The sequence below is a fragment of the Streptomyces sp. NPDC091280 genome, from assembly GCF_044768565.1.
Lineage (GTDB): Bacteria > Actinomycetota > Actinomycetes > Streptomycetales > Streptomycetaceae > Streptomyces.
The window spans coordinates 338294-521772 of record NZ_JBIVUZ010000009.1; the positions used below are offsets into that span (position 1 = coordinate 338294).

167 protein-coding genes, 1 tRNA gene, 1 rRNA gene and 1 pseudogene (1 of these 170 cut by a window edge) are annotated in these 183479 nt (G+C 71.8%); 76 read left to right on the plus strand and 94 right to left on the minus strand.

Annotated elements, in window-relative coordinates; all coding sequences use genetic code 11:
- Together ACIQPR_RS27720 and ACIQPR_RS27725 are read right to left on the minus strand one after the other, a co-directional pair.
- On the minus strand, positions 1-732 hold the start of the coding sequence (locus ACIQPR_RS27720; protein WP_403653487.1) for a sugar ABC transporter ATP-binding protein. The gene continues 789 nt to the left of window position 1, outside the view; 732 of the gene's 1521 nt are visible here — the first part of the coding sequence; its start codon is at positions 730-732; the stop codon falls past the left edge of the window.
- Positions 719-1816 (minus strand): substrate-binding domain-containing protein, encoded by a 1098-nt coding sequence (locus tag ACIQPR_RS27725; RefSeq protein ID WP_403653490.1) that lies wholly within the window; start codon positions 1814-1816, stop codon positions 719-721. The genes ACIQPR_RS27720 and ACIQPR_RS27725 overlap by 14 nt, the downstream gene beginning before the upstream one ends.
- Before the next feature lie 439 nt (positions 1817-2255).
- Here ACIQPR_RS27725 and ACIQPR_RS27730 point away from each other — a divergent pair, with 439 nt between their 5' ends.
- From ACIQPR_RS27730 to mtnB, 3 genes are read left to right on the plus strand one after another with little or no spacing between them, the layout of a single operon-like run.
- Positions 2256-2855, plus strand: a complete 600-nt coding sequence (locus ACIQPR_RS27730) for a 1,2-dihydroxy-3-keto-5-methylthiopentene dioxygenase (RefSeq protein ID WP_403653493.1) — start codon at positions 2256-2258, stop codon at positions 2853-2855.
- Entirely contained in the window at positions 2852-3577 is a 726-nt protein-coding gene (gene mtnC, locus ACIQPR_RS27735; protein ID WP_403653496.1) for an acireductone synthase, read from the plus strand. The genes ACIQPR_RS27730 and mtnC overlap by 4 nt, the downstream gene beginning before the upstream one ends.
- Positions 3574-4182 (plus strand): methylthioribulose 1-phosphate dehydratase, encoded by a 609-nt coding sequence (mtnB, locus tag ACIQPR_RS27740; RefSeq protein ID WP_403653499.1) that lies wholly within the window; start codon positions 3574-3576, stop codon positions 4180-4182. Before mtnC ends, mtnB begins: the two co-directional genes overlap by 4 nt.
- Before the next feature lie 54 nt (positions 4183-4236).
- On the opposite strand, the gene mtnA is transcribed toward mtnB, so the two are convergent.
- Complete coding sequence (gene mtnA / locus ACIQPR_RS27745) at positions 4237-5268, minus strand: S-methyl-5-thioribose-1-phosphate isomerase (protein WP_403653502.1); 1032 nt, start codon at positions 5266-5268, stop codon at positions 4237-4239.
- A 309-nt stretch (positions 5269-5577) separates the two neighbouring features.
- On the opposite strand from mtnA, the gene ACIQPR_RS27750 reads away from it, so the two are divergent.
- The 8 genes from ACIQPR_RS27750 to ACIQPR_RS27785 all read left to right on the plus strand — a co-directional run bounded on the left by ACIQPR_RS27750 (position 5578) and on the right by ACIQPR_RS27785 (position 14066).
- Positions 5578-6630 carry a BMP family ABC transporter substrate-binding protein gene (locus ACIQPR_RS27750; RefSeq protein WP_403653505.1) on the plus strand — a complete coding sequence of 351 codons (1053 nt, stop codon included), beginning with the start codon at positions 5578-5580 and terminating at the stop codon, positions 6628-6630.
- Entirely contained in the window at positions 6611-8140 is a 1530-nt protein-coding gene (locus ACIQPR_RS27755; RefSeq protein ID WP_403653508.1) for an ABC transporter ATP-binding protein, read from the plus strand. The genes ACIQPR_RS27750 and ACIQPR_RS27755 overlap by 20 nt, the downstream gene beginning before the upstream one ends.
- A 1-nt stretch (position 8141) precedes the next feature.
- Entirely contained in the window at positions 8142-9194 is a 1053-nt protein-coding gene (locus tag ACIQPR_RS27760; RefSeq protein ID WP_403653511.1) for an ABC transporter permease, read from the plus strand.
- Positions 9194-10066, plus strand: a complete 873-nt coding sequence (locus ACIQPR_RS27765) for an ABC transporter permease (RefSeq protein WP_403653514.1) — start codon at positions 9194-9196, stop codon at positions 10064-10066. Before ACIQPR_RS27760 ends, ACIQPR_RS27765 begins: the two co-directional genes overlap by 1 nt.
- The gene (locus tag ACIQPR_RS27770; protein WP_403653517.1) at positions 10063-10815 is read left to right on the plus strand and encodes a nucleoside phosphorylase; all 753 of its coding nucleotides are present in this window, start codon (positions 10063-10065) and stop codon (positions 10813-10815) included. The genes ACIQPR_RS27765 and ACIQPR_RS27770 overlap by 4 nt, the downstream gene beginning before the upstream one ends.
- Entirely contained in the window at positions 10812-12107 is a 1296-nt protein-coding gene (locus ACIQPR_RS27775) for an amidohydrolase (protein WP_403653520.1), read from the plus strand. Before ACIQPR_RS27770 ends, ACIQPR_RS27775 begins: the two co-directional genes overlap by 4 nt.
- An 84-nt stretch (positions 12108-12191) precedes the next feature.
- Positions 12192-12863, plus strand: coding sequence for a FadR/GntR family transcriptional regulator (locus ACIQPR_RS27780; RefSeq protein WP_403653524.1), 672 nt, complete (start codon positions 12192-12194; stop codon positions 12861-12863).
- Between the two features lie 198 nt (positions 12864-13061).
- Positions 13062-14066 (plus strand): PAC2 family protein, encoded by a 1005-nt coding sequence (locus ACIQPR_RS27785; RefSeq protein ID WP_403653528.1) that lies wholly within the window; start codon positions 13062-13064, stop codon positions 14064-14066.
- Between the two features lie 77 nt (positions 14067-14143).
- Here ACIQPR_RS27785 and mshC read toward each other — a convergent pair whose 3' ends face one another.
- The 4 genes from mshC to ACIQPR_RS27805 all read right to left on the minus strand — a co-directional run bounded on the left by mshC (position 14144) and on the right by ACIQPR_RS27805 (position 17609).
- Positions 14144-15373, minus strand: coding sequence for a cysteine--1-D-myo-inosityl 2-amino-2-deoxy-alpha-D-glucopyranoside ligase (mshC, locus tag ACIQPR_RS27790; protein ID WP_403653531.1), 1230 nt, complete (start codon positions 15371-15373; stop codon positions 14144-14146).
- 101 nt (positions 15374-15474) lie between these two features.
- Positions 15475-16293 carry an SCO1664 family protein gene (locus ACIQPR_RS27795; protein WP_403653534.1) on the minus strand — a complete coding sequence of 273 codons (819 nt, stop codon included), beginning with the start codon at positions 16291-16293 and terminating at the stop codon, positions 15475-15477.
- Positions 16257-16847 carry a DUF3090 domain-containing protein gene (locus ACIQPR_RS27800; RefSeq protein ID WP_403653537.1) on the minus strand — a complete coding sequence of 197 codons (591 nt, stop codon included), beginning with the start codon at positions 16845-16847 and terminating at the stop codon, positions 16257-16259. The genes ACIQPR_RS27795 and ACIQPR_RS27800 overlap by 37 nt, the downstream gene beginning before the upstream one ends.
- A gap of 75 nt (positions 16848-16922) precedes the next feature.
- Positions 16923-17609: a histidine phosphatase family protein gene (locus ACIQPR_RS27805; protein WP_403653541.1), complete on the minus strand. Its 687-nt coding sequence runs from the start codon at positions 17607-17609 to the stop codon at positions 16923-16925.
- Positions 17610-17671: 62 nt separating this feature from the next.
- Here ACIQPR_RS27805 and corA point away from each other — a divergent pair, with 62 nt between their 5' ends.
- On the plus strand, positions 17672-18670 hold the full coding sequence (gene corA, locus ACIQPR_RS27810) for a magnesium/cobalt transporter CorA (RefSeq protein ID WP_403653544.1): 999 nt from the start codon (positions 17672-17674) through the stop codon (positions 18668-18670).
- Positions 18671-18685: 15 nt separating this feature from the next.
- Here the strand turns inward: corA and ACIQPR_RS27815 are convergent, their stop codons facing one another.
- Both ACIQPR_RS27815 and ACIQPR_RS27820 read right to left on the minus strand, forming a co-directional pair.
- Positions 18686-19474, minus strand: a complete 789-nt coding sequence (locus ACIQPR_RS27815) for a ferritin-like domain-containing protein (protein WP_403653547.1) — start codon at positions 19472-19474, stop codon at positions 18686-18688.
- Between the two features lie 236 nt (positions 19475-19710).
- Entirely contained in the window at positions 19711-20766 is a 1056-nt protein-coding gene (locus ACIQPR_RS27820) for an LLM class F420-dependent oxidoreductase (protein ID WP_403653550.1), read from the minus strand.
- A 186-nt stretch (positions 20767-20952) separates the two neighbouring features.
- Here ACIQPR_RS27820 and ACIQPR_RS27825 point away from each other — a divergent pair, with 186 nt between their 5' ends.
- Together ACIQPR_RS27825 and ACIQPR_RS27830 are read left to right on the plus strand one after the other, a co-directional pair.
- Positions 20953-21936, plus strand: a complete 984-nt coding sequence (locus tag ACIQPR_RS27825) for an aldo/keto reductase (RefSeq protein ID WP_403653553.1) — start codon at positions 20953-20955, stop codon at positions 21934-21936.
- Positions 21933-24188 (plus strand): helix-hairpin-helix domain-containing protein, encoded by a 2256-nt coding sequence (locus ACIQPR_RS27830; protein WP_403653556.1) that lies wholly within the window; start codon positions 21933-21935, stop codon positions 24186-24188. Before ACIQPR_RS27825 ends, ACIQPR_RS27830 begins: the two co-directional genes overlap by 4 nt.
- 128 nt (positions 24189-24316) lie before the next feature.
- Here ACIQPR_RS27830 and ACIQPR_RS27835 read toward each other — a convergent pair whose 3' ends face one another.
- Positions 24317-25024 (minus strand): hypothetical protein, encoded by a 708-nt coding sequence (locus ACIQPR_RS27835; RefSeq protein WP_403653559.1) that lies wholly within the window; start codon positions 25022-25024, stop codon positions 24317-24319.
- A gap of 47 nt (positions 25025-25071) precedes the next feature.
- On the opposite strand from ACIQPR_RS27835, the gene ACIQPR_RS27840 reads away from it, so the two are divergent.
- Positions 25072-25260, plus strand: coding sequence for a DUF5703 family protein (locus tag ACIQPR_RS27840; RefSeq protein ID WP_005485166.1), 189 nt, complete (start codon positions 25072-25074; stop codon positions 25258-25260).
- A 130-nt stretch (positions 25261-25390) separates the two neighbouring features.
- On the opposite strand, the gene ACIQPR_RS27845 is transcribed toward ACIQPR_RS27840, so the two are convergent.
- From ACIQPR_RS27845 to ACIQPR_RS27855, 3 genes are all read right to left on the minus strand, one after another.
- Positions 25391-26548, minus strand: coding sequence for a chaplin (locus ACIQPR_RS27845; RefSeq protein WP_403653562.1), 1158 nt, complete (start codon positions 26546-26548; stop codon positions 25391-25393).
- A gap of 167 nt (positions 26549-26715) precedes the next feature.
- Positions 26716-26949 carry a chaplin ChpH gene (gene chpH, locus ACIQPR_RS27850; protein ID WP_019059153.1) on the minus strand — a complete coding sequence of 78 codons (234 nt, stop codon included), beginning with the start codon at positions 26947-26949 and terminating at the stop codon, positions 26716-26718.
- Between the two features lie 159 nt (positions 26950-27108).
- Positions 27109-28434 (minus strand): M20/M25/M40 family metallo-hydrolase, encoded by a 1326-nt coding sequence (locus ACIQPR_RS27855; RefSeq protein WP_403653565.1) that lies wholly within the window; start codon positions 28432-28434, stop codon positions 27109-27111.
- Positions 28435-28633: 199 nt separating this feature from the next.
- Here ACIQPR_RS27855 and ACIQPR_RS27860 point away from each other — a divergent pair.
- The 4 genes from ACIQPR_RS27860 to ACIQPR_RS27875 all read left to right on the plus strand — a co-directional run bounded on the left by ACIQPR_RS27860 (position 28634) and on the right by ACIQPR_RS27875 (position 35471).
- A tRNA-Leu gene (locus ACIQPR_RS27860) sits at positions 28634-28718 on the plus strand.
- A 277-nt stretch (positions 28719-28995) separates the two neighbouring features.
- A complete protein-coding gene (locus ACIQPR_RS27865; protein WP_403653568.1) occupies positions 28996-32862 on the plus strand; it encodes a Pls/PosA family non-ribosomal peptide synthetase in 3867 nt (1288 codons plus the stop codon).
- 80 nt (positions 32863-32942) lie between these two features.
- Positions 32943-34286 carry a M1 family metallopeptidase gene (locus ACIQPR_RS27870; protein WP_403653571.1) on the plus strand — a complete coding sequence of 448 codons (1344 nt, stop codon included), beginning with the start codon at positions 32943-32945 and terminating at the stop codon, positions 34284-34286.
- A gap of 783 nt (positions 34287-35069) precedes the next feature.
- The gene (locus tag ACIQPR_RS27875; protein ID WP_403653574.1) at positions 35070-35471 is read left to right on the plus strand and encodes a YchJ family protein; all 402 of its coding nucleotides are present in this window, start codon (positions 35070-35072) and stop codon (positions 35469-35471) included.
- A gap of 3 nt (positions 35472-35474) precedes the next feature.
- Here ACIQPR_RS27875 and ACIQPR_RS27880 read toward each other — a convergent pair whose 3' ends face one another.
- Complete coding sequence (locus ACIQPR_RS27880; RefSeq protein WP_403653577.1) at positions 35475-36176, minus strand: FadR/GntR family transcriptional regulator; 702 nt, start codon at positions 36174-36176, stop codon at positions 35475-35477.
- Positions 36177-36306: 130 nt separating this feature from the next.
- Here ACIQPR_RS27880 and ACIQPR_RS27885 point away from each other — a divergent pair, with 130 nt between their 5' ends.
- The 3 genes from ACIQPR_RS27885 to ACIQPR_RS27895 are packed head-to-tail and all read left to right on the plus strand — an operon-like array spanning position 36307 to position 39047.
- Positions 36307-36825 (plus strand): gluconokinase, encoded by a 519-nt coding sequence (locus ACIQPR_RS27885; protein ID WP_403653580.1) that lies wholly within the window; start codon positions 36307-36309, stop codon positions 36823-36825.
- Between the two features lie 55 nt (positions 36826-36880).
- Positions 36881-38278, plus strand: a complete 1398-nt coding sequence (locus ACIQPR_RS27890) for a gluconate:H+ symporter (RefSeq protein ID WP_403653583.1) — start codon at positions 36881-36883, stop codon at positions 38276-38278.
- 10 nt (positions 38279-38288) lie between these two features.
- Complete coding sequence (locus tag ACIQPR_RS27895) at positions 38289-39047, plus strand: SDR family oxidoreductase (protein ID WP_403653586.1); 759 nt, start codon at positions 38289-38291, stop codon at positions 39045-39047.
- 436 nt (positions 39048-39483) lie between these two features.
- Here the strand turns inward: ACIQPR_RS27895 and ACIQPR_RS27900 are convergent, their stop codons facing one another.
- From ACIQPR_RS27900 to ACIQPR_RS27915, 4 genes are all read right to left on the minus strand, one after another.
- The gene (locus ACIQPR_RS27900) at positions 39484-40119 is read right to left on the minus strand and encodes a cytochrome b/b6 domain-containing protein (RefSeq protein WP_403653589.1); all 636 of its coding nucleotides are present in this window, start codon (positions 40117-40119) and stop codon (positions 39484-39486) included.
- A complete protein-coding gene (locus ACIQPR_RS27905; RefSeq protein WP_403653592.1) occupies positions 40103-40858 on the minus strand; it encodes a molybdopterin-dependent oxidoreductase in 756 nt (251 codons plus the stop codon). The genes ACIQPR_RS27900 and ACIQPR_RS27905 overlap by 17 nt, the downstream gene beginning before the upstream one ends.
- A 124-nt stretch (positions 40859-40982) precedes the next feature.
- A complete protein-coding gene (locus ACIQPR_RS27910; protein ID WP_403653595.1) occupies positions 40983-42536 on the minus strand; it encodes an APC family permease in 1554 nt (517 codons plus the stop codon).
- A gap of 165 nt (positions 42537-42701) precedes the next feature.
- Positions 42702-43652: a hypothetical protein gene (locus ACIQPR_RS27915; protein ID WP_403653598.1), complete on the minus strand. Its 951-nt coding sequence runs from the start codon at positions 43650-43652 to the stop codon at positions 42702-42704.
- 353 nt (positions 43653-44005) lie between these two features.
- Here ACIQPR_RS27915 and ACIQPR_RS27920 point away from each other — a divergent pair, with 353 nt between their 5' ends.
- The 7 genes from ACIQPR_RS27920 (at position 44006) to ACIQPR_RS27950 (ending at position 49041) form a co-directional block, all read left to right on the plus strand.
- Positions 44006-44899: a DMT family transporter gene (locus tag ACIQPR_RS27920; protein WP_403653601.1), complete on the plus strand. Its 894-nt coding sequence runs from the start codon at positions 44006-44008 to the stop codon at positions 44897-44899.
- A 26-nt stretch (positions 44900-44925) separates the two neighbouring features.
- On the plus strand, positions 44926-45447 hold the full coding sequence (locus tag ACIQPR_RS27925) for an NUDIX domain-containing protein (protein WP_403653604.1): 522 nt from the start codon (positions 44926-44928) through the stop codon (positions 45445-45447).
- A 10-nt stretch (positions 45448-45457) separates the two neighbouring features.
- Positions 45458-45850 carry a YidH family protein gene (locus tag ACIQPR_RS27930; protein WP_403653607.1) on the plus strand — a complete coding sequence of 131 codons (393 nt, stop codon included), beginning with the start codon at positions 45458-45460 and terminating at the stop codon, positions 45848-45850.
- Positions 45847-46164, plus strand: a complete 318-nt coding sequence (locus ACIQPR_RS27935) for a DUF202 domain-containing protein (RefSeq protein WP_403653610.1) — start codon at positions 45847-45849, stop codon at positions 46162-46164. The genes ACIQPR_RS27930 and ACIQPR_RS27935 overlap by 4 nt, the downstream gene beginning before the upstream one ends.
- Before the next feature lie 182 nt (positions 46165-46346).
- Positions 46347-46643, plus strand: coding sequence for a hypothetical protein (locus ACIQPR_RS27940; protein ID WP_403653613.1), 297 nt, complete (start codon positions 46347-46349; stop codon positions 46641-46643).
- A gap of 154 nt (positions 46644-46797) precedes the next feature.
- Positions 46798-47820: a phosphotransferase family protein gene (locus tag ACIQPR_RS27945; RefSeq protein WP_403653617.1), complete on the plus strand. Its 1023-nt coding sequence runs from the start codon at positions 46798-46800 to the stop codon at positions 47818-47820.
- Between the two features lie 6 nt (positions 47821-47826).
- Positions 47827-49041, plus strand: coding sequence for an acyl-CoA dehydrogenase family protein (locus ACIQPR_RS27950; RefSeq protein WP_403653620.1), 1215 nt, complete (start codon positions 47827-47829; stop codon positions 49039-49041).
- Between the two features lie 93 nt (positions 49042-49134).
- On the opposite strand, the gene ACIQPR_RS27955 is transcribed toward ACIQPR_RS27950, so the two are convergent.
- Complete coding sequence (locus ACIQPR_RS27955) at positions 49135-49701, minus strand: hypothetical protein (protein WP_403653623.1); 567 nt, start codon at positions 49699-49701, stop codon at positions 49135-49137.
- Positions 49702-50242: 541 nt separating this feature from the next.
- Between ACIQPR_RS27955 and ACIQPR_RS27960 the strand changes: the two genes are divergently transcribed.
- Together ACIQPR_RS27960 and ACIQPR_RS27965 are read left to right on the plus strand one after the other, a co-directional pair.
- On the plus strand, positions 50243-51856 hold the full coding sequence (locus tag ACIQPR_RS27960) for a sensor histidine kinase (RefSeq protein WP_403653626.1): 1614 nt from the start codon (positions 50243-50245) through the stop codon (positions 51854-51856).
- Positions 51853-52560, plus strand: coding sequence for a response regulator (locus tag ACIQPR_RS27965; protein ID WP_403653629.1), 708 nt, complete (start codon positions 51853-51855; stop codon positions 52558-52560). Before ACIQPR_RS27960 ends, ACIQPR_RS27965 begins: the two co-directional genes overlap by 4 nt.
- Positions 52561-52572: 12 nt before the next feature.
- Here the strand turns inward: ACIQPR_RS27965 and ACIQPR_RS27970 are convergent, their stop codons facing one another.
- The 3 genes from ACIQPR_RS27970 to ACIQPR_RS27980 are packed head-to-tail and all read right to left on the minus strand — an operon-like array spanning position 52573 to position 55621.
- A complete protein-coding gene (locus ACIQPR_RS27970) occupies positions 52573-53166 on the minus strand; it encodes a TetR/AcrR family transcriptional regulator (RefSeq protein WP_403653632.1) in 594 nt (197 codons plus the stop codon).
- A 26-nt stretch (positions 53167-53192) separates the two neighbouring features.
- Positions 53193-54860: a class I adenylate-forming enzyme family protein gene (locus tag ACIQPR_RS27975; protein ID WP_403653634.1), complete on the minus strand. Its 1668-nt coding sequence runs from the start codon at positions 54858-54860 to the stop codon at positions 53193-53195.
- Entirely contained in the window at positions 54857-55621 is a 765-nt protein-coding gene (locus ACIQPR_RS27980; RefSeq protein ID WP_403653637.1) for an SDR family oxidoreductase, read from the minus strand. Before ACIQPR_RS27980 ends, ACIQPR_RS27975 begins: the two co-directional genes overlap by 4 nt.
- 125 nt (positions 55622-55746) lie before the next feature.
- On the opposite strand from ACIQPR_RS27980, the gene ACIQPR_RS27985 reads away from it, so the two are divergent.
- Complete coding sequence (locus tag ACIQPR_RS27985; protein ID WP_403653640.1) at positions 55747-56970, plus strand: exo-beta-N-acetylmuramidase NamZ domain-containing protein; 1224 nt, start codon at positions 55747-55749, stop codon at positions 56968-56970.
- Between the two features lie 81 nt (positions 56971-57051).
- A complete protein-coding gene (locus ACIQPR_RS27990; RefSeq protein WP_403653643.1) occupies positions 57052-58416 on the plus strand; it encodes a serine-threonine protein kinase in 1365 nt (454 codons plus the stop codon).
- Here the strand turns inward: ACIQPR_RS27990 and ACIQPR_RS27995 are convergent.
- On the minus strand, positions 58405-61185 hold the full coding sequence (locus tag ACIQPR_RS27995; RefSeq protein WP_403653645.1) for a penicillin acylase family protein: 2781 nt from the start codon (positions 61183-61185) through the stop codon (positions 58405-58407). The two genes, ACIQPR_RS27990 and ACIQPR_RS27995, sit on opposite strands and share 12 nt — an antisense overlap.
- A gap of 221 nt (positions 61186-61406) precedes the next feature.
- Here ACIQPR_RS27995 and ACIQPR_RS28000 point away from each other — a divergent pair, with 221 nt between their 5' ends.
- Positions 61407-62009: a hypothetical protein gene (locus ACIQPR_RS28000; protein WP_403653647.1), complete on the plus strand. Its 603-nt coding sequence runs from the start codon at positions 61407-61409 to the stop codon at positions 62007-62009.
- Positions 62010-62154: 145 nt separating this feature from the next.
- On the opposite strand, the gene ACIQPR_RS28005 is transcribed toward ACIQPR_RS28000, so the two are convergent.
- Positions 62155-62946 (minus strand): G1 family glutamic endopeptidase, encoded by a 792-nt coding sequence (locus ACIQPR_RS28005; protein ID WP_403653650.1) that lies wholly within the window; start codon positions 62944-62946, stop codon positions 62155-62157.
- A gap of 238 nt (positions 62947-63184) precedes the next feature.
- Here ACIQPR_RS28005 and ACIQPR_RS28010 point away from each other — a divergent pair, with 238 nt between their 5' ends.
- The 3 genes from ACIQPR_RS28010 to ACIQPR_RS28020 all read left to right on the plus strand — a co-directional run bounded on the left by ACIQPR_RS28010 (position 63185) and on the right by ACIQPR_RS28020 (position 66052).
- Positions 63185-64123: a hypothetical protein gene (locus ACIQPR_RS28010; RefSeq protein WP_403653652.1), complete on the plus strand. Its 939-nt coding sequence runs from the start codon at positions 63185-63187 to the stop codon at positions 64121-64123.
- Between the two features lie 36 nt (positions 64124-64159).
- Complete coding sequence (locus tag ACIQPR_RS28015; RefSeq protein ID WP_403653655.1) at positions 64160-64897, plus strand: 3-keto-5-aminohexanoate cleavage protein; 738 nt, start codon at positions 64160-64162, stop codon at positions 64895-64897.
- Between the two features lie 87 nt (positions 64898-64984).
- Complete coding sequence (locus tag ACIQPR_RS28020) at positions 64985-66052, plus strand: RNA ligase (ATP) (protein WP_403653658.1); 1068 nt, start codon at positions 64985-64987, stop codon at positions 66050-66052.
- 23 nt (positions 66053-66075) lie between these two features.
- Here ACIQPR_RS28020 and soxR read toward each other — a convergent pair whose 3' ends face one another.
- A complete protein-coding gene (soxR, locus tag ACIQPR_RS28025; RefSeq protein WP_403653661.1) occupies positions 66076-66585 on the minus strand; it encodes a redox-sensitive transcriptional activator SoxR in 510 nt (169 codons plus the stop codon).
- Between the two features lie 122 nt (positions 66586-66707).
- Here soxR and ACIQPR_RS28030 point away from each other — a divergent pair, with 122 nt between their 5' ends.
- Positions 66708-67169 carry a MaoC family dehydratase gene (locus tag ACIQPR_RS28030; protein WP_403653664.1) on the plus strand — a complete coding sequence of 154 codons (462 nt, stop codon included), beginning with the start codon at positions 66708-66710 and terminating at the stop codon, positions 67167-67169.
- Between the two features lie 42 nt (positions 67170-67211).
- On the opposite strand, the gene ACIQPR_RS28035 is transcribed toward ACIQPR_RS28030, so the two are convergent.
- The 3 genes from ACIQPR_RS28035 to ACIQPR_RS28045 all read right to left on the minus strand — a co-directional run bounded on the left by ACIQPR_RS28035 (position 67212) and on the right by ACIQPR_RS28045 (position 69376).
- Entirely contained in the window at positions 67212-67835 is a 624-nt protein-coding gene (locus ACIQPR_RS28035; protein WP_403653667.1) for a TetR/AcrR family transcriptional regulator, read from the minus strand.
- Positions 67836-67917: 82 nt separating this feature from the next.
- Positions 67918-68163, minus strand: a complete 246-nt coding sequence (locus ACIQPR_RS28040; protein WP_403653669.1) for a YiaA/YiaB family inner membrane protein — start codon at positions 68161-68163, stop codon at positions 67918-67920.
- 61 nt (positions 68164-68224) lie between these two features.
- On the minus strand, positions 68225-69376 hold the full coding sequence (locus tag ACIQPR_RS28045) for an acyl-CoA dehydrogenase family protein (protein WP_403653672.1): 1152 nt from the start codon (positions 69374-69376) through the stop codon (positions 68225-68227).
- A 62-nt stretch (positions 69377-69438) separates the two neighbouring features.
- Between ACIQPR_RS28045 and ACIQPR_RS28050 the strand changes: the two genes are divergently transcribed.
- The gene (locus tag ACIQPR_RS28050) at positions 69439-70110 is read left to right on the plus strand and encodes a TetR/AcrR family transcriptional regulator (RefSeq protein ID WP_403653675.1); all 672 of its coding nucleotides are present in this window, start codon (positions 69439-69441) and stop codon (positions 70108-70110) included.
- A 50-nt stretch (positions 70111-70160) separates the two neighbouring features.
- Positions 70161-71081: a DMT family transporter gene (locus ACIQPR_RS28055; protein WP_403653678.1), complete on the plus strand. Its 921-nt coding sequence runs from the start codon at positions 70161-70163 to the stop codon at positions 71079-71081.
- Positions 71082-71145: 64 nt separating this feature from the next.
- On the opposite strand, the gene ACIQPR_RS28060 is transcribed toward ACIQPR_RS28055, so the two are convergent.
- The 8 genes from ACIQPR_RS28060 to ACIQPR_RS28095 form a co-directional block, all read right to left on the minus strand.
- Positions 71146-72228 carry a Zn-dependent alcohol dehydrogenase gene (locus ACIQPR_RS28060; protein WP_403653681.1) on the minus strand — a complete coding sequence of 361 codons (1083 nt, stop codon included), beginning with the start codon at positions 72226-72228 and terminating at the stop codon, positions 71146-71148.
- 11 nt (positions 72229-72239) lie between these two features.
- On the minus strand, positions 72240-73628 hold the full coding sequence (locus ACIQPR_RS28065) for an aldehyde dehydrogenase family protein (RefSeq protein ID WP_403653684.1): 1389 nt from the start codon (positions 73626-73628) through the stop codon (positions 72240-72242).
- A gap of 82 nt (positions 73629-73710) precedes the next feature.
- The gene (locus ACIQPR_RS28070; protein ID WP_403653686.1) at positions 73711-75045 is read right to left on the minus strand and encodes an ABC transporter ATP-binding protein; all 1335 of its coding nucleotides are present in this window, start codon (positions 75043-75045) and stop codon (positions 73711-73713) included.
- 156 nt (positions 75046-75201) lie between these two features.
- Complete coding sequence (locus ACIQPR_RS28075; protein WP_403653689.1) at positions 75202-76428, minus strand: MFS transporter; 1227 nt, start codon at positions 76426-76428, stop codon at positions 75202-75204.
- A gap of 23 nt (positions 76429-76451) precedes the next feature.
- Entirely contained in the window at positions 76452-77897 is a 1446-nt protein-coding gene (locus ACIQPR_RS28080) for a CitMHS family transporter (protein WP_403653692.1), read from the minus strand.
- Positions 77898-78019: 122 nt separating this feature from the next.
- Entirely contained in the window at positions 78020-80260 is a 2241-nt protein-coding gene (locus ACIQPR_RS28085) for a molybdopterin oxidoreductase family protein (protein WP_403653694.1), read from the minus strand.
- A 116-nt stretch (positions 80261-80376) separates the two neighbouring features.
- Positions 80377-80997 (minus strand): TetR family transcriptional regulator, encoded by a 621-nt coding sequence (locus ACIQPR_RS28090; RefSeq protein WP_403653697.1) that lies wholly within the window; start codon positions 80995-80997, stop codon positions 80377-80379.
- A gap of 64 nt (positions 80998-81061) precedes the next feature.
- A complete protein-coding gene (locus tag ACIQPR_RS28095) occupies positions 81062-81625 on the minus strand; it encodes a hypothetical protein (RefSeq protein ID WP_403653700.1) in 564 nt (187 codons plus the stop codon).
- Positions 81626-81793: 168 nt separating this feature from the next.
- Here ACIQPR_RS28095 and hmgA point away from each other — a divergent pair, with 168 nt between their 5' ends.
- Genes hmgA through ACIQPR_RS28110 form a run of 3 tightly spaced genes read left to right on the plus strand, consistent with a single transcriptional unit; the run spans position 81794 to position 85102 of the window.
- Positions 81794-83113, plus strand: a complete 1320-nt coding sequence (gene hmgA / locus ACIQPR_RS28100) for a homogentisate 1,2-dioxygenase (protein WP_403653702.1) — start codon at positions 81794-81796, stop codon at positions 83111-83113.
- Between the two features lie 60 nt (positions 83114-83173).
- Positions 83174-83926 (plus strand): GntR family transcriptional regulator, encoded by a 753-nt coding sequence (locus ACIQPR_RS28105; RefSeq protein WP_403653706.1) that lies wholly within the window; start codon positions 83174-83176, stop codon positions 83924-83926.
- Positions 83927-83938: 12 nt separating this feature from the next.
- Positions 83939-85102, plus strand: a complete 1164-nt coding sequence (locus ACIQPR_RS28110) for a type ISP restriction/modification enzyme (protein ID WP_403653709.1) — start codon at positions 83939-83941, stop codon at positions 85100-85102.
- On the opposite strand, the gene ACIQPR_RS28115 is transcribed toward ACIQPR_RS28110, so the two are convergent.
- Entirely contained in the window at positions 85099-85815 is a 717-nt protein-coding gene (locus ACIQPR_RS28115; protein WP_403653712.1) for a TetR/AcrR family transcriptional regulator, read from the minus strand. The two genes, ACIQPR_RS28110 and ACIQPR_RS28115, sit on opposite strands and share 4 nt — an antisense overlap.
- A gap of 63 nt (positions 85816-85878) precedes the next feature.
- Here ACIQPR_RS28115 and ACIQPR_RS28120 point away from each other — a divergent pair, with 63 nt between their 5' ends.
- From ACIQPR_RS28120 to ACIQPR_RS28130, 3 genes are read left to right on the plus strand one after another with little or no spacing between them, the layout of a single operon-like run.
- On the plus strand, positions 85879-86823 hold the full coding sequence (locus ACIQPR_RS28120; protein ID WP_403653715.1) for an ATP-binding cassette domain-containing protein: 945 nt from the start codon (positions 85879-85881) through the stop codon (positions 86821-86823).
- The gene (locus tag ACIQPR_RS28125; protein ID WP_403653718.1) at positions 86820-87602 is read left to right on the plus strand and encodes an ABC transporter permease; all 783 of its coding nucleotides are present in this window, start codon (positions 86820-86822) and stop codon (positions 87600-87602) included. Before ACIQPR_RS28120 ends, ACIQPR_RS28125 begins: the two co-directional genes overlap by 4 nt.
- A gap of 35 nt (positions 87603-87637) precedes the next feature.
- Positions 87638-88846 carry a CaiB/BaiF CoA transferase family protein gene (locus ACIQPR_RS28130; RefSeq protein WP_403653721.1) on the plus strand — a complete coding sequence of 403 codons (1209 nt, stop codon included), beginning with the start codon at positions 87638-87640 and terminating at the stop codon, positions 88844-88846.
- A 42-nt stretch (positions 88847-88888) separates the two neighbouring features.
- Here ACIQPR_RS28130 and ACIQPR_RS28135 read toward each other — a convergent pair whose 3' ends face one another.
- From ACIQPR_RS28135 to ACIQPR_RS28145, 3 genes are all read right to left on the minus strand, one after another.
- Positions 88889-89155 carry a hypothetical protein gene (locus ACIQPR_RS28135; RefSeq protein ID WP_019066227.1) on the minus strand — a complete coding sequence of 89 codons (267 nt, stop codon included), beginning with the start codon at positions 89153-89155 and terminating at the stop codon, positions 88889-88891.
- A 126-nt stretch (positions 89156-89281) separates the two neighbouring features.
- Positions 89282-90118 (minus strand): anti-sigma factor domain-containing protein, encoded by an 837-nt coding sequence (locus ACIQPR_RS28140; protein ID WP_403653724.1) that lies wholly within the window; start codon positions 90116-90118, stop codon positions 89282-89284.
- The gene (locus tag ACIQPR_RS28145) at positions 90115-90657 is read right to left on the minus strand and encodes a sigma-70 family RNA polymerase sigma factor (RefSeq protein ID WP_403653959.1); all 543 of its coding nucleotides are present in this window, start codon (positions 90655-90657) and stop codon (positions 90115-90117) included. Before ACIQPR_RS28145 ends, ACIQPR_RS28140 begins: the two co-directional genes overlap by 4 nt.
- Before the next feature lie 250 nt (positions 90658-90907).
- Here ACIQPR_RS28145 and ACIQPR_RS28150 point away from each other — a divergent pair, with 250 nt between their 5' ends.
- From ACIQPR_RS28150 to ACIQPR_RS28165, 4 genes are all read left to right on the plus strand, one after another.
- On the plus strand, positions 90908-92446 hold the full coding sequence (locus tag ACIQPR_RS28150; protein ID WP_403653727.1) for a DUF4331 domain-containing protein: 1539 nt from the start codon (positions 90908-90910) through the stop codon (positions 92444-92446).
- Positions 92447-92568: 122 nt separating this feature from the next.
- A complete protein-coding gene (locus tag ACIQPR_RS28155; protein ID WP_403653730.1) occupies positions 92569-94395 on the plus strand; it encodes a tetratricopeptide repeat protein in 1827 nt (608 codons plus the stop codon).
- Positions 94392-96059, plus strand: coding sequence for a sulfite exporter TauE/SafE family protein (locus ACIQPR_RS28160; protein ID WP_403653733.1), 1668 nt, complete (start codon positions 94392-94394; stop codon positions 96057-96059). Before ACIQPR_RS28155 ends, ACIQPR_RS28160 begins: the two co-directional genes overlap by 4 nt.
- 45 nt (positions 96060-96104) lie before the next feature.
- Positions 96105-97730, plus strand: a complete 1626-nt coding sequence (locus ACIQPR_RS28165) for a protein kinase (RefSeq protein ID WP_403653736.1) — start codon at positions 96105-96107, stop codon at positions 97728-97730.
- Between the two features lie 4 nt (positions 97731-97734).
- Here the strand turns inward: ACIQPR_RS28165 and ACIQPR_RS28170 are convergent, their stop codons facing one another.
- Positions 97735-98541, minus strand: a complete 807-nt coding sequence (locus ACIQPR_RS28170) for an SGNH/GDSL hydrolase family protein (protein ID WP_403653740.1) — start codon at positions 98539-98541, stop codon at positions 97735-97737.
- A gap of 272 nt (positions 98542-98813) precedes the next feature.
- On the opposite strand from ACIQPR_RS28170, the gene ACIQPR_RS28175 reads away from it, so the two are divergent.
- The 5 genes from ACIQPR_RS28175 to ACIQPR_RS28195 all read left to right on the plus strand — a co-directional run bounded on the left by ACIQPR_RS28175 (position 98814) and on the right by ACIQPR_RS28195 (position 105888).
- A complete protein-coding gene (locus ACIQPR_RS28175; protein WP_403653743.1) occupies positions 98814-99140 on the plus strand; it encodes a hypothetical protein in 327 nt (108 codons plus the stop codon).
- Positions 99141-99509: 369 nt separating this feature from the next.
- Positions 99510-100328 carry a glycosyltransferase family 2 protein gene (locus tag ACIQPR_RS28180; protein WP_403653746.1) on the plus strand — a complete coding sequence of 273 codons (819 nt, stop codon included), beginning with the start codon at positions 99510-99512 and terminating at the stop codon, positions 100326-100328.
- Positions 100325-101326 carry a glycosyltransferase family 2 protein gene (locus ACIQPR_RS28185; RefSeq protein ID WP_403653749.1) on the plus strand — a complete coding sequence of 334 codons (1002 nt, stop codon included), beginning with the start codon at positions 100325-100327 and terminating at the stop codon, positions 101324-101326. The genes ACIQPR_RS28180 and ACIQPR_RS28185 overlap by 4 nt, the downstream gene beginning before the upstream one ends.
- Positions 101319-102119: a polysaccharide deacetylase family protein gene (locus ACIQPR_RS28190; RefSeq protein ID WP_403653752.1), complete on the plus strand. Its 801-nt coding sequence runs from the start codon at positions 101319-101321 to the stop codon at positions 102117-102119. Before ACIQPR_RS28185 ends, ACIQPR_RS28190 begins: the two co-directional genes overlap by 8 nt.
- Complete coding sequence (locus ACIQPR_RS28195) at positions 102112-105888, plus strand: lipopolysaccharide biosynthesis protein (RefSeq protein ID WP_403653755.1); 3777 nt, start codon at positions 102112-102114, stop codon at positions 105886-105888. Before ACIQPR_RS28190 ends, ACIQPR_RS28195 begins: the two co-directional genes overlap by 8 nt.
- Before the next feature lie 34 nt (positions 105889-105922).
- Here ACIQPR_RS28195 and ACIQPR_RS28200 read toward each other — a convergent pair whose 3' ends face one another.
- Positions 105923-107338, minus strand: coding sequence for a xylan 1,4-beta-xylosidase (locus tag ACIQPR_RS28200; RefSeq protein ID WP_403653758.1), 1416 nt, complete (start codon positions 107336-107338; stop codon positions 105923-105925).
- A 119-nt stretch (positions 107339-107457) separates the two neighbouring features.
- Here ACIQPR_RS28200 and ACIQPR_RS28205 point away from each other — a divergent pair, with 119 nt between their 5' ends.
- The gene (locus tag ACIQPR_RS28205) at positions 107458-108552 is read left to right on the plus strand and encodes a DUF5925 domain-containing protein (RefSeq protein ID WP_403653761.1); all 1095 of its coding nucleotides are present in this window, start codon (positions 107458-107460) and stop codon (positions 108550-108552) included.
- Positions 108553-108584: 32 nt separating this feature from the next.
- Here the strand turns inward: ACIQPR_RS28205 and ACIQPR_RS28210 are convergent, their stop codons facing one another.
- Positions 108585-108953: a GntR family transcriptional regulator gene (locus ACIQPR_RS28210; RefSeq protein WP_403653764.1), complete on the minus strand. Its 369-nt coding sequence runs from the start codon at positions 108951-108953 to the stop codon at positions 108585-108587.
- A gap of 71 nt (positions 108954-109024) precedes the next feature.
- On the opposite strand from ACIQPR_RS28210, the gene ACIQPR_RS28215 reads away from it, so the two are divergent.
- Positions 109025-109954: a GNAT family N-acetyltransferase gene (locus tag ACIQPR_RS28215; protein WP_403653767.1), complete on the plus strand. Its 930-nt coding sequence runs from the start codon at positions 109025-109027 to the stop codon at positions 109952-109954.
- On the plus strand, positions 109935-110435 hold the full coding sequence (locus ACIQPR_RS28220; protein WP_403653770.1) for a DUF402 domain-containing protein: 501 nt from the start codon (positions 109935-109937) through the stop codon (positions 110433-110435). Before ACIQPR_RS28215 ends, ACIQPR_RS28220 begins: the two co-directional genes overlap by 20 nt.
- 7 nt (positions 110436-110442) lie before the next feature.
- On the opposite strand, the gene ACIQPR_RS28225 is transcribed toward ACIQPR_RS28220, so the two are convergent.
- A complete protein-coding gene (locus ACIQPR_RS28225; RefSeq protein WP_403653773.1) occupies positions 110443-111042 on the minus strand; it encodes a class I SAM-dependent methyltransferase in 600 nt (199 codons plus the stop codon).
- A 135-nt stretch (positions 111043-111177) separates the two neighbouring features.
- Here ACIQPR_RS28225 and ACIQPR_RS28230 point away from each other — a divergent pair, with 135 nt between their 5' ends.
- The gene (locus ACIQPR_RS28230; RefSeq protein WP_019066207.1) at positions 111178-111312 is read left to right on the plus strand and encodes a hypothetical protein; all 135 of its coding nucleotides are present in this window, start codon (positions 111178-111180) and stop codon (positions 111310-111312) included.
- Positions 111313-111339: 27 nt separating this feature from the next.
- Here the strand turns inward: ACIQPR_RS28230 and ACIQPR_RS28235 are convergent, their stop codons facing one another.
- A complete protein-coding gene (locus ACIQPR_RS28235) occupies positions 111340-111786 on the minus strand; it encodes a GNAT family N-acetyltransferase (RefSeq protein WP_403653776.1) in 447 nt (148 codons plus the stop codon).
- Entirely contained in the window at positions 111783-112139 is a 357-nt protein-coding gene (locus ACIQPR_RS28240; RefSeq protein WP_403653779.1) for a cupin domain-containing protein, read from the minus strand. The genes ACIQPR_RS28235 and ACIQPR_RS28240 overlap by 4 nt, the downstream gene beginning before the upstream one ends.
- Positions 112140-112332: 193 nt before the next feature.
- Here ACIQPR_RS28240 and ACIQPR_RS28245 point away from each other — a divergent pair, with 193 nt between their 5' ends.
- Positions 112333-113379, plus strand: coding sequence for a lytic polysaccharide monooxygenase (locus ACIQPR_RS28245; RefSeq protein WP_403653782.1), 1047 nt, complete (start codon positions 112333-112335; stop codon positions 113377-113379).
- A gap of 70 nt (positions 113380-113449) precedes the next feature.
- Here the strand turns inward: ACIQPR_RS28245 and ACIQPR_RS28250 are convergent, their stop codons facing one another.
- The 4 genes and pseudogenes from ACIQPR_RS28250 to ACIQPR_RS28265 all read right to left on the minus strand — a co-directional run bounded on the left by ACIQPR_RS28250 (position 113450) and on the right by ACIQPR_RS28265 (position 119064).
- Positions 113450-114307 carry an esterase/lipase family protein gene (locus ACIQPR_RS28250; RefSeq protein ID WP_403653785.1) on the minus strand — a complete coding sequence of 286 codons (858 nt, stop codon included), beginning with the start codon at positions 114305-114307 and terminating at the stop codon, positions 113450-113452.
- Between the two features lie 146 nt (positions 114308-114453).
- Positions 114454-114546 (minus strand): annotated as a pseudogene (locus ACIQPR_RS28255) (MarR family transcriptional regulator); the annotation flags it as partial.
- A 13-nt stretch (positions 114547-114559) separates the two neighbouring features.
- Positions 114560-115528: a DNA polymerase thumb domain-containing protein gene (locus ACIQPR_RS28260; RefSeq protein WP_403653788.1), complete on the minus strand. Its 969-nt coding sequence runs from the start codon at positions 115526-115528 to the stop codon at positions 114560-114562.
- Positions 115525-119064: a DNA polymerase III subunit alpha gene (locus ACIQPR_RS28265; protein WP_403653791.1), complete on the minus strand. Its 3540-nt coding sequence runs from the start codon at positions 119062-119064 to the stop codon at positions 115525-115527. The genes ACIQPR_RS28260 and ACIQPR_RS28265 overlap by 4 nt, the downstream gene beginning before the upstream one ends.
- A gap of 154 nt (positions 119065-119218) precedes the next feature.
- On the opposite strand from ACIQPR_RS28265, the gene ACIQPR_RS28270 reads away from it, so the two are divergent.
- Positions 119219-120301 (plus strand): DUF3533 domain-containing protein, encoded by a 1083-nt coding sequence (locus ACIQPR_RS28270; RefSeq protein ID WP_403653794.1) that lies wholly within the window; start codon positions 119219-119221, stop codon positions 120299-120301.
- 54 nt (positions 120302-120355) lie between these two features.
- On the opposite strand, the gene ACIQPR_RS28275 is transcribed toward ACIQPR_RS28270, so the two are convergent.
- The 12 genes from ACIQPR_RS28275 to ACIQPR_RS28330 all read right to left on the minus strand — a co-directional run bounded on the left by ACIQPR_RS28275 (position 120356) and on the right by ACIQPR_RS28330 (position 133811).
- Complete coding sequence (locus ACIQPR_RS28275; RefSeq protein WP_403653797.1) at positions 120356-121438, minus strand: S1 family peptidase; 1083 nt, start codon at positions 121436-121438, stop codon at positions 120356-120358.
- Between the two features lie 227 nt (positions 121439-121665).
- Entirely contained in the window at positions 121666-122550 is an 885-nt protein-coding gene (locus ACIQPR_RS28280; protein WP_403653962.1) for a slipin family protein, read from the minus strand.
- 158 nt (positions 122551-122708) lie between these two features.
- Entirely contained in the window at positions 122709-123608 is a 900-nt protein-coding gene (locus ACIQPR_RS28285) for a S1 family peptidase (protein WP_403653800.1), read from the minus strand.
- Positions 123609-123810: 202 nt separating this feature from the next.
- On the minus strand, positions 123811-124017 hold the full coding sequence (locus ACIQPR_RS28290; RefSeq protein WP_403653803.1) for a DUF1684 domain-containing protein: 207 nt from the start codon (positions 124015-124017) through the stop codon (positions 123811-123813).
- Positions 124014-125315: an NtaA/DmoA family FMN-dependent monooxygenase gene (locus tag ACIQPR_RS28295; protein ID WP_403653806.1), complete on the minus strand. Its 1302-nt coding sequence runs from the start codon at positions 125313-125315 to the stop codon at positions 124014-124016. The genes ACIQPR_RS28290 and ACIQPR_RS28295 overlap by 4 nt, the downstream gene beginning before the upstream one ends.
- Positions 125312-126388, minus strand: coding sequence for an LLM class flavin-dependent oxidoreductase (locus tag ACIQPR_RS28300; protein ID WP_403653809.1), 1077 nt, complete (start codon positions 126386-126388; stop codon positions 125312-125314). The genes ACIQPR_RS28295 and ACIQPR_RS28300 overlap by 4 nt, the downstream gene beginning before the upstream one ends.
- An 87-nt stretch (positions 126389-126475) precedes the next feature.
- Positions 126476-128281 carry an FAD/NAD(P)-binding protein gene (locus tag ACIQPR_RS28305; protein ID WP_403653812.1) on the minus strand — a complete coding sequence of 602 codons (1806 nt, stop codon included), beginning with the start codon at positions 128279-128281 and terminating at the stop codon, positions 126476-126478.
- A 508-nt stretch (positions 128282-128789) separates the two neighbouring features.
- Positions 128790-129389 carry a GTP-binding protein gene (locus tag ACIQPR_RS28310; protein ID WP_403653815.1) on the minus strand — a complete coding sequence of 200 codons (600 nt, stop codon included), beginning with the start codon at positions 129387-129389 and terminating at the stop codon, positions 128790-128792.
- Positions 129373-129729, minus strand: a complete 357-nt coding sequence (locus ACIQPR_RS28315) for a DUF742 domain-containing protein (RefSeq protein ID WP_403653818.1) — start codon at positions 129727-129729, stop codon at positions 129373-129375. The genes ACIQPR_RS28310 and ACIQPR_RS28315 overlap by 17 nt, the downstream gene beginning before the upstream one ends.
- Positions 129726-130154 carry a roadblock/LC7 domain-containing protein gene (locus ACIQPR_RS28320; RefSeq protein WP_019074895.1) on the minus strand — a complete coding sequence of 143 codons (429 nt, stop codon included), beginning with the start codon at positions 130152-130154 and terminating at the stop codon, positions 129726-129728. The genes ACIQPR_RS28315 and ACIQPR_RS28320 overlap by 4 nt, the downstream gene beginning before the upstream one ends.
- Positions 130151-132382, minus strand: a complete 2232-nt coding sequence (locus ACIQPR_RS28325) for a nitrate- and nitrite sensing domain-containing protein (RefSeq protein WP_403653821.1) — start codon at positions 132380-132382, stop codon at positions 130151-130153. The genes ACIQPR_RS28320 and ACIQPR_RS28325 overlap by 4 nt, the downstream gene beginning before the upstream one ends.
- A gap of 217 nt (positions 132383-132599) precedes the next feature.
- Positions 132600-133811 (minus strand): DUF5685 family protein, encoded by a 1212-nt coding sequence (locus tag ACIQPR_RS28330; RefSeq protein ID WP_403653824.1) that lies wholly within the window; start codon positions 133809-133811, stop codon positions 132600-132602.
- Between the two features lie 333 nt (positions 133812-134144).
- Between ACIQPR_RS28330 and ACIQPR_RS28335 the strand changes: the two genes are divergently transcribed.
- Positions 134145-134585: a cell division protein SepF gene (locus tag ACIQPR_RS28335; protein ID WP_403653827.1), complete on the plus strand. Its 441-nt coding sequence runs from the start codon at positions 134145-134147 to the stop codon at positions 134583-134585.
- Positions 134586-134642: 57 nt separating this feature from the next.
- Here the strand turns inward: ACIQPR_RS28335 and ACIQPR_RS28340 are convergent, their stop codons facing one another.
- On the minus strand, positions 134643-135842 hold the full coding sequence (locus ACIQPR_RS28340; protein ID WP_403653830.1) for an acyl-CoA dehydrogenase family protein: 1200 nt from the start codon (positions 135840-135842) through the stop codon (positions 134643-134645).
- An 87-nt stretch (positions 135843-135929) separates the two neighbouring features.
- Positions 135930-137531: an MFS transporter gene (locus tag ACIQPR_RS28345; protein WP_403653833.1), complete on the minus strand. Its 1602-nt coding sequence runs from the start codon at positions 137529-137531 to the stop codon at positions 135930-135932.
- A gap of 259 nt (positions 137532-137790) precedes the next feature.
- Between ACIQPR_RS28345 and ACIQPR_RS28350 the strand changes: the two genes are divergently transcribed.
- Positions 137791-139005, plus strand: coding sequence for a hypothetical protein (locus tag ACIQPR_RS28350; RefSeq protein WP_403653835.1), 1215 nt, complete (start codon positions 137791-137793; stop codon positions 139003-139005).
- Between the two features lie 237 nt (positions 139006-139242).
- Positions 139243-140280, plus strand: a complete 1038-nt coding sequence (locus tag ACIQPR_RS28355; protein WP_403653837.1) for a phosphatase PAP2 family protein — start codon at positions 139243-139245, stop codon at positions 140278-140280.
- Positions 140281-140375: 95 nt separating this feature from the next.
- Here ACIQPR_RS28355 and ACIQPR_RS28360 read toward each other — a convergent pair whose 3' ends face one another.
- The 3 genes from ACIQPR_RS28360 to ACIQPR_RS28370 all read right to left on the minus strand — a co-directional run bounded on the left by ACIQPR_RS28360 (position 140376) and on the right by ACIQPR_RS28370 (position 142681).
- Positions 140376-140591 carry an I78 family peptidase inhibitor gene (locus ACIQPR_RS28360; RefSeq protein ID WP_403653840.1) on the minus strand — a complete coding sequence of 72 codons (216 nt, stop codon included), beginning with the start codon at positions 140589-140591 and terminating at the stop codon, positions 140376-140378.
- Positions 140592-140854: 263 nt separating this feature from the next.
- Positions 140855-141856 (minus strand): helix-turn-helix transcriptional regulator, encoded by a 1002-nt coding sequence (locus ACIQPR_RS28365; RefSeq protein WP_403653843.1) that lies wholly within the window; start codon positions 141854-141856, stop codon positions 140855-140857.
- Positions 141857-141958: 102 nt separating this feature from the next.
- Complete coding sequence (locus tag ACIQPR_RS28370) at positions 141959-142681, minus strand: transglycosylase family protein (protein ID WP_403653846.1); 723 nt, start codon at positions 142679-142681, stop codon at positions 141959-141961.
- Positions 142682-143185: 504 nt separating this feature from the next.
- On the opposite strand from ACIQPR_RS28370, the gene ACIQPR_RS28375 reads away from it, so the two are divergent.
- Entirely contained in the window at positions 143186-143974 is a 789-nt protein-coding gene (locus ACIQPR_RS28375; RefSeq protein WP_403653849.1) for a hypothetical protein, read from the plus strand.
- A gap of 37 nt (positions 143975-144011) precedes the next feature.
- Positions 144012-144431 (plus strand): hypothetical protein, encoded by a 420-nt coding sequence (locus ACIQPR_RS28380; protein ID WP_403653852.1) that lies wholly within the window; start codon positions 144012-144014, stop codon positions 144429-144431.
- An 88-nt stretch (positions 144432-144519) separates the two neighbouring features.
- On the opposite strand, the gene der is transcribed toward ACIQPR_RS28380, so the two are convergent.
- The 5 genes from der to aroH all read right to left on the minus strand — a co-directional run bounded on the left by der (position 144520) and on the right by aroH (position 148976).
- The gene (gene der, locus ACIQPR_RS28385) at positions 144520-146001 is read right to left on the minus strand and encodes a ribosome biogenesis GTPase Der (protein WP_403653965.1); all 1482 of its coding nucleotides are present in this window, start codon (positions 145999-146001) and stop codon (positions 144520-144522) included.
- Between the two features lie 75 nt (positions 146002-146076).
- Positions 146077-146664, minus strand: coding sequence for a lysophospholipid acyltransferase family protein (locus tag ACIQPR_RS28390; RefSeq protein WP_403653968.1), 588 nt, complete (start codon positions 146662-146664; stop codon positions 146077-146079).
- A 53-nt stretch (positions 146665-146717) separates the two neighbouring features.
- Positions 146718-147413 carry a (d)CMP kinase gene (gene cmk / locus ACIQPR_RS28395; RefSeq protein WP_403653855.1) on the minus strand — a complete coding sequence of 232 codons (696 nt, stop codon included), beginning with the start codon at positions 147411-147413 and terminating at the stop codon, positions 146718-146720.
- A 112-nt stretch (positions 147414-147525) separates the two neighbouring features.
- On the minus strand, positions 147526-148611 hold the full coding sequence (locus tag ACIQPR_RS28400) for a prephenate dehydrogenase (protein WP_403653858.1): 1086 nt from the start codon (positions 148609-148611) through the stop codon (positions 147526-147528).
- Entirely contained in the window at positions 148608-148976 is a 369-nt protein-coding gene (aroH, locus tag ACIQPR_RS28405) for a chorismate mutase (protein WP_403653861.1), read from the minus strand. The genes ACIQPR_RS28400 and aroH overlap by 4 nt, the downstream gene beginning before the upstream one ends.
- A gap of 242 nt (positions 148977-149218) precedes the next feature.
- Between aroH and ACIQPR_RS28410 the strand changes: the two genes are divergently transcribed.
- The 4 genes from ACIQPR_RS28410 to ACIQPR_RS28425 are packed head-to-tail and all read left to right on the plus strand — an operon-like array spanning position 149219 to position 151638.
- Complete coding sequence (locus ACIQPR_RS28410; RefSeq protein WP_403653863.1) at positions 149219-149899, plus strand: hypothetical protein; 681 nt, start codon at positions 149219-149221, stop codon at positions 149897-149899.
- A 27-nt stretch (positions 149900-149926) separates the two neighbouring features.
- A complete protein-coding gene (locus ACIQPR_RS28415; protein WP_403653866.1) occupies positions 149927-150508 on the plus strand; it encodes a DUF6529 family protein in 582 nt (193 codons plus the stop codon).
- Positions 150505-150912: a Rieske (2Fe-2S) protein gene (locus tag ACIQPR_RS28420; protein ID WP_403653868.1), complete on the plus strand. Its 408-nt coding sequence runs from the start codon at positions 150505-150507 to the stop codon at positions 150910-150912. The genes ACIQPR_RS28415 and ACIQPR_RS28420 overlap by 4 nt, the downstream gene beginning before the upstream one ends.
- 21 nt (positions 150913-150933) lie before the next feature.
- Positions 150934-151638, plus strand: a complete 705-nt coding sequence (locus ACIQPR_RS28425; RefSeq protein WP_403653871.1) for a DNA polymerase beta superfamily protein — start codon at positions 150934-150936, stop codon at positions 151636-151638.
- A gap of 60 nt (positions 151639-151698) precedes the next feature.
- On the opposite strand, the gene ACIQPR_RS28430 is transcribed toward ACIQPR_RS28425, so the two are convergent.
- The 11 genes from ACIQPR_RS28430 to ACIQPR_RS28480 form a co-directional block, all read right to left on the minus strand.
- Positions 151699-152721: an ADP-ribosylglycohydrolase family protein gene (locus ACIQPR_RS28430; RefSeq protein WP_403653874.1), complete on the minus strand. Its 1023-nt coding sequence runs from the start codon at positions 152719-152721 to the stop codon at positions 151699-151701.
- On the minus strand, positions 152718-153446 hold the full coding sequence (locus ACIQPR_RS28435; protein ID WP_403653876.1) for an NUDIX hydrolase: 729 nt from the start codon (positions 153444-153446) through the stop codon (positions 152718-152720). The genes ACIQPR_RS28430 and ACIQPR_RS28435 overlap by 4 nt, the downstream gene beginning before the upstream one ends.
- Before the next feature lie 154 nt (positions 153447-153600).
- A complete protein-coding gene (locus ACIQPR_RS28440) occupies positions 153601-154782 on the minus strand; it encodes a pseudouridine synthase (protein WP_403653879.1) in 1182 nt (393 codons plus the stop codon).
- Entirely contained in the window at positions 154782-155438 is a 657-nt protein-coding gene (gene scpB, locus ACIQPR_RS28445; protein WP_403653882.1) for an SMC-Scp complex subunit ScpB, read from the minus strand. The genes ACIQPR_RS28440 and scpB overlap by 1 nt, the downstream gene beginning before the upstream one ends.
- Positions 155435-156415 carry a segregation and condensation protein A gene (locus ACIQPR_RS28450; protein ID WP_403653885.1) on the minus strand — a complete coding sequence of 327 codons (981 nt, stop codon included), beginning with the start codon at positions 156413-156415 and terminating at the stop codon, positions 155435-155437. The genes scpB and ACIQPR_RS28450 overlap by 4 nt, the downstream gene beginning before the upstream one ends.
- A gap of 18 nt (positions 156416-156433) precedes the next feature.
- Positions 156434-156988, minus strand: a complete 555-nt coding sequence (locus ACIQPR_RS28455) for a hypothetical protein (protein ID WP_403653887.1) — start codon at positions 156986-156988, stop codon at positions 156434-156436.
- Positions 156973-158109 (minus strand): ParA family protein, encoded by a 1137-nt coding sequence (locus ACIQPR_RS28460; protein ID WP_403653890.1) that lies wholly within the window; start codon positions 158107-158109, stop codon positions 156973-156975. Before ACIQPR_RS28460 ends, ACIQPR_RS28455 begins: the two co-directional genes overlap by 16 nt.
- Positions 158110-158523: 414 nt before the next feature.
- Positions 158524-159648: an alanine dehydrogenase gene (gene ald / locus ACIQPR_RS28465; protein ID WP_403653893.1), complete on the minus strand. Its 1125-nt coding sequence runs from the start codon at positions 159646-159648 to the stop codon at positions 158524-158526.
- A gap of 133 nt (positions 159649-159781) precedes the next feature.
- Positions 159782-161848 carry a tetratricopeptide repeat protein gene (locus ACIQPR_RS28470; RefSeq protein ID WP_403653896.1) on the minus strand — a complete coding sequence of 689 codons (2067 nt, stop codon included), beginning with the start codon at positions 161846-161848 and terminating at the stop codon, positions 159782-159784.
- A 202-nt stretch (positions 161849-162050) separates the two neighbouring features.
- Complete coding sequence (locus ACIQPR_RS28475) at positions 162051-162677, minus strand: NUDIX domain-containing protein (protein ID WP_403653899.1); 627 nt, start codon at positions 162675-162677, stop codon at positions 162051-162053.
- 98 nt (positions 162678-162775) lie between these two features.
- Positions 162776-164425: a CTP synthase gene (locus tag ACIQPR_RS28480; protein WP_403653902.1), complete on the minus strand. Its 1650-nt coding sequence runs from the start codon at positions 164423-164425 to the stop codon at positions 162776-162778.
- 458 nt (positions 164426-164883) lie between these two features.
- Between ACIQPR_RS28480 and ACIQPR_RS28485 the strand changes: the two genes are divergently transcribed.
- The 3 genes from ACIQPR_RS28485 to ACIQPR_RS28495 all read left to right on the plus strand — a co-directional run bounded on the left by ACIQPR_RS28485 (position 164884) and on the right by ACIQPR_RS28495 (position 169896).
- Positions 164884-166686: a glycoside hydrolase family 15 protein gene (locus ACIQPR_RS28485; RefSeq protein ID WP_403653905.1), complete on the plus strand. Its 1803-nt coding sequence runs from the start codon at positions 164884-164886 to the stop codon at positions 166684-166686.
- Between the two features lie 137 nt (positions 166687-166823).
- The gene (locus tag ACIQPR_RS28490; protein WP_403653908.1) at positions 166824-168206 is read left to right on the plus strand and encodes an FAD-binding protein; all 1383 of its coding nucleotides are present in this window, start codon (positions 166824-166826) and stop codon (positions 168204-168206) included.
- 43 nt (positions 168207-168249) lie between these two features.
- A complete protein-coding gene (locus tag ACIQPR_RS28495) occupies positions 168250-169896 on the plus strand; it encodes a PucR family transcriptional regulator (RefSeq protein WP_403653911.1) in 1647 nt (548 codons plus the stop codon).
- Between the two features lie 10 nt (positions 169897-169906).
- On the opposite strand, the gene ACIQPR_RS28500 is transcribed toward ACIQPR_RS28495, so the two are convergent.
- The 5 genes from ACIQPR_RS28500 to ACIQPR_RS28520 all read right to left on the minus strand — a co-directional run bounded on the left by ACIQPR_RS28500 (position 169907) and on the right by ACIQPR_RS28520 (position 175074).
- Positions 169907-171043 carry a glycosyltransferase family 4 protein gene (locus ACIQPR_RS28500; RefSeq protein WP_403653913.1) on the minus strand — a complete coding sequence of 379 codons (1137 nt, stop codon included), beginning with the start codon at positions 171041-171043 and terminating at the stop codon, positions 169907-169909.
- 228 nt (positions 171044-171271) lie between these two features.
- On the minus strand, positions 171272-172990 hold the full coding sequence (gene recN, locus ACIQPR_RS28505) for a DNA repair protein RecN (RefSeq protein WP_403653971.1): 1719 nt from the start codon (positions 172988-172990) through the stop codon (positions 171272-171274).
- A gap of 89 nt (positions 172991-173079) precedes the next feature.
- Positions 173080-173985 (minus strand): NAD kinase, encoded by a 906-nt coding sequence (locus ACIQPR_RS28510; RefSeq protein ID WP_026179466.1) that lies wholly within the window; start codon positions 173983-173985, stop codon positions 173080-173082.
- Complete coding sequence (locus ACIQPR_RS28515) at positions 173982-174797, minus strand: TlyA family RNA methyltransferase (protein WP_403653916.1); 816 nt, start codon at positions 174795-174797, stop codon at positions 173982-173984. Before ACIQPR_RS28515 ends, ACIQPR_RS28510 begins: the two co-directional genes overlap by 4 nt.
- 7 nt (positions 174798-174804) lie before the next feature.
- A complete protein-coding gene (locus tag ACIQPR_RS28520) occupies positions 174805-175074 on the minus strand; it encodes a hypothetical protein (RefSeq protein ID WP_403653919.1) in 270 nt (89 codons plus the stop codon).
- A 42-nt stretch (positions 175075-175116) separates the two neighbouring features.
- Between ACIQPR_RS28520 and ACIQPR_RS28525 the strand changes: the two genes are divergently transcribed.
- Positions 175117-175464: an SCP2 sterol-binding domain-containing protein gene (locus tag ACIQPR_RS28525; protein ID WP_403653922.1), complete on the plus strand. Its 348-nt coding sequence runs from the start codon at positions 175117-175119 to the stop codon at positions 175462-175464.
- Here ACIQPR_RS28525 and ACIQPR_RS28530 read toward each other — a convergent pair.
- The 4 genes from ACIQPR_RS28530 to ACIQPR_RS28545 all read right to left on the minus strand — a co-directional run bounded on the left by ACIQPR_RS28530 (position 175448) and on the right by ACIQPR_RS28545 (position 179586).
- Complete coding sequence (locus ACIQPR_RS28530; protein ID WP_403653925.1) at positions 175448-176365, minus strand: ABC transporter ATP-binding protein; 918 nt, start codon at positions 176363-176365, stop codon at positions 175448-175450. The genes ACIQPR_RS28525 and ACIQPR_RS28530 overlap by 17 nt on opposite strands.
- Entirely contained in the window at positions 176362-177357 is a 996-nt protein-coding gene (locus ACIQPR_RS28535; protein WP_403653974.1) for a FecCD family ABC transporter permease, read from the minus strand. The genes ACIQPR_RS28530 and ACIQPR_RS28535 overlap by 4 nt, the downstream gene beginning before the upstream one ends.
- 95 nt (positions 177358-177452) lie before the next feature.
- Complete coding sequence (locus ACIQPR_RS28540) at positions 177453-178496, minus strand: FecCD family ABC transporter permease (RefSeq protein WP_403653928.1); 1044 nt, start codon at positions 178494-178496, stop codon at positions 177453-177455.
- 61 nt (positions 178497-178557) lie between these two features.
- Positions 178558-179586 (minus strand): HAD hydrolase-like protein, encoded by a 1029-nt coding sequence (locus ACIQPR_RS28545; protein WP_403653931.1) that lies wholly within the window; start codon positions 179584-179586, stop codon positions 178558-178560.
- Positions 179587-179658: 72 nt separating this feature from the next.
- Here ACIQPR_RS28545 and ACIQPR_RS28550 point away from each other — a divergent pair, with 72 nt between their 5' ends.
- On the plus strand, positions 179659-180951 hold the full coding sequence (locus ACIQPR_RS28550) for a DUF1015 domain-containing protein (protein ID WP_403653933.1): 1293 nt from the start codon (positions 179659-179661) through the stop codon (positions 180949-180951).
- A 106-nt stretch (positions 180952-181057) separates the two neighbouring features.
- Here the strand turns inward: ACIQPR_RS28550 and ACIQPR_RS28555 are convergent, their stop codons facing one another.
- Positions 181058-181888, minus strand: coding sequence for a hypothetical protein (locus ACIQPR_RS28555; protein WP_403653936.1), 831 nt, complete (start codon positions 181886-181888; stop codon positions 181058-181060).
- 594 nt (positions 181889-182482) lie between these two features.
- Here ACIQPR_RS28555 and ACIQPR_RS28560 point away from each other — a divergent pair.
- The gene (locus ACIQPR_RS28560; RefSeq protein WP_403653938.1) at positions 182483-183262 is read left to right on the plus strand and encodes a hypothetical protein; all 780 of its coding nucleotides are present in this window, start codon (positions 182483-182485) and stop codon (positions 183260-183262) included.
- Positions 183263-183386: 124 nt separating this feature from the next.
- On the opposite strand, the gene rrf is transcribed toward ACIQPR_RS28560, so the two are convergent.
- Positions 183387-183479: ribosomal RNA gene (gene rrf / locus ACIQPR_RS28565) — 5S ribosomal RNA — on the minus strand; the annotation flags it as partial.

Here is a 183479-nt window from a genome sequence, read left to right on the forward strand (position 1 = left end):
GCGCAGGGCGCTGTCCCAGTCGAAGGGCTTGACCTGGTCCTCGGTGAGACGGCCGTCCCGCAGGACGACCAGACGGTCGGCGAGCGCGTCGATCTCGCCGAGGCGGTGGGAGACGTAGAGGACCGCGATGCCGTCGTCGCGCATCTTCTCGACGAGCGCGAAGAGCCGTTCGGCCTCGGCGGCGGAGAGCGCGGAGGTCGGTTCGTCGAGGACGAGCAGCCGGGGGCGGGTGGCGAGGGCACGGGCCAGGATGAGCAACTGGCGGTCGGAGATGCCCAGTTCGGTGACGTCCCGGCGCAGTACGGCATCGCTCCAGTCGAGTCCGAGCCCGGCCTGGATCTCACGGGCGCGGGCCAGCACGCGGCGGCCGTTGAGGAACGGGTTGCCGCGGCGCCGGGCGAGTTCCTCGAAGACCAGGTTCTCGGCGACGGAGAGGCCGGGCACGATGCCCTCGCCGATCCGCTGGTGGACCGTCTGGATGCCCAACTGCCGGGCGGCGGACGGGGACTGGAGAGCCGCGGGTTCCCCCGCGACCCGCACCTCCCCGCCGTGGTCGGTGTGCACGCCCGACAGGATCTTGATCAGCGTGGACTTGCCGGCGCCGTTCGCACCGAGCAGCGCGACCACGCTGCCCGGTGCGATGTCGAGCGAGACGGAGGCGAGCACCGTCTTGCCGCCGAAGGCCATGCTGACGTCGCGGAGACCTACGGCCGCTGTCTCAGTGGGCGACATTCGGGATCCAGTCGGCGGTCGCGACCTGGGACAGGTTGAGCGCGGGCAGCGCGGCCCGGAGCTGGTCCATGTTGGCGATCTTCTTCTCGCGCAGGAAGTCCTGTGTGATGGCCACGGCCGGGAACTCGACCGAGGACTTGTTCAGCTGACCGGCCAGCTCCAGCGCGGTGGTGCGCACGACGGCCGCGCCGACGGCCGAGGGGTCGGTGCCCGCCGTGGCGACCCAGGGGCTGTCGGTGGCGGTCATCTGCTGGATGTCGGCGTTGGAGACGTCCGCGCCGAACACCTTCACCTTGTCCTGGAGCTTCTTGTTCTGCACGGCGAGCACGGTGCCCTTGGCCAGCTCGTCGTAGGGGGCGAACACGCCCACCACGTCGGAGTGCTGGGTGAGCGCGGCGGAGACCAGGGGAACGTTGTCGGTGGCCGTCGAGTCGGTGACCTTGCCGACCTTGAACTGCTGCTTCCAGCCCTGGGCGGCGACCTCCTTCGCCCACACCGTGTTGCGCTTGTCGAGGGCCGCGTAGCCGGCCACGTTGACGTAGCCGACCTTGGCGTCCTTGCCGACCGTCTTGGCCATCACGTCGAGGACGGCCTGCGCCATGCTGGCGTCGTCCTGCTCGGTGCTGATCACGGACTTGTTGGTCTGGTCGACGTCGTAGACGACGACCTTGATGCCCTTCTTCACGGCCTGGTCGATCTCGGGCTGGATCGTGGACGGGAAGCCGTGGTCGACGATGATCGCCTGCGCGCCGGAGTTGATGGCGGAGGACAGGTCGGTGGCCTGCTTGGCGTTGTCGGCCTGGGCGTCGTACACGGTCAGGTCGATGCCGAGGGCCTTGGCCTGGGCCTTGGCGCCGTTGCCCCACTGCTCGAAGTAGTCGCCGGCGCCGCTCTGCCGTACGAGGGCGACCTTGACCGTGCCCTTGCTGAAGGGGGCCGGCTTCTTGCCCGTGGCGGCCGAGGCCGAGGCGGCGGTGTCGGCGCTGGTCTTCGACGCGTCGGTGGACTGCGAGCAGCCGGCCAGCAGGAGGGCGGACGCGGAGGCCAGCGAGAGCGCGGCGAGGGGGACACGGGTGCGGGACATGAGGGGCTCCAGGTGCAAGGTGGTGCAGAAGGGGTGAAGGCGGGGCGTGCGGGACCCGGAGCGGGGGAACGGGATTCAGCCACCGCGACAGGGGCGGCGGACCGCGGCACGAAAGGCTCGCGGGGCTCCGGATGTGGTCAGCGACAGCTGGCTGTGGTCGACCGGAGCAAGTCCACGTACAGCCGCCGCACGAGCAGCAGCGTCTTCATAAGGAGATCATGAGAAAGGTTTCGGCCATTGGTCAAAGGGGTGGAACCGCTTTCTCATCAGGTGAGACAACGACTACGTCACATCCGACCTGTTCACGGACCCCGGTTACCATCGAATGACCGGCCCCGCGCTGGTAGGACGGACGGTGACGCACCCCTTCGCTTGCCCGGCCGGTCCGCTGCCCGTCTCGGCATCCGGACATCCCTCCCACTTTTTCGGAGTTGCTCCCATGACCCTGCTCACCACCTGGTCCGAGTCCGGCCCCGAGACCCTCGTGCGCCGCACCGCCGATCCCGTGGAGATCGCCGCCGCGCTCGCGCCCATCGGTGTCCGCTACGAGCAGTGGCCGATCCGCGAGGACGTCCCGGCCGACGCCGACAGCGACACCGTCTTCGCCGCCTACGGCCCGGAGATCGACAAGCTGAACGCCGAGGAGGGCTTCACCACCGTCGACGTCCTCGGTCTGCACCCGAGCGACGACCCGGAGTACCCGGCGAAGGCGGCGGGCGCCCGCGCGAAGTTCCTCCAGGAGCACACGCACGACGACGATGACGAGGTCCGCTTCTTCGTCTCCGGCTCCGGCATCTTCTATCTGCACGTCGACGGCGAGGTGCACGCCGTCTACTGCGAGAAGGGCGACCTGCTGGGCGTGCCGCGCGGCACCACCCACTGGTTCGACATGGGCACGAAGCCCGCCTTCACCGCGATCCGCTTCTTCCACGAGGAGGACGGCTGGATCGGCAACTTCACCGGCTCCACCATCGCCTCGCGCTTCCCCGACTACGACACGATCGACGCGGGCTACCAGCGGGACAAGGCCGCCGCGTGAGCTCGGAGTTCGCCGTGGACGCCGTGGTGCTCGACATCGAGGGCACCACGAGCGCCACGGGTTTCGTCGTGGATGTGCTGTACCCGTACTCCCGCTCGCGCTTCGCCGCGCTGCTCGCCGAGCGCGGCGACGACCCCGAGGTGGCGCGTGCGGTCGCCCAGGTGCGCGAGCTGTCCGGCGACCCGGACGCCGACGCCGTACAGGTCGAGAAGACCCTCAACTCCTGGCTGGACGAGGACCGCAAGGCCACCCCGCTGAAGACCCTCCAGGGCATCATCTGGTCCGAGGGCTTCGCCCGCGGCGACCTCGTCTCGCACTTCTACGACGACGTCGTACCGGCCCTGCGCGCCTGGCACACGGCGGGACTTCGGCTGTACGTCTACTCGTCCGGCTCGGTGGCCGCGCAGCGCGCCTGGTTCACCGCCACCCCGGAGGGCGACCTCCTGCCGCTGCTCTCCGGTCTCTACGACACGGAGAACGCCGGTCCCAAGCAGGAGCCGGAGTCGTACCGCCGTATCGCGGCGGCGACCGGAGTCGAGCCGTCCCGGCTGCTCTTCCTCTCCGACCGGCCCGGCGAGTTGGACGCGGCCGTGGCCGCGGGCTGGCACGCGGTGGGGGTACGGCGGCCCGGAGAGCCCTACTTCGAGCAAGGAGTCGGCGACCACGCGCAGGCGGGGACGTTCGACGAGATCAGTGTCACCGGTTCAAGGAGCACCACGTGAGCAGCGAGATCAGCGACCTCGACCTGAAGGAGGCCGGGGCGGTCCTCGCCGCCGAGTCCGCCCGCTTCGCCTCGTTCGGCTGGATGCGGGGGACCTCCGGGAACCTGTCCGTGGTGCTGTCCCGGGACCCGCTGCGGCTGGCCGTGACGGCGAGCGGGCACGACAAGGGCGAACTGACGCCCGCCGACGTGGTGTTGGTGGACGGGCAGGGTGCCGCCGTCCAGGGCGGCAGGCCGTCCGCCGAGGCCGAACTGCACGCGCGGGTCGCCGCGTTGACCGGTGCGGGTGCGGTCGTCCATGTGCACACCGTGGCGTCCGTCGCGATGGGTCGGCGTGAGCCGGGCGGGATCGTGTTCAAGGACGTCGAGATGCTCAAGGGCGTCGGTCAGCCCGCGCACGACGTCGAGGTGACCCTGCCGGTCATCGCCAACAGCCAGGACATGAAGGTGCTCGGGGACCGGCTGGAGGCGGCCCGGGATCCCCGGATGCCGGCCGTCGTCGTCGCCGGGCACGGGCTGTACGTGTGGGGCGCCGATCCTCGTCAGGCGCGGCATCACACCGAAGTGGTGGAGTGGCTGCTGGAGTTGGAGCTCACCCAGCGCTAGTGCGGGAACGCGGAAGGGGCCCCTGGAATTCGCCGAATCCAGGGGCCCCTTCCGCTACTTCAGCCGGTCGCCCGGCAGTTCACCGGCCGACACCTCCAACACGCCCCGCTCCGTGACCAGTCCGGTCACCAGCCGGCCCGGGGTGACGTCGAACGCGGGGTTGTGGCCGCGTGACTCGGCGGGAGCCGTCCGCACCCCCGACCACTCCAACACCTCGGCCTCGCCCCTGAGTTCGATGTGGATCTCCGCGCCGGTCGCCGTCGAGAGGTCGACCGTCGTGGTCGGCGCCGCCACCAGGAACGGGATGCCGGCGTCCGCGCAGGCCAGGGCCACCCCCACCGTGCCCACCTTGTTCGCGGTGTCGCCGTTCGCCGCGATGCGGTCGGCACCGACGATCGCCGCGTCGACCTCGCCGCGCAGGATCGTGCCGGCGGCGGCGCCGTCGGCCTGGACGTAGTGCGGGATGCCTTCCTGGACCAACTCCCAGGCGGTCAGGCGTGATCCCTGGAGGAGGGGGCGGGTCTCGTCGGCGTAGACGACCTCCACCAGTCCACGCGCGTGCAGTTCGCGGATGACGCCGAGCGCGGTGCCCCACCCGGCGGTCGCCAGCGCGCCGGTGTTGCAGTGCGTCAGAAGCCTCAACGGCCGCTCCACGCCCACCCGTCGGACCAGCCAGTCCGCGCCGAACGAGCCCATCGCGCGGTTGGCGGCGACGTCCTCGCGCTGCACGGCGGCGGCCTCTTCGAGGACGGCGTCGAGGCCCTCGTCGAAGCGGGTCATGACCCGGTCCACGCACACCATGAGGTTGACGGCGGTGGGCCGCGCCTCGCGGACGCGGGCGACGGCCGCGCGGACCTCCGTCTCGGTCCAGCCCTCGCGCTCGCCCTGGATGACGGCGAGCGCGACGCCGTACGCGCCGGCCGCCCCGATCGCGGGGGCACCGCGCACCACGAGCCGCTGGATCGCGTCGACCAGCGTGTCCACATCGTGGACATCAACCGTCTCGTTGCGGTGCGGGAGCAGGGTCTGGTCGATGAGCGCGAGGCTGCTGCCGGTCCACTCGACCGCGCGCAATTCCTGGGACATAACGGGACACTCCTGCTGTTCCGATGGTGCCGGACACGGTACATGACCAGGGAGAACCACAGTTCGAGACAGTCGAGCAGGTGTCTTAAAAGCAATGTTAAAGTCCAGCAGCCGCAGCCCGAAGGCCGAGACGAAGGAGGACGTGTGCTGCTGACGATGCGCCGTTTCCTCGACTACGGCCGCTGCGCGAGCGACTGCTGTCGACGCTGACCTGTCCCTCTCGCGTCCACCCCTCGTCTCCCCTGTCTCACCATCTGGTCGCACGCGCTCCCGCCGGAGCGCGCCTTGCCGTACCCCCGGAAGGTCCCCATGCTCCGCAGATCACGTCGCACCCTCCAGCTCGTCGCCGCCACCACGCTCATGGTCACCGCCGCCACCGCCTGCAACGCCGCCGCCAAGACAGATGCCTCGGACAGCGCCAGCGGCAGCAGCGGGAAGTCGTTCACACTGGTCACGCCCGACGCGGTCGGCCAGAACGAGTTCCTGAAGCTCGCCGTCACCGGGGTGAAGGCCGCCGCGAAGACCCACGACGGGACCGAGAAGGTCTACGAGTCCACGGACACCGCGTCCCAGCAGCAGAACGTGCAGGCCGCCGTGGACGCGGGCCCGAACGTGATCGTGCTGGTCGGCTTCGAGTTCGCCGACATCGTCGCGCAGCAGGCCAAGGCGCACCCCAAGCAGCAGTTCCTGATGATCGACGCGTGCACGACGAAGGCCTTCACGAACGTCACCTGCGCGGTCTTCCGCGAGCACGAGGGCGTCTATCTCGCGGGCGCCGAGGCCGGGTTGCTCAGCAAGAGCGGCAAGGTAGGCGCGGTGGACGTGCTCGACACGCCCCAGTTCCGGCGCTACAGCGACCCGTTCGCTGCCGGTGCCAAGAAGGTCGCGGCGAAGACCTCCGCGTCGACGCGCTTCGTCGGCGGCCAGTCCCCGTTCGACGACTCGGCGCGCGCCAAGGAGCAGGCCAACTCCCTGCTCTCCAAGGGCACCGACCAGATCATGGCGGCAGCGGCGGCCGGCAACTACGGCGTGTTCGAGGCCGCGAAGGCCAAGGGCGCGTTCGCGTACGGCGTCGACGTCAACCAGTGCGTCTCCTCCCCCGGCACGGTCGTCGACAACGTGATCAAGAAGACGGACGTAGCCGTGGAGAAGGGCGTCGAGCAGGTCCTCGCGGGCAAGTCCGGCACCACGGTGTCGTACGGCCTGAAGGAGGGCGGCATCAGCCTCACCGGTCTGGAGGCGGGCGTCGACTCGTCGAAGTGCGTGATCGCCCAGCACAAGGACGTCCTCGCGAAGGTGAAGGCGCTGCGCGACCAGATCGTCTCCGGAGAGCTGAAGGTCGATGACCCCGCAGCCAGTTGACGTCGACGTCGCGGTCGAGCTCCGGGGAATCACCAAGCGGTTCCCCGGCACGCTCGCCAACGACGCCGTCGACCTGACCGTCGGACGCGGCGAGATCCACGCCCTCATGGGCGAGAACGGCGCCGGCAAGTCCACCCTCATGTCGATCCTCTACGGCATGGAGCGCGCCGACGCGGGCTCCGTGCGGATCGACGGCCGCGAGGTGGCCTTCGGCGACCCGAGCGCCGCGATGGCCGCCGGGCTCGGCATGGTCCACCAGAGCTTCAAGCTGTTCGACTCGCTGACGGTCGCCGAGAACGTCGTCTACGCCGCCGAGCCGCGCCGCTTCGGCCTGGTGGACCGGGCCGCCGCCCGCCGCCGGGTGCGTGAGCTGGCCGCGGAGCACGGGCTCGCCGTCGACCCGGACGCCCGGGTCGGCGAGCTGCCGGTCGGGCTGCGCCAGCGGGTGGAGATCCTGAAGCTGCTGCACCGGGGTGCCCGCACGCTGATCCTCGACGAACCGACCGCCGTGCTCACCCCCGCCGAGGCGGACGCCCTGTTCGCGGTCCTCAAGTCGCTGGCCGCGCAGGGTCGTACGGTGATCCTTGTCACCCACAAGCTGCGTGAGGTGCTCGAAGGCAGCGACAACGTGACCGTGCTGCGGGACGGCCGGGTGGTCGCCCGCCTGGTCACCGCCGACACCTCCGCCGACGAGATCGCCGCCGCGATGACCGGCCGCGCGGTCGAACTGGACCGGGTCCACCCGCCCGGCACCCCCGGTGACGTGGTCCTGGACGTGAGAGACCTCACCACGGACGGCGTCCACGATGTGGGCCTGTCCGTCCGCGCCGGGGAGATCGTCGGGATCGCGGGCGTCGCGGGCAACGGCCAGAGCGAGCTGATCGAGGCCCTCGCCGGGTTGCGGCCGGTCGCTTCCGGACAGGTGCGTCTCAAGGGGCGGGACATCACCCACGCCTCGGCCACCGAGCGCCGGGCGCAGGGGCTCGCCTACGTCCCCGAGGACCGGCACGCGGTGGGTACGGCACCGGCGGCCAGCGTCGCCGACAACCTCGCGATGGGCCACCACCGGACCTCCCTGTCCACCAGGGGACTGCTGCCGCCCGCGGCCGTCCGCGCCCACGCCGGGCGGCTCATCGAGCGCTTCGGCATCAAGGCGGCCACCCCCGAGGTGCCCGCCTCCGCGCTGTCCGGCGGCAATCTGCAAAAGCTGCTGATCGGCCGCGAACTCGCCCATGAGGCACCGCTGTTGCTCGTCGAGCAGCCCACGCGCGGGGTCGACATCGGCGCCATCCAGAACATCCACGACCAGATCGTCGCCCACCGCGACGCCGGTCACGCCGTGCTCCTGGTCTCCGCCGAACTGAGCGAGATCCGCGGCCTCGCGGACCGGGTCCTCGTGATGTACGAGGGCCGGGTCACGGCGACGTACCCGAAGGACGAGGCGGACGAACGCACGCTGGGGCTCGCCATGGCGGGCGGGGCCGCGGCACCGGCGGAGGCCGTCGACTGACATGACACGCACCCGAATATCCGGAGCGCTGCGCTCCCCCATCACCTTCTCCGTGCTCGCGGGCCTGGTCATCGGCGCGCTCTTCCTCCTCGGCACCGGCGCGGACCCGCTCACCGCCTACCGCGCCGTCCTCACCGGTTCGCTCGGCGCGGACGGCATCGGCTCCACGCTGAGCACCGGCACCAGCGTGCTCGGCATGGCGCTGGCCCTGGCGATCCCGCTGCGCGCCGGACTGATCAACCTCGGCGGCGACGGACAGCTGGTCCTCGGCGGCATCACGGCGGCCGTGACCGGCCTCCACTCCCCGCTGCCGGCGCCCCTGACCGTCGTGGTGGCGCTGCTCGCGGGGATGGCGGCGGGCGCCGCGTACGCCGCCCTCGCCGCCCTGTGCGAGAACCGCCTCGGTGTCCCGCTGCTGGTCAGCAGCCTGCTGCTGAGCTATCCGGCGGTGTCGCTGGCCTCCTATCTCGCGCGCTATCCGCTCAAGGAGCCCGGCTCCAGTCTCCCGCAGACCCGCGCGCTGCCGGACGGGGTGGCACTGCCCGCGTTCGGCGACTCGACGGTCACCGTCGGGCTCGTCCTGGTGGTGCTCGCGGCGGCCGGGTACTGGTTCACCGACAGGCGCACGGCCTTCGGCTACGAGATCCGCATGACCGGCCTCAACTCCCGTTTCGCCGCCTACGCGGGCGTCGAACGCCGGGGCCTGACCCTGAAGTTGATGTCCGTCTCGGGTGCGCTGGCCGGACTCGTGGGCGCCATCGGGGTGTTGAGCTTCCCGTACCGCTTCGTCGACGGCTCGCTCACCGCGCCCGGCTACACCTGGACGGGACTTACGGCGGCCCTGCTGGCAGCCGCGGCGCCGCTCGGCACGGTCGTCGCCTCCTTCTTCTTCGCCGTCCTCGCGGTCGGCGGCCTGGCGATGGAGCGGACGACCGAGGTGCCGCGCGAACTGACGCAGGTCCTCCAGGCCATCGTGATCGTGTTCCTGGCGGCCCGACTCCGCTTCCCGGGCAAGTGGTTCACCAGGCGTGCGCAGGAAGGCGGGGCCGCGTGATGTTCCTCGACTCCGATCTGCTGATGTCGGCGCTGCGCGCGCTGACCCCGATCCTGCTGGCCGCGCTGGGCGGTGCCCTGTGCGAGCGGGCGGGGGTCTTCAACATCGGCCTCGAAGGCATGATGCTGATGGGCTGCTTCACCGCCGTGGCCACGAGTTGGTTCACCGGCAGTGCCTGGCTCGGTGTGCTCGCCGCCGCCCTCGCGGCAGCCGCGTACTCGCTGATCCTGGCCGTGGGCGCGGTGACGCTGCGCGGCGACGCGGTGGTGCTGGGAATCGCCATGAATCTCCTGGCGGTTGGCCTGACCAGCTTCCTCCTGCGTACGGTCTTCGGTGTGCAGGGCACTTTCGACGATCCGTCGCTCGCCGGGCTGCCGTTGATCGGCGGCTTCACCCCGCTCGCGTATCTGGCGTTCGTCGCGGTCGCGGTGGCCGCGGTCATGCTGTCCCGGCACGTGTGGGGACTGCGCCTGCGCGGGGTAGGCGAGGCACCGGAGGCGGCGGCCACGCTCGGGGTGAGCCCGGCGAGGTACAAGTACGCGGCGGTGCTGGTCTCCGGTGTGCTGTGCGGGCTCGCGGGGGCCCAACTCGCGCTCGGCAACGTCACGTTGTTCTCCGAGAACATGACGGCCGGCCGGGGCTGGATCGCCGTCGTCGCGGTGCTGCTCGGCCGCGCGGCACCCGTCGGCGTGCTGCTCGCGGCGCTGCTCTTCGGTCTCGCCGAGGCCGCCGGCTTCCGCCTCCAGGGCGTCGGCCTGCCCCAACAGGCCACCGATGCCGCGCCGTACGTGGTGACGCTCGTCGCCCTGTTTCTCTCGACGGCCCGCCGCCGTCGCCGTACCGCCAACTCCCCCACCGGAGCCACCACATGACGCAGGACCTGCTGCCCATCACCCGAGTACCGCGCACCGGACTGCCCGCGCACGCGGTCGTCGTCGGCGACCCGGCGCGCGCGGCTGCCGTCGCCGCGCTGCTCGACGGCGCCGAGGAGGTGTCGTACCACCGCGAATACCGGGTGTTCAGAGGGAGTTGGAAGGGCCTGCCGGTCACCGTCGCCTCGCACGGGGTGGGCGGTCCGGGCGCGATCCTGCTGTTCCAGGAGCTGGCGGACGCGGGGGTCCGCACCTTCCTGCGCTTCGGCACGGCCGGCGCGATGAAGCCCGGCATCGGCGACGGCGACCTCGTGATCGCGGAGGCGGCCGTACGCGACGACGGCGTCACGGGGCAGTTGCTCCCGCCGGAGTACCCGGCGGTCGCCGCGCCCGAGGCGGTCCTCGCCCTCCAGCGCGCGGCCCGCGCGTCCGGCGCCCCGCACCACCGGGGCATCGTGTGGACCCGGGCGGCCTTCCAGCCGGGCCTGATCCCCCTCTTCTCCTACGACGGCGCCGGGCTCGCGGCGATCGAGATGGAGCTGTCGGCGCTGCTGGTGACGGCCTCGCTGCGCGGGCTGGTCGCGGGCGGGGTGCTCGTGATCGACGGCGCCAACGCCGACGAACTCGTCGACGAGGAGAGCACCGGCGGGTACGACCCGCACCGGGAGGTCGTCGCGGCCGGTGTCGAGCGGGGCGCGGTGGTCTCGCTGGAGGCGCTGCGACTGCTGGCGGAGGGGAACGAGGCATGAGCGTCGACCTGTTGGTGCACGGCGGGGACGTCCTGACCGTCGACGAGGCCGGAACCGTCGTACGGGACGGGGCGGTCGCCGTCCACGAGGGCGAGATCGTCGCCGTGGGACCGGCCGAAGAGCTGACGACCCGGTTCACGGCGACGGAGTCCGTCGACGCCTCGGGCTGTCTCGTCCTGCCCGGCCTGATCAACACGCACACGCATCTCGCGATGACGCTGCTGCGCGGTCGCGCCGACGACGTCACTCTCCAGGGCTTCCTGGAACGGGTGTTGAAGTGGGAGGCCGAGCTGCTGGCGCCGAAGAACGTGGCGGCGGCGGTGCGGCTCGCGGTGGCGGAGAGCGTACGGGCCGGGGTGACCTCGGCGCTCGACATGTACTGGTTCCACGAGGCGGCCGAGCAGGCGGCCCGGGAGGCGGGCTGGCGGCTGCACACCGGGCCGACCTTCATGGACGTGCCGGAGCCGCCGGACGGGATCGCCTACGAGGACCGACTCGACTGGGCGCGGCGGGACTTGACGGCGCGCGGACCGGCACGCCCCGGTCTGCGGCCGGTCCTGTTCGCGCACTCGGCCTACACCCTCGCCCCCGACCAGCTCGTCGAGATCGCCGCCCTGGCACGGGAGTTCGGGGCGCTGCTGCACATCCACGCGGCGGAGAACCCGACCGAGGTCGCGACCGTCGAGGTCAAGTACGGCAAGCGGCCGGTGGAGTTGCTCGACTCGCTGGGGGTGCTCGGTCCCGATCTGCTGCTCGCGCACGCCGTGGACCTGACCGGCCCGGAGATCGCGGCGCTGGCCCGCACGGGCACGTCGGTGGCCCACTGTCCGGTGTCGAACCTGAAGTTGGGCTGCGGGATCGCGCCGGTGCCCCGGCTGCTCGGCGCGGGCGTGACCGTGGGGCTCGGCACGGACGGGGCCGTCAGCTCCAACTCGCTGGACGTGCTCGGTGCCGTACGGCAGGCCGCGCTGGTGCACAAGGCGGGCGGTGACCCGACGGCGGTCGGGGCCGAGCAGGCCGTACGGATGGCGACGATCGAGGGCGCGCGGGCGCTGGGTCTGGGCGACCAGCTGGGGTCCCTGGAGGTCGGGAAGCGCGCCGACCTGGTCGTCCTCGACCTGGGCGCTCCGCATCTGCGACCCCTGCACGACCCGTGGTCGACGCTCGCGTACGCGGCGCACTCGGCGGATGTGCGGGACACGGTGGTGGACGGCCGGGTGCTGATGCGGAACCGGACGCTGAGCACGCTGGACGAGGAAGCCGTGATCGCCGAGCTCGAATCACTTGCCTGAGCTGTGGATTTCCCTCCCGTTCAGCCCACTGAACCCGCATAATGTCCTGATACATCGGATGTCTGAGCAACAGGGAGGCCGGCCATGGCGGTCACCGATGAGGCGATCGAGAAAATCAAGGGAATGATCGTCTCCGGCGCGCTGCGTCCCGGGGACCGGCTGCCCAAGGAGAGCGAACTCGCCGCCGAACTGGGCCTGTCCCGCAACTCGCTGCGGGAGGCCGTGCGCGCGCTGTCCCTGATCCGCATCCTGGACGTGCGGCAGGGCGACGGCACGTACGTCACCAGCCTGGATCCCCAACTCCTGCTGGAGGCGCTGAGCTTCGTCGTCGACTTCCACCGCGACGACACGGTGCTGGAATTCCTGGCGGTGCGGCGGATTCTGGAGCCCGCGGCCACCGGGATGGCGGCGCTGCGCATCAGCGAGCAGCAACTCGACGCGCTCACCCTCCAGTTGGACGAGCTGGGCGGCGCCCCCTCGGTGGAGGAACTGGTCGCCTGCGACCTGGAGTTCCACCGGGGCATCGTGCAGAGTTCCGGCAACTCGGTGCTCTGCTCGCTCCTCGACGGTCTGTCGGGCCCCACCACGCGGGCCCGGATCTGGCGCGGGCTGACCCAGGAGGACGCGGTCAGCCGGACCCTGCACGAGCACCGGGCGATCCTGGCCGCGCTGCGCGACCGGGACGCGGAGGCGGCGCGGTCCTGGGCGACGGTGCACATCGCGAGTGTGGAGCAGTGGCTGCGTTCGACCCTGTGAACGAGTGGGCGGGCCCGCTGATCCATCGGAGGAGTCAGCGGCCCGTCAGCGTCCGCACCGGTTGGCGATCTTGTGTGTTCGACCGGCTCGGACGGGGCAGGCATGGGGTCACTCCCCCGTGCAAGGGGGCTGCGGGCGCCCCCGTCGGACGCCGTAAGGTTGGGGCGTACGCGAGGGCAGATCGGAAGGAGGCGCTGGGTGATCGAGCTGGAGGGGGTTCCCGAGCTGATCGACCCAGTGATGGTGGCCGCGTTCGAGGGCTGGAACGACGCCGGCGACGCCGCCTCCACCGCGGTCGCGCATCTGGACAGGGAGTGGAAGGGCGAGGTGTTCGCGGCCCTCGACGCCGAGGACTACTACGACTTCCAGGTGAACCGGCCCACGGTGTGGATGGACGCCGGGGTGCGGAAGATCACCTGGCCCACGACCCGGCTCTCGGTGGTCCGGGTCGGCGGTGAGAAGCCGCGCGATCTCGTACTCGTCCGAGGTATCGAACCGTCGATGCGCTGGCGCTCGTTCTGCAACGAGCTGCTGGGCTTCGCGCACGAGCTGGGCGTCGAGCTGGTGGTGATCCTGGGCGCGCTGCTCGGCGACACCCCGCACACCCGTCCGGTGCCGATCAGCGGGACCACGTCCGACGCGGACCTGGCACGGCGCATGGACCTGGAGGAGACCAAGTACGAGGGTCCCACCGGGATCGTCGGCATCCTCCAGGAAGCGTGCACGCACGCGGGCGTACCGGCCGTGTCGCTGTGGGCGGCGGTGCCGCACTACGTGTCGCAGCCGCCCAACCCGAAGGCCACCCTGGCGCTGCTGAACCGCCTGGAGGACCTGATCGACGTGCGCATCCCGCTGGGCGAGCTGCCCGAGGACGCGCGCGCCTGGCAGGTCGGGGTGGACCAACTGGCCGCCGAGGACAGCGAGGTGGCCGAGTACGTGCAGACGCTGGAGGAGGCCCGCGACACCGCGGAGCTGCCGGAGGCGTCGGGCGAGGCCATCGCCCGCGAGTTTGAGCGCTATCTGCGGCGCAGGGACGGCGGTGGCAGTCCGCCGCCCGGTGGGCATGCCACGGCCGATGGCAGCGACAGCGCGTCGTATCTGCGCGACAACCCCGGCCGTACGAAGCCTACGCGGCCCACGAAGCCGGACACGGAGCCGGGGGCCGGGCCCGAGGGCGACGACGAGGACTCCGCCGAGGAGTGAGGCGTCGGCGGGGGTCGTGAGCTGTACGGGAAGGCGGTGCGCGTGACGCGCACCGCCTTCTCTGTGTGCGGCGAGCGCTACAGGGCCACGCCCAACAGGGCGTCCACCGCGCGGGAGACGACGCCGGGGGCGCCCTCGTCGCTGCCGCCCCGGTCGCGCTGGACGGCCGCCCAGCGGTCGACCGCGGCGAGCGCGGCGGGGGCGTCGAGGTCGTTCGCGAGGGCTTCGCGCATCTCCTCGACGAGGGTCGTGGCGGACGGTCCGTCGGGCCGGGAGACGGCGGCACGCCAGCGGCCGAGCCGGGCGACCGCGTCCGCGAGCACCTGGTCGGTCCACTCCCAGTCGGAGCGGTAGTGGTGGGCGAGCAGCGCCAGCCGGATCGCGGCCGGGTCGACGCCCTCGCGCCGGAGCGCGGAGACGAAGACCAGGTTGCCCTTGGACTTCGACATCTTCTCGCCGTCCAGGGCGACCATGCCGGCGTGGACGTACGCCTTGGCCATGGGGAACTCGCCGGTCAGCACCTGGGCGTGCGAGGCGCCCATCTCGTGGTGCGGGAAGGCGAGGTCGGAGCCGCCGCCCTGGACGTCGAACCCCATGCCGAGGTGGTCCAGGGCGATGGCCACGCACTCGATGTGCCAGCCGGGGCGGCCGGGGCCCAACGAGCCGCCGTCCCAGCTGGGTTCGCCCTCGCGGGCGGCGAGCCAGAGGATCGGGTCGAGCGGGTTCTTCTTGCCCGGACGGTCCGGGTCGCCGCCGCGCTCGGCGGACAGCAGGCGCATCGCGGCGGCGTCGAGGTTCGACACCTTGCCGAAGTTCGGGTCGGAGCCGACGGAGAAGTAGACGTCGCCTTCGAGCTCGTAGGCGGCGCCCGCGTCCCGGAGGCGCTCGACGAGCGGCACGATGCCGGGTATCGCCTCGACGGCGCCTATGTAGTGCCGCGGGGGGAGCATGCGCAGGGCGGTCATGTCCTCGCGGAAGAGGGCCGTCTCCTGCTCGGCGAGGGCGACCCAGTCGACGCCGTCGCGCTCGGCGCGCTCCAGGAGCGGGTCGTCGACGTCGGTCACGTTCTGGACGTAGTGAACCTGCCGCTTGGTGTCGAGCCACACGCGCTGCACGAGGTCGAACGCGTTGTAGGTCGCCGCGTGCCCCATGTGGGTGGCGTCGTACGGCGTGATGCCGCACACGTAGAGACGGGCGACGGGACCGGTGTCCGGGGTGACCAGACCGCCGGTCGCGGTGTCGTGGATCCGGAGGTCGCGGCCCTTGCCGGGCAGGGCGGGGACCTCAGAAGCGGGCCAGGCATACATGTCATGAGCGTAACCGGACAGTTGTTTCGCATACGAACCGGACCAGGGCGGACGGCCGATCAGGCCCCCTTGCGCGCCGGTGGCCGCCGTGCCGGCAGGGTCTAGACCGGCGGCCACGGAATGGCCGGCCACTCCCCGCTCGGTTCGGGATGCTTCCCGGTGGCGAGCAGCGCGTCGACCCGCGCGCGCGTGGCGTCGAGTTCCGCGGCGGTGATCAGCTCGGCGAGCGTCCCGGCCAGCCCGCCGCCGTCCTCCAGGGCCGCGCTGAGGCCCTGGAGGACGTCCAGGGCCTCCTGGGTCAGCGGCTCCCCCGCCCAGCCCCACAGGAGGGTGCGGAGCTTGTTCTCGGCGTTGAAGGTGACCCCGTGGTCGATGCCGTAGAGGCGGCCCTCGGCGGTGGGCAGCAGATGGCCGCCCTTGCGGTCGGCGTTGTTGATCACGGCGTCGAGGACGGCGAGCCTGCGCAGCCGCTCGTCGTCGGCGTGCACCAGGAGGGCGGTCCTGCCTTCACCGACCTCGGCGAACCCGATGGCCTTCCAGCCCGCCTCGGGCTCCTCCGCGTCGACCAGGGCGAGCAGTTCGGACCCGGGCGCCGTCTCGATCCACAGCTGGCACATGCCCTCGCCGTAGGGCCCGTCGCGCAGCACGGTCGTGGGGACCAGGCCCCAGCCGGTCGCCTCGGAGACCTCGTAGGCGGCCACCTCGCGGCGGGCGAGGTCGCCGTCGGGGAAGTCCCACAGGGGGCGCTCCCCGGCGATCGGCTTGTAGACGCAGGACGCCTCGCGGCCCTCGTACGCCACGGAGCAGAACAGCACCGCGTTCGACGCCTCGCGGACGCGTCCGCGCACCTTCAGCTCACCCTTGGCGAGCAGCTCGGCCGTGGTCACGCTCCGCGGCGGTATCCGTTCTGGCGCGGACATACGTGTCCTTCCGGGTCGAGCGGGAGGCTGCACAGCGGGCAGGGCGGCCGGCCGGCGTTGACGACGTCCAGGGCCCGCTTCGCGAAGGCGCGGGCCTGGGCGCCGGTGAGCCGGACCCGCAGCATCGGGGGCCCGTTCTCCTCGTCCTGGAGCAGCCGCTCCTCGGCCTCGGCGAGGTCCTCCTCGGACTCCGCGTCCAGCTCCACGAGGGCCTGCGCCTCGACGATCATGCGCTGTTCGTCGCCGTCCCAGGCCAGCGCCATGGTCCCGACGCGGAACTCCTCCTCGACGGGGGTCTCCAGCGGGCGGGTGTCGGAGATCTCGCTGGGGGTGACGGCGGGGACGGCCGCGCTGCCGCCGCTGCGCCGTACGACCTCGTCCAGAAGCTCGTCCATGCGCTCGGCGAGCGCGGCTACCTGCGTCTTCTCCAGGGCCACGCTGGTCACCCGAGGACCGGCCGCGGCCTGGAGGAAGAACGTACGGCGCCCGGGCAGACCGACCGTACCGGCTACGAAGCGGTCCGGCGGGTCGTAGAGGAACACCTGACGGGACACGTCCTGTCTCCATGGGAATCGACTGCTGACAAGTGCGGCGCTACTGCGATCGCTTCACCCTACTGCGGCCGACGATCACGGTGCGCCCGCGCCGCCGCCGACCGTCGCCTCGTCGCCCGCGGGCTCCTCGCGGGGCGCCAGGGAGGCGAGATCGCCGGTGTCCCCGAGCCGGACGAGAAACGGCCTGAGACGGGTGTAACGGATCGCGGTGATGGAACACGGTTCTACGGAGATCCGCTGGAAGAGGTCGAGATGAAGTCCGAGCGCGTCCGCGACAAGGGACTTGATGATGTCGCCGTGCGAGCACATGAGGTAGACGGCGTCGGCGCCGTGATCGCGCTCCACGCGCGCGTTCCACTCGCGTACGGCCTCGGCCGCGCGGGTCTGCATCGCGCGCATCGACTCGCCGCCGGGGAACGCGGCGGCCGAGGGGTGCGCCTGGACGACCTCCATGAGGGGCTCGTCCTTGAGTTCGGCGAGCTTGCGGCCGGACCAGTCGCCGTAGTGGCACTCCCCGATCCGCTCGTCGGTGTGCAGCCTCAGGTCGGGGCGGGCGTCCAGGAGGGGCTGGAGGGTCTCCTGGCAGCGTTGCAGCGGGCTGGCGACCACTTCGGCGATCGGCAGCGCGGCGAGCCGTCCGGGGAGCGCCGCGGCCTGCGCGTTGCCCCGCTCGTCGAGGGCGACGCCGGGTGTCCAGCCGGCGAGCAGTCCACCGGTGTTGGCGGTCGAACGTCCGTGCCGGACAAGGATCAACGTGGGCATGCCGTCAAGGGTAGGCGTACCCCCGGGTGCGCTCCGGGCCGGACGGCGGGAGAATACGCACCGTGATCGTCGACTACGCCATCTACCGCGACGGACGCCGGACCGAGGGCCCCGGCGACTTCTCGGACGGCCTGGACCACTGCCGCCGGGTGGGCGACGCGTTCGTCTGGATCGGTCTCTACGAGCCCACCGAGGACGAGTTCGACAAGGTCACCGAGGAGTTCGCGCTGCACCCACTGGCCGTCGAGGACGCCCTGACCGCGCATCAGCGCCCCAAGCTTGAGGTCTACGACGACTCGCTGTTCATGGTCCTCAAGCCGGTGGGCTACGAGGCGGACAGCGACGTGGTCACCTCCGGCGAGGTGATGGTCTTCGTGGGCGACTCCTTCGTGGTGACCGTCCGGCACGGCGAGGAGGCCCCTCTGGCGGCCGTACGGCACCGCCTTGAGGCGGAGCCGGCGATGCTGCGGCACGGCCCTACGGCGGTGCTGTACTCGATCGCCGACGCCGTCGTCGACCACTACGTGGAGGTGGCGGGCGAGTTGCAGACCGACCTGGAGGAGCTGGAGGCGGCGGTGTTCTCGCCGGCCGGCGGCGGCTCGCGGACGACGGCGTCGCGGATCTACGCCTTCAAGCGGCAGATCCTGGAGTTCCGCCGGGCCACCGGACCGCTCGCGCAGCCGCTGTCCCGGCTCGCGGGCGCCGGGCTCGCCGGTGACCGGGTGCGGTTCGTGCACGACAAGGCGCGGCCGTTCTTCCGGGACGTGAACGACCACCTGATCAAGGTCAACGAGTCCGTGGAGGGCCTGGACCGGCTGGTCTCGGACGTCCTGGCCGCGCATCTCGCGCAGACCGGGGTCCGGCAGAACGACGACATGCGGAAGATCTCCGGGTGGGCGGCCATGGCCGCGGTGCCCACGATGATCGCGGGCGTCTACGGCATGAACTTCGACCACATGCCGGAGCTGCACTGGCTGTGGGGGTACCCGGCGGTGATCCTGCTGATGGTCGCCCTGGAGGTGCTGCTGTACCGGACGTTCAAGCGGCGCGGCTGGCTGTAGCGGCGCCGCTCGGGCTCACGCGAACTCGGGGGCCGCGGTGGCCGGTCCGCCGAGGGCGTCACGCCGTTCCGGCATCCTCAGGGACACCATCCGCCGCCAGCCGCCGAGCCGTTCATAGGCGTACACGGCGTGGATGCCCGCGGCCAGGGCCGCCGACCTGACCCGGGGCCAGCCCAGGACGCGGCCCATGTGGGCCATCACGGCGAGGCTGACGTCCCGGTAGACGCGGATCTCGGCGAGCGCGCACTCGCGCAGCGCGCGCTGGATGGCGCGGCCGTGTCCGGCGGCGGCGAGGCGCAACAACTCCTCGTGGCAGTAGGCGAGATGGTTGTCCTCGTCGTGCGAGATCATCCGCACCGCGCGACCGAGGTCGGGGTGGTCGGCGAAGTGCCTGCGCAGCAGGTCCATCTGCTCGGAGGCGCGCTGTTCGGTGACCCGGCTGTGCGCGAGATAGGTGACGATGTCCTGAACGGTGAGCGGTGTCTCGCCCCTGAGCTTCTCGTGCGCGAGACCGATGCCGTGCCGCTCCAGGAGCATCGTGTAGTCGGTGTCCGGGGGCACCGGAACGGGTTCGAGGCCCCGCTTCTTCATGAGGGCGTTGAAGATGCGCCCGTGCTTGTCCTCGTCGGCGCCGTGCCGGCTGATCCGGGGGGCGAGCTCGCGCTCGGCCGGCGGGACGAGGGCGGCGATGCGCCCGTTCTCCCAGCCGCCCTGCGCCTCACCGCTGGCCGCGATGGAACAGAACAGCCGGAAGGACTCGTCGTCGTCGAGGATCTCCTGGAACAGACTCTTGGCCGAAAGCATCTGAACGCACCTCCATGCAGGATTCCGCCGCATTCCGCAAAGAACGAGTCAAATGCGGCGCCAGAGGTGCTGCAACAGCAGTGTCGGACAACTCCGCCAAAAGGAGGACTGCGGATATCCCTACAGGGGCGTAACCGCATGGACCGCCGCGCGTTGTTCCCCGTGACGGCCGTGGCGGGGAAGACCCCCCGAGCCCCCACCACGGCCGCAGAAAACTTCCGTACGGCAGAGCCGTGTTATGCGAGACCCGCGCGCTCCAGTGCCTCGGTTCCGGCCCGCAGGGCGGCGATCCGCTCCTCCAGGGTCCAGCCCGCCGGGGCGAGCGTCAGGGTGGTGACACCGGCCGCCGCGTACTCCTTCATCCGGTCCGCGATGCGGTCCACGGAGCCCAGCAGTGTCGTCTTGTCGATCAGGTCGTGCGGGATGGCCGCGGCGGCGCCGTCCTTGTCGCCGGCCAGGTACTTGTCCTGGATCTCGGTGGCCGCCTCCTCGAAGCCCATGCGCCGGGCCTGCTTGTTGTAGAAGTTCTGCTGCCGGCTGCCCATGCCGCCGACGTACAGCGCGGTGTACGGGCGGAAGGTGTCGGCGAGCTTCTCGACGTCCTTGTCCTCGCCGAGGGCGAGCGGGACCGTCGGGACGATGTCGAAGCCTTCGAGGGTCTTGCCGGCCTTCTCGCGCCCGGCCCGCAGATGCCGTACGGCGGTGTCCTCCAGGTGCTCGGCGGACGGGAAGATGAGCAGCGCGCCGTCGGCGATCTCGCCGGTCTGCTCCAGGTTCTTCGGGCCGATCGCCGCGATGTAGAGCGGGATGTGCTCGCGCTGCGGGTGCACGGTCAGCTTGAGCGGCTTGCCGGGGCCGCCGGGCAGCGGCAGCGTCCAGTGCTCGCCGTCGTACGACAGCCGCTCGCGGGTCATCGCCTTGCGGACGATCTCGACGTACTCACGCGTGCGGGCCAGCGGCTTGTCGAACTTGACGCCGTACCAGCCCTCGGAGACCTGCGGGCCCGAGACGCCGATGCCGAGGCGGAAGCGGCCCCCGGAGAGGGAGTCGAGGGTCGCGGCGGTCATCGCGGCCATCGCGGGCTGGCGGGCCGGGATCTGGAAGATGGCCGAGCCGACGTCGATGCGCTCGGTCTGCGCGGCGACCCAGGTCAGGACGGTGGCCGCGTCGGAGCCGTAGGCCTCGGCGGCCCAGCACACGGCGTAGCCGAGGCGGTCGGCCTCCTGGGCCACGGCCAGATTGTCGCCGTCCATTCCGGCACCCCAGTAGCCGAGGTTGATCCCGAGCTGCATGGCAGACCCCTTACCCATCAGTAACGTCGCTGTCGTGCCGACCCTAGCGCGAGGCGGTCCCGGCGGACAGGACGGGTACCGGTGAGTGATCACGCAGCGTGCCGTGCGGAGGACTGTGGATCATCGTGCAAATCGGTTATCCACAGGCCACCACACCGCAGGTTCAGGCCAGTAATCTCGGCGTTCATGGAGCAGAGGCATCTCGGCCGTACCGGCCTTCGTGTGTCCCGGATCGGACTCGGCACCCTCACCTGGGGGCGCGACACCGACGAGCACGACGCCGCGGACCTCTTGAAGGCGTTCTGGGAGGCCGGCGGCACCCTCGTCGACACGGCGGACGTGTACGGCGACGGGGAGGCCGAGTACCTGCTCGGACAGCTCATAGAAGGGCTCGTGCCGCGCCGGGACCTGGTCATCTCGACGAAGGCGGGGAGCGTGCCCGACCCCGACCGCCGCTTCGACGGCTCGCGCGGCCATCTGCTCGCCGCGCTGGACGCCTCCCTGGCCCGGCTCGGCACGGACTACGTCGACCTGTGGCACATCCACGCCTACGACCCGTTCACACCGCTGGAGGAGACCCTCCAGGCCCTCGACCTGGCGGTGAGCAGCGGGCGGGCACGCTACGCGGGCGTCTCCAACTACTGCGGCTGGCAGCTCGCCAAGGCGGCCACCTGGCAGCTGGCGGCGCCCGGCGCACGGACACGGCTGGCGAGCACACAGCTGGAGTACTCGCTGCTCCAGCGGGGCGTGGAGCGCGAGGTGCTGCCGGCCGCGCTCGACCTCGGCATCGGGCTGCTGCCCTCCTCGCCGCTCGGCCGCGGTGTGCTCACCGGCAAGTACCGCAACGGCACACCGGCCGACTCGCGCGGCGCCTCCGAGCACATGGGGCTCTTCGTCGCGCCCTACCTCGACGACACCGCGAGCCGCATCGTGGACGCCGTGACGACGGCCGCGGACGGACTCGCCGTGACCCCCCTCCAGGTCGCCCTGGCCTGGGTCCGCGACCGGCCCGGGGTGGCCGCCCCGATCGTCGGCGCGCGCAACGCGCAGCAGCTCACGGCCGCATTGTCAGTGGAGGCGCTTAGTCTTCCTGACGAGATCTGCCGAGCGCTCGACGACGTGTCGGCGCCGCTGCACCGCTATCCCGATCACGACTGGAGCACGCTGTGAGCACGGACCCGGAGACCACGGCCCCGGACACCACGGAGCCCGTCGAGCCCGGCCTGCCGGACGACGCGGCCGAGCAGCCGGGCACGGGCGCGGACGCGGTGGCGGGCGCGGACGAGACCGAGAGCGCGGACAACTCCCCGGGCGCCGAAGACGCCGAGGGTACCGAGACCGCCGGCGAGGCCACCACCGAGGCCGCCGCCGCTCCCGAACTGTCCGAAGCCGCCGCCGAGTTGCTCGCGCAGCGGCTGGAGCGGGAGCGGATCGAGCGGCGGAAGGCGGAGAAGGCCGGACCCATCGCGGCCGGGACCAAGCTGAGCGGCACCGCCGCCGATCTGCTCGCGGCCGTACGGGCCGTGGAGAGCGGCGAGAAGCCCGTCGCCACCGCGTTCACCGGGCCGGAGCCCACCCCGCGCCGTACCGCCGCCCCCGAAGCCGCGCGGCGGCCACAGCCCGTCCCGGCCGCGTCCGGCGCCCCGGCCACCGAGACCGTCGAAGCCGTACGGCAGGTGCTGGCCGAGGGCGGCGCGCCCGAGACGCTCGCGGCACAGGTCGCGGCGGCACTCGGCGAAGGGGCGGACGACCGGCTCCGGGAGGATCCCTGGCAGTTGCTGCGCGTCGCGGGAGTACGGCCCGAGCAGGCCGACGGGTTCGCGCGGGCACTGCTCGGCGCCGGGTGCGCGCCGGACGACGAGCGGCGCGGCCGGTCGGTCACCGGCTGGCTCCTGGAGCAGGCGGCCCTGGCCGGGCATACGGCCCTGGAGGCCTCGGCGTTGACGGCCGCGCTGGCCAAGCAGGGCGTGCCCGATCCCGACGCGGCGACGCAGAGCGCCATCGCGGAGGGCGAAGTGCTGGTGTTCCAGGACGCGTTGGACGAACCAGCGGTCCCGGTGCAGCGCACGGACGACGAGGCGGAGGAGGAGCCGGAGCGCCCGGTCCGGGTGCTGATCGGCCTGGAGCGGTACGCGCTGGCCGAGGAGAGCCTCGCCGACGGACTGGCCAAGCTGGTCAACTCGGTGCCCAAGGAGGACGGTTCGGCGGCGGACTGGGAGCGGGCCGGGGAGGTCAAGGGATCCACCGGCGAGCTGATCCGCGCGGTCGCGGGACACGGCCTGGTGCTGCACACCGGCGGGGAGGCGTCCCTCGAAGAACCGGCCGCGCTGCTGCACGCGGCAGCGGGCCTGGGACTGCGCGCCTGGGCCGCCTCGCACACCCCGGTGGGCCGGGACCGGTTCACCGCCCTGCTGACGCGGTCCGCCGAGCCGGCCGGTGCCGTTCCCGACGACGGACCCCAAGTGGCCACCGTCGCCGGGCTGTTGGCCGGTTCGACCGGTGGCGAAGGCCCCGGGCGGGACGCGGACGGCGCCCTGGACCTGGACCTCCTCGTCGTGCTCGACGCGCCTCAACTGGACGTCGAGACGGCGGCGTTGCTCACCGAGTCGCTGCCCGACGGCGCCCGGCTGGTGCTGGCCGGGGACCCGGCGGTGCTGTGGTCGGCGGGTCCCGGGCGGATCTTCGCCGACCTCCTCGCGGCCCGCGCCTGCCCGCACGTCGTCTCGCGCCGCCCCGACCTCGGTCCCGTGGGCGAGCTGGTCTCCGGCATCGGCATCGGCGAGCTGAACCAGGTGGAGGCCCCCGGCAAGGAGGTCGTGATCGTCCCGGTGCGGGACGCCGGCGAGGCCGTGCACCGGACCGTGCAGCTCGTCGCCGACTCGGTGCCGCGCGTGATCGGCGTCCCCGCCGAGCAGACCGCGGTGATCACTCCCGGCCACGGCGGCGCGGCCGGCACCCGTGCCCTCAACGTGGCGCTGAAGGAGCGGCTCAACCCCGGCCCCGGCCGTTTCGGCGGCTTCGACCCCGGTGACCGGGTCGCCTACTCCCCCACCCCGGGCCGTACCGTCGTCGGCCAGGTCGTGAAGGCGGACGCCGAGGGGCTGCACCTGTCGTGCGCGGGCGAACCCGTCGTCGTGGCGAAGGAGCGGGTCGAGCAGTCCGTACGGCACGGGTGGGCGCTGACCGCGCATCAGGCGGTCGGGGCGCGGTGGCCCGCGGTGGTCGTGGTGCTGCCCGGGGACGCGGCACAGGCGCTCAGCCGGCCCTGGGTCTACACGGCGTTCAGCCGGGCGGACCGGCACCTCTCCGTGGTGCACGGTGTGGACCAGGCGCTGCCCCGGGCCGTCGCCGAGATCCCGGCCAAGCCTCGCACGACGCGGTTGCCGGTGCTGCTGCGTCCGCAGGTCCCGGTCGGGGGCTGAACCGGGCAGCGCGACGACGACACGAAAACGACGGTCACGACGACCTCGACGACGGCGGCGGTCACGGAGGTTGCCCCTCCGTGACCGCCGCCGTCGTCGTCATGTCCTCGCGACCGGCGCGACGCGGCTCAGCGGTCCGCTTCCAGGACCTCCAGGTCCTCGTCCTCGTCGAGATCCGCGTCGAGGTCGGAATCGAGGTCTGAATCGAGTTCGTCCTCGATCCCGTCCTCGATCTCGTCGTCGAAGACCGCGCTGACGTCGAAGCGGCACACCACCCGCTGGGGGTCGACCTGTTCGAAGGGGGCCTCCAGCCAGGCGCCGGGTTCGGCCGCCTCGTCGGCCGCGGTCACCCACAGCGTGGAGTCGCCCTCCTCCAGGCCGAACTCCTTGGGCCGGGAGGCGATCTCGTCCGCCTCGAACTCGTCGAAGAGGATGCCGAGCGCGCCGTGGATCGTGCCGGAGGCCTCCGTGCCCACGCCGTCGCCGACCGCCGCCTCGACCCGCTGCGCCTGGGCGAGCAGCCGCTGCGGTTCCGCCACGGCGTAGTCGCGGCGGATCAGCACGCTCACCGCGTTCGGCTCCTCGGGGCCGGTGTACGGCGGCAAGGAGTCTTCGGTACCGGGGATCTCGAAAGGCGTGACCTCGTCATAACGGTCGTAGAGCAGTTCGTCGTAGACCTCGGCGGCAGCGGCGAGCTGGTTGAACGCCTCGTAGACGGCCGGATCGTCCTCCCCCGACCGGCCTTCGACCGCGGCCAGGTGGCGGTCGAGCGCGGTCTTGACCGCCTCGGCGGCGGCGCGTACCTCGGCAGCGGTGGGCTGCGCAGCATCAGACATAGTGCAGACGCTATCCGTACCGGGGCTCTGCCCGCACAATAGATGCGATGCCGGAATACGAATTTGTCGACGTGTACGTACCGCGCGGGGTCTCCCGCAAGGACGCCACACGTCTGCTGACGGACCACGCCGAGTACGGACACTGGGAATTGGACCGACTGAGCCTGCTGCGTGACGGCAGCCGCAGGGTGCGGTTGCGCCGGCGGATCATCCGCCAGGTGCGTGCCACGTGGTGAGCTGAGTCGGGCGCGACGGAGCGGGCCCCGGGTGTGCGGGGCCCCTCCGTCGCGTAGATCACATGCCTCCGGTGCTCCCCTTGTTCCCGGGGTTCCGGGTTCCGGGTTCGCCCGGGATCGATGCTGGGCGCTACGCCATCGCCTTCGCCTTGCGGTAGAGCACCGCGCCCGCGAACAGCGCGCCCGCTCCGACCGGCAGCGCGAGGCCCAACGGCAGCTCGTTGCCGGTGTGCGCGAGCTGCGGGCCGCCCGGGGACCGGACGGCGGCGGACTGCGCACCGGGCTGCGTGACGTGCGCGGTGCCGGTCGGCGTGTGACCGCTGTTGATCGGCGCGGTGCCGCCGGGCGCGGTGGGGTGGGTGGGGGTGCCCGGGTGACCGGGGGTTCCAGGGTGACCGGGGTGTCCCGGCGTTCCCGGGTGGCCCGGCGTCACCGGCGGGGTCGTCCCGTGGCCGCCGCCCGGAGGCGTGCCGTGGTGACCGCCACCGCCGTGGTGGCCACCGCCACCCTCGTGACCGCCCCCACCGCCGTGACCTCCACCACCGTGGCCCCCGCCGCCATGGTGACCGCCGCCCTCGTGGCCTCCGCCGTGCTGGCCTCCGCCACCGTGGTGGCCACCGCCACCCTCGTGACCGCCCCCACCGTGGTGGCCTCCACCGCCGTGACCTCCACCACCGTGGCCCCCGCCGCCGTGGTGGCCGCCTCCGCCCGGAGGAGTCCCGTGGTCGTGGCCGCCGCCCTGCCCACCGCCGCCGTTCGCGCAGTCGTTGCCGGTGGCGGCGTTGCCGATGCCGATGACGTCGACGCTGTTGCCGCACACGTTCACCGGCACGTCGATCGGCACCTGGACGTGGTTGCCCGAGCCGACGCCGGGCGAGCCGGAGGTGTGTCCGCCGGCGTGCGCGCCCCCGGAGCCACCGTGCGCGCCGTGTCCGCCGGAACCACCCGAGCCGCCCGAGCCACCAGAACCGCCGTAACCTCCCGAGTCGCCGTACCCACCGGACGGGCCGTGGCCCCCCGAACCCCCTTGGCCGTGAGCGCCGCCACCCTGGTTGGCGCACTTGTTGCCGACCGCCGGGTTGAGGACGCCCACCACGTTCACGGTGTTGCCGCAGACGTTGACCGGCACGTGCAGCGGTGCTTGCACGGTGTTGCCGGACAGCACGCCCGGCGAGTCCGTGCTGGAGCCGTTCGCGCCCGAGTCCGCGTGGGCCACGCCGCCCGCGGCGGCGATCACTCCGGTCGCCGCCGCCACGGTCATCAAACTCTTGCGGGTGACTTGTCGCATTGCTGAATTCCCCCCTGCCTTCATTCCTGCCTTCATTCCTGACTGAATCGCTCGCGCGGCTTCCCGCCGGTTTCCCGACCGATTTCTCGCGCAAAGACCCGTCGGCCCCGGAGCGCATGGCGCGCGCTCCGGGGCCGAGGACGTGGTCACCCCTCAGTGGGGCGACGTCACTTGTTGACGCAGGTGTTGCCGAAGGCGGGGTTCAGCAGACCGATCACCGAGATCGTGTTGCCGCACACGTTCACCGGGACGTGCACGGGAACCTGGATGACGTTGCCGGAAACGACACCCGGGGAGTGCACGGCGGCACCCTGAGCGCCCGAGTCGGCGACGGCCAGGCCCGCTCCCGCGAGAACCAGGCCACCGGTGGCAGCCGCAGCGGCGACGACCTTCTTGATCATTATTCCTCCTTGTTGGCAAAAGCGATCTCGTGTTGCCGATCGCATCACCTGTAACGAGGAGGGAGTAATGGAGCTACGAGCTTATGAGCACATTCACTCGTCCCGGTCGCCCGCCGCACACGCTGTCGAATTCAGGTGTCAACGGGTGTCACCGCCGCCTCAGGAGGCGTCGATGAACCGGTCGAGGACCCGCACCCCGAACTTCAGGCCCTCCACCGGAACCCGCTCGTCGACACCGTGGAACATGCCCGCGAAGTCCAGCTCCGGCGGCAGCTTGAGCGGTGCGAAGCCGAAGCCGCGGATGCCCAGGTCGTCGAAGGACTTGGCGTCCGTACCGCCGGAGAGCATGTACGGGACGGCCTTCGCGGTCGGGTCCTCGGCGAGCAGCGAGGACTGCATGGCCTCGACCAGCGCGCCGTCGAAGGAGGTCTCCAGCGCCTTGTCCGAGTGCACGTCCTCGCGCTTGACCTTCGGGCCGAGGATCCGGTCGAGGTCGGCGAGGAACTCCTCCTCGTGGCCCGGCAGGAACCGGCCGTCGATGTGCGCGGTGGCCTCGCCGGGGATGACGTTGACCTTGTAACCGGCGTTCAGCTGCGTGGGGTTGGCGGTGTTGCTTAGGGTCGCGCCGATGAGCTTGGCGATGCCGCCGAGCCGCTTGAGGGTCGCCTCCATGTCCTCGGGGTCCAGCGGGGTGCCGAGCGCGTCGCCGAGTTCGTCGAGGAAGGCCCGGGTCGTCTTGGTGACCCGCACCGGGAACTTGTGCCGGCCCACCCGGGCGACGGCCTCGGACAGCTCGGTGATCGCGTTGTCCCGGTGGATCATCGACCCGTGCCCGGCCGTACCGGCGACGGTCAGCTTCAGCCAGTGCATGCCCTTCTCGGCCGTCTGGACGAGATAGAGCCGCCGCTCCTCGCTCACCGTGAACGAGAACCCGCCGACCTCGCTGATGCCCTCGGTGACGCCGTCGAACAGCTCGGGGTGCTTGTCGACGAGGTGCCGCGCCCCGTACGTGCCGCCCGCCTCCTCGTCCGCGAGGAAGGCGACGACGATGTCGCGCGGGGGCTTGCGCCCGCTGCGCAGCCGGTCGCGGACGACCGCCAGGGTCATCGCGTCCATGTCCTTCATGTCGACCGCGCCGCGCCCCCACACGCACCCGTCGGCGACCTCGCCGGAGAAGGGGTGGTGGGTCCAGTCCGCCGCGTTCGCCGGTACGACGTCCAGGTGGCCGTGGATGAGGAGCGCGGGCCGGGAGGGGTCCGCGCCCTCGATCCGGGCGACCGTGGAGGCGCGTCCCGGGTGCGACTCGAAGATCCGGGGTTCGAGGCCCACCTCGGCGAGCTGCTCGGCGACGTACTCGGCCGCCTTGCGCTCCCCCGGGCCCGAGTGGTCGCCGTAGTTGCTGGTGTCGAACCGGATCAGCTCACGGCAGAGGTCCACGACCTCGTCCTCACCGGTGACGCCCTTGGCCGTGCCCGTGTCGCTCACGCTGCTTCCTCCCACTGTCACTGCTGGCGGTTCTCCCCTCATCCTCTCTCTCCGCGGCCCGCACCCCAAGGCCGGTCCGCGCCCGTCACACGCCGTTCACGCGGGAACCGGGCGGGAACAGGGGGTGATCGGCCACCCCTGGAAGCCTGGTAATGTTTCCTTCGTCGCCGCGGGGGAAACCACGCGCGACAGACACCTTGTCCGGGTGGCGGAATGGCAGACGCGCTAGCTTGAGGTGCTAGTGCCCTTTATCGGGCGTGGGGGTTCAAGTCCCCCCTCGGACACATCGTCGGCGAGGGCCGCGACCATCGAGGTCGCGGCCCTCGCCGCTTTTGTGGGGGATGTCTCTTTCCCTTTGAAGATCACCAGGTCAGAGCGTTGCCGGACGCTCACGGAGTGCCCCCTTTCGGCTCTCCCGAGTGGCCGTCGGCGGGGCCGGAGCCTAGCGTCGTACTAAAATTTCCGGCTTGTTACGGAACGGAGCTGGAGCTGGACAACCCCAGGCAGACCTGCGGGCCCGCCAGCGCCCCGGAAGTTACCGGGCTTGAGACGCGAGGACCGATGGCAGCCATACACGAGAGCAGTGCTCTCGGCCTGCTCGACGAAGAGATCCGCACCCAGTTCGGCGATACGGCACGATTCTCCGCGGCGCCCGCCGCCTCGCCCCGCACGCTTGTCGACATCTTCGACGCGTCGGTGCGGTCGTATCCCGACGAACTCGCCCTGGACGACGGCACCGTCCGCCTGACCTACCGCGCCCTCGCCGCCGAGGTGGAGACCCTGCGCCGCACCCTGGCCGCCGCCGGTGTCGGCCTCGGCGACCGGGTCGGCGTGCGCGTCCCGTCCGGGACCAACGACCTCTACATCGCGATCCTCGCCGTGCTCGCCGCCGGCGCCGCCTATGTCCCCGTGGACGCCGAGGACCCGGACGAGCGGGCCGAGCTGGTGTTCGGCGAGGCCGAGGTGCGGGCCGTGATCGGCGCCGAGCACGCGTTGACCGTGCTCGGGCACAGCGAGGCCCCGGCCGCCCGGCCCGGCACCGAGCAGGACGCCTGGATCATCTTCACCTCCGGCTCCACCGGCAAGCCCAAGGGCGTCGCCGTCACCCACCGCAGCGCGGCGGCCTTCGTGGACGCCGAGGCGGCGTTGTTCCTCACCGAGGACCCCATCGGTCCGGGTGACAGGGTCATGGCGGGGCTGTCCGTCGCCTTCGACGCGTCCTGCGAGGAGATGTGGCTCGCCTGGCGCTACGGCGCCTGCCTGGTGCCCGTCCCCCGCTCCCAGGTCCGCAGCGGCGCCGACCTCGGGCCCTGGCTGGTGGACCAGGACATCACCGTCGTCTCGACCGTGCCGACGCTGGCCTCCCTGTGGGAGCCCGAGGCGCTGAACGACGTACGTCTGCTGATCTTCGGCGGTGAGGCCTGCCCGCCCGAGCTGGTGCAACGGCTGGTCACCGAGGGCCGCGAGGTCTGGAACACCTACGGGCCGACCGAGGCGACCGTCGTCGCCTGCGCCTCCCTGATGACCGGCGACGAGCCGATCCGTATCGGACTCCCGCTGAACGGCTGGGAGTTGGCCGTCGTCGACGAGGCCGGTGTGCCCGTACCGATGGGCGGCAGCGGGCAGTTGGTGATCGGCGGGGTCGGTCTCGCCCGCTATCTCGACCCCGAGAAGGACGCCGAGAAGTACGCGCCCCTGGAGTCCCTGGGCTGGGAACGGGCGTACCGCAGCGGTGACTTGGTCAAGGCCGAGCCCGAGGGGCTGATCTTCCTCGGCCGCGCCGACGAGCAGATCAAACTCGGCGGGCGCCGGATCGAGTTGGGCGAGGTGGACGCGGCCCTCCAGGCGCTGCCCGGAGTCGCGGGCGCGGCTGCCGCCGTACGCACCGCGCGCAGCGGGAACCAGCTCCTCGTCGGCTATGTCGTCACCCAGGAGGGCTGGGACCAGGCCGCGGCCGTCGAGAAGCTGCGGGCCGAACTGCCCGCCGCGCTCGTGCCGTTGATCGCCCCGGTCGAGGACCTCCCGACCCGCACCTCCGGCAAGGTGGACCGCAACGCGCTGCCCTGGCCGCTCGAAGGCCTGGAGACCGGCGGCGCCAAGGAGCAGCTCTACGGTACGGAGGCCTGGCTCGCCGAGCAGTGGGCCGAGGTGCTGGGCATCCCCGTGAGCAGCGCGACCGACGACTTCTTCGCGATCGGCGGCGGCAGCCTGGCCGCCGCCCAGCTCACCACCCGGCTGCGCACCCGCTACCCGAGCGCGGCCGTCCTCGACATCTACCAGCAGCCGACCCTGCGCAAGCTGGCCCGGCACCTGGAGGACTCGGCGCAGGGCGACGGCACGGCCCGGGTGATCGCGCCGGTCCCGGTCCGCGCCAAGGTGATCCAACTCCTCGCGCTGGTCCCCCTGTTCACCCTGGCCGGTCTGCGCTGGACGGTGGCACTGACCGCGCTCGGCAACGTCCTCGGCGGCTACGCCTGGCTGCCCACCGCCTCCTGGTGGCTGGTCGCGGCCGGCGCGCTCCTGCTCTTCAGCCCGCCCGGCCGGCTCGCCATCGCCGCGGGCGGCGCGCGTCTGCTGCTGCGCGGGGTGAAGCCGGGACGCTACGACCGCGGCGGCGGCGTGCACCTTCGGCTGTGGGCGGCGGAGCGGCTGGCCGAGTTCAGCGGCGCCACCGCGCTGACGGGTTCGTGGCTGGAGCGGTACGCGCGTGCCCTCGGTGCCAAGGTCGGCCCGGACGTGGACCTGCACTCGCTCCCGCCGGTCACCGGCATGCTCAAGCTGGGCCGGGGCGCGGCCGTCGAGTCCGAGGTGGACCTGTCCGGCTACTGGCTGGACGGCGACCGCCTGGAGATCGGCCCGGTCAAGGTCGGCGCGCACGCCGTCGTCGGCACGCGCAGCATGCTCTTCCCCGGCGCCCGGGTGGGCAAGCGGGCCGAGGTGGCGCCGGGTTCGGCGGTCACCGGCACGATCCCGACCGGCCAGCGCTGGGCGGGCGCACCCGCCGTCAAGCTCGGCAAGGCCAAGCGGAACTGGCCCAAGGACCGCCCGCAGCGCGGCACGTACTGGCGGGTGATGTACGGCCTGACGGGCTTCGCGCTCACCATGCTCCCGGTGGTCGCGGGCGCGGTCGCGCTCCTGGTGACCAGCCTGTTCGTGGCTCCGGGCGACGGTCTCGGCACGGCCCTGCGGGGCGCGTCCCTGGCCCTGGTCCCGGCGACGCTCGCCTTCGGGCTGGCGTACGCCGTGCTGATCCTGGTCGGGGTACGGCTGCTCAGCCTCGGGCTGCGCGAGGGCACGCACCCCACGCACAGCAGGATCGGCTGGCAGGCGTGGACGGTCACGCAGTTGATGGACCTCTCCCGCGAGACCCTGTTCCCGCTCTACGCCGGGCTCGTCACGCCGGTGTGGCTGCGGCTGCTCGGGATGCGGATCGGGCGGGGCGCCGAGGTGTCGACCGTGCTCGCGCTGCCGAGCCTGACGACGGTCGGTGAGGGCGCGTTCCTGGCCGACGACACGCTGACCGCGCCGTACGAACTCGGTGGGGGCTGGGTGCGGATCGGGCGGGCCGAGATCGGGCGGCGGGCGTTCCTCGGGAACTCGGGGATGACCGCGCCGGGGCGGAGCGTGCCGGACGGCGGGCTCGTCGGGGTGCTGTCGGCGACGCCGAAGAAGGCGAAGAAGGGCACGTCGTACCTGGGGCTGCCGCCGGTGAAGCTGCCGCGCAGCACGAGCGGCGGCGACCAGAGCCGGACGTACGACCCGTCGGCGCGGCTGCTGTGGGCGCGCGGTCTGGTGGAGCTGTGCCGGATCGTGCCGGTGTTCTGCTCGGCGGCGCTGGCCGTGCTGACGGTGGCGGCGCTGTGCGCGCTCGGTGTGTGGGCGCCGCTGCTGTCGGGCCTGGTGCTGCTGTCGGTGGGCGCGCTCGGCGGACTCGTCTCGATCGTGGCCAAGTGGCTGCTCGTGGGGCGGCACCACGGTGCCGAGCACCCGCTGTGGAGCGGTTACGTGTGGCGCAACGAGCTGGCGGACACCTTCGTCGAGGTCGTCGCGGTGCCGTGGCTGGCCGGTTCGGTGCCGGGTACTCCGGTGCTGACGGCGTGGCTGCGCGGGCTCGGCGCACACATCGGCAAGGGCGTCTGGGTGGAGAGCTACTGGCTGCCCGAGACCGACCTGGTGACCCTGGAGGACGCCTCCACGGTGAACCGCGGCTGTGTGCTCCAGACCCACCTCTTCCACGACCGGATCTTGCGGACGGATACTGTGGTCCTCCGTGAGGGCGCGACGCTGGGTCCTGGCGGAATCGTCCTGCCCGGCAGCGAGGTCGGGGCGCGCACCACTCTGGGCCCCGCATCGCTGGTGATGGCGGCGGAGTCCGTCCCGGACGACACCCGCTGGCTGGGCAATCCGATCGAGTCATGGCGATCCTGAACACGGATCGCGCGGCGTCGGCTTCGGAGGGCGGTGCACGGGTACGAGATACGAGCACACCGCAGGGAGCAGACGCAGCAGTGACCGTTCAGCAGGCGGCGGGTCCGGACCCGTATTTCCCGGCAAACGGCGATGCCCGCTACCGGGTGCACCGCTATGAGCTGGCGCTGGACTACCGCCCCGGCCCGAACCGGCTCGCCGGCACGGCCCGCATCAACGCCATAGCGGGCCGTGCTCCGCTGCCCGAATTCCAGCTGAACCTGGGCGACTTCAAGATCGGCCGGATCCGGGTGGACGGCCGCCAGCCGCACTACACGCATCGCGGCGGCCGGCTCCGGGTCCGCCCCGCGAAGCCGTTGCGGGCCGGTGCCGCGTTCACCGTGGAGGTGCACTGGTCGGGCAACCCCAAGCCGGTGGCCAGCCCTTGGGGCGGGCTCGGCTGGGAGGAGTTGACGGACGGCGCGCTGGTGGCGAGCCAGCCGATCGGGGCGCCGTCCTGGTACCCGTGCAACGACCGCCCCGCCGACAAGGCGTCGTACCAGATCTCGATCACCACGCCGTCCGCGTACGCGGTGGTGGCGGGCGGCAGGCTGCTGACGCGCACGACGAAGGCGTCCACGACGACGTGGGTCTACGAGCAGTCGGCACCGACGTCGAGCTATCTGGTCGGTCTGTCGATCGGCAAGTACCAGACGGTGCTGCTGGGCGACCCCGGCCTCGGCGGTGTCCCGCAGCACGGGCACATCCCTTCGGACCTGCTCCCGGCATTCTCAAGGGACTTCGCCCGTCAGCCCGCGATGATGGAGCTGTTCCAGGAGCTGTTCGGCCCGTACCCCTTCGACGAGTACGCGGTCGTGGTGACGGAGGAGGAACTCGATGTCCCCGTCGAGGCACAGGGGTTGTCGCTCTTCGGCGCCAACCACGTGGACGGGGCCCGGGGTTCGGAACGACTGGTCGCGCACGAACTGGCCCACCAGTGGTTCGGCAACAGCGTCTCCATCGCCGACTGGCGGCACATCTGGCTGAACGAGGGCCTCGCCAAGTACGCGGAGTGGCTGTGGTCCGAGCGCTCGGGCGGCCGTACGGCCCACCAACACGCCGCCGCCGCGCACCGGTTGCTCTCCACCCTCCCCCAGGACCTGCGGCTCGCCGACCCCGGCCGCAAGTCCATGTTCGACGACCGCCTCTACGAACGCGGCGGCGTCACCGTCCACGCGGTGCGCTGCGCGCTGGGCGACATCGCGTTCTTCCGCATGCTGCGCAGCTGGGCCAGCGTCCACCGCAACGGCACGGTGACCACAACGACGTTCACGTCCCACGCCTCCCGCTTCACCTCCGAGCCCCTGGACCAGCTCTTCGAGGCCTGGGTACACGGCACCCGACTCCCACCGATGCCTTCGGCGGAGACGGGGATCGCGGTCTGAGGGGTCGGTTCCGTTGCGGGGGCGGGGCCGACGGAGTATCAAGTGACGGCACGGGGGTGAGGTCATGGCGTCTGCGTGGAATCGGCTGTACGCGGGGACGGGTGAGTGGCTGGAGGTCTACGGGGAGACCGAGCCGCAGTCCATTCCGCTGGAGCGGATCTTCGCCAGGCAGGCCCACCCGTCCCACCATTTCACGGCGAATCTGTACGTCTGGACCCTCGGATACACCGGGGACACGCCACCGCACCTGAGGGTCGAACTGCTCTTCCCGGCCATGGGCAGTTGGCGGGTCAAGGATCTCCAGGCTGTCGTCTACCACCTTCCACCGGTCAAGGCGGAACGAGCGTGGCGATCCACCCTGGCAGCGGACCTGCACACGGCCGCCCCCATCGTGCAGGCCGTGGGTGACCTCACTGCAGCCACGGGCACATTTCCCGTGCTCGCCCCGGTGATGGCCGGGGCCGCTCACCTGACCGCGCGCAGCGCGCCTCAGATGCCCAGGCACGAGTGGTACGTCAGGCGAGTCCACCGCACTGTCGAACAGACCCCGTACACGGGGGTCGAGTGGGTCCTACCGCCCAGGTTCATGAAACAGATCGGCACCCGGGTCACCGGTGCCCTGTTGGTGCAGTTCGTCAATGCAACGCCTACCGACGATGTGCCACAGAGCGCGGAGCAGCAGCTCCTCGCCCGCGCTGCGATCGAGCACAGGTGGCTCCGCTTCACGCGGTCGAGCGTCGATCTGGCATACGCGGCGCTGCCACTCAGCGTCACCCCGGCACAATGTCCTCCATGCCCCGACGCACCGTCACCCCCTCCTGTCCCTGTGGCCTCCCCGCCCCCTACGACAACTGCTGTGGGCGGTACCACTCAGGTGTCGCCGCCGCTCCCACCGCCGAGGCGTTGATGCGGTCGCGGTACACCGCCTTCGTGCGGCTGGACGCGCCCTATCTGCTGCGTAGTTGGCATCCGAGGACGCGGCCCGTCGAACCCCTGGAGCTCGATCCGGGGATGCGGTGGACCGGGCTTGAGGTGCTGGAGACGAGTGGCGGGTCGGCGTTCCATTCCGCGGGGACCGTGACGTTCCGGGCGTCCTACCGGGGTGGGGCGATCCACGAGCGGAGCCGGTTCGAGCGGGTCGACGGGGCGTGGGTCTACGTCGACGGGGAGTTCATCGGGGACTGAGGCCTACGGCGCCAGGATGTCCAGTTCCTGGAGCGCGCCGATCGTGATCTCCCGGGTCAGCGTCTCCGCGCGGACCGCGTCGCCCTCGCGGACCGCCTCCGCGACCTGGACGTGGAGGGTGACGGCGGCCGGGTCGGGGTCCTCGAACATGACCTCGTGGTGGGTGCGGCCGGCCAGCACCTCGGTGACGACGTCGCCGAGGCGGGCGAACATCTCGTTGCCGGACGCGGCGAGGATCACCCGGTGGAAGGCCACGTCGTGGACGAGGTAGGCCTCCAGTTTGTGGCCGCGTGAGTTGGCCACCATGCCGATCGCGCACTCGGTGAGTTCCGCGCACTGCTCCGCCGTGGCGAACTTGGCCGCGAGGCCCGCCGCGATCGGCTCGACCGCGGAGCGCAGCACCGTGAGGGAGCGCAGCTGGCGCGGTCGGTCGGCGCCCGCGAGGCGCCAGCGGATGACCTGTGGGTCGTAGACGTTCCACTCGGCCTCGGGGCGGACGGTGACGCCCACGCGGCGGCGGGACTCGACCAGGTGCATGGATTCGAGGACGCGGACCGCCTCGCGCATCACGGAGCGGGACACCTCGAAGTCCTTGGCGAGTTCGTCCGTGCGCAGGACGCTGCCCGGCGGGTAGTCGCCCGCGGTGATGGCGGGGCCGAGGGCGTCGAGTACACGGCCGTGCAGGCCGCGGCCCGGATTGGTCATGCACTCAGCGTACGGGGCGCGTCACCCCACCAAAAAGTCAGACTTATATGTCACAGACTCTTGAATTCGTCGTACCTAATCGGTTTCAGTGGGATCGACATCAGGTGTCGACGGAGACAGTGAGGCAGCGATGCGTACCCCCCATGTCGTCGTGGTGATGGGCGTAGCGGGCACCGGGAAGACCACCATCGGTCCCCTGCTCGCGGCCCGGCTCGGCGTGCCGTACGCCGAGGGCGACGACTTCCACCCGCAGGCCAACATCGCCAAGATGTCGGCCGGGCAGCCGCTGACCGACGAGGACCGGTGGCCCTGGCTGGACGCCATCGGCTCCTGGGCGCACGGGCGCGCCGGGCTCGGCGGGGTCGTCAGCAGCTCCGCGCTGAAGCGCTCGTACCGCGATCGTCTCCGCGCCGCCGCCCCCGGGGTCGTCTTCGTGCATCTCACCGGCGACCGCGCGCTCATCGAGGACCGGATGGCGCACCGGCACGGTCACTTCATGCCGACCGCGCTGCTCGACTCCCAGTTCGCCACGCTCCAGCCGCTGGAGCCGGACGAGGCCGGTGTCGCCGTGGACGTCAGCGGTGGCCCGGAGCAGATCGCCGAACGGGCGACGACCGCGCTGGAGCAGGTCCCCGAGCCCACCTCCTGACCCGCACCACCTGTCGCCCCCCCACCCCTCCCCCCGTATCCGCAAGGAATCCACCGTGACCAGACTCAGCGTCGAGATGCTGGCAGCGGACCCCGTCGAGCCCATCACCTCGGCCGGCCACGCGCAGCTGGGCATCGCCGTACTGGCGGGCATCGCCGTCATCGTCCTGCTCATCACCAAGTTCAAGATGCACGCCTTCCTGGCGCTGACCATCGGCTCGCTCGCGCTCGGCGCGTTCGCCGGGGCGCCGCTGGACAAGGCCATCACCAGCTTCACCACCGGACTCGGCTCGACGGTCGCCGGTGTGGGTGTGCTGATCGCGCTGGGCGCGATCCTCGGCAAGCTGCTCGCCGACTCCGGCGGCGCGGACCAGATCGTCGACACGATCCTCGCGAAGGCGGGCCCCCGGTCGATGCCGTGGGCGATGGTCCTGATCGCCTCGGTGATCGGGCTGCCGCTGTTCTTCGAGGTCGGCATCGTGCTGCTGATCCCGGTCGTGCTGATGGTCGCCAAGCGCGGCAACTACTCGCTGATGCGGATCGGCATCCCGGCGCTGGCGGGGCTGTCGGTCATGCACGGCCTCATTCCGCCGCACCCCGGGCCGCTGGTCGCCGTCGACGCCGTCAAGGCCAACCTCGGTCTGACCCTGGCGCTGGGCGTGCTGGTCGCCATCCCGACGGTGATCGTCGCCGGTCCGCTGTTCTCCAAGGTCGCCGCCCGCTGGGTGGACGTCCAGGCCCCGGAGCGGATGATCCCGGCCCGCCCCTCGGAGGACCTGGAGAACCGGCCCGGCTTCGGCGCGACCCTCGCCACGATCCTGCTGCCGGTCGTGCTGATGCTCTCCAAGGCGCTGGTCGACATCGTCGTCGACGATCCCACGCACACCGTGCAGCGCGTCTTCGACGTCATCGGCTCCCCGCTGATCGCCCTGCTCGCGGCCGTCGTGGTCGGGATGTTCACGCTCGGCCGCCCGGCCGGTTTCACCAGGGAACGGCTGTCCTCGACCGTCGAGAAGGGCCTGCTGCCGATCGCGGGCATCCTGCTCATCGTCGGCGCGGGCGGCGGCTTCAAGCAGACGCTGATCGACTCGGGCGTCGGCCAGATGATCCTGGACATCTCCAAGGACTGGTCGATCCCGGCGCTGCTGCTGGCCTGGCTGATCGCGGTGGCGATCCGGCTGGCGACCGGTTCGGCGACGGTCGCGACCATCTCGGCGGCCGGTCTGGTCGCCCCGCTGGCCGCCGACATGTCCTCGACCCACACCGCCCTGCTCGTGCTGGCGATCGGCGCGGGCTCGGTCTTCTTCAGCCATGTCAACGACGCCGGATTCTGGCTGGTGAAGGAGTACTTCGGCCTGAGCGTCGGCCAGACCCTCAAGACCTGGTCCGTCATGGAGACGATCATCTCGGTGGTCGCCGGCGGACTGGTCCTCCTGCTCTCGCTGATCATCTAGGGGTACGGGAATGAGTCATCCGCTCTTCGACATCAGTGGCCGTACGGCTCTGGTCACCGGTTCCAGCCGGGGCATCGGACTCGCCCTTGCGCGGGGCCTGTTGGAGGCCGGCTGCACGGTCGTCCTGAACGGACGGGACGGCGGACGCCTCGCCGAGGCCGCCGCCGCGCTGCCCGGCGACGTCCGCACGGCGGCCTTCGACGTGACCGACGGTCCGTCAGTGGCCGCCGGGATCAAGGACATCGAGGACCGGGTCGGCCCGCTGGACATCCTGGTCAACAACGCGGGCATGCAACTGCGCGCCCCGCTCCTGGAGTTCACCGACTCCGACTGGCACCGGATCATCGACACCAACCTCACCAGCGCTTTCCTGGTCGGCCGCGAGGCGGCCCGGCGGATGACGGAACGCGGGCACGGGAAGATCATCAACATCTGCTCGTTGCAGAGCGAGGTGGCCCGCCCGGGCATCGCGCCCTACGCGGCCACCAAGGGCGCCCTGAAGATGCTCACCAAGGGCATGTGCGCCGACTGGGGCCCGTCCGGCGTCCAGGTCAACGGCCTCGGTCCCGGCTACATCGCCACAGAACTGACCCAACCCCTGGTCCAGGACGAGGAGTTCAGCGCCTGGGTGCGCAGGCGGACCCCGGCCGGACGCTGGGGCAGCACGGACGACCTGGTCGGCGGAGTGCTGTTCCTGGCGTCCCCCGCCGCGGACTTCGTGAGCGGACAGGTGCTGTACGTCGACGGCGGCATGACGAGCGTGCTGTAGGGAAGGGGAGCGCGGACGACATGCCGGGTTGCGTGATCCGCTGTCAGGACGAGCGGCGCAACGTCTGCCGGACACACCGCGCGTCTGGGCAGCGCGGCCCGCTTCCCGTACGTACAGGGGGGATTGACGGCCGGGCGGGAGAGATGACCGGACGCCGGGTGCTGGTCACCGGCGCGGGCCGATCGGCCGCCTGGCCGTCGCGGCGGCGAAGGCGGCCGGTGCCGACACCGCCGCGAGCTCCGACGACCCGGACGACTGCGAGCGGCCTTCGGAGGCCGCTGTCGGCGTCGAGGCGTCCGGGGTGGCGGCAGGCCTCGACGCGTGTCGGCGCCGGGTAGGCACGGCGGGTGGCCGTCCGGCACGGGATGCTCCCGCCGGGCCCGAGTCCGGACCGGGCCGGGTCGTCGGCCCAGGCGGGTTCATCGGCCCAGGCCTCCTAGGGCTTCCACAGCGGGTGTTCGCGCTTGGCCCACTCTCTGCTCACCGATCCCGTGCGCAGGCCCTCGCGTGCCTCCGGGTCCCCGAGTGCCATCCCGATGTGGCCGCCCAGGACGATGCCGATCGTGAGGGCGAGCCAGTCGTGGACGAAGGTCGCGCTGGTGCGCCACATGATCGGGGTGAGGTGGGTGAACCACATCATCAGGCCCGTGCCGAGCATGACCAGGCTCGCGCCGGCGATCCAGTTGGCGTAGATCTTCTGGCCGGCGTTGAACTTGTCGGCCGGGCGGGCCGAGCGGCGCTTGTCGCGCAGCAGGGCGCCGCGCAGCCAGACGCGGTCGTGCGGGCCGAAGCGGTTGAGGAAGCCGAGGTTGATGCGGAAGCCCCGGGAGAACAGGCCGAAGAGGACCGGCACGGGCAGCGCGACGCCTGCCAACTCGTGGATGCGGACGACGAGTTGGCGGCGGCCGACGAGTTCGGCGAACTCGGGGATGTAGAGGCAGGCCGCCGTGGCGACGCAGACGCCCATCAGCGCGGCCGTCGCCCGGTGCACCCAGCGGTCGGCGCGGCCGAACCGCCGGACCCGGGCCGAGGGTTCGGTGCGCGGGGCGTGGGCTTCAGCTCGTAGGGTCATCGTCGCGTCCGTTCGACCTGCCGACCCAGGCGTCGACGTCGTAGCCCCGATCCTCCCAGTAGCCGGGCTTGACGTGCTCGGTGACCGTGATGCCGGAGAGCCACTTCGCGGATTTGTAGAAGTACATCGGGGCGACGTAGAGCCGGACCGGGCCGCCGTGGTCGTGGCCCAGCGGCTTGTCCTGCATGCGCAGGGCGACCAGGATGTCGGAGCGGCGGGCCTGGTCGAGGGTGAGGCTCTCGGTGTAGGCGCCGTCGAAGCAGGTGAAGCGAACCGCCCCGGCCTTGGCACGCACTCCCGCGGCGTCCAGGAGCCGGGACAGTCGCACCCCCTCGAAGGGGGTCCCGGGGACCCGCCAGCCGGTGACGCACTGGACGTCCTTGACCAGCCGGGTCTGCGGCAGCGCGCGCAGGTCGGCGAGGGTGTAGGTCGCCGGTTTGTCGACCAGGCCGTCGACGGTCAGCCGGTAGTTCTCGGCGTTCTTGTTCGGTACGGACCCGGTGACGGAGTAGTAGCGGAAGCCGCCGCCGTTCGGGAGCAGTCCGGTCAGTCCGGTGGGGTCCTCGCCCGAGAGGGCGCCGAGGATCCCGTCCATGCCGCGCTGGAGGACCGGCGCGGACACGACGCCGAGGGCGCCCAGGCCGAGAGTGCCGAGGAAGACACGGCGGCCGACGGGCCGGCCCTGCGCTTCCCGCTCCTCCTCGGACGGCTCGGGCGACTCGGTTGGTTCAGAGTTCACGTATTCATTCGAACACCCGCGGCCCCGGCGCGGCCAGGGAACGCGGGTGCTCGTCAGACTTCCGTAACCACTTCTTACGTGCTTCTCAGCAACGACAGCCGGACGACAGCCCGGCGACAGCTTCCTACGGCGTCTCGGTGGCCGCCTTGTCCAGTTGGAACGCCTCGTTGCCGAGCCCGATGCGGGCGTGCGCCTCGGGGTTGCGGGAGCGCAGCAGCAGGCCCTGGGCCAGGCCGACGAGCAGTGCGAGGCCGACGGTGCCGGGCAGGATCCAGCTCAGCGAGGAGCCGGGGCCCGCGCCGACCAGGACGTCGAAGTCCTTGACGGTGTAGACGGCGATGACGACGAGCGCGCCGCCGGAGAGCACGGAGGTGACCAGCCGCCAGGCCTGGGCGCGGGCCGAGCCGCGGCGGGCGAAGAAGACGATCACCGAGAGGCAGGCGGCGGCCATCAGCACGATCACGCCGAGGGCGCCGATGTTGCCGAACCAGGTGAACAGGTGCAGGACCGGTTCGGTGGGGTCGCCGGTCGGCTTGTCGTCGGCGAGCGCGAAGACGATCACGATCACGGCGGACACGGCGGTCTGCAACAGCGAGCCGGTGCCGGGGGCGCCGCTGGAGCCGGTCGTCCGGCCGAAGGCGGCCGGCAGCAGGCCCTCGCGGCCCATGGCGAAGGCGTACCGGGCGACGACGTTGTGGAAGCTGAGCATGGCCGCGAACATGCCGGTGACGAACAGGACGTGCAGCACGTCGGTGAAGGTGCCGCCGAGCCGGGACTCGGTCAGGTAGAAGAGCAGGCCGGCGCTCTGCTTCTGGGAGACGCCGACGACCTGGGAGGGGCCCGTCGCCACGGTGATCGCCCAGCAGCTCAGTGCGAAGAAGACCGCGACGCCGCCGACCGCGAGGAACATCACGCGCGGCACCAGGATGTGCGGGCGGCTGGTCTCCTCGGCGTACACGGGGGCCTGTTCGAAGCCGAGGAAGGCGGCGATGCAGAAGCACAGGGCGGTGCCCACCCCGGCGCCGCTGAGGGTGTCGGGGTTGAAGGCGTGCAACGACAGGCCCTCCTTGGCGGGGTCGGCGACGGCCGCGATGTCGAAGATGACGACGAGCGCGACCTCGATGACCAGCAGGACGCCGAGCACGCGCGCGTTGACGTCGATCTTCAGCCAGCCGAGCCCGCCGACGACGAGGACACCGGCCAACGCCGGTATCCACCAGGCGACTTGGAGGTCGGCGTAGGTGGAGAACAGTCCGGAGACCTCGAAGCCGAAGATGCCGTAGATGCCGACCTGGAGGGCGTTGTACGCGACGAGTGCCACCAGGGCCGCGCTCGCGCCGGCGGTGCCGCCGAGGCCGCGGGAGATGTAGGCGTAGAAGGCGCCCGCGTTGTGGACGTGCCGGCTCATCTCGGCGTAGCCGACGCTGAAGAGCACCAGGACGACGCCGAGGAGGACGAAGAGGAGCGGCTGCCCTTCGATGCCCATCACCGCGAATGTGGTGGGCATGACACCTGCGACCACCATGAGGGGCGCGGTCGCCGCGAGTACGGAGAGCAACAGGCCTCCGGTACCGAGGCGGTCGGCACGCAGGGCGCGCTCCTGCCCTCTGAACGTACTGATGCCGCTGCCGCCGCCGTCCGCGGTGGCGCTGCTCGTGCTGGAACTGCCCGTCGTCATGGCGGGACGTCCTTTCGGGGTCGCTACGGGTTCGTTGCTACGGGGGCGTTGCTATGGGTTCGTTACTACGGGGGCGTTGCTACGGGCTCGTTGAGACGTATTCGTTGAGACGTGTGCGTTGAGACGTGTTCGTCGCTACGGTCGCGCTACCTCGCTACGGCGGCGTTACGACGTACCGAGCGCGTGCTCGCGTGCGGCACGGAAAGCGGTGAGCGGGTCGCGGTCCGGGTAGGACCAGGGGGCCGGGGTCGGGTGTTCCCCGATGCGGTGGAACAGGGCGGCGGCCTCGGCGCTGCGGCCCTCGCAGCACTTGGCGTGGGCGAGGAAGTTGAGGTCGACCAGGCGGCGCGGATGGCCCTCGTGCTCCCACTCCAGCCACCAGTCGAAGGCGGCCTTCATCACCTGCCGGGCCCGGCGCCCCGACCAGTGCCCGGAGGCGGCCGGATCGACGGGCTCCAGACCGGCGGCGGCCAGCACCCGGTAGCGCTCGGTGTGCGCGATGACCGGCAGGATGGCGAGCGGGGAGTCGGCGGGGGCCTGTTCGGCGGCCCAGTAGGCGAAGTCGTAGACCTCGTGCAGCGGGTCGACTCCGGCGGCGGCCCGCCGTTCGGCCAGCCTGGCGACCATCAGATGGTGGGCGTGGTGGTGGTCGGCGTGCCGGTGGCGGACCTCGTCGAAGAGCCGCACGACGTCCTCGTCGGTGCCGAGGCTGTGCTCCAGGAGCAGCAGTCCGAGCCAGGGCGTCGGGTCCGCGGGCACCCGGGCCGCCGCCGCACGACAGGCGTCGCGGGCCCTGACGGGCTTCTCCTTGCCGGCCAGTACCCGCTGGACCAGGGCGACGGCGAGCAGCACGGAGGCGTCGGCGGACTCGGGTTCGGCGAGCAGCCAGTCACGGGCCCAGGCGGCGGTATAGGACTCCAGGGCGAGGACGGTGACGCGGTGGGCGCGCAGATCCCATTCGTCGCCCGTCTGGGCGAGCAGCCCCCGCGCCGCCTGCCAGCGGCCCTGGGCCAACGCGGCGCGCGCGGCGACCAGTTCCGCGTCGTCGAGGGCGGCGTCGAACGCCTGGGCCGCTCGTCTGTGGCGGCGCCCGAGGGGTGGCGGGGGTGGGGACACCCGGGTATTCCTCACGTTCCTCACGCGACGCTGCGGGACATCGGCGCGCCATCGGCCGATCACGCACAGCAAACCCCCAGCCAACACTTCGCGTCAAGTGCCGTACGGCTGTTACTCCTGTCAACTACCTTTTCACAAAAGGCACTTGTGGCCACAACCTCTACCCGGGACGGTACGCTCCCAAGCGTTCACGGGTAACCGGTGTGGCGTACGCCATGGCGCTCGGACCCACGGCGGCGGACCATGGCAGCACGGTCCCGCTTCCGGGAACTTCCAGGGGCACGCCGGACCCCGGGGCGCTACAGTCGCCCAAACGCATCCCGTAGCCCGGCCCAACGATCGAGGTACGCAGCGTGTCGGTTCTGGTTCTGATGCTCTCGGTGAGTGCGGCCTGTTGCCTCGGCTTCGGGTTCGTGCTCCAGCAGAACGCGGCCCAGCAGGCACCTCTGAGCGACTTCCTCTCCCCGAGAATCCTCCTCGACCTGATGCGGGTGCCGCGCTGGCTCGGCGGTATCGCCCTGATGGTCGCGGGCATGGTGCTGGGCGCGATAGCGCTGTCCCAGGGCGAGGTCTCCCTCGTCGAGCCGCTCCTCGCCACGAACCTCCTCTTCGCCCTGGCGCTCTCCCGCAAGCAGACCAGACAGCCCTTGGGCCGCCAGGGCTGGACGGGCCTGGCCCTGCTGGCCGGCGGTGTGACGACGTTCATCGTCGCGGGCGAACCGCGCAGCGGCACTCCGGTCACGGACCCCTTCCGGCACTGGCTGATCATCGGCGCGATGGTGGGCCTGGCCCTCCTCCTCACGACCTACGCCAAACGCTCCCGCCTCAGCTCGGGCCCGGTCCTGCTGGCCCTGGCCGCCGGTCTCCTCTACGGCGTCCAGGACGCGCTGACCCGGGTCAGCGGCCAGCGCTTCACCGAGGGCGGCCTCACCGAACTCCTCACCGGCTGGCAGCCGTACGGCGTGCTGGCCCTCGGGGTGACGGGCCTGGTCCTCGTCCAGAGCGCGTTCGAGACGGCCCCCCTGCGCATGTCGCTGCCGGCTCTCACCGCCGCCCAGCCGCTGGCCGGGATCATCTGCGGAGTGGGCTTCCTGGGCGACCGGCTGCGCACCGACACCGGGGCGCTGGCCTGGGAGGCGGTGGGCCTGGCGGGCATCGTCGTGGGCATCCTGCTGCTCGGCATGCACCCCGCGATGCCGCGCGGCACGACGAAGCCGCAGCCCGCCCTGAACCTCCAGCCCCGCTGACCGCCCTCCCCTGTTTGGATGGGTCCATGAGCGCAGCTGACGAAATCCTGGACATCGTCGACGAACACGACCAGGTCATCGGCCGGTCCCCACGAGGCGAGGCCTACGCCCGGGGCCTGCGCCACCGCGCGGTCTTCGTCCAGACCCGGGACGCCCAGGGCCGCGTCTTCGTCCACCGCCGCACTCCCACCAAACTCGTCTTCCCCTCCCTCTACGACATGTTCGTCGGCGGGGTGGTCGGCGCCGGCGAGTCCTACGACGAGGCGGCCCTGCGCGAGGCGGAGGAGGAACTCGGCGTCACCGGCCTCCCCCAGCCCGGCTTCCTCTTCAAGTTCCTGTACGACGACGGCGCGGGCCGGACCTGGTGGTCGGCGGTGTACGAGGTGCGCTGCGAACTCCCGGTCAGCCCCCAGGTCGAGGAGGTCGACTGGCACGCCTTCCTCGAAGAGGGCGAGATCGTGCGGCGCCTGCACGACTGGGAGTGGGTACCGGACGGCCTGGCGGCCTACGAACGCCTCAAGGAGTACCACTCCAGGACGGCCGGATAGGGTCGCTCCTGTGATCGATTTCGCACGGAACGTCCGACTGTGGTTCGCACCTCAGCAGATCAGCGAGGAGGGCAGCACTCCCGACTACCGCTTCTCCCTGGCCAACGAGCGCACCTTCCTCGCCTGGCTGCGCACCGCGCTGGCGCTGATCGGCGGCGGCTTCGCGGTCGACCAGTTCCTGCCGGACCTGCGCTGGGCCTGGCGGGTGGGGCTGGCCCTCGCGCTCCTGGCGGCGGGCGTCCTGTGCTCCCTGCGCGCGGTCAACCACTGGGTGCGCTGCGAACGGGCGATGCGCCACGGCGAGGACCTGCCCGTGTCCCGCTTCCCCGCGCTGCTCGGCATCGCCGTGGCGATCGTGGCTGTGGCCATGGTCATCGTCGTACTGGCCGGATGGGAAGGATGACGAGCCCCCCGGACCGCGACCCCGGTCTGCAACCCGAACGCACCCGGCTGGCCTGGCGCCGCACGACCCTGTCGAGCACGGTGGCCGCGGTCCTCGCCGTGAAGGCGGCGCTGCACGGCGGAGTCCGGCCGGAGGGCGTCATCGTCTGCGCGCTGTGCTGCGCGCTCTGGCTCGGCTTCCTGGCCGTGGCCCACCAGCGCATCACCGCCCTCGCGACCGACAGCACGCCCCCGCCCCTGGCCCCCCGGCGCGCCACGGCGGCGGCACTCTGCACGGTGGCCGTGGCGGTGTGCGCGGCGGTGCTCGTGTACTGACCGAGGGACGAGAACGGAGACGGGGACAGAGACGGATCACTCACCCGCACTCCCGGCCCCCACCACACCCCCGCCCCCACCACACACCCGCAGCGGCGCCACACACCTCGGATGCCCCGTTATGGGCGATTCGCATGGCAACCTGTCCGTCGTCATCGCCCGCACTTCCGAAGGTGAGCACCATGACCACCCTGCACCTGGAGCACTCCGCGCACGCCCACGCCCACGGCCCGGACTGCGGTCACGCCCCGGTCCCGCACGGCGACCACGTCGACTACGCGCACGACGGGCACCTGCACCGCGAGCACGGCGGCCACTGGGACGAGTGCGAGCCCGGCGGCCACGTGGCGCACCAGGAACACGAGCACCAGCACGGCCAGGACTGCGGCCACGAGAGCGTGCTGCACGGCGACCACGTCGACTACGTCCACGACGGCCACCGGCACGCCCAGCACGACGGCCACTGGGACGACCACTGAGCCCCACCCGGGCATCCGGCAGCTCCCCGCCGCCCCACGCGGGGAGCTGTCGGCCTATCGTGGCCCCAGTCACGTTTCGTTCCCGCACTGGACGACATACCGACCGGTCGGCATGATGGGTCGGTACCTGTTCCTCCATACGCAGGAGTGATGTATGAGCCCCGACCATCCGCCCGGACTGGACCTCGACCGGCTGCGCGGTCTGCTCGACCGCGAGCGGCCCGGTCTGGTCACCGGCCCCCTGTCCGGCCGGCTGATCGAGGGCGGACGGTCGAACCTCACCTACGCGATCACCGACAACACCGCCAAGTGGGTCGTACGACGCCCCCCGCTGGGCCATGTCCTGGCCACCGCGCACGACATGAAGCGCGAGCACCGGGTGATCAGCGCCCTGCACCCCACCGACGTACCGGTACCGAATCCGGTGCTGCTGTGCGAGGACGACGAGGTGCTGGGCGCGCCGTTCTACGTCATGGAGTTCGTCGAGGGCACTCCCTACCGCACGGCCGACCAGCTGGCCCCGCTCGGCCCGGACCGCACCCGGGGCGCGGTACTCGAACTCGTCGACACACTGGTCGAGTTGCACGCGGTGGTGCCCGCCGAGGTCGGCCTCGCGGACTTCGGCCGCCCCGAGGGCTTCCTGGACCGCCAACTGCGCCGCTGGGGCAAGCAGTTGGCGGCATCGCGCAACCGCGAACTGCCCGGTGTGGAAGAACTGCACGCGGCTCTGGGCCGCCGCCTGCCCACCTCCCCCACCGCCACCGTCGTCCACGGCGACTACCGCCTCGACAACGTCCTCATCGGCACGGACGACAAGATCAAGGCGATCCTGGACTGGGAGATGTCGACCCTCGGCGACCCCCTCACCGACCTGGGCCTGCTGGTGATGTACAGCCTCCCGCTGGAACTGCCCGACTCCCCCATCTCCACGACGGCCTCGGCCCCCGGCCACCCGGCGCCGGCCGAGCTGATCGAGCGGTACGCCGCGCGCTCCGGACGCGACGTCTCGGCGGTCGCCTGGTACACGGCGTTCGCGTGGTTCAAGCTCGCCGTGATCCTGGAGGGCATCCACTACCGCTACACCCTGGGCCAGACGGTCGGTCGCGGCTTCGACCGCATCGGCGAACTGGTACCGGTCTTCATCGAGCACGGCCTGACCACCCTTCAGGAAGGCTGATCCACCATGGACTTCGCGTTCGACGCACACACCGAGGAACTGCGCGCCAAGCTCCTGGCCTTCATGGACGAGTACGTCTACCCGGCCGAGCCGGTCGCCGAGGAACAGCGCGCGCGGCTCGTCTCACCGTGGGAAACCCCGGCCGTGGTAGGCGAGTTGAAGGCGGAGGCCCGCAGGCAGGGCCTGTGGAACCTCTTCCTCCCCGACGCCGAGTACGGCGCGGGTCTGACCAACCTCCAGTACGCCCCGCTGGCCGAGATCACCGGCCGCTCCCCGCACTTGGCGCCCACCGCGCTGAACTGCGCGGCACCGGACACCGGCAACATGGAGGTGCTCTTCCAGTTCGGCGACGAGCAGCAGAAGAAGCAGTGGCTGGAGCCGCTGCTCGCGGGCGAGATCCGCTCGGCGTTCGCGATGACCGAGCCGGAGGTCGCCTCCTCGGACGCCACGAACATCACGACGCTCATCGAGCGGGACGGCGACGACTACGTCATCACCGGCCGCAAGTGGTACATCTCCGGGGCGATGAACCCGGACTGCAAGATCTTCATCGTGATGGGCAAGACCGACCCGGACGGCGCCGACATCCGCCGCCAGCAGTCGATGGTCCTGGTCCCGCGCGACACCCCGGGCGTCACGGTCAAGCGCGCGATGCAGGTCTTCGGCTACGAGGACCACTCGCACGGCGGCCACGCCGAGGTCGTCTTCGACCACGCGTGCGTGCCGGTGACGAATCTGATCGGCGAGGAGGGCGGCGGCTTCGCCATCGCGCAGGCGCGGCTCGGCCCGGGCCGTATCCACCACTGCATGCGGCTGATCGGCATGGCCGAGCGCGCGATCGAGCTGATGTGCCGACGAGCCGTGTCCCGCGTCGCGTTCGGCAAGGCGCTGGCTCAACAAGGCGTCGTCCACAACTGGATCGCGGACGCCCGGGTCGCCGTGGAGCAGCTGCGGCTGCTGGTCCTGAAGACGGCGTGGATGATGGACACGGTCGGCAACAAGGGCGCCCACGCGGAGATCCAGGCCATCAAGATCGCCACCCCGCGCACGGTGGTCGGCATCCTCGACAAGGCGATCCAGCTGCACGGCGCGGGCGGGGTCAGCCAGGACTTCCCGCTGGCGGAGCTGTACGCGTCCGCCCGCACCCTGATGCTGGCGGACGGCCCGGACGAGGTGCACCAACGCTCCCTGGCCCGCCGGGAGTTGAAGCAGTACCTGTAGTAAGCGGTACCTGTGGTGAGCGTTACCTGTGGTGACCTGTGGGGCTGGAAGAGCGGTCGCGTCCCTTCCAGCCCCGTTCCCCCGAGGTGATGGTCAGTTGGGCGTGCTCGCCTTCAGCGTCCAGCCCTGCGGGCAGCTGTGGCCGAAGACGCCGACGTGGCAGCCCTCCACGATGAAGACGTAGGCGCCGGTGTTCCGCTCCAGCACCCGGATGCGGCCGGACGTGCCGCCGCCGAACTCCCGCTGGGTGCCGCCGGGGTCGGAGGCGCTCGTCCAGCGGACCAGGAACGAGTCGTAGCGGTTCTGCGGGCCCGTCGTGCCCCAGTTGAAGTAGGCGTAGCCCTGGTCCTCCCACGCGGCGACGACCATGTTCGGGCCCTGTCGCGGTGACCAGGTGGCGGTGCCGTAGGCGAAGTACTGGCGCTTGCCCGCGTACACGTTGTTCAGGTAGACGTCCCGGGTGCCGCTGGTCGGGCAGCCCAGCCGGCCGCCGGCCCCGCCGAGCGCGTTCCAACGCTGGTAGATGTGCGGCTCGTTGACCGCGATGCCGCACGCGGCCCGCGTCGACGGCTGCGCGGCGGCCGGCACCGCCGCCGTGCCGCCGAGGGCGAGCAGGGAGCCCAGGACGACGCCGGTCAGGCGCCGCTTCGTTGACAGCATGGTGTTTCCCCCGTTGGTTCCTGTCGGTCGGTCCGGCGGTGTGCCCGCCGTGGTGCTGGTACGAGCATCACGGCGCCGGGGGCCGGGAGTTGAGGGGAAGGCCCCGGGCAACGCCGGGGACCTCTCCCGGGTGGTCCGGGAAGCGTTCCCATGACACCCGGGCGCCGCGCCCCCACGATGGGACGCATGGACGACCGCGACGGGCGCACCCGGCCCCACACGGCCGCCGCATACCTGCTGTTGGGGCTGGCAGCGCTCCAAGTGGCCGCCGGGGCGGTCGCGTTGGCGGTGGCCGGGGTCCCCGTCGCGGACCTGGTCCGCTACGACATGGTCGTCGACCTGGCGGTCGGCCTCGCCTATCCGGTCTGCGGCACGGTGATCGCGCTGCACCGGCCGCGCAACCCGATCGGATGGCTGCTGATCGCCTACGGGCTGGGCCACGCGTTCACCGGCCTGTCGATCGGGCTGGCCGCCGGAGCTGCTGCACGCGGTCACGACCGCCGGGCGCCACACCTGGATCCTCGCCAGCTCCACGGCGTTCGTGCTGGTGTTCTTCCTGTTCCCCGACGGCCGGCTGCCCGACCGCCGCTGGCGCTGGGCCCTGGCCGCCCAACTCCTGTCCGCCCCCTTGGACTTCGCGATCTGGGCGCGGGACGACTGGGGGCTGTTCCGGGGCACTCCGGCCCAACCCTCCTACCTTCCGGTGCCGGACGGGTGGATGCCGGCCCTGCGGGACCTGGAGACCGCGAAGGCCTGCCTGGTGCTGGCCGCCGTGTTCGCCGTGATGACCGTGCGCCACCGGCGTGGCGGGGAGCAGGACCGTCGCAGGCTGCTGTGGCTGATCGCGGGCATGCTGCCCCTGGCGTTGAGCGTGGCCCTCCAGATCCTGGGCTTCCCCGCCGTCTACACCTCGTGCTGCACCCTGTTCCTGCCGGCCGCCATCATGATCGCCGTGGTCCGCGAGGAACTCCTCGACATCCGCCTCGTCGTCTCCCGCAGCCTCCTCTACGGCGCGCTCACCGTCGGCGTGATAGTCGCCTACGTCGGCCTGGTCACCTCCGCCCAGGCACTCCTGAACCCGGACCCCGCGCTGCTCGGCCCGGCCCTGATCACCGTCACCCTCGCCGTCGTCTTCGAACCGGCCCGCCGCCTCCTGCAACGCCTGGTCGGCCACGCCCTCTACGGCGACCGGCACGACCCGGTGCGCGCGGTCTCCCGCATCGGCGAACGGCTGGCCGGCACCGGCGTCGACGCGGTCCCGGAGGCGGTCGGCGAGGCGCTGCGGCTGCCGTACGTCTGTGTGGAATCGAAGCCCGGTCTGACGGACGGGAGTTGGGGCGAGCCGGGGGAACGCATCCACGCCCTGCCGCTGGACTACGACGGCCGGACCGTCGGCGCGCTGGTGATCGGGCTGCGGCCCGGCGAACAGCAGCCCGACACCGCCGACCTCGCGGTCCTGGAGCTGCTCGCCGTACCGCTGGCCGCCGCGCTGCACGCCACCGACCTCACCCGGCAGTTGCAGCACTCCCGCGAACGCATCGTGGCCGCGCGCGAGGAGGAACGGCGGCGGATCCGCCGCGATCTGCACGACGGGCTCGGACCGACCCTCGCCGGAGCCGCCTTCCAGGCGGACGCCGTGCGCAATCTGCTGGCCTTCGACCCGGAGCGGGCGGCGACACTGCTCGCCGAGCTGCGGTCCGAGGTGGGCGGCGCGGTCGCGGAGGTGCGCCGCCTGGTGGACGGCCTGCGGCCCCCGGACCTGGACCAGTTGGGGCTGCTGGGCGCGCTGCGGGAGCGCGCGGTACGGCTGTCCTGGCGGGCGGACGGCAGCCCGCTCCAGGTGCGGGTCCAGGCACCCGAGCGGCTGCCGGCGCTGCCCGCCGCCGTGGAGGTGGCCGCGTACCGCATCGCGGTCGAGGCGCTGACCAACGCGGCCCGGCACGCCCGTGCCTCACGGGTGGACCTGAGCATCGAGATCGGCGACGGGCTGCGCCTGGAGGTGCGCGACGACGGCCGGCCCGCGGCCGAGGAGACCGCGTGGACACCGGGGGTGGGCATCACGTCGATGCAGGAACGGGCGGCCGAACTGGGCGGCCGGTGCGTGGCGGGGCACGGGCGGGTGGTGGCGACGCTGCCGTTGGGGGAGGCGATGTGACGGGACGGGAACCCGGGGGCGGGGACGACGAGGACGCGCTGCGGGTCGTCCTCGCCGACGATCATCCGGTGGTCAGGACCGGGCTGGCCGCGCTGCTGGAGTCCGTGCGGGACGGATCGCCCCGGGTGCGGGTCGTCGGGGTCGCGGCGAGCGGGCGGGAGGCGGTGCGGGCGGCGGTGACGCTGCGTCCGCAGGTGGTGGTGATGGACATCCGGATGCCCGAGCTGAACGGCATCGAGGCGACCCGGGAGATCGGCCGGGTGGCGCCCCGGGTGGCCGTGCTGATGCTCACCATGGTCGAGGAGGACGACTCGGTGTTCGCGGCGATGCGGGCGGGCGCCCTGGGCTATGTCCTCAAGGGCGCGGGCCAGGACGAGATCGTCCGGGCGATCCGGGCGGTGGCCGCCGGTGAGGCCATCTTCGGCCCCGGGGTCGCCCGGCGGGTGCTCGGCCGGCTCAGCACCCCGCCGGACCGGCCCGACCCGTGCCCGACGCTCACCCCGCGCGAACGCGACGTGCTCGCCCTGATCGCCGAGGGCCGCCCCAACTCGACGGTGGCCACCCGGCTCGGCCTGTCCCCCAAGACGGTCAGCAACCACATGTCGGCGGTGCTGGCCAAACTGGGCGTCGCGGACCGCGCGGAGGCGGCGGCCTGGGCCCGGGAGGCGGGCCTTGGACCGACGGGGCCCGCCGTCGAGCCGTAGCGGATCCGGCGGCTAGGGCCTCAAGGCCCGCAGCAGCAGGTCGGCGAGGTGGTCGGCGACCTCCTGGGGGCTGAGCGGGCCGCCGGGGCGGTACCAGGTCGACAGGTGGTGGACCGAGCCGAAGTGGTAGTCCACGACCAGGTCGGCCGGGGTCGCGGTGGAGAAGACGCCCTCGCGCTGGCCCTCCTCGACCAGCGCGCGGAAGCGTTCGTGGTAGCGGCGGCGCTCGGCGCGCACCTGTTTGTTCTTCTCCGGGCTCAGGTGGTGCATGGACCGGAAGAAGATCGACGCGTCGTCGAGGTTGTCGATCGTCGTCACCACGACGTCGGCCGCCGCCGCGCGCAGCCGCTTGTCGACCGGTTCGTCGGCGCCCGCGAACACCTCCAGGCGCTCCTGCTGGATGCGCAGCACGCGCGCGTACACCTCGTGCAGGAGGTCGTCCTTGGAGCCGAAGTAGTGGTAGAGCGCGCCCTTGGTGACCCCCGCGGCCTCGACGATCTCCTGCACCGAGGTGCGGTCGTAGCCCTGCTCGGCGAAGAGCCGGGTGGCGGCGGCCAGCAGCCGCTGCGGGACGGGAGCCCCGTCCCCGTCGGTCGTCCTCGGCACTGCCGCCACCTGCCTTTCCTAGGTGTTCACTCGCTGTCGTGCGACCGGGAACGCAGTTCCCGCCGGAGGATCTTCCCACTCGCCGTCTTCGGCAGCTCGGGCAGGATCTCCACCTGACGCGGGTATTTGTAGGCGGCCAGTCTCTCCTTGCAGTACACGGCGAATTCATCCGGGTCGGTTTCGGCACCCGGGCGGAGACTGATGTACGCCTTCACCGTCTCGCCCCGGTACCCGTCCGGTACCCCGACGACGGCCGCCTCGCGTACCGCCGGATGGGTGTACAGCACGTCCTCGACCTCGCGCGGCCACACCTTGAAGCCGGACGCGTTGATCATGTCCTTCTTGCGGTCGACGACGTACAGCCAGCCCTCGGGATCCATGAACCCGATGTCCCCGGTGCGCAGTTCACCGTCCGGGAAGGTCTCGGCGGTGGCCTCGGGGCGCCGCCAGTACCCGGGCACGACCTGCGGCCCGCGTACGACGATCTCGCCCTGCTCCCCGAAGGGGACCTCGTCGCCCTGGTCGTCGACGATCCGTACGACGGTGTCGGGTCCCGGCACGCCCACGGCCAGCGTCCCGGACGCCGGGTCGACGGGTGCCTCCAGCTGGGGCGGCACGGAGGCGCAGGGCGCGGTGCACTCGGTGAGGCCGTAGCCGTTGCGGATGTACGGCCCGAAGCCGGCCCGGAACTTCTCCACCAGGGCGGGCGGTACCGGCGCGCCGCCGGAGGAGATGTTCCGGAAGGACGCGAAGTGCTCGCGGGTGACGGCCGGGTGCGCGGCGAGCGCCATGAAGGCGGTGGACGGGCCGACCGTGTAGTGCGGCCGGTGCTCGGCGAACGCGTCGAGCACCACCCCGCCCTCGAAGCGGTACGCCAGCACCAGCGAGCCCCCGCTGACCAGCGAGGCGCCGAGCTGGCACACCATCCCGGTGATGTGGAAGAGCGGCGCCAGCGCGAAGTACACGGGCGGGTCGGGCAGTCCGAGCCCGGTGCGCTGGCGCTCGGCGTTGTAGAGGATGTTGCCGTGGGTGTTGGTGGCGCCCTTGGGGGCACCGCTGGTCCCCGAGGTGTAGCTGATCAGGGCGATGCCGGAGGGCACCGGGGCGGGCACGTCGGGCGCCTCGCGGCCCTCCTCGGCGACGGCCACCAGATCGGCCGCGTCCTCGGCCTGCGGAAGCCGCTCGAAGGCGAGCACGCGCGTGTCGTCGCGGGTCTGGAAGTCGAGTTCGCAGGCGGTGAGCACGATCCGCACCGGCGACTCGGCCGCCGTGTCCCGCAGGTACGACTCCCAGGCGCGGTCGGAGCAGATCAGGGCGGTCACCTCGCCGTCCCGCAGGACGTGGGTCACCTCGCCCGACTTGTACATCGGGTTGACGGGCACGACGATCGCGCCCGCCTTCCAGGCGCCGAGCAGCGCGAGGACGAAGTGCGGCGAGTTCTGCAACAGGACGGCGACCCGGTCGCCGTGCTCCAGTCCCCGCGCGGCGAGGTACCCGGCGACGGAGTCGCTCAGCTCGTCGACCTCGCGGTAGCTGAGCCGGCCGTCGAAGTAGGTGAGGAAGGTGCGGTCGGGCGTCTGGGCGACGACCCGCCGCAGGGCGTGCACCAGCGAGTCGTCGGGGCTGACGGGCCCGCGCTGGGCCTCGTCGAGCAGGCTGGTCCAGGGCTTGGCGGCGTAGCGGGAGTCGGTCATTCCCCGGCCTCCCACTTCTGCTGGATGTGGTTCATGGTGGTCAGCCAGCGGTCCGGCTCGGTGGCCCTGAGACCGTAGTACCCGGCGACCTCGGGATGCGGCAGGATCAGGAAGCGCTCCTGCTCGATGCCTGCCATCAGCGCGTCCGCGACGGTCTCGGGCTCGATGGCGGTGGGCCGGAGCACCAGGTCGCCCGCGCTGCCGGTGGCGGCCAGCATGTCGGTGCGGACGCCCTGCGGACAGATCGCGTGGACCTTGATCCCGCGGTGGCGGTACGTCAGCGAGAGCCACTCGGCGAAGGCGTACGCGCCGTGCTTGGTGACGCTGTAGGGCGCGGCCCCGATCATGGTGAGCAGCCCCGCGGCGGACACGGTGGACACGAAGCGTCCCTCCCCCCGCTCCAGCCACCCCGGGATCAGCGCCTCCGCGGCCCGCACATGGGCCATCACGTTGACGTCCCAGGCCTGCGCCCACACCTGCTCGCCCGCGGCCTCGGACCCGCCGGAGCCGAGCCCGGCGTTGGCGCAGTAGATGTCGACGGTGCCGCCGAGCGCGTCCCTGGCGTCCCCGACGACGGCGGACGCGTCCCCGGGCACGGCGACGGCGCCAATCTCGTCGGCGACGGCCTTGGCCCGCTCGCCGTCCAGATCGTTGACGACGACCCGGGCCCCTTCGGCGGCGAACCGCCGCGCGAGCGCGGCTCCGATACCACCCCCGGCCCCCGTGACGACCACCCCGGCACCTTGAACGGCTTCCACCATCGGTCTCCTTCGACTGCGGCTCCACTGCCCAGCCAGACTAACCGGTCGGTATGTAACACCGGAAGGGCCGATGTCCTCGTCCTCGCCTACGGGCCGTGACCTGCGGCTGCCCCTACGGTGCCGCTATGCCCCTCACCAGAAGAACCCTCCTGGCGGCGCCCCCGGCGGCGGCCCTCGCTCCGGCACCGCGGCCCCGGAAGGCCGCGCTGCGCACCGGCTTCGAACAACTCGCCGCGCACGACTACGCCCAGCTGCACGGCCAGCGCGTCGGCATCGTCACCAACCCCACCGGCGTCACCAGGGACGCCCGCCACATCGTCGACGTCATGCACGCGAGCCCCCAGGTGAACCTCACCGCGGTCTTCGGCCCCGAACACGGCTTCCGGGGGACCGCGCAGGCCGGCGGCTCCGAGAGCCGTTCCACCGACCCGGCCACCGGACTCCCGGTCCACGACACGTACTTGAAGCGGGGCCGGCAACTCGCCGACGTCTTCAGGGCCTCCGCCGTGGACACCGTCGTCTACGACATCCAGGACGTCGGCGCCCGCTTCTACACCTACATCTGGACCCTGTACGACTGCATGGAGGCGGCCGGACTCGCCGGCAGGCGCTTCGTCGTGCTCGACCGCCCCAATCCGGTGACCGGCCGCTCCGCCCAAGGCCCGGTCCTGCACCGGGAGTTCGCGACCTTCGTCGGCCGGCAGCCGATCGCGCAGGCGCACGGGATGACGGTCGCCGAGCTGGCACGGCTGTTCAACGGGGAGTTCCTCGGCACACCGGTGCCGCTGGAGACCGTACCGATGACGGGCTGGCAGCGGTCGGAGTTCTACGACACCCGGTCGCTGCCGTGGGTGCCGCCGAGCCCCAACATGCCGACGCCGGACACCGCGCTCGTGTACGCGGGGACGTGCCTCTTCGAGGGGACGAACCTGTCCGAGGGGCGCGGCACCACCCGGCCCTTCGAGCTGCTGGGCGCCGAGGGGATCGACGGCCGTTGGGCGGCGGCGGTGAATCAACTCGGGCTGCCCGGGGCGTACTTCAGGGAGGCGTACTTCGCGCCGACGTTCTCCAAGTTCCAGGGGCGGACGGTCGGCGGGGTACAGATCCATGTGCACGACCGGGCCGCGTTCGACCCCGTCCGTACCGGGATCGCGCTGCTGGTGACCGCCAAGAAGGTCTGGAGCGGCTTCGGTTGGCGCTCGGACCACTGGATCGACAGCCTCACCGGGTCGGCGCGGGTGCGCACGGCGATCGACGCGGGCGCGGGCACCGACGAGGTGGTGGCCCAGTGGCAGGAGGAGTTGCGGGTGTTCCAGAGGATTCGAACTGAATACCTCCTCTACAAGTGAGTCGTGACGTATGGCCAATCTTCACCGGTAGCGGGACGATGCGCCCACAGCTAGCCGCTCCGGGGGACGAGGAGGCCGGTCATGGCGGATCCGGCGATGAGTGTGAGCCCGTACTGGGAGTTGACCTTCGACGCCGACGGAGACGTCGACCAGGGGGAATGCGATCGGCTGCTGCGCGAGGTGCGGCAGCGCGGGATCGGTGACCTGATCGTCTTCTCGCACGGCTGGAACACCCAGCGGGCGGGTGCGACGCATCTCTACAGCCGCTTCTTCGCGCCGATTCCGAAGCTCGCGCCGCAGGCCCGCATCGGGTACGTGGGCGTGATCTGGCCATCGATGGAGTTCCCGGATCAGCCGATCCCGGACTTCCCGCACAATCCGGCCGCGGTGGCCGGGCCGGCGGCGGCTCCGGTGCTCGACGACGACACCCGGCAGGTCCTCCTGGACGCCTTCCCCGGCCATGCGGAACTGGTCGGCCAGATCGCCCGCATGCTGGACCAAGAGCACTCCCAGGACGCCGAGTTGGAGGAGTTCGGGCGGCTGGTGCGGACGCTCGTGGAGGTGCTGCCGGCCGGACCGCAGGCGCGGTTCGACGCCGACACGCTGACGGGCGGGCTGCCGCAGAACGAGCCGCGGATGCTGGCCGCCGGCTGCACGGCCGAGGTCTGCGACCAGTTCGCGCAGGCCCTGGAGCATCTCGCGTCGCCCCAACCGCCGGGCACCGGGGAGCAGTTCACACTGCCGAACCCCTGGAAGGGGGCGCGGGAGCTGCTGCGGCAGGCCTCGTACTTCGCGATGAAGCGGCGCGCGGGCACGGTCGGCGAGCGGGGGCTCGGTCCGGCGATCGGGCGGCTCGCGGAGGCGGCGCCACAGGTGCGGGTGCATCTCGTGGGGCACAGTTTCGGCGGGCGCCTGGTGTCGTTCGCGCTCCGGGGGCTGCCCGAGGGGGTGCACTCGGTCAAGTCGGTGACCCTGCTCCAAGGGGCCTTCTCGCACTACGCGTTCGCGTCCCGGCTGCCGGACGACGCGCGTACCGGAGGGGTGCTGCAAGGTCAGCAGAACCGGGTCGACGGTCCGCTGGTGTGCTGCTACTCGCACTTCGACTCGGCGCTCGGCACGATCTATCCGCTGGCCTCGCGGATGGCGGACGACGACCGCTCGTTCGCCGCGTTCGAGATCGACCGGGTGCTGGGCGACAAGTGGGGCGCGATGGGCCACGACGGGGTGCGGGCGGTGCCCGGCACCCCGGCGCTCAGCCTGGCCGAGGCCCTGGGCTCACCGCTGCCCACGTCGGGCTGTGTGAACGTCGACGCCTGCGCGGTGGTGTGCCACGGCGGCGCCCCGATGGGGGCGCACAGCGACATCGTGCACCCGGAGCTGGCCCGGGTGGTGCTGGCGGCGGGCCGGATCGGCCGGCCCACCGCCGCTACGGCGTCACCGGTGTGAGGTGAACTCCACCACTTGCTGGAAGGTGGGCCGGTTCTGCCAACTGATGTTGTAGTGCTTGATGCCGCCCAGCGTGCGCTGGACGATCGAGTCGGCGCACCACTGGTCGCCCGCCGAGCACAGGGAGTCCCCGGGGTAGACGGTGGACGCGCTGGTGCCGGACGCCGTCTTCAGCGTGCTGATGAGGATGTCCCGGCAGGCGCTGAGGCTGCCGCCGCCGCAGTACTGCTGTGCCAGCGGTCCCGCCACGGTCTGCCCGAGCACCGAGCGGATGTCCTTGTCGACGTAGCTCCACCAGCCGTACTGGAAGGAGCTTCCCGCGTGCGATCCGGTGGGACCGTGCGCGGCCGACGGGGACTCGTCGATGTACAGGTTGTTGGTGAACGCGGTGTACAGGGTGTCACCGAGGCCGGGCTGGAACTCGGCCTTCACCAGCAGCGGCCACCAGGCGTCCAGGATCCGGATGGCGTCGGCGTTGGCGTAGGTCTTGGACCCGGCCGAGGTCTCGGTGCGCTTGCCGCCCGCGGTCAGCCAGGTCTGGAGCTTGGTGACGGCGGCTGCCGCGGTGGTGTCGGTGACCGTGCTGCTGTTGATCACCTTCAGCAGGTCGGGCAGGACGTCCTCGGCGCGCAGGTCGGTGAGCGAGGCGTCGGACATCGCCTTCACCAGCGCGGACCGGGTGACACCGCCGGCCGCGACGAGCTTCTTGACCCGGTCGTCGAGGAGGTTGCCCCGGTGGACGGACCCGTCGCCCCAACTGGACGTCGTGTAGTCGAGGGCCTGTTTGTTGTTCCAGGAGATGTAGTAGTCCTGGTCGATGGAGTTGGGGTGCGCGGAGGCCGGGGTGTAGTCCGACGTGTTGGTGGTGGGGTCCCAGTTCTGCCACTCGTAGGCGGCCCGGCCCCAGACCGGGAACTCGGGGTCGACACCGCTGGCCCGCACCGGGTTGTTGCCGCTGTTGTAGTACGCGGTGTGCTGGGAGTCGGCGTAGAACCAGTTGAACGTGAAGTTGATGTGCTGGGCCGCGGCCTGGAAGGTCTGCGGACTCGTCACGTAGCCGGGGTCGTTGAGCATCTGGAAGCCGATGATCGAGTCGACCTCGTGCATGTAGGAGGAGCGCAGGGTGGTGTAGGCGACCTTCGTGCCGCCGACGGTGGCCCGGTACTCGACGGGTCCGTACTCGGTCTTCCAGACCCTCATGGTGTACGAGCCGGCGGCGGTGGAGTCGGCCGTGGTGGGCTTCCAGGAGTTGGTCTGCTCGACCTCCTCCATGGGCGTGCAGGTGCCGTGGAAGAGGTAGTGGTAGTCGTCCTGGCAGAGTTCGACGGCGTAGGTGTCGATGATGTCCTGGCCGGAGGTCGTGGCGGACCACGAGTAGTCCTGGCCGCGGCCGAGTTCGACGTACATGCTCAGGCCGGCGAAGGAGGCGCCGCGGGCGCTGATGCCCGGGCCCTGGATCTCCTGGAGCATGAGCAACTGCGGTGCGAAGTAACCGGTCTGGGGTCCGAAGACGGCGATCGGGTGGCCGCTCGCGGTGTACTTGCCGCTCACCACGAGGGCGTTGGACATCCCGCGCTTGGCGGAGCTGAGGGCGGTGGCGGTCGCCGCGGCGGAGGCGGCGCTCGCGCTCTGGTCGGCGCCGGTGCCGGTGGCGTCGTAGACGAGCGGCTCGGTGCTCACCGAACCGGCGTCCGGCAGGGCCTCGCCCTGGGCGGTGGTGGGCTTGGTGCCGTAGGGGAAGCTCTCACCGTTGTGGACGGTGAGCACGGCCTCGGGGTCGTTGCGTTCGCGGAAGGACTCCCAGACCTTGGTGCCCTGTTCCACGCCGTACTTGTCCTGGGCGGCGAGCAGGGAGATCGCGTTGTTGACCTCGCCGCCGCCGCCGGAGCCGAACAGGGTGCCGATGACGGAGGCCAGCGCGACCAGGTCGGTGATCTTGAAGTGGTCGATCGTGCCGGCGTTGGTGATCGAGTCCTTGTGGCCGGTGAGGACGTACTCGCCGGGGAAGTAACGGCCGCTGTCCGAGGCGTCGATGTAGGCGTTGATGCCGGCCAGATAGGCGTTGGCGTCGGCGAGGGCCTGCTGGCCGCGGGCGCCGTTGTTGGCGACGGCGTTGTCGATCTGGGACTGGAGCTCGGCCTCGGTGTAGGGGGCGTTGCGGTAGAACTCCTGCTCAAGGCCCTGGTTGGAGGCGGCACCGCCGGCGAAGGTGGTGAGCTGGCCGCGTCCGACGTGCCGGAAGACGTCCATGAGCCAGAGCCGGTCCTCGGCCGCCGCGTAGCCGGCGCCGTACTCGGTGCCGTAGCGCGTGGTGCCTGTGATGTGCGGCACACCGGTCGCCTTGTCGCGGACGATGGTCACATCGGTGCGTCCGCCGGGGCTCTCGGTCGAGGCGACGTTGGCGGAGGCGACCCCGAACGAGGCGTCGTTGAAGAAGGTGTTGATCTTCGCGTCGGTCAGCGTGGAGGCGCCCGTGGCCAGGTTGGCGTAGGGGCCGAGCTGGTCCTCGGCGTGGCTGGGCTGAGTGCCGAAGGCCTGGTTCAGCAGGATCTGGGCGAGGGTCGCGTTGCCGTTCTCGCCGGCCGGGAGGATGTCCGAGCACTGGCCGCCGCAGTAGTCGTTCGAGGCGGCGGCGGTCGCCGTTCCCTGGGCAAGGGGAGACAAAAGAGCGGCAATGAGGGCGCATACGGATGCGGCCTTCAGGAACCCGGGGAATCTGCCGGGAGTTCTCAGTCTGTCGAGCAAGTTACGTGGGGTGCGCCGAGGCATGGCGGCTCCTACCGACGGGGGTGTGGCCGGACGTTACCGCCGGTATCCCCGAGATTGAAGATGAACATGCGTCAAGTTTTGGATGAGCAGCCGCGGCTTATGGGGGCCATCGGAAATCGGATGGAGCCAAATCGCTTGTCGATACGTCTATTCGGCGACGTCCGTACGACGACGCCGAGGTGACCGAAGTACAGGTGCAGGTGTGACGGAGGTGCAGGGCGATGGCCGGTTTCCGGAGTCTGGCGAGACAGGTGCGAGACCCTCGGTGCGATCTGGCGCTGCGGCGCTACTCGCTGCGCAAGTGCCTGGAGCGTTTCGCCCCTTATGGGCACAGGGCGACCTGGGACCACTTGAGCTCCCGGGCCGGGTTCGGACCCGAGGACCGCTCCCCCGACCCGGCGCGGCTCGTGGCCGCACTGGACGAGTTGGAGGAAGCGCGCAAGGTCTGGCTCGCCTACGAGGTGCAGTTCGCCGAGCGCCGTAAGAAGGAGAAGCACGACGGGCTGCGCCGCCCGGGCAGCGTGGACGACTGGCACCGGCTGACCTGGGGCGGCTTCGGTGTCGCCTGGTGCGACGACCCCCGGCTCCACCCCGATGAACCACTGGCCGAGGTGCTGCGACGGCTGATCGCCGCCCTGGAGCGCGAACCGGGTTCCGTGTGCCCGGTCTGCGCCGGGGAGCGCCTCCTGTGGAGGTACGACCTGGCCCATGAACCGTCCTCGGGCCCGGTCTGCACCGACTGCGGCATCGTCGTCCCGCGTCCGGTGCTCACCCCCGAGGCCCTGGCCTGCGCCAGGCGCGGACGGCTGCTGATGTCCGCCTGAACCGGGGCGGCCGAAGAAGGGCGCCAGGGGTGCGCCGGGGATGCCGCACCCCCTTTTCGACCGGGCCCGTTTGCCCTTGCTGTCGCAACGGCCGAGGCTGCCGACGGAGATCCGTCGACAGCCCCGAAGCGGTGCGCGGCAGGCGTCAGCTGGCCTTCCAGACGTCGGCGAAGCTGCCGCCGGAGATCGAGCCCGGCTGCGCCCGGACGGTGGAGCCGCTGCTCTTCGTCATGACGATCTCGTTCGGCGAGTAGGTGTCCAGGTTGCTGCCGTTGGCCTTGGCGCCGGTGAAGGTCACGGTGCCGAAGTTCGCGAGGCTCGCGACCGAGCCGCCGACCTCGGGGGCCTCGGCGATGACCTCGGCGGAGGCGTTCTTGAAGCCGGACGAGCCCGCGTGCGTGGTGGTCCTGGTCCAGCCCTGAGTGGAGTCCGCGAGGGTCATGGTGAAGGTGGAGCCGGTGTACGTCACGGTCGCGGTGAACTTGTCGCCGCCCTTGACGGTGACACCGGAGTACGCGCTCTCGGAGGCGGGCAGCACTTCCCACCAGGCGCCGTAGGTGGCCTTGCCGCCGATGCAGTCGGCCTCCGTACCGGTCTGCTCCAGCGCGGAGTTGCTGTAGCCGTCGAGGCCGACCCAGAAGGAGGAGTACGTGGTGGCCGAGCCGCAGCTCACGCTCGGCTGGGTCCACGCCGAGGTCACGGACGTGTAGGCGCCGGTCGAGCCGGTGGCCGCGTAGCCGGACCAGTTGGTGGACGAGACGGTGGCGTTGACCTCGCCCGGCCGGGCGAGCCCGCGCAGGGCGTGGCTCTCGTGGCTCGCTATGGCCTGGGTGAGCTGGGCGGGGGTGTTCGAGGCGGCCAGCGAGGGCGTGGCCAGTGCGGCGGTGAGGGCCGCGGCGGTGACGAGAACGAACCCGGCGGAAGATCTCGGGGACATGACTCTCCGTCATTCGAGGGGTGGGGGGCCTGCCGTGACGGCAGTGGACAGCAGCTTCCGCGAGGCCTCATGAGCATGGCAAGACGGTCAAGGCCCTTCAGTCTTGAGGGAATTGACGGCGCAACAACTGAGAAATCTGACAGGTTCATTCAAATTTGATCAATCGCCGGGCAAGACTGGCCCAACTTCAGGGCAACGGCCTTCCGCCCCACGGCCGCCCTGACCTGAGCTGGAGTACGTGACATCCAGACCGGAGTACGCGACGTCCGCAACCGGGTCGATGCCGTTCCACGAGGCCCTGCGCGCGGCCATCGCGGCCAGCGGACTGAGCCTGGACCGGATCCAGGACCGGCTGCTGCGACGCGGTACGCCGGTGGCGTCGGCGACGCTCAGCTCCTGGCAGTCCGGGCGCTACCAGCCCGAGCGGCAACGGTCGTTGGCCGCCCTGACCGTACTGGAGGACGTCCTGCGGCTGCCGCCCGGCGGGCTCACCGGACTGCTCGGCCCGCCCCGGCCGCGGGGCCGCTGGCTGCCACCGGTCGCCGACCATCCGGATCTGGCCCGGGTCTGGTCGGACCACCACGACCTCACCGGCACGCTCGCCGCGCTGGACACCCGCTGGGACGACAGCCTGACCCGGCTCAGCTGCCACAACCGGGTCGACGTGGCCGCCGACCGCAGCGTCCGCTCGCTGACCAGCCGCCGGCTGCTGCGCGCCGAGGCGGACGGCGCGGACCGCTGGATCGCCCTGTACCGCCTCGACGCCCCCGGCCCGTTGCCCCGGTTCCGCCCGGCGGCCCCGGCCCGGCTGGGCACCGTCGTCGAACTGCCCGCCGAGGGGCTGGTGGCCGCGGAACTGCTCTTCGACCGCCCGCTCGCGCGCGCCGAGACCGTGATCGTCGACTACACGGTGGAGCACCGGGACCCGCTCCCGTACTCACTGCGCGCCGAGACGGCCATCCATGTGCCGATGCGCGAGCACCTGTTGGAGGTCCGGTTCGCGAAGGGCGCGCTGCCGCGCGCCTGCTACTCGTTCCGCACGAACGGCCTGGGCCCCCGCGCGGGTGCCGCGCGGCCCAGGGAGCAACGGCTGCGGATGGACGCGTCGGGGTCGGTGCACGCGGTGGCACTGGGGGTGGGGCCCTGCCGGGTCGGGATCCGGTGGGTGTGGGCGTGAGCGGGCGTTGTCAGTGCCCGGTGGCACCATCGAGTCATGGTGCAGGTCTGTCTCAACGGGGCCCGCGGGGCCGCCGACGGAGTGATGGTGCCGCTCTCGCCGGGGGCGATGGCCGAGGCGGCGGCGGAGGCTGTCGCGGCGGGGGCGACGGAGGTGCACCTGCACCCCAAGTCCCCTTGCGGGCAGGACACGTTGTCGCCGCACGTCCTCGCGGTGACGCTCGATGCCGTACGGGCGCGGGTGACCGTGCCGGTCGGGGTGACCACCGGCGCCTGGGCCGAGCCGGACCCCGCCGCCCGGCTGGAGCGGGTGCGCGGCTGGACCGTGCTGCCCGACCACGCCTCGGTCAACTGGCACGAGCCCGGCGCCGAGGAGGTGGCGGCGGCGCTGCTGGACCGGGGCGTCGGCGTGGAGGCCGGCATCTGGTCCGGCACGGACGGGGCCGCCCGCTTCGCGCTCTCACCGCTGCGTTCCCGGGTCCTGCGGGTCCTCGCGGAGGTGACCGACCGGGACCCGGACACGGCGGAGGCGTCGGCGCGTGACCTCCTCACCGCGCTGGACACCGGCCACGGCCGCCCCGTCCTGCTGCACGGCGAGGAGGACGGCGCCTGGCCGGTGCTCCGACTGGCGGGACGGCTGGGCCTGGCGACCCGGATCGGCCTGGAGGACACCCTGCTCCTGCCGACCGGTGAACGGGCGCTGTCGAACGCCCAGTTGGTCGGCGAGGCGTTGGTCCGGTACGGATGCCGGGACCATTTCCGGCGCCACGCCTAGCAGTCGGAATTCCACTCGCTCAACCCGGTTTCGGATCAGGAGAGTTGGGGGCGATGAAACACACCTGAGGAACCCGAGGAGTCACCGATGTCGACGCTGCGCGTCACCGCCGAAGTGCTGACCGTCCACGAACACCCGAACGCCGACGCCCTCGAACTGGCCCAGGTCGGCCTGTACCGGGCCGTCGTCGCCAAGGGCGTGTACCGCACCGGTGACACGGCCGTCTACATCCCGGAGCAGGCCGTGCTCCCGGCGGCGCTGATCGAGGAGCTGGGGCTGACCGGGCGCCTCGCGGGGAGCGACGCCGACCGGGTCAGGGCGGTACGGCTGCGCGGTGAGCTGTCGCAGGGCATCGTGTGCCGGCCCAGGGCGCTCGCGGACGTGGATCTGGCCCGGGCCGCCCTGGACGGCACCGACTTCGCGGAACTGCTCGGCATCGTCAAGTGGGTGCCGCCGGTCCCGCCCACCATGGACGGGGACGTCGAGTCCGCGCCGGATCTGCTGCCCTGGGTGGACATCGAGAACATCCAGCGGTTTCCGGGGATCTTCGAACCGGGCGAGGCTGTGGTCCTGACCGAGAAACTGCACGGCTCGGCCTGTCTGCTCACGTACCTCGCCGAGGACGGCCGCGTCCAGGTCTCCTCGAAGGGCTTCGGCGCCAAGTCCCTGGCCCTGAAAGAGGATCCGCGCAACCTGTACTGGCGGGCGGTACGCGGCCACGGCGTCCCCGAGGCCGCCGCCCGCCTCGCCGAACGGCTCGGCGCGCGCCGGATCGGCGTCTTCGGCGAGGTCTACGGCGCGGGCGTCCAGGACCTGACCTACGGCGCCGACGGCCGCCGCGACACGCTCGGCTACGCCGTGTTCGACGTCTGCGCCGACATCGACGGCACGGTGCGCTGGCTGGACGCGGCGGAACTCCTCGCCGGGGAGCTGCCGTTGGTGCCACGCCTGCACGAGGGCCCGTACGACATCGAGCGGGTGCTGGAGTTCGCGAGCGGCCGGGAAACCGTGTCCGGGCGGAGCGCGCATCTCCGGGAGGGCGTCGTGATCCGCCCGGCGGTGGAGCGGTACAGCCCCGTCACCGGTGGCCGAGCCATCGCCAAGGCGGTGAGCCCGGCCTATCTGACCCGGAAGGGCGGCACCGAGTACGAGTGACGACACGGGGGCGGGCGCGGCCCTCAGTCACGTCCCCCGGGGCCGGGCTCCGCCGCCCCGCCCCGGGGCTTGCGGGTGCCCGGTTCTGTCATCAGGCGGGAGCCCGCGCCCCGTTCGCCCACCACGTCGTCCGGGTTGGAGAGGACGCAGGTGTCCAGGGACAGGCAGCCGCAGGCGATGCAGTCGGTGAGGTGGTCGCGGAGGCGGTTGAGCTGTCGGATGCGCTCGTCGAGTTCGGAGCGCCAGGTCTCGGAGAGATGGGCCCAGTCCTCGCGGGTCGGGGTGCGCTCCTCGGGGAGTTCGGCGAGCGCCTCGCGGATCGTGGCCAGCGGGATGCCGACGCGCTGGGCGGCCCGTACGAAGGCGACCCGGCGCAGGGTGTCGCGGGTGTAGCGGCGTTGGTTGCCCGTGGTGCGGCGGCTGCTGATCAGACCCTTGGCCTCGTAGAAGTGCAGGGCGGAGACGGCGGCGCCGCTGCGGGCGGCGAGTTGGCCGACGGTCAGCTCATGGATCTTCTCGGGGATCTGGGGCACCTGCCAGAGCCTACCCAGCGCGTCACACCTCCGGTCCGTTGACAGGGGCCCGCACCCCGACCATGCTAAGCAGTTGCTTAGACATAGAGGGCGATACACAGCGCTACGAGAGGGCCCGTGACATGGCAGAGCCGAGGATCTTCAAGTCCGTGGACGAGCTGAAGGCGGCGGTGGGCGAGCAACTCGGCCACACCGACTGGCTGGAGGTCGACCAGAAGCGGATCGACCTGTTCGCCGAGGCGACGGGCGACCACCAGTGGATCCACGTGGACCCCGAGAAGGCGGCGGCGGGACCGTTCGGCACGACCATCGCGCACGGCTATCTGACCCTGTCGCTGCTGCCCCTCTTCGGACCGCAGCTCATCAAGGTCGAGGACGTGAAGATGGGCGTCAACTACGGGACGAACAAGGTCCGTTTCCCCGCCCCGGTCCCGGTCGGCTCACGGCTGCGCGCCACCGCGACGATCACCGGCGCCGACGACGTACCGGGCGGCGTCCAGGTGACCGTCGCCTTCACCGTGGAACGCGAGGGCGGCGACAAGCCGGTGTGCGTGGCCGAGTCGGTGTCCCGCTACTACCTCTGAACCACCACCGAGCGGAAGCGGACAACTCCCGGGCGGCTACGGCTACTTGGAGCCCACCATCCGCAGCACGAGGTCGGCGTACAGCGCGCCGACCTCGTCGGGCGTCCGCGGGCCGTCGAGGCTGAACCAGCGCGCCACGTCGATGCACAGCGACAGGATCGCCAACGTCGTGCCCTTCACGTCCGGCACCTCGAAGGAGCCGTCCGCGACCCCGTCCTCGACGATCCCGCGGACCTCCGCGTCGACCTGCCGGCGCAGCCCGAGGATCTCGGCGCGGGCGTCCGGGCCGAGCGAGTCGAGTTCGTACTGCACGACCCGCGCGGTGGTACGGCCGCCCGCGTGCCAGCGGACGAAGGAGCTGACCGCGTCGGCGAGCCGCTCGGCGGCGCTGCCCTCGCGGGCCGCCGCCGTCCGCAGGATGTCGAGGGCCTTCTCGTGGCCGATCCTGCTGATCCGGTGGAGCAGCTCTTCCTTGGTCTTGTAGTGGATGTACAGCGCGGCCGGGCTCATCCCGGCGCGGCCGGCGATGTCCCGGGTGGTCGTCGCGTGGTAGCCGCGCTCGGCGAAGGCCTCCACGGCGGCGATCAGCAGCCGCCGGGCCGCGTCGGGCGTGACCTCTGCCCAGGCCTGCGGGTCGCCCGCGGTCGTCTCCTCCGCCGTACTCATCCTTCGTGAACCCCTCTCGATGCCTTCGCCGGCCAGGGTTCCACCATACCGCCCAACCTGAGCGAGCGCTTAGTCCCGCCGCTCAGAGCTTTTCGAACGGGTTGTAGGTGCCGCGTGCCGCGTCCTGCCGGTCCCGGATCACCTTGGCGAGGGTGAAGGAGGAGGTGACGAGATACAGGACGGCGATCGCGAGGAAGGCCCGCACCCAGGCGTCGGCCTGGAGCTTGAAGATGCCGATCGCGGTCGCCGCGATGGCGACGGCGAAGGACGCGACGGCCTGGCCGTAGAAGGCGGCCGTGTTCTGCGGTTTGCCCGATGCTTCACTCATGGGGACGAGCATCGGCTGCTACGGCCCCCACGGCATCCGCTCGGATACTCAACTCCCGTACTCAGAACGCCGAAACGCCCGTCAGCGCACGCCCGATGAGGAGTTTCTGGATCTGGCTGGTGCCCTCGTAGAGGGTCATCACGCGGGCGTCGCGCAGCAGCTTCCCGGCCGGGTACTCGTCGATGTAGCCATAGCCGCCGAACACCTGGAGCGCGTTGTTGGCGGCGCGCACGGCCGCCTCCGAGGCGAAGAGCTTGGCCTTGGAGGACTCGGTGGCGAAGGGCAGCCCGCGGTCGACGAGGTCGGCGACCCGCCAGGTCAGCAGCCGGGCCGCGTCCACGTCGACGGCGATGTCGCTGATGAGTTCCTGGACGAGCTGGTGGTGGGCGATGGGCTTCCCGAACTGCTCGCGCTCACCGGCGTACCGGACCGCCGCGTCCAGCGCCGCCTGGGCGATGCCGACACAGCCCGCCGCGACCGACATCCGCCCCTTGGCCAGCGCCGACATGGCGACCGAGAAGCCCTTGCCCTCGGGCGCGAGCAGGGCGGAGGCGGGGACGCGCACGTCCTCCAGGACCAGTTCGGCGGTCGCCTGGCCGCGCAGGCCGAGCTTGCCGTGGATGGTGCGGCGGGTCAGGCCGGGTGTGTCGGTGGGGACGAGGAAGGCGGAGACGCCCTTGTGGCCGGGCGCGTCCGTCGAGCGGGCGAAGAGCAGCACGACATCGGCCCAACTGCCGTTCGTGATGAACATCTTGGTGCCGTTGACGACATAGTCGTCGCCGTCGCGGACCGCCCGGGTGGTGAGGTTGCCCGCGTCGGAACCGGTGCCCGGCTCGGTGAGGCCGAAGCAGCCGACGTACTCGCCGGAGGTGAGCCCCGGCAGCCAGCGCCGCTTCTGCTCCTCGCTCCCCCAGGCCGCGATCGACTTGGCGACCAGGCCGAGCGACACGGAGACGATGCCGCGCACGGAGGAGTCGCCGCGGCCGAGTTCCTCGGTGACCAGGCAGTACGCGAGATGGTCGCCGCCCGAGCCGCCGTACTCCTCGTCGATGGTCAGTCCGAGGAAGCCGACCTCGCCGAGCTTCTTCACGATCGACCAGTCGACGTCCTCGGCGCGGTCCCAGGCGACGACGTGCGGGGCGATCTCGCGGTCCACGAAGTCCTTGGCGAGCCGCCGTACGGCCTCCTGCTCCTCGCTCAGTCCCAGGTCCATCCTGCGCCACCCCATTAAATTAGCACTGCTAGTTTCGGTCCCGCAGCCCTACTATGTGCGCCATGGCCCGACCGCGCAAGCCCCTGCTCAGCACCGACCGGATCGTCGAGACGGCCCGCGCGCTGGTGGACGCGGAGGGGCTGACGGCCGTCTCCACGCGTCGGCTCGCCGCCGAGCTGGGGGTGAGCGGGCCGTCGCTGTACAACCACTTCCGCACCAAGGACCAGATCCTGGAGGCGGTCGCGGACTCGGTCAGCGCGCAGGTCGACCTGTCGATGTTCGAGGACGGCCGCGACTGGCGCACCGCGCTGCACGACTGGGCGGTCTCCTACCGGTCGGCGCTGCGCGACCACCCGAACATCGTGCCCGTGCTGGCCACCGGCCCCGGACGGCGGCCCGCGGGCTTGCGGCTCGCCGACGCGGTGTACGGCGGGATGGTGGACGCGGGGTGGCCGCCGGCCCAGGCGACGTCGATCGGGGCGTTGATGCGGTACTTCGTGATGGGGTCGGCGCTGGGGTCGTTCGCCGGGGGGTTCGTGGACGACGAGAGCGCCTACGACCCGGCCGACTATCCGCACCTCGGGCAGGCGCACCTGCTCGCCGAGCAGCAGGAGAAGATCGACGAGCGGGCTTTCGAGGTGGGACTGGCCGCGTTGCTCGACGGGCTGGCCGGACAGTTCTCGGAGCTGCGGCGCGGCGGGGAGGTTACGTCGCCTGCCGCACCCGCGCCCTGACGTCCGATTTCCGCCAGCGGCAGCGCCCCGCGCGCGCCTAGCCTCGGGGCATGAAGAACTCCCTGCGCCCCGCCGCGGCCGCCGCCGTCACCGTCGTGCTGTGGGCCTCCGCGTTCGTGTCCATCCGGAGCGCGGGGGCCGCCTACTCGCCGGGCGCGCTGGCCTTGGGGCGGCTGACCAGCGGCGCGCTGACGCTGGGGGTGTTCTGCCTGGTACGGCGGGAAGGGCTGCCGCCCCGGTCCGCGTGGCGGGGGATCGCGGTCTCGGGCGCGCTCTGGTTCGGCTTCTACATGGTCGTCCTGAACTGGGGCGAGCAGCAGGTCGACGCCGGTACCGCCGCCCTGGTCGTGAACGTCGGACCGATCCTCATCGCCCTGCTCGGCTCGCGGCTGCTCGGGGACGCGATGCCGCCGCGGCTGCTCGCGGGGATGGCGGTGTCGTTCGCGGGCGCGGTGACCGTGGGCCTGTCGATGTCGGGCGACGGCGGCTCGTCGGTGCTCGGTGTGGTGCTGTGCCTGCTCGCGGCGGTCGCGTACGCCGGTGGGGTCGTCGCGCAGAAGCCGGCCCTGGGCCGTGCGAGCGCGCTCCAGGTGACGACGTTCGGGTGTCTCGTCGGGGCGGTGCTGTGCCTGCCGTTCATGGGGCAGCTCGTCGGGCAGGCCGCCGACGCGCCCGTCTCCGCCACGCTCAACATGGTCTACCTGGGCGTCTTCCCGACCGCCCTCGCCTTCACCACCTGGGCCTACGCCCTCGCCCGTACGACCGCCAGCCGGATGGGCGCGACGACGTACGCCGTGCCTGCGCTGGTCGTCCTGATGTCGTGGCTGGCGCTCGGCGAGGTGCCGGGGCCGCTCACCCTGGCGGGCGGGGCGCTGTGTCTCGCGGGTGTGGCGGTGTCGCGGTCCCGGCCGCGCGCGAAGGCCGAGCGGGCCGCGGCGCCGGACGCGCCGCAGCCCGAACAGGTGCCGTAGGCAGGGCGGTTCGGAACGCCAGGGTGGTTCGGAAGGCCAGGCCGGTTCGGAAGACCAGGCCGGTTCAGAACACCACCAGCGCCCGTCCGCCCTTCCCCGCCGTCATGTTCTCGAACGCGGCCGGAATCCCGGCCAGTTCGATCCGTTCCGTCACCAGCGCGCCCAGGTCGAGGCGTCCGGCCCGCACGTGTTCGGCGAGCACCGGCAGGTCCTTCGCCGGGTCGGAGTCGCCGTAGACGCAGCCGCTCAGCGTCCGTCCCCAGTGGAAGAGTTCGAGGGCGTTGAAGGTGACCTGCTGGTCCTTGCCGCCGATGCCGACGACCGTGGTGCGTCCGCCGCGGCGGGTGGACTCCCAGGCGGTGCGGATGGTGACCGCGCGTCCGACGCACTCCACGGCGACGTCGACGCCCTGTTTCCCGGTCAGGGCGCGGATCTCGCGGGCCGTGTCCTCCGTGGCGACCAGGTAGTCCGTCGCTCCGGCCGCGCGCGCCAACTCCTCCTTCGCCGGGGAGACATCGACGGCGACGATCTTCGAGGCGCCCGCGATCCGGGCCGCCTGGAGGGTCGCGAGTCCCACTCCGCCGACGCCGAACACCGCGACCGTCTCGCCCGCCCTCACCCGCGCCGAGTGGTGGACGGCGCCGTAGCCGGTGAGGACGGCGCAGCCCAGAAGTGCCGCGTCCGTCAACGGGATTCCGTCGGGGAGGGGGAGCGCGCAGGCGGCCGGTACGACCGTCTCCTCGGCGAACGCGGCGACGTTCAGGCCGGGGTGCAGGTCGCTGCCGTCCGAGGCGCGGTGGGCGTAGACGTCGGCGGCGCCGTTGAGCGCGTTGGCGCACAGCCAGACCTCGCCGAGCGCGCAGGCGTGGCAAGTGCCGCAGGACGGCGCCCAGTTGAGGACGACGGAGTCGCCGGGTGCGAGGTGGGTGACGCCCTCCCCCACGGCCAGGACCGTGCCCGCGCCCTCGTGGCCGAGGACCGCCGGGACCGGTACGCGCATGGTGCCGTCGGTCAGGGAGAGGTCGGAGTGGCAGACCCCGGCGGCTGCGAGGCGGATGCGGACCTGGCCGGGGCCGGGGTCCGGGAGGACGATCTCGGTGATCTCCAGCGGGGCGCCCACGGCGGGCAGTACGGCTGCGCGAACCATGTGAACGCTCCTCAGAACTGGAGGGACTTGGTCTGGAGGTACTCGGAGAGGCCGTGCGCGCCGAGTTCCCGGCCCACGCCCGACTGCTTGTAACCCCCGAACGGGGCACGGGGGTTGAAGCGCCCGCCGTTGATGTCGACCTGCCCGGTCTCCAGCCTCCGCGCGAAGGCCACCGCTTCGGCCTCCTCACCGGCCCAGACCGCGCCCGCGAGGCCGTAGACCGTGCCGTTGGCGATGCGCACGGCGTCGTCCTCGTCGTCGTAGCGGAGGATCGACAGGACCGGGCCGAAGATCTCCTCCTGGGCGATCGTCATGTCGGGGGTCACGTCGGCGAAGACGGTGGGGCTGACGAAGTAGCCCTGTCCGGAGGGGGATTCGGGGCCGCCGGCCACCAGCCTGGCGCCCTCCGCCACCCCCTGCTCGATGTAACTCCGCACCCTGGCGCGCTGCTTGGCGTTCACGACCGGTCCGATGCGGTCGCCGTACTTGACGGCCGCGGTGGCCGCGAGCCGTACCGCCTCGTCGTACTGGTCGCGGTGGACCAGCATGCGGGTCCAGGCGCTGCACGTCTGGCCGGAGTTGGACATCACGTTGGCGACGCCGACGTTGACGGCCTTGGCGAGGTCGGCGCTCGGGAGGATGACGTTGGCGGACTTGCCGCCGAGTTCCAGGGCGACCTTCTTGATCGCGGCGCCCGCGGTGGCCCCGATCTGTCGGCCGACCGCCGTGGAGCCGGTGAAGGAGACCAGGTCGACGCCCGGGTGTTCGGCGAGGGCCTGGCCCGCGATCGGGCCGAGGCCGGTGACGAGGTTGAAGACCCCGGCCGGGACGCCCGCCTCGTCGACCGCCTCCGCGAACAACTGGGCGGTGAGCGGGGTGTCTTCGGCGGGCTTGAGCACGACGGTGCAGCCGGCCGCGAGCGCCGGGGCGACCTTGGCGACGATCTGGTGGAGGGGGTAGTTCCAGGGGGTGATCGCGCCGACCACGCCGATCGGCTCGTGGTGGACGGTCGAGTTGCCGACCTTCTCCTCGAAGACGTGGGTCGCGGCGAGTTCGGCGTAGGAGCCCGCGACCGCGATCGGCACGCCCGCGTGGACGGCCTGGGAGAAGGCGAGCGGGGAGCCGAGTTCGGCGGTGACGGTCTCGGCGATCTCGTCCTTGCGGGTCACGAGCACGTCCCGCAACTCCGCCAGGCGGGCGGCCCGTTCGGCGGGCGGGGTGGCGGCCCAGCCCGGGAGGGCGGCACGGGCGGCGCGGACGGCGGCGTCGATGTCGGCGGCGGTGCCGGCCGGGACGCGGTCGATCACCTGCTCGTCGGCCGGGTTGACCACGTCAATGGTCTCCCCGCTCGCGGCGGGGCGCCAGGCGCCGTCGATGTACATGCCGTCGTGTGCCTTCATCGTGCTGCCTCCCGGGCGTGACTGCGTCGTCCACCTCACAAACTAGCGGTGTTAGTTTTCGGGCGCCAGAGATCTCCGGTCCTCACTCGTCCAGGTCGGGCAGCCGCGCCGGGGACGGGGAGATCCGTTCGCCGTGCTGGTCGAAGACGAACAGGTGGGCGATGTCGACGAGGAGCGGGACCTGCATGCCGTGGCGGAGCCGGATGTCGGGGGTGGTGCGCACCACGAGATCGCCGGGGAGCCGGCCCTCGGGCGGGACCAGCTCGGGCTCGGTGTCCGCCGGGTGGTCCAGTACGACCACCGGTCCGGCGCGCAGCACGCCCGCGCGCTCCCGCAGCCGGCCCAGGACCCCGCCCTCGCGCCGTCGGCGCCGGACCGGCCGGGTGGGGCGCGGGGCCTCCAGGTCCGGTACGACGGCGGGCCGGGAGCCGGTGTCGAAGTGGACGAGGACCTCGTGCCCCTGGAACTCGACGTGCTCGACCAGGCCGCTGATCGCCACCTCGCCGGGGCGGGCGGCGGACGGCTTGGCGATCCGGACGGCCTCGGAGCGCAGCCCCACGATGACCTCGCGGCCCTGCTGGACGCGGAGCAACTGGTGGTCCAGGCACAGGGGTTCGGGCAGCCGCAGATACTGCTTGCCGAGGCTGATGGTCATCGCGCCGTCCAACGGGGCCCGGACCAGGCCGCGCAGGAGGTTGATGCGCGGGGTGCCGATGAAGGCGGCGACGAAGACGTTGCGGGGCAGCGCGTACACCGAGCGGGGGCTGCCCACCTGCTGGAGGACCCCGCCGCGCAGCACGGCGACCCGGTCGCCGAGCGACATGGCCTCGGCCTGGTCGTGGGTGACGTAGACCGTGGTGACGCCCAACTTCCGGGTGAGGGAGGAGATTTCGGCGCGCAGGTGGTTGCGGAGTTTGGCGTCGAGGTTGGAGAGCGGCTCGTCCATCAGGAACGCGGAGGGGTGGCGGGCGATGGCCCGGCCCATGGCGACGCGCTGGCGTTCGCCGCCGGAGAGCTGGCCGGGGAAGCGGTCGAGGAGTTCCTCGATGCCCAGCATGCGGGCGGTGGCGTCCACGCGGGGGCGCGGGTCGGCGCCGGGGGACTCGATGCGCAGCGGGAAGCCGATGTTGTCGCGGCTGGTCATGCTCGGGTAGAGGGCGAAGTTCTGGAAGACCATCGCGATGTCCCGGTCGGAGGGGGCGAGTTCGTTGGCGTACTCGCCGTCGAGTCTGAGCTCTCCCTCGGTGATCTCCTCCAGGCCCGCGATCATGCGCAGCACGGTCGACTTGCCGCACCCGGACGGCCCGAGCAGGACGAGGAACTCCCCCGGCGCGATGTCCAGCGACAACCGCTCCACCACGCGGGGGCCGCGCGGGTAGGCCTTGCTCACGTCGTGCAGGGAGATGGCGCGTGTCATGACGAGTGCCCCCGGGGGCTCCGCGATCGGATCACCTCGTACGGGTCGTACGAGGCTTGTGAGTCACGGAAGTTAACGGAATGTGCGCGCCCGGGGGAAGAGACCGGACGGGATCGGGCGGGTCGGTCCGGGTGGTGAGAAAACGGACGATCACGTTCAGGGAGTGCGGCGCGCCGCCGGGGTGTCGGCCGGCCTGATCCGCCGCCGCTCGCGGGCCGGTCTCGCCGGTGAGCGCAGCGCGACCCCGGCCGAGAGCACCAGCAGCGTGCCGAGCAGCACGAACGGCGCGGCCACGCCCGCGACTCCGGCGACGAGGCCCGCGGCGGCGGGCGCGGCGACCTGGCCGAGCCGGTTGCCGGTGAGGCGCAGGGCGAGGGCGGTGGAGCGGGCGTCGTCGGGGGCGGCCTGCACGACGGTGGTCATGGACAGGGGCTGGCCGACGCCGAGGCAGAAGCCGAGGACGGCGAGCATCAGGCCGATCGCCCAGACCGGGACCGGCAGCGCGATGCCCGCGCACAGCACGCCCGCGAGGAGACACGTCGCGGTCAACAGGGCGGCCCTGCCGAGGAGTCGCAGGAGCGGGGTGAGGACCAGCCGGCAGGCGATGGTGGCCGCCGCGCGGACGCTGAGCAGCACGCCGATCACCGAGGGGGCGATGCCCCGGTGTTCGCCGACCACCGGGAGGTAGGCGGTGAGGATGTCGGTCGCGGACAGCACGGAGAGGCTGACGAAGATGCCCGCGGGCACGCCCCGGGCGCCGAGGATGCTCCGCATGGGCACCCGATCGCCTTGCCGGGTACGGGACTTGACGGCCGTACGGTCCTCGATGCGCCACAGGGACGTGAACGCGACGGCGGCGCCCGCACCCGCGACGAGCAGCGCGAGCGCGCTGGTGCCGGCCATGTCGGGGCCGCCGATCAGCGCGCCCGCCGCGATCGGCCCGACGAGCTGGCCGAGGGAGGCGCCGATGGTGAAGTGGCCGAAGTTGCGGTCCTGTTCGTGGGGTGCGGACTGGCGGGCGACCAGCGACTGGGCGCCGATCACGAAGCAGAGGTGGCCCAGGCCCATCACCCCGCTCCACAGCGCCATCGCCCAGAGGGAGCCGGCGAGTCCGCTCAGCGCGCAGCCGCCGGCGATCAGGAGGACACCCACGGGGAGCAGCGGCGCGCAGCGGCCGTGGTCGGTGCGGCGGCCGAGCGGTACGGCGGCGAACAGCGGGAGCAGCGCGTACACGCCCGCGATGACTCCGATCGCCCGCTCGTCGGCGCCGAGGGCGAGCGCCCGGTAGGAGACCGCCGGGCGGGCCATCGACACCGCCCCCTGCGCGAAGCCGAAGGCGATGACGAGGCGGAGCAGCCAGCCGCGGTTCCTGCCGGGCGCCATGGTGAAGTCCCTTGTCGTGTGGGTCAGATGATGCCGAACAGGATTCCTGCCCCGAGGACGACGAGCGATGTCAGGGCCGCCCACTTGACCACGAACCTGGTGTGGTCGCCGAACTCCACCTTGGCCATGCCGACCAGGACGTACACGGCGGGCACCAGCGGGCTCGACATGTGCAGGGGCTGGCCGACGAGGGAGGCGCGGGCGATCTCCAGGGAGGAGACGCCGTGTGCCTGACCGGCCTCGGCGAGCACGGGGAGGATGCCGAAGTAGAAGCCGTCGTTCGACATGAAGTAGGTGAGCGGGATGCTGAGCACGCCGGTGACGAAGGCCATGTGCGGGCCCATGCCGTCGGGGATGTTGTCGACCAGCCAGGTCGCCATGTGGTCGACCATGCCGGTGCCCGTCAGGACGCCGGTGAAGACGGCTGCGGCGAAGACCATGCCGGAGACGTTGAGGACGTTCTCGGCGTGGGCGCCGAGGCGGGCCTTCTGGTCCGGCATGTGGGGGAAGTTGACGGTCAGGGCGAGGGCGGCACCGAGCAGGAAGAGGACCGGGATCGGCAGCCACTCCATGATCATGGCGGTGAGCAGGGTGACCGTGAGCAGCGCGTTGAACCAGTAGAGCTTGGGCCGCAGGGTCGCCCGGTGCGGGTCCAGGCCCTGGAATCCCCCGTCCGCGCCGGGCAGTTCGGCATCGGTTCCGGTGCCGGTGTTCGTGCCGGAGCCGATGCCGGAGCCGTTGCCGGAGCCCGAACCGCCGGTCCGCGCCCGCTTGGTGGCGTCCCCGCCGCCGGCGCCCACGAGGACCGTCTCCGGCTCCGCGGGCTCCTCGACCAGCACCTCGTCCAGTGTCAGCACCCCGAGCCGCTTGCGCTCGCGACGGCCCAGAACGTAGGCGAGGGCGAGGACGCCGAGCAGGCCCACGGCGAGGGCCGGGATCATCGGGACGAAGATGTCGCTGGCGTTGAGCTTGAGAGCGGTGGCGGCACGGGCCGTCGGGCCGCCCCAAGGGAGCGTGTTCATCACGCCGTTGGCCATCGCGGCGACACCGGTCATCACGACCAGGCTCATCTTCAGGCGCTTGTACAGCGGGTACATCGCCGAGACGGTGATCATGAAGGTGGTCGAGCCGTCGCCGTCCAGGGAGACGATCGCGGCGAGGACGGCGGTGCCGACCACGATGCGCAAGGGGTCCGCCTTGCAGAACTTCAGGATGCCCCGCACGATCGGGTCGAACAGGCCCACGTCGATCATCACACCGAAGTAGACGATCGCGAACATGAGCATCGCCGCGGTGGGCGCGAGGCTGGTGACGCCGTCGAGGACGTAGTCGCCGAGCTTGCCGCCCTTTCCGACGAAGACGCAGAACAGCGCCGGTATCAGGACGAGCGCCGCGATCGGCGACATCTTCTTCAACATGATCAGGACCAGGAAGGTCGCGATCATGGCGAAGCCGAGGATGGTCAGCATGAGTGGAACACCTAACGTTCGCCTTTGAACTCCCACCAGGGGCGGCGGTCCGACGACGTTAGGTCGCGCAAAGCGGCGTTAACAAGATGTTGACGTGCGAGCAATAAGCGCAGAATTCCAGGTCACAGTGGTGTATTGAGTGCGGCCACTTCCACGGGCACTCCGTTGAGCACCGCGTTGCCCGACAGCGGGTCGAGGAGACTGCCGTCGAGCAGCTGGTTCACGTTGACGCCCGGGTCGGTGGCCGCGTGGGTGAGCCGGGTGCCGGGGCGGTCGTGTCCCCAGCCGTGCGGGAGGCTCACCACACCGCGTCGCAGGCCGTCCGTGATCTCGGCGGGGGCGGTCACCTCTCCCCCGGCGCCCTTCACCCGGACCGGCGCTCCGTCGACCACGCCGAGGCGCTCGGCGTCCTCGGGGTGGATGTGCAGGGTGCAGCGGTTGGTGCCGCCGGTGAGGGCGGGCACGTTGTGCATCCAGCTGTTGTTGGAACGGAGGTGGCGGCGGCCGACGAGGACGAGTCCGGCGGCGCGCTCGCCCATGGCCTGCCGGAGCCGGGGCAGGTCGTCGGCGATCGGCCGCGGCAGCAGTTCGACCTTCCCGCTCCGGGTCTTCAAGGGCTGCGGCAGGCGGGACGCCAGGGGGCCGAGATCGATGCCGTGCGGCTGCGCGAGGAGTCGCCGGAGGGTGAGTCCGTCCGGTCGTGCGCCGAAGCCGTCGCCGTAGGGGCCCAGGCGCAGCATCAGGTCGAGCCGGCGCTCGGGGCCGGTGTCGCCGGTGAGCTGTGCGGCCAGCTCGCGCGGGTCGCGGCCGTGGACGGGCGAGTCGGGGTCCTTGACGGCCTTGCCGAGGGTCTGGTCGACGACCATCGTGTCGACGGCGGCCGGGTCGGCGCCGTGCATGCCGGTGGCGGCGAGGATCAGCCGGGCCAGGATCTCGGTCTCGGCCATCCGGCCGGGCTCCAGCGGGACCGCCGGGCGGGAGTAGCGGACCTGGTTGCGGACAGCGAGGGTGTTGAACGCGAAGTCGTGGTGCGGACTCTGGGCGGGCGGGGGCGGCGGGAGGACCACGTCGGCGTGGCGGGCGGTCTCGTTGAGGTACGGGTCGACGCTCACCATGAAGTCGAGCGAGTCCAGGGCCTTGTCGAGGCGGGTGCCGTCCGGTGCGGAGAGTACGGGGTTGGCGGCGACGGCGATGAGCGCGCGGATCGGTTCGCCCTCGGCGGTCGCGGTGTCGATCTCCTCGGCGAGCGCGGAGAGCGGCAACTCCCCTTTGGCTTCCGGGTAGTGGCTCACCCGGGAGTGCCAGCGCCCGAGCGCGAAGCCGCGGCCGGGTCCGGCGGGCCGGGGTGTCCGGTCGGTGGCGGCCTGCGGGAAGAGGGCGCCGCCGGGCCGGTCGAGGTTGCCGGTGAGGATGTTGAGGACGTCGACGAGCCAGCTGGCGAGGGTGCCGTGCGGGACGGTGCAGCTGCCGATCCGGCCGTAGACGGCCGCGGTTGGAGCGGCGGCCAGTTCGCGGGCGAGGGCGCGGATCTCGGCGGGGGTCACGTCGCAGGCCTCCGCCACCGCCTCCGGGGTGAACTCCCGTACTTCCTCGCGCACTTCGTCCACACCTTGGACGTGCGGGGCCAACTCACCGAGTTCCACGAGGTGTTCGTCGAAGAGGACGTGGGTCATCGCGGCGAGCAGCAGGGCGTCGGTCCCGGGGCGGACCGCGATGTGCCGGTCGGCGAGCCTGGCGGTGCGGGTGCGGCGCGGGTCGATGACGGTGAGGGTGCCGCCGCGCGCCTTGAGCGCCTTGAGCTTGCCGGGGAAGTCGGGGGCGGTGCACAGACTCCCGTTGGACTCAAGGGGGTTGGCGCCGATGAGGAGCAGGTGGTCGGTGCGGTCGAGGTCCGGCACCGGGATCGCGTTGGCGTCGCCGTAGAGCAGGCCGCAGGAGACGTGTTTGGGCATCTGGTCGACCGTGGAGGCGGTGAAGACGCTGCGGGTGCCGAGGGCGCCGAGGAGGACCTGCGGGTAGAGGGCGCCGGCCATGGTGTGGACGTTGGGGTTGCCGAGGACGACTCCGACGGCGTGCGGGCCGTACCGCTCGACGACCGGGCGCAGGCCCGCGGCGACCGCGTCGAAGGCCTCTTCCCAGGTGGCCTCGCGCAGTTCGCCGGCGCGGCGGACGAGGGGGGTGCGCAGCCGGTCGGGGTCGCCGTCGACGGCACCGAAGGAGGCGCCCTTGGGGCAGATGAACCCCTTGCTGAACACGTCGTCGCGGTCGCCCCGGGCGCCGGTCACCCGGGTGCCCTCGATGGTGAGGGTCAGCCCGCAGGTGGCTTCGCACAGGGGGCAGATACGCAGAGCGGTGCGGGACACGGGGCCTCCCAGGGGCGGTGTTGCCACGTCCCGGCGAGCATACCGACCGGTACGGACGGTGGCGAGGGGACGCCGGGGCGAGGTCGGACACCCGCGCGCCGGCCGGGCGGCCCGGGTCAGTCCAGGACCCGCGCCAGATAGGCCCGCAGCAGGGCCCGGGTCTCCTCGATGACCTTCTCGTCGCCCTCCGGAGCGACCCGGAAGGCGAGATGGACGAGGGAGTCGGCGGTCTCGACCGCGATCAGGAAGGTGCGGCGGAGGTCCTCGTCGGGTTCGCGCGCGAGGTAGCCGGAGAGCAGGTCGGTGAGGCGGTCGGCGACACGGTGGTTGGGTTCCTCGCGGGCCGAGCCGACCGGGATCTGGTTGCCGAAGTCGACGAGGGAGAAGCCGGGCGCCGTGCGCTTCATGGCGATGTACTCGTCCAGGACGGCGTCCACCGCCGCCCGCCACCCCTCCCCGCCGCCGGCGGCCCTGAGGCGCTCGGTGACGCGCTCCGTGTAGCGCTCCAGGTTGCGCTGGGCGAGGGCGTCGGCCATCGCCCGCTTGTTGCCGAAGAAGCGGTAGACCGAGCCGATGGGGACACCCGCGCGCACGGCCACGGCCCGGGTGCTCAGCGCGTCGTAGCCGACCTCGTCGAGGAGGTCGGCGCAGGCGTCGAGGATCCTGGTCAGCCGTTCGGCGCTGCGCCGCTGCACGGGCGCGCGACGGAGCGATGTCGTGTGGGGCACGGGCTTCATGATGCCTTTCCGCCGCGGTCAGGAGAAGCGCGCACCTCAGTACGGAACTGGGTGCCCCTAGCACTCATTCCGGCCCCCCTGCCGACGCGGAACCGGACGTCCCGCTGCCGTCCGGGGTGGCCTGGGCCGCCGACGCGGTGATGTCCGCCGTGCTCTCCACCGGCTTGCCGTGCACGGCCCACACCGTGCCGTCGTCGGCGTAGAGGCGGGCGGTGACGTGGTGGGTGCCGTGCGGGACGAGGCCCGAGGCGAGGCGGTACTCGGGGACGCGCAGCCGGGCGACGGTGCGGCCGTCCACCAGGAGGCGGACGGTGCCGCGGCCGGCCACCGCGACCGGTTTCGCGCCGGAGGGCGAGAAGCGGAAGTCGTGGACGGTCAGCCGGACGTCCCAGCTGTCGTCGGTGGCGTCGGGCTCCACCTCGACGCGGACCTCGGGCGCGCCCTTCTTGTTCACCTCGCGGTAGTGCCGGCCCTGCTCGTCCGTGTGGTCGAGCACCTTGCCCACCGGCGACGGGGAGACCCGCTCGCCGGCCCTCCCCCGGGCACCGCCGGAGTCGCAGCCCGCCGACCCGCCCAGCAGCAGGGCACAGACCGCGAACGCGGTGAGAAGTGCGCGTGACCACGACATGCCGGGGAGACTAGAACACCGGTCCGACAGCCGGATCCCCCTTGAGGCTGGTTCCGCACCTCCGGAAGTCGGATTTTCCCCGGACCCGCGTCGTCCCCTTGCGCCCGGGAAACCGCAATCCTACGGTGATACATAGGAATCAGACGGCGTGGAGGACGAGGAGCAGAGATGAGCGCTGGGGACGTCCGCAAGGCCGCCGAGGGGCTGACCCACCTCACCGGTTTCGGGAACGAACACAGCTCGGAGGCGGTGCCGGGCGCGCTGCCCGAGGGCCGCAACGCCCCGCAGCGCGCACCGCTCGGGCTCTACGCCGAGCAGCTCAGCGGTACGGCGTTCACCGAACCGAGGGCGCACAACCGGCGCTCGTGGCTGTACCGCATCCGCCCCTCGGCCGCGCATCCGCCCTTCACGCGCGTCGACAACGGCGCGATCCGTACGGCGCCCTTCACGGAGTCGGTGCCCGACCCCAACCGGCTGCGCTGGGACCCGCTGCCCGCGCCCGCGCCCGGCACCGACTTCCTGGCCGGCCTGTGGACCCTGGGCGGCAACGGCGACGCGACCACCCGCACCGGCATGGCCGTGCACCTCTACCACGCCGACGCCTCCATGGACCGGGTCTTCAGCGACGCGGACGGCGAGCTGCTGATCGTCCCGGAGCGCGGCGGGCTGCTGCTGCGCACGGAGTTCGGGCTCCTGTGCGCGGAGCCGGGCCATGTCGCGCTGATCCCCCGTGGGGTGCGCTTCCGGGTGGAGCTGCTGGACGCTTCAGCCCGCGGATATGTGTGCGAGAACTACGGGGCGCCCTTCCAGCTCCCCGACCTCGGTCCGATCGGCGCCAACGGCCTCGCCAACGCCCGGGACTTCCGCGCGCCGGTCGCCGCCTACGAGGACGTCGAGGGCCCGGTGGAGGTGGTCAACAAGTTCTGCGGCAACCTGTGGACCGCGACCTACGACCACTCCCCGCTCGACGTCGTCGCCTGGCACGGCAACCATGTGCCGTACGCCTACGACCTGCGTCGCTTCAACGTGATCGGCAGCATCTCCTACGACCACCCGGACCCGTCGATCTTCACCGTGCTGACGTCCCCCTCGGACACCCCGGGCCTGGCCGGCGTGGACTTCGTGGTGTTCGCCCCGCGCTGGCTGGTGGGCGAGGACACCTTCCGGCCGCCCTACTTCCACCGGAACGTGATGAGCGAGTACATGGGCCTCGTCGAGGGCGCCTACGACGCGAAGGCGGAGGGCTTCGTGCCCGGCGGCGGCTCGCTGCACAACATGATGTCGGCGCACGGGCCGGACCGGGAGACCTTCGACCGCGCGAGCGCCGCCGAGCTGCGCCCGCAGCGGATCGACGACGGCCTGGCGTTCATGTTCGAGACCCGCTGGCCGGTCACGGCCACCGCCCAGGCGGCCCGGGCCGACCACCTCCAGCCGGCCTACGACGACGTATGGCGGGGCCTGGAGCGCCACTTCCGCCCCACCCGCTGACAGATCGCCACCGTCCTACGGCCCTTGCACTGATCCCTCCCGACCGGTACGGATGGCCCCGTGACCTCCTTCGCCCCGGATTCGATCGTCCTGAACCGCAAGCTGCCGCTCTGGTACCAGGTGTCGCAGTCCCTGCGCGCCTCGATACTCGGCCGCTCGCCCCAGGACCCGCTGCGGCTGCCCACGGAGGAACAGCTCGCGGGGCACTACGGCGTCAGCGTGCTCACCATGCGGCAGGCGCTGAAAGAGCTGGAGGACGAGGGGCTGATCACCCGTCACCGCCGCCGCGGCACGTTCATCGAGCCGGACGCCCGACGGGCCACTCCGGTACGGCTGTTGGGCTCGGTCGACGCGATCGTGGCCCAGCAGTCCGGGATGACGACCGAACTCCTGGACCACGGCACGGTCCCCGTACCGCCCGAACTCGCCGCGCACTTCCCCGACCTGACCGAGGTGGCGGCCTACCACCGGCTGCGCGGCGACGAGCGGACCGGCGAGCCAACCAACCACGCCCGCAACCACATCCGCCCCGAACTGGCCGCCCGTCTCGACCCGGACGAGCTGATCCGCCGGCCGATGACCAAGGTCCTGCGGGACGTCGTCGGCGCGGACATCAGCCGCATCACGGACACCGTGGAGGCCCGCCTCGCCGACCCGGAGACCGCCCGGCTCCTCCAGGTCCCGCTCCTCAGCCCGATCCTGCACTACACGGGCATCACCTACGACACCCGGGGCAGGGTCCTGGACGTGGCCGTCATCCACTACCGGGGGGACCGTTTCTCCTTCTCGGTCACCCTCGACGTGGCGAACTGAGGTCGTCGTACGATGCCGAGCGTGACGCACGACGACGCTCCGTCGCTCGCGGACCTCATGCCGTGGTCCGTCGCACCGGTCCGGCTCGGCCGGGGGTGGCCGACGGCACCCGACGCGGCGAGCCTGCGGGCCCGCTGGGACGCCCTGCTCAAGGCCGAACTCCCGGACCGGGAAACCCTGTTCGAGCCCAGCCGCGCCCGCACCCTGCACTCGGCGGTGACCCAGCTCCCGGGCCAGTCCAGCGGCACGGAGAGACTGGTCCGCGCCACCGGCCCCTGCCCCGAACCGGTCCGCGTCCTGCACGCGCCCTTCGACGAGCAGTGGCTGATCCCCGACCACCGTCTGATCGACTCGGCCCGCCCGGAGTTGTGGCGGGTGGCGGACGAGCAGCAGGTCTTCGTGGTGGAGACGTCACCGAACACCGCGGGGCCCGCCGTCCTCACGTCCTCGCGCCTGCCGGTCCTCCGCCCCGGCCGCGTCCGCCCGCTGTACCGCCGCCCCGGCGGCACCGAACCGAATCTGGCACCGGGCCTGCTGGAACACCTCGCCACCCGCCTGGGCCACTCCCCCACACCCGTGGACCTCCTCGCCTGGACAGTGGCGACGGCCCGCCCCGGCCCCACCGTCCCCCTGACACCGGACGCCGAACTCTGGTCCCACGGCGTCGAACTGGGCCACCGCGTGCTGCGGCTGACCCGCCACGACGGCGACCGTCCCAAACTCCCCGGCGGCCGACGCCCCTACGTCCGCGCCCCGCTGCCGTCGCTCCCCCTCACCCTCCACTACGACCGCGACGAGGAGACCCTCCATCTGGACGAGGGCCGCATCTCCCCGGTACCGCCCGAGTCCTGGGACTTCGAGGTGAGCGGGGTGCGCGTCCTGGAGGAGTGGTTCGCCTCCCGCACCACGGAGTCCGCCGGACCGGGCACCCTGGCCGCGATCCGCCCCACGGCCTGGCCACAGACGTGGACGTCGGAACTGCTGGAGCTGATCACGGTGCTGGCACTGCTGGCGGAACTCAGGCCGCGGCAGGAGGAGTTGGAGGTACGGGACCACATCACGGCGGCGGAACTGCGCGCGGCGGGAATCCTCCCGGCACCGGAGTCGGCCCTCCACCCCGCGTCGGTCCTCGACCACCACGAGGAGGGCCCGGAGGGCCAGTTCGCCCTGATCTAGCCGCGCTCGGGGTCGAAGGCGTCCAGCACCTTCGCCAACGCCATGCCGAACACCGCGTCCAGGTCGATGGGCCCCGGGTCCTCCGTGAACGCCGCCGCCATCCGCGGATAGGCCCCGCCCGCGATCTGACTCCCCAAGTACGCGATCCGCACGGCGTGTTCCCGCTCCTCGGACCAGGGCAGGGACCGGGACCGCTCGGCGGTGGCCAGCTCGTTCGTGACGTACATCGTCACCACTCCGTTGAGGAGCCCGACGAGTTGCATCTTCGTGCCGTAGGTCGCCTCGACCGGATCGAGACAGGCGAGACAGTGCTCCAGGTACCGCAGCGCGTTCGGGCTGAAGCCGTACACGGGTGACATCAGCCGGGGCAGCCAGGGGTGCCGGTGCATCAGCGTGCGCGTCTGATGCGCGACCCGGAGCATGTCGGCCCGCCAGTCCCCCGACGGCTCCCACTCCTCGTGCTCGCCGCTGACCGCGTCGACCATCAGCTCGTACAGGTCCTCCTTACGGGGGACGTAGTTGTAGAGCGACATCGTGCCGCACCCCAGCTCGGCCGCGACATGGCGCATGGACACCGCGTCCAGCCCGCCGTCGTCGGCGATCCGCACGGCCGCCGCCGCGATGTCCGCGCGACGGTAGGCGGGCTTGGGCCCGCGCCCCGCCCGCTCGGGACGCGCCCAGATCACTTCGGGTACGGCCGCCCGGTCCGCCATCGATCATCACCTCGACCACCATCCTAGTTACGTACACCGTACGTAGTGCGCTATGGTCGGCCCATGACTACTACGTACGCTGTACTTAGTGAAGGTCTGGAGAAGCGCTTCGGCGCCGTGCACGCCCTGCGCGGGCTGGACCTGGCGGTGGCGCGGGGCACGGTCTGCGGAGTGCTCGGGCCCAACGGCGCGGGCAAGACCACGGCCGTCCGGCTGCTCACCACGCTGCTGCGCCCCGACGCGGGCTCCGCGCGGATCGCCGGGCACGATCTGGTCCGGGAGGCTTCGGCCGTCCGGCGCCGGATCGGCGTGGCCGGGCAGTACGCGTCGGTCGACGGCGACCTCACCGGCCGGCAGAACCTGCGGCTGTTCGCCCGCCTGCACCGGGTGCGCGGACCGGCGGAGCGGGCCGCCGAACTGCTGGACCGGTTCGGTCTGACGGAGGCCGCCGACCGGCCCGCGTCCACCTACTCCGGCGGGATGCGCCGCCGCCTCGACCTGGCGGCGAGTCTCGTACGACGCCCCGACGTGCTGTTCCTGGACGAACCCACGACCGGCCTCGACCCGGCCAGCCGCAACCGGATCTGGGACTCCGTAAGGGACTTGAAGAGAGAGGGGACGACCGTGCTGCTGACCACGCAGTATCTGGAGGAGGCCGACCAACTCGCCGACGACATCGCCCTGGTGGACCGGGGGCGGGTCGCGCACAGCGGATCACCGGCCCAACTCAAGGCGCTCATCGGCACCTACGCCGAGGTCGTCGTCGCGCACGCGGACGCGCTGCCGGACGCGGCCGGCGTCCTCGACCGGCTCACGGGCGCCGAGCCGTCCTTCGACCGCGAGCGCAACACCGTCGGCGCGGTCACCGGCGACCCGACCCTCACCCTGCCCCGGCTGGTCCGCGAACTCGACGCGGCGGGCGTGCCGTTGCTCGACGCGCGCATGCGCCCACCGACCCTCGACGACGTGTTCCTGCGCCTGACCGACCGCAAGGAGGCCGTGGCATGAGCGCGTTGGCGTACGACGGCGGTGCGATGCTCGGCCGGCAGCTGCGGCGGGTGCGGAACAACCCGGCGCTGGCGATCCTCACCCAGACCATGCCGATCACCATGCTGCTGTTCTTCGGGTACGTCTTCGGCAGCGCGCTGGCGATGCCCGGCGACGCCTACCGCTCCTACCTGGTACCGGGGTTGCTGGTCGCGACCGCCGCCAACGGCATCATGACCGGCATGTTCCAGGCCGCCCAGGACGCGCACCGGGGCGTGAGCGACCGCCTGCGCACCCTGCCGATGAGCAGGGCCGCCGTACCGCTCGGGCAGGCGGGCGCCGATCTGGTCGTCACGGCGGTCGGCACCGTGCCGTTCCTGCTGGTCGGCCTCGCGGTGGGCTGGCGGGTCGAGGGGCCGGTGGCCCGAGCCGCCGCCGCTGTGGGCCTGTTGCTGCTGTTCCGGTTCGCCTGCACCTGGGTCGGCATCCTGCTCGGGCTCGCCTCCCGCAGCGAGGAGGCGGCCGGCCAGCTGGGCAGCGCGACCTTCATGCTGCCGCTGCTGTCCAACGCGTACATCCCCACCGACCGGCTCCCGGGCTGGCTGCGCGCGCTGGCCGAGTGGAACCCGCTCAGCGCGGTGACCACGGCCCTGCGGTACCTGTTCGGCAACTCGCCCGTGCCCGAGGGCGCCGCCTGGCCGGTCGCCCATCCGATCGCCGGCTCGCTGGCCTGGTGCGCGGCGCTGATCGCCGGGTGCGCGCCGCTCGCCGTACGCCGGTACGCACGCGGCGGGCGCTGAGCGTCCCCGCATGACAAAGCGGCCGGGCGCGGGACATGATCCCTGGCATGGAGCCCCTGCCGCCGCCCCTTGAGGGCGTCACCGTCGTCGCCGTCGAACAGGCCGTCGCGGCCCCCTTCGCCACCCGTCAACTCGCCGATCTGGGCGCCCGGGTGATCAAGGTCGAGCAGATCGACGGCGGTGACTTCGCGCGCGGCTACGACACCGCGGCGGGCGGTCTGGCCTCGCACTTCGTGTGGTGCAACCGGGGCAAGGAGTCGATCGCGCTGAACCTGAAGGACCCGCGCGGGCTGGCCGTCGTACGGCGGCTGGTCGCGGACGCGGACGTGTTCGTGCAGAACCTCGCGCACGGGGCCGCCGCCCGGCTCGGGCTCGACGCGGCGACGCTGTGCGAGGAGCACCCCCGGTTGATCGCCGTGGACATCTCGGGCTACGGCGCGTCGGGGCCGTACGCGGACAAGCGGGCCTACGACATGCTCGTGCAGTGCGAGGCGGGGCTGGTGTCGGTGACCGGGACGCCGGAGCGGCCGGTGAAGGCGGGCATCCCGGTGGCCGACATCGCGGCCGGGATGTACGCGTTCTCCGGTGTGCTGGCGGCACTCGTGCGGCGCGGTACCACCGGGCGGGGCGGTCCCGTCGAGGTCTCGATGCTGGACGCGGTCGTGGAGTGGCTGGGGCATCCGCTGCATCACACGATGCACGGCGGAACTCCCCCGGCGCGCACGGGACTCGCGCACGCCGTCATCGCGCCCTACGACGTCTATCCCACGGCGGACGGCGGGCAGGTGCTGCTCGCGGTGCAGAACGACCGGGAGTGGCGGCGGCTGGCGGAACAGCTGCTGGGGCGGCCGGAGTTGGGCACCGACCCGGACTTCGCGACCAACGCGGAGCGGGTGGTGAACCGGGAGCGCACGGACGCCCTCGTCGGTGCGGTGCTGGGTGGGCTGGCCACCGACGAGGCCGTACTGCGGCTGGAGCGCGCGGATGTGGCCTGTGCGCGGCTCAGGAACGTGCAAGAGGTGGCGGAGCACCCGCAGTTGGCGGCCCGGGAGCGGTGGCGGGAGGTGGGTTCGCCGGTCGGGCCGTTGCGGGCGCTGCTGCCACCGATCACCTTGCCGGGCGGAGGCGAGGCACGGATGGGTGACGTGCCCGCGCTCGGGGAGCACACCGTGGCGCTGCTGCGTGCCGTGGGGATGGCGGACGTCGAGATCGCAGCACTGCGCCGGGACGGTGTGGCGTCCTGAGCGCGGGCCCCCGGGAACTCCCCGGGGACGCCGAGGACTTGCTCAGCGTCCGCCGAAGAGCGAACGGCGCAGCCTGCGCAGCGGTGCGAAGAGCGAGACCCGGCTCACCCGCGCGCCCCTGGCGCTGCGTTCCTGCGTGGTGTCGCGCGAGGTGAGCTCGCGCATCAGCGAAGTCGCCTCTGCCGTCTCGCGCTGCGGGACGACGGGGCCGCCCAGCACCGAGAGATGGCGGTCGAGGCGCGAACTGGTCGCGCTGCTCCCGCACGTGATCGCAGGGACCCTTGCCCTACTGCGCACTATCTGTTCCATGTCACTCCCCACCCGTACGAGTCCACCCGGCCCGGGCAGGGTAACCCTATCGCCCCAACCGGGCACTCGTGTATCGAGGTCTCAGGATTCACCTTCCCCGTAAGGGCGTTGACGACCCCTCCTTGATTACTCTCCGAATCCAACAGATTTCAGGGCGAGTTGGACAACTGGCTGCGTTGTGGGCTGTGGTGAGCCCCCGTCGGGCTCGACGGTCACTGCGAGTGATGTTGCTGATTTGTCGAGTCCGGTGGTCACCAAGGGCGTGTCGTCCTTGAAGAGCCCGAGGGAGCGCGGTTGCGCGTTGGGGCGCATCAGCCACAGTTGACGCACGCGCCCGCTCGGCGGCGCACCGTATCCGCTCAGGGTGACGACCGCGCGCCCCTCCGACGCGGAGGCGATGACGCCGATGCTCCGGCCCGAGGTGTCCGCGCCGGTGGTCGCACGGGCGTCGGGGGCCGCGAGAACGTGTGCGATCTCACGCGACTGCGACTGCGCCGCGTCCAGCTTGTCCTGTGCCTTGTTCGCCTGCACGGCGAACAGCGAGGCCACCACGAGGGCGGCGGCGGCCGTGGCGGTGGCGAACGGCACGAAGAACGGCCGCCGTTGGGGCACCCGCGCGCGGGACGAGGCCAGCGGTTCCGCGCCCCACACATGGGCCGGCAGCCGGGGCGTGTACCCCCTCCGCTCCCGGCCGTGCTCGCGCAACGGCCCGGACTCCTGGGGGGTGTTGCGTATCGCGGACAGCACCCGGTCGCGCATCGCGGGCGGCGGCTGGGCGGCCGTCGACCAGGCCAGCCGGACCGCGTCCTCGGTCAGGGCGCGCACGTCCTCGGCGCAGCGCTCGCAGTTCCTGAGGTGCTTCTCGAACTCGCGGCGCTCACCGGGTTCGAGGGCGTCGAGGGCGTAGGGGGCGGCCAGCGAGTGCAGATCGCCCCGGCCGAACAGTCGGGCGAAGACGCTCATGCGGCACCTCCCAGGCAGTCGCGCAGCCGGGTGAGTCCGTCACGCATACGGGTCTTGACCGTGCCCAGCGGCAGCGAGAGCCGCTCGGCCACTTCACGGTACGTATAGCCGTCGTAATAGGCGAGGGTCACGGACTGCCGTTGCAGGGTGGTCAGCCGGTCCAGGCAGCGGCGCACCAACTGCCGTTCCAGGCCCGCCTCGACCTCCTCGGTCACCTGGTCGAAGGCCGGGTTGTGGGAGCGGCGGGCCTCGCGCTGCTCCCGGTCGACGGCCGCGCGGGCGCTGCGCACCCGGTCGACGGCCCGGCGGTGGGCGAGTGTGAGGACCCAGGACAGGGCGCTGCCGCGGCGGGGGTCGAACCGGGCGGCGGAACGCCAGAGTTCGAGCAGCACCTCCTGGGAGACCTCCTCGGACTGGGCGGGGTCGCGCACCACGCGGCGCACCAGTCCGAACACAGGCCCGGACACCAGTCCGTACAGCTCCTCGAAGGCCTGTTGGTCCCCTCCGGCCACCTGGACCAGGAGTTCGTCCGCCCCCACCCGTCCGCCTCTCGTCGACCGCACGCGGCCCCTCCTCTTCGACCGCACGCGGTCTGTCACTTCGCATCCCGTCACACGAGGCATTCGCAGCGGATGCCTCTACGGATGGGTACGGATCAGCGGACCTAAAACGCGGGTCACGACCTGGATTGCGGCACACCAAAAAAAACTTTTCGCGTTCGACCAATCCGGCCCGGCACCAGCTCCGAATCCCCGAGCGTCAGGCAAGTTGGCACTGAGGACGGACGGCATGACACCTATCTCCAGGAGCGGTGCGGGACGCAGGAAGCTCGCGGCCCTCATATGTGGCGCGCTCGCCGCCGGAGGGCTCGCAGCCGCCGGCACGGCCGCGCTGGAACCGGGAGTGGCCTCGGCCTCCTCCCACCGGGAGGCGCCCCTCATCTCGGGGACCCCCCAGTACGACAACACGGACCTCTACGCGTTCGTGAGCCCGGACAAGCCGAACACCACCACCATCGTGGCGAACTGGATCCCGTTCGAGGAGCCCGCCGGCGGCCCGAACTTCTACCAGTTCGCGGACGACGCCCAGTACGACCTGCACATCGACAACGACGGTGACGCGCTGGACGACTTCATCTTCCGCTACACCTTCGACACCCAGATCAAGAACAAGAAGACGTTCCTCTACAACACGGGCCCGGTCACCAGCCTCACCGACCCCGACCTGAACGTCACGCAGTCGTACGACGTCGAGCTGATCAAGCTCAAGAAGGGCAAGCAGGTCTACAAGACCAAGATCGCCGACGACATCCCCGTCGCGCCCTCCGACGTCGGCAAGGCGTCGATGCCCGACTACGCCAAGCTGCGTTCGCAGGCGATCTACAAGACGGCGAACGGCGGCGCGACCTTCGCGGGCCAGGCCGACGACCCGTTCTTCGCCGACCTGCGCGTCTTCGACCTGCTGTACGGCGGCAACCTCAGCGAGGTCGGCAACGACACGCTCAAGGGCTACAACGTCAACACGATCGCCCTCCAGGTGCCCAACGACCTGATCCGGCAGTCGAAGAACCACCCGACGGTCGGCATCTACTCGACGACCCAGCGCAAGAACGCCCAGGGCTACTACACGCAGGTCTCGCGCCTCGGCAACCCGCTGGTCAACGAGGTCGTCAACCCGCAGAAGGACAAGGACAAGTTCAACGCGTCCCAGCCCAAGGACGACGCGCAGTTCCTGAAGAACGTGACCAACCCGGAACTGCCGAAGCTCATCGAGTCGATCTACAAGATCAAGGCTCCGAAGGAGCCGCGCAACGACCTCGTCAGCGTGTTCCTCACGGGCGTCAAGGACCTCAACACGCTCCAGCCGTACAGCAAGCCGTCGGAGATGCTGCGCCTGAACACGTCGATCCCGCCGACCGCGCACCCCAAGCGGCTCGGTGTCCTCGACGGCGACAACGCGGGCTTCCCGAACGGGCGTCGGCTGACCGACGACGTGATCGACGAGGCGCTCCAGGTCATGGAGGGTGAACTCGTCGGCTCCAAGAACGACTTGGGCGACGCGGTCGACAAGAACGACAAGGGCTTCGAGAAGTACTTCCCCTACGTCGCCGAGCCGACCTCGGGTTCGCGCGGCCCGCTCGCCAAGGGCACGAGCAGCGGCAGTGACGTCAAGAACCAGCTGGGCGACGCGTTGCAGCCGGCGGGCTCGTCCTCCAGCAACAACATGATGCTGATCACCGCGTCGGCGGCCTCGGGTGTGGCCGGCGTCCTGCTGATCGGCGCGGGCGTGGCGTGGTGGCGCCGCAGGATGAGCCACCGCCCGTACTGACCCCCACCGACTGGCGCGGCCCGCACAGCTACTTCCCCCACGGTGCGGGCCGCGCCACCCCTGCGTGACAACCCCCCACGGCAGTACGGCACTTGAACCACCCCAGGCGATGGAGGAACGGCATGGCCCCGCGCGAGAACGACAACGAGCCGACGGAGGGCGAGCCCGGCGCGACGCCGGTGGCGGCGGAGCGGGAACGGGAGTGGGAGCGGGTGTGGGCGGAGAACGAGCACGAGGGCGAGGGCGGGGGCGAGGACAAGCCCGGCAACGGCCCTGACCTCGAAGCCGACTCCCAGGACACCGAGGCCAGTTCCGAGGACAACAGGGCCAGTTCCGAGGACACCAAGGCCGACTCCCAGGACACAAAGGCCAGTTCCGAAGGCATGACCGACTCCGAGGCCGACTCCGAGTCAGACTCCGAAGCCGCCCCCGAGGCCGCACCAGAAGCCGCAGCCCCATCGCCTGGGCACGACCACCCCCACCCACACCCCCACTCTCACGACCATGACCACCCGCACCCCCACGACCACGACCACGGTGATCACGCCCATCACTCCGGCGCGCCCGAAGGGGCCGGCGCGGACGATCGCGTCGCCGCCGTGCGCCGACTGGGCGCCGCCGGCCGTCGCTGGCGGGTCGTCCGACTCGCCGGATGCGCCGCCCTGTTGGCCGTGGCGATGACCGGTGCGGCCATCGCGATCGGCGCGGCGAAGGACAACGGCGCCACCGGCGCGGCGGCCGTGTCGAGTGCCGTGTCGCCGGACCTGCTGGCCGGCGGCAGCCTGGACGCGAGCATCGCCGCGCTTCAGGCCCATCTCCGGGGCCAGCCGAAGGACTTCGACGGCTGGGCGACGCTCGGGCTGGCCTACGTCGAGCAGGCCAGGACCAAGGGCGACCCCTCCCGGTACCCGCAGGCACAGGCCGCCTTCACGCGGTCGCTGAAGATCTCGCCGGACAACGAGAACGCCCTTGAGGGCCGGGCCGCGCTCGCCGCCGCCCGGCACGAGTTCGCGGAGGCACTCGGCTACGCGGACCGGGTCCTGAAGGAGAACCCGTACAGCGAGGACGCCCTGTGCTCCCGTATCGACGCGCTCGTCGAACTCGGCCGCTACGCCGACGCGTCGAAGGCCGCCGACCTCGCCGACGCCCGCAAGCCCGGCATCCCGGTCTTCACCCGGTTCGCGTACGTGCGTGAGCTGCGCGGTGACGTCACCGGGGCCCGCAGCGTGCTGGAGCGCGCGCTCTCCGTCGCCAGTTCGCCCGGCGACATCTCGTACGTGGCCTGGACGCTCGGCCAACTCGACTGGAACCAGGGCGACTACAAGGCCGCGCTGGACGACTACAGCCGCGCCCTCGCCGCCGACGAGAACTACCTCCCCGCGCTGGAGGGCCGCGCCCGCGCCCAGGCCGCCCTGGGCGACCGCGCCGAGGCCATCAAGGGCATGGAACTGGTCGTCTCCCGCTATCCGCTCCCCCAACCCCTGGTGGAACTGGGCGAGTTGTACGAGAGCCGGGGCGCGGCGGGCGACAGGACGAAGGCCGACAACCAGTACGCCCTCGTCGACGCCTGGATCGCCCTGGCCCGCGCCAACGGCGTCAACGCCGACCTGGACACCGCGCTCGCCGCCGCCGACCACGGAAACATCAAGTCGGCGCTGAAGGCCGCCCGCGCCGAGTGGGCCCGTCGGCACACCGTGCACACGGCGGACGCCCTGGCCTGGGCCCTGCACGTCAACGGCCTCGACAAGGAGGCCCTCCCCTACGCCCGTCAGGCCACGGCCACCGGCTACCGCAACGCGTCGTTCATCTACCACCTCGGCATGATCGAGATCGCCACCGGTCACACGGCGGACGGCCGCGCCCACCTGACCAAGGCCCTGAAGCTGAACCCGGGCTTCTCCCCGCTCGGCGCGAGCAAGGCCCGCAAGGCGCTGGAGGCCGCCAAGTGAGGCCGCTCCGGCGTCTGTTGGCGTCCACCGCGGCCGTCCTCACGGCCGCCGGCGCGCTCCTGCTGGTCCCGGCCGCGACCGCGAGCGCGCACCCGCTGGGCAACTTCACCGTCAACCGCTACGACGGTCTCGTCGTCGCCCCCGGCGTGCTGCGCGTCACGCACATCGAGGACCTCGCGGAGATCCCGGCGACCCAGGCCAAGCCGGACATCAAGCGGCTGGGCATGACCGAGTGGGCCCGGGAGCGCTGCGACAAGGCCGCCGAGGGCAGCAAGGTCACCGTCGACGGACGTACGGTCGCGCTCACGCCCGGCACGAGTACGGCGCGGCTGCGGCCCGGGCAGGCCGGGCTCAACACCCTGCGGGTGGAGTGCTCTTCGACGGCACCGCTGCCCAAGGGCGGCACGGTCGCCCTCGGCTTCCACAGCGCGGGCCTGACCACCGGACCCGGCTGGCGGGAGATCACCGCGCAGGCCGACCGGATGACGCTCACCGGGACGGACGTACCGAAGAAGTCGGTCTCGCACGAACTGACCAGCTATCCCAAGGACTTGCTCTCCTCGCCCGCCGACATCACCAAGGCGTCGCTGCGCGCGCGTCCCGGTGGTCCGGCTCTCACCGACGACGCCCGGTCGGGGTCGGACACCGCCGCCTCGATCCTCCCGCGCGGTGTGGACCGCTGGACGGAGGCGCTGAGCAACCTGGTGGCCCGGCAGCATCTCACCGTCGGCTTCGCCGCCCTCGCCCTGCTCCTCTCGGTCGTGCTGGGCGCGATGCACGCGCTCGCCCCCGGTCACGGCAAGACGCTGATGGCGGCCACGGCGGCGGCCCGGGGCGGCCGCGCCCGGTTCAAGGACGTGCTCCCGCTCGCCGCCTCGGTCACGGTCACCCACACCCTCGGCGTGATCGCCCTGGGCCTCCTGGTCACGGCCGGTTCCGCCGCGACGCCCTCGGTGATCGCCTGGCTGGGCCTCGCGAGCGGTGTCCTGGTGCTCTTCGCGGGCGGCAACCTCGTCCGCCGCGCCTGGCGCAACCGCCCGCGCCCACAGGCCAGTTCACCCGGACATGTGCACGAGCCCGCGAAGTCCCCCGCGCGCGAGCTGGTCCTGGCCGCCGCCCACGCGGAGCCCCACGCACACCCGCACCCGCACAGCCACGACGACGACCATGCCCACGGTCACAGCCACAGCCACGACCACGGGCACGACCACTCCCATCCGCACCCTCACGACCACGACCACCCTCACGAGCACGACCACGGCCACGACTCCACCGTGGAGCACACGCACGGCGGCTTCACGCACACCCACTCCACCGCCCCCACCCTGCGCGGCACGATCCTGCTCGGCTTCGCCGGCGGGCTGGTGCCGAGCCCGTCCGCCGTGGTCGTCCTCGTGGGGGCCGCCGCGCTCGGCCAGGCCTGGTTCGGGCTGCTGCTGGTCGTCGCCTACGGCGTCGGGCTCGCCCTCACCCTCACGGCCGCCGGATTCGCCGTCGTGAAGCTGGGTACAGGGATGAACCGGGTGCTGGACCGGCGCCCCCGCTGGACCACCAGCCCCACGGCCGTGCTGGTCCGCCGGACCCTGCCCTTGATGTCGGCGTTCGTCGTCGTCGCCCTGGGGGTCGGTCTGGTGCTCAAGGGGGCGGCATCCGCACTCGGCTGAGCTACGTTTGTGGAGGATCGGCCCGGATGTGAATGGGGAGTGCCCATGCCCGAAGAACCGGGCACTGAACGTGTGATCGCGGACCGCTACCGGCTGCTGTCCCCCCTCGGCGAGGGGGGCATGGGAACGGTCTGGCGGGCCCGCGACGAAGTGCTGCAACGCGAGGTCGCCGTCAAGGAGGTGCGCGCGCCGGCCGGACTCGCCTCCGGTGACGTGGAGCGCATGTACGCCCGGTTGGAGCGCGAGGCGTGGGCCGCCGCGCGGGTCGCCAACCGCAATGTGGTGACGGTGTACGACGTGGCGATGCAGGACGGCCGCCCCTGGATCGTCATGGAGCTGGTGCGGGGTGTGTCCCTGGCCGATCTCCTGGACGCCGAGGGGCCGTTGACCCCGCAGCGGGCCGCGCACATCGGTGCCGAGGTGCTGGCCGCGCTGCGCGCCGCGCACGACGCCGGGGTGCTGCACCGCGATGTGAAACCGGCCAATGTGCTGATGTCGAACGACGGCCGGGTGGTGCTGACGGACTTCGGTATCGCGATGGTCGAGGGCAGTTCGGCGCTCACCATGACCGGCGAGGTCATCGGCTCGCCCGAATTCCTTGCTCCGGAGCGGGCGTTGGGCCGTACGCCCGGTCCCGAGTCCGATCTGTGGGCGCTGGGCGTGCTGTTGTACGCGGCGGTCGAGGGCAGTTCGCCGTTCCGGCAGAACACCCCGCTGAGCACGCTGCGCGCGATCGTCGACGAGGACCTGCCCACCCCGCACCGGGCGGGACCGCTCGCCCCGGTGATCGAGGGGCTGCTGCGCAAGGACCCGGCCGAGCGGCTGACGGCCGAGCAGGCGGAGCGGGACCTGCGGCTGGTCGCGGCGGGCGGCACGCCTCACGGAAGCACCGCGCCCACGGCTCCGTACACCCCGACGATGGCGGGGTATCCGCAGGACTTCTCCGCGTCCGACGAACGGACGCCGCCACAGCCGGTGCGGGGCTTCGGGCCGCCGCCCCCCTCCTATACGACGCCCACGCCCACGGCCGCGGACGAACCGCACCGCAACCGGCGGGCGGCCTTGGTGATCGTCGCGGGTGTGCTCGCGCTGGCCCTGGCGATCGGCGGGCTGACGTACGCCCTGCTGAACCGGGACACCGGGGACGCCGACGCGGGCAAGGGCGCGAGCACCCCCAAGAGCCAGCCCTCGGACGGGACTTCGCCCAGTCCGAGCAGCGAGACGACGACCGCCGCCGAGACGCCGAGCCCGAGCGCCGGCAAGTCCTCGGCGGCGCCGCAGTCGGTTCAGGTGTCCGTGGCGGGCGCCAACACGGACTACTCCGGGAGCTGTCCGCCGTCGAACACGGACGCGCCGACCTTCACGGCGAGTTTCACGGTGGGGCGGCTGCCCGCCGAGGTGTCCTACCGGTGGGTGCTGAAGAGCGGTTCGGTCTCCGACCCCGGGTGGAAGACGCTCTCGTTCCCCTCGGGCGGCGGGAAGACCAAGCAGGACCGGGTGTTCCTGACGACGTACTCGAACAGCGGGACGTTCCGCAACGAGATCAGTGTCGAGGTCCGCAGTCCGGTGCGGGTGACGTCCAACTCCGTGCCGTTCTCGGTGACCTGCCTGACGGAGACCCCGTCGGACGGGGCCTCCGCGTCGGACTCGGCGTCGCCTTCCGGCGGCTGAGCCGTCAGACCGCGCCGGTGAGGACCGGCAGATAGCCGCCGGACTGGCCGGCCGCGGTCGGGTGGTAGGACTCGCCAATGTTCAGCAGGTTGAGGCTGTGCAGCCAGGAGCTGCCGGAGCAGATCTCGTGGCTGCTGAACGCGGTGCGCACGTCGCCGAAGGTGAAGCCGTGGTCGGCGGCGCGCTTGGCGATGGCGCTGTCGAGGTAGTCGGCCGCGCCGTTGATGGCGGTGCGCTTGGTCGTGGACAGGCCGAGGCAGGTGGTGCCGAGTTGGTAGAAGCGCGGGTAGCCGAACATGACGACGTGCGCGGCGGGGGCCTTGGCGCTGATCGCCGAGTAGACCTTGTCGAGTTGGGCGGGCAGCGTCGAGTCGACGTACGCCTTCGCGGTGGCGATCCGGGTCAGGCAGGAGCTGTCGGACTGGAGGACGCAGGTCGTCATGACGTCGGCGAAGCCCGCGTCGTTGCCGCCGACCGAGATCGAGACGAGGGTCGTGGCCGAGCCGAGCGGGGTGAGTTGGTTCGCCAGAACATCACTCGTTCGGGCGCCGGAGCAAGCGGTGAAACTGAAGGTAGAGGGTGAGTGGGCGGCTGCCCACAGATAGGGGTAGGCCTTGGTGCTGCGGTCGCAGGAGCCGCTGGAGCCGATGTAGCTGCCCGCGCCGACGCCCGCGGAGTAGGAGTCTCCGAGGGCCACATAGCCGCCGTTCGCGGCGAGTTGGGAAGCCTGCGCCGTCATCGCCCCGGTCAGGGCGAGTCCGGCGGCGAGGAGGAGCGAGGTCACGTATGCCGTGAATCGGGAACGTCTCATGGAACCTCCCTTAGCAGGATCTCTGCCACAACCGTCGTACCAACTGGGCCGATTGACGGGAAGTGTGCATGCCAAAGGAGTAAGGGGGCCTCCGGGTGGGCATCTTGACGGGCCGACCGGGGCTGCGCCACATTGAAGTCCGGCATCCGGCGCGCTGGGGGGCAAAGTCGCCAATGCAGACCTTAGGTATCAAGAGAACATCCACCGCCGACACCGAGCGGGCTCGACCAGGACCGGGGAGGGACCTGTCGGCGCTCTTCGCGGGTGCGGCCGTGACCGTCGGGACGGTCGGCGCGGTGCTCGCGCTCACCGATTCCGGTTCGCCGCTGCGCGGACCGTTCGCCCTGTTCTTCCTCTTCTCCGCGCCGGCCTCGGCGATCGCGGCGGCGCTGCGCGGACTCGATCCCTACGGCCGTGTCCTCACCTCGGTGGCGGGCGCGGTGGCGGTGGACATGCTGGTCGCGCAGGGAATGCTGGCCGTTCACCGATGGTCGGTCGAGGGGGGAATAGTCGCCGTGGCGGTGATCAGCGGCCTGATGGCGCTATCGGTTCTGATGCGGCATATGCGCGGCCGTACAACGGCTGACAAAGTAGTGTAACGGTCAAACCAACAAAAACGTGAGGCCTCGTTCCAGGCCTTGCCATACGGGTTCAATCATCAATACCGTCGTAATCTCACCCGCACCGGTCCATCATCGAGCGGCTCTAGGGGAGGGCTCAAGGACCGCGATGAACCGGCGCGGGGCGCGGTAGGGGGGTGCCGTGCTCGGTGACCGTACATGTGACCGAGTCGTGCCGCGCGGCCGGCTTTCAAGCCTTTCGGGGGTCGACCAGCTTTGCCAGCTCACCACGCGCGCACGGAGTTTCCTTAGTCCGTGCCGCCCGTGAGAACCCCCCTTTCGAACCGGAGCACAGAGCCGGGCCGCCCACAGGGGCGGGCGGTCCGCCGGACGAGAGGGACCAGACTCGTGAGTTCTGTTCTGCGCCCAGCGACATCGGGCCAAGATCCATTAAAGTCGGCCATTTACCGGCCGATCTCCTCGCACCTGGCCATCGCACCGCCGGTGAGCGTGGTGATTCCCGCGATGAATGAGGCGGAGAATCTTCCCTACGTCTTCAAGACACTGCCCGCGTGGATACACGAAGTGGTTCTTGTGGACGGAAATTCCACCGACAACACCGTGGAAGTGGCCCGCGAACTGTGGCCCGGGGTAAAGGTCGTGGGACAACGGGGCAAGGGCAAAGGGGATGCCCTGATCACCGGATTCGAGGCGTGCAGCGGCGACATCATCGTGATGGTCGACGCGGACGGTTCTGCCGACGGGCACGAGATCGTCAGTTATGTCTCCGCCCTCGTCTCGGGCGCGGACTTCGCCAAGGGCTCCCGCTTCGCCAACGGCGGCGGCACGGACGACATGACGTTCATCCGCAAGCTCGGCAACTGGGCGCTGTGCACGATCGTCAACCGCAAGTTCGGCGCCCGCTACACCGATCTCTGCTACGGATACAACGCGTTCTGGCGGCACTGCCTCGACAAGATCGACCTCGACTGCACCGGCTTCGAGATCGAGACCCTGATCAACATCCGGGTGGTCAAGGCCGGCCTCAAGGTGCAGGAGATCCCCAGCCACGAGTACCTCCGCATCCACGGCACGAGCAATCTGCGCGCCGTGCGGGACGGGCTCCGGGTCCTCCGGGTGATCCTCAAGGAGCGCTCCAACCGCCGTGCGCTGCGCCGCCGTTCACACGCCACGATGATCGACTCGGCCCGGGGAGAGGTGTCTTGAGCGGTCCCGGCATCTCTGTCGTGGTCTGCGTCTACACCGAGGACCGCTGGGAGGACATCCTCGCGGCGGTCTCCTCGGTGCGGGCGCAGTCGCGGCCCGCCCTGGAGACGTTGCTGGTCGTCGACCACAACCCCGCTCTCCTGGACCGACTCACCAGGGAGTACAAGGACTTGGGGGAGAGCGGCGAGGTCCGCGTGCTGGCGAACGCGGGCCCGCGCGGTCTGTCCGCGGGCCGCAACACCGGTATCGCCGTCGCGCGCGGCGAGGTCGTCGCCTTCCTCGACGACGACGCCGTGGCCGAGCGGGAGTGGCTGCGCTACTTCGCCGAGGCGTACACCGATCCGGCGGTGATGGCCGTCGGCGGCCGGACCGTGCCGGTCTGGGCGTCGGGCCGCCGGCCGGTCTGGTTCCCCGAGGAGTTCGACTGGGTGGTGGGCGCCACCTACAAGGGCCTGCCGCCCGGCCGGGTCCGGGTGCGCAACGTCCTCGGCGGCAACGCCTCGTTCCGGCGTACGGCGTTCGACGCGGCGGGGGGTTTCGCCACCGGCATCGGACGCGACGGCGACAAGCGTCCGCTGGGCTGCGAGGAGACGGAACTGTGCATCCGGCTCACCCGGGCCAGACCGGACGCGGTGCTGCTGATCGACGACCGGGCGGTGATCCACCACCGGGTGCCCGAGGCCCGCGAGCACTTCGGGTACTTCCGCACCCGCACCTACGCCGAGGGCCTGTCCAAGGCGCTGGTCGCCCGAAGTGTCGGCGCGGGCAAGGGACTTGAGTCGGAGCGCCGCTACACCACCCGGGTGCTGCCGGCCGGGGTGGCGCGCGGGCTGCGGGACTTCGCGCAGGCGCGGCCGGGTGGCGCGGGCCGGGCGGGCGCGATCGTCGCCGGGGTGTTCACGGCGGCGGGCGGATACCTCGTCGGGAGCCTGCGGGCCCGGCGGGGCGGCACCACCTTCGCGGTGACGGAGATCGATCGGGGGGACACGCATGAGTGAGACACCGGTGCCGATCCTCATGTACCACTCGATCGCCGCCGCCCCGAACGACGCCACCCGCGCCCTGTCCGTGGCGCCGGAGGCCTTCGCCGAACAGCTGGCGCTCCTCGGCGACCTGCGCTTCACCCCGATCAACACCGCCGAACTGGCGGCGAGTTGGCGCTCGGGCAAACCGCTGCCGGAGCGCCCGGTCCTGATCACCTTCGACGACGGCTACGAGGGCGTGCACCGGCACGCGCTGCCCGCGCTGGCCCGCCACGGCTTCGCGTCGACCCTGTTCGTCTCCACCGGCTGGATCAGGGGCGCCCACGACACCGGGGGCGGCCTGGACACCATGCTCGACTGGGACCAGATCCGCCGACTCGCGGACACCGGCGTCGAGATCGGCGGCCACAGCCACACCCACCCGCAGCTCGACCAGCTGGACGACGACTCGCTGCACGCGGAGCTGTTCCGCTGCAAGGAGATCGTCGCCGACGAACTCGGCGCGGTACCCGTCTCGTTCGCCTATCCGTACGGCTACTCCAGCCGCCGGGTGCGGGTCGCGGTACGGGAGACCGGGTTCACCCAGGCGCTCGCCGTGGGCAACGACCTCGCCCGCCGCCGGCAGGGGCCGTACGCCCTGCGGCGGGTGACCATACGCCGGAGCACGGGGGTCGAGGAGTTCGAACGGCTCGTGGAGGGCCGTGCGATCGCCCGCAACTTCGCCAGGGACCGGGCCCTCACCCAGGGGTACGCCATGGTCCGCAGAGCTCGACAGGTCCGCCGGAAGGTCAGCCGTTCCCGTGTCTGACACGACCACCACCACCCAGGCCGCAACGCCCGAGACCGAGCCGCCCCGGCAGCCGGGGCGCCGTCTGCGCCTGCCGGGGAGGCGCACCTCCCCCGGCGGCAGCCCGCTGTTCCGCAACGCCTACGCCCTGATGCTGAACACCGGGATCTCCGCGGTGCTCGGCCTCGGCTACTGGCTGATCGCGGCCCACTACTACTCGGCCTCCGCCGTGGGGCAGGGTTCGGCGGCCATCGCCGCGATGAAGCTGCTCGCCGGACTCACCGCGGTGACCCTGACCGGCGCCCTGGCCCGGTTCATCCCGGTCGCCGGACGCGCCACCGGACGCTTCATCTTCCGTACCTACGCGGGCAGTTCGCTCGTCGTCGCGGTCGGCGCCGGGATCTTCCTGCTGACCCTGAGCGACTGGGGACCCTCGTACCGCTTCCTGCACGGGCCGCTTCCCGCGCTCGGCTTCGTCGTCGCCGTGGTCGCCTGGAACCTGCTCACACTCCAGGACGGGGTGCTGACCGGGCTGCGCAGCGCGCCCTGGGTGCCGGTGGGCAACACCGTGTTCTCGGCGGTGAAGCTGGCGCTGCTGGTCGGACTCGCCTCCGTCCTCACCATGAGCGGTGTCTTCGTGTCGTGGGTCGCCGCCATCGCGTTCTCGGTGGTGCCGCTCGGCTGGCTGGTGTTCCGGCGGCTGGTGCCCCGGCACATCAAGGCGACCGAGGAGCACGCGAAGCCGCCGACGCTGAGGGAGATCGGGCGCTTCCTCGCCGGGGACTACACCGGCTCGCTGTTCTCGCTCGCCGTGGTCTACCTGGTGCCGGTGATCATCGCCTCGCAGGTCAGCTCCGAGGACAACGCGTACTTCTACATCACCACGACGATAGGCGGCACGGTCAACCTGCTCGCCATCAACATGGGCGCCTCACTGACCGTCGAGGGCTCCCACGATCCGGCGCGCATCGCCGCCAACACCCGGGCCGCGCTCAAGCGGATGGCCCGCATCATGCTGCCGATCTGCGGACTGCTGTTCCTCGGGGCGCCGTACATCCTGGGCGTGTTCGGCGCGGGCTACGCGGACGCGGCGACCCCGCTGCTGCGCTGGTTCGCGGTGGGCGCGCTGCTGCGGGTCGTCATGGAGACGTACTTCGCGGTGCTGCGCGCGCAGAGCCGCACCAGTGGACTCGCCTGGCTCCAGGGCCTGTTGTGCGTCCTGGTGCTCGGGCTGACACTGCTGCTGCTCCCCCGCATGGGCCTCACGGGCGCGGGGGTCGCCGAGATCTCCAGCCTCGCGGTGATCGTGACGATCGCCGCGCCCAGACTCTTCCGGACGCTCAGGGCGGCACCGGCCGCCGAACCGCCCGAGGACGCGGCACCGGACGGCGACCTCGCCGACCTCGGGGCCCGCGAGATCCCGCCCGCGCAGCGCCGGCGCGGCCCGGCCTGGGCGCTCGACTCCGACACCCTCGCCCTCGGCATCCACGTGGACTTCGACCATCTGGAGCGCCGGCCGGACGTACGCCCGGGGCCCGGCACCCCGCCCACCGGCACGCCCGTCGTGTCCGGCGAGCAGCGGGCGACCCGGGCGCCGGGCGGCAGGCGCGCCGAGCCCGAGGTGGACGCGCCGTTCGAGCCCGCCGAGGGCTCGGACCGGGTGGTCATACCGGAGGCGTCGTTGGTGCGGGAACAGGCCCGCGAGGACGCGGCGGCGCAGGCGCGGGAGGCCGAAGTGCCGCCGCCTCCGCGGCCGTTGTCGCCGCGCGAGCGGCTGGTGCCCACCCGGCCCGGGGTCGTGCTGGGCTGTCTGCTGGTCGCCGCGCTGCTCCTGTACTGGGTGCCCGCGCTGCGGCTCGGCGAGGCCGACCTCGACCGGATGGGCGGGCTCGGGCTGGTCTCGGTGCTGCCGCTGCCCACGCTGGTGGGGGCCGCGCTGCTGGTCACGGTGTTCGCGTCGCTGCTGTGGCTGGGCCGTGAGCACAAGGCGCTGCTGCTGATCACGCTGCTGGCGACCGTGGTCTCGCTGCACGCGCTGCCCGCGGTGATCGAGCCCGAGCCGCGCTTCCCGACGGCCTGGCAGCACCTCGGGTTCATCGACTACATCGACCGCACCGGGTCGGCCGTACCCGACCTGGACGCCCGCTGGAGCTGGCCGGGCTTCTTCGCGGCGGCGGCCTTCATCGGCAGGGCCTGCGGGATCACCGACTGGACCGAGGTGATCCGCTGGTGGCCCACCGCCATCCAACTCGCCTATCTGGCACCGATGTTCCTGCTCGTGCGCTCGCTGCGGGCGAGCTGGCGGGCGAAGTGGACCGGCGTCTGGATCTTCGTGCTCAGCGGCTGGGTCGGCCAGGACTACTTCTCCCCGCAGGGCTTCACCTTCCTGCTCTATCTCGCCTTCGTGGCGATCCTCCTGGTCTGGTTCCGGGCGCCGGGCGTCCTGTGGACGGGACGGCGGCCCGGCGAGGCGGAGGTCGAACCCACCGACCGGCGCCAACAGGCCGTGCTGCTCCTGGTGTTGATCGGCCTGTTCGCGGCGAGCGTCCCGGCCCACCAGCTCACGCCGTTCGTGATGCTCGGCGTGCTCACGGTCCTCGTCCTGATCGGCCGCTGCGAACTGCGCGGTCTGCCCATCCTGTTCGGGGTGCTGGTCGCGGTCTGGCTCGGCTTCATGGCCGAGCCGTACTGGTCCGGGCACTTCAACGACCTCTTCGGCGGGGTCGGCGGCGTCGGCAGCAATGTCTCGACCTCGGTCTCCGGCCGTATCCAGGGCGGCAGTTCGACCCACAAGCTGGTCCTCTACACCCGCGTCCTGCTGGCCGGCGGGGTGCTGGCCCTCGCCTGCTGGGGCTGGTGGCGCCGCCGCGACCACAAGTACCGCGAACGCTCCCTCCTCGTCCTCACCTTCGTCCCGTTCCTGGGCTTCGGCATGCAGTCCTACGGCGGCGAGATGGCGCTACGGGTCTTCATGTTCGCGGTGCCGGGCGCGGCCCTGCTCGCGGGCCTCGCCCTCTTCCCGCGCGCCGGGGTCACCGCCAAGGAGCGCGAGAAGGACCGGGCGAGCCTGGCCCCGCTGGCCGCGCTGGTCGCCGGTCTGCTGCTCATGGGCGGCTTCCTGGTGGCCCGTTGGGGCAACGAGGGCTTCGAGCGGGTGCGGCCCGGCGAGGTCGCCGCCATGAACTACGTGTACGCCCACGACCGGCCGACCGTACGGCTGCTGTGGCTCACCGACGACACCGTCAACGATGTGACGCCGGCGATGCCGTGGGGCGCGAAGGACATGGAGCGGGTGAACTACGTTCCCACGCTGGCCCCTTCGGACCCGGTCCTGGTGTCCGGTCTGGTCAAGGCGCTCAAGGACGCGGGCCCGAACTCGTATCTGATGGTCAATGAGAGCCAGGTCGTGGCGCTCCAGCTGGACTCGGGCTACTCGGCGACCTGGGAGTCCCGGCTGATCCGGAACCTGGACAACCGGCAGGAGTTGCGGAAGGTCCTCGTCAACGACGACGTGACCATGTACGCGCTGCGCGAGCGGCCGGCCGGTGCGGTCCCCCAGCCCGATCCCGGGCCGATCGGACCGCAGATCACCTGGACGCCGTGGTCGGTGGTGGGCGCGCTCGCCGCGCTCGCGCTGATCCTGATGCTGACGGCCCGCGAGATCGTCCGGGTCGCGGTGCGGCCGAGTGTGCGTCAACTGCGGTGGATGCAGAGCAGTTTCTGGTTCTCGCTGCCGCTGCTGGCGGTGCTGCTGGCCTCGCTGGTGCAGCGGTTCCTGACGATGAAGTAGACGTCGAAGACAATGCCCCACGGGGTCAAGTGGCTCAGCGCGTGAGCCACTTGACCTCGTAGGCCGCCATGTCGAACCGCTTGCCGTCGACCTGTGCGCTGATCGGCCGGTCCTGGGTGTTCACGACCAGTACGGTCCTGTCGCTGGCGAGGACGCGCACGTTGGGCACGTCGTCCGCCGCGACCCGTACCGTCTCCAGCTTCGTACCGGGCCCGAAGGCCGCGTCGAAGCGGGAGACCAGGTCGTACATGGGCAGTTGTCTCCCGCCGTCCGAGCTGTCGGTCGGGGTCCAGAGGCAGCCCGCGCAGCCGGTGCCCTGCTCGGTCTCGGGGTTCCAGTAGAAGCCGGAGGTGGCGCCGCCCTTGGCCATGGCGATCAGACCGGCGGCCTGGACGGCGACGCGGTGGGTCTCCGACCAGCCCTTGCGGTCGTCGTTGCCGTCCGCGGGCTCGACGTAGTACTCGGCCCACCACAGCGGCAGGTCGTGCGTCTGGCTCCGTACCCACTCGCTCACGGCGGTGAGTTTGTCGGTGGCGCCGAACTCGTCCGGCAGCAGCTCGTCGTCGTTGGTGTAGCTGGAGCCGTCCACGACCACGAAGTCGGCGCCGGCCTTGTGCTTGTTCCAGTAGTCGAAGGCGTCGACGATCCGCTGGTCCATCGCGCCCCAACTCCCTTTGAACGTGCGGGAGGCGTCCGGGTCGCGCGGGTCGACGCTGTCCATCACGAGGTACGGCCCGCCGACCATGATCTTCGGGTTGACCTTCTTCAGCGCCCGGTAGACCAGGTTGTAGAGCTTGGTGTAACCCTCGTAGTCCCAGCGCTGTTCGGCGTCGTTCCAGAAGCCCTTGAACTCGTTCCACACGAGGAAGTGGGTGACGTCCGGGTACCGCTTGGCGACGGTCGCGGCGAGCGCGGCGAAGTCCGCGTAGTGGTCGGGCAGCGGAGCCGTCTCCAGGGACGCCTGGCTCCAATCGGTGTTGTCGACGCCCGACTTGCCGCCCTTCATCCAGTCCGGGGAGCAGCACAGGGTGATCACCGGGGTGCCGCCCGACGTGCGGACGAAGTCGATCCGGCGGTCCAGGGAGCCGAAGTCGTAACGCCCCTTCACCGGCTCGGGGTTGTCGGCGCCCCAGCCCATGATGGCCTGGTCCTGCGGCAGTCGGGACTTGGCCAGCAGCCCTTCGACGCGTTCGGTCGCGGTGTCGTTGCCCTCGTCGGCGCTGTACTGGGTGTGGGTGAAGCCCCAGCCGACCTCCGGCCGGTCCTCGTCGGGCGGGGTCGCGGGGGTGCCGTGCACCTTGTCGCCGTCGCGCGAGGTGCCCGCGGTGCTTCCGCCGCCGGGAAGCGTGTTGATCAGGGTCACGATCAGAGCCAGTGCGACCACACCGACGCCGAGCAGCGCGGTGAGGCGCCACCGTCGTGCCCCCGAATTCCACCCATGACGTCCCATCAAGGGCAACAGTAACGTCGGTGGGAGGAGGTGGGGCAGGTCTCCGGACACACAGCCTTGTAACAGCGCACCGCGGAAAGCGGGTGCGCACGGCGTCCGTGTGCCGGATCATGGCCCCCATGTCCGCCAACCCGCACGACGCACTGCCGATCCGGCTCAACGTCGACGACTCCGACTCCCCGTCCGATGTCGTCGACGCGCTGTTCCTCGGCCGCTTCGCGACGGGCGAGCAGCCGTACTCGCACGCGGCGAACATCGACCGCGTACGGTCCGGGGCGACCCTGCTCCCGCCGGGCGCCCGCGTGCTGCGCGCCGCGCGCGACGACGACCGCAGCGCGACACTCGCGGAGGGCGACGGCTGGACCCTGCTGATCTCCCGCTGGAACCGGGGCGCCGACGTCACCGTCACCGCGACGACCGAGGAACTCGCCCAGAAGGTCCTCGACCAGGCCACGGAGGGCGCGGCGGACGAGCCCGAACCGCAGCCGGAGAACGTGACGATGGGCTTCTGGTACGTCTCCCCCAGGCGCGGCCCGCACCGGACGACCCGGCAGATCTCGGCGGGCACCTGGGACGAGGTGCGCCCCAACTACACGCGTCCGGTGGCCGACGCGATGGACCGTCTGATGCAGACGACCCCGGAGGACATCGCGGGCCGGCTGCTGTTGCTGCACGGTCCGCCGGGCACCGGCAAGACCTCGGCGCTGCGCACGCTGGCGCGTTCCTGGCGGGACTGGTGCCAGGTGGACTGCGTGCTGGATCCGGAGCGGCTGTTCAGCGACGTCGGCTATCTGATGGACATCGCGATCGGCGAGGACGACTCGACCGGCAAGGGCCGTTGGCGGCTGCTTCTCCTGGAGGACTGCGACGAGTTGATCCGCGGCGAGGCCAAGCACACGGCGGGCCAGGCCCTGTCCCGTCTCCTGAACCTGACGGACGGCCTGCTCGGCCAGGGCCGCAATGTGCTGGTGGGCGTCACCACGAACGAGGACCTGGAGCGGCTGCACCCCGCCGTGGTCCGCCCGGGCCGCTGCCTCGCCCGCATCGAGGTCGGCGCGCTCACCCGTCGCGAGGCCGTCGCCTGGCTCGGCACGGAGGAGGGCGTCGGCCGCGAGGGCGCGACCCTGGCGGAACTGTACGCACTGCGCCGGGGCACCCAGCCGACCTCGGTACCGGACCAACGGGAGGGCGCGGACGCGGGGTTGTACCTGTAGCGGCCACGAGCACCGGGACACCTCCCGACGCCCTACGCCCCGTAGGCCGCCCGCAGCGCGTCCCGTGCGGCGGCCAGGGCGTCGGACTCCGACAGGCCGAGCCGCCGTACCCGCTCCGCGTAGGCCTGTGCGGCGAGTGCCGCCTCGCGTTCGGCCGCCGAGCCCGCGGCGGCGATCAGTGTTCCGTTGCGCCCCCGTGTCTCGATCACCCCGTCCGTCTCCAGCGCCCGGTACGCCTTGGCGACGGTGTTCGCGGCGAGGCCGAGCGACTCGGCCAGTCCCCGTACCGTGGGCAGCCGGTGGCCGACCGGCAGCGCGCCGGAGCGGGCCTGCTCCGAGATCTGGGCGCGGATCTGCTCGTAGGGCGCGGCACTGTCGTCGATGCGGATCTTCAAGGTCACGGCCCGATTGTCCCGCACCCGCCGGAAAATGAGAGGCACTACGGCGTGGCCGCGCCGTAGCGTGCGGCCCCATGACCGTGATCGCGCGCGACCTGAACCCCGGCGTCCGGGCCGACCTGGACGGCTTCGTCCGAGTCCGCCGCCTCGCGCTGCCCTACGTGCTGTTCACCCCGGAGTCCGTCGCCTTCGACGTCACCCACGCGCGGCCGGAGGCCCGGCTGCGCAGGCTGGTCGCGGAGGAGGACGGCGAGATCATCGGCACGGCACAGGTGGGCATCGCCCACGAGAGCCCGGAGCCCGGCCAGGGCTTCGCCAACGTGTACGTGCACCCGGAGCGGACGCGCCGGGGCGCGGGCGCGCTCCTGGTCCGGGCCGCCGAGGAGCACCTGGCCGCCGAGGGCGCGACCAGGATCTACGCCTGGGTGCTGGACGAGCCGGCCAACCGCGCCTTCGCCGAACGGTTCGGCTATACGGCGAGCCGCTCCGCGCACTTCCTCCGGCTGGACCTGGCGCACGGCACCCTGCCCCCGCTCCAGGACCCGCCGCCGGGCGTGGAGATCCGCCCGGGCTCGGACTTCGCCGACGACCCGCGCCCCCTGTTCGAACTGGACGCGGAGGCGTCGCTGGACGAACCCGGCGACATCGACACCGAGTTCACCGACTACGAGGCCTGGCTGGAGGAGACCTGGCGCCACCCGCTGTTCAGCCCCGGGCTGACGTCCGTCGCGCTCGTCGACGGACACCCGGCGGCCTTCAGCGCCGCCCGCACCGACGGCGGCACCCGCTACGGCACCGTCATGACCGGCGCCGCCCGCGCGCAGCGCGGCCGGGGCCTGGCCAAACTCGCCAAGAACGACTCGCTGCACCGCGCCCGCGCCGCCGGATTCACGGAGGCGTTCACGGGCAACGACGCCGGCAACGGCCCCATGCTCGCGATCAACAAGTGGTTCGGCTACGAGACCTGTGCCACGGAGGTGCGCTATGTCCGCGAACTCGCCTGATTCCGCCCGCCAGTTGGATGTCGTCCTCGTCAAGGCGGGCCGTACGAAGATCCGTTATCCGGCCGAGCTGCTCCGCGACGACGGTGTCCGCCTCGCCGTCCGTGCCCCCTGGGCGGGTGACGGTGTCCGCGACTTCGGCTTCGTGCGCTTCGAGCGCGGTGACGTGTTCACCGAGTACTACTGGCGGGACCGCTGGTACGCGGTGAAGGAAGTCCGGGACGGCGGCGGCCGGTTGAAGGGCTGGTACTGCGACATCACCCGCCCCGCGACACGCTCCGGTGCCGAACTCGTCGTGACGGACCTGGATCTGGACCTGTGGGTGTCCGCGGACGGTACGGACGTACGGCGGCTGGACGAGGACGAGTTCGAGGCGAGCGGGCTGGCCGGGTCGGACCCGGTGGCCGCGGCGGCGGCCGTGGCCGCGCTCGACGAGCTGGAGGGCCTGGCCCGTGCGGGCGGGCTGGGCACGCTGCTGCGGTGAGGCCCGCTCACTCCGTGGCGACCACCGCGTACCGCTCGTCGGCCACGGCCCTCCCCCACAGCAGCGGGTCGTCCGACAGCCGCTCCACGCGCACGTGCCCGGCGACGGGGGCCAGGAGCCCGGTGAGCCGGTCGGCGGATATGCCGACCGGGCTCACCGTCCCCCAACGGCCCTCGATCAGTACCAGCCGGCCGCCGGGGCGCAGCAGGCCGCGCCAGTGCCGCAGGACCCGGGCGGGGTCGGGCAGCGACCACAGCACATGCCGGACGAGGACGACGTCGTAGCGCTGCTCCCCCACCGGAGGTGCCGTCGCGTCACCGACCAGGAACACCGCGTCACGGCCGGCCAGCTTGGCGCGGGCGAGGTCCACCATCGCCGGGGAGAGGTCGACGCCGGTGACACGGTGTCCCTGCTCGGCCGCCAGGAGCGAGAGACTGCCGGTGCCGCAGCCGAGGTCGAGGACGTCGGCCGCGGCGACGGGCAGCCAGCCGCGCAGCCGGTCCGCCCAGGCCCGGCGGACCTCCGGGTCGCGCAGGCCGTGATCGGGCTCGTCGTCGAAGGCCGGGGCCGCCGCGTCCCAGTCGACGGATGCTTCGGATTCACTCATGGCCCCAGCGTGACACCCGCCACTGACAGTCCGATCGTGACAGCCACCACAGACAGACCCGCGCCGATGAGTCACCCTCCCGGGAACGGTCCACCCCGTGAGAACACGAACCCGGGTGGACACAAGGAGGCAGCCATGCGCCGCGTGACCGTGCAGAAGCCCCTGAAGAAGTCGGACGCCCGCCGGGTGCGGGACGAGGCCGACGAGCGCCCTGTGGAGCGCCCCGAGGTCCGCAAGGACATCGCCCGCACCTGGTGGCCGGACGGCTGACCCGGACCGGCGCCCGGCCGCCCGCGCTCAGCCCAGCCGCTTGCGGTAGTGGACGCGGTCGTATGGCCCGTCCACGCGCCGCTCGATGAGCTCGTAGCCGTACCTCGGGTAGATCTCCTGGTTCTCCCGCATCAGCGCGTGCGTGTAGAGCCTGACCTCGGGCAGTCCCAGGGCACGCGCGCGTGCGTCCACGAAGCGCAGCAGCCGCCGTCCCACGCCCGTGCCGTGCGCGTCGGGGTGGACGGCGACGCTGTCGAGGAACAGGTGGTCCGCGCGCTCCTCCAGCACGACCAGGCCGATCACGGGGTCGCCCGTGACGAACACCCGTCCGGCGGCCACATCGGCCGTGTGGTCCGCCTCCATGGGCTGCGGCACCACACCGATGCGCGCGATGTAGGGGCCGTAGGCCAGGTCGGTCACGGTCTTCACGGCCGGTACGTCGGCGGGCACGGCCGCGCGGACCTCGTCGGTCATGGGCGGTGCCCGGCGGTGTGCGTGCTGATCACGAGCATCCGGACGCCCTCCGCGCTCGTCCACGGGCCGTGTTCCATGTCCGGGTGGCGGTAGGCGTACATGCCCGCGGTGAAGGTCTCGCCGAGGCGCAGGTCGGTGAGGTCGCCTTCCAGGATGTAGACCTCCTCGAAGTGGTCGTGCCGGACGGCGCCCTGGGCGCTGGTGTCGGTTCCCGGCTCGTACCGCTGGAGCACGGTGGAGTCCCCGGAGTCCGGATCCACGGCGAGTTCCTGCTCCCACACTCCGGCGGGCGCCCCGGCCGGCCGCCGCCAGGCCGCCTCGGGGCGGTGGAACTCCGACTGCGGTCTGCTCATCCGCCGCACCTCTCGATCCTCATGACACCCACCGTCCCTGAGCCCTCGGTTAGCCCTGCCTTAACGCGACCATAAGGATCTCTCCCTCCCGTCTCCAGCAGGCGATTCCGCGGTTTCCAGGGGCTAGCTTCTGATCACCCCACAGGGATCCGGGCCCCGCGCCGCGAACCGTTCGAGGAGTTGGAGTTCCGCCATGCTCGCACGCCGCAAGGCCGCCGCCGTCGCCGTCCTCGGCACGGCTCCCCTCGCGCTGACCGCGCTCGGCGCGGCGCCCGCGGCGGCGCACGGTTCGATGGGGGATCCGGTCAGCCGGGTCGCGCAGTGCTACGCGGAGGGCCCGGAGAACCCGAAGTCGGCCGCGTGCCGGGCAGCGGTCGCGGCCGGTGGCACCCAGGCGCTCTACGACTGGAACGGCATCCGCATCGGCGACGCGAACGGGCGGCACCAGGCGCTGATCCCGGACGGCAGGCTGTGCAGCGCGAACAACGCGGAGTTCAAGGGCCTCGACCTGGCCCGCGCGGACTGGCCGGCGACGAGCGTGCGCAGCGGCTCGTACACCTTCAAGTACCGGGTGACCGCGCCGCACAAGGGCACCTTCAAGGTGTACCTCACCAAGTCCGGCTACGACCCCGCGCAGCCGCTCGCCTGGGCCGACCTGGACCTGGAGCACCCGGTCGCGACGGCCACCGACCCGGTCGCCTCGGGCGGCTTCTACACCTTCTCCGGCACGCTGCCGCAGCGCTCCGGCAAGCAGCTCCTGTACGCGGTCTGGCAGCGCTCGGACAGTCCGGAGGCCTTCTACTCCTGCTCGGACGTGACCTTCGGCGGTAGCGGCGGTGCGGGGGTCGACGGCGGTGGCGCGGCGGGCGGTTCGACGCCGACGCCCACTCCGGCCGGGGCGGCCCCGACCACTGCCGCGCCGACCACTGCCGCGCCGTCGGCCTCCGCGCCGTCCGACGAGCAGATCGCGGCCGGGGCCGACAGGTCGACCGTGGAGCACCACGGTCACGGGGACGCGGACGCGAGCACTTCCGCGGAGCCGGTCGCCGCCGCCGCGGAACAGGCCGACGAGCCCGGAACCGCGGGCGGTTCGCAGAAGCTGGCGGCGACCGGCGGCAACGACGGTTCGCCGTATCTCGTCATCGGCGGCGCGGCCTCCCTCGCGCTCGGCTCCGCGGCCCTGTTCGCCTCGGTCCGCCGCCGTGCGACCAACGGCGTTGGACGGCACGGCCGTTACTAGGCCCTGTCGGGCCGTCCAGGGGGCGGGGTCTGTCCGGCGGCTCAGGTCGGACAGACCCCGCGAGGTGCGATCAGCTCAGTGCCGACAGGCAGTTGGTGGTGGTGGCGTGCGCCGGGTCGAGGGCGTTGGCGACCTCGTGGAAGGCGATCCGGTCCGACAGCCCGAGCAGCGCGTGCTCGGAGAGGTCGAGTGAACACAGGTTCTGGATCAGCACGTTGTGCACGTCGGATCCGCTGAGGAACTGGCTCCGGTACGGCGTGACGACCTCGTCGTACTTGGTGGCGATGACGGTGTAGTGGACGCCGGGGACGGTGTCGCCGCCCGCGTTCAGCTTGGTGAGGAAGGCCGAGCCGGCGATCTGGTCGGCGAGGCCGGGGGCGGTCGCGGAGATCACGTCCTCGGCTCCCGGGAAGTACGGCAGGAGTTTGGTGAGGCCGTCCAGGGTGGTGCCGTGGTTGTCGGGCGCGATGCCGACGAAGGTGTCCACCTTGGCGGCTCCGCCGAGGAACTTGAGGTAGTAGCGGGGCATCATGCCGCCCTGCGAGTGACCGACGAGGTCGACCTTGGCGGCGCCGGTCGCGGCGAGCACGGTGTCGACGTAGGTCTGGAGCTGCTGTGCCGACTTGTCGATGGGGCCGAGGCCGTAGATGAGCGGGACGCCGGGGAGCTGGCCGTAGTCGAGGGAGAAGACGCAGTAACCGCGGGCCTCCAGATACGGCGCGAGAACAAGCCAGTTGTCGGTGCTGTTGGCGAACGTTCCGTGGACGAGGACGACCGGATCGGGGTGGGCGGCGGAGGGCTTGCAGCTGTAGTCGTTCCAGCCGGTGCTCGGGGCGCTCGCCGCGTGGGCGGCGGTGGGGAGAGCGGCGACCGCGGCGGTCAGGAGCAGCGCGGTCAGGGGTCTGAGCACTCGTTTCCAGGGCAGCATCGTGTGATCTCCTTGCGGCTCAAGGGAGTTGCGACGGCCTTACGCCCTGTGATCCGGATCACAAGAATGCTGTTCTCTCATCAAGTTACGAGCGAGTAGGTGAAGCGTGAAGTTACGCGTCAGTAAAAACTTCCAGTGATAACCAGTCACCAGGTCGGCCTGATGGGACCGTAGGGCGCAATACGCACCAAACGGTCACACAACACGCGTACTTCACCCTCGCCCAGCAGTTCGGCCCACGGACAAGGCCCGTCACGCCGCCAGCGACCCCGGGATCACCGCCCTCGGGCCGAACTTCGCCCGTGCCCGGTCCGCGGTCTGTTCGATGCGGCGGACCTTTTCGTCCGCCGGGTCGAAGGTGAGCTGGTAGGAGGCCTGTTCGGCGGGGCCGAGGGCTTCGGCGCGCAGGGTGAGGGAGCGGACCCGGGCGCGTTGCAGGCCGAGGGCCTCGTACATGTCGTAGGCCACCCTGGTGAGCGCCGCCGAGTGCGCGGTCGGTTCCTTCAGGGTGCGGCTGCGGGTGGTGGCGGAGCGGTCGGCGTAGCGGACCGTGAGGGTCAGGCCGGCGCAGACCTTGTCGAGGGCGCGCAGCCGGGCGCCCAGTTCCCCGGCGGCCGAGAGCAGCGCGCGGCGGTGCCGGTCGGGGTCCAACTCGTCGCGGCCAAAGGGGCGTTCGGTCGCGAGGGAGCTGGAGACGGCGTTCGGGACGACCCGGCCCCGGTCGACGCCGTTCGCCTTCTCGTGCAGTTCGCGGCCCGCCCTGGCGCCGACCAGCCGCTGGAGCGTGGACAGGGGTGCGGCGGCGACCCGGCCGAGGGTGTCGAGGCCGTACTCGCCCAGGGTGCGGGCGGTCGCGGCGCCGACGCCGGGGAGCGCGGAGACGGGCCGTCCGGCGAGGAACTCCGCGACGGCGTCCCGGGGTACGACACCGGTCACGCCGGGCCGGGCGTCCGCCAGCGCCATGCGGGCCAGCATCGGGCCGGGACCGGCGCCGATCACGCAGTCGGCGCCGTAGAAGGCGAGTGCCCGGACCCGGATCACCGCCGCCAGTTCGACCGCGTCGCGCCCGAAGTACCGTTCGGCGCCCCGCAGATCGACCAGCGCGCCGTCCGGCGGCAGGGCCTCGACGACGGGCGTGAACTCCTCCAGCAGGCCGAGCAGCCCGGGCAGGGCGGCCCCTTGTGCCGGCGGCAGTTGGAAACGTACGCAGAGGATGGTCATCCCGCACTCCCCGGACTCTGGTGCCACAACTTCCGTACCTTCGCGGGCTCTTCGCCCGCCGGACGCAGATCGGCCCATGGATGCAGCTCGAATCCGGTGGACAGCCGGATCCGCCGGTCCCGTGCCGCGCCGTCGCCGGACTCCTCGCCCACCGGCCCCTCCCCCGCCGGTCCCTGACCCTCAGGTCCCTGACCCGCCGGCCTCTCCGGCGCGGGCTCCGCCAGCCGGGCCGCGACCACGTCGAGCCCGCCCTCGGCGCGCAGTTCGACGAGTTCGGCGAGGTTCCACGCGGCGGCGCCCACCACGCTGAGGCTGCGCGGGCCGCGCCGCTGCACCACCCCGCGCACCAGCAGCAGCCAGGAGTGGAAGACGGTGTGCGCGCAGGCGTCGTGGGAGTCGTCGAAGAAGGCGAGGTCGACCAGGCCGGTGCCGTCGTCGAGGGTGGTGAAGATGACCCGCTTGCCGGACCGGATCGGCGGGGTCTGGGTGGCCGCCTTGGCGCCCGCGACCAGCACCGTCTCTCCATGCCGGGCATCCCGCAGCCGGCGCGCCGACACCACGCCCAACTCGTCGAGGAACGCCCGGTGGTCGTCCATCAGATTGCGCGAGGTGTCCATGGACAGCACACCCAGCTCGGCGCTGAGCCGCTCCGTCGAGGAGAGGTCGGGCAGCCCGGCCGGCGCCGTCTCCCTCCCACCGGACAACGGGAGTTGACCACCGCCCGCACCCCGGGCGCCCCGGTGCAGCTCGGTCAAGTGCAGTTGCAGATCACGCCGGTTGGCGCCGAAGGCGTCCAACGCGCCGACCTGGGCGAGGCGTCCGGCCAGCGGACGGCTCGGCCGCCCCCGTTCCCAGAAGTCCAGCAGCGAGGCGTACGGCTGCCCGTCCGCGATCCGCGCCGCCTCGGCCTCGCTGATGCCGTGCACGTCGGAGAGCGCGAGCCGGAGACCCCAGCGTTCGGAAGAACCAGGGGATTCGGACACCGCCCCAGACACTGGCCCAGACATCGACTCAGACACCGGCCCAGACACTGACTCAGACACCAGTTCGATACGGTGGGCGACCGCCGACCGGTTCACGTCCAGCGGCAGGATCGGCACCCCGCGCCGCCGCGCGTCCGCCAGCAGCAGTCGCTTCGGATACATCCCGGGGTCGTGGGTGAGCAGCCCGGCGTAGAAGGCCGCCGGGTGGTGCGCCTTCAGCCACGCCGACTGGTACGTCGGGACGGCGAACGCGACCGCGTGCGCCTTGCAGAAGCCGTAGGAACCGAAGGCCTCGACGATCTCCCAGGTCCGCTGAATCGTTTCTGCGCTGTATCCCCTCGCCGCCGCGTGCTGCGCGAACCAGAACCTGATCCGCCCCTGCGACTCCGGGTCGGACAGTCCACGCCGCACCCGGTCCGCCTCGCCGCGTCCGCAGCCGGTCATGATGTCCACGATGTCGATGATCTGCTCGTGGAAGACGACGACTCCGTAGGTGCTGCGCAGCGGCTCCGTCAGGTCCGGGTGCGGATATCTGACGGGCGCCCGCCCGTGCCGCGCCTCGATGAACGGCCGCACCATGTCGGCGGCGACCGGTCCCGGCCGGAAGAGCGAGATGTCGACCACGAGGTCGTCGAAGGTGGCCGGCTGAAGCCGTCCGACCAGGTCCCGCTGGCCCGGCGACTCGATCTGGAAGCAGCCCAGCGTCTCGGTGGAGCGGATCAGTCGATACGTCGCCGGGTCGCCCGGCGGTACCGCGTCCAGGTCGATCCGCTCCCCCGTCGCCCGCTCCACCTCGGCGACCGCGTGCGCCATCGCGGACTGCATCCGCACGCCCAGCACATCGAGTTTGAGCAGTCCGAGGTCCTCGACGTCCTCCTTGTCGAACTGCGACATGGGCAGGCCCTCGCCGCTGGTCGGCACGACCGGTGTACGGGCGAGCAGGCCGGCGTCGGAGAGCAGGACCCCGCAGGGGTGCATGGCGACTCCGCGCGGCAGCGCGTCCAGGGCCTCGACCAGTTCCCAGAGGCGTCCGTATCTCTCCTTCTCCCCTGCCAGCGCCCGGAGTTCGGGCAGTTCGTCGAGTGCGGCGCGGGCGTCCCGGGCGCGGATGTGCGGGAAGGACTTGGCGATGCGGTCGATGTCGGCGGGGTCCATGGACAGGGCCGCGCCGACATCGCGGATCGCGTGCCGCACCCGGTACGTCTCCGGCATCGAGACCGTGGCGACCCGCTCGGTGCCGAAGCGGGCGATGATCGCGCGGTAGACCTCCAGGCGGCGCGCGGACTCCACGTCGATGTCGATGTCGGGCAGCACGGAACGGCGCTCGGACAGGAACCGCTCCATCAGCAGCCCGTGTTCGACGGGGTCGGCGTGCGCGATGCCGAGGAGGTGGTTGACGAGCGAGCCCGCGCCGGAGCCGCGCGCGGCGACCCGGATGCCCATCTCCCGCACGTCGTCCACGACTTGAGCGACCGTCAGGAAGTAGGAGGCGACGTCGTGGTGGGCGATGATGTCCAGCTCGCGGTGCATCCGCTCCCAGTACGCGCGCTTGCCCGAGTGACCGCGCAGCACCATCCCCGCCGCCGCCCGTGAGGCGAGCGCGCGCTGTGCGGTGCGCCGGCCGGCGCCGACGAGGTGGGGTTCGGGGAAGTGGACGGTGCCGATGCCGAGGTCGTCCTCGGGGTCGACGAGGCATTCGGCGGCCGTGGCCCGGGTCTGCTCCAGCAGGCGGTGGGCGGTGTCGCGGCGGTAGCCGGCGGCCTCGACGATCCGTTCGGCGGCGACGAGCATGGTGTCCGCGTCCTTGAGCCAGGCCTCCCCCGGGTCGAGCCCTTTGGCGGGGTCGACGGGGACGAGCCGGCGCGCGGAGTCCAGGATGTCGGCGACCGGGCCCATGCCGGGGTCGGCGTACCGCACGGCGTTGCTGAGCACGGGCCGCACGCGCTGGTCGGCGGCGAAGCCGACGGTGCGGGCGGCCAGCCGCAGGGAGCCGGGGCCGGTGCCCGCGCGGTGGTGCCAGACGGCTTCGAGGCGCAGGGCGTCGCCGTAGACCTCACGCCAGGGGGCGAGGAGTTTCGCGGCGCGGTCGGGGCGGCCCGCGGTGAGGGCGCGGCCGACGTCGGAGGCGGGGCCGAGCAGGACGGTCAGGCCGTCGCCGTGGTTGGCGGGCCAGGGCAGGAGGGGGGTGCCTTCAGCGGTGTGGGCGGTGGTGACGAGGCGGCAGAGGTCGGCCCAGCCGGCCGCGCCGTCGCGGGCGAGGAAGGTGACCCGGGGAGTCGACTCGTCGATGAAGGCACCGCCGCGCACCGGGGTCCGGCGCCGCTGCCCGCGTACCGGCTCGCCGACCGCGAGTTCGGTGCCGAACAGGGGGCGTATGCCCGCCCTGGCGCAGGCCTTGGCGAAGCGGACGGTGCCCGCGAGGGTGTCGCGGTCGGTGAGGGCGAGGGCGTCCATGCCCCGCTCCGAGGCGCGTTCGGCGAGCCGCTCGGGGTGCGAGGCGCCGTAGCGCAGGGAGTACCCGGAGACGGTGTGCAGATGCGTGAAACCCGGCACACGCACCTCCCGCACTCGTGGACCCCGAAGGATTATCGAACATCTGTTCCCAGCTGCCTCAGCCCCACCATACCCCCAATCTCGAACGCGTGTGCGACATCCGTTCGGACCCTTCCCACCTGCGGGAACACCGGGCCGCCGGGACCGTGGGGACATGACAGAGACCCCCGGCGCCGGTACGTCCCGTACGTCCTTCCTGGGTGAGGTGCGGGACGCGGTCAGCCTGCGGGCCACTCTGCTCGTCATCGGCGTGGTCGCCCTCCAGCTGCTCTTCATCGCCTCCTACGTGGGCGCGCTCCACAATCCCAAGCCCAGGGACGTGGCCTTCGGAGTCGTCGCTCCCCAGGTCACGGCCGAGCAGACGGTGGCCCGGCTGAAGCGGCTGCCCGGCTCGCCGCTGGACCCGCGCGCGGTGCCGGACGCGGCGGGCGCGCGGAAGCAGATCCTGAACCGGGACATCGACGGCGCTCTCGTCGTCGACACACGCGGCACCAAGGACACGCTCCTGGTCGCGACCGGCGGCGGCACGGTCCTCGCCACCACCCTGGAGACGATCACCACCACCCTGGAGCGGGCCGAGCAGCGCACGGTGCGCGTGGTGGACGTGGCTCCGGCCTCGTCCCAGGACTTCGACGGGCTGTCGTCCTTCTACCTGGTCGTCGGCTGGTGCGTCGGCGGCTACCTCTGCGCCTCGATCCTGGCGATCAGCGCCGGTGCCCGGCCCGCCGACCCGCGCCGCGCGGTGATCCGGCTGATCGTGATGGCGCTGGTCGCGGTCGTCGGCGGGCTCGGCGGCGCGGTGATCGTCGGGCCGGTCCTGGGCGCGCTGCCCGGGAGCGTGCCCGCGTTCTGGGGGCTCGGCGCGCTGATCACCTTCGCCGTCGGGGCCGCGACCCTCGCACTCCAGGGGGTCTTCGGGGTCGTGGGCATCGGGCTGGCGATCCTGCTGGTGGTGATCGCGGGCAACCCCAGCGCGGGCGGCGCCTTCCCGCTGCCGCTGCTGCCGCCGTTCTGGAACGCGATCGGGCCCGCGCTGCCGCCGGGGGCCGGGACCTGGGTGGCGCGCTCGATCGCCTACTTCAAGGGCAACGCCGTGACCGGGCCGCTGCTGGTGCTGTCCGCGTGGGCGCTCGCCGGGATCCTGGTCACCCTGCTGGGGGCGTTGCTGCGGCGGAAGCACGAAGACCTCCTGGACCGACCGGAGTCGGCCGGCCCGTCCGGCTCTCCGGGCGGATGACCACCGCGCCCGTCGTACGGCACCTCACCCGATCCGCGCCCGTCGTACGGCAGTTCACCCGATCCGTACCCCGAGCGCCGACAGCGCCTCGGTGACCGGCTGGAAGAAGGTCGTGCCGCCGGAGGCGCAGTCGCCGCTGCCGCCCGAGGTGAGGCCGATCGCCGCGTCGCCGTCGAAGAGCGGGCCGCCGCTGTCGCCCGGCTCGGCGCACACGTCGGTCCGGATCAGGCCGTTGACGATGTCTCCGTTGCCGTAGTTCACGGTGGCGTCCAGGCCGGTGACCGTGCCGGTGCGCACCTGGGTCGTCGAGCCGCTGCGGGTCACCTTCTCTCCTACGGTGGCGTCGGCGGCGTGGGTGATGGGCTGCGAAGAGCCGTCGTAGAGGTCGACCGTGCTCGGGTGGGCGACGTCCGAGGTGTACTTGACCAGGCCGAAGTCGTTGCCCGGGAAGCTCGATCGCTCGTTCGTGCCGATCTCGGCGCCGCCGGAGTCGGTCCAGGTGGAGATGGCCTCGGTGCAGTGTCCTGCGGTGACGAAGTAGGGCGCGCCGTCCTTGACCACGTTGAAGCCGAGCGAACAGCGCCCGCCCGAGCCGGAGATGGCGTCGCCGCCCGCGATGAAGGACTTGAACTCCCCGTTGGTGCGCCGGAGTTCGGCCTTGGTGCCGAGTCCGTCGACGACCTCGGCGAGCCTGGTCCACTCCGCGCCGGAGACCGTGCGGTCGGCGGTGACGACGACCTTGTCGGTGGTCGGGTCGGTCGCCCATGAGGTGCCGGGGATGGTGGCGTCCCGCTTCAAGGTCGTACGGGCGGCGGCCAGTTCGGCGAGGGAGTGCTCGACGATTCTCGCCCTGGCGCCGGCCGCCTCGACGGTGTCGGCGGCGGCCCGGTCGAGCACGTTGACCACGAGACTCCTGGTCTTCGCGTCGTAGAACGTGCCGGCCGCGCCGGTGCCGAGGTCCCTGCCGAGCGTCGAGGCGAGTTTTCCGGCCGCCGGGGCCGAGAGGGCGCGGAGTACGGCCGGCTTCGACGCCTCGCCGGCGTTCGCACTCGGCAAGGCGCCTCCCGCGACGACCAGTGCGGCGATGCCCGCGCCCGCCACGGCCGCCCGTCGCCCGGATATGCGTCGGTGCTTCAACTCGCGTCCTCCTGTGGGGGTCTGCCCGGCAGGTCAGCGGCCCGGCGGGCCGAGCGGTAGGTTGACGGGCACCCACTCTCCCCAACCGCACAGGGGGCGCACAAGGTCGACTTGGGTCGCGCGCGGGGCACGGCCGTACGCCCTCATCGCTGTGCCTGTTCGGTGGCACGCCAGGCCGTTCGGACCGCAAACACCGCGGGCGGGCGACGGCCGTCGACCGGTGAGGACTAGCCCTGTCCGGAAATCGGCCCCTCGGGCTCAGGGTCCGTGTGGGGCTCGGCGGGCGGGAGTTGCTCCTGCACCGGTTGTGGTGCCTCAGGGGCAACCGGGGCCACGGGCGCCGCGGGGGCGGCCGGGGCGGCCCGTTCCAGGAAGCGCAGCAGTTCGACCGGGAAGGGCAGGACGAGGGTCGAGTTCTTCTCGGCGGCTACCGCCACCACCGTTTGCAGCAGCCGGAGTTGGAGGGCGGCGGGCTGCTCCGACATCTCCTTGGCGGCTTCGGCGAGTTTCTTGGAGGCCTGCAACTCGGCGTCGGCGTTGATGATCCGGGCCCGGCGTTCGCGGTCGGCCTCGGCCTGGCGGGCCATCGAGCGCTTCATCGTCTCGGGCAGCGATACGTCTTTGATCTCCACGCGGTCGATCTGCACGCCCCAGCCGATCGACGGGCTGTCGATCATCAACTCCAGGCCCTGGTTGAGCTTTTCGCGGTTGGAGAGGAGGTCGTCGAGGTCGCTCTTGCCGATGATGGAGCGCAGCGAGGTCTGCGCCATCTGCGAGACGGCGAAGCGGTAGTCCTCGACCTGCACCAACGCGTCGGCCGCGTCGACGACCTTGAAGTAGACGACCGCGTCCACCCGCACGGTGACGTTGTCCCGGGTGATGCCCTCCTGCGCGGGCACCGGCATCGTCACGATCTGCATGTTGACCTTGCGGAGCTTGTCCACGAACGGGACGACCATCGTGAAGCCCGCCCCGCGCACGTCGGGCCTGAGCCTGCCGAGGCGGAAGACGACCCCGCGCTCGTACTGCTTGACGACCCGGGCCGCCGCCATCGCGTACACCGCTCCGACGGACGCGAGGGTCACTCCCGCCGTCACCAGCTCCTCGACCATCACGGCCCCCAGGGTCCGACGTGGCGCATCAGGTGCTTGCTCCGATACCACGACGGTAACTCCGCGCTCCGCACAAGAGCGAGCCCCCGCACGCCAGTTGCGTACGGGGGCTCATCCGCTGCCGGCCGCGGTCCGGAGCGGGGGAGATCAGGTGGGCGTCAGCCGACGCTCACGCCGTAGTAGCTCAGCGCCTCGGTGACCGGCTGGAAGAAGGTCGTGCCGCCGGAGGTGCAGTCGCCGCTGCCGCCCGAGGTCAGACCGTAGGCCACGGAGCCGCCGTAGAGCGGGCCGCCGCTGTCGCCGCCCTCGGCGCAGACCGTGGTCTGGATCATGCCGTAGACGATGTCGCCGCTGCCGTAGTTGACGGTGGCGTTCAGGGCGGTGACCCGGCCGCTGTGCGTGCCGGTGGTGGAGCCGCGGCGGTAGACGGTCGTGCCGACGCTCGGCGTGGCCGCGCTGGAGATGGTCTGGCTGCCGACCGCGCTCGGGTGGGCGATCGAGCTGTTGGTGTACCGGACCAGCGCGAAGTCGTTGGTCGGGAAGCTGTAGCTGACGTTCGTGCCCAGCGTCGTGGTGTGGCCCGAGTTGGAGTACCAGGTGGAGGCGACCTCACCGCAGTGACCGGCGGTCAGGAAGTAGTAGGTGCTCCCGCTGTGCACGTTGAAGCCGAGCGAGCAGCGGTAGGCGCCGCCGTAGATGGCGTCGCCACCGGTGATCAGCTTCTTGAACTGGCCGGCCGTATGCTTGATGGTGAGTGCGCCCGCGGTGCTGCCCGCCTGCGACTTGATCTTCGCGATCTCGGCCTGGGAGACCGTGCTGTCGACGGTGACGACGACACGGTTCGTCTTGCTGTCGACCGCCCAGGCGGTGCCCGGGACATCGGCCTTGAGCACGGACGAGTTGGCCGCGGAGAGCTGGGTCGCGCTGAACGTCCGGGCCTCGCTCGCGTTCGCGGTGGGGACGGCGAACGCGGCAGCGGCGACGAATCCGGTGGCCACGGCGATCAGCCCGGCACGTCTCGCGATTCCGCTGCGTGGGGTGGTGCGCTTGATCCTCACGTTTCGTTCCCTCCTAGGGGAATTCGGGGGCCCGCGTGGGGTCGGGGCCCGTGAGGCGCAGTCGGGGGGCGGGCGTCCGGTTTTCGAACAAGCCGTGTCCCTGACAAGCGCTGTGGGGGAGTATTCGACCGTGCGACCGGCGGGCGCAAGGGCGCCTTTCGGCCGTGCGGTCTTCAACCAGCCCACGATCTACGCGAGTTGATCACCCCGCCGCAGCCAGCCGCATCCCCGCCCACCAGGGCCGATGCCCGCTCCGCCGGAGGGCCCGCGCCCCCGCCTCGATCGCGACGCCCAGCGTATTGCGCGGCGGCGGGAAAGAGCAGCCGAAACCGTCGGCGGACGCGCACGACGGAAGCACTGCCCGGTCGGGGTGCACCGTCGTGCGCCCCTCGGCGCCGGACCCGGTCACCCCTTGTCCCCCGGCTCGGCGAGCCCGAGATGGGAGCGCAGGGTGGTGCCCCGGTACTCCGCGCGGAACGCGCCGCGCTCCTGGAGCAGCGGCACCACCCGGTCCACGAACTCGTCGAGCCCGCCCGGCGCGGGCTCCGGTACGAGGACGAAGCCGTCGGCGGCGCCCTGCTCCACGAAGGTCTCCAGTTCCGCGGCAACCGCCTCGGGGGTGCCGATGAAGGACTGCCGGCCGCTCGCCTCGATCAGGGTCTGCCGGATGGACAGGCCCTTCTGCCGTGACAGCGCCCGCCATCTCTCGGCCGTCGCGACGGGGTCGCCGGACCGGGCCGGCCCCGGAACGGGCTCGGGCTCGGGCACCGGGTCGAAGTCGGGGAACGGGCCGTCGGGGTCGTAGGAGGAGAGGTCCGTGCCCCAGATCCGCTCGACGGCGAGGATCGCGTGCCGCGGGGAGACCCGCAGGCGCCGGATCTCGGCGGCCCGCTCCTGCGCCTCGGCCGCCGTGTCGCCGAGGACGACGGTGACCCGGGGCATGATCTTGAGGTCGTCGGCGCCGCGGCCGTACCTGGCCAGGCGTGCCTTCACGTCGGCGTAGAAGACACGGCCCTCCTCCAGCGTGCCGGGCCGGCCGAGGACGACGTCGGCGTCCCGGGCCGCTGCCTCCCGGTCCTCGTCCGAGTCCCCGGCCCGGATGACGACCGGGTGGCCCTGGGGTGGGCGCGGGACGGTGAACTCGCCCGCGACGTCGAAGTGCGGGCCCCGGTGGGCGAAGGGCCGGGAGAGGCCGTCCGGGGTCCAGGAGTCCCACAACTCCCTTGCCACGGCGATGAATTCGGCAGCCCTCGGGGAGCGGTCGACAAGGTCGTGGTGGCCGCCGCGCCGGAAGTTCTCGCCGGTGCGGGCGTCGGCGGCGGCCACCACGTGCCAGGCGGCCCGGCCGCCGCTGAGATGGTCCAACGTGGCGAGTCTGCGGGCGAGTTCGTAGGGCTCGTTGAAGGTGGCGTCGACCGTGGCGGCCAGACCGATCCGCTCGGTGACGGCGGCGAGCGCGTTCAGGACGGTGAGCGGCTCGGGCCGTCCCACCGCGTCCAAGTCGTGAATACGGCCCCGGTGTTCGCGCAGCCGCGGTCCCCCGGCGAGGAGGAGGAAGTCGAGGAGTCCGCGCTCGGCGGTACGGGCCGGCCGCTCGAAGGAGGCGAAGGCGATCCGCGACCCGGCCGCCGGATCGGCCCGCGCGGTGCTGTCGGCGCCGGGCAGGCGCGCCGCCAGATGGATGGTCCTGCGCGCCCGTACGGTCATGACGCTCCCCCGGGCACGGCGTACCGGTTGGCGGGCCGGGCGAGGCCCAGGTGCTCGCGGAGCGTGCTGCCCGGGTAGAACGTGCGGAACAGGCCCCGGTGTTGGAGCAGCGCGACCGTGCCGTTGACCAGCCGTTCCAGGTCGCGGCGGGGTTCGACGGGCGTGAGGTGGAAGCCGTCGACGGTACGGTCGCCGTGCCAGGCCGCGATCAGTTCGGCGAGGTCGACCGGGCCGCCCCGGTACAGCGGGCCCTGCGCGGTCTGCCGGGGGCCGCCACCGCCGTGGCCCGGTTCGGCCGCGTGCTCGCCGTCGCCGAGGTCGACCACCAGGCTCACCAGGACCCGCAGGGTGTCGGGATCGCGCCCGGACTTCTCGGCGGACGCCCGCAGTTCGGACCGTACGGCGCCGGCCTGCGCGGAACTCGCGGCGCGGACGAGGGCCACGTCGGCGTACCGGGCGGCCGTCCGCCGGGCCTGGCCCTCGGTGGCGTCGACCACGCGGACCGGGTGGCCCTGCGGGGGTCTGGGCACGGTCGAGGGGCCCTTGACGGAGAACGCGGAGCCCTGGAAGTCGACGTGGTGCGGCCTGTCCCGGTCGCCGGAGTCGCCGGTCGCGGTGGCCCGGATCCCGGCCGCGTCCGGCCAGCTGTCCCACAACTCGGCGGCCACCTGGGCGACTTCGCCCGCCTCCTGCCAGAGCGCGTCGGCGGGCGCGGCGTGGCGGCGGCCGAAGAGCCGGGCCTCGCCCTCGGTGGTCGACACGTCGATCCGCCAGCCGGCCCGGCCCCGGCTGACCCAGTCGAGGGTCGCGACCGCGGCCTGCACGTGGAAGGGCTCGGTGTGGGTGACGGTCACGGTGGGCACCAGGCCGATCCGGCCGGTTCTCGGGGCGACCCGGGACAGGACGGAGAGGGCGTCGGGGCCGGGGCGCGCGAAGGTGTCGTCGAGCGTCACGAAGTCGAGTCCGCCGCTCTCGGCGAGCCGTACCAACTCGACGTAGGAGTCCGCGTCGTAGGCCGACGGCTGGTCGACGGCGGCGGCCAGATGCAGGCCCCGGCCGTGCGAGGAGGTCATGGGAGGAAAGCCTTCCTGTCGTTCCGGAGCGCCCCGGGGAGGACCAGGTCCTGGGCGGAGCGCGGGACTTCACCGACCGGATCGGGGCTACGCGGCGGCCCGGTACGCGAGGTCCCGCAGGAACGCCAGCACGGCCCGTGCGGTGGCGTCGTTCTGCCGGAAGGCGGGGCCGCCGGTGCGCGGCCGGGTGAAGGCGCCGGGGGTCCGGACCTCGGTGTAGGGGCCGAGCGCGAAGCGCCGGGGGTGCGGGCGGCCGGCCGCGTCGAGGATCCGGCCGTCGACGCGGTCCACCCGCAGCAGCCCCTCCGGGGTCTCCACGGCGCCGTCGGCGCGCAGTTCACGCAGCAGCGGGTCGAGGGCGCGCCCGACGGTGGGTTCGGGCAGCCGGGCCTCGACGAGTGCCCGTGCCTCGACGGTGACACCCGGCACGGTCGGACTGGACGCCCGGAACACCCCGTCCCCAGCGGTGACGGCCAGGTCGGCGCCGACGAACCGCACGATGCCGGCCCGGGACAGCGCGAGCAGTTGACGCAGCCGGGGTCCGGGCGGCCCGGAGGCGAGATAGCTGAAGAAGCCGTGCCACCAGGGCCCGACGTCACCGAGCCGGATCAACTGCCCGTAGACGGAGAGCAGTCCGAGGAAGACGGACAGGTCGGGGCTCTCGGCCGGGTCGTGACGACGCGTCAGATCGGCCTCGACATAGGCCCGCAGGCCCTCCTGGAACGCCTCCTGCGAGGGATAGCGCACCCCGTCCAGCGGGCGGTCCAGCGCCGTGAGGTCGAGCCGGTCGGCGGGGTCGGGCACCGCGGACGCCACGAGTGCCTCGCGCTCCGCCGCCTCCCCGGCCGCGTACTTCTCCTCGAAGTCGGCCCAGGCGATCACCGTCCGCTCGGGGTGCGTACCGAACAGCCGGTGGTAGTGCGCGAACCCCAGCTCCTTCTCGATCAGCGGCCATACGTCCCGCCGGAAGTCGAAGCCCTCCGGCCGGGCGAGCAGCGCGTCGACCTCGGCGGGCCCGAAGAACCGTGGCAGCGGCGGCCGTTCACCGGTCCACTCGTAACCGATCTTCGAGTGGTACGGCACTCCGCGCCGCGAGCCGACGTACAGCACCGGCTCCTGCCCCGAGGGGACGTAGGTGTCGCCGTCGTGGCGTCCGCCGCGTCCCTCGGTGAGCAGCACCATCAGGTCGACGAAGGCGAGTCCGAAGCCGCGGACGATGACGGGTTCGCCGGGCGCGAGGGAGCTGAGGTCGCTGTCGGCGGTGAAGTCGGGCGGCAGGTGGACCAGTTCGTGGGCGCGGGCGTAGGCCGCCAACTCGCGCTGTTCGTCGTCGAGTTCGGCGTCGAGGTGGCCGATGGCGATGACCACGAGGTCGGCGGGAAGGGGGTGTGGGCGGCCCTGGAGCCACACCTGCTGGCGGCCCTCGCGCGGGCCGCTGACCCGCAGGGCGCGCCGCGCGTGGTGGTGGACGGTGACGCCCGGCGGCAGCGCGGCCACGGCCTGTTCGTGCACCCAGCGCAGATAGGCGCCCTGGAGCTGCCGGTCGGCGAAGGTGGAGCCCTCGATGTCCGCCCATTCGTGCAGCGTGGGTCCGGGGCGTACCGGGCCGTCCATGACCACCGTCTCGTCGGTGAACATGGTGACGTCCTCGGCGTGCGAGTTCATCCACAGCAGGGGCGACTGGGCCGCGCGCCAGATGCGTCCGGCGCCCGGCGGATGCGGGTCGACGAGGTGGATGTCGAAGCCCCCGGCGCCGGGCCCGGAGTACAGCTCGGGCGCGCTGGCGGCGATGCGCTCGATCAGGCCGGTCCCCCGCGGCCCGGCTCCGACGATCACGAGGGAGGGCCGGGTGCCCGGGGCGGCGGATATGGGGGTGGGAAGGTCGGAAGACATGCGAAGACTCCGTGACGTGAGCAACACGGGCGAATGCCTTCACACAGGACGCCTCGCGGCGCCGTACGGCCGAGCCCCTCAGCAGGGCCGTCCACCGACTGTACGGCGCCGTTTCCCCTCGCTGTCAAGGGAGTCCACACTGTGAGCAGTACGTCTCATCTCGGTTGACGCCCCACCGGATGCCTGTTCCACTTGGTCCATGCATCCACAGCAGTGGCTGGTCAAGCGCTCCCACATCGACCTCGGTCGCGTGTGGTCCTCTTCCTGTTGAGCTGACCCACTGCGCGTCCCGGTCGCCGGATTCCCCGTCCGACCGTGCGCTTCACGAGTTCTTCCGCTCCCCCCGTTCCGCCTTCACACGCACCCCTCCCCTCGGGTTCTGTCGGTACTTCTGTGTTTCCCCGTTTCCCCGTTTCCCCGTTTCCTCGTTTCCCCGTTTCCCCGTTTCCCCGTTTCCTCGTTTCCCCGTTTCCTCGTTTCCCCGTTTCCTGCACCGCGTCCACCGGGCCTACCGGGTCAGCGCCGCCGTACGCCGTCGTGGTGTCGCCCGGACCCCGATCACCCGGTCCATCAGCGCACCGAGCACATCGCGTACGGAGTCCCGGTCGCGCGCGTCGCACTCCAGCACGGGCACGTCCGCGCCGAGTCCCAGCGCCTCCCGGACCTCCTCCACGTCGAACCGGTCGGCGCCGTCGAAGCGGTTGACGGCGAGGACGAACGGCGCGCCCTGCGACTCGAAGTAGTCGACCGCCGGGAAGCAGTCCTCGATCCGCCGGGTGTCCACGAGGACCACCGTGCCGAGCGCGCCCTCCACCAGGTCGTCCCAGAGGAACGAGAACCGGTCCTGTCCGGGGGTCCCGAACAGATAGAGCGTCATCGTCGGATCGAGCGTGATCCGCCCGAAGTCGAGGGCGACGGTCGTGGTGGTCTTCGCCTCGACCCCCACCAACGAGTCGACGCCCACGGAGACTTGGGTGATCGCGGCCTCGGTGTCGAGGGGTTCGATCTCCGAAATGGCCCCGATGAAGGTGGTCTTGCCGACCCCGAGGCCGCCGCTGACCACGATCTTCACGGCCAGCGGCACGATCTTGTCAGAGCGCCCGGACATGGTCCCTGATCCTTTCGAGCATCGGGAGCGGGAGCTCCGCGGGTTGCCGGCAGGCGAGTTGCCCGGCGACGACGAGGTCGGAGATCAGCACCTTCGCCACTCCGAGCGGCACCCCGACCCGGTGCGCCACCTCTGCGACGGTCGTCGGCCGCTCGCACACCGCGACGATGTGGCGCCGCTCGAACGCGAGCGACTGATCCGGCACGCCGACGGCGACGACCAGCGTCTCCAGCCGCAGATCGGCCTGGAGGGGCTCGGACCGGCCGCCGGTGATGATGAACGGCCGGACGAACGTCGCGTCCTCGTCAGGTTCTACGTCTGTGGACTGTTCACCGTTCACCGTGGCAACGCCTGTCGCAGATCGGCGATGAGCGTCGGGGTGAGCAGATCACCCGCCCGCTCCGCGAGCACCGCCATCTCGTAGCCGACAAGGCCCAGTTCACCGCTGCTGTCGGCGAGGACACCGAGACAGCTGCCGTCCCGGATCGCCGAGACGAGCAGGAAGCCCCGGCCCATCTCGATCATGATGAGTTTGACCCCGTCGAAGCTGTACCGCTTGGACGCGCTGCGGGCCAGGCTGCTCAACCCCGAGACGATCGCGGCGAGATGGTCGGCCTCGGTCCGTCCGAGCCCGTCCGACACGGCGATCAGCAGCCCGTCGGAGGAGACGGCGACCGCGTCCCGTACCCCGTCGGTGCTCTTGACGAAGTTGGCGAGCAGCCAGTTGAAGGTCTGCGAGTCGTGCTGGGTGTCGACGGCGGTCACTTGGCGGCACCCTCGTTCGTGTCGGCGTTCTGCTGCTTCTCCTTCTCGACGCTGATCCCGCCCCGCATATGGGCGCTGCGCAGCGTGGAGAGCATCCCGGAGACCTGTTCGGGGGTCCGCTCCGGGTTGGGCGGTGCGGCGGGCGCGGTGCGGTCGGTGCGGTCGGTCTCGCTCACCGCCGCCGCGATGGCGCTGCGCTGGGGCCGCTTGACCAGGCCGTTGCGGGTGCGCGCGGCGGACGAACCGCCCTTGGCGGCCACCGGGGCGACCGCCGGTTCGGGCTGGGGCTCCATGTCCGTCTCCGCCTTCCGCGGCGCCGGGACCGAGGGCTTCTCCTCGGCCGCCTTCTCCGTCAGCAGCGCCGCGGGGATCAGCACCCGCGCGACCACACCGGCCGCCGGCGCCTCGCCGAGCCGCACCTCGATACCGCACTTGCGGGCGAGCGCGCCGACCACGAAGTGGCCCAGGAACCGGGTGGGTTCGGCCATGAAGCTGGCGGTGCCCGACAGGCGTACGTTGGCCTCGGCGAGGGCCTGGGTGTCCATGCCGAAGCCGTGGTCGACGATCGCGACCAGATAGCCGGCGCTGGTGCGCCGTCCCTCGATCTCCACGTCGGAGTCCGGCGGCGAGAAGCTCAGCGCGTTCTCCACCAGCTCGGCCAGCAGGTGGGCGATCTCGACGACGACGGAGCCGGTGACGAACGCGGGCTCGATCCGGCGCAGGGTGACCCGGCGGTACTCCTCGACCTCGGAAAGGGCGGCCCGCAGCACGTCGTTGACCGCCAGGGGCGTGGACCAGGGGCGGGGGCTGGACTCGCCGGCGAGCACGAGCAGGCTCTCGGCGTTGCGGCGCATGCGGGTGGCCAGGTGGTCGAGTTCGAAGAGGTTGGCGAGGGTCGCGGGGTCGGCGTCCTCGTGCTCCAGCTTGTTGATGAAGCTGATCTGCCGGCGCACCAGGTTCTGGTTGCGACGGCCCAGGCTCACCAGGGAGTCGGTGGCGTTGCGCCGCAACACGGCCTGTTCGGTGGCGAGATCGAACGCGGAGCGCTGCACCCGGTCGAACGCCTCGGCCACCTCGCGGACTTCGGCCCCGGCCCGGTCGGTGACGACCAGCCGGGCGGGCGGCTGCGGCACGGCCCCGGAGGAGCCGTCCTGTACGGCGGCCACGGCCTGCGGCAGCCGGCTCCCGGCCACCTCCCGTGCCTGCTGGGCGAGTTCGACCAGCGGCGCGGAGACGGACCGTACGCAGTCGAGGGCCAGCGCGCCGAGCGCGGCGATGGTGCCGAGGGCGAGCAGCAGGAACAGCAGCAGGTCGCGCTGGGCCGAACTCTCCAGCTGCGCGGCCCGGTTCTCGACATCGGTGCCGAGGGAGATCTGCACGTTCCGCAGGCCGTTGATGGTGGAGGTCATGGAGTCCCACCAGGCCATGGGCGGCACGGAGCCCGCCTTCAGCTTCCCGGTGCCGTGCACCGCCTTGCTCTCGTACGCCAGCGCGCGCTCGGCGTCGGGCGTGGTCAGCGCGGTGTTCAGCCGCCGTTCCTGTACGGCGGTGGCCGACCGGGGGAAGGCGTCGAGGGCGGCGAGGCGTCCGGCGCGGATCTCCATGAAGCGGCTGTAGTCGTCGCCGCGGAACTTCCCGGCGCGTACCGAGCCGAGCACGATGGCCCGCTCCTCGCCGGTGAACTCCTTGGCGTTGCCGAGGACTTGGAGTGTCTGGTAGGCGGCGCGCAGGGTGCCGTCGTGGACGTCCGCAAGGCCGAGGTCGAGCCGGTCGAGGACGGTGATGGTGGTGGTGAAGTAGTCGAAGGTGTCCTTCACCACGCCGGTGCCGTCGTCGGCGTCCTTGCGGATCCCGGCCAGGCCGTCGAGCCGGCCGAGGGACTCGCGCACGGAACCGGCGGCCGAGTCCTCGCGCCCCTTCAGGGCCACGTCCAGCTGCTCGCGCGCGGCATCGGTCGCCTTGCGCTGCGCGGGCAGTTTGGCGCTGAACTGCCGGACTCCGCCGACGTATCCGGTGGTGAGCCCGCGCTCCTTCTGGAGCTCGTGCACGAGTCCCTGGAGGGTGATCTCCAGGCGGGCGTTGTCGGCGGTCGCGGAGGCGTTGCGGTAGGCGGAGACCTGCTCGGTGGCCGCGATGCCGAGCAGGGCGAGCAGGACCGCGAGGGCGAGGACCAGAATCCTCAGCAGCCGGGTGCGGATGCTCGTGGTCGCTTTTGTTGTGACGTCCACTGAAGTGCCTTAAGTGGGTGGCGAGTTGATCGGGAGTCGAACCTGAGTCAGAACCTGAGGAAGAAATGGTTCTGCTCCCGCCCAACGACACCCACGGCACACCGGTCACCGGATCATGTTTTTGTTTTACCGCGCCGAAACACGGGCGGCCCGGCCTCGCAGGTCAGTGATGCTCCGCGAAGCGGTCGTATACAACGGTGGTGACTGCCCGTCACGGTCAGCAGTCGCAGCACGAGAGGCATTCACAGCACTCGCAGCATTCGCAGGCCTCGCAGCAGCCGCAGTCGCATTTCGAGCAGCAGCCCTCGCGCCGCCGCCGCGACCACGGCCCCTCGTACTCGTCGGCACAGCACACCTTGCAGGTGCAGCAGAGCCCGAGCGCGACGGCGCACCCGGCCCAGAAGCCGCGCCGGCCGGGCCGCGGGGGCTCACCGCCGAAGGGGTTGCCGCCGTGCGGGCTCCCACCGTAGGGGTTGCCGTCGTGGCGCGGATCGCCCGGCGGGTAGGGGGTCTGCGGCGGTCCGAAGGCGGCCTCGGGGGCGTGCCCGCACGACTGGGTCCCGAAGGCCCGGTCCACCGAGCGCCCGAGTTCGTGCGCGAGCAGCAGATGCGCGAGCCGGCCGTCCGTGAACTCGGTCTCCCGCAGCGCGAGGCGGATCCCGTGCAGCGCGTCGTCGGCGAGCCGCCGGGCCTCGGTGAGCGGGGTGCCGGTCGCGGTGAGGGGGTTCCAGGCGCCGTTCACGGCGTCGGACTCCCGGTCCTCCACGGCGTCCAGGAGGTGCGCGAGCCGGCCGAAGAGGCGGCCGATCTCGGCGAGCGGTACGACGTTGCCGGGCCGTCCGGCCAGGATCGCGGTGTGGGCGAAGGCCGCCGCGGTGGCGGTCTCGGTGGGTTCGGTGACGGTGAGGACCGGTGTACCGGGCCCGGCGAGCGCCTCGACGCCGAACTGTCGCTCCACGGCCTCCACCAGGACACCGGCGTCGAAGCCGACCGCGGAGCCGGTCCGCGCCCCGGCCCGCCCCCAGCTCCCGGCGACCCGCCGCGCGGCGAGCGCCACCGGCCCGCGGGCCAGCAGCCCGTCCCCGTCGGCGACATGGTCGCGCACCTTGGCCGAGGCGAGCACCAGCGAGACGGCCGCCGCGAGCCGCGCCCCCTCGCCCTGCGCGACGGACGCGGTCCGCATCCCGCGCAACGGGCAGGGCCCGGCCGTACGGCGTCCGGCGTGTCCGGCGTGTCCATCGCCGTCCGCACGCCCGGTCTGAGCCTCCGTCAGGACGGACAGCAGCAGACCGTCGTAATTGGTGACGATCCTCGCGAACTGCCCATGATCGCCGCGCAGTGCGAGGCACAGCCCGCACAAGTGCGCCATCCACTGGCTCTTGAGACTCTCACCGAGCCGATGACCGCAAGGGCGGACCATTCCGAACACGACAACCCCCCGCGGCGTGAACGACTTCTGACGGGGCATCCGAAGGTCGACATGGCAACTGACCGGGCGTTGAGCAGCCGCATCCCGTCGACCACCTCGTTCACCCGTACGCACCAGCCGTCACCCGGACGCCGGGAAGAATCATATTTCACTCTCAGTCAGCAGCCCTGTCCGGCAACACCCTTGATACACGGGGGCCCTCGACGTATTGGCTGTGCACCAGTAGCGTCACAAACCCCCCGCGCGGCGTCTATCCACTTGGCGCGCGATCCGCATCATGGATGACCATAGGGATGCGGATAGCAATAAAGACCGCTGTGAGAGGAGGCGTCCATGGGATCGGTACGCAAGGCGAGTGCCTGGCTTGGGCTCGTTGACGACAACGATGACGAGCGCTACTACGACGACGACTACTCCGAAGGGACCGAGCAGCCCGGGGATGCCTGGGTGACGGACCCGCGAGTGAAGGTGGCCTCGGACGTGGCCGAGGTGAAGGGCCGGCGCATCGGCACGGTCACCCCGGACAGCTTCCGGGACGCCCGCGCCATCGGTGAGCTGTTCCGGGAAGGGGTCCCGGTGATCGTGAACCTCACGGCGATGGAGGCGACCGACGCCAAGCGCGTGGTCGACTTCGCGGCCGGCCTGACCTTCGGTCTGCGCGGCACGATCGAGCGCGTCGCGACCCGTGTCTTCCTGCTGACCCCCGCCAACACCGAGATCGTCAGCGGCGACCCGGTCGCGCGCCGCGAGGACGGCTTCTTCAACCAGAGCTGAGGCAGGGCCGCTCATCGGCCCTGCCTCCCGCAGGGTCGCCAAGGACGTCGGGCCTTCCTACCGGAAGGCGTCGAGTCCGGTGAGCGCCTTGCCCAGCACGAGCTGGTGCATCTCCACGGTGCCTTCGTAGGTGAGCACCGACTCCAGGTTCGTCGCGTGCCGCATCACCGGGTACTCCAGCGAGATCCCGTTGGCACCGAGGATCGTCCGCGCCGTACGGCAGATCTCGATGGCCTCCCGTACGTTGTTGAGCTTGCCGAAGCTGACCTGCTCGGGACGCAGGCGGCCGGCGTCCATGCGCCGCCCCAGATGGTGGGCGAGCAGAATCCCCTTGTGCAGTTCGACCGCCATGTCGGCGAGCTTGGCCTGGGTGAGCTGGAAGCCGCCGATGGGCCGCCCGAACTGCTCCCGGGTCTTCGCGTATTCGACGGCGGCCTCGAAGGAAGCGCGCGCCGCGCCCATCGCACCCCACACGATTCCGTAACGGGCGTGCGACAGACAGCTCAGCGGCCCCTTCAGCCCGACGACCTCCGGCAGCACGGCGTCGACCGGCAACCGCACGTCGTCGAGGACGAGTTCACTGGTGACGGACGCGCGCAGCGACCACTTGTGCTTGATCTCGGGTGCGGAGAACCCGGCGCTGTCGGTGGGCACGACGAAGCCGCGGATGCCGTCGTCGGTCCGCGCCCAGACGACGGCGACACCGGCCACGGACCCGTTGGTGATCCACATCTTCCGTCCGTTGAGCACCCAGTCGCCGCCCGCGTCGCGCTTGGCGTACGTCCGCATGGCGCCCGGGTCGGAACCGTGGTCGGGCTCGGTCAGCCCGAAGCAGCCGATGACCTCGCCGGAGGCCATGCGCGGCAGCCAGGTCTGCTTGTGGTCCTCGCTCCCGAAGCGGTGGATCGCGTACATGGCCAGGGACCCCTGCACCGACACGAGCGACCTGATCCCGGAGTCGGCGGCCTCCAACTCCAGGCAGGCGAGCCCGTACTGGACGGCGGAGGCACCGGCGCAGCCGTACCCGTCGAGCGACATCCCGAGCGCCCCGACACCGCCCAACTCCCGCGCCAGCTCCCGGATCCCGGGCAACTCGCCCTTCTCGTACCACTCGGCGACGTACGGCAGCACACGATCGGCCGCCCAGTCGCGCACGGTGTCACGGATCGCGAGGTCCTCGGGGTCGAGCAGGTCGTCGATGCCGAGGGGGTCGGCGGGGTCGAAGGGGGGCAACTTCGAGGACGAGGACGCAGCCATGCAGGGCCTCCGCAATCTAAGAAAACTACCACTGCTAGTTACGATAGCGCGGAGGTCCGCCCCACGGCACGGACCGGGGGCCGAGGTTCAGGCGGGGATGCGGGACTCCGCCACTTCCCGAGGGGCCGGCACCGTGGCCGGCGGCAGCTCGCAGTGCATGATCCGGGGCAGGCGCAACGCCATCACCGCGCCCAGCAGGAGCAGGCCCGCGCTGACGAGGAGCGTGATGTGCAGGCCGTGCACGAAGGCGTGCCGTGCCGCGTCGCGCAGGGCGGCACCACGGGCCCCGCCGAGACGCGACGCGACGTCGTACGCCTCGCCCAGCGAATGGCCCGCCGAGACCGACGCCGAGGTCGGCACCCCGGGCACGGACCGCAGCCCGGGCGCGTACGCCGCGTTCATGACGCTGCCGAGGAGCGCGATGCCGATACCGGCGCCGAGCTGGTAGGAGGTCTCGCCGATCGCCGCCGCGCCGCCCGCCTGGGCCGGCGGTGCCTCGCTCAGCATCGACTCGTAGGCCCCGAAAAGCGTCATCTCCAGGCCGAACCCGAGCAGCAGGAACCCGAAGAGCAGCAGGCCGGTGTTGTCCCGGCCGCCCATCGCGGTGAGGGTCAGCACCGAGACCGCGGTCAGGCAGAAGCCGGAGCACACCATCCGGCGCGGGCCGAAGCGCCGTAGCATCCGCGCCCCGAACAGCCCCGCCGCCATCGCCGCGAAGGTCAGCGGCAGCAGTCGTAGACCCGTCTGGAGGGGCGACAGGCCCAGGACCAGTTGCAGGTACTGGGCGGCGATCAACTCCAGGCCCACCAGGGCCAGCATCGCCAGGACGATGCAGCCGACCGACGTGCTGAACGCCGGCCTGCGGAACATGCTCAGGTCCACCAGCGGATGCGTACGGCGCCGCTGCCGTCGCACGAAGAGCACCAGCAGGACCGCGCCCACGAGCAGCGGGGCCACGGTCCACGCGCTGTCCACCGGCTCGCCGCCGCCGAGCCGCTTGACGCCCAGCACGACGCCGAAGAGGCCGCCGGCGGCCATCAGCGCGCCGACGACGTCCCACGGGCCGTCGCGGTCGCCGCGGGACTCGGGGAGCAGCAGGCGGCCGATCGGCAGGCTGATCAGCATCAGGGGGATGTTGACCAGGAAGACCGAGCCCCACCAGAAGTGTTCGAGGAGGAAGCCGCCGAGCAGCGGTCCCACCGCCGCGCCGACCGCCGCCACCGCGCTCCACACGCCGATCGCGACCGCGCGCTCGCGCCGGTCGGGGAAGACCTGGCGGAGGATCGACAGCGTGGCGGGCATGATCATCGCGCCGCCGACGCCGAGCAGCGCCCGCGCGAGGATCAGGACCTGGGCGTCCTGGGCGCAGGCGGCCAGGCCGGAGGCGATGCCGAAGAGGCCGTAGCCGAGGAGGAGGACGCGTCTGCGGCCGACGCGGTCGCCGAGCGTGCCGAAGAGGATGAGGAGCGAGGCGCAGACCAGCGGATAGACGTCGACGATCCAGAGCAGCTCTATCGCGCCGGGCTTGAGGTCCTCGGTGACGGCGGGCACCGCCACGTGCAGCACGGTGGCGTCCAGCGCGACCAGGAGCAGGCTGACGCAGAGGACGACGAGGACGACCCAGCGGTTGGCACCGGCCCCGGCCGCCCGGCGGCGCAGCGCTGCGGCGGCCGTGGTCGTCCCGGACATGCACTACCTCCCAGATGTTCCCTCGCGTTCGGCGGGCTCACGGGGTGGGGACTCCCCGTGACTGCGGCCGGAGAGGAGCGGTGTCCCCGGCCCGCGCAACGAAGGCGAGTGAGCCGTCAGAGTACGCGAGTTCACGCCAATGCCACGTGGCGGACCTCTCACACTCCCCGGACAACACGTGTGGCGTACACCACTCCCCCTCCTGTGGAGCACGCCCCGCCGGGCCGGCCGGTTCCGGGCGCCCTCGATAATCGGGTCCGTGACCGATCTTGAAGCACCGCCGCGCCGGGCGGCCCCGGCCCTCCTCGGGTACGCCGCCGTCCGCGCCCTGGGCCTGGTGGTGCTCGCGGTCTGGAGCGCGGCGCGCGGCAAGAGCGCCCACACCTTGCTGACGGCCCGGTGGGACGCCCTCTGGTACACCCGGGTCGCCGACCTCGGTTACGGCTACGAGGTGCGGCTCCCGAACGGCGACGTCCACTCGAACCTCGCCTTCTTCCCGCTGTTGCCCTGGCTGGAAAGGTTCATGCACGCGATCTCCCCGCTGTCGTACGCCGACGGCGGTCTCGTGGTGAGCCTGCTCGCCTCGCTCGCGGCGGCCTGGGGGATCTTCGCGGTCGCGGAGCACGTGTACGGCGGGCGGGCGGGCGTGTGTGCCGTGCTGCTGTGGGCCGTGCTGCCGGTGGGAGTCGTGCAGTCGATGGCGTACAGCGAGTCGCTGTTCACGGCGCTCGCCGCCTGGTCGCTGTACGCCGTGCTGACCGGGCGGTGGGTGACGGCGGGCGTCCTCGCGCTGTCGGCCGGGCTGACCCGGCCCGTGGGGCTGGCGGTGGTCGCGGCGGTGTGGGCGGCGGGCATCGCCTCTTTCGCGGCCTCTGCCGACTCCGGGGCCACTGCCGACTCCGGAGCCGCTGCCGGAACTTCTTCCGTGACTTCTTTCGGGCGGGATCGGGGTGCGGCGCGCGCACCCGGCGCGCAGAAGTGGCGGTGCGCCCTCGGTATGGCGCTCGCGCCCCTGGGCGCCGCCGGGTACATCCTGTGGGTCGGCCACCGCACCGGCAAGGGGCCGCTGGGCTATCTGGACGTGCAGGCGGGCTGGCGCAACGGTTTCGACGGGGGCGCCGCCTTCGCCCGCTTCGTCGGCGAGAAGTTCACCTCCTTCCCGTCCGCCCTGGCCGGGGTCGGGCTGATCGCCGGGGTCGCGCTGGTGCTCTGGCTGTACGTCGTGGGCGTCCGCCAGCGCCAGCCGCTGCCGCTCCTGGTGTACACCGGGGTCGTCACCGCGCTCGCGCTGTGCGCGTCGAGCTACTTCGGCTCGAAACCGCGCCTGCTGATGCCCGCGTTCCCCCTGCTGTTCCCCCTCGCGCTCGCCCTGGCCCGGCTGCGTACGTCCAGGTCAGCGTGGGTGGTGGGCGGTGTCGCGGTGGCGTCGGCCGTGTACGGGGCGTTCTGGCTGAACGGCACCGGTCCGCCATGATCCACTCCGGGGACCGGTGAGCGTCCGGCTAATTTCACCCCAGCATTTGGTGAACTAATTCATAAGTGCCATAAAACTGGGGCCCGGCATGATCAAAGGAATTGCAGGACGGAGCCATCCGGGATTGCGGAATCCACGGAAATAAACCCGTCGCTGAGAGCTTTCCCACATCACATCGTCATCACAAAGCCGCTGATTCGACGGGCATCCACACTCACTCGCTGTAACGTCGATTGGGTGCGTACCGAACGAAACCTCACCCGTCTGGACCGGGTGTTCGCGAGGCTGGACCGGGAACCGGAACGGCCCACCCACATCGATGTGCCGCGGATGAGCCGGCACAGGGTCGTGCTGTTCGCGGCGACCCTGGCCTTCTATCTGGCGATCGTGTGGCTCGTCGTGACCACCTCCTGGCTGGTCCGGTTCGACTGGCAGGTCATGTTCTTCCGGCCCTACCAGCAGTGGGCCGGCATCCACTGGTTCGTCGACTACTACGTGGTCCTGGGCCAGCGCGGCCCGACCGCCGTGATGGTCGCGGCCTGGCTGGGCTGGCGTTCGTGGCGCCAGCACACGCTGCGCCCGCTGCTGACGCTGGGCACCCTGTTGCTGCTGCTGAACGTCACGGTCGGCGCCGCCAAGCTCGGCATGGGCCGCCTCGGCCCGCACTACGCCACCGTCATCGGCTCGAACGAGATGGGCCTGGGCGGCGATATATTTCCCAGCGGCCACACCGCCAACGCGGTCGTGACCTGGGGGATTCTGGCGTATCTGGCCTCCACTCCGAGAGCCCGCCGCTGGCTGTCCGCCGCGTCCGCCGTGACCTCGCTCGGCGTCGGTCTCGCCACGGTCTACCTCGGTACGCACTGGCTGAGCGACGTCCTGCTCGGCTGGGCCGCCGGTCTGCTGGTGCTGCTCGCCCTCCCCTGGTGCGAGCCGCTGATCGCGCTGGCCGAGACCCGCATCTTCGACTACCGCGACCGCTGGCGCGCCCGCCGCGGCCGTCCGGCCCCCGCACCCGTGCCGACCTCCCCGGTCACCGCGCCCGTGCTGCTCACACCGCGCACGTCCGCCTCGGGCGACGAGGTCCCGGCGGCCCGCGAGACGGTCACCGCGAGCCGTTCGGCGCGGCCTCCCGCCCATCTCGCGCCGAGCCCGCACACGACCCGCTCGGAGCGCACCCCGGTCACCCCGATCGGCAGCCGCCGCCCGCCCCATCCGGACCGGGTGGCACGTGGCACCGCCTCGGCGACCGCCCGCCCGGCGGCGGGCGGCTGACCCACCAGGCCGCGGGGCCGGTACGCACAAGCCATCCCCGCACGACGAAGGCCCCGGTTCCTCCTGCGGAACCGGGGCCTTCGTGACGTGCGCGTTCAGCCCTTCCAGGCGCGCGCCACGGTGCCGTCCCGCACCTCGAAGTTGAGCCGCCCCGCGCGGTACTCCATCGTGATGATCGCCCCCGGGGGCAGTGAGCGCACGGTCGACCACCCGCGTTCCCGCGCGAGCCGCTCGGCCTCGGGCGCGTCGAGGCCGACGTAGGTGTTGGGGTTGTCCTGGGGCTCCGCCGGTGGAGTCGGAATGGGTGCCATGCCCGCCACGCTAGCCGCTCTCCCGCTCTCGACGGCCCTCTCCGGTCACACTTCTGTCACAGGATCAGGACGTGTGTTTTGTTCCGTCCGGCTCACACGTATGAGCGGTTCCGTACGCCTTACGCGGGCATTCGAACGTAATTCCCGCCCATCGGCCCGGCCCGTCGAATAGCCCGGCGGAAAGTTCCGCGAGAACCGGCCCGGGCCCCCCATTCCATTCCGATTCCACGGCGTACGGCGGGAGCTGACGCAGCATAAGAGTTTCACCGTTCCGGCACAGAATCGCCGTGCGGGCCCCGGCCGTGGCGGTCCAGCGCGCGGGACAGCCGGTCCCGTACCGCCCCGATCGCTCCGATCAGCTCGACCGGCTCCAGGACCTCGAACTCGAAGCCCGTCATCACCACATGGATCACCATCACATCGAGGTTCGGCGCCCCGGTCCGCAGCAGACAGGTGTCCGGCCCGTCCGCCTCCAGCGTCCCGGCGGAGGGCGAGATCCGCTCGGCGGCCCGCTCCAGCGGCACGAGGAGCCGGACGACGGCCCGCGTGGCGTACGCGCGCGTGGAGACCCCTTTGGAGACGTACGCGGCGAGGTCCTCGGCCGGTGGCTCGCGCGGGGTGAAGCGCGGCCCGTGCGGCGGCCTGGGCGTGACGCGGTCGACGCGGAAGGTGCGCCAGTCCTCGCGGTCCAGGTCCCAGGCGACCAGGTACCAGCGGCGCTCGGTGCACACCAGGCGGTGCGGTTCGACGGTACGGCGGGTGGACGCGCCGTCGTGACTCTCGTAGGCGAAGCGCAGCCGCTCGGCGTCCCGGCACAGGGCGGCCAGTTCGGTCAGCACGGCGGGGTCGACGGCGGACGGCGCCGTGTTGTGCAGCATCGGCACGGTGAAGGCGTTCAGCGCGCCCACCCGGCGGCGCAGCCGGTTGGGCAGCACCTGCTCCAGCTTGGTGAGGGCGCGCACGGAACTCTCGCCGATGCCCTCGATGCCCTGCCCGGCGGCGGTGCGCAGACCGACCGCCACCGCGACCGCCTCGTCGTCGTCCAGCAGCAGCGGCGGCAACTCGGCGCCCGCGCCCAACTGGTAGCCGCCGCCCGTGCCGGGGCTGGCGTTGACGGGGTAGCCCAGCTCGCGCAGCCGGTCGACGTCCCGGCGCACGGTGCGCGGGGTGACCCCGAGCCGGTCGGCGAGATCGGCGCCGGACCAGTCCCGATGGGCCTGGAGCAGCGAGAGCAGCCGCAGAAGTCGTGCCGAGGTCTCCAACATGGTCGAAGTCTGTAGCAAGGGCGGCACGACCGTGCCCCCGCCCGGTCGACGGACCTGGCGGGGGCGCAGTGGGAGCGGTCGGAGCGGTACGGGCGCTGCGGCTCAGAGGTCGAGCTGCTGGCCGGGGATGATCAGATCGGGGTCGCCGCCGATGACCGACTTGTTGGCGGCGTAGATCTTCCGCCAGGTCGTGCCGTGCTCGGCCGCGATGCCGCTGAGGGTGTCGCCCTCGCGGACGGTGTAGTCGCCGCGGGAGGTGCCGCGCGAGACGCTGTTCGTGCCGCGGTCCGGCGTCTTCGCCGCCGGCTTCGACGGGGCCGCCTTCTTGGCCGAGTTCGCCGTCGACTCGCTGGACGACTTCTTCGTCGTCCTCGTGGACTTCGTCTTGTCGGACTTCTCGGTCACCGTGCCCGAAGAGGCCGCGGGTGCGCTGCCGTTCGCTCCGGCCCTGACCGAGCAGACCGGCCAGGCGCCCCAGCCCTGGGCGTGCTGGACCTTGGTGGCCACGGCGATCTGCGCGGACCGGGAGGCCTGGTCGGCGGTGGCCGCGTAGGCCGAGCCGCCGTAGGCGCGCCAGGTGCCGGCGGAGAACTGGAGTCCTCCGTAGTAGCCGTTGCCGGTGTTGATGTGCCAGTTGCCGCCGCTCTCGCACTGGGCGATGCGGTCCCACACCCCGCTGTCGGCCGCCGCGGCGTTGCCGGTGGCCGCGAGCACGCCCAGAGGGGCGAGCAGGGCGGCTCCGGCGAGGACCGCGGTCGTCCGTGCCTGACCCTTGCGGTGGGTCTCAGGCGTGTTGTCGCGAGTGGTATCGGCACATTCGGACATGTAGTTCCCTCTCCAACAACTCGGGGTCCCCCAAGGCGGTTCGCGGCTCCCACGCATCGACGTGGTCCTCGCGCCCCGCCCCGTCCGCCGGCGGCTGTGCTGTTGAACGGGCTTGATCGGCCGGCGGACGTTCCCGAGCGGTGCTCGTTGCACACGGCGGAGGAATGTACGGATGTGGACGAGCCGATGTCGACCAACGGCCTGTTGTGCCAGGCCAGTTGACTGTTACCGCAGGTAGCGGCACTTTCCGGACACCCACTACATTCCCTCATTTACTGATTTTTCGACCAACGACCTCATCCATCTGTGACTCGGTTCACGCAACCAACTCCCTTGCCTTTTCATGGAGTTGACAGGGAGTGCCGGATTCCGTACCCGGTGTCACGCTGTGCTGCGGTTGGTTGGATTCGGTTCGCTCCGGAGCGTGACTCCCGCCACAGCTCGCCCGTTGTCTTCTTCATGAGCCCGGGACCCACCGGGCACCGCATTCCGAGGGAGCCACCCGTGCCGCGCATGCTCGACGTCAGCGACGACGTACGCGCCGAGATCGGCGACGAAGAAGCCGACCGGCTGCTCGCCGGAGACAACGCCCCGGGCAGTTACGACTGCACGTCGTGCCGCACCCAGGGCGACTCCGACCAGGAGCGCACCAGCACCGTCCTGTTCATCGGCGACGAGACCGCCGTCCTCGCCTTCGCCCACGCCACCTGCCTGCCCTCCCAGATCGTCCAGGTCACCGAGGAGCAGTTGCAGGGCGCCGTCCGCTCGATCAGCGGCATCGCGCACACCCCGGCCGGCGAACCGGAGAAGGCCGTACCCGAGCAGGCCGTGCTCGGTGTGACCAGCGGACTCGTCCTGATCGCAGGGGAGTTGCACCCCGCCCTGGTGGTCGAACCGACCGCGCCCATCGTGCGGCCCGGCTCGACCGGCGCGGGCGACGACTTCCTGCCGCTGCTGATCGAGCAGGGCTTCATGCCGCTCAGCGCGATCACCACCGTGCCGCCCGTGCTGCACGGCTGGTCGGTGCTGCTCGCCGCGGGCCAGCTGCACGCGGTGCTCCAGCCGGGTAGCAACGGCGGTTCCCCGGTGGCCTGGTGGCAGGCGCACCAGCCGCTCCAGGTCACCGACAGCTGGCGGGCCGCCGCCAACAAGCACCAGCAGGTGCTGATGTTCGCGGCGCCGGTCGGCTCGATCGGCCGCCAGCCCCGCGAGGACCTGCTGCGCGGCGCGCTCGACAAGGCGGCGGCGAACGGCCAGTTGGTCGGCTCCGCGCTCCCGCTCGCGGGCACCTGAGCCGCATCCCTTCAGGTCACGCGTCGTTTGGACATACGTGCACGCATACGATGTTCCCCGCAGCCGGCCCTACCAGCCGATCCCGTCCTCGCGATCGGACCGGGACAGCCCAGGCGGCCCGTCGGCCACGCCGATCTACGACCGGCTCTACTCGGAGTGGGTCAAGACCTTCCGCTCGCTGCCGGGTGACCGCAGCGGCGAGGAGGAGCTGGGCTTCACCGCCTTCGGGCACAGCCCGCACAGCACGGGTTCGTTCGGCGGCTCGTTCAGCGGCTCTTTCGGGGGCGGTTCGCTCGGCTCGGGCTCGTACAGCGCGTACAGCGCGGGGGCCTACAGCGCCCGGCAGCAGTCGCAGTGGCAGCGCGTGGGGCAGCTGGGCCACGTCGGGCAGCAGCAGGCCCACACCGGGATGCACCACATCCCGGCCCTGCCGCCCGGCCCGCGCCGGGGCATCTGACGCGGCACACGGACGAGGAGGGCGGCCCCTGTCGGAACAGGGGCCGCCCTCCTCGTCGTGGAACCGGCGCTTCTTCGGACGCGGACCGCTACTTCTTCTTGGTGCCGCGCTTCTCGCGGACCCGGACCGAGATATGGATCGGGGTGCCCTCGAAGCTGAACTCCTCGCGCAGGCGGCGCTCGATGAAGCGGCGGTAGCCCGCCTCGATGAAGCCGGAGGCGAAGAGCACGAAGCGCGGGGGCTTGGTGCCGGCCTGGGTGCCGAAGAGGATGCGGGGCTGCTTGCCGCCGCGGACCGGGTGCGGATGGGCGGCCACCAGCTCGCCGAGGAAGGCGTTCAGGCGGCCCGTGGGGACGCGGGTCTCCCAGCCGGCGAGGGCGGTCTCGATGCCCGGGACCAGCTTCTCCATGTGGCGGCCGGTGCGCGCCGAGATGTTGACCCGGGGCGCCCACGCGACCTGGGCCAGCTCGGTCTCGATCTCGCGCTCCAGGTAGTAGCGGCGCTCCTCGTCGAGGGTGTCCCACTTGTTGAAGGCGAGGACGATCGCGCGGCCCGCCTCGACGGCCATGGTGACGATCCGCTGGTCCTGCACCGAGATGTTCTCGGAGGCGTCGATCAGGATGACCGCGACCTCCGCCTTCTCCACGGCGGCGGCGGTGCGCAGCGAGGCGTAGTAGTCGGCGCCCTGCTGGAGGTGGACGCGCTTGCGGATGCCCGCCGTGTCGACGAACTTCCAGGTGACACCGCCGAGCTCGATGAGTTCGTCCACCGGGTCGCGGGTGGTGCCGGCGATCTCGTTGACGACCACGCGCTCCTCCCCCGCGACCTTGTTGAGAAGGGAGGACTTGCCGACGTTCGGACGGCCGATCAGGGCGATCCGGCGGGGGCCGCCGACGCCGGGGCCGCCGAAGGTCTGCTCGGGCGCCTCCGGCAGCGCCTCCAGGACGGCGTCCAGCATGTCGCCGGTGCCGCGGCCGTGCAGCGCGGAGACGGGGTGCGGCTCGCCCAGGCCCAGGGACCACAGGTAGGCCGCGTCGGACTCGCCGCTGAGGCCGTCCACCTTGTTGGCGGCCAGCACGACGGGCTTGCCGGCCTTGCGCAGCAGTCGTACGACCGCCTCGTCGGTGTCGGTGGCGCCGACCTTGGCGTCGACCACGAAGACGACCGCGTCGGAGGCCTCGATCGCGTACTCGGCCTGGGCGGCCACGGAGGCGTCGATGCCGAGGACGTCCTGCTCCCAGCCGCCGGTGTCGACCACCTTGAAGCGGCGGCCCGCCCACTCGGCCTCGTAGGTCACGCGGTCACGGGTGACGCCGGGCTTGTCCTCCACGACGGCCTCGCGGCGGCCGATGATGCGGTTGACGAGAGTCGACTTGCCGACGTTCGGCCGGCCCACGACGGCGAGGACGGGCAGCGGCCCGTGACCCGCCTCCTCGATGGCGCCCTCGACGTCCTCGATGTCGAAGCCCTCTACGGCGGCGAGCTCCATGAACTCCGCGTACTCGGCGTCGCCCAGCGCCCCGTGCTCGTGCTCCGCGCCGGAGCCGTCGGGCTGGATCTGGTCGTTCATGAAGATCGGTACCTCGTTCATCGTGGTGATCGGTGGAACCCCCGGTTTTCGGGTGATCCACTACTCAAGTGTCTCTCAGCGCCCGGTGAGGCGCCTGGCCTCGTCCAGGTGGGCGGCCAGCTGCTTCTGGATCCGCTCGGTCGCCTCGTCCAGTGCCCCGCGCGTACGGCGGCCGGAGCCGTCGCCCGCCTCGAAGGGGTCGCCGAAGACGACGTCGACGCGGGAGCGCAGTGGGGGCAGCGCCTTTATCAGCCGTCCGCTCTTCTCGGCGGTGCCCAGCACGGCCACCGGCACGATCGGGGCGCCGCTGCGGACGGCGAAGTAGGCGAGCCCGGCGCGCAGCGAGGCGAAGTCGCCCTCGCCCCGGGTGCCCTCGGGGAAGATCCCGAGGACGCCGCCGGCCGACAGGACGTCCAGCGCCCCGGTGATCGCCGTACGGTCGGCGACCGAACGGTCCACCTTCAGCTGGCCGATGCGCAGCAGGAAGGGGTCCAGCGGGCCGACGAAGGCTTCCTTCTTGATCAGGAAGTGCGTCGGCCGGGGTGCCACACCCATGACCATGGGTCCGTCGACGCCGTGGGAGTGGTTGACGGCGAAGATCACCGGACCGGTCGCGGGGACCTTCCAGGCGCCCAGCACGCGCGGCTTCCAGAGTCCGTACATCAGGCCGACGCCGATGCGCCGCCCGACCTCGGCCCCCCGCTCGGACGCCGCGGTCACTTGACGGCCCGCTTCTCCCCGACGAGGGTGACGACGCACTCGATGACCTGCTGGAGCGTGAGGTCGGAGGTGTCCACCTCGACGGCGTCGTCCGCCTTCGCGAGCGGCGAGGTCTTGCGCGAGGAGTCGGCCGCGTCCCGCTTCAGCAGCGCCTCGCGGGTGGCCTGCACGTCGGCGCCCTTCAGCTCACCGCTGCGGCGGGCGGCCCGCGCCTCCGGGGAGGCGGTGAGGAAGATCTTCAGGTCGGCGTCGGGCAGCACGGTCGTGCCGATGTCCCGGCCCTCGACGACGATGCCCCGCTCCGCGTCGGCGGCCAGCGACCGCTGGAGCTCGGTGATCCGGGCCCGCACCTCGGGCACCGCGCTGACCGCGCTGACCTTGGAGGTGACCTCCTGGGTGCGGATGGGACCGGCCACGTCCACGCCGTCGACGCTGATCGTGGGGTTCGCCGGGTCGGTGCCCGAGACGATCTCCGCCTTGCCGGCCGCGTCGGCGATGGCGACGGGGTCGGTGACGTCGATGCCGTTGTGCACCATCCACCAGGTGATCGCCCGGTACTGCGCGCCGGTGTCCAGGTAGCTCAGCCCGAGCTGCGCGGCGACGGCCTTCGACGTGCTCGACTTGCCCGTGCCGGAGGGGCCGTCGATGGCGACAATCACTGCCGGGGCGGTCCGGGCGGCGCCGTTTTCCACGGGAGGACACCTTCCTGGTGCGGGGTGGTGAGCGGGGTGGGGGCGCGAGTGCGCCCCGGACAAGGTTACTGGCTCCCCGCACGGCGTATTACTGCCGGACGGCCCAGCGGCGCTACTGCCGGATCGCCCAGCCCCGCTCGCGCAGCGCGGCGGTCAGTACGGGCGCCGCCTTCGGCTCCACCATCAGCTGCACATGACCGGCCTGCTGCCCGGTCGCGTGCTCGATGCGCACGTCCTCGATGTTGACCCCGGCCATCCCCGCGTCGGCGAAGATGCGGGCCAGCTGGCCGGGCTGGTCGTCGATGAGCACGGCCACGACCTCGTACGCCCGCGGCGCGGACCCGTGCTTGCCGGGCACGCGGACCTGGCCCGCGTTGCCGCGCCGCAGCACGTCCTCGATGCCGCCCGCGCCCTCGCGGCGCTTGTCCTCGTCGGCGGACTGCAACGAGCGCAGCGCCCGTACCGTCTCCTCCAGGTCCCCGGCGACGTCGGTGAGCAGATCGGCGACCGGCCCCGGGTTCGCGGAGAGGATGTCGATCCACATGCGGGGGTCGGACGCGGCGATCCGGGTCACGTCCCTGATGCCCTGCCCGCACAGCCGTACGGCGGCCTCCTCGGCGTTCTCCAGCCGGGCGGCGACCAGGCTGGACACCAGGTGGGGCATGTGGGAGACGAGGGCGACCGCGCGGTCGTGGGCGTCGGCGTCCATGACGACCGGTACGGCACGGCAGTGCGAGACCAGTTCCAGGGCGAGGTTCAGCACCTCGGTGTCGGTGTCCCGGGTGGGCGTGAGCACCCAGGGGCGGCCTTCGAAGAGGTCGGCGGTCGCGGCCAGCGGGCCGGACTTCTCCCGGCCGGACATGGGGTGCGAGCCGATGTACCCGGAGAGGTCGAGGCCGAGCGCTTCCAGTTCGCGGCGCGGTCCGCCCTTGACGCTGGCCACGTCGAGGTAGCCGCGGGCCACGCCCCGGCGCATCGCGTCGGCGAGCACCCCGGCCACCAGGGCGGGCGGGGCGGCGACGATCGCGAGGTCGACGGGTCCCTCCGGCGCCTCCTCCGTGCCGGCGCCGAGCGCCGCGGCCGTACGGGCCTGCTCGGGGTCGTGGTCGGCGAGGTGGACGACGACGCCCCGGGCGACGAGGGCGAGCGCGGCGGAGGTGCCGATGAGGCCGGTGCCGATGACGAGCGCGGTTCTCACTGGGCGATGTCCTTGCGGAGGGCGGCGGCGGCACCGAGGTAGACGTGCGCGATGTCGGCGCGGGGTTTGTCGGACTCGATGTGCGCGAGGACGCGGACCACCCGGGGCATGGCGCCAGCGATGTCGAGTTCCTGCGCGCAGATCAGCGGTACGTCGGCGAAGGCGGCGCCGAGCTTGCGGGCGGCGGCGGCCGGGAAGTCGCTGTGCAGGTCCGGCGTGGCCGTGAACCAGACGCTGATCAGGTCGTCGGCGGTGAGGCCGTTGCGTTCCAGGACGGCGGTCAGCAGCTCGCCGACCCGCTCGCCCATGTGGCCGGCCTCGTCCCTGTCCAGCTGGACGGCGCCCCGGACCGCTCGTACCGCCACTGCTCTGCTCCTCGCTGACGTACAACCCGGCTCTCTGTACGACCAGCCTAGTCAGCCCGTCCGGTACGGGTGCCCGGCGCCCGCCTCCTGAGACGGGCCGGGGCGGGTCCGGCGAACCCTGCCAATGTCACCTGAATCATCCTGTTCCGCTACTTGGGGTGAGATCATCCCGGTATGCCTCTTTACCCACGGCCCCGAGTCCGCTCTCATGGGCTGGTAGCTCGCCTCGGGGGAGGACAGTAATGAAGCGTCCTGGACCACTGCTCACTCTTCTGGCGGGCCTGCTGCTGGGCCTGTTCATGCTGACGCTCAACGCGACGTCGGGGACGAAGACCGCGTCGTCCTCGTACAGCGAGGCATCGCGGTCGGCGTCTCCGTCCGCGTCCGCGTCGGCCAAGAGGTCGGCGCCCGCGTCGCCGACCCCCACGCCCAGCCCGACAGCCTCCGAGTCGGCCGTCCAGAACGCCAGTTACGCCGGCCGCACCGACGACGACACCGCCTCGGTGGCCGTGACGATCCGCGACGGCAGGGCGGTCGCGTACTTCTGCGACGGCCGCTACAAGGAGGCCTGGCTGCGCGGCCCGGTCGCGGACGACGGCACGCTGAAGCTCACCGCCCCGAACGGCGCCGTGCTCGACGGCAGGCTCCAGCAGGGCACGAAGATCCGCGGCACCGTCCACGACGAGGGCCGGAAGTACGCGTTCACCGCCGACAAGGCCGTCAAGCCGTCCGGGCTGTGGCGGGCCACGGCCAAGGTGCGCGGCGCGAAGATCGACGGCGGCTGGATCGTGCTGCCCAACGGCCGCCAGACCGGCATCGTCACCCGCGACGGCGAGGCCGCCGCCGCACCCCGTATCGACCCGGAGACCGGCGCGGTCACGGTCGACGGACAGCAGCTCACGGCCCAGCCCGTCACCCCCTGACCCACCGTCCGCCTCAGGGAGCCGATCATGACCGCCGACCCGAACGCCGCCACCCAGGCCTACCCGCCCCCGCCCGGCCACCGCCGCGACAGCCCCGCCCGCTACCTCGTCCCGGCCCTGGTGGCCGCGGCCGTGGCCGTCGGACTCGGCGTCTACGGCAAGGTCCACGACCCGGCCGGCACCGCCTTCAACCTCGCCGGCTTCAGCAGCACGGGCGCGGTGAAGTCCTGGCTCGCGACCACCGCGTTCTTCTTCGCCCTCGTCCAGCTCGTCTCGGCCTTCATGGTCTACGGCAAGCTGCCCGGCCCGAGCTGGTCGGGGACGCTGCACCGCTGGTCGGGGCGGATCGCGTTCCTGGTGGCGGTGCCGGTCGCGGTGCACTGCCTCTACGCGTTCGGGTACCAGACGTACTCGACACGCGTGATGTGGCATTCCGTCCTGGGGTGCCTGTTCTTCGGCGCCTTCAGTGCCAAGATGCTGCTGCTCCGCTCGGAGCGCCTCCCCGGCTGGCTGCTGCCGCTCGTCGGCGGGCTGGTCTTCACCGGCCTCACGCTGCTCTGGCTGACGTCCGCCCTCTGGTTCTTCCGCACCTTCGGAGTGAGTACATGACCGACAGCTCGACGCGCCGCACGGTCCTCGTGACGGGGGCGACCGCCGCGCTCGCCGCCGGGTGCAGCAAGTACGGCAACGACTCCTCGGGCTCGTCGTCGGTGAAGGCCTCCGGCGGGCAGGAGCTGGCGAAGACCTCCGACATCCCGGTCGGCGGCGGCAAGATCCTCAAGGACCAGAAGGTCGTGGTGACCCAGCCGAAGAAGGGCGAGTTCAAGGCCTTCTCGGCGATCTGCACCCACCAGGGCTGCACGGTGAACGCCGTCGCGAACGGCACCATCGACTGCCCCTGCCACGGCAGCAAGTTCGACATCGCGGACGGTTCGGTCGCGGGCGGCCCGGCACCGAAGCCGCTGCCGGCCGAGCCGATCACGGTGGAGGGAAATTCGATCCGCCTGGCGTGATCCGCCGCGTACGCTCCCGGAATGCACCACGAGTCCCTGGTCCGCGACCACACGGTCTACGCCTGCGTGATGGGGTCGCGCGCCTTCGGTCTGGCGACGGAGGGCAGCGACACCGACCGCCGGGGCGTGTTCCTCGCCCCCACTCCCCTGTTCTGGCGCTTCCAGAAGCCGCCGACGCATGTGGAGGGCCCGGCGCCGGAGCAGTTCAGCTGGGAGCTGGAGCGCTTCTGCGAACTGGCCCTGCGCGCGAACCCCAACATCCTGGAGTGCCTCCACTCCCCGCACGTCGAGCACATCGACGACACCGGCCGTGAACTCCTCGCCCTGCGGGGCGCGTTCCTCTCCCGCCAGGTCCACGAGACCTTCACCCGCTACGCGTTGAGCCAGCGCAAGAAGCTGGAGGCCAATGTCCGGATGCACGGAGCGCCCCGCTGGAAGCACGCGATGCATCTGCTCCGGCTGCTGGCGAGCGCCCGCGACATGCTCCGCACGGGCACCCTGACGATCGACGTGGGCGACGGGCGCGAACCCCTGCTGGCCGTCAGGCGCGGCGAAGTCCCCTGGCCGGAGGTCGAGTCGTGGATGACCCGGCTGGCGACGGAGACCGACGCGGCGGCGACCCGGACCCCGCTCCCGCCGGAGCCGGACCGCGCCCGCGTGGAGGACTTCCTGATCCGGGTACGGCGCGCCTCGGCCGACCGGCACCCGGTGGTGACGGACCCGTGACGGCCGCCTCGCCACCACGGGCCCGAGCCTGACGCGGAGGTCCAGGACGTCGATCGCCGGTCAGGCGTCCCAGAGCGCCCCGAGCGCCAGCAGCTCCCCCCGGTACTCGATCCGTTCCGCCCACTCCTCGGGCCAGGCGTCCGCGCCGAGGTGGGCGCCCGCGAAGGCCCCGGTGAGGCAGGCGATCGAGTCGGAGTCGCCGGACGTGCAGGCCGCGCGCCGCAGCGCGGTCACCGGTTCCTCCACGAACAGCAGGAAGCACAACAGGCCGGTCGCCAGGGCCTCTTCGGCGATCCAGCCCGCACCGGTGGCCGAACAGGGGTCGGTCTCCGGGGAGTTGGCGCGTACCGCGGCCTGGAGCCGGTCCAGGATCTCCAGGCAGTCGTCCCAGCCGCGGGCGATGAAGTGCTCGGGCGTGGGGTCCTGGCTGCGCGTCCACAGGTCGCCGAGCCAGCGGTGGTGGTAGCGGGTGCGGTTCTCCACGGCGTACGACCGCAGCAGCCCGACCAGTCCGGTCGGTTCGGCGCCCTGTGCGAGCAGCCGTACGGCGTGCGCGGTGAGGTCGGACGCGGCGAGGGCGGTCGGGTGGCCATGGGTGAGCGCGGACTGCAACTGGGCGGCGCCGGACCGCTGTTCGTCGCTCAGCCCGGGGACGAGCCCGATCGGCGCGACCCGCATGTTGGCCCCGCAGCCCTTCGAGCCGATCTGGCTGGCGTCCTGCCAGAGCCGGTCCTCGGCCTTCAGCAGGTTGCAGGCGACGAGACAGGTCCGGCCGGGGGCACGGTTGTTGTCCGGCGACTGGTACCAGTCCACGAACTCCTCGCGCACGGGCCGTTCCATCCGCTTCGGGCCAAGCAGCCCCCGGTCCATGGCGGTTCGGAGCCCGCGCCCCAGCGCCAGGGTCATCTGGGTGTCGTCGGTGACGATCGCGGGCCTCGGCAGCTCCATCTCCCGCCAGGGGCCGCACTTGGCGAGGATGGACGGCACGTCGTTGAACTCGGTCGGGAAGCCCAGCGCGTCCCCGAGGGCGAGGCCGATCAGGGCTCCGGTGGCAGCGCGCTTGCGGACGCCGGTCGTGGTCATGCGGGGCTTCCTTCCCGGGTCGGGCGGAGCAGCGGCGGGTGGAGGGTGGTGGCGGTGCCGGCGCGGTACAGCGCGGCCGGTTTGCCGCGACCGCCGGTCAACTTGGCGCCGCCCGGCACCGGTTCGACGAAACCGGGCGTGGCGAGCACCTTGCGGCGGAAGTTGGGGCGGTCCAACTCGGCGCCCCACACGGTCTCGTAGACCTGTTGCAGTTCCCCGAGGGTGAACTGCGGCGGGCAGAAGGCGGTGGCGAGGGAGCTGTACTCCAGCTTGGCGCCGACCCGTTCGTGCGCGTCGGCCAGGATCCGGTCGTGGTCGAAGGCGAGCGGCCCGAGCGAGGCGTGGGGCAGCCAGCGGGCCTGTGCCGCGTCGCTGCCCGCGCGCGGTTCGGGCGGGTCGGGGAGCAGTGCGGCGAAGGCGACGGTGACGACCCGCATGCGGGGGTCGCGGTCGGGTTCGCTGTAGGTGCGCAGTTGCTCCAGGTGCAGCCCGGAGACGTCCGACAGGCCGGTCTCCTCGGCGAGTTCACGCCGGGCGGCCGTCTCCGCGGACTCGTCGGGCGCCACGAAGCCGCCGGGCAGCGCCCAGTGTCCGGCGTAGGGCTCCTGGCCGCGCTCGACGAGCAGGACGTGCAGGGCGCCGGCCCGGATGGTGAGGACGGCGAGGTCGGCGGTGACGGCGAAGGGTTCGAAGGCGTACTTGTCGTAGGCCGGTGGTGCGGTCATGATGATTCACCCCGTTAATAGTCACCTCGACTATAAAGAGGGATCGTGGTCCCGCACAACCCCCACGACGGACTCGGCGGACGGAGGGGCGACAGGCGGAAACGAAACGGCCGGCCCCGGAGAACCCGGAACCGGCCGCACCCGACTCGTGCTGCTAGAGATCGACTTCCTGCATCAGCATGCCGACCTCGGTGTTCGACAGGCGGCGCAGCCAGCCCGACTTCTGGTCGCCCAGGGTGATCGGCCCGAAGGAGACCCGCACCAGCTTGTCGACCGGGAACCCGGCCTCCGCGAGCATGCGCCGCACGATGTGCTTGCGGCCCTCGTGCAGGGTCACCTCGACCAGATAGTTCTTCCCGGTCTGCTCGACGACGCGGAAGTGGTCGGCGCGCGCGTACCCGTCCTCCAGCTGGATGCCGTCCTTGAGCTGCTTGCCCAGGTCGCGCGGGATCGGGCCGACGATGTGCGCGAGGTAGGTCTTCTTCACGCCGTACTTGGGGTGGGTCAGCCGGTGCGCCAGCTCGCCGTGGTTGGTGAGCAGGATCACGCCCTCGGTCTCGGTGTCGAGCCGCCCGACGTGGAAGAGACGCGTCTCCCGGTTGGTGACGTAGTCGCCGAGGCACTGCCGGCCCTCGGGGTCCTCCATCGTCGCGACGACACCGGCGGGCTTGTTCAGCGAGAAGAACTGGTACGACTGCGTCGCCACCGTCAGCCCGTCGACCTTGATCTCGTCGCGCTCGGGGTCGACCCGCAGCCCCTGCTCGACGACGATCTCGCCGTTGACCTCGACCCGGGACTGCTCGATCAGCTCCTCGCAGGAACGCCGGGAGCCGTAGCCCGCGCGCGCCAGGACCTTCTGGAGCCGCTCGCCCTCCTGCTCGGCGCCCGGGAACGTCTTGGGCGGCTTCACGTCCTTCTTGCCCGCGTACCGCTCCCGGTTGCGCTCCTCGGCCCGCGCGTCGTACTCGCGCGAGGTGGCCGGCGCCCAGCGCCCGCGTCCGGTGCCCTGGCCCTGCTTGGGGCCGCCCTTGGCACCGCCGCGCGCGGAGGCGCCGCGCCCGGACTTCGGGCCCTCGTGGGACCCGGTGGGGCCTACGTCGTAGCGCCGCTCCTCGGGACGCGGCTTCCCGGCGCGCTTCGGCCGGTCGTCACGGCCTCCCGCGCCCCTCGGCTGGGAGCCGCCCCCGCCGGCACCCCGGGAGTTGCCCGCGCCGGAACCACGACCGCCGCCGCCCCCACCGGAACCCCGGGGGTTGCCCCCGCCGGTCCCGCGGGGGTTGCCGCGCCCGCCGCTCCTACCGCCGCCGCCACTGCTGCCACTGCCACTGCTTCGCATCAAAGTTCCGTCGTCGTCGTGTCGTCTGCATCTGCGTCCGGTGCATCCGGATCGAACGACGGCACCCCTTCCAGCGTCTCCGCCTCGATCGCCTCGGCCTCAGGGAGGAAGGGCGCGAGCTCCGGGAGCTCGTCCAGGCCCCGCAGGCCCATCCGCTCCAGAAAGTAGTTCGTCGTCACATACAGGATCGCACCTGTTTCGGGTTCCGTGCCCGCCTCCTCGACCAGACCGCGCTGCAACAGGGTGCGCATCACACCGTCGCAGTTCACTCCGCGGACCATCGAGACCCTGCTGCGGCTGACCGGCTGGCGGTAGGCGACGACCGCCAGGGTCTCCAGCGCGGCCTGGGTGAGCCGGGCCTGCTGGCCGTCCAGGACGAAGCCCTCGACGGCCGGCGCGAACTCCGGGCGGGAGTAGAAACGCCAGCCGCCGGCGATCAGCCGCAGCTCGAAACCGCGCCCCTGGACCGTGTACTCGTCGGCCAGCTCGCGCAACGCGTCGGCGATCCGCCGCTTGGGCCGCTGGAGTATTTTCGCGAGGTGCTCCTCGGTCGCGGGCTCGTCCACGACCATCAGGACGGCCTCCAGCGCGGGCTTGAGGTCGAGCTCCGCGACGGCGGACGGGCTCGCCGGTACGCCCGTGGACTCCTCGCTCACGCCGACTCCTCCTTGATCTCCTTGGTCTCCTGAGGCACCTCGGGCGGCCGGTCGAACTCGTCCGTGACCATGGGCCCGGCCTCCCCCTCCCCACCCGTCCAGCGCACGATCAGCTCCCCGAGCGCGGTCTCCTGGTCGAGGGCGACGGCCTTCTCCCGGTACAGCTCCAGCAGCGCCAGGAACCGCGCCACGACGGTCAGGGTGTCGTCGGTGTCGTCGACGAGGACACTGAAGCTGGCCTCACCGAGTTCCCGCAGCCGCGCCACCACGATCCCGGCCTGCTCCTGCACGCTGACCAGCGGCGCGTGGATGTGGTCGACGTAGACCTGTGGCTTGGGCCTGGGCTGCATCGCCTTCACGGCGAGTCTCGCGAAGCCCTCCGGGCCGATCCTGATGACCACCTCGGGCAGCAGTTCGGCGTGGTGCGGTTCGAGCCCGACGGTACGGGGGTAGCGCCGGGCCTCCTCGTCGAGGCGCCGGTTGAAGATGTCGGCGATCTGCTTGTACGCCCGGTACTGGAGCAGCCGCGCGAACAGCAGGTCCCGGGCCTCCAGCAGCGCGAGGTCGGCCTCGTCCTCGACCTCGGCGGCGGGCAGCAGCCGGGCCGCCTTCAGATCCAGCAGGGTCGCCGCGACGACGAGGAACTCGGTCGTCTGGTCCAGGTCCCAGTCGGGCCCCATCGCCCTGATGTGCGCCATGAACTCGTCGGTGACCTTGGACAGCGCCACCTCGGTGACATCGAGTTTGTGCTTCGAGATCAGCTGGAGGAGAAGATCGAACGGCCCCTCGAAGTTCGCGAGCCGTACCTTGAAGACCCCGTCGTCGGGTTCCTCGACGGCTTCCCGCGCGACTTCGTCTACGACCGCTTCCGCTACGACGGCCTCGGGCTCCGGCTCCACCGCCGCGCCCGGCCCCTTCCCGAGCGCACGCCGACGTCCGGCGGGTGCGCCGGCGGTGGGTGCGTCGTTCGAGGTCATGGCCCCCGCAGGCTACCGCTACCGCCCGCGAAGCCGGCGGACGAGAATGCTCGCGTCCCCCCGGGACTCCAGATCGGCCAGCACGACGGCGACCGCCTCGCGCACGATCCGGCCCCGGTCGATCGCGAGGCCGTGCTCGCCCCGGAGCACCAGCCGGGCGTGCTCCAGGTCCATCAGTTCCTCGGCGGAGACGTACACGGTGATCTTCTCGTCGTGCCGCTCCCGCCCGCTGGGGCGCCGCTGCGCGGGCTGTCGGCCGCGCTTGCGGGGCTGCTGGGCGGCAGAACCTTCCTGCGCCTCCTGACGTCGTACGGAGCCCTCCACGGCCCGGCTGCGGGACTCGCCCGCGTCCGCGTCGGCCGCGACATGCTCCGCGCCCTCGCCGTCACCGCCCTGGGCGGGTACGGAGTGCGGGGCGTCCTCCCCGGCGGCGGCACCGTCGCTCTCCCCCGCCGGAGCCGGCACCCGCGCCTCTCCGTTGGACTGGCGCCTGGGGGTGGACGCCTGGAGCGCCATCCCCCCTGTCGTACGGAACAGTTCGTCGGCCCCCGGCAGACTCACTCGGCGTGACACCGGGCGAGCACCTCCCTGGCGAGCTGGCGATAGGCGGCGGCACCGACGGAGTTGGAGGCGTACGTGGTGATCGGCTCGCCGGCGACCGTGGTCTCCGGGAAGCGCACCGTGCGTCCGATGACCGTGTGGTAGACGTGGTCGTCGAACGCCTCGACGACACGGGCGAGCACCTCACGGCTGTGCACGGTCCGGGAGTCGTACATCGTGGCGAGGATGCCGTCGAGCTCCAGCTCGGGGTTGAGCCGCTCCTGGACCTTCTCGATGGTCTCGGTCAGCAGCGCGACCCCGCGCAGCGCGAAAAACTCGCACTCCAGCGGCACGATCACCTTGTGAGCCGCCGTCAGGGCGTTCACGGTGAGCAGGCCGAGGGAGGGCTGACAGTCGATCACGATGTAGTCGTAGTCGGCCATCAGCGGCTTCAACGCCCTTTGCAGGGTGGACTCGCGCGCGACCTCGCTCACCAACTGCACTTCGGCGGCGGACAGGTCGATGTTGCTCGGCAGCAAGTCCATGTTCGGGACGGCTGTCTTGAGGAGCACCTCGTCGGCCGACATGCCCCGCTCCATGAGCAGGTTGTAGACGGTGAGGTCCAACTCCATGGGATTGACGCCCAGTCCGACCGAGAGCGCGCCCTGCGGGTCGAAGTCGACGAGCAGCACCCGCCGGCCGTACTCGGCGAGCGCGGCACCCAGGTTGATGGTCGACGTGGTCTTGCCGACGCCGCCCTTCTGGTTGCACATCGCGATGATCGTGGCGGGGCCGTGACTGGTCAGCGGGCCCGGGATCGGGAAGTACGGGAGCGGGCGTCCGGTCGGGCCCACGCGCTCACGGCGCTGGCGGGCCGCGTCGGGCGCGAGGGTCGCCGCGTACTCGGGATCGGGCTCGTACTCGGCGTCGGGGTCGTAGAAGTGCCCGTCGGGCAGTTCGTCGTAGTCGGCGAAGTGGTTGTGGGGCGCGCCCCTTCCGTCGCCGGCCATGGCGTTCACGTGATGGCCATCCATGCTCTGGTGTGCTGGCTGGGTCACCCCTGGCTGCTGGTGACCCTGGTGGGCTGCGAAGGTGCGCACAGCGACGGAGCCGACAGCCTCGAACCCCGCGGGCTCCTGGCCCCTTGCCGGCATTCCTGGTTGACCACCCCCGGGAGAAAATGTCGACTCATTCACAAGTCGTCTTACCTCCTTGGTGACCAGGGAACTTCTCGATAGGTCAGCGTGGCACCATGCCGACGGTTGGCGACTCTATGGCGTGTCGGGTGTTCGCAGCAACACAATCCGCCGGACCCGGCCCGATGTGTCGGCAATGAAACATCCCTCTGTCAAGGGCGTACGACAGTCGCACGGCAGGTTTCACCGGTGCACGAATCGGTTCAAGGGTTATGTTCGGCGCGAGTTGGCCGAGTGCCGCAAAGTGACCATACACACACTTCCGGCCGGACCTGTCGAGCAAGGTCCGGCCGGGTGCGCGGTGTTGACGACCTGTGTTGACGTATCGCCTTTTGCTGAACGGTGACTTAGTCGACACGGGTGGCCGGAAGGTCAGTTGAGCAGCGACTCCAGCTCGACGTGCTCCAGTCCGTGCGCCTCCGCGACCTCGCGGTAAATCACCTTGCCGTCATGGGTGTTGAGGCCCTTGGCGAGAGCAGGATCACGTCGCAGCGCCTCGACCCAGCCGCGGTCCGCGAGCTCCACGATGTACGGGAGCGTGGCGTTGGTGAGCGCGTAGGTGGACGTGTTGGGCACCGCGCCGGGCATGTTGGCGACGCAGTAGAAGACCGAGCCGTGGACCGGGAAGGTCGGTTCGGCGTGGGTGGTCGGACGCGAGTCCTCGAAGCAGCCGCCCTGGTCGATCGCGATGTCGACAAGCACACTTCCGGGCTTCATCCGGGACACGAGTTCGTTGGTGACCAGCTTCGGGGCCTTGGCGCCCGGGATGAGCACCGCGCCGATCACGAGGTCGGCGTCCAGGACGGCCTTCTCCAGCTCGAAGGAGTTGGACATGATCGCCCGGACCCTGGTGCCGAAGACCTTGTCGGCCTCGCGGAGCTTGTTGATGTCGCGGTCGAGCAGCGTGACGTGGAAGCCCATGCCGACGGCGATCTGCGTGGCGTTCCAGCCGGAGACGCCGCCGCCGATGACGACGGCCCGCGCGGGCTGGGTGCCGGGGACACCGCCGGGGAGCACACCGCGCCCGCCGATCGAGCGCATCAGGTGGTAGGCGCCGACCTGCGGGGCGAGGCGGCCCGCGACCTCGGACATCGGGGCCAGCAGCGGCAGGGCGCGGCCGGGCAGCTCGACGGTCTCGTAGGCGATGGCGGTGGTGCCGGACTCGATGAGCGCGTCGGTGCACTCCTTGGAGGCCGCCAGGTGCAGGTACGTGAAGAGCGTCTGGTCCTTGCGGAGGCGGTGGTACTCCTCGGCGATGGGCTCCTTGACCTTGAGCAGCAGGTCGGCGGTGGCCCAGACCTCGTCGGCGGTGGCGAGGATCTCGGCGCCCGCCGCCACGTACTCCTCGTCCGGGATCGAGGAGCCGACGCCGGCGTTGTGCTCGATGACGACCTGGTGGCCGTGGCGCACCAGCTCGTGCACGCCGGCGGGTGTGATGGCCACCCGGAACTCGTTGTTCTTGACCTCGCGGGGGATGCCGACCTTCACGTGGATCACGGTCCTTGGCTCAGAGGGTGTGGGGCAATACATCTCATACCCGGACATGCATGAGCGCACCGGGAGACCGCAGGAGAAGGTGCGGCAGAGCCAGTCTAATGAAGGTGTTCCCGCTGTCTAGCCTTTCAATGCATCAATCTTCCGTTGATGTACTACGGATTTCGCAGGCGTTAGCGGTTTGTTCCGGGGATTCGGGGGCGGGATCACCCTCCTGGGGCTCCTCGCCGAGCATCCGTTCGGCCGTGCCGCGGTGCAGCGCGGCCGACGCCGGATCGCCCAGCCGGTCGAGGGTGTCGGCCAGCCGCAGCTGGAGCGCCGCCTGGAGCCGGACGTCCTCCGCGCGGCGGGCCCACTCGACCGCCTCGTGACAGGTGAGCAGCGACTCCTCGGGGCGGCCCGCGTACTCCTGGACCCGGGCCAGCTCGCTCAACGCCCGCGCCTGGGCGGGCACATCGCCGTTCTTGCGGTACCCGGCGACGGCCGCCCGCCAGTTCCGCAGGGCCTCGCCGTAGCGGCCCGCGTAGGTGTGCGCGGCGGCGATCCGGCCGTAGAGCCGGGCGGCCTCCGCGCGCTCGTCGCGGGCGAGCCGCTGGGCCAGCGCGCGGCCGAACCAGTCGGCGGCCCGGTCGTGGTCCCCCAGCTCCTGGTGCGCGCCGCCTACGGATTCCATCGCGCGGCCGGTCGCGTACGGGTCATTCGCCTCGCGTCCGGCGTCCAGCGCGGCCCGGTAGCGGGCCAGTGCCTCGGTCGTCCGGCCGGTCTGGGCGTCCAGGTCGGCGAGGTTCAGCAGCGCGGCGGCCTTCTCGCGGGGCAGCTCGCGGCGCTCGGCCACGTCGAGGACGAGGCGGTGGATGCCGTAGAGCTCGGGGGCGGCGGCCTGGGTGCCGAAGTGGGCGACCATCGCGCGCACCAGCTGGGACATCAACCGGCGCGCCAGCGTGTCCAGTTCGCCGTCGGCGACCGCGAGGCGGGCGGAGGCGAGCAGGGCGGGCCCGCTCAGGCGCAGCCAGTCGGCGGCGGCCCGGGGGTTCGGGAAGCGCAGCGCGCTGGGCATGCCTAGGAGCTTCTCGCGGGCCTGGGGGCTGTCGGTCTCGGTGATGGCACGGCAGGACTGGAGCAGCCGTACGGTCCGCTCCAGCATGCGGGCGCGGGCGAGCTGGAGTTCGGCCGGGCGGTCCTGGGTCTCGGCGAGGGCGTGCAGCAGGGGCTGGAGGCAGCCGGGGACCTCGTACTGCGGCAGCGGCGAGTCCAGGGCGCGCAGCAGGCCCGCGGTGACGAAGTCGTCGAGGGTGGCGCGGGCGCCGTTGACGGAGCAGCCGGCCAGCGCGGAGGCGGTCTGCGGGTCGACCAGGCCGGCCGGGGCGAGGGAGAGCAGTCGCAGTATCCGGGCGGCGGGGCTGGGCAGCGAGCCGTAGACGAGCCGGAAGACGCGGCTCAGCGGGGTGCCCTCCTCGCTCTCGGCGCGCAGGTGCTTGGCGAGGTCGGCGACGGCGGCCTGCGGGCGGGCCGCGAGCCAGCCGCCGGCCAGGGTGAGCGCGGCGGGCTCGGCCCGGCAGACCTGGACCAGGCCCTCGGCGGCGAGCGGGTCGACGGTGATGCGGACGGCGCCGGTGTAGCGGGTGAGGAGTTCCAGGGCGGACTTGGTGTCCAGGCCGCCCAGGGTGCAGGGGCGGACGTCGGCGATGCCGGTGAGCGGGCCGCCGGAGACGGCGACGACCAGGCAGTCCGGGGTGTCCGGGAGCAGCGCGTCGACCTGTTCGGCGTCGGCCGCGTCGTCGAGCAGGAGCAGGGCCCGCCGGTCGGCGAGGGCGGCGCGCAGGATGTCCGAGAGGTCGTCCTCGGAGGCGCCGGCCGGGGTGGGCAGTTCCAGGGCGGTGAGCAGTTCGCGGGCGGTGCGCTCGGTGGGGACGGGGGTGCCGTCGGGTTCGCTGAGCCGGGCCCGGAGCACACCGTGGTCGTAACGGTCAGCGACCTGTCGGACGAGTTCGCCGGCCAGGGCGGTGCGGCCGGAGCCGGGCTTGCCCGCGATGAGGAGGACGCGCGCGCGAGGGGCCTTGCGGCCGGCGATGGTGTCCAGGCCCGCGCGCTCGATGTCGGCCCGCAGCTCCTTCAACTCTCTTGCCCGGCCCAGGAATTGGCCCTCGACGGACGTGTTCCCGGACAGCTTCACGCTCTCTGTGTCCACCGCCTGATCCGTCACGGGCCACACTCCCGTCCCACTGCACGCGCATAGCCCGCCGGGACTCCGGACCGGGCAGTTCCAGAGCCTAGTTCACGCTCTGCGACGAACCGTGCGGAGCGCGGCGGGCACATCCCCCGATCGGATCAGCCGATCGTCACACCGGACATCGCGCTATCGGGCTATCGGGGCATCGGGACGTCGGGACGTCGGGACGTCGGGTTCAGGACTCGAAGGGACGCGCGGGCCACGGCGCCTCGGCGGGGCGCAGCGCGTCGACGCCGTCGCCGTGCCGGGCGGCGACCAGGGAGAGGACGCCGACGACGAGGCAGTTGTTGTGCAGTTCGCCGGCGAGGACCCCGCGGACCAGGTCGTCGAGGGGCACGCGCGCGTGCTCCATGTCGGCCTCCTCGTCCTCGACCTCGAAGCGCTGCCCCTCGGCCTCGGAGAGGTCGCGGGCGAGGAAGATCCGGATGGCCTCGTCGCAGCCGCCGGGCGTGGTGTAGACGTCGGTCAGCACCCGCCAGTCCTCGGCCTTGACGTGCGCCTCCTCGTACAGCTCGCGCTGGGCGGCGTGCAGCGGGTTCTCGCCGGGGATGTCGAGCAGCCCGGCCGGGATCTCCCACAGCTTCTGGCGTACGGGGTGGCGGTACTGCCGGATGACCAGCACCCGGTCCTGCTCGTCCAGCGCGAGGACGGCCACGGAACCGGGGTGGACCTGGTAGTCGCGGTGCACGACGGCGCCCCCGGGCATCACCACGTCGTCGGTGCGCACGGAGGTCTTGTTGCCGACGAAGGGGGTCGCGGTCGCCCGGATCTCCCACTCCTCCGGGGTGTCCTTGATGGTCATGCGCTGTCCCTCCACACCTACACGAACCTGACGTACACAGACGGCCGGGGTGCGCACCTCTTGAAGGCGCGCACCCCGGTCACCGTACAACCCTCGTACTACTTGCCCGTCTTGCGTGCCACGGCCGCCTTGACCAGGCCCGCGAAGAGCGGGTGCGGCCGGGTCGGGCGGGAGCGCAGCTCGGGGTGGGCCTGGGTGGCGACGAGGTAGGGGTGCGTCTCGCGCGGGTACTCGACGTACTCGACGAGCTTGCCGTCCGGTGAGGTGCCGGAGAACTGGAGTCCGGCTTTCTTCTCCAGCTCGGCGCGGTAGGCGTTGTTGACCTCGTAGCGGTGGCGGTGGCGCTCCTCGACGTACTCCTTGCCGTCGTAGACCTCGCGCACGATGGAGCCCTCGGCGAGCTTGGCCGGGTACATGCCCAGGCGCATGGTGCCGCCCATGTCGCCCTCGCCGGCGACGATGTCGAGCTGCTCGGCCATGGTGGAGATGACCGGGTGGCCGGTGGCCGCGTCGAACTCGGTGGAGTTGGCGTCCGCGATGCCGGCGAGGTTGCGCGCGGCCTCGATCACAATGCACTGGAGGCCCAGGCAGAGGCCGAGCAGCGGGACCTTGTGCTCGCGGGCGTACTGGATGGCGCCGACCTTGCCGGAGACACCGCGGTCGCCGAAGCCGCCGGGGATGCAGATGGCGTCGACGTCACCGAGCTGCTTGGCGGCGCCCGCCGGGGTCTTGCAGTCGTCCGAAGTGACCCACTTGATCTTCACGCGGGCCTTGTTGGCGAAGCCGCCGGCGCGCAGTGCCTCGGTGACCGAGAGGTAGGCGTCGGGCAGGTCGATGTACTTGCCGACCAGCGCGAGGGTGATCTCGTGCAGCGGGTTGTGGACGCGGTCGAGCAGGTCGTCCCAGGTCCGCCAGTCCACGTCGCGGAACGGCAGGTCCAGCTTGCGGACGACATAGGCGTCCAGGCCCTCGCTGTGCACGGTCTTGGGGATGTCGTAGATCGAGCGGGCGTCGGGGCAGGCGACCACGGCGGCCTCGTCGACGTCGCACATCAGGGAGATCTTGCGCTTGATCGCGGTCGGCACCTCGCGGTCCGAGCGGAGCACGATCGCGTCCGGCTGGATACCGATGTTGCGCAGGGCGGCGACCGAGTGCTGGGTGGGCTTGGTCTTCAGCTCGCCCGAGGGGCCGATGTACGGCAGGAGGGAGATGTGCACCACGAACACGTTGTCCCGGCCGACCTCGTGGCGGACCTGGCGGACCGTCTCCAGGAAGGGCAGCGACTCGATGTCGCCGACCGTGCCGCCGACCTCGGTGATGACGACGTCGACCTCGTCGGTCGCCATGCGCCGGATGCGGTGCTTGATCTCGTTGGTGATGTGCGGGATGACCTGCACGGTGTCGCCGAGGTACTCGCCGCGCCGCTCCTTGGCGATGACGGTCGAGTAGACCTGGCCGGTGGTGACGTTGGCGCTGCCGTCCAGGTCGCGGTCGAGGAAGCGCTCGTAGTGGCCGATGTCGAGGTCGGTCTCGGCGCCGTCGTTGGTGACGAACACCTCACCGTGCTGGAAGGGGTTCATCGTGCCGGGGTCGACGTTCAGATACGGGTCGAGCTTCTGCATGACGACCCGCAGACCCCGGGCCTTGAGGAGCATCCCCAGGCTGGAGGCGGTGAGGCCCTTGCCGAGTGAGGAGGCGACACCCCCGGTGACGAAGATGTGCTTGGTCGTCGTGGATTTCGGCGGCATGGCCAAGAGGGGGCTCCCGTGGTCGCGGTTCGAGTTGCGGTCGGGGGTTTTGTGCCCACCGGTCCACGGGCTACCAGGGTATCAGCGCCCGGAGGAGATGGCTTCCGGCCACGCTCCGCAGCCGCCTCGACACACTGGTGACACGCGTCGACCCGGACGCGCCCTGGTTACCTGCTTCTCACGTGCTGCTCACCCGTTCGGCCCAGGTCCGTTGGCGAGAGCGGCACACAGATCATCTACGTGCGTCGTATCCTGCTCGGACACTCGCCGCCGAGCCGGTCCGGAACACGGCACCACCCCCGTCCGTATCACCCGGAACAACGAGAGCTCGTCGGCCCGTTGGGCAACGACCCCCATTTGCTTCATGGCTCAACGACGCACTACAAACGATCCCTTGACCGCACACAGCGACCGCCCCTTCTTCCTGGGGCGACGTGGCCGTTCGACTGGAGTTGCACGTGGCCGGGCGCATCGAAGATTACGCACTCATCGGAGACATGCAGACCGCCGCCCTGGTCTGCCGGGACGGCACGGTGGACTGGCTGTGCCTGCCCCGATTCGACTCCCATGCCATCTTCGCCGGTCTGCTGGGCACCGAGGAACACGGCTTCTGGCGGCTCGGCCCGGCCCACGCCTCCGACGCGCCGCCGCCCGCCGCGGCCCGGCGCGGCTACCGCGGCGACTCGCTGATCCTGGAGTCCGAGTGGGACACCCCGCGCGGCACGGTCCGCGTGACCGATTTCATGCCCCCTCGCGACGGCGCCCCCCAGCTGATCCGCATCGTCGAGGGCATCTCCGGCCGCGTCCCGATGCGCTCGGCCCTCCGCATGCGTTTCTCCTACGGCCGGGTCGTCCCCTGGGTGCACAAGCACGAGGGCCGTACGGTCGCCGTCGCGGGCCCCGACTCGGTGTGGTTCGACACCACGGCGGAGACCTACGGCAAGCAGCTCACGACCTACGCCGACTTCACCGTCGCGCCGGGTGACCGCATCGCGTTCACCCTCTCCTGGGAGCCCTCGCACAAGCAGCCGCCCGCGCTCCCCGAGCCGGAGCAGTCGCTGGAGGCGACCGAGGAGTTCTGGCGCGAGTGGGTCGAGCAGTGCACGTACCACGGCCCCTACCGCGAGGCCGTCGTCCGCTCCCTGATCACCCTCAAGGCCCTCACGTACGCCCCGACCGGCGGCATCGTCGCCGCGCCGACCACCTCCCTCCCGGAGGAGATCGGCGGCGTCCGCAACTGGGACTACCGCTACACCTGGCTCCGCGACGCGGCCATCACCCTCTCCTCGCTGCTGCGCACCGGCTACCGCGAGGAGGCCCGCGCCTGGCGCGAATGGCTCCTGCGCGCGGTCGCCGGCGACCCGGAGAACCTCCAGATCATGTACGGCATCGCCGGCGAGCGCGAACTCGGCGAGGCGGAGCTGGACTGGCTGCCGGGCTACGAGAACTCCGGCCCGGTCCGGGTCGGCAACGGCGCGGCGCACCAGCTCCAGCTGGACGTCTACGGCGAGGTCACCGAGGCCCTGCACCTGGCCCACATGACGGGCCTGGCCCGTAACGACTACGCCTCCCTGCTCCAGCTCAAGCTGATCCGCTACCTGGAGAAGCACTGGGACGAGCCGGACGAGGGCATCTGGGAGGTGCGCGGCCCGCGCCGCCACTTCGTGCACTCGAAGGTGATGGCCTGGGTCGCGGTCGACCGCACGATCAAGCTGATCGAGTCGGGCGACGCGGACGGCCCGCTGGAGCAGTGGCGCGAACTGCGCGACGACATCCACCGGGACGTGTGCGAGCGCGGCTACGACAAGGAGCGCAACACCTTCACCCAGTCGTACGGCTCGAAGGAGCTGGACGCCTCGCTGCTGCTCATCCCGCAGATGGGCTTCCTGCCCCCGGACGACAAGCGGGTCATCGGCACGATCGAGGCGATCCAGCGCGAGCTGTCCACCCCGGACGGCTTCATCCTGCGCTACCCGACCTCCGGCGAGGACGAGGGCGTCGACGGCCTGCCCGGCGACGAGGGCGCGTTCCTGGCCTGCTCGTTCTGGATGGCGGACGACCTCGCGATGATCGGCCGCGTGGACGAGGCCCGCAAGCTGTTCGAGAAGCTGCTCTCGCTCCGCAACGACCTGGGCCTGCTGGCCGAGGAGTGGGACCCGCGCCTGCAACGCCAGGTCGGCAACTTCCCGCAGGCCTTCAGCCACGTCCCGCTGATCGACACGGCACTGCGCCTGACGGCGTCCGGGGCGTACGGCGGCTGACCCTCACGGCCCTTACGCCCCTTACGCCCCTTACGCCCCTTACGGCTCGGTGACGTGCGGCGGCCCGGCGCGACCGCCGCACGTCTCCCGCCTAGGCTGGAAGCGGACAAAAGCCCCTTTCTGAAAGGGGGGCGGCCATGGCTTCCCCTTCGAAGGCGGGCGCGGCCCTTGCCGCGCTGCGCGAGGATCTGGTCGGCGACGTGTTCGCCCCGGGGGATCAGGGCTACGACGACGCCCGGCTCGTCTTCAACGCGATGATCGACCGGCGGCCCGCCGTGATCGCCCAGTGCGTGGACGAGGCCGACGTCGTACGGGCCGTGCGTTTCGGGCGCGAACTGGACCTGCCGATCGCGGTGCGCGGCGGCGGGCACAGCGTCGCCGGCATGGCCCTGGGCGACGGGGCGCTCGTCGTGGACCTGCGCCACATGCGCGAGGTGACCGTGCGTCCGGCGGCCCGCGCGGTACGGATCGCGGGCGGGGCCACCATGAGCGAACTGGACGCCGCGACCCAGGAGCACGGCCTCGCCACCACCGGCGGCCGGGTCTCCACGACCGGGGTCGGCGGCTTCGTCCTGGGCGGCGGCTCCGGCTGGCTCGACCGCGCCTTCGGGCTCGCCGTCGACAACCTGCTCGGCGTCGACCTGGTGACCGCCGACGCGCGCGTGGTGCACGCGAGCGCCGAGGAGAACCCGGACCTGTTCTGGGCCCTGCACGGCGGCGGCGGGAACTTCGGCATCGCCACCGCGCTCACCCTGAGACTGCACGAACTGCCCGAGTTCTCTATCGCGTTGATGATGTACGACCCCGAGCACGGCCCGGACGTGGTCCGCACCTACCGCGAGATCATCGAGAGCGGCCCGCAGGAGGCGAGCGGCGGGGTCATCTATCTCACCGGCCCGCCCGAGGAGTTCGTGCCCGAGCACCTGGTCGGCACCCGGCTGTGCGGCGCCCTCCTCACCTACGCCGGTGCCGAGGAGGACCTGCGCAAGCTGGCCCAGCCGCTGCTGGCGCTGCCGCACGAGATCGAGATCGTCACGGCGCTGCCGTACCCGCAGTTCCAGACGATGCTCGACGACCCGCCGAACCTGCGGAACTACTGGTCGGCCGAGTATCTGACCGGCGCGCCCGACGCGTTCACGGATGTCTACTGCGCGCTCGGCGAGAGCATGCCGGTCCCCACCGGCACCCAGCACGTGCTGTTCCCGCTGGGCGGCGCCATCGCCTCGGGCCCCGCCGAGTACCCGGTGCCCTACCGGGACGCGCCCTGGGCCGTGCACCCCTTCGGCATCTGGGAGGACCCGGCCGACGACGAACGCTGCATCGGCTGGGTCAAGGACGTCCGCGCCCGGGTCCGGCCCTGGAGCACCGGAGCGGTCTACCTCAACTTCGTCGGCGACGAGGGCACCGACCGGGTGACCGCGGGCCTGGGCGCCGAGAACACCCGGCGGCTGGCGGCGGTGAAGCGGGAGTACGACCCCGACAACGTTTTCCGCTTCAACCACAACATCGCGCCCGCCTGACCCGAGATGTGCGCGGGGCATCCGCGCAGGTAGCGTCCGCTGCATGGACAGCCGTACGGACAGCACATTCGACAGCCAGGGCGCCGGGATCACCGTTCAGCGGGCGCTGGAGCTGCCCGGGCTGCGCAGTGGGCTGCCGGAGATCCTGGCGGGCGCCGACCGGCTCCAGCGGACCGTGCGGTGGGTGCACGCGGGCGAGGTCCCGAACATCGCCTCCCTCCTCAAGGGCGGCGAACTCCTCCTGACCACGGGCTACGGCCTCGGTACCCGCCCGGCGGAGCAGCGCGCGTTCGTCCGGACGCTGGCCGAGCGGGGGATCGCGGCCCTGGTCGTCGAACTCGGCCCGCGCTTCACCCGCCTGCCCGCGACCCTCGTCGAGACGGCGCGGGCGACCGGTCTCCCGCTGGTCCAGCTGCACCGCGAGGTGCCGTTCGTCGCGGTCACCGAGGAGATCCACACCGAGATCGTCAACGGCCACTACGCGCTGCTCCAGCAGGCCGAGGAGGTCCACCGCCGCTGCACGGAGGCCCTGCTCGGCGGGGGTGGCATCCCTCAAGTCCTGGGCATCCTGGCCGACTTCAGCGGCAACCCGGTCTTCCTGGAGACCCCGGACGGCCAACTCCTCTACGCGGCGGGCTCCGGACCCGAGGGCGCCGACCCGCTCCAGGTGTGGGAGGGACTGCGCGGCCAGCACAAGGACGGTCCGCCGCCCGCCGGTTCGGTACTCGTGGACGTGCCAGGGGGCGGCCCCGGCACGGGCTCCGTCCGCGCGCGGATCGTGCTCCTCCCGGTCCGCGCTCCGCTGGCCCCCGTGCACCGCATCGCCGCCGAACGGGCCGCCGGCAGTCTGGCCGTCGTCCTGATGCAGGCCCGCCAGGAGGAGGAGCTGGCGGCCCGCGGGCGCGGCGACTTCCTCACCGACCTCGCCGAGGGCCGCATCGCCGCCGAGGACGCCCCGGCGCAGGCCCGGGTGCTGGGCTTCAAGCCCGGTACCAGCCCGCTGCTGCCGGTGGTGATGCGCCTCGGCGACGCGCTGGCCTCCCCCGGCGGCGGCTGGGCGGTCCTGGCCCGCGCGGTCGCCGAGGAACTGGCCTCGGTGGGCGTCCCGGTCCTGCTGGGCGTACGGCCGGTCGAGGGCCGGGTCCCGCTGCTGCTCGGGCTGCGTTCGGAGTCGGAGCGCTCGGCCGTCGCCGACCGGGTCGCGGCGGCCCTGCGGGCGGGTGTGGAGCGGGCCGGGATGCAACGCCCGGGCGCGCAGCCGCCGATCGTGGTCGTCGGGGTGGCCGGCGGCTGGACGGCGGCCTCGGCGGGACTGCGGCACGCGGCCGAGACGGCGACGGCGGCCCAGGGCCTGTCCGACCGCCCCTGGTACGACGCCCGGCGCCTGGACATCGAGCTGCTGCTGTGGCGGCTGCGCGACCATCCCGACCTGGCGGCCTTCGTGGACCGGGCGATCGGCCCGCTCCGCGACCACGACAACCGCTCGAAACCGCCCCTGCTGCCCACGCTGGAGACGTACTTGGCGCACGCGGGCCGCAAGGCGGAGACCGCCCGGGAACTCCACCTCAACCGGCAGACGCTCTACAACAGGCTCGCCCGCATCGGGGAGTTGCTGGGCACCGACCTCGAAGACCCGCAGACGGTACTGGCGTTGAGCCTGGCGCTGCGCGCCCGCAGGCTCGTGCCGTGACGGGGACCGCTCAGGTCAGCGGCAGGGGCTGGGTCAACTCGTCGTAGACACTCAGCACTTGGGCGACCGTCTCGTCCTCCGTGGGCCAGGTGGAGGCCTGTCGGACGCCGTTCTCCCGGAGCAGTTCCCGGCGTTCGGGGTCCCCGAGCAGTCGGGTGACCGCGTCGCAGAGGGCCTTGGCGTCGCCGTAGGGGACCAGTTCGGCGGCGTCGCCGACGAGTTCGGGGATGCCGCCGACGGCGGTGGCGACCAGGGGGACGCGGGCGTGCAGGGCCTCCTGCGCGATCACCGAGCGGGACTCCCAACTGCTGGGCAGGAGCGCGAGATCGGCGGCGGCGAGCAGTTCGCGCACGTCGTCGCGGCTGCCGACGAGCCGGACGGGCAGTTCCTCGTCCTCGATCCGGCGCTGCAACTCGGGCCGCAGCGGCCCCTCCCCGGCGATCACCAGCAGCGGGGTCGGATCGAGGCGGCACCAGCCGCGCGAGGCGTCCAGGAGTGTGCGGTAGCCGCGCTGCCGGTCGAGCGAGCCGACGGCGACGAGCAACGGGCGGTCGGTGGTGCCGAGTTCGGCGCGGAGCTTGGAGCCCGGCCGGTCGGGATCCTCGTACTCGACGGCCCGGCGCGGCCCCGGCAGCGCTACGGCGGCGAGCCGCGCGTCCCGGGCGCCGGTCCGGCGCGCCCGGTCGACGAGGTCGGAGGTGGCGCCGAGCACCACGACGGCGGCCTTCACGACCCGCCGCTCCAGCAGCCGCAGCAGATGGGCGCGGGCGCCTTCGGCGTGGGCGCGGTCGTGCCAGGTGACGACGAGGGGCGTGTGCCGGCCGCTGAGCGCGAGGACGGCGCGGAAGGAGGCGTGCAGCCCGTGCGCGTGCACCAGGTCGGCATCGGCGCAGGCGGCGCGCAACGCGGCCACGGAGGACGGGTCGCTGCTGCGCGGTACGTGCACGTGTTCGGCGCCGGCGCCCGTGAAGTCGTAGGTGTGATCGGCCTCGACGGGGGCGCACACCGTGACCCGCACGCCCCGCGCGACGAGCCCGGAGGCCAGGGAGCGCACATGCGCGCTGCTGGCGGCGTTGCCTCCGCCGAGCACCTGCACGGTGCGCAGCGGCGACTGGCCGTGCGGTGAGTGGCTGCTCACGGGGGTCACGTGGCCGGGGCTCCTGGTTCGGCGACGGGCGGTCACGAAGAAAGTACAGAAGGATCGCGCGGTGGGGGTGTACCGCACGCTTCCTACGCGTTCCAACTCAAGGATGCCAGTACGTACGGGTGTTCCGACAACGCGAAAGACCCAGGAGCCCGTACGGAAGGGCAACACGGGTGGGGGATGTCACCCGTACGAGTGAGAAGCGCGCGCCGCCTGAACGACGGGCGCGCCCTAGCCGTCCGCGCGTGCCGTCGCCAGCAGTTCCTCCGCGTGTGCGCGGGCCGTCTCCGAGTCCTCCTGGCCGGCCAGCATCCGGGACAACTCCCGTACCCGTTCCTCCCCTTCGAGGACCTTCACGCCCGAGCGGGTCACGGACCCGTCGTTGGTCTTCTCGACCAGGAGCTGCCGGTCGGCGAAGGCCGCCACCTGGGGCAGGTGCGTGACGACCACGACCTGCGCGGTCTTCGCGAGCTTGGCGAGCCGCCGGCCGATCTCGACCGCCGCCTTGCCGCCGACACCGGCGTCGACCTCGTCGAAGAGATACGTCGGCACGGGATCGGTCCCCGCGAAGACGACCTCCACGGCCAGCATCACGCGCGACAGCTCACCGCCGGAGGCGCCCTTGGCGATGGGCCGGGGCGGGGCGCCGGGGTGCGGGGCGAGCAGCAGCTCGACCTCGTCGGCGCCCGAGGGGCCGTAGGCGACCGCCCGCCCGCCGACCTCGACGCCCTCCGGGTCCTCGGTCTGCCGGATCTCGAACGACACGCGCGCGTGCGGCATCGCGAGGGACGCCAGCTCGGCGGTGACGGCCGCGGCGAACCGCTCGGCCGCCTCCGTCCGGGCGTCGGTCAACGCCTGCGCCAGCCCGCCCAGTTCGCCCCGCAGCGCGTCCCGTTCGGCGGTCAGCTCGTCGATCCGCTCGTCGTCGCCGTCGAGTTCGGTGAGCCGCGCGGCCCCCTGCTCGGCGTAGGCGAGCACGGCCGCGATGTCCTGGCCGTACTTCCGGGTGAGCGCGTTGAGCGCGGCCCGCCGCTCCTCCACGGCCGCCAGCCGCAGCGGATCGGCGTCGAGGTCGTCGGCGTAGCCCGCCAGCTCCCCCGCCACATCGCCCAGCAGGATGCCGATCTCGCCGATCCGGTCGGTGAGCGAGGCCAGCGCCGAGTCGTGCGAGCGGACGGCCTCCAGGGCCCGCTGGGCGCCCGCGACGAGCGTCGCCGCGTCGATGCCCTCCGGGTCCTCGGGGTTGCCGGCCAGCGCGGCGTGCGCGACCGTCGCGGCCGACGCCAGCGCCTCCGCGTGTCCGAGCCGCTCGGCCTCGGCGGCGAGCTCCACGTCCTCCCCGGCCCGCGGCTCCACGCCCGCGATCTCGTCGAGGCCGTAGCGCAGCATGTCGGCCTCCTGGGCCCGTTCCCGCGCGCGCGTGGTGATCTCGTCCAGTTCGACGGCGACGGCCCGCAGCCGCCGGTACGCCTCCGCGTACTTGGCGAGCGGTCCCGTGACGGCGTCCCCGGCGTACCGGTCGAGCGCCTGCCGCTGCCGGGACTGCTTGAGCAGCCCCTGCTGATCGGTCTGTCCGTGCACGGCGACCAGCTCGTCGGCCAGTTCCGCGAGCACGCCCACCGGCACGGACCGGCCGCCCAGGTGCGCCCGGGAGCGCCCTTCGGCGGAAACGGTACGGCTGACGAGCAGCGTCCCGTCCTCCAGCTCGGCCCCGGCCTCCTCGGCGCGCAGCACGGCGGAGCCGCCCGGAGGGACGGAGATCCGCCCCTCCACGACCGCGTTCTTCGCCCCGATCCGCACCAGCGCCGGGTCCGCCCGGCCACCGAGCAGCAGCCCGAGACTGGTGACGACCATGGTCTTGCCCGCGCCCGTCTCACCCGTGACGGCGGTGAACCCCGGCGACAGCTCGACGACAGCGTCGTCGATGACTCCGAGGGACCGTATCCGCATCTCTTCCAGCACGGTGAAGACCTTACGAGGTAGGGCGGGAGAAGCGCGAGGCGCCCTGTCACCCTGGGGAGTGGCCCCGCGCGATCGTGCTAGTGGGGAGCCCCCCGCCATCCCGAGACCGGCAGGGCGAACTTGGCGACGAGCCGGTCGGTGAACGAGGCGTGGTGCAGCCGGGCGAGCCGCACCGGCACGGCCCCCCGCCGCACCTCGACCCGGGCCCCGGCGGGCAGTTCGACGGTCCGCCGCCCGTCGCACCACAGCACGCCGGGCGGAATGTGCGGCAGCACCTCCACGGCCAGCACGGAGTCCGGCGAGGTGACCAGCGGCTTCGCGAACAGCGCGTGCGCGCTGATCGGCACCATCAGCAGCGCCTCCACCTCGGGCCACACCACGGGCCCGCCGGCGGAGAAGGCGTACGCGGTGGACCCGGTGGGAGTCGCGCAGACGATCCCGTCGCACCCGAACCCGGTCACCGGGCGCCCGTCGATCTCCAGCACGACTTCCAGCAGCTTCTCGGCGCCGGCCTTCTGCACCGCCGCCTCGTTCAGCGCCCAGTCCGTGTGGACGATGTTGCCGTTCTTGTGCACGACGACGTCGACGGTCATCCGCTCCTCGACCTCGTAGGCCCGGGTGACCACCCGGTCCACGACCTTGTCGAGGTCGTCCCGCTCGGCCTCGGCGAGGAAGCCCACGCTGCCGAGGTTGACGCCGAGCATCGGCACCCCGGACGCCCGCGCGAACTCCGCGCCGCGCAGCAGTGTGCCGTCGCCGCCGAGGACGATGAGCAGTTCGCAGCCCTCAAGGCACTGCGGGGTGGCCTCGGTGACCGTCTCCACCTCGTCGGGCAGCGGCAGGTCGCGTGCCTCGTACTCCAGGACACGCACCCCGATGCCGGACTGGAGCAGCCCCTTGACCACCAGTTCGGCACTCCGGATCGCCGCGGGGCGACCCGTGTGCGCGAGGAGGAAAACAGTACGAGCTCGGTTCTGTGTCAACGCGGCCCCTCCGCCACTGCACGGTCAACATCGGCCGGGTCCAGTTCGGGTGCCCCGGCCCGCAGCCACAGAAAGTACTCGACGTTCCCGGACGGCCCGGGCAGCGGGCTGGCGGTCACGCCCGCCACCCCGAGCCCGAGTTCGCCGGCCCGCCGGGCGACTCCGCGCACGGCCTCGGCCCGTAGTTCCGGGCTGCGTACGACACCACCGCTCCCCAGCCGTTCCTTCCCCACCTCGAACTGCGGCTTGACCATCATCACCAGGTCCGCGTCCGGCTTCGTGCACCGCGCCAGGGCGGGCAGCACCAGCCCGAGCGGGATGAAGGACAGATCCCCCACGACAAGATCCACAGGCTCCCCATCGATCGCTTCAAGCGTCAACTCGCGTACGTTCGTACGGTCCTTGACGGTGACGCGTTCATCGCTCTGCAGAGACCACGCGAGTTGTCCGTACCCGACGTCGACCGCCACGACCTGCGCGGCACCGGCCCGCAGCAGCACATCGGTGAAGCCTCCGGTGGACGCGCCGGCGTCCAGCGCCCGCCGCCCCTCGACCACGAGCCCCCGCGGCCCGAAGGCCGCCAGGGCGCCCGCGAGCTTGTGGCCGCCGCGCGACACGTAGTCGGGGTCGTCGTCGTCCGCCACGACGACGATGGCCGCCGCCGTCTCCACCTGGGTGGCGGGCTTGGTCGCGACGGTCTTGCCGACGGTGACCCGCCCCGCGGCGATCAACTGGCTCGCGTGCTCCCGCGAGCGCGCGAGCTTCCGCCGCACCAGCTCGGCGTCGAGACGGCGGCGTGCCACTCCAGCCACGTTCGGTTCAGCTCCTATTGCCGTACGTCGATGGGGGCGCCGGAGGTCCCGGGCGGGCGTCGAGCGCGGTGAGCGCGTCGCGCAGCCCCCGGTGTACATCCTCGTACACCTCGACATGCCCGTCCGTGGCGAGGTGGTCGGTGTCGGCGAGGCGCCCGAGCTGGGCGTCGACGTCGGGGTTGCCGCTGGGCGCGCGGTCCACGTTCAGGGGCGCGGGGGCGGCCGGGTCGTACGCGGGCTCCGCCTCCGGTACGGCCTCGGGAACTGAGTCGCTCATGCCCAGACGCTACCCCGAAGGCCTGGGGTACCGTCGATCACGATGGCAACGATCGAGGAGTGCCGCGCCGCACTCGAAAAGCTCTCGGACAACATGCAGAAGGCCGACGGGAACGTCCGCGCCGCCGCGGCCATGGACCGCTCGGTCAGCTGCCGGATCACCGACCTCGACGTCACGTTCGTCGGCCGGCTGTCCGGCGGCCGGATCGTGGTGGACGAGACCGTGGAGGGCCTGCCGCCGGAGAAGGCCCAGATCAGGCTGACCATGGCCGGCGACGACCTGGTGGCCATGGTCGACGGCGGCCTCAACTTCGCGAAGGCCTGGGGCTCGGGCCGGGTGAAGCTGGAGGCCAACCTGTTCGACCTGTTCCGCCTCAGGAAGCTTCTGTAGCGCCTGTGACAGCTGCGGCAGCCGCTGTCGCCGCCGTCTTGTCGAGCTCGGTCCGCGCCCGCGTACGTGCCTTGCGCGCGGCCGGCACCACCAGCGGCGTCCCCGTCTCCGGGTCGTCGACGACCTGGCAGCGCAGCCCGAACACCTCCTCGACCAGTTCCGCCGTGACGATGTCGTTCGGCGCGCCCTCCGCGATGACCGCGCCCTCCCGCAGGGCGATGAGGTGGGTGGCGTAGCGCGCCGCGTGGTTGAGGTCGTGCAGCACCGCGACCAGCGTGCGGCCCTGCTCCTCGTGCAGTTCGGCACAGAGGTCGAGGACGTCGATCTGGTGCTGGATGTCCAGGTAGGTGGTCGGCTCGTCGAGCAGCAGCAGGGGTGTCTGCTGGGCGAGCGCCATCGCGATCCACACGCGCTGCCGCTGCCCGCCGGAGAGTTCGTCGACGTAGCGGTCGGCGAGTTCGGCGACCCCGGTCTGCGCCATCGACTCCTGTACGACCCGCTCGTCCTCCTGGGACCACTGGCGCAGGATGCCCTGGTGCGGGTACCGGCCGCGGCCCACGAGGTCGCCGACAGTGATCCCGTCCGGCGCGATGGACGACTGCGGGAGCAGACCGAGCGTCCGCGCGACCTTCTTCGCCGGCATCGACTGGATGACCTGCCCGTCGAGCAGCACCCGGCCCTCGCTCGGCCGCAGCATCCGCGAAAGGGCCCGCAGCAGTGTGGACTTGCCGCACGCGTTCGGGCCGACGATCACCGTGAAGGAGTTGTCGGGGATCTCCACCGACAGCTCGCGCGCGATGACGCGCTGGTCGTAGGCGAGGGTGACGTTCTCGGCGGACAGGCGGTTCACGGTGCTCCTTTGGTCGTCCTCGTTCGCCGAGGTGTTCACACGGTTGCTCATATCCGGCCCGCCCTGCGCTCGGTGACCAGGAGCCACAGCAGGTAGATCCCGCCGAGCACTCCGGTGACCACGCCCACGGGCAACTGGTCGGCGCCGAAGGCCCGTTGGGAGGCCCAGTCGGCGGTGACCAGCAGGGTGGCGCCCATGCACAGCGAGGGCACCAGGTTGGGACCCGGCGAGCGGGTCAGCCGCCGGGCCAGCTGCGGCGCCGTGAGCGCGACGAAGCCGACGGGTCCGGCGGCGGCGGTCGCGGCGGCGGTGAGCAGCACGGCGGCGACCATCAGCAGCAGCCGCACCCGCTCGACCCGCACGCCGAGGGCGTACGACACGTCGTCGCCCATCTCCATCATCCGCAGCCCGCGCGCGTTGGCGAGGACGAGCGGCAGCAGTACGGCACACAGGCCGAGCAGCGGCCAGACCTGGGTCCAGTCACGGCCGTTGAGGGAACCGGTCATCCACACGACCGCGCGGGCCGCGTCGACCAGGTCGGCCTTGGTGAGCAGATAGCCGTTGACGGCGGTGACGACGGCGGAGACGCCGATGCCGACCAGGACGAGCCGGTAGCCGTGCACGCCCTGCTTCCAGGCGAGCAGATAGATCAGCAGCCCGGTCACCAGACCGCCGGCGAGCGCCCCGAGGGTGACGGCGGTCGCGCTGCCGGAGAACAGCACGATCACGACGAGGGCCCCGGCCGTCGCCCCCTGCGAGAGGCCGAGCACGTCCGGACTCCCCAGCGGATTGCGGGAGATGGCCTGGAACAGCGCACCACCGAGCCCGAGCGAGGCCCCGACCAGCAGCCCGACGAGGACACGCGGCAGCCGCAGTTCGTTGACGATGAACTCCTGTCCGGCGTCCCCGCCCCCGAACAGTGTCCGCAGGACGTCACCGGCCGCGATCGGGAAGTCGCCGGTGCCGATCAGCACGACACTCGCGGCGAGCGCGCAGACCAGGAGCAGGACGACGACCGTGAGGGCACGCGGATCGAGACGCAGGGAGAGGCCGCCGGTCCGTACGGCCCGTGCGCGAAGGGCCCGGGCCGGCCCGGTCTGTCCGGCGGAGCCGCCCTCCGCCGTCGTACGAGTGGGATTCACAGCTGAGCCGTCCTTCGGCGCCGCACGAGGAGGATGAAGACCGGACCGCCGAGGATCGCGGTCACGATGCCGACCTGGAGTTCCGCGGGCCGCGCGATCAGCCGGCCGAGCACGTCCGCGCCGAGCAGCAGCACGGGCGACAGAACCGTGGCGTACGGCAGGATCCAGCGCAGGTCGGGGCCGGTGAAGGAGCGCACCACGTGCGGGACCATCAGGCCGACGAAGACGATCGGCCCGCAGGCGGCGGTCGCGGCCCCGCACAGCACGGTCGCGGAGAGCATGGCGAGCGCCCGGGTGCGGTTGAGGTCGGCGCCGAGGGCTCGGGCGGTGTCGTCGCCCATCGCCACCGCGTTCAGCGGCCGGGCCAGCAGCAGCGAGACGACCGTGCCGACCGCGAGGAACGGCGCGACCTGCGTGATCGTCGAGCCGGTGGCCGAGGAGAGCGAACCGACCGTCCAGAAGCGCATCTTGGAGAGCGCCGCGTCGTCCATGATCATGACGGCCTGGAGATAGCCGTAGAGTGCGGCACTGATCGCCGTGCCGGCGAGCGCCAGGCGCACGGGCGTGGCGCCCCGGCTGCCGCCCAGGAACCAGACCAGCGCGCCGACCACCGCCGCGCCCGCGAAGGCGAACCAGACATAGCCGCTCAGCGAGGTGACGCCGAAGTAGGTGATGGCGGTGACCACGGCGGCCGAGGCGCCGGCGTTGATGCCGAGCAGCCCCGGGTCCGCGAGCGGGTTGCGGGTGAGCGCCTGGAGGACCGCGCCGGAGAGACCGAGCGCGGCACCGGCCAGCAGCCCGAGGACCGTACGGGAGATCCGGTCGCCGACCACGACGTCCGCGTACGTCCCCGTGTCGTGGAACAGGCCGTGCCACACATCCCCGGGCGGCAGCGATTTCGCGCCGATCGCGATGCTCGCCAGGGCGGTGAGCAGCAGGAGCGCCACCGAGACGAAGAGCCCAAGGACTCGTGCCGCGCGGCGGGTTGGGGGCGCGGGGGCGGTCTCCGCGCGCTGTTCGGGGGGACTGTCGACCAACACGAGCTTAGGTTAGCCTACCCTCATGCACGGCCTGGCCGGTGCGTCCCCCCGAGTGCCCGGCTCACAGCCCCAAACGCGCCAGCGCCTTCTCCGCGTCCAACGCGCAGGAGCCGTCCCCCGCCGCCGTCCAGGCCGCCGCGCAGAGCGCCCGCAGCCCGTCCAAGGGCTCGCCCGCACCGTCGAGTTCCAGCCGCTCCCGGCCCGCCCGCGCGGTCCAACCCCCGCACCGGAAGCCGTCTCCCGCCTCGGTGACCTCGGGCTGCCCGGTGAGCATGCCCCGCAGATCGGCGTCGACATACGTCGGCCGGTGCCGCGGCGGCGCGGCGAGCAACTGCGCGCCGTCGGTGACACCGGTCAGCACGAGCAGCGAGTCCACCTCCCCGTTGAACGCCCCCTCGATGTCCGTGTCCAGCCGGTCCCCCACCACCAACGGCCGCTCGGCACCGGTCCGCAGGATCGTCTCCTTGTGCATCGGCGGCAACGGCTTCCCCGCCACCTGCGGCTCGGCCCCGGTCGCTATCCGTACGACCTCCACCGCCGCGCCGTTGCCCGGCGCGATCCCCCGCGCGCTCGGGATCGTCAGGTCGGTGTTGGACGCGAACCACGGCACCCCGCCCGCGATGGCGTAACAGGCCTCCGCGAACCGGGACCACACCAGGTCCGGGCCGCCGTAGCCCTGCACGACCGCCACCGGACCGTCCTCGGCGGAGTCGACGGGCTCCAGCCCGCGCTCACGCAGCGCGACCCGCAGCCCCTCCCCGCCGATCACCAGCACCCGGGAGCCGGCCGGCACCTGCTCGCTGATCAGCCGGGCGACGGCCTGCGCGGAGGTGATGACGTCGTCGGCCCCGGTCGGAATCCCCAACTCGGTGAGATGCACGGCCACCGCGTCCGGCGTCCGCAGCGCGTTGTTGGTGACGTAGGCGAGCCGCATGCCCCCCGCGCGCGCGGTGGCGAGCGACTCGACCGCGTGGGCGATGGCCTCACCCCCCGCGTACACCACCCCGTCGAGGTCGAGCAGCGCCGTGTCGTACGCCTCGCTCAGGGCCCGGCCACTGCCTTCGGGACTCGTCCTGACGCTCTGGCTCATTCCACATCGCTCCTCGTTCGATCGCTTTCACCCGATCATCCCGCACGCCACTGACACACGTACGATGCCGGGATGAACACCGCAGGTCACTCGGAAGCAACGGAGCGCCGAGGCCTGGAACTCACCCCGTTCCGAGGCCTCCGCTACGACCCCGACCTGGTCGGCAGCCTGGCCGCCGTGACGTCCCCACCGTACGACGTCGTCGTACGCCCCGACGGTCTGCACCATCTCCAGGACTCCGACCCGCACAACATCGTCCGGCTGATCCTCCCGCAGGCCACCACCCCCAGTGCCCGCAACGAACAGGCGGCCGACACCCTGCACCGCTGGCTCGCCGAGGGAGTCCTCGCCACCGACCCCGAGCCCGGTCTGTACGTATACGAACAGCACGACGGCAACGGCCTGTTGCAGCGCGGCATCATCGGCGCCCTGCGCCTGACGGACCCGTCGGAAGGCGTGGTCCTGCCGCACGAGGACGTCATGCCGCACGTCATCGCGGACCGCGCGGCCCTCATGCGGGCCACCTCCGCCAACCTCGAACCCCTGCTCCTCACCTACCGGGGCAACGGTTCACCATCCGACACGACCACCGTCGTCGAGCGCGTCGCCCAGGACCCGCCACTCCTGTCGACGACCACGGAGGACGGCTACAGCCACCGCCTCTGGTCGGTCACCGACCCCACCGTGCTGGCCCGCATCCAGACCGACCTGGCCCGCCACCAGGCCCTCATCGCCGACGGCCACCACCGCTGGGCGACCTACCGACGTCTACGCGCGGAGCACCCCTCCCCCAGCCCCTGGGACTACGGCCTCGTCCTCCTCGTCGACACCGCCCGCTACCCGCTCCGGGTACGCGCGATCCACCGTCTCCTGCACGGCGTCCCCGTCGCCGACGCCCTGGCCGCCCTGGACGGCCACTTCCGCGTCCAGCACCTGGAAGTGCCCCTCCCGGAAGCCCTGGAGGCCCTCGCCGACGCGGCCTGCGCGGGCAACGCCTTCCTCCTCGCCGGAGACGGCTCCTTCCACCTGGTCGACCACCCGGACCCCGACCTCCTGGCCCGCACGATCCCCGCCGACCGCCCCGCCGCATGGCGCACCCTGGACGCCACGGTCCTGCACGCCACTCTCCTGGACCACGTCTGGCTCATCCCCGAGGATGACCCGACCCGCATCGCCTACATCCACGACACCGCCGCCACCGTCCGCAAGGCCGAACGCGACGGAGGTACGGCCGTGTTGATGCACCCCGTCCGCGAGGAGGTCGTACGCGACCTGGCCCTCCAGGGCGTCACGATGCCCCGCAAGTCGACGTCCTTCGGCCCGAAGCCGGCGTCGGGGCTGGTGCTGCGCGCGCTGGAACCCTGAGCCTCCGGAGACACGGGAAGGGCGGAAACACGGGAAGGGCGGGACCCCGATTCCGGAGTCCCGCCCTTCGTCCCGCTCTCTTCGTCACCGGTGACGTGCGCCGCCGTCAGTCCTTGTCGTTGTCGGTGCCCTTGACCTCGGCAGCGGACTCGACTTCGTCGTCCTCGTCATCCTCGATGTCGTCGTCGTCCGCGATGTCGTCGTCCTCGTCGACATCCACCTCGTCGGCCACGGAGGCCTCGTCGACGACCTCGGTGACGGCATCGACGTCGCCACCGATGTCCTCACCGTCCTCGTCGTCCTCGACGAACGCGTCGACGAACTCGACACCGTCCATCTCCGCGAGCCGGTCCGACGCGTCCGTGCTGCCGTCCTTGTCGGACTCCACGGCCTTGGCGAACCACTCCCGCGCATCGTCCTCGCGCCCGGCGGCGAGCAGGGCGTCGGCGTACGCGTAGCGCAGTCGCGCGGTCCACGGCTGCACGGTGTTCGAGGCCAGCTCCGGGCTCTGGAGAGTGACGATGGCCGCGTCGAGCTGGTCCATGTCACGCCGGGCACCGGCCGCGACGAGCCGCATCTCGACCTGCCCAGCCTTGTCGAGCTTGTGCACCTCGGAGGCCCCGGCCATCTCCAGCGCCTTCTCCGGCCGCCCGAGCCCACGCTCGCAGTCGGCCATCACGGGCCACAGCTCCACGCCGCCGGTCATCCGCCGCGCGGCCCGGAACTCGGCCAGCGCCTCGCTGTACTTCTGGTTCGCGTACGCCGCGAACCCGGCCGCCTCACGCACGGCGGCGACGCGCGACGCCAGCCGCAGGGCGATCTTCGAGTAGGCGTAGGCGCCCTCGGGGTCCTCGTCGATGAGCCGCGCGACCATCACGAGGTTCTTCGACACGTCCTCCGCGAGCCCCTTCGGCAGGCTCAGCAGCTCCTGACGCACGTCCGCGTCGATCTCGTCGCCCGTGACGTCCTCGGGGATCGGCAGCCGCTTGATCGGCTCACGGTCGCGGTCACGCTCCCGGTCGTCCCGGAACCGACCGCCACCGCGCCGGTCGTCACGCCGGTCGTCGCGCCGGGGGTACCCACCGCGGTCGTCGTCCCGCCGGAAGGCGGGCCGCTCACCGCGGCTGTCGTCGCGGCGGAAACCACCGGGACGCCCCCCGCGATCATCACGACGGGGTCCGGTGGGACGGTCGTCACGCCCACGGAAGCCGCCACGGTCGCCGCGGTTGTCACCCCGGGTGTCGCCGCGGTCGTCGCGACGGAAGGCCGGCCGTTCGGCGCGGTTGTCTCCGCGGTCGTCGCGCCGGAACGCGGGCCGCTCGCCACGGTTGTCGTCCCGCCGGAAAGGCGGCCTCTCACCACGGTTGTCGTCACGACGCGGCCCCGAGGGACGGTCGTCACGGCGGGGGTAGCCGCCACGGTCACCACGGTCGCGGTCACCACGGTTGTCGTCGCGCCGGAAGGCCGGACGGTCACCGTCACGACGGTCGTCCCTGCGGTCGTCCCGACGGAAAGCCGGACGCTCGCCACGGTGGTCGCTGCGGTGGTCACCGCGGTCGTCGCGCCGGAACGCGGGCCGCTCGCCACGGTTGTCACCGCGATCGTCCCGGCGGAAGCCACCACGATCGCCGCCACGGTCGTCACGACGAGGGCCGGCGGGACGGTCGTCACGCCCACGGAAACCACCGCGGTCGCCATTGCCACGGTCGTCGCTACGGCGGTCATCTCGTCGATCGTCACGACGGTCGTCACGGCGGGGGTAGCCGCCCCGGTCACCACGCTCGCGGTCACCGCGGTTGTCGTCGCGCCGGAAGGCCGGACGGTCACCGTCACGCCGGTCGTCCCTGCGGTCGTCACGCCGGAACGCGGGCCGCTCGCCACGGTTGTCACCGCGATCGTCGCGGCGGAATCCACCACGGTCACCACGGTTGTCGCCGCGGTCGTCACGCCGGAACGCGGGCCGCTCGCCACGGTTGTCACCGCGATCGTCCCGGCGGAAGCCACCACGATCGCCGCCACGGTCGTCACGACGGGGGCCGCCGGCGGGACGGTCATCACGACGCGGACCGGCCGAGCGGTCGTCGCGGCCACGGAACCCGCCGCGCTCACCACCGCCACCACCGCTGCGGTCGTCACGGCGGACATAGCCACCGCGACCGCCACCGCTGCCGCTGCTGCCGCGGTCGTTCCCGCGATCGTTGCTACGGCTCGGTCCTCCGCGGTACCCGCCACGGTCACCGCGATCACCACTGTCCCGTCGCCGCTGGTCGCGCTCCGGTCGATCCTCGGGAGAGTTGGTGGACATCGGTGACTCCTGTCTTCGGTACCGCAAGTCATTCTCGCGCAGCCAGCTACTCGGCGCGCTCCGGGCTGAAAAACAAAAAAGGACCCCTGGTCCCAGCGTGAACGCTGGGACCAGGGGTCCTCCAAAGATTGTTCGGCGGCGTCCTACTCTCCCACAGGGTCCCCCCTGCAGTACCATCGGCGCTGTAAGGCTTAGCTTCCGGGTTCGGAATGTAACCGGGCGT

Excerpts from the sequence above, each read along its gene's own strand:
- ACIQPR_RS27725 (WP_403653490.1), bottom strand. The coding sequence starts at position 1,816 with ATGTCCCGCACCCGTGTCCCCCTCGCCGCGCTCTCGCTGGCCTCCGCG.
- ACIQPR_RS27730 (WP_403653493.1), top strand. The coding sequence starts at position 2,256 with ATGACCCTGCTCACCACCTGGTCCGAGTCCGGCCCCGAGACCCTCGTG.
- mtnA (WP_403653502.1), bottom strand. The coding sequence starts at position 5,268 with ATGTCCCAGGAATTGCGCGCGGTCGAGTGGACCGGCAGCAGCCTCGCG.
- ACIQPR_RS27750 (WP_403653505.1), top strand. The coding sequence starts at position 5,578 with ATGCTCCGCAGATCACGTCGCACCCTCCAGCTCGTCGCCGCCACCACG.
- ACIQPR_RS27755 (WP_403653508.1), top strand. The coding sequence starts at position 6,611 with ATGACCCCGCAGCCAGTTGACGTCGACGTCGCGGTCGAGCTCCGGGGA.
- ACIQPR_RS27760 (WP_403653511.1), top strand. The coding sequence starts at position 8,142 with ATGACACGCACCCGAATATCCGGAGCGCTGCGCTCCCCCATCACCTTC.
- ACIQPR_RS27765 (WP_403653514.1), top strand. The coding sequence starts at position 9,194 with ATGTTCCTCGACTCCGATCTGCTGATGTCGGCGCTGCGCGCGCTGACC.
- ACIQPR_RS27770 (WP_403653517.1), top strand. The coding sequence starts at position 10,063 with ATGACGCAGGACCTGCTGCCCATCACCCGAGTACCGCGCACCGGACTG.
- ACIQPR_RS27775 (WP_403653520.1), top strand. The coding sequence starts at position 10,812 with ATGAGCGTCGACCTGTTGGTGCACGGCGGGGACGTCCTGACCGTCGAC.
- ACIQPR_RS27780 (WP_403653524.1), top strand. The coding sequence starts at position 12,192 with ATGGCGGTCACCGATGAGGCGATCGAGAAAATCAAGGGAATGATCGTC.
- mshC (WP_403653531.1), bottom strand. The coding sequence starts at position 15,373 with ATGTATGCCTGGCCCGCTTCTGAGGTCCCCGCCCTGCCCGGCAAGGGC.
- ACIQPR_RS27795 (WP_403653534.1), bottom strand. The coding sequence starts at position 16,293 with ATGTCCGCGCCAGAACGGATACCGCCGCGGAGCGTGACCACGGCCGAG.
- ACIQPR_RS27805 (WP_403653541.1), bottom strand. The coding sequence starts at position 17,609 with ATGCCCACGTTGATCCTTGTCCGGCACGGACGTTCGACCGCCAACACC.
- ACIQPR_RS27815 (WP_403653547.1), bottom strand. The coding sequence starts at position 19,474 with ATGCTTTCGGCCAAGAGTCTGTTCCAGGAGATCCTCGACGACGACGAG.
- ACIQPR_RS27820 (WP_403653550.1), bottom strand. The coding sequence starts at position 20,766 with ATGCAGCTCGGGATCAACCTCGGCTACTGGGGTGCCGGAATGGACGGC.
- ACIQPR_RS27825 (WP_403653553.1), top strand. The coding sequence starts at position 20,953 with ATGGAGCAGAGGCATCTCGGCCGTACCGGCCTTCGTGTGTCCCGGATC.
- ACIQPR_RS27835 (WP_403653559.1), bottom strand. The coding sequence starts at position 25,024 with ATGTCTGATGCTGCGCAGCCCACCGCTGCCGAGGTACGCGCCGCCGCC.
- ACIQPR_RS27840 (WP_005485166.1), top strand. The coding sequence starts at position 25,072 with ATGCCGGAATACGAATTTGTCGACGTGTACGTACCGCGCGGGGTCTCC.
- ACIQPR_RS27845 (WP_403653562.1), bottom strand. The coding sequence starts at position 26,548 with ATGCGACAAGTCACCCGCAAGAGTTTGATGACCGTGGCGGCGGCGACC.
- chpH (WP_019059153.1), bottom strand. The coding sequence starts at position 26,949 with ATGATCAAGAAGGTCGTCGCCGCTGCGGCTGCCACCGGTGGCCTGGTT.
- ACIQPR_RS27865 (WP_403653568.1), top strand. The coding sequence starts at position 28,996 with ATGGCAGCCATACACGAGAGCAGTGCTCTCGGCCTGCTCGACGAAGAG.
- ACIQPR_RS27875 (WP_403653574.1), top strand. The coding sequence starts at position 35,070 with ATGTCCTCCATGCCCCGACGCACCGTCACCCCCTCCTGTCCCTGTGGC.
- ACIQPR_RS27880 (WP_403653577.1), bottom strand. The coding sequence starts at position 36,176 with ATGACCAATCCGGGCCGCGGCCTGCACGGCCGTGTACTCGACGCCCTC.
- ACIQPR_RS27885 (WP_403653580.1), top strand. The coding sequence starts at position 36,307 with ATGCGTACCCCCCATGTCGTCGTGGTGATGGGCGTAGCGGGCACCGGG.
- ACIQPR_RS27895 (WP_403653586.1), top strand. The coding sequence starts at position 38,289 with ATGAGTCATCCGCTCTTCGACATCAGTGGCCGTACGGCTCTGGTCACC.
- ACIQPR_RS27900 (WP_403653589.1), bottom strand. The coding sequence starts at position 40,119 with ATGACCCTACGAGCTGAAGCCCACGCCCCGCGCACCGAACCCTCGGCC.
- ACIQPR_RS27910 (WP_403653595.1), bottom strand. The coding sequence starts at position 42,536 with ATGACGACGGGCAGTTCCAGCACGAGCAGCGCCACCGCGGACGGCGGC.
- ACIQPR_RS27925 (WP_403653604.1), top strand. The coding sequence starts at position 44,926 with ATGAGCGCAGCTGACGAAATCCTGGACATCGTCGACGAACACGACCAG.
- ACIQPR_RS27935 (WP_403653610.1), top strand. The coding sequence starts at position 45,847 with ATGACGAGCCCCCCGGACCGCGACCCCGGTCTGCAACCCGAACGCACC.
- ACIQPR_RS27940 (WP_403653613.1), top strand. The coding sequence starts at position 46,347 with ATGACCACCCTGCACCTGGAGCACTCCGCGCACGCCCACGCCCACGGC.
- ACIQPR_RS27945 (WP_403653617.1), top strand. The coding sequence starts at position 46,798 with ATGAGCCCCGACCATCCGCCCGGACTGGACCTCGACCGGCTGCGCGGT.
- ACIQPR_RS27950 (WP_403653620.1), top strand. The coding sequence starts at position 47,827 with ATGGACTTCGCGTTCGACGCACACACCGAGGAACTGCGCGCCAAGCTC.
- ACIQPR_RS27955 (WP_403653623.1), bottom strand. The coding sequence starts at position 49,701 with ATGCTGTCAACGAAGCGGCGCCTGACCGGCGTCGTCCTGGGCTCCCTG.
- ACIQPR_RS27975 (WP_403653634.1), bottom strand. The coding sequence starts at position 54,860 with ATGACCGACTCCCGCTACGCCGCCAAGCCCTGGACCAGCCTGCTCGAC.
- ACIQPR_RS27980 (WP_403653637.1), bottom strand. The coding sequence starts at position 55,621 with ATGGTGGAAGCCGTTCAAGGTGCCGGGGTGGTCGTCACGGGGGCCGGG.
- ACIQPR_RS27985 (WP_403653640.1), top strand. The coding sequence starts at position 55,747 with ATGCCCCTCACCAGAAGAACCCTCCTGGCGGCGCCCCCGGCGGCGGCC.
- ACIQPR_RS27990 (WP_403653643.1), top strand. The coding sequence starts at position 57,052 with ATGGCGGATCCGGCGATGAGTGTGAGCCCGTACTGGGAGTTGACCTTC.
- ACIQPR_RS27995 (WP_403653645.1), bottom strand. The coding sequence starts at position 61,185 with ATGCCTCGGCGCACCCCACGTAACTTGCTCGACAGACTGAGAACTCCC.
- ACIQPR_RS28000 (WP_403653647.1), top strand. The coding sequence starts at position 61,407 with ATGGCCGGTTTCCGGAGTCTGGCGAGACAGGTGCGAGACCCTCGGTGC.
- ACIQPR_RS28005 (WP_403653650.1), bottom strand. The coding sequence starts at position 62,946 with ATGTCCCCGAGATCTTCCGCCGGGTTCGTTCTCGTCACCGCCGCGGCC.
- ACIQPR_RS28015 (WP_403653655.1), top strand. The coding sequence starts at position 64,160 with ATGGTGCAGGTCTGTCTCAACGGGGCCCGCGGGGCCGCCGACGGAGTG.
- ACIQPR_RS28020 (WP_403653658.1), top strand. The coding sequence starts at position 64,985 with ATGTCGACGCTGCGCGTCACCGCCGAAGTGCTGACCGTCCACGAACAC.
- ACIQPR_RS28030 (WP_403653664.1), top strand. The coding sequence starts at position 66,708 with ATGGCAGAGCCGAGGATCTTCAAGTCCGTGGACGAGCTGAAGGCGGCG.
- ACIQPR_RS28035 (WP_403653667.1), bottom strand. The coding sequence starts at position 67,835 with ATGAGTACGGCGGAGGAGACGACCGCGGGCGACCCGCAGGCCTGGGCA.
- ACIQPR_RS28040 (WP_403653669.1), bottom strand. The coding sequence starts at position 68,163 with ATGAGTGAAGCATCGGGCAAACCGCAGAACACGGCCGCCTTCTACGGC.
- ACIQPR_RS28045 (WP_403653672.1), bottom strand. The coding sequence starts at position 69,376 with ATGGACCTGGGACTGAGCGAGGAGCAGGAGGCCGTACGGCGGCTCGCC.
- ACIQPR_RS28050 (WP_403653675.1), top strand. The coding sequence starts at position 69,439 with ATGGCCCGACCGCGCAAGCCCCTGCTCAGCACCGACCGGATCGTCGAG.
- ACIQPR_RS28055 (WP_403653678.1), top strand. The coding sequence starts at position 70,161 with ATGAAGAACTCCCTGCGCCCCGCCGCGGCCGCCGCCGTCACCGTCGTG.
- ACIQPR_RS28060 (WP_403653681.1), bottom strand. The coding sequence starts at position 72,228 with ATGGTTCGCGCAGCCGTACTGCCCGCCGTGGGCGCCCCGCTGGAGATC.
- ACIQPR_RS28065 (WP_403653684.1), bottom strand. The coding sequence starts at position 73,628 with ATGAAGGCACACGACGGCATGTACATCGACGGCGCCTGGCGCCCCGCC.
- ACIQPR_RS28070 (WP_403653686.1), bottom strand. The coding sequence starts at position 75,045 with ATGACACGCGCCATCTCCCTGCACGACGTGAGCAAGGCCTACCCGCGC.
- ACIQPR_RS28075 (WP_403653689.1), bottom strand. The coding sequence starts at position 76,428 with ATGGCGCCCGGCAGGAACCGCGGCTGGCTGCTCCGCCTCGTCATCGCC.
- ACIQPR_RS28080 (WP_403653692.1), bottom strand. The coding sequence starts at position 77,897 with ATGCTGACCATCCTCGGCTTCGCCATGATCGCGACCTTCCTGGTCCTG.
- ACIQPR_RS28090 (WP_403653697.1), bottom strand. The coding sequence starts at position 80,997 with ATGAAGCCCGTGCCCCACACGACATCGCTCCGTCGCGCGCCCGTGCAG.
- ACIQPR_RS28095 (WP_403653700.1), bottom strand. The coding sequence starts at position 81,625 with ATGTCGTGGTCACGCGCACTTCTCACCGCGTTCGCGGTCTGTGCCCTG.
- hmgA (WP_403653702.1), top strand. The coding sequence starts at position 81,794 with ATGAGCGCTGGGGACGTCCGCAAGGCCGCCGAGGGGCTGACCCACCTC.
- ACIQPR_RS28110 (WP_403653709.1), top strand. The coding sequence starts at position 83,939 with ATGCCGAGCGTGACGCACGACGACGCTCCGTCGCTCGCGGACCTCATG.
- ACIQPR_RS28115 (WP_403653712.1), bottom strand. The coding sequence starts at position 85,815 with ATGGCGGACCGGGCGGCCGTACCCGAAGTGATCTGGGCGCGTCCCGAG.
- ACIQPR_RS28120 (WP_403653715.1), top strand. The coding sequence starts at position 85,879 with ATGACTACTACGTACGCTGTACTTAGTGAAGGTCTGGAGAAGCGCTTC.
- ACIQPR_RS28125 (WP_403653718.1), top strand. The coding sequence starts at position 86,820 with ATGAGCGCGTTGGCGTACGACGGCGGTGCGATGCTCGGCCGGCAGCTG.
- ACIQPR_RS28130 (WP_403653721.1), top strand. The coding sequence starts at position 87,638 with ATGATCCCTGGCATGGAGCCCCTGCCGCCGCCCCTTGAGGGCGTCACC.
- ACIQPR_RS28135 (WP_019066227.1), bottom strand. The coding sequence starts at position 89,155 with ATGGAACAGATAGTGCGCAGTAGGGCAAGGGTCCCTGCGATCACGTGC.
- ACIQPR_RS28140 (WP_403653724.1), bottom strand. The coding sequence starts at position 90,118 with ATGAGCGTCTTCGCCCGACTGTTCGGCCGGGGCGATCTGCACTCGCTG.
- ACIQPR_RS28150 (WP_403653727.1), top strand. The coding sequence starts at position 90,908 with ATGACACCTATCTCCAGGAGCGGTGCGGGACGCAGGAAGCTCGCGGCC.
- ACIQPR_RS28155 (WP_403653730.1), top strand. The coding sequence starts at position 92,569 with ATGGCCCCGCGCGAGAACGACAACGAGCCGACGGAGGGCGAGCCCGGC.
- ACIQPR_RS28165 (WP_403653736.1), top strand. The coding sequence starts at position 96,105 with ATGCCCGAAGAACCGGGCACTGAACGTGTGATCGCGGACCGCTACCGG.
- ACIQPR_RS28170 (WP_403653740.1), bottom strand. The coding sequence starts at position 98,541 with ATGAGACGTTCCCGATTCACGGCATACGTGACCTCGCTCCTCCTCGCC.
- ACIQPR_RS28190 (WP_403653752.1), top strand. The coding sequence starts at position 101,319 with ATGAGTGAGACACCGGTGCCGATCCTCATGTACCACTCGATCGCCGCC.
- ACIQPR_RS28200 (WP_403653758.1), bottom strand. The coding sequence starts at position 107,338 with ATGGGACGTCATGGGTGGAATTCGGGGGCACGACGGTGGCGCCTCACC.
- ACIQPR_RS28205 (WP_403653761.1), top strand. The coding sequence starts at position 107,458 with ATGTCCGCCAACCCGCACGACGCACTGCCGATCCGGCTCAACGTCGAC.
- ACIQPR_RS28215 (WP_403653767.1), top strand. The coding sequence starts at position 109,025 with ATGACCGTGATCGCGCGCGACCTGAACCCCGGCGTCCGGGCCGACCTG.
- ACIQPR_RS28220 (WP_403653770.1), top strand. The coding sequence starts at position 109,935 with ATGTCCGCGAACTCGCCTGATTCCGCCCGCCAGTTGGATGTCGTCCTC.
- ACIQPR_RS28225 (WP_403653773.1), bottom strand. The coding sequence starts at position 111,042 with ATGAGTGAATCCGAAGCATCCGTCGACTGGGACGCGGCGGCCCCGGCC.
- ACIQPR_RS28230 (WP_019066207.1), top strand. The coding sequence starts at position 111,178 with ATGCGCCGCGTGACCGTGCAGAAGCCCCTGAAGAAGTCGGACGCCCGC.
- ACIQPR_RS28235 (WP_403653776.1), bottom strand. The coding sequence starts at position 111,786 with ATGACCGACGAGGTCCGCGCGGCCGTGCCCGCCGACGTACCGGCCGTG.
- ACIQPR_RS28240 (WP_403653779.1), bottom strand. The coding sequence starts at position 112,139 with ATGAGCAGACCGCAGTCGGAGTTCCACCGCCCCGAGGCGGCCTGGCGG.
- ACIQPR_RS28245 (WP_403653782.1), top strand. The coding sequence starts at position 112,333 with ATGCTCGCACGCCGCAAGGCCGCCGCCGTCGCCGTCCTCGGCACGGCT.
- ACIQPR_RS28250 (WP_403653785.1), bottom strand. The coding sequence starts at position 114,307 with ATGCTGCCCTGGAAACGAGTGCTCAGACCCCTGACCGCGCTGCTCCTG.
- ACIQPR_RS28260 (WP_403653788.1), bottom strand. The coding sequence starts at position 115,528 with ATGACCATCCTCTGCGTACGTTTCCAACTGCCGCCGGCACAAGGGGCC.
- ACIQPR_RS28270 (WP_403653794.1), top strand. The coding sequence starts at position 119,219 with ATGACAGAGACCCCCGGCGCCGGTACGTCCCGTACGTCCTTCCTGGGT.
- ACIQPR_RS28280 (WP_403653962.1), bottom strand. The coding sequence starts at position 122,550 with ATGGTCGAGGAGCTGGTGACGGCGGGAGTGACCCTCGCGTCCGTCGGA.
- ACIQPR_RS28295 (WP_403653806.1), bottom strand. The coding sequence starts at position 125,315 with ATGACCGTACGGGCGCGCAGGACCATCCATCTGGCGGCGCGCCTGCCC.
- ACIQPR_RS28300 (WP_403653809.1), bottom strand. The coding sequence starts at position 126,388 with ATGACCTCCTCGCACGGCCGGGGCCTGCATCTGGCCGCCGCCGTCGAC.
- ACIQPR_RS28305 (WP_403653812.1), bottom strand. The coding sequence starts at position 128,281 with ATGTCTTCCGACCTTCCCACCCCCATATCCGCCGCCCCGGGCACCCGG.
- ACIQPR_RS28310 (WP_403653815.1), bottom strand. The coding sequence starts at position 129,389 with ATGTCCGGGCGCTCTGACAAGATCGTGCCGCTGGCCGTGAAGATCGTG.
- ACIQPR_RS28335 (WP_403653827.1), top strand. The coding sequence starts at position 134,145 with ATGGGATCGGTACGCAAGGCGAGTGCCTGGCTTGGGCTCGTTGACGAC.
- ACIQPR_RS28340 (WP_403653830.1), bottom strand. The coding sequence starts at position 135,842 with ATGGCTGCGTCCTCGTCCTCGAAGTTGCCCCCCTTCGACCCCGCCGAC.
- ACIQPR_RS28345 (WP_403653833.1), bottom strand. The coding sequence starts at position 137,531 with ATGTCCGGGACGACCACGGCCGCCGCAGCGCTGCGCCGCCGGGCGGCC.
- ACIQPR_RS28360 (WP_403653840.1), bottom strand. The coding sequence starts at position 140,591 with ATGGCACCCATTCCGACTCCACCGGCGGAGCCCCAGGACAACCCCAAC.
- ACIQPR_RS28365 (WP_403653843.1), bottom strand. The coding sequence starts at position 141,856 with ATGTTGGAGACCTCGGCACGACTTCTGCGGCTGCTCTCGCTGCTCCAG.
- ACIQPR_RS28370 (WP_403653846.1), bottom strand. The coding sequence starts at position 142,681 with ATGTCCGAATGTGCCGATACCACTCGCGACAACACGCCTGAGACCCAC.
- der (WP_403653965.1), bottom strand. The coding sequence starts at position 146,001 with ATGAACGACCAGATCCAGCCCGACGGCTCCGGCGCGGAGCACGAGCAC.
- ACIQPR_RS28390 (WP_403653968.1), bottom strand. The coding sequence starts at position 146,664 with ATGTACGGACTCTGGAAGCCGCGCGTGCTGGGCGCCTGGAAGGTCCCC.
- ACIQPR_RS28410 (WP_403653863.1), top strand. The coding sequence starts at position 149,219 with ATGAAGCGTCCTGGACCACTGCTCACTCTTCTGGCGGGCCTGCTGCTG.
- ACIQPR_RS28415 (WP_403653866.1), top strand. The coding sequence starts at position 149,927 with ATGACCGCCGACCCGAACGCCGCCACCCAGGCCTACCCGCCCCCGCCC.
- ACIQPR_RS28420 (WP_403653868.1), top strand. The coding sequence starts at position 150,505 with ATGACCGACAGCTCGACGCGCCGCACGGTCCTCGTGACGGGGGCGACC.
- ACIQPR_RS28425 (WP_403653871.1), top strand. The coding sequence starts at position 150,934 with ATGCACCACGAGTCCCTGGTCCGCGACCACACGGTCTACGCCTGCGTG.
- ACIQPR_RS28430 (WP_403653874.1), bottom strand. The coding sequence starts at position 152,721 with ATGACCACGACCGGCGTCCGCAAGCGCGCTGCCACCGGAGCCCTGATC.
- ACIQPR_RS28435 (WP_403653876.1), bottom strand. The coding sequence starts at position 153,446 with ATGACCGCACCACCGGCCTACGACAAGTACGCCTTCGAACCCTTCGCC.
- ACIQPR_RS28440 (WP_403653879.1), bottom strand. The coding sequence starts at position 154,782 with ATGCGAAGCAGTGGCAGTGGCAGCAGTGGCGGCGGCGGTAGGAGCGGC.
- ACIQPR_RS28450 (WP_403653885.1), bottom strand. The coding sequence starts at position 156,415 with ATGACCTCGAACGACGCACCCACCGCCGGCGCACCCGCCGGACGTCGG.
- ACIQPR_RS28460 (WP_403653890.1), bottom strand. The coding sequence starts at position 158,109 with ATGCCGGCAAGGGGCCAGGAGCCCGCGGGGTTCGAGGCTGTCGGCTCC.
- ACIQPR_RS28475 (WP_403653899.1), bottom strand. The coding sequence starts at position 162,677 with ATGACCATCAAGGACACCCCGGAGGAGTGGGAGATCCGGGCGACCGCG.
- ACIQPR_RS28480 (WP_403653902.1), bottom strand. The coding sequence starts at position 164,425 with ATGCCGCCGAAATCCACGACGACCAAGCACATCTTCGTCACCGGGGGT.
- ACIQPR_RS28490 (WP_403653908.1), top strand. The coding sequence starts at position 166,824 with ATGGCTTCCCCTTCGAAGGCGGGCGCGGCCCTTGCCGCGCTGCGCGAG.
- ACIQPR_RS28495 (WP_403653911.1), top strand. The coding sequence starts at position 168,250 with ATGGACAGCCGTACGGACAGCACATTCGACAGCCAGGGCGCCGGGATC.
- recN (WP_403653971.1), bottom strand. The coding sequence starts at position 172,990 with ATGCGGATACGGTCCCTCGGAGTCATCGACGACGCTGTCGTCGAGCTG.
- ACIQPR_RS28520 (WP_403653919.1), bottom strand. The coding sequence starts at position 175,074 with ATGAGCGACTCAGTTCCCGAGGCCGTACCGGAGGCGGAGCCCGCGTAC.
- ACIQPR_RS28525 (WP_403653922.1), top strand. The coding sequence starts at position 175,117 with ATGGCAACGATCGAGGAGTGCCGCGCCGCACTCGAAAAGCTCTCGGAC.
- ACIQPR_RS28530 (WP_403653925.1), bottom strand. The coding sequence starts at position 176,365 with ATGAGCAACCGTGTGAACACCTCGGCGAACGAGGACGACCAAAGGAGC.
- ACIQPR_RS28545 (WP_403653931.1), bottom strand. The coding sequence starts at position 179,586 with ATGAGCCAGAGCGTCAGGACGAGTCCCGAAGGCAGTGGCCGGGCCCTG.
- ACIQPR_RS28550 (WP_403653933.1), top strand. The coding sequence starts at position 179,659 with ATGAACACCGCAGGTCACTCGGAAGCAACGGAGCGCCGAGGCCTGGAA.